Raw genomic sequence first — 226,687 nt, forward strand, 5'->3', positions numbered from 1 at the left:
GCGGGGGTTTGGGGGGGGGGGTGGCCGGTCCGCCCCGCTCCGGCGCGGGGGGGGTGGCCACGGTGCGCTTCCGCGGGCCCCGGGCGCGGGGCAGCGCCTGGGGGGGGGGGCGCTTGGGGGGCGCCGGGGCGAGCAGCGGGGGCCCGCCGCCTCCGGGGCCGTCGGGCAGCGGCGGTGCGGAGCGCGGGGCGGGCAGGGTCAGCGGGACGCGGCCGTGCGTCCGGGGTGCCGGATCCCGCCGCGGGGGCGGGGGCGCCTCGGGGGTCCTCCCGGACGCGGGCACGGCCGTATGCCCGCCTCCGGCCGTCCGGGCCGCCGGGGCGGGCGGGTCCCCGGGCTCCTGCGGGGGCGCCGCCTGGTGCGGGTCCGCGTCCGGGTCCAGCAGGGAGGCCATCCACAGCAGTTCGGCGAGCTCCCGCGGGGTCGGTGCCGCCCCCGCCGCCGACAGGGCGCCGGCCAGCCGGGCGACCGGGGACGGGGGCCCGGCCGCGGCGTCAGAAGCCATCGCCGTCGGCCGGCGCGCTGAGGTACGGCATCAGCTGCTCGGCGAGGTCGTCGCGGGAGTCGGCGTCCAGCCCCGCCACGCCGGTCAGGTACAGGGCGTTCAGCAGCTGGTCGGTGGCCAGTTCGCCGCCGGAGGCCCGCTCCAGGAAGCGGGTGATCAGCCGGTCCGCCTCCTGCGCGGGGGTGTCGAGGTGGGCGCGGACGATGCCGGTGAGCTGCTCCCGGTCGGGGCGGCGCAGCTTCAGCCGGACGCAGCGGCGCAGGAAGGCGGGCGGGAACTCCCGTTCGCCGTTGCTGGTCAGCACGACGAACGGGAAGGCACGGCAGCGCACCCGGCCCCGGCGCACCGGGACCGGGGCGTCCGTGCCGTCGGCGAGGACCTCGGCGGTGCCGTCGCCCGGGTGGCGGGCGGCGCGGACCAGTTCGGGGATCTCGTACTGGCCCTCCTCCAGGACGTTCAGCAGGTCGTTCGGCAGGTCCAGGTCGCTCTTGTCGATCTCGTCGACCAGCAGGGCCCGCGGCCGGTCGTAGGGGAGCAGCGCCGTGCCGAGGGGGCCCAGGCGCAGGTGGTCCTCGACCGCGCCGGGCCGGTCGCGCCCCTCCCGGGCCGCGTACAGCCGGGACAGCGGGTCGTACTGGTAGAGGCCGTCGGCCAGCGTGCTGCGGCTGGTGATGTTCCAGCGCAGGACCGGGCCGAGCCGCAGTTCCCGCGCCACCGCGTAGGCCAGCGAGGACTTGCCGGTGCCCGGCGGGCCGGTGACGAGCAGGGGGCGGCGCAGGCACAGCGCGGCGTTGACGAGCCGGACGCTCTCCGGGGTGGCGACGTACGACTTCGCCCGGTGCACGCGGTCGGGGGAGACGGCCGACAGGTCGTCGCCGTCGTGGGGCGTCGGCAGGGCGGGGCCGCCGTCGAAGGCGCGCCAGGGCGGTGGGCCGGGGAGGTGGTCGATGCCGTCGTGCGGCTCGTCGGTGCCGGTGTAGACGGACCAGTGCGGCATGGGGGGTGGTCTCCACTCTCCGTTTTCGTGCGGGTGTCTCTCGGTCACGCGCCGGACGGGGGTCCGGGGGCGGGCGGGTGGCGGGCGGGTCAGGCCACCGGCGACCCCGTGTGCGCGGCGGCCGCGGCGTGCGGGTCGGCGAAGACCCGCGGGTCGTCCCACAGCAGCTGGATGCCGCGGGCCCAGTGGTCCTCCTCCGCGTCGGCCTCCTCGCGGAGCGCCAGGATGTGGCGCGGCAGTTCCGCCGGTGGCACGGACGCCACGCACGCGTCGAGCGCGTCGAGGAAGGCCTTGCCGGTGCAGCCGTCCGTCCCCGCGCACTCCTGCTGCCCCGAGCCGCAGCCGTCGCGCGACCAGACGATCACCGGGGCCGGCGCGGTCAGGGAGGTGTGGAAGTGCGGCCGGAGGTGCGCGGCGGCCGGGGCGGTGCCGAACCCGGCGAGGCAGACGCCGGGCTGCCGCAGCCGCATCCGCAGCCGCCCGGGCTCCTCCGGGCCGCCGCACTCCACGCGGTGCACGCGCGCCCCCGGCAGGGTGTCGAGCCGCTTCCACGCCCGGGTCAGGACGTGCCGGGTGCTGGCCTTGCGGCGGGCGTGGTCGGTGACGACCAGCGGGTAGGCGCAGCCGAGCGGCGTGGCGTCGTCCGGGGCGCTCTCCCACCGGTCGACCGGCCAGTCCAGCCAGTCCCGGGGCAGCGCGAACGCCACCAGCTCGTCCGCGCCGGGCGTCAGGTACCGGAACGCCGCCTCGATGCGTTCGCCCACGTAGGCGTGCAGGCGGTGCCGCTCGACCGTGCCGGAGTCCACCGGGTGCCGGCGCCCCTCGCTGTACGCGGACACCTCGACGCGCACCAGGCCGTCCCCCGCGCCGCTGTGCGCGAGTTCGACGAGGATCGGCGACCACTCGGGTGCCGAGGGCTGCACGGCCGGGGTGTGCAGCAGGGCCTGGAGCCGGTCGGCGAACCGGGCCACGGTCCGCGCCGCCCCCGGGCCGTCGAGTTCGCACAGCACGAACAGGGCCGCCGACCACAGCGAGTCGAACCCCTCCTCGGGCGGCGGCGGGTCGAACGGGTCGGCCGCCGCGCTGTAGAGCCGTACCGGATCGCAGTCGACGCCCGCGCGGGCCGCCCGCTCCACCAGGGCGCGCAGCCGGGCCCGGTCGGCGCCGGTGTGGCCGGAGGTGGGGACGAGGCCCCGCAGGTCGGGCCAGTAGCGGGCCATGACCTGGGTGGGCATCATCCGGCCGGTGCGTACGCCGGTGCCGCCGGCCGCCGCCGTGACCATGCCGACGACCTCGCCGGTGTCGGCCAGGGCGACCGCCGCCCCGCTGAAGCCGGGGGCCAGGGGCTGGCCGCCAGGGTGCCAGGCCTCCAGCTGGAGCCACTCCCGCTTGATCAACTGGGCCGCCGTGACGCGCTGTTCGGTGAGGACGCCCTCGTCGTACCCGGCCGGGAAGCCGTAGACGACGAGCTTGCGGGGTGCCGTGCCGTGCGCGGCGTCGACCGGGGCCAGGGCGGCCGGGGCGATCGGCACGTCCTCGGCCAGTTCCAGTACGGCCAGGTCCCCGAGGTCGGTGGCGCCGCCGGTCCAGCCGCCGTGGGCGGCGATCCGGGCGGGCACCGGCGGGGTGCCGGGCCGCTCCGTGAAGGTGACCGTCAGGTCCTCGCCGTCCCCGGCGACGTGCGCGCACGTCACCACCGTGCGCGGGGTGACCAGGAAGCCCGCTCCGGCCACCCGGCCCCGTAACTCGACGCGGGCGTGCCACTCGGCGCCGCCGTCCCGGGCGGCGGCCGGTGCATTGTCGACGGGGCTGGTCATGACGCGCCGCCGGCCTCCGGGGCGGCCGGGCCCGCGGCCGGCGGGCTCTGCGGAACCGGCGGGGCCTGTGGTGGCGGCGGGGTCCGGGGTGCGGGCGGGGCCGCTCCGGAGGCCGGTGGGGTCCGCGGCGCGGACGGGGCCTCCGGCGTGGACCGGTTCTCCGGCGCGGACGGGGTCTCCGGCGAGGACGGCTCCTCCGGCGCGGACCGGACCTCCGGCGTGGACGGGGACCAGGTCAGCCGGACCACCAGATGGCCCTCGGCGCTGCCCTTGGCGATGATCGCGCCCGTCTCGGCGGACAGCTTCACCCCGAACTCGATCTCGACGCCGTCGGGCTTCAGCGTGCCGTCCCGGAACACGCGCAGTGCGGACTCCGCCGCCGCGCGCACCCCGTCCAGGGCGCCCTCGAAGGTCCGGGCCGCCCGCACCGTGCCGTCGCCGCGGGAGACCAGCCGGGAGCCGGTCCGCTCCTGCACCGCCTCCACCGCGACCACGGCACCGTCAACGGTCCTGAACTCGACCACCCCGTCCATGCCATCCCCGTCTCTCGTCGCGTTGTGCACCGCCATTGTGACGGAAGGTGCGGAACGGGGTGCGTGACATCCACCGAACTCTCACGGTCCGACCGTCCCGCGGATCACCCCCAGCTCCACCAAGTCCTGTGGACGGATGCGGAGTTGGTCGGCCGTGGCCTCCACCTCCCGGGGTGGTCGCTTGAGGATGGCCGCCGCGAGCTCCGGGGCGATCACCGAGAAGTAACTGTCCGGCGTGGCCCAGGTGTTGCCGGGCGCGGCCAGCGCCAGCGCGCCGCCGGAGCCGCCCTCGCCGATCACCAGGGTGGTCACCGGCGTCCGGGCGGACGCCACCGCGGCGAACACGTCGGCGATCGCCGCGCCCGCGCCCTGCCGCTCGGCCTCCGCGTCGTTGGCGGCGCCCGGGGTGTCGACCAGGGTCAGCACCGGGATGCCGAGCCGGTCCGCGAGCCGGATCAGCCGGGCGGCGGTGCGGTAGCCGGCGGGGCGGGTCGCGGTGCCGGTCTGGGCCGCGTAGGCGATCGTGCGGCCCTCGTGGCTGCCGAAGCCGCACAGCATGCCGTCCGGGTCGGTGCCGCCGCAGCGGTCGCCGCCGAGCGCGACCCGTTCGGTGAAGTAGGCGTCCAAGTAGGCTCCCGCACGAGGGCGTTGACGGGAGCGGGCGCGCCGGACGGCGTCCCAGCCGGTGGCGGGCAGGGTCGCGGTGTCGCCCAGCGGCCCGGGCGGCGGGGCGGGCGTGCGCGACGGGGACGTCAGCAGCCGCAGCCACCGCCCCAGCGTCCCGCGCAGGTCCTCCGGCCGTACGACCGCGTCCGCGGCGCCCGCCGCGACCTGCGCCTCGGCCGTGTACGCCGCCGGGTCCGCGTCCGCCGGGCGCACCCGGGAGCCGGCGAAGCCGACCTGGGCGCCGGGCAGCGCCAGGACCACGTCGGCGCCCGCGCCCAGGGTGGCCCAGCCGCCCCCGGTGGTCGGGTCGCGCAGGACGGCGACCTGGGCGAGCCCGGCCTCGCGGGTGAGCGCCGACTGGCGTGCCACGCGCTGCAGTTGGGTCAGCGCGAGCATGCCCTCCTGCATCCGGCTGCCACCGGTGGCGACCAGCGGCACGACCGGGAGGCGGCGTTCCCGGGCGTGCGCGTACGCCGCCTCGAGCAGGTCGCCGGTGCGCTCGCCGAGGGAGCCGCCGAGGAAGCCGAACTCGAACGCGACCAGCACGGCCCGGACGCCGCCGACGCGGGCGGTGCCGCACACCACCGACTCCTGCTCGCCGGTGCGTTCGGCGGCGCGGGCGCGGGAGGCGCCGTAGCCGGGCCAGCCGAGCGGGCCGTCGGGCCTGGCGTTCCTCGTGTTCCGCGCGGGTGCGGGGAGTTCGGCGAAGGTGGCCTCGTCGGCGAGGACGGCGAGCGTCTCGCGGGCGGTCGGGCGCTCAGCCATGGGCCAGCGCCCGCTTCATGATCTTCCCCATGTCGTTGCGGGGCAGCGCGTCGAGGTGGCGGACGACCCGCGGGCGCTTGTGCGGGGCGAGCCGCTGTGCCACGTGGTCCGCCAACTCGGCGAGTCCGGGCGGCGCCTGGGGATCCGCCGGGACGATCCACGCCACGATCCGCTCGCCCAGGTCGGCGTCCGGCTCCCCGGTCACCGCCGCCTCCCGCACGCCCGGGTGTTCCAGGAGCGCGTTCTCGATCTCACCGGCCCCGATCTTGTAACCGCCGCTCTTGATCAGGTCGGTGGCCTTGCGGCCGACGATCCGGACACAGCCGTCCGGGTCGCGCACCGCCATGTCGCCGGTGCGGAACCAGCCGTCGGCGGTGAAGGCGGCGGCGGTCGCGTCGGGGCGGTTGAGGTACTCGGTGAACAGGTTCGGACCGCGCACCTGGATCTCGCCCACCGTCTCCCCGTCGTACGCCGTGATCTGCGAGCCGTCCTCCTCCACCAGCCGCAGCCCCACCCCCGGCAGCGGCACGCCGACCGTGCCCGGGCGGGCCTCGCCGTCGGCCCGGACACTGGTGTTCATCAGCGTCTCCGTCATGCCGTACCGCTCGATCACCCGCCGCCCGGTGGCCGTCGCGATCCGCCCGTGGTCGTGCACCGGCAGCGCGGCGGACCCCGACACCAGCAGCCGCGCCCCCGTCAGCGCCTTCACCAGCTCCGGATCGCCCGTCACGGCCTCCGCGATCCGGTGGTACATCGTCGGCACCCCGAACAGCATGGTCGCGCCGCCGTTCAGCTCCCGGGCGACCCCCTGGGTGCTGAACCGGCCCAGGTGCCGCACGGATCCGCCGCGCCGCAGGGGGCCGAGGACGCCCAGGACCAGGCCGTGCACGTGGAACAGCGGCAGGGCGTGGACGAGGACGTCGTCACCGGTCCACTGCCAGGCGTCGGCCAGCGCGTCGAGGGTGGCGGCGATCGCCCGGCGCGGCACGACGGCGCCCTTGGGCGGGCCGGTGGTGCCGGAGGTGTAGACGATCAGGGCGGGCGCCTCGTCGCCGGCGTGGTCCCCGGGGACCGGGCCGGTCGCGTGCACGTCGACGTCCACGCGCGCGAGGCCGTCCAGGGCGGCCGGGAGCCGGTCGTCCGGGGCCGTGAGCACGAGCCCGGGCGCGCTGTCGGACAGGATGTGCCCGAGCTCCTTGTCGCCGGACTTCGGGTTGAGCGGCACGGCGGGCACACCGGCCAGCAGCGCGGCGACGACGGCGACGGCCGTCTCCATCGTGGGCGTCGCCCAGACGGCGACCCGCCCGGCCCCGCCGATACGGCCCGTCAGCGCCCCGGCCGCGGCGGCGAGCTGCGCGTAGGAAAGGGACCGCTCCCCGAACCGGAGGGCCGGCGTGTCGCCGGGGGCGTCGGTCAGGGCCGGGAAGAGAGGGTTCACGCGTGGGATCTCCTTGGCTGTCGCGGGCGGTTGCGCGGGACCGGGGCCCGTCCCCGGCCGGGGACGACCGCCACCAGCCGTGCCACCGCCGGTACGACCGCCACCACGCTTCCTCCGTACACCATCAGCTGCCGGAAGAAACGCTCGCGGTCCATGTCCGGGGTGGCCGGCATGCCGATCGCGCCGATCGTGGGCACGGCCGTACGCCTCCCCGGAAGGGGAAGGCCGACCAGGGTGCCGCTGGCGTAGACGGGATTGTTAGCCTGCGGCCCGAGCCGATCGATCGTCCGACCGAGGAGGAGCCGCCGTGGCCGGCACCCCGCGCATCGCCGTCGTCACCTACGACGCGCGCGGTGCGGAGCACAAGGACCGGGACCTGCCGGTGCTGGTCGGCGCGTTGCGGGAGGCGGGGGCCGATGCCGTCGCCGTCGCCTGGGACGACCCGGCCGTCGACTGGGCCCGGTTCGACCTGGCCCTCATCCGCTCCACCTGGGACTACAGCTGGCGCGCCGCGGAGTTCGCCGCGTGGGCCGAGCGGTGCGCGCGGGCGACCCGGCTCGTCAACCCGGTCGAGGTCGTGCGGTGGAACGCCGACAAGCGGTACCTCGGGCAGCTCGCCGCCGCCGGGGTGCCCGCCGTGCCCACCCGGTACTACGCGCCCGGCGAGACCGCCGAGCTGCCCACCGGCCACGAGTACGTCGTGAAGCCCGCCTCCGGTGCCGGCGCCCGGTACGCCGGCCGCTACCCGGCCGGGGAGCGCGAGGCCGCCGCACGGCAGGTCGAGCGGATGCACGCCGAGGGGTTCACGGTGATGGTGCAGCCCTATCTGAGCAGCATCGACACCGAGGGCGAGCGGGCCCTGCAGTTCTTCGGCGGGCGGCTGCTGCACGCCGGCGTCAAGGGCGCCGTCCTCGCGCCGGGCACACCGTACGACGCCGACAAGACCGCCCACCCCGACCTGCGGCCCTGGCAGCCCACGGCGGCCGAACTGGCCGTCGCGGAGCGGGCCCTGGCCGCCGTGCCCGGGAACCCGGAGCTGCTGTACGCGCGCGTGGACCTGGTCACCGGGCCGGACGGCGATCCGTGGCTGATGGAGCTGGAGCTGATCGAGCCGAACCTGTTCCTGTGGCTGCACCCGCACTCCGTGCCGCGGGTCGTCGAGGCGGTGCTGGCCGCCGCCGGATGACCTGGGCCACGACCTTCACGCGGGGCCGTCGCCCTGGTCCTGCCGGCCGGTGACGGCCACCCGCTGGAGCAGCCCCCAGGTGAACTCCGCGACGACCTCCCACCGCACGCCCCGCGCGTCGGGCGCGGTGAACGCCAGGCCCCACCGGGTGGGCGCCGTGCCCTCCAGGGGGCGGGCCGGGGCGAAGGCGCGGGCCGCCTCGTCGACCGTGCAGGACCAGGGGGTGAGGTCGTCGAGCGTGCGCAGCTCGGGGCCCTCGGTGCCCGGGGCGCGGACCAGCCACTCGTTCCACACCGCGCCGTTCGGGGCGGTGAGCACCTCGAAGCGCAGGCCGGGCCAGAGGGGCACCGGCCACAGCCACGCCTCGCAGTCGAGGTCGCCGATCCGGCGCGGCGTACGCGACTCCGGTTCGCCCAGTACCGCACGGATGGGGGTCCCCCCTGTTCGAGCGGAGTCGAGAACTTGGGGGAGGGACAGGGGCGTGCGGGAGCGCGGGGAGCGGACCATCGCCTGCCAGCGCCGGTTGGCCTCCCGCATGCCGGCGATCGACACCCCCAGCTCGCGGCGGGCGTCCTCCACCGGGCCGGGGTTGTGGTCGGCCATGCGGCGCAGCAGCACCAGCTGGAAGTCGAGCGGGGTGAAGGGGCTAGCGGGGCGTTTCGCGGAGGGCATGGGTCCCATCGTCGCCCACCGGGGCCCGGCCCGGGTGGTGGCCGTCGGGCAGGAACAGCACGGAGTTGACGTAGCGCGGGCCCCTGAGCAGGGACGAGGGCAGCACCCGGCGCAGCAGGCCGTGCGAGACGACGTGGGAGGTGTCCGCCTGGTGGGCCTCCAGGGGGAACCCGGCCAGCGGCACCCAGCTGTCGCCCGGCAGCACCCAGCCCTCGTAGCCCAGCAGGGACAGGTACGTCACCACCGGCCCGATCGGCTGGATGCGGGCCTCCAGCTCCACGAACAGGGCCGGCCGGTCACGGGCCAGCAGTCCCGTCGCGCCGCGCAGCACCGCCGCCTCGTTGCCGTCCACGTCGATCTTGATGAAGCCGACGTCGCGCAGTGCCAGGTCGTCCAGCGTGACGCACGGGACGTCCAGCGCCCGCCCGTGGATGTCGCGCCGCACCAGCGAGGACACGCCCCGGTCGCCCGAGTCGCCGGACGGCAGCCACAACCGGGCGATGCCCGGGCGGTCCGAGGCCGCCGCGCGCACCACCCGGACGTTCGGCGGGGCCCCCGCGGCCAGCAGCCGGGCAAGATGCGGCACCGGCTCGATCGCCACGACCCGCTCGGCGCGGCCCGACAGCCGGTGCGTCCACGGCCCGTACCAGCCGCCGACGTCCACCGCCGTGCCGCAGCCGGGCGGCATCAGCTCGCCGAGCCGGGACAGCTCCGGTTCGAACCGGGGATACAGCGCCCGGGCCGTCGCGGCCACCAGCCGGGCGGGCAGGAAGGGCGCGAGCCGGGCGGCCAGGCTGGTCACGGCGTCATCCTCTTGAGCAGTTCCTCGTGCACGTCGTCGGGGACCTGCTCACCGGAGGACGGCAGCAGCTGCGGAATGCCGTCGATCACCGGGTAGCGGCGGCGCAGCCGCGGGTTGTACAGCGCCTCCTCCCGCCCCGCCTCCTCGGCCAGCAGATGCAGCGGGCCCTTGTCGAGCGGGCAGGCCAGGATCTTCAGCAGCGGGTCGTCGGGCTTCATGGGGAGGCCAACTCCTCGGCAGTGTCGTTCGGTCGGTGAGCGGTGTCGTGCTTGGGCATGGTCAGCAGCACGGCCACCGCCAGGGCCGTGCCCGCCACCCGCAGGGCCAGGCGCAGCGGTTCGTCCGGCAGGGACTCGCCGAACGACAGCGTGCCCAGCACCGCCGTGAACAGGGAGGTCACGGTGGTGCACACCGGCACGATCAGCGAGGCCCGGCAGCGCTGCAGCGCCGCCTGCGACATCACCAGGCCGAACACGCCGGTGAACAGCAGCAGATACGGATACGGGGAGCTCAGCAGGTCCAGCAGCGCACCACCGATGCCGCTGGTCGTCAGATGGCTGGAGACGCCCTTGATGGCCAGTGAGCTGACGCCGTAGAGCAGGCCCACGGCCACGCCGTACTCGACACCGGTCGTCGGACGGCGGTGCCGGTTGCGGGTGCGCCGCTCGGCGGAGCCGTACAGCCACACCCCGGCCGCCAGCGACGGCACGCACACCAGCAGGATCAGCTGGTGGGGCGCGTCCTGGCCGGCGGTGTCGGAGCCCTCGCGCAGGGACAGCACCACCATCAGCAGCGCGAGCAGGATCGCGCCCAGCGCGTACCGTTCCCGGCCGCTGGTCTCCTCGCCGAGCAGCCGGGACGACAGCAGCACCAGCAGCACCAGGCCGGAGACGAAGATGCCCTGGGCGGCGGCGATCGGCAGGGTCCGGTAGACGACGAGCTGGGCGGCGAAACCGGCGGCGAGGGCGAGGGAGCCGCCGATCCACAGAGGGCTGCCGACGACCAGCCGCAGCAGCCGGGCGGGCTGCCGGATGCTCACCTCCGGCAGCGCGGTCAGGGCCCGCTTCTCCAGCACGAAACCCAGGCTGTACAGGGTGTTCGCCAGCAGCGCCGCGGCCACTCCCCACCACATGGGCTACGTCCTCCGCGCGTGCAGCAGCAGGATCGAGGCGAGCTGAGGCCGGACGCAGGCCAGCCGGTCCAGCGGCCGCAGCGGACGCGGCACGCCGTGGAAGGGGGCGCCTTCGAGCCGGACGACGGTGAACCCGGACGCGGCGACGAACTCCTTGAGGGCGCGCGGGGTGTACAGCCGCAGATGGCCCACGACCTCCGTGCCCGGGCGGCCGTGGATACCGCGCAGGCTCACCTCCGAGAACACCGGCTGCACCCCGGCCAGCAGCAGGGCCCGGTTGTACCAGGCGGCCAGGTTCGGGGTGGACAGCATCAGATGGCCGCCCGGCCGCAGGACCCGCCGGATCTCGTCGAGCGCGGCGTCCGGGTCGACGAGGTGCTCGATGACCTCGCTGAACAGCACGGCGTCGGCCGACCGGGACGCGAACGGCAGCCCGCCGCCGGTGAGTTCGCCCCTGACCGCGTACGGGATGCGGGTGCGGGCGCGCCTGAGGGCGTCCTGGGACCAGTCGACGCCGACGAGGCGGTGGCCGGGCAGCAGCGGGGCGGCGGTGGCGGCGGCGGTGCCGTCCCCGCAGCCGATGTCGAGGACGGTGCGCGGGCCCGTGGTCCGGGCGTGGCCCAGCGCCCGGGCGAGCATGTGGGCCTGGCGCAGGCTGCGCGGGGTGCCGGAGGCGACCGGCACGGCGGGGTTCTCGTAGAAGTCGCGGAGGTCCTTCGGGTGCCCGGCGGTGGTCCGTGCGGCGGTCATCGCGGGGCCTCCGTGGTGTGCAGGTGGTGCGCGAACAGGTCGCGCAGACGGGCGCCGTCGCCGTCGCCGAGCAGGGCGCGCGACCAGCGCAGGACGAGGTGGAGGCGGCCGGCGGTGGAGGCGGTGGTCACGGTCAGTCCGCGGGGCATCCGGGCGGGCGCCGAGAACCAGACCGCCCGGGCGCGGCCCGCCTCCTCGCCGAAGTCCAGCGGGTAGGGGATGCGGCCGATGTTGCTGAGCAGGGTCGTCGACGTCCAGGGTGCGGCCGCCCGGCGGAGCGTACGGGTGAGGGCGGCCCGGGCGGCGACCGGGGCCCAGGGGGCGGTGAGGAGGGCGGCGCCGTGGCCCAGCTGGGGGCGCGGCAGGGACTTCAGGGCACGGGTCCGCTCCGCGGTGCGGCGCAGCAGGACGGGCAGGTCCGGGCGGTCCAGCTCGCCCGGCGTGAACGGGACCTCGACCAGGCGGGTGCCGTTGCCGATGGGCATGCCGGCGTCGCGGGGCCGGTCGTCCACGGGCATGGTGATGCGCAGCGGGCGGGGCCGGGACCCGTGCTCCCTGTTCCAGTGCGCGATGGTCAGCGCGGTGCTGACCATGAGCTGGTCGTTGACGGTGTAGGGCGCGCCCTTGGGGCGGTGCGGCAGAGGCAGTTCGGTCACCAGCATGCCGTTGCCGGGGGACGGGTCCGGGGTGCCCGGCGCCACCCGGGCGGGTGGCGCCCAGCTCACCGGGATGTCCGGGGTCTCCCGCGGTGCCGCGCCGGCCCGGGTCGGGGGCGCCGCGGGGGAGTTGTCCCGGCCTCCGTACAGCTCGGCGGCCGTCGCCAGGACGCGCAGGCAGGCCGGGCCGTCCAGGGCGGTGTGGTTGATGGTGAGCACCAGGACCGAGCCCACCACCTCCAGCCGTACCGGCGGGGACACCGACAGCGGCGGTGCCTGGGCCAGGGCCCGGTTCCTGGCGTCGCGCAGCGCGTCCGGGCCGGCCGGGGCGAAGGTCACCACCTCCGCGTCCGGCCCGCCCGTCAGCTCCCACTCGTACCGCCGCCGCCACCACGGCCCCCGCGCCTCCCGCATCAGGATCCGCGGGTGCCGGTGCAGCGCCTTGACGAACGAGGTGCGCAGGCGCGCCGGGTCGAGCGGGCCGGGCAGGTGGACCTCGATGTGCACCGTCTCCGGTTCCTCCTCCCGCAGGCAGTGCCGCGAGACCTCGTCCACCACCGGGAACGGGACGCGTACCGGTGCCGTCATACGGCCTTGCCCTCTCCCTCGTCCGTCCGGGGCGACCGCGGGGCCGGAGCCTGTGCGGACGGCCCCTCGCGCAGGCTCACCAGCGCCGCGAACAGGCCGATGAGCGCCAGCAGTTGGGCCAGGTGCCCGAACGCCCCCTCGCCCGCCCCCACCGGTTCCCCGGCGCCGGACGCGGCCACGACACCCGCGCCCGCCAGGGCGGTGAACGCGATCGGCACCAGCAGCGCGTGCCGTCGCGCCGCCAGCAGGGCCAGCGCGGGGACCAGCAGCGCGAACCAGCCCGCGATCACCACGGCGACCAGCGTCAGCGCCACCGTGCCGAGCCACAGGCCGGGCAGCGGCGGGGCCGGCTGCGGGGCGTCGGGGTTGGGCGCGCGGCGGCGCCACAGGGCCAGGCCCAGCAGGACCGCGATGCCCGCGCCGCTGCCGATCAGCCCGGCGTCGTACGTCGTGGCGGGCTCGTAGGACAGCTCGACCGTGCCGCCCGCCCCGGCGGGGATCCGCCAGCCCTGCTGCCAGCCGTCCAGCCGTACCGGCGTCAGCTCCTCGCCGTCGAGCGTGGCCCGCCAGCCGTCGTTGACGTTCTCGTAGGTGGTGAGGTAGGAGGCGGCGCCCGAGCCGACGGTCACCGCGCGCCGGTCACCCAGCCAGTCCCTCACGCGCAGGTCACGCCCGGCCGTGGCGGCCTCCGGGACCGTGCCGCGGGTCAGTGTGACGTCCGTGAGCGCGAGCGGGCCGGCGTCGCCGCCCTCCAGCCGGTGCTCACCGGCGGACAACGGCACCGTACCGTCGGGCCGGCCCTCCTGGCAGAGCGTCACCTCCACGCCCCGCCGCTCCACCAGGTCCCGCACGGTGCCCTGCGCGCCGGTCTGGTACAGCTCGCCGTCCAGCGCCACGTCCGGCCCCTTGCCGCACGGCAGGGAGAACGTCCGGGTGCCGTCCGGCTGCGGGGTGCGGTAGGAGTCGAGGGCCGGCAGGTAGGCCTCGGTCAGGCCCACGGGCAGTTGCAGGTCCTCGTCGGCGACCGGGTTGTGCAGGGTCAGCGGGGCCGTCTCGGTGACCGTGACGTCGAGGCGGTCGGTGGTCAGGGGCGGGAAGCGCACCCAGCCGTTCTCGTCGACACCGGCGATCGCCGCGCCGTCCGGCGAGGAGATGTGCACCTTCGAGGCCCGCGCGGACAGGCCCCCCGCGGGGGCCAGGACCAGTTCGCCGACCGGCTGCTTGCCCTCCCAGCGCAGATGGATCGTGGGCCGGTCCCCGGCGATCCACGCCGTGGTCAGGTCGCCGTCGGTGAGGTTGCGCGCCCCGAGGCCCGCGCCCAGGCGTGCCGTGGAGTCGGCGGTGGCGACGATCCGGGCCCGCTGCTCGGGCGCGACCTCGTACAGCAGCTCGTCCAGTCCCGCGCCCGGCACCGGCACCGCGCGCGCCTTCACCTCGTACGTGCCGCCCGAAGGCGTGGTGAAGCGGCGGTGCAGACCGGCCTCGGTGCCGGTCGCGGACAGGCCGGTCGGGTCGGAGGCGCGGTGCAGGGAGACGACGGTGGCGTCGGCGGTGGCCCGGTCCGCGTCGGACGGCAGCCGCAGCAGCCGGGTCACCTGCACGTCGGGCAGGGCGATCTCGGAGAAGCCCGCGCCGGTCAGCCCGGCCCGGCGCTCCACCGAGCCGGCGATCGTCAGCTTCATCCAGCGGGTCGCGCCCTCGGGCGCCTTGATCCGCTGGGTCATGCCGTTCGGCCGCAGGAAGCTCGTCCGCGAGCCCTTCTCGGTCTCCACCCGCACCTTCGTCGGCGCCGCCCGCACGCTCGCCTGCGGCAGCGGCGTGACCTCGAACGAGGACGGCATGGTGTAGCGGCCGGTGAAGCCGATGCGCAGCCACTGCCCGTCCGGGGTGTCCGGCGAGCCCTCCGCCCAGGCGGTGCCGGGGTCGCCGTCGAAGGCGTTCACCGGGTCGTACTGCGGCAGGTGGAACAGCCAGTTGCCGTACGAGGACGCCGACACCGAGTCGGCGCCGCGCAGTTCGGCCACCGTCTGGTGCCGTGTGCCCTCGGCCGGGAGGATCTGGCGCGGCTGCTCGCCCGGGTCCTGCTGGGCGCCGGGCGCGTTGCGCTCGTCTCGCGTGTAGGTGTACGACGTACCGGCGTTGACCAGCCCGAACCGGGTGTCGGCGCGCCGCATCCCGTCGCCCACCACCTGCACGGCGGGTGTGCCGAGCCCGGGGTGGCGGTCGCCGGTCAGCACGGCCGGCCGGCCGCGCAGCCGCGACGCCAGCGGCAGCAGCGCCTCCGGTCCGCCGGACACCACGGCGGTGCCGGAGACCGGCAGCACCCCGGCCTGCCCGGGCCGGACGACGTCGGCACCGGCCGGCCGGTAGATCTCCACGGCCCGCTGCCGCGGGTACAGCCCCTCGACCTGCAGCGGCGCGTCCTGCGCGATCCGGCCGCCGGTCATCACCGGCCCGAGGCCCGTCACCCGCTCGTACCCGGACTGTTCGAGCGTGCGCTTGACGGTCGTGGTCGGCACGTAGCCGATCTGGTCGGGGTCGAGGTCGTTGCGCACGACGACGTAGTACAGCCCCGCCCGGCTCAGGTAGTCGGCGAGGCCCGGCACCTCGGCACCGGACATCAGCGCCTGCTCGACGGCGTCCATCGCGCGCCGGTTGCCTGGCGTGCCGAACGGCACGTAGTCCCGCTGCGCCCAGCGCGACCCGGCGAGCACGTCGAGCGGCTGGTCGATGGGGGAGCCCCAGGTGTAGACGCCGTGCGCGGTCGCCGGGACGACCAGGGCGCGGGAGTCGGGCGAGTACTTCTCCAGCCAGTCGGCGGTGGCCTGCCAGTAGGCGGGGAGTTCGCGGAACGAACCCGGGTTGAGGATCGAGCCGTTGAGGTACGGCCACAGCAGCCCCGGCAGGATCAGCACGGTCGCGACCAGCGGGGCGTACCGCCGCCCGCGCACCGGCCGGGCCCCGCGCGGCTCGGCCGCCACGCCCACCAGATGGGCCAGGCCCAGCACCAGGGCCAGGGCGAGCCCCGTCTGGAACTTGTAGATGTTCCGGAACGGCGACAGCCACCCGTCCAGCCAGCCCTGCACGAGCCCGTGGAACGGCGCCCCGAACGCCCCGCCGTACCCGGCGAGCAGCACCAGCGCCGTCACCAGCACCGTCAGCACCAGCCACCGCCGCTCGGGCATGTCGCGCCGGGCGAGCCCGGCCAGGCCCAGAGCGGCCGCCAGCGCCGAGCACACGACGACCAGGACGGAGGAGGCCACGGTCCAGCCGGCCGGCAGCCAGGCCTCACCGAAGTGCAGATAGGCCACCCAGTTCCCGGCGCCGCGCAGCGCCTCGGCCGCCGACATGGTGTCGGTGGTCGTCTCCGCGGTCTCTATATAGGGGAGGAAGTTCTCGCCGTACACGCCGAGCAGCAGCAGCGGCATCCACCACCAGGCCGTGACCACGAGCACGGCCGGCGCCCACCAGGCGATCAGCTTGCGCATCCGCGGCCCCGGCGGCCGGGACAGCAGGTACAGCCCGGCCGGCAGCAGGGACGCCAGCGTCGCCGAGGCGTTCACCCCGCCCATGAACGGCACGATCAGCGCCGAACGCAGCGCGGCGACCCGGGCCGCGTACCGCTCGTCCGTCAGCGGCAGCAGCACCCACGGCAGGAACGCCCCGGGCAGCGCCGCGGCCGACGTGGAGCCGATGACGGTCGTGAACAGCGGCCACAGCGCGTACGCCGCGGCCGCCGGCAGCCGGGACGCCGAGCTGCCCACCCGCAGCCGCTCGGCCAGCCGCAGCGCCCCCCAGAAGGCGACGGACACGATGACCGACAGCCACAGCCGCTCCGCCAGCCACACCGGCAACCGGACGAGGTCGCACAGCCAGTAGAACGGCAGCATCGGCCACAGATAGCCGACGTACTGGTCCTGGATGCCGCCGAACCCGGCCCGGTCGTGCCACAACTGCCCGAGGTCGGCGAGGAACTGCCCCGGGTCCACCGTGACACCGAGCTTGGTGTCGAAGGTCTGCCGCCCCGGCTGCACCGCGAGGAACAGCACGAACACCACGGCCCAGAAACCCAGCAGCCAGCGCCGCGACCGGGGCCCGTCGGGCGGGCCCGCCGCCGTCGCGGTGGTGGGGACGGCTGCCGGGGGAGGAGCCTGGACCGTGGTCGTCATGGGGGACACCGCCGCAGTAGGAGAAGGAGGTTCCAGGTGGCGAACTCGCGGATCCCGGGCGCCTTGACGACGGTCTCCGCGAGGAAGGGCCAGTAGCGGGAGCGCGCCGAGACGACCGTGACGTCGTCGCGGGCCCGCACCTGCCGCAGGGTGGAGCCGATGTGCACCGCGAACAGGTTCTCGCCGAGGGTGTGCTTGGCGGGCCTGCCGGTCCGCCGCGCGTAACGGGCCCGGGCCCGCTCGGCGCCGAGGTAGTGCCACGGGGCCCACTCGTGCCCGCCCCACGGCGACAGCCAGTTGGTGAACGACACGTAGATCAGCCCGCCCGGCCGCGTCACCCGGGCCAGCTCGCTGAGGAACGTCTCCGGGTCGGCGACGTGCTCCAGCACGTTGGAGGAGAAGGTGACGTCGGCGACGCCGTCCCGCAGCGGCAGCAGGTAGCCGTCGGCGACGACGGCCGACGCGGGCGGCTTCGCACCGAGTTCGGCCGGGTCCGGCTCGAAGAGGTAGGCCTGGGCGCCGCGCCGGCGGAACTCCTCGGTGAAGTACCCGCCGCCGCCCCCGACATCGAGCACGGTCCGGCCGGCGACCGGGCCGTCACAGGCCTCGACCTGGTCGACGGCGTCGCGGGCCAGCAGCGTGTAGCAGCCCTGGGGGTCCTCCTGCTCCCGGAGGAAGGCACGGAACAGGGCGATCGATCTTCGCAGGGAGGGGTCTTTCAGGGAGGGATCTTTCACGGAGCCCAGCCCCGCACCGCCTCCGCGGCGACGGCACCGAACTGCCGCACCGTGCGGTCCCAGCGGAACTGCGCCGCCCGCTCCCTGGCCGCCTTGCCCATCAGCTCCCGGCGCCGCCCGGACAGGGCGAGCGCGCACCAGGCCGCCGCGAACGAGGACTCGCCCCGGGCGAGGACGCCGGTCTCCCCGTCGACCACGGAGTCCTTCAGACCGGGCACGTCGAAGGCGACCGCCGGCGTCTCGCGGGCCGCCGCCTCCGTCACGACCAGCCCCCACCCCTCCACGGCGGAGGGGTGCAGCAGCAGCCAGGCCGCACACAGCAGCCGGTGCTTCTCGGCCTCCGTCACGTACCCGGTGAACTCGACACCGGGACCGGCCAGTCGCTCCAGGCGGGCCCGCTCGGGCCCGTCCCCGACGATCACCAGCCGCCCGCCGGTCACCGGCCGCACCCGCTCCCACAACCGCAGCAGCAGATCGATCCGTTTGTACTCGACGAGCCGCCCGACGGCGACGAACAACGGCTCCGGCGACCGGTCGGCGCGCGGCCCCGGCTCCTCGACCCCGTTGTGCACGACCCGGATGCGCTCCCGCTCGACCCCGATGGCCCGCAGGGCGTGCGCGGTCGAGGAGGACACGGCGACCAGCAGACCGCGCTGCCGCGCCCCGGTCAGCGCCCAGTGCTCGAGTCTCCGGCCGATCCGCGCCGCCGGGGCCAGCGGCCCGCCGAAGCGCATCGGCCACAGGTCCGTGTGGACGTGGTTGACCAGGCACAGCGTCGGTCCCCGGTGCCACAGCGGCGCCAGGTACGGCATGCCGTTGCAGACCTCGACCAGCAGGTCGCAGTCACCGACCTGCCGGGCGAAGGCCGACCGGGCGCGCAGGTAGTGCCCGTAGGGGCCGCCGGCCGACACGACCCGGTAGTCGCGGAAGGCTGCGGGCCCTCCGCACAGCAGGGTCACCTGGTGACCTTGCCGGGTCAGTCCGTCGGCGAGCCTGTCGACCAGCAGCTCGGAGCCGCCGGCGGAGGGATTGCCCAGATCACGATGGGCGAGGAAGACGATCCGGCGCGGATGTGGGGGAGGCGCCGGGGTGTGCTGCGGAGTGCTGGGGGACACCGCGCGCAGCCGGGACGGTACGTGCTGGGGCATGGGTGCTCCAACTCGCTTCGGGGTGTGGAACTCAGCGTGGGGAAAACGGTGGGGTGCGGCCGCCGCTGGCGGCGGCCTGTGGGGGGCCTGAGCTCTTCCTGGGAGGGGAGTGTGGACGGGATGTGCTCGGGTGGGGTTGGACAGTTTTCGCCCGGACGTTCCCCACGGCTACTCACCGACGTGACAAATTCGGGCTTTGTTAGAACTGACGTCACATCACATCGTGAGCGTGGGCTGGGGCGTACCGGCCGTATCGGACGGAACGGGCTGCTCCGGCTCCTTCCGCCCACGGGCCACCAGAACGCCGCCCGCCACCGCGAGCACCAGCCCCGCCACCCCGGCGCCGATCGGCAGCGTCGTCCCGACCATGCGCAGCATGCCGCTGTCCCGCTCGGCCTGCCGTACCGCCTCCCGCTGCGTCTCGGTGGTGAAGGCGACCTTCCGGCTGTCCAGGAGCACCGCCGCGTCCTTCGTCCCGCCCGGCGCCCGCAGGGTCCGCCTCGGCCCGGTCTGCGCGTACAGCACCCGGCCCGTGGCCTGGTCGACGACCAGCTCGAAGCCGTGGTTGGAGTACCACTCCTCGGCCAGCACCTGCGGCCGCTCCGGCCGGCCCACGAGGGTGCCGGGCACCATCCGGGTGCCGGTCCTGGTCGGCTCCACCGAGCCGGTGAACCGGTACCCGGTGTAGCCCTGCACCTTCTCGGTGCCGCGGTAGCGCAGCACGACCGTGTCGCCGAGGGTGTTGTCCCACCACTGGTAGGAGCGTTTCTGCACGTCGAAGGGGAACTTCAGGTACGCCTCGCCCTCGATGTGGGGCTTCTCGCCGCAGCAGTGCACGGGCCGGGTGGTCCTGCGGTCCATCACCCAGCGGTGCGGCGTGAAGTCCAGCGCGTCGTGCGGGTCGGCCGCCGGCAGCGACTTGTCCGTGTCGACCGTGGTCGTCACGTCCCAGACGGCGTTGCCGCTGCGTTCGCTTGCCTCGACGTTGCCCCGCACCCGCTGGGTCACGGTGATCTTCCGGCCGGGCACCGTCTCGATCCGGTCGGTGTCGAAGACGCTGCCCGTGCCGGTGTAGACGGCGGTCGTGTCGATGTCGATCGGGTTCACCGCGGCACGCGGCTGCACGTACCAGGCCAGCAGGGGCGCCAGCACCAGCAGGAACGTGCCGAGACCCAGCAGGACCAGGGAAAAGGGAGAGGTTGTACGGCGCATCCGGGCACTCCAGTGGCTTGGGACGGCTCGACGTACGGAAAGGCCGGCACGGCGGCGGAAACGGCGCGTGCGGCTGGGCCGGGAACCGTAGGCGGCTCTTGACGGGGTGTCAATGCTTGTCGAGACTGGGGCGGGACAGGCAGGGACGGGACGCCGGGTGGGGCGATCTCCGGACGACCTCCGGACGAATCCGGACAGAGAGGCTGACCCTGCGATGTCCAGACTGCTCGCCGCGGCACTCACCGTCGCGCTGGCCGCCGCCCTCGCGGTGGGCGCCGCGCTCGGCGTGGTCGCCCTGCTCGAAGCCACACCCGACCAGCCGAACACGCCCCTGATCACCTACGAGCAGGCCGGGCAGGGGAGCTGACGGATGACGGCCGCCCGCACCGGAACCGTCACCACCCGCTCGGCCTGGCACGACGTACCGCGCTTCCAGGTGCGCCGCTTCGCGGCGATCGCCATGGCCGAGGCGCCCGCGCTGGCCGAGGAGATCCTCGTCGAGATCCAGCGCGAGTACCCGCACCTGCCCGTCGTCCTCGACGACTCCGGCGAACCCATGGCCCTGGTCGGCATCCGCCGTGCCATCGAGGTCTTCGTGCAGCACCTGGAGCACTCGGAGGGACGCCCGACCGTCCCGCCCGGCGTCTTCCAGGACTTCGGCCGCGGCGAGGGCCTCAACGGCCGCTCCCTCGACTCCCTGCAGGCCATCTACCGCATGGGCGTACGCCTGGCCTGGCGCCGCTTCGCCGACATCGGCCAGCGCGTGGAGATCCCGCCCCCGGCGATGTACGAACTCGTCGACGCGGGCTACGAGTACCTGGACGGCCTGGTCGACCAGTCGGTGCGCGGCTACGCCGAGGCCGCGGCCCGCCAGGCCGGCGAACGCCTGCGCCTGCAACGCCGCCTGATGGAACTGCTGTTGGCCGAGCACCACCGCGGCGACCCCTCCGAGGCCTTCACCGAACGCGCCGCCCGCATCGGCTGGCCGCTGCCGGAGAAGGTCGCGGTCGGCGTCCTGTTGCGCCCGGCCCGCGAGGCGGTGGCCCCCGCCGTGGGCCAGGGCGTGCTGCTCGACATGGAGTACGAACAGCCCCGCATGGTCGTCCCCGAACCGGACGCGGCGGGCCGCCACGAACTGCTGCACCGCGCCCTGACCGGCTGGTCCGGCGCGATCGGCCCGCCCGTCCCCCTGGCCGACGCGGCGAAGTCGCTGCGCTGGGCGGAGGCGGCGGTGCGCCTGATGGAACGCAAGCTGCTCCCCTCGGGCGAGGTCCTGCACTGCACCGAGCACACCGAGGCGCTGGTCCTCCTCCAGCCCGAGGAACTGATCGACGACCTGGCCCTGCGCTGCCTGGCCCCCCTGACCCACTGCGGCCCGACCCACGGCCGCCGCCTCGCCGAGACCCTCCTGGCCTGGCTGGAGACCCGAGGCGGCGCCCCCGAGGTCGCCACCCGCCTCGGCGTCCACCCCCAGACGGTCCGCTACCGCCTGCGCCAGATCCGCGAACTCTGGGGCGACGAGATAGACGACCCGGACCGCCGCTTCGAACTGGAACTGGTCCTGCGGGCGCAGCGGTTGCGGGGGGAGCTGGGGGTGGTGCGGGGGCGGCGGTGAGCCGGGCCGGTGCGCCCGGCGAGGCTCACCGCCCCGCCGTCACACCGCGGCCCGCTCCCTGACCGCGGCCCGCCCGGACGCGGGAGCGTCCAGGTGGGCCACCACCGAGGTGTGGAAGCGGTGCACGGCGTCGTCGACACTGCGGATGAAGCCGGACTCCGCGTTGCCGCGACCGCTGCCCATGCCCTTGAAGAGAGACAGGCGGAACCCGGTGATGCGGGTGGCGCTGTCCTTCGGGAGCAGATCGGCCGGTTCGGGGCGCAGCCGCTCCAGCGTCCCCCGGGGACCGCCCGCCTCACCCTCCACCAGGGTCTCGACGTGCAGGTCCGCCGGGGCCTCGGCGAGACGGCGGATCAGGCGCTTGGCCCAGGTCAGGGGGTAGCCCTGCTCGGGAGCCGGGATCTCCACGGAGGTGCGCAGCTTGGCGGTGCGCAGATCCGCGGTGATGCCGAGCAGTCCGGGCGCGCCCTCGACCCGCAGCTCCGCCTGCAGCTTGCCGTCCACACACAGCTGGTCCGCCAGGCGGGCTCGCCGGGCCCCGGGATCGATGCCGCGCCTGGTGCGCTGAGCGGGCAGCACCTTCTGCCCGAGTTCGCCCCCGAGCCGCAGGCACACCTGGCGAACGAGCCGCTCCCAGCTCTCGACGACCTCCAGGGCGCGGGGGTCCCCCTGGCAGAGGGTCTCGTCATTGATGCCGTTGCGGACCGGCACCCACGCCGAGCCCATGTTCTGGAAGCCGTGGCAACCGGAGTTGTCGTGCTGGAGGTAGTGGAGCAGATCCTGCAGGAGCCAGGTGCGCGCCGCGTTGCCGACACCCTCGTGCCGGATCAGCATCTGTGCCTGATGGGCCACTTCGGCCCACGACAGGTGCCAGAGCGCCACCTGGTGCTTGCGCCGCCGGTCGATCTTCACGTCGACCAGCGGGCTGCCCTCCAGCGCCACGTCGTTCGACAGGGTGATCACGGCCTCGTAGCCCCGTCGGGCCGCGATGTCCATGTAGGCCTGCACCTGGTCCGACTTCAGCGCATTGCCGTTGGTCTTGGTCTCGACGAGTGCCGTCCACAGCTTCCCGGCGCGCTCGACGCGAATCACGCCGTCGGGGCGCCTGGGGGTGTCCCCGTGCGGCAGGGAGACCTCGGTGAAGGTCTCCATCCGGCCGGACGGCGCACCGAACGGGGCGGTGATGCGTCGGCCGAAACGGGGCACCTGGGTCATCACCGACAGGAGCACCGAGGTGGCACGGGTCTCCCGGTCCCGGTCGCTCTTGAGCGTCGAGACCGGAAAGAGCCGGGCCTGCCTCCAGGAGTCGTTCTCCGCGAGGCTCTTCACCGGTGCCCTCGGTGGCGTGACCTTCTTCTTCGCGGTCCGGGGACGGGCCGTCCGCTTCTTCGGAGCGGCTTCCTCGTCGGCCGGCGGACGCGGCGCCGGGACGGCGTCCAGCGGCGCCTGCGGCGGTGCCTGCGGCGGGTCGTCGGGCGTGAGGGAGCCGGCGGCTTCCTCCGCGACCGCCGCCGCGGGCTCCGCCTCGTCGTCCTCGATGTCGACGCCGAAATCCGTCGCCAGTCCCGCCAGCCCGCTCTCGTACCCCTGCCCGACGGCCCGGAACTTCCACTCCTCGCCCCGCCGGTACAACTCGCCGAAGATGATCGCGCTCACCTGGCCGGGGTCCGCGACGACGAAACGCAGGAGGCTCTCGCCCCCCGCGTCGGCCAGCGTCACGCGCACGTCGTCCAGCTCGCCGAAGCGGGCGCCCTCGTAGCGGCTCGCGGCCACGACGATCCGCTCCACCTCGGCCGGGACCGCCGTCAGGTCGAAGCTGATCCGGTCCTCGCTGCCGTCGCCGGTGGGCTCCTTGCCGAGCAGTTGCACGCTGCCGTCGGCGGCCACGGGGTTGTTGTAGAAGTAGAAGTCGGCGTCGCTGCGCACCTTGCCGTTCCCGTCCAGAAGCAGGACGGACACATCGGCGTCGCCCTCCCCGGTCGGGCTGGACCAGCCCAGGCTCACGATCGCGGAGCCGACGTTCTCGCTCAGGGCCGTCAGGGACACGTTCGAGCCCATGGTCATGTCACGCACAGGAAACCCCCCACCTCTGCGACACCTGTGACGTGTCGCACATCGGCACTTTAATGTGCACGCAGCGTGCTCGTGGGGTGCTCGTCGGTTTCCGTCCGCTCCAGGCCTGCCCATTGCCGGGGCATACCTCTATGGCTAGCCTGTGTTCGTCATGCCGATCGCCTGTTGAAATCTCGAACGCGGGCGCTGAGAACACATTAGGGAGGGGGCCGGTCGTGGGACGCCTCGTACCAGCCGTGACCCGGGCTCTCGACATTCTCGAGCTCTTCCTCGACGGGGACGGGACGCTCTCCGCCCCCGACATCGTGCGCAGGCTGCAGCTGCCGCGCACCACCGTGCACGAGCTGGTGACCACGCTCGCCGCCCGGAAGTACATCGTCCCCGTGCCCGGCCAGCCGGGACGCTACCGGCTCGGCGTGCGCCCGTACCAGCTCGGCGCCCGCTACGCCGAGCAGCTCGACCTCGCCGCCGAGGGGCAGCAGGTCGCCCGGTCCGTCGCCGAGACCTGCGACGAGACCGTGCACGTGGCGATCCTGGAGGACACGGACGTCATCTACATCGCCAAGGTCGACTCCACGCACGCCGTGCGGATGGTGTCGGCGGCCGGGCGCAGGCTGCCCGCCCACTGCACCTCCGTCGGCAAGATGCTGCTCGCCTCCCTTCCCGAGCACGAGCTCGCCGCGCGGATCCCCGACGGCGCCGAGCTGGTCGCGATGACCCCCAACAGCATCACCGACCCGGCCGCCCTGCGCGAGACCCTGGCCCGGATCCGCGAGCGGGGCATCGCGGTGGAGAGCCGCGAGTCCAACCCGGACGTCAGCTGCGTGGCCGCCCCGGTCCGCGACCGCACCGGGCAGGTCGTCGCCGCCCTGTCGATCTCCGTGCCCATGATCCGCTGGAGCGAGGAGCGCCGGGCCGAGCTGGAGCAGCTCGCCGTGAAGGGCGCCGCCGAGCTGTCCGAGCACCTCGGCCACCGGAGCGTGGCATGACGACCCGGCCGTACGAGATCGCCGTACGCGCCGAGGCGGAGCTCGGCGAGGGCCCGACCTGGGACGCGGCGTCGGGCCGGCTGCTGTGGATCGACATCCTCGGCTGCCGTGTGCACACCTACGACCCCGCCACCGGGCGGCGCACCACGCGCCGCACCGAACAGCACGTGGGCGCCGTCAAGCCGCGCGCCGGCGGCGGCCTGGTGCTGAACCTGCGCGACGGCATCGGGCTGCTCGACCCGGGCGACGGCTTCCGCTGGCTCCACCGCGAGCCGGTCCCGGGCCGCCGCGCCAACGACGCCGCCGTCGCACCCGACGGCTCGCTGTGGGCGGGCACCATGCGCTACGACGAGGCGCCGGGCGGCGGCACGCTGTCCCGGGTGACCGGCGACGGCACGGTCGAGGTCGTCCTGGACGACGTCGCCGTCAGCAACGGCACGGGCTGGAGCCCCGACGGGCGGCTGCTGTACTACATCGACTCCCCGACGCGCCGGATCGACGTCTTCGACCACGCGGACGGACGGCTCACCGGCCGCCGGACCCTCGCCGTGATCGAGGACGGCGCCGGTTTCCCCGACGGGCTGACGGTGGACGCCGACGGATGCGTGTGGGTCGCGCTGTGGCAGGGCGCGGCCGTACGCCGCTACACCCCCGACGGCGCCCTGGACCGCGTGATCGAACTGCCGGTGCCCCTGGTGACGGCCTGCGCGTTCGGCGGCCCCGGCCTGACCGACCTGTACGTCACCACGGCCCGGGTCGGCCTGGCGGAACCCCCCGCCCTGGCGGGCTCCCTGTTCGTGGTCCCGGCGGCGGGCAAGGGGCTGCCCCAGCCCGCGTTCGCGGGCTAGGGCGCCGAAGGACCGCCCTCCCGGTGTGTGCGGTCCTCCCGCGCGGAGGGCTTCCGGGATGCTGCTCCCACGCGCCGGCTCCCGCCGGCCGTCGAGGAGGAGAGGCCCATGGGCAGGGTGGTCTGTGACATCACGATGTCGGTCGACGGGTACACCGCCGGACCGCACCAGAGCGAGGAACGGCCCTTCGGGGACGACGGCGGTGACGGGACGGGCGACCGGCTGCACGCCTGGATGTTCCACACCCCCGAGGAGAACCGCGCCGAGATCGACCGGCTGAACACGGCCGGCGCGTTCGTCATGGGGCGCAACATGTTCGGCCCGGTGCGCGGCGCGTGGAACCGGCCGTGGAACGGCTGGTGGGGCGAGGACCCGCCGTTCCACGCCCCGGTGTTCGTGCTCACCCACCACGCGCGCGCCCCGCTGCCGATGGACGGCGGCACCACCTACCACTTCGTCACCGACGGCATCGAGGAGGCCCTGGCCCGCGCCCGGGAGGCGGCCGGTGACGGCGACGTCTCGGTCCTCGGCGGCGCGACCACCGTCAACCAGTACCTCGCCGCCGCACTGGTCGACGAACTGCGGCTGCACATCGTGCCGTTCACCCTCGGCGCCGGCACGCGGCTGTTCGAGGGCGTCCCGCCGCTGCGGCTGGAGCAGGTGGCGTCCCGCCCGGCGAGCCAGGTCACGCACGTGACCTACCGCGTGCTGCGCTGAGCCCGGCCCTCAGCCCAGCCCGGCCGCCTTGCGCTCCGCGGGCGTCAGCGGCGGCCCGCCCAGCGGCGGTCTGAGCGGGCCGACCAGCGCCGCCAGCAGCACCGACGGGGCCAGCAGCACCTCGGCCCTGCGCTCCAGCGACGTCACGTCCGTGACGCGGCGCGCGATCCGGCCGTTGCCCGTCGCCGTGTGCATCAGCCGGTCCACGTACGCGGTCACCAGCCGGTCCCGCAGGGTGGGGCCGTGCTCCGTCGCGCCGGGGTAGAACACGTCCTGCCCGATGGCCAGGTCCCAGGCGGCGCCGACCGGGCGGGCCACCGCCCGCTGGATCCGCCGGGACAGCCCGGGCGAGGCCCAGCCGTGCCGCCGTACCGTCTCGCGCAGCAGCAGGGCGCTCTGGGCGGCGACCGCGAGCCCGTGGCCGTAGACCGGGTTGAACGCGGCGAGGGCGTCGCCGAGGACGGCGAAGTTCGCAGGCCAGGACGTCATCTTCTCGTAGAAGTGCCGGCGGTTGACGGTGGTGCGGGTGAAGGACACGTCCGACAAGGGCTCGGCCTGGGCGAGGAGTTCGCCGATCAGCGGATGGCGCAGCTCCTCGCGGGCGAAGCGGACGAAGTCGTCGTTCTCGGAGGAGGGCCGGCCGCCCCGCGTGCCGCACAGGGTGACGATCCAGCGGCCGTCCTCGACGGGCAGCAGGAAACCGGCCCGTCCGGGCCCGCCTTCGCGCCGGTCCGGCTGGATGTTGACGACCGGGAAGTCGGCGCGGGCCGCGGCCGGGGCGCGGTAGAGGCGGCTGGCGTAGGCCAGGCCCGCGTCGACCTCGCGCTGCTCGGCGTGGGGCAGCCCGAGGTCCGACAGCCACTGCGCGGCCCGGGAGCCGCGGCCCGAGGCGTCGACGACCAGACCGGCGGCCAGCGTCCGCTCGGCACCGCCGTCCTGACGGATCCGCACCCCCGTCACCGCCCGGCCCGTGCCCGTGAGGCCCACCGCCTCCGCGCGCTCGACGACCTCGATCCGCTGGTCGGCCAGGACCCGCGCGCGGACCGTCGCGTCGAGCAGGTCCCGCCCGGCCAGGATCACGTGGTGGGACTCGGCCCAGCGCCGGAACCAGCCGTGCGTGCCCAGCGCGACGACGTCCGTGGTGACCGGGCGCCGGTTGGCCCCGGCCTCCCGGAGTTCCGCGGTGATCCCCGGCAGCAGCTCCTCCATGGCCCGTACCCCGCCGGACCAGAGCATGTGGGCGTGCCGGGCCTGCGGCAGTCCCCTGCGGGGGCCCGGAGCGGCGGGCAGGGTGTCGCGCTCCACGACGACGACGCGGCCGGCGACCCCGGCCAGGGCGCGGGCCGCGAGCATGCCGGAGTGGGATCCCCCCAGGACGACGGCGGTTCCGGCGGGGGTGGGTCTTTCAGTCATGCGGGCGCGTTCTCTCTCCCGGGGGCGGCCGCGCGCGAGCGTACCGCCTCGATGTGGTCGCGATGACGCAGGGCTCGGGACACGGCCTGGATCTCCTGCAGCAGATAGGTGGTGTCGGGGCCGGACGGGGAGGCGGCGGCGTCGGTGCGCGGGGCGCGCTCCCGGGCGGCGACGGCGTCCAGGATCGTCACGGCCGCCGCCAGGGCCTTGGCCCGGCCGGGCTCGAACCCGAGGTCCACGGCGGCGGCGTAGGAACGCTCCCGCAGCCCTTCGTCGAGGTGCCGGGAGAGCTGCAGCAGCACGTCCCGGATGTACGTCTCGCGGCGGATCAGGCGCAGTTCGCCGGTGGCGCGGGGGGCGAACGGGGCGCCGCCGCCGTGCACGGTGCGCAGCAGCAGGTAGAGGGGGCGCAGCCGCCGGTGGGCGAGGCGGGTGCGCCAGCGCTCGTGCAGGTACTGGCCGCCGTGCGGGATGATGAAGCCGATCGCGACCATGGTGGCCGACACGCAGGCCGCCGAGGGGGCGACGTAGGTGCTCAGCCAGTCCAGGTCGTGGCCGGTCAGCCGGGCGCCGACGGCGGTGAGTTTGGCGGCGTCGAAGAGCAGGTTCGTCGCATAGCCCACGCCGAGGAACCGCAGGCCCCAGCGCAGCCAGGCGTCGAGGCCGTCGGTGCGCACCCAGTTCCAGATCAGCCGGGCGGTGACCGAACAGGCCACGGTGTGCGCGAGCAGGTAGAGCAGGATCTCCTCGCGCATGAAGGGCGTGTTCGCGTAGTACGTGTCCAGGTCCTGGCGGCGCTCCACGGGCACGTCCGCGAGCCAGAACAGCACCCACAGGGCGACGACCACCCCGGCGTAGGCGAAGACGACCCAGCGGGCGGCCCGGCGCGTCGACGCCGAGCGGTCGGACAGGCCGTTGCGCCAGGCCACGATCAGCAGCAGCCAGGACGCGCACAGCGCCGTCAGCAGCGAGTACACCAGCGGTGCCGCGATGTTGGGCACACCGGTGACGCGGTTGGTCCAGCCGATGACCGACGGCGAGGCGAAGACGAACACCGCGCAGGCGAACAGCAGCAGCCCGCCGACGGCCCGCAGCATCGGGTCCCGCCACATCTTCACCAGGCTGGGGAGCTTGATGACCAGGGCGACGGTGAGCGCCCCGATCGGCAGCCAGAAGGAGACGGAGAACGCGTCCAGGACGTCCCGTGCGTGGCTCATCGCGCGCCTCCGTGCCGCCGGTAGCCCATCGCGCGCCGCACCGGGTCGAGGGCGGCGTCCGTCTCGCTCGGGCCGGAGCCGTCCGCGAAGGAGCGGAACACGGCCGCCAGCCGGTGCCCGAACGCGTCGGCCTCGGCCTCGTCCCGCTCGCGCGAGCCGTCGCGGGCCGCCACCGTCAGCGCCACCGACGTCCAGCCGGGCTCCCGGTCCAGGGCCCGGGCGGCCGCCGCACCCGCGACGTGGTGATGGCCGTGCCCCGCGTGCAGATGCCACAGCTCGTGGCCGAGGATGACCAACTGCTGCACCGCCTCCGCCCGTTCCTCCACGATGACCAGGTCGAAGTCCTGGAACTCCACCCACAGGCCGGTCACTTCGATCTCGTCGGGGAAGCGCTCGAACCGCAGCTCCACCGGCCGTCCGCCGCGCCGCGCGCTCATCTCCTCGCACAGCGCCCGGCACAACTCCCTTACCCCGGCGGGGGACTCGGGTCTGGACCGGACCGCCATGGCGAGTTCGGCGGCCAGTCCGCGCATGGCGGCGCCGCTGCGCGAGCGCCCGAGCGCGGCGGCGACTCGGGCGGCCAGCGTCCGCGCGCCCGCGATGTCCATCGCTCCCCCTTCTCACCACCGGCCGACGGCTTGGCAGCGCGTCCGAGACTACGCGCCCGAAAGTGCGCGCGTCATGCGATCGGACGTCCGGCGTTCAACGGTGAACGACCGCTGCCGCGTGCCCGGTCCGGCCCCGAAACCGGGCCGGGGCCATTGACGCGCGGGCGCTTCGAACCTACGGTCCCGTTCGAAGTCGCGAGCACCATTCGAAATAGCGAACGCATTCTCGTCATCGATCGAGCCAGTGGACCCAGCCGATGGCCGGGCGGCCTGATGCCGGGCGTGGCCCACACGGGCCCGGCAGGGCAGTGGTACCGCGCCCGAAGGGGCGCGGGGAACCGCACGACCGACCCCCACCGGCCCGCGGCCGCCACCGAAACAGAACCACCCACCCCGAAAGGCGACCATGCACACCGCCCGCTTCACCCTCGACCCCGCCTTCGTGGTCGGCGAGGTCAACCCCCGTCTCTTCGGCAGCTTCGTCGAACACCTCGGCCGCTGCGTCTACACCGGCGTCTTCGAACCGGGCCACCCCACCGCCGACGACAAGGGCCTGCGCGGGGACGTCCTCGCCCTCGTCCGCGAACTCGGCGTGACCGCCGTCCGCTACCCCGGCGGCAACTTCGTCTCCGGCTACAAGTGGGAGGACTCCGTCGGCCCCGCCGAGGACCGCCCCCGCCGCCTCGACCTGGCCTGGCACTCCACCGAGACCAACCGCTTCGGCCTGTCCGAGTACATCGACTTCCTGCGCAAGATCGGGCCCCAGGCCGAGCCGATGATGGCCGTCAACCTCGGCACCCGCGGCGTCGCCGAGGCCCTGGAACTCCAGGAGTACGCCAACCACGCCGGGGGCACCGCCCTGTCCGACCTGCGCGTCGCGCACGGCGACAAGGACCCGTTCGGCATCCGGCTGTGGTGCCTCGGCAACGAGATGGACGGCCCCTGGCAGACCGGCCACAAGACGGCCGAGGAGTACGGCCGCCTCGCCGCCGAGACGGCCCGGGCCATGCGCCAGCAGGACCCCGGCGTCGAACTCGTCGCCTGCGGCTCCTCCAGCCAGTCCATGCCGACCTTCGCCGCGTGGGAGGCGACGGTCCTGGAGGAGACCTACGACCTCGTCGACCACATCTCCCTGCACGCCTACTACTGGCCCGAGGACGGCGACCTCGACTCCTTCCTCGCCTCCGCCGTCGACATGGAGTCCTTCATCGACAACGTGGTCGCCACCGCCGACCACGTGGGCGCGAAACTCAAGTCGAAGAAGCGGATCAACCTCTCCTTCGACGAGTGGAACGTCTGGTACCTGCCCGAGTGGGAGGCCCGCGCCAGGACCTTCGAGCAGGACGACTGGCCCGAGGCCCCGCGCCTGCTGGAGGACAACTACAGCGTCACCGACGCCGTCGTCTTCGGCTCGCTCCTGATCGCGCTGCTCCGGCACGCCGACCGCGTCACCGTCGCCTGCCTCGCCCAGCTCGTCAACGTCATCGCCCCGATCATGACCGAGCCGGGCGGCCCGGCCTGGCGGCAGACCACGTTCTTCCCCTTCGCGCAGGCCTCCAGGTACGGCCGCGGGCAGGTCCTGGACGTGCGCGTGGACTCACCCACGTACGGGACGAGGAAGTACGGCGAGACCGACCTGCTGCACGCCACCGCCGTACGCGCCGAGGACGGCACCGTCACCGTGTTCGCCGTCAACCGCGGCCGCACCGGGGCGCTGCCGCTGGAGGTCACCCTCAACGGCCTCGGCCTGACCTCGGTCGTCGAGCACAGCGCCCTCGCCGACGCCGACCCCGGCGCCCGCAACACACTTCACGCGCCTGACCGGGTCACCCCGCACCCGGTCGAGGGCACGGCGCTCCGGGACGGCACGCTGCACGCGGTCCTGGAGCCGCTGTCCTGGAACGTGATCCGGCTGGCGTGACGGCACCGGGTCAACGGCGCCGGGTCAACGGCGCCGGGTCACACCGGTTTCACGGGCACCCCTCCGGCCGCGGCACCCAGCAGCGTCAGCCGCACGTCCCCCGGCCCGGAGGGTGTGGTCCCGTCGGACAGCACGGCGAGCGCCAGTGTGTTGGCACCACGTGTGCGCAGGATCCCGTTCGGCAGCACGAACGTGTGCTGCGGCCCTACGTCGTTGACGTACTGGCCGAGGTTCCAGCCGTTGAGGAAGATCTGCGCCCGGTAGGCCCGGCCGGGATCGTCGTCGAGGACGAGGCCGACCGAGGCGTCCACGCCCGGGTCGACGTCCAGCCGGAAGCCCGTGCGGTACCAGGTGACGCCCTGCCGCCGGTCGGACCGGGGCAGCTCTACGTCCTTCCAGTCCCGGTCGTCGTGCTCCGGCAGGTGCCAGCCCTCGCGCTCCCCGTACAGGCCGCCGTTGTTCATGGGTCCGCGCACCGGGTCGGGCGCGGTGGCGCCCTGGATCCGCCAGGTCACCTCCGGGCCGGCGCCCTCGAAGGTGACGGCGGTCAGGCCGCGCGCCGCCTTGTGGGTGTCGCGCGCCGCGCCGTCCAGGTCGTGCTGCGTCCGCCGCACGAGCACGGACAGCACATGCCGCCCCCGGCCCCGCTCGCGCAGCCTCTCGCGCAGCTCCTCCGGCAGGGTGAAGGCGGCCTTCGCCGTCCAGGTCCCCCGCCGCGCGCGGGCCTTGCCGGGCACCGGCATCCGGTGCGTGCCCAGCGGCTCGCCGTCCAGCCAGGCCATCAGCAGGCCCTGCGTGCCCGTGCTGTAGGCCAGGGACACGGACGTGACGTCACCGTCGCCGGTCCACGTGCCCCGGTACCAGACGTCGCCGTAGTGGAAGCCGTAGTCGTCGGCGAACAGCACGGGCTGCCCGCCGGGCACGGGCGTGGTGCTGAAGGTGGTCTTCCGGTCGGCGACCGTCCACGCCGAGTCGTCGAAGTCCGGCTCGGACTCCGGGTTCTCGGTGCGCCGCCGCCAGCCGTCGAGGGCGGGCAGGGCGGGCCGGGTCACGCCCGGCAGCGGCCGCAGCGCCAGCAGGCTGCCGGAGGCGCTGATCCGGGTGGGCACCGCGCGCCCGTTCCACGTCACGTGGGTGAGGCCGGGCGGGCCCCACACCTCCAGGCCGGTCTCGCCGATGGTGTCGCCGGTCAGGTGGACGGTGGAGCCGCGCAGTTCGGCCGACCGCAGCAGGGCCGGGCCGTAGACGAGGAGCCGGCCGGACGGCGTCTCGTAGGGCCACAGCCGCAGGGCCGTGGCGTCGTCGGCGAACAGCAGCAGCATCGGCGTGTCCACGCCGTCGCCCTCGACGCGCACCCGGCTCAGTCCGCCGGCGCCGAGCGGGGCGCTGACGTTCAGCTTGCCGAGGTTGTAGGCCCAGGCGGGCTCCGCGTCCAGCCGCATCGGCGTCGGCTCGTCCGCGCACTCCAGTACGACCTGCGCCAGATCGCCCCGGCGCCCCGCGAACACGGCGATGTCCTGCCGCCCCGCGGTCAGGCTCAGCATGGGCTGCACGGAGGAGTACACCAGGGTCCGCCGCCCGAGCCTCAGTCCGGTGGCGATCAGCTTGGCGTCCCGCGCCGGGACGGTCACCGGCACGTCGATCCCGGCCTGCGGCAGCGTCGAGGAGACCGCCTCGCCGGTGTCGTTGCGCAGGACGTAGACATGGGCGCCGGTGTCGGGGTTGACGAGGTGGTAGACCTTGATCCGCCCGTCGGTGGCGCGCACCTCCTTCGCCTGCTCCAGCCGGGCCAGGTCGGGCACGTGCCGCAGCAACTGCCCGATCTGGTGCATGGAGGCGAGCTTCGGTGTGGCGTTGCGGGCCTCGTCGAAGGCGGCCCCGTAGTCGTACGAGGTGTAGACGGCCGGGGCGGGCAGCCAGCCCCAGGAGGTGCCGCCGTACGTCATGTAGACGTTGTGCAGCGTGATGCTGTTGGCGAGGTGGGTGAGGTAGACGCGTCGTTCGTAGGCGGCGTCCCGGGTGCGGCGTGCCTCGGCGTACCCCTCGCCGCCCGGCTCGGCGCCGCCCCACGGGTCGGGCCGTCCCCCGCCCGACTCGGGCAGGAACCCGGGCGTGCGCGCACCGGCCGCGGCCCCGCCGGCTGCGACGTGCCGCCAGTCGGGCGGCACCCGGTCCGGCTCGGGGTCGCCGCCGAACCCGTACAGCCAGCGCCCCTTCTCGCCGCGGGTGTCGAACGAACCCGGGGCCCAATGCCCCGCGCGTGCCGTGTCGTTGTGGAACAGCGGCACGTCGACGCCGTCGGCGCGGACCTTCTCGTACAGGTACGCCATGTAGGCGCGCCCGGCGGACTCGCCCGCGTGCGCGTCGTAGCCGTTCTCGATCTGGTACAGCAGCACCGTGCCCGTGCCCCGGGTGAACAGGCGCCCCGCGACGATGGTGTTGACGGCGGTCAGCCACTCGTCGACGTAGCGCAGATACGTCGGGTCGGAGGTGCGGGCCGTGCCCTCGGTGGCGGTCAGCCAGCCGGGGAAGCCGCCGGCGTCGACGTCCGCGCCGATGTACGGGCCGGGCCGCACGATGACGTACATCCCCGTCTCCGCGGCCGTCCGCAGGAACAGGTCCAGGTCCCGCACACCGGTGAAGTCGTAGCGGCCCGGGGCGGGGGAGTGGTAATTCCATGCGACGCAGACGCTGACGGCGTTGTAGCCGTGGGCCCGCATCTTCTCCAGCACGTCCCGCCACAGCGACGGGCTGGGCAGCCGGAAGGGGTGCATCTCGCCCGACCAGAGGACCAGCCGGCGGCCGTCGACCACGAGGGAGTGCCGGTCGAAGGCGACCTCGTGCCGCATGCCGTCCGCGTGCGGCACCGGCGGGGGCGGGCCGGTGCGGACCGGGCGGGCCGGGTGGGCGGAGGTCGGCGACCCGCTGCCGGTCAGCGCGAGGCCGAGCGTCGCCGTACCGGCGAGAGCGTGGAAGGTACGCCTGCTGAGCTCCAAGGGAGCGCCTCCTGTGTACGCCGTGCTGTGATGCCGCGTGCGGCGTGGTGCCCCGCAGGGTGCCCGCGGGGGTCGCGTGGTGCCGCGTGGTGCCGCGAAGTGCCGCGTGGTGCACCTTATGCGCCTGGGGACACCGCTCGCCCGGAGGGCGGGTCCGGTGTGATTTCCGCCAGTGTGAATGGCCGGACACCGCACTGGCCGACCCCTGCCGCCCTGCGTACGATGCGACCGCTCCCGGCCTTCACAGCACCTTCATACAGGGTTCACGGACCGGGGGTGTGTGCGGCGTCGTTTTGACGTGCGCATGACCAGGTTGGATCCACCCCCCACGAACGGATGGGAGAACCATGGCCGGTGGCCTGCTCCTGAGCGGCGCGATCGCCGCGCTCCTCACCAGCGCACTTCCCGCGCAACCCCCGTCCTCCGGGTTCGTCGACCCGCCCCCGGACAAGATCGTCATCAAGGTCGCCACCGTGAACGGCTCCGGCTGCCCCCAGGGCACGACCGCGGTCGCCGTCTCCGAGGACAACACGGCCTTCACGGTGACCTACAGCGACTACCTCGCCCAGGCGGGCGGGAGCTCCGACCCCACCGCGTTCCGCAAGAACTGCCAGCTCAGCCTGATCGTCCACGTGCCCCAGGGCTTCACGTACGCCATCGCCAGCGCCGACTACCGCGGCTTCGCCGCGCTCCAGCCCGGCGCGAGCGCCACCCAGCGAGCCTCGTACTACTTCCAGGGCTCCTCCAGCACGGCCTACCGCAGCCACCCCTTCAGCGGCCCCTACAACGACAACTGGCAGGCCACCGACGAGACGGACTGGGCCCAGCTCGTGTACGCACCCTGCGGTGTGCAGCGCAACTTCAACATCAACACCGAGATCCGCGTCAACGCCGGTACGCAGTCGGCCGACAAGGTCAGCTTCATGACGATGGACTCCACGGACGGCGACATCAGCACCGTCTACCACATGGCGTGGAAGGAGTGCCCGGGCAGATCGTGACGGGTTGACCGGCCGCCCGCAGGGGTGGCCGGGCCGGCGAGAGGCCGAGGGCCGGTGCAGGAGCCGGCCCCCGGTGCCGTACGGGAGACCGCGTGGGTGCTCCACCCGCCGCCTAACGCGACACGCGGTGGCGCAGGAAGACGACACCGGCGCCGAAGGTGCGGGTCTCGACGAGTTCGAGATCCACCCGGCGCTCGTTGCGCGGGAAGAAGGGGATGCCGCCGCCGACCAGCACCGGGTACACCATGGCCCGGTACTCGTCGATCAGGCCCAGATCGGCCGCCTGGGCGGCGAGGGTGGCGCCGCCGATCGCGATCTCGCCCTCTCCCGGCTCGGCCCGCAGCCGCTCGATCTCCTCCGCCAGGCTGCCGGAGGCCAGGCGGGCGGCGCCCTGCACGGACGACAGCGTGGTGGAGAACACCACCTTGGGAAGGGGCTTCCAGAGCGCGGTCCACTCACGCTCCGCCTCGTCGAGCGAGGTCTCCTGCTCGGCGGTCTCCCAGTACAGCATCGTCTCGTACAGCCGCCGCCCCATCAGGTGGACGCCGACCTGCCGGATGTCCTCGATCCAGAAGCGGAAGACGTCCGGGCTGGGCACCGTCCAGTTGAAGTCGCCGTCGGGCCCGACGATGTACCCGTCGAGCGAGACGCCCATCGAATAGGTCACGCTGCGCATGAGAAGACCTCCTCGGTCGCGGATCCGACACTACGACCGGCGGAGGCCGCGGAACTCATCGCGACGCGCCACACTGCCGGGAAGCGGGCGGCCCCGGCGGTTACCTGCCGGCGTGCGCGAGGAAGGCGGACCAGGCGGTGGGGGAGAGGCGGAGTTCGGGACCCTGACGGTGCTTGGAGTCCCGGATGTGGATGGTGCCGGGGCGGGTGGCTATCTCGACGCAGTCGCCGCCGCCGCTGCTGCTGTAGCTGGACTTGAACCAGGTCAGTTCGACGGTGCTCATAGGGTTCCTCGCATCCGCTGCAACAGGCTCACGGAATCTTCGAGGGTGAGAGCCTGTGAACGCATCCTGGCATAACGCCTTTGAAGCACCCTGATCTCTTTCGGGTCAGAGACGAACTGCCCGCCACGCTGGCCTTCGTTGTAGGCGAACCATCGGTTCTCAGGTGTTTCCAGCAGTTGCATGGGGCCCGCCAAGCCCGCATGCGCCCCTTGCATCAGTGGCATGACCTGGATTTCGACGTTTCGTAACCCGGCGATCTCCAGTGCGTGGTCAATCAGCTGGCGCGTGACCTCCACCCCACCTGTTCGCCGTAGGAAGGCGTGCCATCGACCACTGCCGGTCACCTCCCGCAGCATGGTCACGGGCCGTCACCGGTACTGTCCAGTCCGTGACCGCGTAGCCGCCGCAGCGTACGCGGCTCCGGCCTGGTGAATCACCGCCCCAGCGCGTCACATTCGGCGCATGACAGCGCCGATCACCCGCAGCACCGCCCAACCTTCGGTCACCGTACGTGTGTTCCAGCAGCGCCTCAGCTCCACTCCGCGCGGCGCGGCTCGCCCGCCGGCTCACGCTGAACCAGCTGCACTCCTGGGGCATCCCCTACGGCATGGACGTCTCCGACGCCGTCGCCGCGATCGTGGCCGAGCTGGCGGCCAACGCCGTGACGCACGGGCGTGTGTCGGGGCAGGACTTCGCGCTGCGGCTGGAGCTCGTGCCGGGCTGTGCCCGGATCGAGGTGGCGGACACGCGCAGTGGGCCACCGTGTCCGCCCGCGCCCGGTGCCGTACGGCCGCCTCAGCCCCTCGACGAGCACGGCCGCGGGTTCGTCCTCGTCGAGGCGTTCGCCGACCGCTGGGAGGTGCTCGACCGCGAGCCGCCCGGCAAGACGGTGCGGGCGGAGGTCGACCTGGTGACCAGTTCCTGCGGTCGCGGGGACCATTGACGCGCAAGCGGTTCGATTCTACGGTCCGTTCGCACTTGCGAGCACTGTTCGAGATGTCGAGCAGCCGTCCACCCCCACCGCAAGGAGGCCCCCCGCATGAGCCGCATCCCCCTGCGCAGGCGCACCGCTCTGCTCGCCCTCCCCGCCGCCGCCCTCCTGGCCCTGGTCCCGGGCACCGCGTCCGCCTACCCCGACCCCGGCCGGGTCACCGGCGACGTCGTCACCCACGACCCGTCGATGATCCGCACCCCGTCCGGCCAGTACCTGCTCTACGCCACCGGCGGCGGCATCGCCCACAAGACCAGCGGTGACCGCACCGCCTTCCGCAACGGCGCCGACGCCTTCACCGCCCGGCCGAGCTGGTGGCGGGCCTACTCCTCCGTCCCGGAGGCCTGGGCGCCGGACATCTCGTACCAGGGTGGCAAGTACCTGATGTACTACTCCGTCTCCACGTTCGGCTCGAACACCTCCGCCATCGGCCTCGCGACCTCCGGCACCGGTCAGCCGGGCAGCTGGACCGACCAGGGCACCGTCCACACCTCGAACTCCGCCAGCGACTTCAACGCCATCGACCCGAACCTCTTCGTCGACGACGACGGCAGGTGGTGGCTGTCGTTCGGCAGTTGGTGGACCGGGATCAAGATGATCCAGATCAACCCGGCCACCGGGAAGCAGCTCGGCTCCCACACCACCCGGTACTCGCTCGCCTCCCGGCCCACCGGGACCAAGGCCGTCGAGGCGCCCTTCATCGTCAAGCGGGGCGGTTACTACTACCTGTTCGCCTCGTACGACACCTGCTGCAACGGGACCGGCTCCACGTACAAGGTCAAGGTCGGCCGCGCCGCCGGCGTCACCGGGCCCTACCGCGACAGGAACGGCGTCGACCTGATGAACAACGGCGGCACACCCGTCCTCGCATCGCACGGCAGCGTCATCGGCCCCGGCGGCCAGTCGATCCTGAAGGACATCGACGGCGACCTGATCGTCTACCACTACTACGACGGCAACGACAACGGCACGCCCAAGCTCGGCGTCAACCTCCTGAACTGGAGCAGTGGTTGGCCCGTCGCCTACTGATCCCCTCAGGGGCATGGGCGGGCAGGGGTGCGGACGGTCGCGGCCGTCCGCACCCGCCGCGCTACCCGGCCTGGCCCATCCCCGCCGCGCTGGGCCAGCTCTGCGCGGCGGGCCACCCGGTGGCGGGCGCGGGCGTGAGCCCGTTGGTCCCCCTGACCTGCGCGGCGGTGAGCCCGCCCCGGGCGGGGACCCCGGGCGGCGTCGGACCGGTGGCCGCGGGCATCGGGGCCGGCATCTGCGCCGCCGGGGCCAGCGGCTGCGCGGGGGCGAGCGGCTGGGCCGGCGCCTGCGCCGCGGGCGCCAACGGCTGAGCCGGCGCGGCCATGGGCTGCGGGACCGGCTGCGGGACCGGCTGCGGAACCGGCTGCGGAACCGGCTGCGGCGCCGCGGGCATCGGCTGGGGCGCCGCCGGCCCCGGCATCCCTCCACCGCCGCCCGCCGGCCCGGCGGACGCGGCGGCGGGGAGCGGCATACCCGTGCCGACGGCGGCCGGCGCGGCGGGAACGGGGGCCGGTCCCACCGCCTGCGCGGCGAGCCCCCGCATCCCCGACCCGTTCGTCTCGCTCACCAGACGGTCCACCGCCGCCGTACCCGAGCTGTAGCTGGTCCCGTTGCCCAGCTCGGGTACGGCGGCTCCCCTCCTGGACGTCCCGTAGAGCACCTGTTCCAGGCCGGACACCAGGCGACGCACGTCCACCTGGGGGCGCACGACGAGACGCAGGAAGCGGCTGGACGAACCGATCTTGTTGCCGCACTCGCGGACCAGGATCCGGTGCTCGGTGAGCATCCGGTCCCGGACCACGGTTCCCTCGGCGCCCACGGGGAGGCGCACGAAGAGGAAGTTGCCCTGCGAGGGGTAGACGGTCAGTCCGGGCAGCGCGGACAGCTGGGCGGCCATGTCGAGCCGGTCGCGGCGCACCTGCTGCAGGCTCTGCGCGTACTCGTCGCCGTGCTCCTTGAGCATGAAGACGACGTGCTCGGCGAAGGAGTTGAGGTTCCACTTCGGCAGCATCGAGCGGACCCGGCCCGCGAGCGCCGGGTTGGCGACGAGGTAGCCGAAGCGGATGCCGTGCAGGCCGAAGTTCTTGCCGAGGCTGCGCAGCACGACGACGTTCGGCCGCAGCATCGCCTCCTGCACGACGGAGGGCTCGGCCTCGGCGTCGGCGAACTCCAGGAAGGACTCGTCGATGACGACCAGGTCGAGGTCGGCCATGGCGTCCATGAACTGCACGACGGCGTGCTTGTGGAGGAAGCCGCCGTCGGGGTTGTTGGGGTTGCAGATCACCGCGACGCGCGTGCCCCGGGCGCGGATGAACTCGGCGTACTGGGCGAGGTCGAGGGCGAAGCCGCTGGACTCCTGCAGCGGGAACATGTCGACCCGCTTGCCGGTCTCCATGGGCTGGTCGGTCCAGCGGCCGAACGTGGGGACGGGGACGGCGAGGGACTCGCGGACCAGCAGGTGGTCGATCCACGTGATCAGCTCGGTGGAGCCGTTGCCCATCGCCACGCACTGCGGCGGAAGCTGGAGCAGGCTGCACAGCTCGGCCGTGATGGTGTCGGCGCTGCTCGGGTAGTACGTGATGATGTCGCGCAGCCTGCCGGCCATGTCCTCGAACATGGCCGGGGTGGGGAAATAGGGGTTGCAGGGAATGCAGAAGTCCACCGGCCCGGCTCCGTCGCCGCCCTCGCGTGTCAACGCCGCCATCGAAGGGCTGTGTGCCGCGGTGCTGCGGAACAGCGACGTGACGTTGTCGGCCATGGAACCTCCGTATGAGGCGGATCCGCTGGGGACGGACGGACCCGACGTTCAAGGGCGGCCCGCGCGGGGGAGCGCGGGCCGCCCATGGATACGGAGTCCACGCCGGCACTGTTCAACTGTCGGGAAACCGGTCGGAATTCGTGCCCGGAGTGTGAAGACCGTCCGGGTGCCTCAGCAGCCGAACGTGTGGACCGTCGTCGTCCGGTACGTCTGCCCGGGCCGCAGCACGGTCGACGGGAACGACGGCTTGTTCGGCGAGTCCGGGAAGTGCTGCGTCTCCAGGCACAGCGCGTCGCCCTGCCGGTAGGTGCGGCCGGACGGGCCGGTGAGCGTGCCGTCGAGGAAGTTGCCGGAGTAGAACTGCAGGCCCGGCTCGTTGGTGGCGATCTTCATCGTGCGGCCGGAGGCCGGGTCGCGCAGGGTGGCGATGTGCTCGGGGCGGGCGGTGACGCCCTTGTCGAGGACCCAGTTGTGGTCGAAGCCCTTGGCGGTCACCAGCTGCGGGTGGGAGACGCGGATGTCCCGGCCGATCGGCTTGGCCCGGCGGAAGTCGAAGGGCGTGCCCGCGACCTGGGCCAGCTCGCCCGTGGGGATCAGTCCCGCGTCGGTGGGCGTGTAGCGGGACGCGGCGATCTGCAGCTCGTGGTCCTCGATCGTGCCGCTGCCCTCGCCGGCCAGGTTGAAGTAGACGTGGCTGGTGAGGTTGACGACGGTGGCCTTGTCGGTGGTGGCCTCGTAGTCGATGCGCCACGCGCCGTTCCGGGTGAGGGTGTACGTCACCTTCGCCTTGAGCGTGCCCGGGTAGCCCATCTCGCCGTCGACGGACGTGTAGTACAGGTGCAGGCCGACGTCGGAGCCCTCGGCGAACGGCTCGACGTCCCACACGCGCTTGTCGAAGCCCTTGGCGCCGCCGTGCAGGCTCTGCTCGCCGTCGTTGACCGACAGCTGGTAGTCCTTGCCGTCGAGCGTGAACTTGCCCTGGCCGATGCGGTTGCCGTACCGGCCGATCAGGGCGCCGAAGTAGGGGCTCTGGGCGACGTAGTCGTCGAGGTTGTCGAACCCGGCGCTGACGTTGGCGTGGCGGCCGCGGCGGTCGGGGATCTCCAGGGACTGGACGATGCCGCCGTAGGAGAGGACCTTCAGGCGGGTGCCGCCGTTCTCCAGCGACCAGCTGTGGACCTTGGTGCCGTCGGCGAGCTTGCCGAAGAGCGTCTTCACCGGCTTCCTGCCTCCCGTGGCGTGTGCCGTGCCGCCGAGCGTGGTGGCGGCCATGCCCGCCGCCGCGGCTCCCGCGATGACCGTGCGTCTGTTCAGTTCCATGTGCGGCTCCCGTATAAGGAGAGGGCCCCGCCGTCCGGCGGGGCCCCGATCTGACTTACGAACCGACCTTGCGCTTGTTCCACACGTCGAAGCCGACCGCCGCCAGCAGCACCATGCCCTTGATGACCTGCTGCCAGTCGGTGCCGATGCCGACGAGGTTCATGCCGTTGTTCAGCACGCCCAGGACCAGGCCGCCGATGATCGCGCCGAGGACGGTGCCGACACCGCCGCTCATCGACGCCCCGCCGATGAACGAGGCCGCGATCGCCTCCAGCTCGAAGTTGAGGCCGGCCTTGGGAGAGGCCGCGTTGAAGCGGGCGGCGAAGACCAGACCCGCCAGGGCCGCGAGCATGCCCATGTTCAGGAAGACCAGGAAGGTGACCTTCTTGTCCTTCACGCCCGACAGCTTGGCCGCGGGCAGGTTGCCGCCGATGGCGTAGATGTGGCGGCCGATGATCGCGTTGCGCATGACGTAGCCGAAGCCGACGAGCAGCACGCCCAGGATGAGCAGCACGATCGGGGCGCCCTTGTAGCTGGCCAGCAGCATGGTCAGGGTGAGGATGGCGGCGCCGATCGCGACCAGCTTCAGCAGGAACAGCTTGGCGGGCGGGACGTCCAGCGCGAACTCCTGCTGCCGCTTGCGGTCCCGGACCTCCTGGAAGATCACGAAGGCGATCATCGCGAGGCCCAGCAGCAGCGTGAGGTTGTGGTAGTTCGTCTCCGGGCCGACCTCGGGCAGGAAGCCGTTGGCGACCTTCTGCAGGCCCTCCGGGAACGGGCCGAGGGTCTGGCCCTCCAGGAAGATCTCCGTCAGTCCGCGGAAGATCAGCATGCCCGCGAGGGTCACGATGAACGACGGTATGCCGCCGTAGGCGATGAAGAACCCCTGGATGGCACCCGCGATGGCGCCCACGGCCAGGCACAGCAGCACCGCGAGCACCCACGGTATGTCGTGTTTGACCATGAACACGGCGGCCATCGAGCCGACGAACGCCGTCAGCGAGCCGACCGACAGGTCGATGTGGCCCGCGATGATGACCAGCATCATGCCGATCGCGAGGATCAGGATGTAGCTGTTCTGCAGCACCAGGTTGGAGACGTTGCGCGGCAGCAGCAGGTCGCCGTCGGTCCACACGGCGAACAGGACCACGATCAGGCCGAGCGCGATCAGCATGCCGTACTGCCGCATGTTGCGGCGCATGCCCTCCAGCACCAGCGCCAGCAGTCCGTCGCCGGCGCCCGCCCCCGGCTTGCCGGCCGGCGCGGGGGCCGGCGTCTTGGCGGTCACGTCCGTGCTCATCGGGTTACCTCTTTGTCCTTCGTCATCTGACGCATCAGCGATTCCTGGGAGGCCTCGGCCCGCGAGAACTCACCCGTCAGCCGGCCTGCGGCCATCGTGTAGATGCGATCGCACATACCGAGCAGCTCGGGCAGCTCGGAGGAGATGAAGACGACCGCCTTGCCCTGGGCGGCCAGCTGGTCGATGACCGTGTAGATCTCGTACTTGGCGCCGACGTCGATCCCGCGCGTCGGCTCGTCCAGGATCAGCACGTCCGGACCCGAGAAGATCCACTTGCTGAGGACGACCTTCTGCTGGTTGCCGCCGGACAGCTTGCCCACCGGCTCGAAGACGGTCGGCGCCTTGATGTTCATGGACTTGCGGAAGCCCTCGGCGACCTGCCGCTCCTCGTGCTCGTCGACCACACCGCGCCGGGCGACCTTGCCCAGGGCGCTCAGCGAGATGTTCCGGTTGATGGTGTCGATGAGGTTCAGGCCGTAGTGCTTGCGGTCCTCGGTGACGTAGGCGATGCCGTGCCTGACCGCCTCGGGGACGGACTTGGTGCGGATCTCCTTGCCGTCCTTGAGGACCGTGCCGCCCGCGTACCGGCCGTACGTCCGCCCGAAGACGCTCATCGCGAGCTCGGTGCGGCCGGCGCCCATCAGGCCCGCGATACCGACAATCTCGCCGCGGCGCACGTGCAGCGACACGTCGTCGCACACCTTGCGCTGCTGGTCGATGGGGTGGTGCACGGTCCAGCCCCGGATCTCCAGGGCGGGGGCCGCGCCCTCCTCGGGCTCGTGCGGAGTCCGCTCCGGGAAGCGGTGCTCCAGGTCGCGGCCGACCATGCCGCTGATGATCCGGTCCTCGGTGGTCTCCGGCGCCTTCACGTCGAGGGTCTCGATGGTCTGGCCGTCGCGCAGGATCGTCACCGAGTCGGCGACCTTGCGGATCTCGTTGAGCTTGTGGGAGATGATGATCGAGGTGATGCCCTGCTTCTTCAACTCCAGGATGAGATCCAGGAGTTTGCCGCTGTCCTCGTCGTTCAGGGCGGCGGTCGGCTCGTCCAGGATGAGCAGCTTCACCTTCTTGGACAGCGCCTTGGCGATCTCCACGAGCTGCTGCTTGCCCACGCCGATGTCGGCGACGCGGGTGTCCGGGTGGTCGGACAGGCCGACCCGGCGCAGCAGTTCGGTGGCGTGCCGCAGGGTCTCGGTCCAGCTGATGATCCCCCGGGTGGCGTGCTCGTTGCCGAGGAAGATGTTCTCCGCGAGGGAGAGGTAGGGCACCAGGGCCAGCTCCTGGTGGATGATGACGATGCCGCGCTCTTCGCTGGCCCGGATGTCCTTGAACCGGCAGACCTCACCCTCGAAGAGGATGTCCCCCTCGTAGGTGCCGTGCGGGTGGACGCCGGAGAGGACCTTCATCAGGGTCGACTTGCCGGCGCCGTTCTCCCCGCAGATGGCGTGGACCTCGCCCTGCCGGACGGTCAGCGTGACGTCCGACAGCGCTTTGACGCCGGGAAAGGTCTTGACGATCGAGCGCATTTCCAGGACGGGTCCCGCCATGGTCGTGCCTTCCAATCAAGTGGTGAATCGTCGGTCGGGGCGGGGACTACTTGAGGTCGCTCTCCTTGATGTAGCCGGAGTCGACGACGACCTTCTGGTAGTTCTCCTTGTCCACCGCCACCGGGTCGAGCAGGTACGCCGGGACGACCTTGGCACCGTTGTCATAGGTCTTGGTGTCGTTGACCTCGGGCTTCTTGTCCTTCAGCAGCGCGTCGACCATGTTCGAGGAGACCTTCGCGAGCTCGCGGGTGTCCTTGTAGACGGTCATGGACTGCTGGTCGGCGATGATCGACTTCACCGAGGCGACCTCGGCGTCCTGGCCCGTGACGATCGGCAGCGGCTTGCTCTTGGAGCCGTAGTCGTCGGACTTCAGCGCCGACAGGATGCCGATGGAGATGCCGTCGTAGGGGGAGAGGACGGCGTCGACGCGCTCGCTCTTGTAGGCCGAGGTCAGGATGTCGTCCATGCGCTTCTGGGCGGTGCCGCCGTCCCAGCGCAGGGTGGTGACCTGGTTGAGCTTGGTCTGGCCGGAGCGGACGACGAGCTGCTTCTTGTCGATGTAGGGCTGCAGGACGTTCATCGCGCCCTGGAAGAAGTAGCGGGTGTTGTTGTCGTCGTTGGAGCCGGCGAACAGCTCGATGTTGAACGGGCCCTTCTTCGAGCCGTCCTTCAGGCCGAGCTTCTCGACGATGTAGGAGCCCTGGAGCTCGCCGACCTTCTCGTTGTCGAACGAGGCGTAGTAGTCGACGTTCTCCGTGCCGAGGATCAGACGGTCGTAGGAGATGACCGGGATGTCGGCGTCCTTGGCCTGCTGGAGCACGTTGTTCATCGACTTGTTGTCGATCGCGGCGACGATCAGCGCCTTGACGCCCTGCGTGATCAGGTTCTCGACCTGCGAGACCTGCTGGTCCGGGTCGTCCTCGCCGTAGACCAGCTTGGTCTTGTACCCCTTGGACTCCAGGTCCCTCTTGACGTTGTTGCCGTCGGCGATCCAGCGCTCGGAGGACTTGGTCGGCATCGCGATGCCGATGGTGGCTCCCTTGGCGTCCCCGCCTGACTCCTCGCTGCCGCCCTCGCTGTTCTGGCCGCAGGCGGACAGGGTGAGGGCGAGGGAGGCGGCCGTGGCTATGCCGGCGAGTGCGGCTCTGCGGTTGCGCATGATGATCATCCTTGATCTGAGGCCCAGAAGAGTTGTGTGGGATTGTGGTCGGCTGTGTCTTCTTTTGTAAGACGAGTAGCCGGAACGTTATGACGAAATGTCGAACCGGCGCAGATCGCCCGGCAGCCGGGACCCGAGCGGCGCCATGTCGCCGTCCGCGCCGTGGCGCGCCAGAAGGTCCAGGGCGAGCCGGCCGCGCCGCACGCGCTCCTTGGCGGTGGCCAGGGTCAGCTCGCGCATGTGGTGCCCGTAGGGGTAGATCCCGGGCGCCTTCGACAGGCCGAACTTCAGGTAGAGCGGTGCGCCGCGCCGGATCAGCTCGGCGACCTCGTACATCCGGACGTAGCCGCCGAGATCGTCGGGGGCCTCGATGTACATGTCCATGGGGGCGCCGGAGACCCGGCGGATCTCGGTGAGGTGATCGAGCGTCAGGTCGCTCGGCACGTTGACCGAGTCGGCGCCGAGACGCTCGTAGACCGCGTACGCCGCCGGGTTGACCGGGCCGATGAGCGCGCTCACCTTGAGCGTGGTGTCGGCCGGGATGACGCCGGCCACGCGCGCCCGGTGCAGTGTCCACAGCACGCCCTCGTCGGCGACGAGGAGGCACTTCACGCCCAGCTCCGTGGCCCGCACGGCGTCTTCGACGCAGCCGGCGACCGCGTCGTGGCCCCGGGCGCGCAGTCCGGCCCCCCGCGAGTCGGTGCGGGTGGACCCGCCGATGTCCCAGGTGCCGCGCGGCCCGGTGAACAGGCAGAGCTCGATGTCGCGTTCGGCCGTCGCCTCGACCATCTCGGTGATCTCGGCGTCGGTCAGCATCCACACGCCGCTGCCCTGGCTGATCCGGTGGATCGGCACGTCCAGCCGCGAGGCCTCCTTGAGCACCACGGCCAGCGCCTCGGGCCCCTCGCACGAGGGGATCTCGGTGCGCCAGCGGCCGCCGCCGGGGAAGGAGTGCGGCGAGGCGTCGGCGGGGTCGAGGGCGGGCGCGTTCAGGCCCAGCGCGGTGAGCGCCTGCTCACCGGGCCTGCGGGCGGCCGTGACGGAAGCGTCGGTCACAGGAATGTCCTTCTGGTTCGATATTTCGGACGAGGTTCGCGGCTCTGGGTACGGTGAGGCTGGGTGTACGCCGGTACGGGGGCCGTCAGGTCGCCCCCGTACCGGCGTACGGCTAGGGGCGGAGCAGCACCTTGCCCACCTTCGGATCACCGGCGCCCACCAGCTCTATGGCCTGCGGGAACCCGGTGAGCGGCAGCTCGTGCGTCACCAGCGGCAGCGGGTCGAGCAGCCCGGCGGCGAACACCCGCACCGTGTGCGCCCAGGCGTCCGGCGCGGCCCCGAAGACGGTGTGCACCTCCAGCTGCTTGACGACCAGGTCCGTCGGGTCGAGCCCGTCGGCACCCGGTGCCGGGATGCCGGTCAGGACCAGCCGGCCGCCCCGCCGCAGCAGGCCGGCGGAGATCCGCGCGGCGTCGGCGGACCCGGCCGTCTCGATCACCACGTCGACGTCGTCGGGGAGTTCCTGGTCCTTCGTCCGGAAGTCCGTCGCGCCGAACTGCCGCGACAGCGCCTCACGGTCCCGGCGGGTGCCGACCACCAGCAGCCCGGCCGGCGAGGTGGCCTTCAGGAACTGCACGGCGAACATGCCGAGCGTCCCGGTGCCGACCACGGCGACCTTCTCGCCCGGCCGCGCGTCCGCCTTCAGCGCGGCGGCCGCGATGCAGGCGGCGGGCTCCAGGAGCGCCGCGGCCGTGAGGTCGCAGCCGTCCGGCAGGACGTGCAGCAGGCGCGCCGGCAGCGTCAGCGTCGAGGCCATGGCGCCGGGCTGGGTGAACCCGGTCTCCTCGTAGCCCGCCGTGCACAGGGTCGTCTCGCCCGCGTGGCAGCGGTCGCAGACCTGGCAGTTGCGGAAGCCCTCACCGACGACCTTGCGGCCGACGAGGGACCCGGGGACACCGGCCCCCACGGCCTCGACCGTCCCGGACCACTCGTGGCCCGGGGTGAGCGGGTAACGCACGTACCCCTCGGGGCGGTTGCCCTGGTACACCTCGCGGTCGCTGCCGCAGATGCCGGAGGCGTGGACGCGCACCAGGGCCTCGCCGGCCCCCGGCTGCCGGGGCTCGTGCGGGACGAGCCGGTGCTCGCCCGGCGCGTCGATGACTACCGCGGTGCTCACGTGGCTCCTCCGGGTTTCGAAGGTTTCGGCGGCCGGTTCCGGGTTTCCGGGGACGGGAGGCTCACTGCGTGCCCTTGGGCTTGCGCTGCTCCCAGCCCTCCGCCCAGAGGTCGAAACGGGCCTGCTGCTGGGGGAACTCGGCGGCGGCGTCGACGTCCAGCTCCACGCCCAGACCGGGGGCGTCGGAGAGGTGGAAGCAGCCGTCCTCCGGGTTCACCTGCGGGGCGCCCTTGACGACCTTCTTGATCTCCGCGTCCGCGAAGTCGTTGAAGTGCTCAAGGATCTTGAAGTTCGGGGAGGTGAAGCCGACCTGGAGGGAGGCCGCGGTCAGCACCGAGCCGCCCACGTTGTGGGGAGCCACCAGCATGTAGTGGGTCTCCGCCGTCGCCGCCAGCTTCCTGGTCTCCCAGATTCCACCGATATGGCCGACGTCCGGCTGGATGATGTCGACGGCCTGGCTCTCGAACAGCTCCCGGAACTCGATCCGGTCGTGGATGCGCTCACCGGTGGCGACCGGCATGTCCACCTTGGCGGCGACCTTCTCCAGCGCCTTGAGGTTCTCCGGCGGGACCGGCTCCTCCAGCCACGCCGGGTGGAACGGCGCCAGCTCCTTGGCCAGGCGGACCGCCGTGGCCGGGGAGAAGCGGCCGTGCATCTCCAGCATCAGCTCGGCCTCGGGGCCGATGGCGTCCCGGACCGCCTCGATCAGGGAGACGGCGTACAGGGTCTGCTGGTGGTCCAGCTCGAAGTGGCCGGTGCCGAAGGGGTCGATCTTGAGCGCCCGGTAGCCGCGCTCCATCACGCCCTGGGCGGCCTTGTGGTACGCCTCCGGGGTGCGCTCGGTGGTGTACCAGCCGTTGGCGTACGCCTTGACCTTGTCGGTGACCTTGCCGCCCAGCAGCTGCCAGACGGGGACGCCCAGGGCCTTGCCCTTGATGTCCCAGCAGGCCATCTCCACCACGGCGATCCCGGACATCACGATCTCGCCCGCACGGCCGTAGTCGCCGTACTTCATCCGCTTGACCAGGTCCTCGACGGCGAACGGGTCCGAGCCGAGAATGTGGTTGGCCTCGGCCTCCCTGAGGTATCCGAGGAGAGCGTCGGTGTGTCCCAGCATCCGGGTCTCGCCGACTCCGGTGATCCCCTCGTCGGTGTGCACCTGGACGTATGTCAGGTTGCGCCACGGCGTCCCGACCACGTGTGTGCTGATTCCGGTGATGCGCACGGCGGTTGTCCCTCGCAGCTTCGTCGGCTCGGTTCTGTGTTGTTTGTTCGGTGCGACGTGTTCGATATTTCGTCACACGTTCGAAATGCTGGCGTGACAGTAAGGATCGGGCGGCGGGGGTGTCAATGGGTCGCGCACATAACGGTTTCGACAGTTTCGAAACCTCGGGTGAGGGGGGTCGTGGCGGGTCCCTACAGAACCTTCACAGCTGGATCTAGGAACGTGACCTGAGCGGAACTTAACCTTCCCGCGTCATGGACTACTGCGACCCGTGCCGACGGCACCTCAACGGCGCGCTGGCCTGCCCCGGGTGCGGCACCTCAGCGGAATCGCTGCGCTGGCGTGAGCCGGGCGGTGGCGCGGAGTACGGCGGGGCCGGTGAATCCGGTGTGTCCGGTGAATGCGGTGTGTCCGGTGACTCCCGCGAGTACGGCGCCTATGACGAGCGCGGCACGTACGGGGAGCAGGGCGCTCACGACGAGCGCGATGACTTCGACGAGCCTGATGACCACGACGACGCCGGTGAGGACGACGCGCCCTCGGGGCGGGCCGCGCGGCGTCGTGGGCGCCGCTCCGCGGGCGACGGTCCCGGCGGGGCGAGCCGGCGCGACCGGAAGGCCGCCGCGCACCGCCGGCGGCGGCGCCGGACCCTGTTCGTCGCGGCGGGGTTCGTCCTGGCGGCGGGCGGGTTGAGCCTCGCGGAACTCGGCATGGACGCACCGAGGTCGGCTCCGAAGCCGGCCACGGCCGGAGGCGAGTCGGTGGACGGCGACGCCTCGGCGGAGGCGGAGGGCGTCGCCGGAGGTTCGGCGGAGCAAGCCCGCGCCCGGCGTTCGTCCAAGTCCCCGTCGCCTTCCGTTTCTGAGTCTCCGTCCGCTTCCGGATCCCCCGAGGACGAGGCGTCGGAGTCCCCCGAGGGCGACGAGCCGGCGAAGGGCACCGAACCGGCCACCGGCGGGGGAGTCACGAGCCGTCCCCCCGCTGCGTCCACGACCGCCCCTCCGGCTCCGGATCCCGGTCCCACGGCGGGTCCGACCACCTCGGTCCCCACGCCGGAACCCGAGCCTTCGGAGACCTGCAATCGCTTCCTGTGGTGGTGCACCTAGCGTTCGCTCGGCCTGGTGAGTGGGGTGGGGCGTGCCTGTGGCGGCCTGCGGCGGCTTCGGCGGGGGCGCGCGTGGCACCTTCCGGCGGGGTGCGGGTCGGGGCCGTACTGGCGCGGGCTGCGCGAGCGCCAGTGCCGCGCCGGGGGCCGTCCCCGGAACGGCGCGATGGGGCCGCGCGCCGGCTGACTGTCCATCGACGCGCCGGCTGACTGTCCGTCGACGCGCCGGCCGCTGCGGGCGGACACCCCCGGCATGTCCCCTCCCGCGCGTGCGCGGCTGCCCGTCAGCGCTGCTCGGGGCCCAGCATCCCCCGGAGCGCGTCCCGCAGGGCCACCCGCTCGGCCTCCGACAGTCCCGCCAGCGGTTCGCGCGCGAAGCGCAGTGACTCGCGCAGGCTCCGGGCCACCCGGCGTCCCTCCGCCGTGGCCGCCGCCACCTTCACCCTGCGGTCCGAGGGGGAGGGCTGGCGCTCCACCAGTCCCCGGGCCTCCAGCCGGTCCACGATGCCCGTGACGTTGGACGGCTCGCACTTCAGCCGCTGGGCCAGCCTCCGCATGGGCAGCGGCTCCAGGCACAGCAGGCTCAGGAGGCGGGCCTGCGCTCCGGTCAGGGCGTGTTCCGCCGCCGCCTCCTCGTAGTCCTCGTGGAAACGCGCCACCACTTCGCCGATCAGTTCGACGACCTCGAGGGTCAGGGGATCGGGGCGGCGGGAGGTCGGTGTGGTGGAGGCCATGCCGTCGAGGGTACCCGGTTATTTGACAACCTGAAATTTCCAGGAGCATGGTGTTTCAGGTACTGAAATATTCGTTCCGACATCACGGAGGTCTGGCACACCATGACCGACACCCTTCCCGCCGTCAGCCGCGAGTGGCACCTCCTGAGCCGGCCGGTCGGCTGGCCGAAGCCCGAGGACTTCGCCCTGGTCGAGGCGGAGGTCCCGCAGCCGGGTGAGGGGCAGGTCCTCGTCCGGAACCTCTACCTGTCCGTGGACCCGTACATGCGCGGCCGCATGAGTGACGCCAAGTCCTACGTCGCCCCCTTCGAGCTGGGCAAGGTCATGCAGGGCGGGGCCGTCGGCGAGGTCGTCGCCTCCAACGTGGAGGGGCTGGCCGTCGGGGACCACGTGCTGCACTTCCTCGGCTGGCGCGAGTACGCCGTCGTCGCCGGGAAGAACGCCGTCAAGGTGGATGCCTCGGCCGCGCCGCTGTCGACGTACCTAGGTGTCCTGGGCATGACCGGCCTCACCGCCTACGCGGGTCTGCTGCGCACCGCCGCCTTCAAGGAGGGCGACTCCGTCTTCGTGTCCGGTGCCGCCGGTGCCGTGGGCGGTCAGGTCGGGCAGATCGCCAGGCTGAAGGGGGCCTCGCGGGTCATCGGGTCCGCCGGGTCGGACGAGAAGGTCAAGCTCCTGGTCGAGGAGTACGGCTTCGACGCCGCCTTCAACTACAAGGACGGGCCGGTCGGCCGGCAGCTGCGCGCCGCCGCTCCCGACGGGATCGACGTCTACTTCGACAACGTCGGCGGCGACCACCTGGAGGCCGCCATCGGCTCCCTGAACGAGGGCGGCCGGATCGCCGTCTGCGGCATGATCTCCGTCTACAACAACACCGAGCCCGCCCCCGGCCCGAAGAACCTCGCCCGTCTCATCCAGACCCGCGGCCGGATCGAGGGCTTCCTGGTCGGGGACCACTACGACCTGCAGCCGCAGTTCGTCCAGGAGGTCGCCCCCTGGGTCGCCTCCGGCGAGCTGAAGTACCGGGAGACCGTCGTCGAGGGCATCGAGAACAACCTCGAGGCGTTCCTGGGCGTGCTGCGCGGCGACAACACCGGGAAGATGATCGTCAAGCTCTGACTGTGCTGCCGTTCCGGCATGCGGTAGTTTCTTTCCGAATCCGTCCCGGCCCGGGCGCGAGCCGCGGCGGCGACCGAAGGAACACAACCGCATGCCGATCCAGCAGTCCGACGTCCTGTACACCGCCGTGGCCACCGCAGAGAACGGGCGCGACGGCCGGGTGGCCACCGACGACGGCAGGCTCGACGTCGTCGTCAGCCCGCCGAAGGAGATGGGCGGGAGCGGTGCCGGCACCAACCCCGAGCAGCTCTTCGCCGCCGGGTACAGCGCCTGCTTCCAGGGCGCGCTCGGTGTCGTGGCCCGTCAGGAGGGCGCCGACCTCACCGGCTCGACCGTGACCGCGCGGGTGGGTCTCGGCAAGAACGGGGACGGGTTCGGGATCATCGTCGAGATCTCGGCCGAGATCCCCGGGGCCGACCCGGCCACCGCCCGGTCGCTGATCGAGAGGGCCCACGAGGTGTGCCCGTACTCGAAGGCGACGCGCGGGAACATCACCGTGACGCTGGTCTGACGGCCGTCGTCGCGCACGCGGAGGCCGCAGCCCGGACGCGGGGTGCGGCCTCCGCCCGGTCAGAGCGCGAGTGCCGCCCGGTGCACCGCCCGCGCCAGGCGGTCGTTCTCCGGGGCCGCGCCGCCCGGGAAGGCGAAACGGCGGCGCGTGTAGCCGTAGGCGAGGCCGCTGCGCGGGTCGGCGAACGCCTGGGAGCCGCTCGCGCCGCTGTGCCCGATGGTCCCGGCGCCGAGGAACGGGTGCCACGTGTCAGCCGTCGTCTGGAAGCCCAGGCCGAACGACTTGTGGGCGCGGGCCACCAGGTCGTAGCCCACCGAGTGGAACTGCCCGAACTCCGCGACCGTGTCCGGCTTCAGCAGCGCCCCCCGGTCGCCGGTCCCGCTGATCGCCGCCGCGTACATCCCGGCCAGGCCCCGCGCGGACGCGACCCCGCCCACCGACGCCGGGCCCTTCGCCCGGACCAGCGGCATGTTGGGGAGCGCGGCCAGGTCCGTCGGTTCCGGGGCGTTGCGGTTGAAGGCGATCGAGGACAGCGTGTGCGGCCCCGTGGGCAGGGCGTCCAGCAGGGCCTGCTGCTTCGGGGTCGGGGCCATCGGCCGGGTCGTGCGGAAACGCGGCTCCTGCGGCGCGGGCAGGCCCAGGTGGAAGTCCAGGCCGTGGGGCGTCCTGATCCGCTCCTGGTAGACCTCCTGCAGCGTGCGGCCCGTGGCGCGGCGTACGACCTCGCCGACCAGGGCACCGCTGACCAGCGCGTGGTAGCCGAACGCCGTGCCCGGCCGCCAGAACGGCCGCTGGTCGGCGAGGCGTTCGGCGAGCAGCCGGTCGTCGGCCAGCTCCGCGAGGGTGAAGCCGGAGTCCGTGCCGACCACACCCGCCCGGTGCGCGAGCAGGTCGCGCAGGGTCAGGGTGCCCTTGCCCTCGGCCGCGAACTCCGGCCAGTAGTACGTCACCTTGCGGTCCAGTTCCAGCGTGCCGTCCTGCACCAGGAGGGCCACGACCAGGTACGCGGCGCCCTTGGTGGACGAGAACACGCCGTACAGGGCGTCCGCTTCGGTGCCCGCCCACAGGTCGACGACCCTGCGGCCGTGGACGTAGGCGCACAGCTGGCCCTCGTAGTCCGGGCGCTCCCCGGCGACGAACGCGGCGAACTCCTCACGCACCCCTTCGAAGCCGTCGGCCACCGTGCCGTGGATCTCCTGCGTCATCCGATCTCCTCTGCCGAACCGCTGCGTGCCACTGTGAACCATGCCCTCGCCACCTGCGCGGATTCCCCTTCGGGGTGGTCCCGGAAGAGTGGTTCGGTGCCGGGGGACGCGTGCGCCCGGAGCGGCCGCACGCGTCCCTCCTCCGCCGCTTCCTGAGATCGGTACGGCGAGCCGGGCCGGTTCGACTCAACGGCGGCAGCGGGCCGCGGGCCGCGCCTGACCTGGGCGGGCTGTGACAGCGGTGTGACCGGAGCGCGTCAAGAGCGCGACAGCGGCCCGGATAGGGTCGTCCCATGCGCGATCTACGGACGGGTTTCCGGTACCTCCTGAAGGGCCAGCGATGGGTGGCCCGGCACGGCAAGAGCTACGGCTTCGGGCTGCTCCCCGGTCTGATCACCCTCGTGCTGTACGGGGCGGCGCTGGTCGCGCTGGCGCTGTGGGGCGAGGACGCCGTGGCCTGGGCGACCCCGTTCGCCGACGACTGGTCAAGCCCCTGGAGCGGTCTGTTCCGCGGCTTCCTGACCGCCGTGCTGTTCGCCCTCTGCCTGCTCCTCGCGGTCGTGACGTTCACCGCGGTGACCCTGCTGATCGGGCAGCCCTTCTACGAGAACCTCTCCGAGAGGGTCGACCGGGACGTCTCCCCGGACGGGCACGCCCCCGAGTCGGGGCTGCCGCTGTGGCGGGACCTGTGGATCTCCGCCCGCGACAGCCTCCGGATCGTGGTGCGGGCCGCGCTGTGGGGTCTGCTGCTGTTCGCCTGCGGGTTCATCCCGGTGGTCGGCCAGACGGCCGTCCCGGTGCTCGGGTTCTTCGTCACCGGCTTCTTCCTCACCGAGGAACTGACCGCCGTGGCCCTGCAGCGCCGCAGCGTCGAACTGCGCGACCGGCTCACCCTGCTGCGCTCCCGCAGGATGCTGGTCTGGGGCTTCGGCACGCCCCTGGCCGTGGCGTTCCTGGTGCCGTTCGTCGCGGTGTTCCTGATGCCGGGCGCGGTCGCCGGCGCCACCCTCATGGCGCGCGAACTCCGCGGCGAGGAGATCGTCGAGGGCGGCGCCAAGCACGGCGACCAGGCCGCTACGACCCTTCCGCAGCCACCGTCAGGATCCTCTTCACCTGCGCGATGATGTCCAGCCGGTTGCGCGTGAACTCCGGGTCGGTCACCTCGGTGGTGTTCCCGGCGCCGAACTGCAGCACCGGCGTGTGCACATGCCCGCCCGGCAGCGTGCCGCCCAGCCCCAGCCGGTCGCGCAGCAGGGTCGCCCGGTAGGCGATCTCGTTGGAGAGGTAGTCCCCGCCGCCGCCCGCCCGGGCGGCCGATCCGGGAGTGGGCCCGTCGGGGCGTACGACGGGCTCGGTGCCGCCCGCCGGGATCTCGGTCACGGCGGTGTTGTCGTACACCGGGAAGCGCCCGGTCTGCGCGGCGGCGATCGCCCGGTGGGGCAGGGTGGTCGTCGTCCACTGCGGCTGCGAGGCGGGGTCCGTGACGGGGATCGTGCCCGTCCGGCCCGTGTTCTCGTTGTCCCCGAACCCGCCCCGCCAGGCCCCGTTGGTCCGCTCGACGTCGAACCTGCCGACCCGGCCCTGACTCACGGTCGTGAACAGGTCCACCCTCGTCAGGTACGGCCGCAGCGCCCGCTCCACCGTGCCGTCCGTGAAGTCCCGCCAGCGCACCGGGAACACGGCCGTCTCGATCCGGGCCGGTCCGTCCGCCGTCTCGACGACCGTGCCGTCGAGGGCGAGCGCGGTGGCACCGGACGGGTTGGAGATCCGGATGTCCCGGTCCAGCGTGAACGGGTCGAAGCCGGTCAGCAGGATCCGCTTCAGGCCCTTGCCCTCCGGGTCGGCGGTCCCCGCGCTCGGCTGGGGCCGGGCGGGGAAGCGGATCGAGGTCTGGCCGCGCGAGGTGCGCTCCAACTCGTCCAGCAGAGCGGCCCGCTGCCCGTCCGCGAGAGCGAACTCCGGCTCCCAGGTGCGCACGTCGCGCGTCATCGCCAGCCGCGCCCAGTACAGCGGCCGGTCGTCGTCCCGGCTGAGGTCGCCACCGGCCGGTCCGCGCCCCTGTGCCCGGTCCACGGCCCGCCGCCACAGCGCGCCGCCCTCCCGGGCGACGGCCCGGCGCGCCTCCCCGTAGGAGCGGGCCCCCTCCAGGGCCCGTGCCAACCGCGGGGCCAGGGTGTCGAATCCGGAGCGGCGCAGGATCTCCCGCGGCACGGCCCGGTCGAGCCGCTGTTCCTCGACGGTGGGCGAGGGGGCCGTCCCGGCGGCGCTCGCGGCCGGGGTGGGGGTGAGCCCGGTCAGCAGGGCGAGGCCGAGGACGCCGAGGCGAACGCGTATGAGGTTCACGGAGGTTCAGGCCTTCCGTCACGGTGGGGCGTGGTGCGGACGGCCGAAGTATCGCGTGACGGAAGGGGGCCACGCCATGGGGGGATCAGGCGGGGATCCTCGCCGTCGCCGCCCGCGTCGCGTCGAGGAAGGCCGCGGCCGGGGCGTCAGGGACCGCCCCGCACGGCCGCCGCGTACACCGCCCGGGCCGGGCCGCCCTCGTCGCGCACCCGCAGCAGCCGGAAACGCCGGGGCGTACGGCCCCGGCGGCCCGGCGCCGGCACCGGCGTCACGCCGAGCCCGGCGGCGCCGTAGCCCTGCTCGGCGACCCGCCGGCTCAGTCGCCCCGCTCCCCGAGCAGGGTCAGGAAGTCCCGGAACGCCGCCACCATGTCCACCGACTCCGGGTCCAGCAGCCACTGGTACTGCAGACCGTCCAGGATCGCCACCAGCAGGGGGGCCGCCCGCTCGGGGGTGAGGCCGCTCGGCAGGCGGTCGCCGTACTCGGCGCGCAGCACCCCGGCCATCCCGGCGCGGACCCCGGTGTAGCGCTCGGTGAAGTAGGCACGGGCCGGATGCCCCTCCGTGACGCTCTCGCCGAGCAGGGCCGAGAAGGTCTGGATGATGGCGGGGCGCATCGCGTTGTACTCGACCAGCGCGGCCAGCAGGTCCAGGCGCAGCCGGCCCGCCGGCATCGCGTCCCAGCGGTCCCGCTCCTGGAGCACGGCCACCAGCAGCGCCTCCTTCGACGGGAAGTGGTGCAGCAGCCCCTGCTGGGTGAGTCCCACCCGCTCGGCGACGGCCGCGAGGCTCGCTCCCCGGTAGCCGCGCTCGGCGATCACCTCCAGGGCGGCCCGCACGATCTCCGCGCGCCGCTCCTCGCTCCTGGTCCTGGCCGTCATGGCGTCACCGTACGACATGCCGAACACCGCATCATCACGAGCGGGTAACGAAACCTACCGTGTCACAGGCGATCAGGGCACGATGGTGACATCCAGCGGCTTTCGACGTGGAGGTGCCGACGTGGCGGAGACAGCGGAGGAACGGCGCGAGGCGGTGGTCGAGGCGGCCCTCGGCGCCCTCGACCTGGACGCCAAGACGCGGCTGCTGGCCGGCCAGGACATGTGGAGCCTGCCCGCCCTGCCGGAGGCGGGACTGGCCTCGCTCGTCATGTCCGACGGCCCGATCGGCGTCCGCGGGGTGCACTGGAGCGCCGACGACCCGTCCGTCGCCCTGCCCTCCCCGACCGCCCTCGCCGCCACCTGGGACCCCGCCCTGGCCCACCGGGCCGGCGTGCTCCTCGCCCAGGAGGCCCGCCGCAAGGGCGTCCACCTCCTGCTCGCCCCCACCGTCAACCTGCACCGCTCGCCGCTGGGCGGCCGTCACTTCGAGGCCTACAGCGAGGACCCGTACCTCACCGGCCGCATCGGCACCGAGTACGTCCGCGGCGTGCAGTCCGGCGGCGTCGGCACCACCGTCAAGCACTTCGTCGCCAACGACGCCGAGACCGACCGCCTCACGGTGAACAACGTCGTCGGCGAACGCGCCCTGCGCGAGCTCTACCTGGCCCCCTTCGAGGCGATCGTCGAGAACGCCCACCCCTGGGGCATCATGACCGCCTACAACTCGGTCAACGGCCCCACCATGACCGAGCACCATCACCTGGTCGACGAAGTCCTGCGCGGCACATGGGGCTTCGACGGCGTCAACGTCTCCGACTGGACCGCCGCCCGCTCCACCCTCGGCGCCCTCACCGGCGGCCTCGACATCGCCATGCCCGGCCCGCGGACCGTCTACGACGAGGCCCTCGCCCGGGCCGTACGCGACGGCGAGGCCGACGAGGCGCTGGTCGACGAGGCCGCCCGCCGGGTGCTGCGCCTCGCCGCCCGGGTCGGCATCCTCCAGGGCGCCGAACCCGTCGTCACCGACCCGCCCCCGACCGTCGACGGCGCGGCGCTCGCCCGGGAGATCGCCCGCCGCTCCTTCGTCCTGGTCCGCAACGAGAACGGCGCGCTGCCGCTGAAGCCGGGCCGCGTCGCCCTGATCGGCGCCGCCGCCCGCGACGCCCGCGTGCTCGGCGGCGGCTCCGCCACGGTCTTCCCGGCCCGGACCGTCTCCCCGCTCGACGGCCTCACCGCCGCCCTGCCCGACGGCAGCCTCACCTTCGCGCTCGGCGCCGACCCGAACACCGAACTCCCGGTCGCCGAGCAGGGCTTCGAGCTGCGCGTCGTCTGCCGCGCCGCCGACGGCACCGTCCTCGGCACCCGCTCCGCCCCCGGCGGCCACATCCAGTGGACGGGCGCCGACCTCCCCGACGGCGTCACCCGCGGCGCCCTGCACAGCGTCGAACTGACCGGCACCTTCACCCCCCACGAGACCGGCACGCACACCTTCGGCTTCAAGGGCCTCGGCCCCTTCAGGCTGACCGTCGCGGGCACCACCCACTTCGACGGCGTCCAGCTCCCCGCGGAGGACGACGACCCCTTCGCGGCCTTCTCCGGCTCCCCGGTCCCGCACGCCCGGGTCGAACTCGCCGCGGGCGAACCGGTCGACGTCTCGCTCACGTACACCGTCCCGCCGCCCGACGACCACCCCATGAGCGGCGTCTTCTTCACCCTCGCCCACCAGGACCCGCAGCGCGACCCCGACGAGCTGATCGCCGAGGCCGCCGAGGCCGCCCGCGAAGCCGCGACGGCCGTGGTCGTGGTCGCCACCACCGAACGCGTCGAGTCCGAGGGCTTCGACCGCCGCGACCTGCGCCTGCCCGGCCGCCAGGACGACCTGGTCCGGGCCGTCGCCGCCGCCAACCCGAACACCGTGGTGGTCGTCAACGCCGGCTCCCCGGTGGAGCTGCCCTGGCGCGACGACGTGGCCGCCGTGCTGCTGTCCTGGTTCCCCGGCCAGGAGGGTGGCGCGGCCCTCGCGGACGTCCTCACCGGCGCCGAGGAGCCCGGCGGCCGCCTGCCCACCACCTGGGGCTCCCTGGCCGACGCCCCGGTCACCCGGGTCGTCCCGGAGAACGGCGAACTCGTCTACGAGGAAGGCGTGTTCATCGGCTACCGCGCCTGGGAGAAGCACGGCCGCACGCCCGCCTACCCCTTCGGGCACGGCCTCGGCTACACCGACTGGACCTACGAGTCGGTCGAGGTGGACGGGACGCCGGCCGGCACCACCGTGACGGTCCGCCTGCGCAACAGCGGCGACCGCCCCGGCCGCGAGGTCGTCCAGCTCTACCTGGCCCCCCGGGAGGCGGACCCCACCCGCCCGGCCCGCTGGCTGGCCGGCTTCGCGAGCGTCGGCGCCGCGCCCGGCGAGACGGCCGAGGCGGTCGTCGCACTGCCGCGCCGGGCCTTCGAGATCTGGGACGAGGAGACCGGCTCGTGGTCGTATGTGAAGGGTTCGTACGAGATCCAGGCCGGACGCTCGATCGCGGACCGCAGGATCACCGCGACGATTACCGTCTGATCCGGGACGCGTTCCCCACCGAGCAGCCCCGGCCCGGGACCTGACCCCGGGCCGGGGCTCGGCGGGGGGTCCTCACGGGCCTGCCAAGGGCTGTTCAACGGCCTTGCACGGGCCTTCAGCGGGCGGCGAACCCGTACACCGTCTCCGAGCGGAACACCTCACCCGGCCGCAGCACCGTCGTCGGGAACTCCGGCCGGTTCGGCGAGTCCGGGAAGTGCTGGGTCTCCAGCGCGACGCCCGCTCCCGGCGCGAACGGCTCGCCCAGGTGGTCGGCGGTGTACAGCTGCAGGCCCGGCTCGGTCGTCGCCACCGTCAGCACCCGCCCCGACGCCGGCTCGTGCAGCTCGGCGACCTCCACCGGCGCGTGCGTCACGCCCTTGTCGAGCGCGAAGTTGTGGTCGTAACCGGCACCGACCTTGCGCGCCCGCCGGAAGTCGAAGCGGGTTCCGCTGACATCGTCGAGGCGGCCGGACGGGATCAGGTCCGCGTCGGCCGGCGTGTACCGGGAGGCCGCCAGCCGCAGCTCATGGCCGCCCGCGTCACCGGAACCGGCCAGGTTGAAGTAGCTGTGGTTGGTCAGGTTCACCACGGTCGGCGCGCCCGTCACCGCCTCGTACGCGATCCGCAGCGCCCCGCACTCCAGCAGCGTGTACGTCGCCGAGACCGCCAGCCGCCCGGGGAAGCCCTCCTCCCCGTCCGGGCTGACCCGTGACAGCCGCACCCCGTGCTCCACCGGCTCCGCGTCCCACACCCGGCGGTCGAAGCCGCACGCCCCGCCGTGCAGCGAGTTCGGCCCGTTGTTCGGCTCCAGCGCGTACGTCCGCCCGTCCAGCGGGAAGCGGCCCTGGGAGATCCGGTTGGCGTAGCGCCCGATGAGGGCACCGAGATACGGCCCGGGGTGGGTGACGTACCCGTCCAGATCCGGGAAGCCCAGCACCACGTCCGCCGTCCGCCCCCACCGGTCCGGCACCTCCACGGACTGCACGATGCCGCCGTACGTCAGGACCCGCACCCGGACGCCCGCGCGCTCCAGGGTCCAGCGGTGCACCGGCGTGCCGTCGGAAAGTGTGCCGAAGAGTTCGTTCATGTGCGGAACTCTAGGTCAGGGGCTTCTCCGCGGTGACGGCGCGGTACGCGATCTCCGCCAGCCGGGCCTGCCCGTCCACGCTCGGGTGGAAGTAGTCCCAGCGGCTCAACTGGGCGACGCCGAAGCGGTAGTCGTACACCGCGCCTCCGTCGTGACGGCACCGCTCGTCCGCGGAGCAGACCTCCCGCAGGACCTTGTTGTAGTCCTCCACCCGCTGCCGCACGGTGTCCCGCCGCAGGGTGGCCTTGGAGTCCAGGGCGTCCGCGTCGCCCAGCATCGACGGGCAGATGCCCAGCTGCCAGACCTGCTTGCTGAGGGAGTTGTTCCGGCCCTGCGACCACAGCCGCTTCAGGTCCGGCACGCTCGCCACGAACACCTGGGTCTCGGGCAGCGCCTTGCGCAGGGAACGCAGGGCGTCCTGGAAGTCCGCGCGGAACTCCGAGACCGGCGTCATCGCCGACGGTGTCGCACGGCAGGCGTCGTTCGCCCCGATCATCACCGTCACCAACTGCGGCTTGCGCCGTACGGCCTGGGCGATCTGGCCGGGCAGGTCGGCCATCCGGGCCCCGGTCACGGCGTGGTTCCAGCTCCGCTCGGCCGCCTTCGCCCGGCCCAGCAGCCGCACCGCGAGCGAGTCGACCTCCGGGCTGGAGCCGGTCGCCCAGGACGCCTGCGGGCAGTCCGACAGCACGTCACAGGCGTCGAAGCCGCGTGTGATGGAATCGCCGACGGCCGCGACCGAATGCGGGCTGCGGTCCCACAGCGGCGTGGGCTTCGGGGACGGCTTGGCCGACTCCGGCGGGGCGGCGGCATCGCCCCCGACGGCATCGCACCCGGCCACACCCAGCACGGCCGCCGCGGCCACGGCGAGTACGCCCCGTGAGCGATGGCCCCGCTTCCGCATCCCTGCTCCGTCCCCTCGCCGCGTGCCGTGCCTGTATTGCCCAACCCATGACACCGCATGAGGGTTCCCGGCCGATCAGGTGCAACGGCTCACACCCGCACAAGCGTCCCCCTGGGTGAATGGCGGACCTTTCCCGACACCGGGACCGACCGTACGTCACACTCCTTGCGCCACCGCACGGTAGCCTCGCCATCAGCGTGACCCGCCCGGTCACCGCCGTTCCGCCCGTTCCAAGATGGTCCGCTCTGCCCGGAGGTTCCGGTGACGACTCGTGGAGTTCTGTACGTGCACTCCGCGCCGCGCGCGCTGTGCCCGCACGTCGAGTGGGCCGTCGCCGGGGTGCTCGGCACGCGCGTCAGCCTGGACTGGATCCGCCAGCCCGCCGCCCCGGGCACCTGGCGCTCGGAGTTCTCCTGGCAGGGCAAGCCCGGCGCGGCCTCCCAGCTCGCCTCCGCGCTGCGCGGCTGGCACCTGCTGCGCTTCGAGGTCACCGCGGAACCCTGCCCCACCGCCGAGGGCGAGCGCTACAGCTGCACCCCGGACCTGGGCATCTTCCACGCCGTCACCGGCATCCACGGCGACATCCTCATCCCCGAGGACCGGCTGCGCGCGGCGCTGCAGCGCAGCCAGCGCGGCGAGACCGACCTGGAGGCCGAACTCAACAAGCTCCTGGGCAAGCCCTGGGACGACGAGCTGGAGCCCTTCCGCCACGCGGGCGAGGGCGCCCCGGTGCGCTGGCTGCACCAGGTGGTCTAGGGGAACCGAAACCAGAACGGCGACGCCGAAACGGCGAGTGGCCCGGACTCACGAAAAGTCCGGGCCACTCGCCGTAAGGCAGGGTCACACCGTCCGGAACGCCAGCACCACGTTGTGCCCGCCGAAGCCGAACGAGTCGTTCAGCGCGGCGATACGGCCGTCGACGGGCAGCTTGCGCGCCTCGCCCCGGACCACGTCGGCGTTCGCCTCGGCCTCCGGGTCCAGGTTCTCCACGTTGATCGTCGGCGGCGCCAGGCGGTGGTACAGCGCGAGCACCGTCGCGACGGTCTCCACACCACCGGCACCACCGAGCAGGTGCCCGGTCATCGACTTCGTCGCGGACACCGCGAAGTGGTCGGTGTCGTCGCCGAACACCTTCCGCAGCGCCTTCAGTTCGGCGATGTCACCGGCCGGCGTCGACGTGGCGTGCGCGTTGACGTGCACGATCTCCGCCGGGTCCAGGTCGGTGCGCTCCAGCAGGTTCTGCAGGGCGTGCGAGATGCCGCGCCCCTCCGGCTCCGGCTGCACGATGTCGTGGCTGTCGGCGGAGATGCCCTGTCCGACCGCCTCGGCGTACACCCGGGCCCCGCGCTTGGCGGCGTGCTCGGCGGACTCCAGGACGACGACACCGGCGCCCTCACCGAGGACGAAGCCGTCGCGGGCGACGTCGTAGGGACGCGACGCGCCCTGCGGGTCGTCGTTGTTCTTGGACATCGCCATCATGTTGCCGAACGCGGCGATGGGCAGCGGGTGGATCGCCGCCTCGGTGCCGCCGGCGACGACGACGTCGGCGCGGCCGGTGCGGATCATCTCGATGGCGTAGCCGATGGCCTCGGCGCCCGAGGCGCAGGCGGAGACCGGCGTGTGGACGCCCGCGCGGGCCCCGACGGCCAGACCGACGTTGGCCGACGGGCTGTTCGGCATGAGCATGGGCACGGTGTGCGGGGAGACGCGGCGGACGCCCTTCTCCTTCAGCACGTCGTACTGGTCGAGGAGCGTCGTGACACCGCCGATACCGGAGGCGATGACCGCGCCCAGCCGGTCCGGGTCGACGTTCGGGTCCTCGCCGGCCTTCGCTTCGAAGCCGGCGTCCTTCCAGGCCTCCTGGGCCGCCACCAGCGCGAACTGCGCCGAACGGTCCAGTCGGCGGGCCTGCGGCCGCGGGATGACCTCGGTCGGCTCCACGGCGACCGGGGCCGCGATGCGGACCGCCTGTTCGGCGGCCCACTCCTGCTCCAGGGGCTTGACGCCGGACTTGCCGGCGATCAGGCCCTCCCAGGTAGAGGCTGCGTCGCCACCCAGCGGTGTGGTTGCGCCGATACCGGTGACGACCACGGTGCGATTGGTCGAGCTCACGGGAATTCTTTCTCCAACGGATACGAGGATTAAGCGGCGCCACCGCCGGGTGGCGGGGCAGTCAGCCCAAGGACGTGATCGGTCGATCAGCCCTGGTGCTTGAGGATGTAGTCGGTCGCGTCGCCGACGGTCTTGAGGTTCTTGACGTCCTCGTCGGGGATCTTGACGTCGAAGCGCTCCTCGGCGGCGACGACGACCTCGACCATGGACAGCGAGTCGACGTCCAGGTCGTCGGTGAAGGACTTGTCCAGCTGGACGTCCTCAACCGGGATGCCGGCGATCTCGTTCACGATCTCGGCGAGACCGGCGACGATCTCTTCCTGAGTGGCGGCCATGTTGGCGCTCCTTCGTAGATATCCAGAGGGTGTGGCAGGTGTTGCTCCCGTCCCGGACCGCATGATCCGGCACGGAGTGCCTAGGGGAGGGTAACGACAGTCGCGGCGTACACGAGACCCGCCCCGAAGCCGATGACGAGCGCGGTGTCGCCGCTCTTCGCCTCGCCGGTCGCCAGGAGCCGCTCCATCGCGAGCGGGATCGAGGCGGCCGAGGTGTTGCCGGTGGTGCGGATGTCACGGGCGACCGTGACGTGCTCCGGCAGTTTCAGCGTCTTCACCATCGAGTCGATGATCCGCACGTTGGCCTGGTGCGGGATGAAGACGTCCAGGTCGTCCACGCTGATCCCGGCCGCGTCCAGCGCCTGCTGGGCGACCTTCGCCATCTCGAACACGGCCCAGCGGAACACCGCCTGGCCTTCCTGGGTGATCGCGGGGAACTTCTCGACCGTCCCGTCGCGGTAGTCCGTCCACGCCACGGTCTGCTTGATGGTGTCGGACTTGTCGCCCTCGGAGCCCCACACGGTCGGGCCGATCGCGGGCTCCTGGGACGGGCCGACCACGACCGCGCCGGCGCCGTCGCCGAACAGGAAGGCCGTCGCGCGGTCCTCCAGGTCGGTCAGGTCGCTCAGCCGCTCGACGCCGATCACCAGGACGTACTCCGCCGAACCCTCGACGATCATGCCCTTGGCGAGGGTCAGGCCGTAGCCGAAGCCCGCGCAGCCCGCCGAGATGTCGAAGGCGGCGGCCTTGGCGGTGCCCAGCTTGTCGGCGATCTCGGTGGCCACGGCCGGCGTCTGCTTGAAGTGCGAGACCGTCGAGACGATCACGCCGCCGATCTGCTCGGCGGAGATGCCCGCGTCCGCGATGGCCTTGCCGGACGCCTCGATCGACATCGCGGCGACCGTCTCCTCGTCGGAGGCCCAGTGCCGCGTCTCGATGCCGGAGCGCGAGCGGATCCACTCGTCGGACGAGTCGATCGTCTCCAGGATCACCTCGTTGGGCACGACCCGGGTCGGGCGGTAGCCGCCCACGCCGAGGATCCGTGCGTACGGGGCGCCCTTGCTGGGCTTGATCTTCGCCATGCTCTCGGGCTCCTTCTCAGACACCGTGCTCGGCGATGAGCTCGCGCGCCGCGTCGAGGTCGGCGGGGGACTTCAGGGCCAGCGTCTTCACACCGGGCAGGGCCCGCTTGGCGAGGCCGGTGAGGGTGCCGCCGGGGCACACCTCGATCAGGGCCGTGACACCCAGTTGCTTGAAGGTCTCCATGCACAGCTCCCAGCGGACCGGGTTGGCGACCTGGCCGACCAGGCGGTCGAGCACCTCGGCGCCGGTGGCGACGACCTGCCCGTCCGCGTTGGAGACGTAGGGCAGGGCCGGGTCGCCGGGCGTCAGGGCCTCGGCGGCCTTGGCCAGCGTGTCGACCGCCGGGGCCATGTGGTGGGTGTGGAAGGCGCCGGCGACCTTCAGCGCGACGACCTTGCGCACGCCCTCGGGCTTGTCGGCCTCCAGCGCGGCGAGCTGCTCCTTGGTGCCGGCCGCGACGATCTGGCCCGCGCCGTTGATGTTCGCCGGGGTCAGGCCCAGCTTCGTCAGGTGCGGAATGGTCACTTCCGGGTCGCCGCCCAGCAGCGCGGCCATACCCGTCTCGGTGACGGCCGCGGCCTCGGCCATGGCACGCCCGCGGGTGCGGACCAGACGGAGGGCCTCCTCGTGCGGGAGCACCCCGGCCAGCGACGCGGCGGTGAACTCGCCGACGCTGTGACCGGCGATCGCGCCGACCTTGCGCGGAAGGTCCGCCGGGTCGGCGAACAGCAGGGACGCGGACGCCATGCCGGCCGCGACCAGCAGCGGCTGCGCCACCGCGGTGTCGCGGATCTCCTCCGCGTCTGCCTCGGTGCCGTAACGGATCAGGTCGAGCTCCACGGCGTCGGACCAGGCCTCGAGGGCACCGCGAACACCGGGGAAGTCGAGCCATTCAGTCAGGAAGCCGGGCGTCTGGGCGCCCTGGCCGGGAGCGACGAGTACGAGCACTCTCACACTCTCTCTTGGGGACGGGCACGGCCGCCCGTGGGGACAGGGACGAAGAACACGAGGGGGTTTTGTCGAGCTTCGACAAAACCTTAGGGCTGCAGATCTCCATCGACCAGACGCCCCAGGATCAGCGCGATCCGCAGCGTGAAGGCAGAGCGTACATCGGAGGGTGACCAACCGGTGACGTCAGTCACACGTCGAAGCCGGTAGCGGACGGTGTTGGGGTGGACGAACAGCATCCGGGCGGCGCCCTCCAGACTGCTCGCCTGTTCGAGGTAGACGCTGAGGGTCTCCAGGAGCGCGGCCCCGGCCTCTTCCAGCGGTCTGTAGATCTCCTCCACCAGTTGCTCACGGGCCGAGGGGTCACCGGCGATCGCGCGTTCCGGGAGCAGGTCGTCGGCCAGGACCGGGCGCGGGGCGTCCTGCCAGGCCGTGCACGCCTTCAGGCCCGCCGCGGCGGCCTGCGCGGACCGGGTCGCGGCCAGCAGGTCGGGCACGACCGGGCCCGCCACGACCGGCCCGGCCGCGTACGGGCCGATCAGCGACTTCGCGACGGCCAGCGGGTTGTCGCTGCCGCCCGCGATCACGACCAGCCGGTCGCCGAGCACCCCGGTGAGCACCTGGAGCTTGGCGTGCCGTGCCGCCCGCCGGATCGCCTCCACGGTCAGCTCGCTGTCCCCGTCGGGCGCCGTGCCGAGCACCACGCACACGTGCTCGGGGGAGTTCCACCCGAGGGCGGCGGCCCGCGACACGGCTCCCTCGTCGGCCTCGCCGCTCAGCACGGCGTTCACGACCAGCGACTCCAGACGGGCGTCCCAGGCACCGCGGGCCTCGGCGGCCTGCGCGTACACCTGGGCGGTGGCGAAGGCGATCTCGCGGGCGTAGACGAGCAGCGCCTCGCGCAGCAGTCCCTCGTCGCCCGGGGCCGCGACCTCGTCGATCGCGCTCTCCATGACCTCGATGGTGGTGCGCACCATCTCCACGGTCTGGCGCAGCGTGATCGCCCGGGTCAGCTCGCGCGGCGCGGTCCCGAACACGTCCGTCGAGATGGCCTGCGGGGCGTCCGGGCGCCGGAACCACTCGGTGAACGCGGCGATGCCCGCCTGCGCGACCAGACCGATCCAGGAACGGTTCTCCGGTGGCATGGCCCGGTACCAGGGCAGCGTCTCGTCCATCCGCGCGATGGCCTGCGCGGCGAGGGAGCCGGACGACTTCTCCAGCCGCTTCAGCGTGGCGGCATGGGCGCGGACGTCGTGTGCGGTGGCTGCGTTCTTGCTGGTTTCGGGTTCGGGCACGGGGACAAGACTGCCTTATCCGGACGGGAGGGTGCGCCGCCGGGTCTACGGTGGACCCCGTGATGGACATTCGGCGCGCTGATCAGCGCTATCGGGGCGGCGACGAGGCGGCCGGAATCGAGACCCGGCACGCGTTCTCCTTCGGGTCCCACTACGACCCGGACAACCTCCGCTTCGGCGCGGTGCTCGCCTGCAACGAGGAGACCCTGGCCCCGGGCGCCGGATTCGAGGAGCATCCGCACAGCCACACCGAGATCGTGACCTGGGTGGTGGAGGGCGAGCTGACCCATCGGGACTCCGCCGGGCACGAGTCGGTGGTGCGCCACGGCGACGTGCAGCGGCTCAGCTCCGGGAGCGGGGTGCGCCACGTGGAGCGCAACGACGGCCCGGAGCCCTTGACGTTCCTGCAGATGTGGCTGGCCCCGCTGCGCCCCGGCGGCGAGCCGTTCCACGAGGTCGTGCGCGGCATCGCCGACTCCACGCCCTACGCCGTCCCGGAGGCCGGCGCGATGCTGCACGTACGGCGGCTGGGCGCGGGGGAGCGGACGGCGGTGCCGGACGCGGCGTACGCCTATGTGCACGTCGTACGCGGTGAGGTACTGCTCGACGGACAGCGGCTGGCCGCCGGTGACGCGGCCCGGATCACCGGCGCCAGGGGCCTGCGGGCGGAGGGCGTGACCGGGGCCGAGCTGCTCATCTGGGAGATGGGCTAGTCAGCGCAGCTCCGCCAGGACGGCGTCCGTGAACGCCGGCCACGCCTCGATCGCCCAGGGGCCGAACGCCCGGTCCGTCAGCGCCACGCAGGCCGCGCCCGCGTCCGGGTCGATCCACAGGAACGTACCGGACTGCCCGAAATGCCCGAAGGTGCGGGGTGAGGACGAAGCGCCCGTCCAGTGCGGGGACTTGCCGTCGCGGATCTCGAAGCCGAGCCCCCAGTCGTTGGGGTTCTGGTGCCCGTACCCCGGCAGCACGCCCTTGCTGCCCGGGTACTGCACGCTCATCGCCCCGGCGACCGTACGGGGGTCCAGCAGCCGCGGGGCCTGCACCTCGGCGGCGAACCGCAGCAGGTCCTCCACCGTCGACACCGCGTCCTTCGCCGGGGAGCCCTCCAGGGTCGTCGAGGTCATGCCCAGCGGCTCCAGCACGGCCTGCCGCAGGTACTCGGCGAACGGGATGTCGGTGGCCTTCGCGACGTGGTCGCCCAGTTGCTCGAAGCCGGCGTTGGAGTACAGGCGCCGCTCCCCGGGCGGGGCCGTGACCTTGTGCTCGTCGAAGGCGAGGCCGGAGGTGTGCGCGAGCAGGTGCCGGACCGTGGACCCGGCCGGACCGGCGGGCTCGTCGAGCTCGATCGCGCCCTCCTCGTACGCGACCAGTACCGCGTAGGCGGCCAGCGGCTTGGTCACCGACGCGAGCGGGAACCGCCGTCCGGCCGGGCCGTGGGTGCCGAGGACGGTGCCGTCCGCTCGTACGGCACCCGCCGCGGCGGTGGGAACCGGCCAGTTCTCGATCAGCGCGAGGCTCTTCAGCGACATGCGTTCGAGCCTATGCGCTCACAGCGCCAGCTCCAGCAAGGGGTTGGGCTTGGGACGGAAACCGAGGGAGGCGTACAGCGGCTCCGCCTCCGGTGAGGCGGTGAGCTGCACACGCCGGGCGCCCCGCTCGCGGAACCACTCCAGCAGCGTCGTCGTGCACGCGCGCGCGTGGCCGAGGCGCCGCGTCCCCGGGTCGGTGGCCACGCTGAAGACGAAGCCCACCAGGCCCCGCGGGTCACCCGCCCCGCCGATGCGGTAGTCGATCGTCCCGGCCGCCAGGGAGGCCAGCGCTCCCGGCCGCTCCGGATGGTCCACGACGAACGCCGCGAAGTCCCCGTCCCCCTCGCCCAGTCTGGCCCGCAGGGTGGGTAAGGACTCCCCGTGCCAGGCGGCGGAGCGATCGGTGGCGAACAGGGCGTCGATCATGACCTGCCGCAGGCGCAGGACTTCCTCGGCGTCCTCGGGCAGGGCACGGCGTACATGACTCATGGCCCCGTACGTTAACCAGCCGGATCGGCGCACGTCCTGCCGATTTCCCGCCGCCGGTGCTTGCTTGGAGCGCACTCCAAGGTTCTAGCGTGGGGGCCATGACGGTGATGGAGACCACGGGGACCCGGACCGGCACCTGCGCCGGACCGCCGCAGCAGAACCGGCGCCCGGACGGCGAGGACCGCTACACGATCAGCGAGGTCGTCGCCTTCACCGGCCTGACGGCGCACACCCTGCGCTGGTACGAGCGCATCGGCCTGATGCCGCACGTCGACCGGTCCCACACCGGCCAGCGCCGCTACACCAACCGCGACCTCGACTGGCTCGACCTGGTCGGCAAGCTCCGCCTGACGGGCATGCCGGTCGCCGACATGGTCCGGTACGCGGAACTGGTGCGCGAGGGCGACCACACCTACGGCGAGCGCTTCGAGCTGCTGAGGACGACCCGCGAGGACGTCCTGGCCCGGATCGACGAACTGCGCGGCACGCTCGCCGTGCTCGACCGGAAGATCAGTTTCTACGCGGACGCCGGGCGTGCCCCGGCGTCGGAGAGGTCCCGATGACGGACGGCAGGATCACACGGACGAAGCTCGGCGACCACGGCCCGGAGGTGGGCGTCCAGGGCCTCGGCTGCATGGGCATGAGCTTCGCCTACGGCCCCTCGGACGCGGACGCCTCCCGGGCCACCCTGGAGAAGGCCCTCGAACTGGGCGTCACCCTCTACGACACGGCCGACGCGTACGGCGCCGGCGAGAACGAGCGGTTCCTGGCGCCGTTCTTCAAGGCCCACCGCGACGAGGTCGTCATCGCGACCAAGTTCGCCCTGTCGATCCCCGCGGACGACCCGACCCGGCGCGTCATACGCAACGACCCGCCCTACATCCGCCGGGCCGTCGAGGAGAGCCTGCAGCGCCTCGGCGTCGACGTCATCGACCTCTACTACATGCACCGGCGCGACGTGGACGTGCCGATCGAGGAGAGCGTCGGCACCATGGCCGACCTGGTGCGCGAGGGCAAGGTCAAGCACCTCGGCCTGAGCGAGGTCACGGCGGACGAACTGCGCGCCGCGCACGCGGTGCACCCCATCGCCGCCGTGCAGTCCGAGTGGTCGCTGTTCAGCCGGGACATCGAGGCGCGCGTGGTCCCCGCGGCCCGCGAGCTGGGCGTGGCCCTCGTCCCGTACTCCCCGCTCGGCCGGGGCTTTCTGACCGGCTCCTTCACCGACGCCGAGCGGGACCTGACGGCCGGCGACTTCCGCCGCCAGCAGCCCCGGTTCACCGGTGACAACGCGACGGCCAACGCGACGCTGCTGGGACTGATCCGCGCGGTGGCCGACGCGCACGACGCCTCCCTGGGCCAGATCGCCCTGGCCTGGGTTCAGCAGCAGGCAGCCGTCCACCGTCTCCCGGTCGTCCCGATCCCGGGCACCCGCAAGCCCTCCCGGGTGGCGGAGAACGCGGCGGCGACCGGGATCGTGCTGGCGGCGGAGGAACTGGAGCTCCTGGACGGCATGGCGGCCCAGGTGGCGGGCGACCGCTACGCGGACATGGCGTTCACGTCGGCGGGCCGGGAGTAGCGGAACGGCCCACGGGGCGCGGGGCCGTGCGGCTCAGCCGCGTGAGCGCGGTCGACCACGCGCGAACCCGCGCCCTCCCACGGCGACTTCCGGGCGGACGCTAGAGCTCCGACAGCAACTCCGCCTTCTTGACCGAGAACTCCTCGTCCGTCACCAGCCCGGCCTGGTGCAGTTCCCCGAGGTGCCGGATCCGCTCGGCGATGTCGGCGGGGTCACGGTGCGCCCGGGCCGCGGGCACCGCCGCCACCGGTGCGGACGCCCGCACCGCCGCCAGCACCGCCGCGGCGAACGGCAACGACTCGTGCACCGGCCCGTACCCCAGCCCGAACACCACCGCGGCCGGATCCTGGTCGGCCTGCGCGGCGGGCTCCCCGGCATCCCGCCGCAGCAACCGCAGATGCCCCTCGAAGACCTCGGGCGACCGCCACTCCACGCCGTTGAGCTCCCCCACGGAGAAGCTCTGGTCGCCGGCCTTCCACTTCGCCGAGGACGCTCCCGTCCAGAACCACCGGAAGGTCACCGTCCGCCCGTCGAAGGACGCCTTGCCGTCGTACGCCTTGAACGACAGCGGCCCCTTCGGCGGCTCCACCAGGAACCGTTCCGCCGGCCCGGCCCCCGATCCGGGGAGCAGCGACCGCAGTTCGTCGGCGTAGTACTCCGCGAGCACCTCGCGGTCGGCGGGCAGGACCAGCCGGTAGGGGTCGCCGGTCTCCTTGAGCTGCCCGGCGGCGGCCTCCATCAAGGGGTCGGCGCCGGGGCGCGGTTCGACGCGCAGTACGACCGTGCCGCGCTTGCCGCGGGTCAGCGTCACGCCGGCGATCGCCTCCAGGGGCACGCGCCGCTCCCCGAGGGCCTGGAAGAGTCTGGGTGTTCGAATCCCCCGTTCGTAGCGGATGAGCACGGAGTCGGACTCGAACTCCCAGGCGGCATGAAATCCGGCCAGTACGTCACCCATGCGGCTCATCGTATGCGGCACGCGCTCCTCCGTCCCCCTGCCGAGCAGACCGCCGATCCTTCCGTCGCTACGCGCGTCAGGCCGCCGCCGTGCCGGACAGACCGGTCCGGCAGACGTCGTCCTCGTGCGCGCAGTGCACCGAGCGGTATGCGCCAACGCCGATCTCTGCGAAATTGAACAGACTTGCCGTTCCCGGCTCGAAGTAGCCGGCGTGACCCTTCGCACCCGCCGCCGACAGCACCCGGGCCCCGAACCCGGCGGACACCGGGTCCGCGCCGTGCCCCAGTCCGCCGACCTCCAGGTACGGCACGTCCTGGATCCAGTCGTCGGCGTCCCGCATCGCCCACACGCGGGCGGAGGTGCGCAGCTGCGCCGCCTTCTCGACCCGCATGCCGGGGCTGCCGGCCACCGCGATGTCGGACACCCGGCCCGGCAGCCGGTGTGCGGCGATCCCGCACACCACGGAGCCGTAGCTGTGGCAGAACAGCGACACCGGCGAGCCGCCCGGCAGCGCCCGCACGAGCGCGTTCAGCCGGACGGCACCGTCCCTGGCCCGCATGGCCGTGGCCGAGTCGATGCCGAGCCCGCTGGGCGCCGTGTAGTCGGCCCAGGCGATCACGGCCGTACGCGTCGAGGGGCTCGCCTCCCGCTCGGCCCGGTACAGCGACCGGGCCATGCCGACCGGCGCGGTGTACGCGCGCTCGGTGCGCTGGAAGGTCAGCAGGTTCGTGTCCGCGCCGGGCACCACGACCGAGATCCGCTCCGCCTCGCGCAGGTCGCCGAACACCTCCGCGACCCGCCCCGAGCCCTCGGGGTCGAAGGCCAGGATGCGGCGGCCCCGCTCCAGCAGGTCCTCGAAGCGGTGCATCCTGCGCCCGGCCTCGTGCTGCCCGGCCGGGGTGAGGCGCTCGTCGTGCATGCGCCGGCGCTCCAGGTCGCGTGCCTCGGCGAGCGCGACGCGGTTGGCGCGGTAGCGCAGCTCCACGGGGGCGCCGTTCATGTTGCCGACCGCGAGCGCGTACTTGCGCACCAGCACCGAGCGGTCCCGCTCGGTGAGGCCGGTGAAGAACCTGGTCAGCTTCGCCGGAGAGGACTGCGGGTCGGGCAGCCGGCGACCGGCGACGCTCCCCTGCTCCCACGCGGAGAGCGAGGCCTGCAGCGGCGTGGCGCCCCGCTGGTTGCGCATCGCCGTCCAGCCGGTGGTCGCCAGCATCACGAAGACGACGGCCAGAGCGAGCAGTGCGCGCCAGACGTTCAGTTGCGGGGAGGTGTCGAAGGAAGTCACTGAAAGGACACACTAGGAGAACGAGAGGGTCTCGCGTGAACCAAGTGACCGGGATCACGTTTTGGTGAGGGCATTAAGGGGACTGCCCCGCACGCCAGTTCCCCGCCAGTGCGGGGCCCACCTGGTCCAGGTAGGTCGCGGTGAGTTCGCGCAGTCCGTCCAGGGTGAGGTCGTCGCCCGTGGACCACAACCGCTCGGTGACACGAATCACCCCGCCGAAGAGGGCGACGACGATCCTCGGGCGCGGGTCGGCGTCCACATCCAGCCCTTCGCGCTCGGCGATGATCCCCGCGAGCTGCTCCTCCAGTTCCGCCGCCCGCCGCAGATGGGCGGCGAGCAGCGCGGGCGTCGACTCGATCACCCGGTAGACGCGCATGTGGAGGTCCATCGGCACCAGCTCCGCGACGGCCTCCTGGATCGCGTCCCAGCTCTCCAGCACGGCCCGGCGCAGCGCCTCCAGCGGCACCTCGTCCGCCGGCCGCGCCCGTACCGCGTCCACCACCAGCGCCTCCGCGAGCCGGGGCACGAAGAAGGCCGTCTCCTCCTTGCCCGCGAAGTAGCGGAAGAAGGTCCGCTGCGAGACGTCGGCGGCGGCGGCGATGTCGTCGACGGTGGTCTCCTCGTACCCGCGCGTGGCGAACAACTCCAGGGCGGCCCGCAGCAGGGCGTCCCGGGTGCGCAGTTTCTTGCGCTCGCGCAGGTTCAAAGCGTTCCTCTCGTCCGATGTGTTTGCCCAGCTCAGGCTATACGGAGATGTCGTGTCAGTGACCGACTAGTGAATCGGTTTGTCAACTGTCAGTGGCTGTCATTAGCCTCGAACGCATGACTAGTCAGACCACCATCGACACGACGGGTCCGGGCGGTGGAACCCCGGCGGCGCCGTCGGGCGCGACGCCGGGCAAGGGGCTGCGAGGGCACCCCTGGCTCACCCTCATAACCGTCGCAGTGGGGGTCATGATGGTGGCCCTCGACGGCACCATCGTGGCCATCGCCAACCCGGCCATCCAGAAGGACCTCGGCGCCACCTTCGCCGAGGTCCAGTGGATCACCAACGGGTACTTCCTCGCCCTCGCGGTCTCCCTGATCACCGCCGGCAAGCTCGGCGACCGCTTCGGCCACCGGCAGACCTTCCTCATCGGCGTCGTCGGCTTCGCCGCCGCCTCGGGCGCCATCGGCCTGTCCGACAGCATCGCCCTGGTCGTGGTCTTCCGCGTCCTGCAGGGCCTGTTCGGCGCACTGCTGATGCCCGCCGCGCTGGGCCTGCTGCGGGCCACCTTCCCGGCCGAGAAGCTCAACATGGCGATCGGCATCTGGGGCATGGTCATCGGCGCGTCCACCGCCGGCGGCCCGATCCTCGGCGGTGTCCTCGTCGAGCACGTCAACTGGCAGTCGGTGTTCTTCATCAACGTGCCGGTCGGTGTCCTCGCCGTGGTCCTCGGCGTGTGGATCCTGCTGGACCACCGCGCCGAGAACGCCCCGCGCTCCTTCGACCTGCTCGGCATCGCCCTGCTGTCGACCTCCGTGTTCTGCCTGGTCTGGGCGCTCATCAAGGCCCCGCCGTCCGAGTGGGGCTGGGGCGACGCCAAGACGATCGGCTTCCTCGGCGCCTCCGTGCTGGGCTTCGCGCTCTTCGCCTTCTGGGAGACGAAGGTCAAGGAGCCGCTGATCCCGCTCGCCCTGTTCCGCTCCGTGGCGCTGTCCGCGGGTGTCGTGCTGATGGTCCTGATGGCCATCGCGTTCATGGGCGGCCTGTTCTTCGTGACGTTCTACCTGCAGAACGTGCACGGCATGAGCCCGGTCGACGCGGGCCTGCACCTGCTGCCGCTCACCGGCATGATGATCGTCGGCTCGCCGCTGGCCGGTGCGATGATCACCAAGTTCGGCCCGCGCGTCCCGCTGGCCGGCGGCATGGCGCTCACCGCGATCGCCATGTACGGCATGTCGACCCTGGAGACGGACACCGGCAGCGGCGTCATGTCGCTCTGGTTCGCCCTGCTCGGCCTCGGCCTCGCGCCCGTCATGGTCGGCGCGACGGAGGTCATCGTCGGCAACGCCCCGATGGAGCTGTCGGGTGTCGCGGGCGGTCTCCAGCAGGCCGCCATGCAGATCGGCGGCAGCCTCGGCACGGCCGTGCTGGGCGCCGTGATGGCCTCCAAGGTCAACAGCGACCTCGCGGGCAACTGGACGAAGGCGGGGCTTCCGCCGCTGACGCCGGAGCAGGAGCACCAGGCGTCCGAGGCCGTCCAGGTCGGCGTCCCGCCGGTGGCGCCGGGCACGCCGGACGCGATCGCCGCCAAGATCACGGGCGTCGCGCACGACACCTTCATCTCCGGCATGAGCGCGGCGTCGCTCGTCGCCGCGGGGGTCGCCGCCGTGGCCGTGCTGGTGGCGTTCCTGACCAAGCGCGGGGAGAACGCGGGCGCGGGCGCCGGCGCCGCGCACATCTGACATCAACCGCTCCGACGCCCCCGGGAGTTGCCCCGGGGGCGTTCGCCTGTCGGGCGGAGGGGTCGCCTGTCGGGCGGAGGGGTCGCCTGTCGGGCGGAGGGCCGCCCTCCCGTCACGGCACCGAGGTGCCCTTCAGCGCCGCGACCTCGTCACGCAGCGCCCGGACCTGCTCGGTCAGCGCCTCGATCGCCTCCGTCTGGCGCCGCTCCTCCAGGTCGTCCTTGTCGAACCGCGCGATGAACCACGCCGCGATGTTCGCCGTGACGACACCCAGCAGGGCGATCCCGGACAGCATCAGCCCGACCGCGAGCATCCGGCCGAGACCCGTGGTCGGGGCCATGTCCCCGTACCCCACGGTGGTCATCGTGGTGAACGCCCACCAGATCGCGTCCCCGAGCGTGTGGATGGAGGCGCCGGGTTTGCCCCGCTCCACCTCCAGAACGGCCAGCGCGCCGAACACGAGCAGCCCCAGGCACGACCCCGCGACATACGTGGTGACCCGTACCTGTGACGCCATCCGCGCCCGCTGCCCGGCGAGGAACAGCATCGACACCAGCTTCAGCAGCCGCAGCGGCTGCACCAGCGGCAGCACCACGGCCAGCAGGGCCAGTGGATTGCCGCGCACGAAACGCATCCGGTCCTCGGACAGCCACAGGCGGACCAGATAGTCGACGGCGAAAGCGGCCCATACCGCCCAGTTGGCGACATGGCACGCGGTGAGCAGCTTCCGCGGGGCCTCCGGCGTCACGATCGGGAGGGCGTAGGCGACCGCGAAGAGCACGGCCAGCAGGAGCAGGGGGCCCTGGGTGTGCCGCTCCCAACGGGCCAGAGCGGTGTGTTCTGTCATCGGGAGCGTCATGGGCAGCAATGGTAGGAAACGCGGGGCGGCACCGGTCACGGTGCCGCCCCGTGCGGGAACGGAGTACGCGCCCGGCGTCCTACGCGTCGCCGCCCGCCACCCCCGGGTCGGCCGCCGACACGTCCAGCAGCTGGTACCGGTCGATGGCCTGCTTCAGCACCGACCGGTCGACCTTGCCCTCCCGGGCCAGCTCGGTCAGCACCGCCACCACGACCGACTGCGCGTCGATGTGGAAGAAGCGCCGCGCCGCGCCCCGGGTGTCCGCGAAGCCGAAGCCGTCCGCGCCCAGCGACTGGTACGTCTGCGGCACCCAGCGGGCGATCTGGTCCGGCACCGCGCGCATCCAGTCGGACACCGCCACGACCGGCCCCTGCGCGTCCGCCAGCTTCCGCGTCACGTACGGCACCCGCTGCTCCTCCTCCGGGCGCAGCAGGTTGTGCTCCTCGCAGGCCACGGCCTCGCGCCGCAGCTCGTTCCACGAGGTCGCCGACCAGACGTCCGCCCTGACGTTCCAGTCGTCGGCCAGGATCCGCTGGGCCTCGATCGCCCAGGGCAGCGCGACACCGGACGCCAGGATCTGCGCCGGGATCTGCCCGGCCGTGCCCTCGCTGAAGCGGTACAGGCCCTTGAGGATGCCCTCCACGTCCACGTTCTCGGGCTCGGCCGGGTGCTGGATGGGCTCGTTGTAGACGGTCAGGTAGTAGAAGACGTCCTCGCCGTGCGGGTGCTCGGGCGAGCTGCCGTACATCCTGCGGAGCCCGTCCTTCACGATGTGCGCGATCTCGAAGCCGAACGCCGGGTCGTACGCCACGCAGCCCGGGTTCGTCGAGGCCAGCAGCTGGGAGTGGCCGTCCGCGTGCTGCAGGCCCTCACCGGTCAGGGTCGTGCGCCCGGCGGTCGCGCCCAGGACGAAACCGCGCGCCAGCTGGTCGGCCATCTGCCAGAACTGGTCGCCGGTGCGCTGGAAGCCGAACATCGAGTAGAAGACGTAGACCGGGATCAGCGGCTCGCCGTGCGTGGCGTAGGCCGAGCCGGCGGCGATGAGCGAGGCCGTGCAGCCCGCCTCCGAGATGCCGTCGTGCAGCATCTGGCCGTTCGGCGACTCCTTGTAGGCGAGCAGCAGGTCGCGGTCGACGGACTCGTACTGCTGGCCGAGCGGGTTGTAGATCTTCGCACTCGGGAAGAACGAGTCCATGCCGAACGTGCGGTACTCGTCCGGCGCGATCAGCACGAACCGCTTGCCGATCTCCTTGTCCCGCATGAGGTCCTTCAGGAGCCGCACGAAGGCCATGGTCGTCGCGATGGACTGCTGGCCCGACCCCTTCTTCACCGTCGCGTACGTCTTGTCCTCGGGCAGCTGCAGCGGCTTGGAGCGGACGACGCGGGTGGGGACGTAACCGCCGAGGCCCTTGCGGCGGTCGTGCATGTACTGGATCTCCTCCGAGTCCCGGCCCGGGTGGTAGTACGGCGGCGCGCCGGACTCCAGCTCCTTGTCCGAGATCGGCAGGTGGAGGCGGTCGCGGAAGCGCTTGAGGTCGTCGACCGTCAGCTTCTTCATCTGGTGCGTGGCGTTGCGGCCCTCGAAGTTCGGCCCCAGCGTCCAGCCCTTGATCGTCTTGGCCAGGATGACCGTCGGCTGCCCCTTGTGCTCCACGGCCGCCTTGTACGCCGCGAAGATCTTGCGGTGGTCGTGGCCGCCGCGCCCCAGGTGCAGGATCTGGTCGTCGGTCATGCCCTCGACCATGGCGCGCAGCCGGTGGTCGTCGCCGAAGAAGTGCTCCCGGATGTACGCGCCCGTCTCCGTGGCGTACGTCTGGAACTGCCCGTCCGGCGTGGTGTTCATCTTGTTGACCAGCACGCCGTCGCGGTCCTGGGCGAGCAGCGGGTCCCAGGAGCGGTCCCAGACCAGCTTGATCACGTTCCAGCCGGCGCCGCGGAAGACCGACTCCAGCTCCTGGATGATCTTGCCGTTGCCGCGCACCGGGCCGTCGAGGCGCTGCAGGTTGCAGTTCACCACGAAGGTCAGGTTGTCCAGGCCCTCCCGGGCGGCGAGCGTGAGCTGGCCGAGCGACTCCGGCTCGTCCATCTCGCCGTCGCCGAGGAACGCCCAGACCTGCGACTTGGAGGTGTCGGCGATCCCGCGCGCGTGCATGTAGCGGTTCATCCGCGCCTGGTAGATCGCGCCGATCGGGCCGAGGCCCATCGACACCGTCGGGAACTCCCAGAAGTCCGGCATCAGCCGCGGGTGCGGGTACGACGACAGGCCGTGGGGCGCCTTCGACTTCTCCTGGCGGAAGCCGTCCAGGTTCTGCTCGCTGAGCCGGTCCAGCAGGAAGGCGCGGGCGTAGATGCCGGGGGAGGCGTGGCCCTGGAAGAAGACCTGGTCGCCGCCGTCGCCCTCGTCCTTGCCCCGGAAGAAGTGGTTGAAGCCGACGTCGTACAGGGAGGCCGAGGAGGCGAACGTGGCGATGTGGCCGCCGACGCCGATGCCGGGGCGCTGGGCGCGGGAGACCATCACGGCCGCGTTCCAGCGGGTGGCGTTGAGGATCCTGCGCTCGATCTCCTCGTTGCCCGGGAAGAACGGCTCGCTCTTGGTGGGGATGGTGTTGACGTAGTCCGTGCTGCGCATCTCCGGCACGGCCACGCGCTTCTCGCGGGCCCGTTCGATCAGCCGCAGCATCAGGTAGCGGGCGCGCTCGCGGCCGCGCTCGTCGACGGCGGCGTCGAGGGAGTCGAGCCACTCCTGGGTCTCTTCGGGATCGAAGTCAGGAACCTGACTCGGAAGGCCGCCAATGATGATCGGGTTGCGATCGGATGCGGAAGCCACGCTGTTCCTTACCTGTCAGAGGGCCTGCGAGGGCCGCTGTTTCGCTGTCGTCGCCGCGGCGTCGTCGCCGGGGGCCGCGCCGCTCCCCATGGTCCACCTCGGGGCCGCGAAACGTCATCTCTACCGCGCGGTAACCCGGACGTGGGATCGGCTCCGTGACGTATGGGGCGAATACCTTCGAGTCTCGTACCCACAGACGATTCCCAAACGCCCAAACAGGGCAGAAAGGTGTGGTGTACGTCACCTCGGACCATGATGGTGTGCCAGGAGTTGCGGTGACACGGCCAGGATCGTCACCGTTTCGGCGGTCTGAACGGCCGGGTACTTGCGCGATCGGTCCCGCCCGTGTGGACTACGGCCAATGCTTCGCGCACGCGCGTGGCTGAGTTATTCCCAAAACATGATCAGGAGGCAACCCGTGAGCGCGACCGCGGACCACGCGGAGGAGCGGACGAACCCTGCCGCCAGGCTGGGGTTCCAGCCCGGGCAGGTGGTCCAGGAGATCGGCTACGACGACGACGTGGATCAGGAGCTCCGCGAAGCCATCGAGGGCGTCATCGAGGGCGACCTGATGGACGAGGACTACGACGACGTGGCCGACGCCGTTGTGCTGTGGTTCCGTGACGACGACGGCGACCTGACGGATGCGCTGGTGGATGCCACCACGTACATCGAAGAGGGCGGCGCGATCCTGCTCCTGACGCCGAAGACCGGCCGTTCGGGGTATGTGGAGCCGAGCGACATCTCGGAAGCCGCCACCACGGCGGGCCTGACGGCGTCCAAGAGCGTCAGCGTCGGCAAGGACTGGAGCGGCAGCCGGCTGGCGACGCCGAAGGCGGCGAAGTCCAAGCGCTGAGCCGCAGACACGTCCACACGCCAGTCGTACGGGCGGGGCGGGCCGGCACGTGTCGGCCCGCCCACCGGTCTGCCCGCGTCCCTGCGTAGGGTGGTCCCATCCGACAAGCCCCAGGAAGGGACACCGCAGCGATGGCGATCCAGGCCGGCGAGAAGGCCCCCGACTTCGAACTCAAGGACAACCACGGCCGGGCCGTGCGGCTGTCCGACTTCCGCGGCAGCAAGAACGTCGTCCTGCTCTTCTACCCCTTCGCCTTCACCGGCGTGTGCACGGGCGAGCTGTGCGAGCTGCGCGACCACCTGCCGCAGTTCACCGACCGCGACACCCAGCTGCTCGCCGTCTCCAACGACTCCATCCACACCCTGCGCGTCTTCGCCGAGCAGGAGGGCCTGGAGTACCCGCTGCTGTCGGACTTCTGGCCGCACGGCAACGTCTCGCGGGCCTACGGCGTCTTCGACGAGGACAAGGGCTGCGCCGTGCGCGGCACCTTCGTCATCGACAAGGAGGGCGTCGTGCGCTGGACCGTGGTCAACGGCCTGCCGGACGCACGCGACCTGAACGACTACGTGAAGGCGCTCGACTCCCTGTGACGCCGGTCGGGCGGCCCGCGCTCGACACCCGCCGAATTGTCGGCTCCAGGGCCTGCGAGGGGCGGGAACCCGTCACTAGGATCGAGTCGTTGATCCGACATCCGAGCACAACGGGGCATCCCGCCCCCGGACACCAATGGAGGACTCGTGGGAGTCAGCCTCAGCAAGGGCGGCAACGTATCGCTGACCAAGGAGGCGCCGGGCCTGACCGCGGTCATCGTCGGTCTGGGGTGGGACGTCCGCACCACGACCGGCACCGACTTCGACCTGGACGCCAGCGCGCTGCTGCTGAACAACTCCGGCAAGGTCGCGAGCGACGCGCACTTCATCTTCTTCAACAACCTCAAGAGCCCGGACGGCTCGGTCGAGCACACCGGCGACAACCTCACCGGTGAGGGCGAGGGCGACGACGAGCAGATCAAGGTCGACCTCGCCGGGGTCCCCGCCGACGTCGAGAAGATCGTCTTCCCGGTCTCGATCTACGACGCCGAGACCCGCCAGCAGTCCTTCGGCCAGGTCCGCAACGCGTTCATCCGCGTGGTGAACCAGGCCGGCGGAGCCGAGATCGCCCGGTACGACCTCAGCGAGGACGCCTCCACCGAGACCGCCATGGTCTTCGGCGAGCTCTACCGGCACGGCGCGGAGTGGAAGTTCCGCGCCATCGGCCAGGGCTACGCCTCGGGCCTGCGCGGCATCGCGCAGGACTTCGGCGTCAACGTCTGAGCCGTCCGGCCCGCCCTGACGGCAGGGCCCCGGGTTCCTCCTGTCCGGCGCCGCACGGTTTACGTGCGGCGCCGGACGTGCAGGACCACCTCAGCAATGACCTACGGGGAGGGACAGCATCATGGGCGTCACGCTCGCCAAGGGGGGCAACGTCTCCCTGTCCAAGGCCGCACCGAACCTCACGCAGGTGATGATCGGACTCGGCTGGGACGCGCGCTCCACCACCGGAGCGCCCTTCGACCTCGACGCCAGCGCCCTGGTGTGCAGCGGCGGACGGGTGCTCGGGGACGAGTGGTTCGTCTTCTACAACCAGCTCACCAGCCCGGACGGCTCGGTCGAGCACACCGGTGACAACCTCACGGGCGAGGGTGACGGCGACGACGAGTCGCTGCTGGTCGACCTCTCCCGGGTGCCGCCCCAGTGCGACAAGATCGTCTTCCCCGTCTCCATCCACCTGGCCGACGAGCGCGGCCAGACCTTCGGCCAGGTCAGCAACGCGTTCATCCGCGTCGTGAACCAGGCCGACGGCCAGGAGCTCGCCCGCTACGACCTCAGCGAGGACGCCTCCACCGAGACCGCGATGATCTTCGGCGAGGTCTACCGCTACCAGGGCGAGTGGAAGTTCAGGGCCGTGGGGCAGGGGTACGCGTCGGGTCTGCGCGGCATCGCCATGGACTTCGGGGTCGACGTCTCCTAGCGCGATATGAGCAAAATCCGGGGCCGGGCGGGGTGCGAAGGGGCGCCGACTAGACTTCGGCTTCAAAAGTTCGTAAAGCCGGGTACGGCGCGGGGGAGCCCCGTACACACACGATTGGGTAGCCAGTGGTTCTGAAAACCTTCGGGTGGTCGTTCGCGGTCACCGCGCTCGGCCTGGTCGCAGCGATTCTCTACGGAGGGTGGACCGCGTTCGGTGTCGTAGCGATCCTGTCCATCCTCGAGATCTCGCTGTCGTTCGACAACGCGGTGGTCAACGCCGGGATCCTGAAGAAGATGAATGCCTTCTGGCAGAAGATCTTCCTCACCATCGGCATCCTGATCGCCGTCTTCGGCATGCGGCTGGTCTTCCCCGTCGTGATCGTCGCCGTCAGCGCGCAGCTCGGCCCGATCGAGGCCGTCGACCTCGCCCTGACCGACAAGGACCGCTACCAGGAGCTGGTGACCGACGCCCACCCGTCGATCGCCGCCTTCGGTGGCATGTTCCTGCTGATGATCTTCCTCGACTTCATCTTCGAGGACCGGGACATCAAGTGGCTCGGCTGGCTGGAGCGGCCCCTGGCCAAGCTCGGCAAGATCGACATGCTGTCGGTCTGCATCGCCCTGATCGTCCTGCTGATCTCCTCGATCACCTTCGGCGCCCACGCCCACCAGCACGGCGGCACCCACGCCGACAAGGCCGAGACGGTCCTGCTCTCCGGTATCGCCGGTCTGATCACGTACATGATCGTCGGTGGTCTCTCCGGCTTCTTCGAGGACAAGCTCGAAGAGGAGGAGGAACGCGAGCACGAGGCCGAGGAGAAGGCCGCCCGCGAGGGCAAGCCCAAGTCGGCGGTCAAGCTGGCCGGCAAGGCCGCGTTCTTCATGTTCCTCTACCTGGAGGTCCTGGACGCGTCCTTCTCCTTCGACGGCGTGATCGGCGCGTTCGCCATCACCAACGACATCGTGCTGATGGCACTCGGCCTGGGCATCGGCGCCATGTACGTCCGGTCGCTGACGGTCTACCTGGTCCGCCAGGGCACCCTCGACGACTACGTCTACCTGGAGCACGGCGCGCACTACGCCATCGGCGCGCTCGCCATGATCCTGCTCGTCACCATCCAGTACGAGATCAACGAGATCATCACCGGCCTCATCGGAGTCGTCCTGATCGCCGCCTCCTTCTGGTCCTCCGTGCGCCGCAACAAGGCCATCGCGGCGGCCGGGGGAGAGGCCGGTTCGGACGAGAAGACTGAGGTCTCGTCCGGGGTGTGACACCCCTCCGGGTGAGGAACGCTCTGTTCGGGGCGGCCACCGAGGCGACTCCTCGGCGGCCGCCCCGTCGGTCGTCAAGGGCCGCGGGCACGGCGGTGACCCGCGGTCTCCAAGTGAACGTGGGGGGCGGAATGGGCCTGTTCGACGGACTCCGGCGCGGCGAAGCGCAGTTCGACTCGGGCAACGCGGCAACGAACGCGATCGAACTGACCAAGCGGCGCTCGCAGATATCGCTCACCAAGCAGGACGCGGCCACCGGCCATCTGCGCGTCAACCTCAGCTGGCGGATGCGCACCTCCGACATCGGCGGCTCCCAGCGCGAGAGCCTGCTGCGGCACCCCTTCAAGGCCCTCAAGCCGCCCGAGGTCGTCGGCCACAGCCAGTCCATGGTCAACGTCGACCTCGACCTGGGCTGCCTCTACGAACTGCAGGACGGCACCAAGGGCGTCGTCCAGCCCCTGGGCGGCTACTTCGGCGACGTCAACGCCCCGCCCTACGTCAAGCTCAGCGGCGACGACCGCTTCGGCTCCGGGTCCGGCGAGACGATGTACATCAACCTCGACCACCGCGACAGCATCAAGCGGCTGCTGATCTTCGTCTACATCTACGACCAGACGCCCGCCTTCGACCGCACCCAGGCGATCGTCACGCTCTACCCGAGCAGCGGCCCGCGCATCGAGATCCACCTCGACGAACGCCAGCCGCAGGCCCGCTCCTGCGCCGTCGTCATGATCGAGAAGGTCAAGAACGAGATCGTCGTCCGCCGCGAGGCGAAGTTCGTCTACGGCTTCCAGGCGGAGCTGGACCGGCTGTACGGGTGGGGGCTGCAGTGGGGACGCGGCTACAAGACGAAGGTCGGCCGCTGAGGGACCCGACGCCCGGCCCCGGCGGCCCGGTGACGCCCGGCCCCGGGCCCTGGGCTCAGCGTCCGAGGAACTGCGGGCCCTGCGGAGGCAGGCGGAAGTCCGGGTCGGGGGCGGCGGCGACCGGCGGCGGATAGCCGTAGCCGGACTGCGCGCCCGCGGGCTGCGGGTAGCCGTACGCCGGCGGGGTCGCCGGGGGCTGCTGGGGCGGGTAGCCGTACCCGGTCTGCGCGGGCACCGCGGCCGGCTGCTCCGGGGGCAGCGGGCGGGACGGCTCGGGGGCCTGGCGCGCCGCGGCCGGGGGCTGCTGGGCGGGCCCGGCCGTCGTGGGCGCGGGACCGGCCGTGGTCGGGGGAGTGGGGACCGAGGTGGTCGCCTCCTCCGCCGCCGCCTCCGACTCGTCCACGGAGATGCCGAAGTCGGTCGCGAGGCCCTTCAGCCCGTTCGAGTAGCCCTCGCCCAGGGCCCGGAACTTCCAGCCCTCCCCGCGGCGGTACAGCTCGCCGCAGATCAGCGCGGTCTCCTGGCCCGTCTCGGGCTTGACGTCGAAGTACGCCAGCGGCTCCGCGCCGGGGTCCGCGGCGTCGTACAGCAGGATGCGCAGTTCCTGCACGCGGTCGAAGGTCACCCCGTCCGCCGACGCGACCAGGAGAATACGGCCGACTTCCGACTCGACACCGGAGAGGTCCGTCTGGATCGTGTCGGTCAGGCCGTCGGCGGCCCGCTTCTTGCCGAGCCGCCACACCTTCCCGGAGGGGTGCCGGGGCTGGTTGTAGAAGACGAAGTCCTCGTCGGAGCGCACACGGCCGTCGGGGCCGAGGAGCAGCGCGGAGGCGTCGACGTCCGGAATCCCCTGCCCGGGCGTCCAGCGCAGCACGGCGCGTACCGTGGTGGCTTCCAGCGGGACGTTCGACCCCTTCAGCATGGCGTGCGTCATGCGGTCATCCTGCCTTCTCGGTCCTGCTCACGACAACGCGGGGCCCGGCGCCGCGCATACACCGGCGTCCGCCGGGGACTAGGTGGATGTGGCCGGGTCCGGCTGTGCTTGCCCGCGTTACCTGAAATTCATGCCCGATGGGAACCTTTGGCATGGACTTCTTCGTACTATTACCGGCCAGGTTTCGACGATTCGCAGGCCGCACCACCATCCCGGGGGAGTTTCATGCGTCATTTCGGGCATATCGCCCCTGAGGTGCGGAAGCGTCTCTTCCACCGCGAGCCGTGCGTGTTCACGCCGGACTCCCCGGCCCGGCTGCTCTCCGCCGCCCTCGGCGCCACGCTCTACAGCCCCGCCACCCGGCCGCGCCTCGCCGACGACGTCCTCAAGCAAGGCGGACGCGGTGTGGTCTCGATGGTGCTCTGCCTGGAGGACTCCATCGACGACGCCGACGTCGGCCCCGGCGAGGAGAACCTCGTCCGCCAGCTCGCCGCGCTCGCCGACGATCCGGACGCCGATGTGCCGCTGCTGTTCGTCCGCGTCCGCGTCCCCGAGCAGATACCCGACCTCGTACGGCGCCTCGGGCCCGCCGCACGGCTGCTGTCCGGCTTCGTCCTGCCCAAGTTCACCGAGGAACGCGGCATTCCCTTCCTGGAGGCCCTGGCGACCGCCGAGGCCGAAAGCGGCCGTCGGCTTTTCGCCATGCCGGTCCTGGAGTCCCCCGAGCTCCTCTACCGCGAGTCGCGCGTGCCGACCCTGGAGGGCATCAGCCGCACGATCGACAAGTACCGCGACCGCGTCCTCGCCCTGCGCCTGGGCGTGACGGACTTCTGCTCCTCCTACGGGCTGCGCCGCGGCCCCGACATGACGGCCTACGACGTGCAGATCGTCGCCTCGGTGATCGCCGACGTGGTGAACATGCTGGGCCGTGCCGACGGGACCGGCTTCACCGTGACCGGGCCCGTCTGGGAATACTTCCGCGTCCAGGAGCGCATGTTCAAGCCGCTGCTGCGCCAGAGCCCCTTCCTGGAGGTGCAGGCCGCGGAACTGCGCGAGAAGCTGATTGAGCACGCCATGGACGGCCTGCTCAGGGAGATCTCCCTGGACCAGGCCAACGGTCTGCTCGGCAAGACCTGCATCCACCCCTCCCACGTCCTGCCGGTGCACGCCCTGTCGGTCGTCAGCCACGAGGAGTTCTCGGACGCCCAGGACATCCTGCGCCCCGAGCGCGGCGGCGGGGGAGTGCTGAGGTCGGCGTACACGAACAAGATGAACGAGGTGAAGCCGCACCGGGCCTGGGCCGAGCGGACCCTGCTGCGCGCGGAGGTCTTCGGCGTGGCGAACGAGGACATCGGCTTCGTGGAACTGCTCGCGGCGGGGCTGCCCGGCTGAGGACGTCGGCTGAGGGCGTCGGCTGAGGACGCCGGCTGAGGACGAGGGCGGTTCGCGCCCGGGAAACGCGGGCAGACCAGGCTCGGTTCCCACAGGTACATCGGTGACACGCGACGCAGGGATTTCATGGAGAAGGCAGTGAACGAGGGGGCGCGCCGCGAGGTGCGCGACGAGGCCGGCGCCGTCTGGACCGGCCGCTGGGTCGCCGAGCGGCTCGGTGTCGAGCTCGCCGGCGACGAGCGGCTGACCGAGCTGCTGGGGCTGGCCCTGCGCCGCAACCCCAAGCGGGCCCACCTGCTGGTGTCCAACGTGCTCGGCAAGCACGTGCCGCAGTCGCCGTCGGTCGTGTACGGGCACGGGGTCGCCCTCGGCCGCCGGGTCCGCGACCTGCTGGGCGCCGACGAGGCCCGCGAGGCGGTCGTCCTCGGCTACGCGGAGACCGCCACCGGCCTCGGCCACTCCGTCGCCGACGGACTCGGCCCGGCCCCCTACCTGCACTCCACCCGCCGCCCGGTCGCCGGCCTCACCCCGGCCGGCGGCTTCGAGGAGTCCCACTCCCACGCCACCTCGCACCTGCTGCTCCCCGAGGATCCCGCGCTGCTGCGCGGCGACGGCCCGCTGGTCCTGGTCGACGACGAGTTCTCCACGGGCAACACCGTGCTGAACACCGTCCGGGACCTCCACGAGCGGTATCCGCGGCGGCGGTACGTCGTGGTGGCGCTGGTGGACATGCGGTCGGCGGCGGACGCGGGCCGCCTGGAGGAGTTCGCCCGGGAGATCGGCGCGCGGGTCGACCTGGTCACGGCGGCCTCGGGGACCGTACGGCTGCCCGAGGGGGTGCTGGAGAAGGGGCAGGAGCTGGTGGCACGGTACGAGGCGGAGGGTGCGCCGCCGGCGCGGCCCGTCGCGCACACGCCCCCTTCAGGGGCGCGGGGAACTGCGCGACCAGCCCCCACCGGCCCGCCCGCGGACGACGACCGCACCCGCCCCCACGTCACCCGAGTCGACCTGCACTGGCCCCACGGCCTGCCGGACGGCGGGCGGCACGGCTTCACCCCCGCGCACCGCACCCGGCTGGAGGCCGCCCTGCCCGGCATGGCGGCCCGGATCGCCGGCGCGCTGCCCGAGGGCGCCCGGCGCGTGCACGTCCTCGGCTTCGAGGAGCTGATGTACGCCCCGCTGCGGCTCGCGGAGGCCCTGGAGCGGGCGACGGGCACCGAGGTCCGCTACTCCACCACCACCCGCTCTCCCGTCCTGGCCGTCGACGACCCCGGCTACGCGATACGCACCCGCCTCGCGTTCCCCGCCCACGACGACCCGGCCGACGGCCCCGGCGAGCGCTACGCCTACAACGTCGCGGGCGCCGGCTTCGACGCCGTCGTCGCCGTCGTCGACTCGGCCGCCGACACCCCCCGGCTGCACGCGCCCGACGGCCTGCTGGCCCAGCTCGCCGCCCACACCCCGCGGGTCCTCCTGGCCGTCGTACCGTCGTACGCCCCCCGGACCCCGCACGCCCCCGAAAGGCCCTCGATGCTGCCCGAGCCCCTCCGCGGCCCCGCCTTCTCCTCGTACGCGCCCGAGGAGGTCGGCTGGCTGCTGCAGGACCTCTCGGACGTGACCCTGGAGGCGCCGACCGAGGAGCGCGAGGAGGCGATCCAGAGCGGCGGCGCGCACTACGCGGAGTCGCTGCCGGTGGAGTACCAGCCGAGCGAGCAGTACCAGGAGCTGTTCCACGCAGCGCTGGAGACCTCGGCGGCCCGGATCGCGCAGGCCGTCGGCGTGGTCACCGAGACGGTCCTCGCCGAGCGGTCCCCGCGCCCGGTCCTGGTCTCCCTGGCCCGCGCCGGCACGCCCGTCGGCATCCTCATGCGCCGCTGGGCCCAGCACCGGCACGGCCTCGACCTGCCGCACTACGCCGTGTCGATCGTCCGCGGCCGCGGCATCGACGCCAACGCCCTGCGCTGGCTCGCCGCACACCACGACCCCCGGGACGTCGTCTTCGTCGACGGCTGGACCGGCAAGGGCGCCATCACCCGCGAACTCGCCCAGGCGCTCACCGAGTTCGAGAAGTCCGACGGCATCACCGGCTTCGACCCCGAGGTCGCCGTGCTGGCGGACCCGGGCTCCTGCGTGCGGACCTACGGCACCCGCGAGGACTTCCTCATCCCCTCCGCCTGCCTCAACTCCACAGTCTCCGGGCTGATCTCGCGGACCGTGCTGCGCGCCGACCTGGTCGGCCCGCACGACTTCCACGGCGCGAAGTTCTACCGCGAACTGGCCGGCACCGACGTCTCGGTGGCCTTCCTGGACGCCGTGACCGCCCGCTTCCCCGAGGTCGCGGACGCGGCCTGCGCCCTGGCCAAGGACCTGCTCGCCGCCGACCGCACGCCCACCTGGGAGGGCTGGGCCGCGGTCGAGCGCATCTGCGAGGAGTACGGCATCCACGACGTGAACCTCGTCAAGCCCGGCGTCGGCGAGACCACCCGCGTGATGCTGCGCCGGGTGCCCTGGAAGGTCCTGGCACGCGCCGGGGCGGGCAGCGACCTCGACCACGTGCGCCTGCTGGCAGAGCAGCGCGGCGTGCCCGTCGAGGAGGTGGCCGAGCTGCCGTACACCTGCGTCGGCCTGATCCACCCGAAGTACACCCGGGGCGCGACCGGCGCCGACGGCAAGGCGGTGACGGTCTGATGCCCGTCCTCGTCGCCAGCGACCTCGACCGCACCCTGATCTACTCCGCCGCTGCCCTGGCCCTGACCATGCCGGACACGCGGGCGCCCCGGCTGCTGTGCGTGGAGGTCCACGAGAGCAAGCCGCTGTCGTACATGACCGAGACGGCGGCGCGGCTCCTGACCGAGCTGGGCGACGCGGCCGTGTTCGTGCCGACGACGACCCGGACCCGCAAGCAGTACCAGCGCATCAACCTGCCGGGCCCCGCGCCCACCTACGCGATCTGCGCCAACGGCGGCCACCTCCTGGTGGACGGCGTCTCCGACCCCGACTGGCACGCGCAGGTGACCGCGCGGCTGGCCGACCAGTGCGCACCCCTGGCCGAGGTGCAGGAGCACCTGCTCAGGGCCGCCGACCCGGTCTGGGTGCGCAAGCACCGCGTCGCCGACGACCTGTTCGCCTACCTCGTCGTCGAGCGGGAACTGCTGCACGAGGACTGGGTGAAGGAACTCGCGGTGTGGGCGGAGAACCGCGGCTGGACCGTGTCGCTGCAGGGCCGCAAGATCTACGCGGTGCCGGGGCCGCTCACCAAGAGCGCGGCCATGCGCGAGGTCGCCCGGCGGACCGGGGCCGATCTCACGCTCGCCGCGGGGGACTCCCTGCTCGACACCGACCTGCTCCTCGCGGCGGACCAGGGCTGGCGGCCCGGCCACGGGGAGCTGGCCGACACGGGCTTCACGGCCCCCTCGATCAGGGTGCTTCCCGACCGGGGTGTGCTCGCCGGGGAGCGGATCCTGCGGGAGTTCCTGGGGGCGGTACGGGGCGCCTGAGAACCCGGGTGTCCTGGTCGTCGAGCGGGTGCGGCCGCGCGGTGGCGTGTCGCGCGGTTCCCCGCGTCCCTTCGGGAGGCGTCCCCTTGGGGCGCCGGCGCAGCCGCACCGCGACGAAGACCGCCACCGCCACGGCCGCCAGGGCCAGTACCACCTTGGAATAGGTGGAGACGATGTCGGACACCGTGTGCCAGTTCGCGCCGAGGAAGTAGCCCGCGAGCACGAACACGGTGTTCCAGATGGCGCTGCCCAGGGTGGTCAGCCCCAGGAACACCGGCAGGCGCATGCGCTCGACACCCGCAGGCACGGAGATCAGACTGCGGAAGATCGGGATCATCCGGCCGAAGAACACGGCCTTGGTGCCGTGCTTCAGGAACCAGGCCTCGGTCTTCTCGATGTCCGAGACCTTCACCAGCGGCAGCCGGGCCGCGATCGCGATCGTCCGCTTCCGGCCGAGCAGGGCACCGACCCCGTACAGCGCGAGCGCGCCGATCACCGAGCCGGCCGTCGTCCACAGCAGCACGGCGAGCAGGCTCATCCGCCCGCTGCTCGCGGCGAACCCGGCGAGCGGCAGGATCACCTCGCTGGGCAGCGGCGGGAACAGGTTCTCCAGGGCGATGGCGAGACCTGCGCCCGGCGCGCCCAGCGCGTCCATGAGGTCGTTGACCCACTGCGGCCCGGCGTCCGCGGCGATGGCTGTCATGCCGCCACGGTAGGGAACCGGACCTGAAGGGATCCTGAGGAAGGCGTCAGCCGCAGCAGCCGCCCCCGCAGCAGCCGCCCCCGCCGCCGCCCGCGCGGGGTGCCGGGGCCGGGGCGGACGCGGAGCCGCCGACCGCGACCGTGGAGAGGAGCTTCACCGTGTCCTCATGACCGGAGGGGCAGGCCGCGGGGGCGGCGGACTCGGACATGGGACGGCTCAGTTCGAAGGTGTCGCCGCAGGTACGGCAGCGGTACTCGTAGCGAGGCATGGAAGAAGGGTAGTCCCGGGTGGCGCAAATACCGCCCCCGCACATTCCCCGCGCTCATTCCCCTGGCAGCCGTGTGGAGGAGCCGTAAAGGCCGCTGGTAACTTTCGATGGTCGCGAGGAGCCGTGAGGCCGGGGGGACGCGAGGGCTCGCTGCCGTGGACGCGGCAGTCATGTCCTTCCGCGCGAGCACCACCTGAGCGGGGAGGGAGACACAGCCATGACCGAGGCTGGGCGGGAACCGGACGAGACCATGCAGTTGAAGGTCCCGGAGTCCCTGAACGCGGAGGAGACCGTGCAACTGCGCATGGTCGGGACGCCCGCGACCGACGAGGCGAGCCGTGCGTCCGGCGCGGCCACGGAGGGGAGCGGACCCGCGGGGTCCCGCCGGCGGCGCAAGGCGCCCCGGCCCTCCCCCCGCTCCCGCCTCCGTGCCGCCGCCGGCCCCCACCTGACCCGGGTCGCCGCCCTCGTCCTGCCCTACGCGCGCCGCCTGCGCCCCCGGTACCCGCACGCCGACCGCACCGGCTGGCGCCGCTGGGTGCCCTCCTGGCGGCAGGGGCTGGGTGCCGTGCTGACCTTCCTCGGCCTGACCGTCGGTTTCCTGGGCGCCGCCTACGCCGCCACCGACATCCCGCACGACCTCAACTCCTACGCCACCCAGCAGGACAACGTCTACTTCTGGTCCGACGGGACGCCCATGGCGCGCACCGGCTGGGTGCGGCGCCAGGAGATGTCGCTGACGGACATACCCGAGGACGTCCGCGACGCGGTGCTGGCGGCGGAGAACGCGAGCTTCTACAGCGACCCCGGCATATCCGTCAGCGGCATCGGCCGCGCCCTGTGGCGCACCGTCGGGCAGGGGAACACCCAGGGCGGCTCCACCATCACCCAGCAGTACGTGAAGAACGTCTACCTCAACCAGGACCGCTCGATCAGCCGCAAGTTCACCGAGGCCATGCTCGCCCTCAAGCTCGACAACGAGATGAGCAAGGACGACATCCTCGAGGGATACCTCAACACCAGCTGGTTCGGCCGCGGCACCTACGGCATGCAGCGCGCCTCCCAGGCCTACTACGGCAAGGACGTCAGCGAACTCGACGTCAGCGAGGCCGCCTTCCTCGCCTCCCTCCTCAAGGGCGCGGGCCTCTACGACCCGGCGCTGAGCGAGGCCAACCACGCCCGCGCGGTGGAGCGCTGGTCCTGGATACTCGACCGCATGGTCGAACTCGGCACCCTGTCGAAGGCCGAGCGGGCCGAGTACCGGAAGTTCCCCGAGCCGCTGAAGCGGGCGCCGGGCTTCGACACCGGCAAGCAGAGCGACTACCTCGTGGAACTGGCCGCCCAGTACGCCAAGAAGGCGGCGAACCTCTCGGACAAGGACTTCGACCTCGGCGGCTACCAGATCTACACGACCTTCGACCGCAAGCAGGAGGCCGCCCTCACCGACGCCGTGACCGCGGCGCGCAAGAAGGCGCGGAAGGACGACGCGGCCAAGGCGAAGGCCCTGCACTTCGGTGCCGCCTCGGTGGCCGCCGACGGGCGGATCCTCGCCGTCCACGGCGGCCCCGACCACCGCAAGCAGGGCTACAACGAGTCGAACGCGACCACCGTGCCGGCCGGCTCGGCCTTCCTGCCGTTCGTCTACGCCGCCGCCCTGGAGCACGGCGTGCAGAAGACCCGCGACGGAGCACGGACCGAGGTCACCCCGCAGACGCTGTACGACGGGGACGACGGCATCCCCGTGACCACTCCGGAGGGCCCCTACTGGGACCGCGGCGGCAAGAAGGTCACCTCCCACAACGACGGCGAGAAGTCCTACGGGCGGATCAGCCTGAGCCGGGCGCTCGCCCTGTCGGTCAACACGCCGTTCATGCAGCTCGGCATGGACACCGGTCTGGAGCAGGTGCGGGACACGGCCCAGAGGGCGGGCCTGCTCTCCTCCAGCTTCGGCCCGCAGGTGCCCGCGATGTCCCTGGGCAGCGCCACGCCCAGCGCGATCCGCATGGCGAGCGGCTACGTCACGTTCGCCGCCGCAGGCAAGCACGTCGAGCCGTACTCGGTGGCCCGGATCACCCGCAACGGGCACAAGGTCGCGCTGGCCAAGCCCGAGTCCCGCCGTGCGGTGCGGGCGGGCGTGGCCGAGGCGGTCCAGTCCGCCCTCACCGACGCCTTCCGCACCGCCCACCCCGAGGCGGCGGCCACCACCACGGCGGCCGGGAAGGTGGGCACCACGCAGAACGACACCGCGCTCTGGTACGTCGGCACGGCCGACTCCGTGTCGACGGCCGTCGTGGCCTACCGCATCGACCTCGCCAAGAGCCTCGAACCACTGCCGTTGAAAGGGATCGCGGGCACCTTCGGCGACAGCGTCCCGTACCGCATCTGGTCCGGTGCCCGTGGCATCGGCTGACCTCCGTGCCCGGCACCGCCCCGGTCTCCCACCCTCTCGCAGATTGAGCCGCGTATGAAGTCACCGTCCGGCCGCCGCCGTCGACCCCGCGCACCCCGCCGCACCGTGCCCCCGGGGATGCTGACCCTCGCGGCCCTGCTCGTCGTCGCGTCCCTGGTCGCGGGCTACCTGCTCCTGAACCACGCGGACCCCACCACCCCGACCGCCTCCTCCGGCGCCGGCAGGCACCCCTCCGCGAAGCCCAGCCAGGAACCGCGGTGGGACGGGAAGACGAAGGTCCTGGGGGACGGCTCCACCTCCTACAACGGCCCGCCGCGCGGGCAGCTGAAGCCGGTGCCGCTCAAGCCGGGCCAGAAGCCGCCCCAGTTCGTCGTCTTCTCCTGGGACGGAGCCCTGCAGGGCGACGACGGGCTCTTCGCGCACTACCGGGAGCTGGCCAAGGAGCACAACGCCCACATGACCTTCTTCCTCACGGGCATCTACCTGCTGCCCAAGAGCAAGAAGGACCTCTACTCCCCGCCCCGGCACGCCAAGGGCTCGGCGGCCATCAGCTTCCCCACCGACGAGCACATACGCACCACGCTGGAGCAGCTCGGCGGGGCGTGGCGGGACGGCAACGAGATCGGCACCCACTTCAACGGCCACTTCTGCGGCGAGAAGGGCGGCGGCGACTGGACCGTCGAGGAGTGGAAGAGCGAGATCGACCAGTTCTACGGCTTCGTCGAGAAGTGGAAGACCAACACCGGCTTCCAGGACGTCGATCCGCTGCCGTTCGACGTCAGGAAGGAGGTCACCGGCGGCCGTGCGCCCTGCCTGGAGGGCCAGGAGAACCTGCTGAAGGCCGCCGAGGACTACAAGTGGCGCTACGACGCCAGCTCCGCGGGCGACTTCCAGATATGGCCCCGCAAGAAGGGCGGCATATGGGACTTTCCGCTCCAGATGCTGCCGTACGAGGGCGGCAAGTACCAGGGCCTGTCGATGGACTTCAACTTCCTCTACAACCAGTCCGAGGGCGAGACCGAGGGCGACCCGGCGAAGTACCCCGAGTGGGAACGGCAGACCGTCGCCACCTACATGTCGGGCTTCAACCGCGTGTACTACGGCAGCCGCGCCCCCCTGTTCATCGGCAACCACTTCGAGAACTGGAACGGCGGCATCTACATGAGGGCCGTCGACCAGGTCGTCAGGACCGTGTGCACGAAGAAGGACGTCAAGTGCGTGTCCTTCCGCGAACTGGCCGACTGGCTCGACGTGCAGAAGCCCGAGACCCTGCAACGGCTGCGCGGCCTGGACCCGGCGCAGTCGCCGGACTGGTCGACGGTCGTCAAGTAACCGGGGCGCCACCCTTCACAACAGCCACACCCCTCGTGCGAAGATCTGCTACCCCGGCAACCTGAGGCCGGGGCCAGAGGGGAAAACACCAGTGAAATCAAGAAGATTCAAGCCGACCCGACGCCGCGTCACGATACTCGGGGCGGCAGCGACCTCGGTCGTCGCCGGCGTCGCCCTGCTGCCGAACTGGAGCGCCGGCGCGGCGGTCGTCGACGACCCGACGGTGGACGCGCGGACCAAGGCCACCTTCCAGCGGCTGGCGGACGCGGTCTTCACCGACCGCACCGACGCCCTGGTCGACGGCGGGCGGGACGCCCGCCAAAAGCCGCTGACCGACGGCTTCTCCGGTGACGTCGAGCTGTCCTCCGGCACGGCCGGCACCGAGCGCGCCACGCTGTCCGCGCTGGGCGAGCGCAAGGAGAGACTGGCGAAGGCCGGGGAGAGGTACGCCGACGCCAGCACCACCGTCACCCTGAACGCCACGCGCGTGACCGGCCGTACGGCCAAGGCGGCGGTCACCGAGACCACCACCCTGACCTACGCCGGGGCCCGCGGCGGCGCGCCGCGGACCACCGGCTTCCAGGCCCACCACGAGCTGACCTTCAAGGCGGACCGGCGGGGCGACTGGAAGCTGACCGGCATCCGCGACACCGACCAGGGCGGTCTCGCGGTGAACACGCTCTCCAAGCCGGCCTCGGTCAAGGCGGCCACCGCCGGCGACACCATGCCCAGCGCCCCGCGCGCGGCGACCACCCGCAACCCGGCCGCCGCCCCGAAGACCGGCACGACGTACGACTACAAGGCCATGGCGGCCTACGCCGAGAAGTACTGGAACGTCTACAACAAGGACTACCCGGACTTCAACGGCCAGGGCGCGGGCGGCGACTGCACCAACTTCGTCAGCCAGGCCCTGAAGGCGGGCGGCTGGAAGCACGTCCCCGGCTACGTGTACGACTACACCCGGTGGTTCGGCAACGCCGACATCCAGTCGCACTCGTTCATCGGCGTCAACGAGTGGTCCTGGTTCACGCAGAACGCCAAGCGGACCACCCCGCTGGCCAACGTCTACCAGCTCGAGGTCGGTGACGTGCTGCAGGTGGACTTCGACCGGGACGGGTCGAAGGACCACACGATGATCGTCACGTACAAGAGCCGTGGCGTGCCGTACCTGACCTACCACTCCAACAACACCCTGCGCAGGTCGGTGGCGAGCCTCGTCGCTTCGTACCCGAACGCGTACTACTACGCCTACCGCACCTGAGAACGGGCGGGGGCCGGGCTCAGTGTCCGGCCCCTCGCTCCTGGCGGATCCCGTCCACCACCCGGGCCACCGCCTGCCGGATCCCTTCCGTCTCCCTGAGGAAGTGCCAGTAGTCGGGGTGCCGGCCGTCGAGGACGGCGATCGCCCGGTCCAGGCGGGCCACCGCGTCGTCCAGGGGGCGGGCGTGGCGCGGGTCGGGGGTGTTGCGCCCGGCCATGGCCAGGCGCTGGGCGTCGCGGAGGGCGAACCGGGTGCGCTCGATCTCCTGCTGGGGGTCCTTCTGCACGGCGTTGAGGCGGTGCAGCCGGTCACCGGCGGCCGAGACGGCCTCGTCGGTGGCGTTGAGCAGGGCCCGCACGGTCGACAGCAGGGCCGTGGCGTCGGCCCAGCGCTGTTCGTCGCGTGCGGCGCGGGCCTCGGCCAGCTTGGCCTCGGCCCGGCGGACGTTCTCTGCGGCGGTGTCGGGGACGCGCTGCAGGTCCTGCCAGCAGGCGGCGGTGAAGCGGCGGCGCAGCTCGCTCAGGATGGGGTCGACCTGCTCGGAGCGGGTGGTGAGGGCCTGGGCGCGGGTGCGCAGGGAGACGAGCCGGTGGTCGATCTCGGCGGCGCGCTCCGGCAGCCGCTCGGCCTCGACGCGGACGGCCTCGGCCTCACGGATGATCCGCTCGGCCCGCTGGAGGGTCTGCGGCACGCCGTGCTGCCCGGCGCCCTGGTTCAGCTTGGTGAGCTCGGGGGAGAGGGCGGCGAGCCGGGCTGCCAGGTCGTCCGCCTTCAGGCCGGAGGCGCGTGCGGAGTCCAGGGCGCCCGACGCGGCGAGCAGGGCCTGGCGGGCGCGTTCGACGGCGGGGGCCAGGCGGGCCAGCTGGGTCTCCGCCTTGCCGAGCAGGGGGCCGAGGCCCTCGGCGAAGCGGTCCAGGTCCTGCTTGACGCGGTCGAGTTCCTCCTTGGCGGCGGTCAGCTCGCCGCGGGCACGGGAGGCGGCCGAGGCCTCCAGGTCGTCGCGGTCGAGGTCGTGGGCGTCGACGGCGTCGATGTAGCGGTGGCTGGCCTCGTCGATGCGCCGGCCCAGCGCGTCGAAGTCGCCGACGGCGCGCCGGGCGGCGGGGGAGTCGTCGACCGCGGTGATCGTCTCGATGGAGATGCGCAGGTCCCGCTGGGCGGTGTCCAGCTCGTAGAAGGCGGCCGCGGCGGCGTCCTTCGCGGCCTGGGCCTCGGCCCGCTGGTTCTCGGCGCGGCCGCCGAACCAGCGCCGGGTGCCGCCGCCGGCGAAGGCGGCGAGCAGGACCGGCGCGGCCAGCACCGGAAGGGCCGCCAGCGCGAGCGCGTCGCGCAGCGGTCCGGGGACGCGGGGGCGGCGGCGCGGGCGTGGTGCGCGCGGCTCCGACGGCGAGTACGGCTGCGCTGGTGTCGCCGTCACATCCCTCTCCCGTGCTGTGGTCCACCCTGCCCGGTGTCATTCTCCCACCGGTCGGGGACGAACACACGGGCCGGTCAGTTCGCCGTTCGGACCGTGATGGAGCCGTCACCGGTCCGGGCGGTCACCGCGTGGGAGCTGCTCCCGTCGCGCGGCACGGACACGTCGACGCCGCCGTCGCCCGTCTCGGTGGTCACCCGGTAGGTGGCGCGGGGCAGGGCGATGGTCACGGAGCCGTCGCCGCTGCGGGACTCCACGCGGTCGGGGACGGCGCCGAGTTCGAGGCGCACGGAGCCGTCGCCGGTGCGGGTGCGGATCTCGCGGGAGGAGACGTCCGCCCGGATGGAGCCGTCGCCGGAGCGCATCTCCAGGGGGCCGGTGCTGTCGCTGACGCGGATCGAGCCGTCACCGGTGCGCACGTCCACGGGACCGGTGGTGTCGCTGACCCGGACCGAGCCGTCGCCGGTGCGGATGTGCAGCGGGTCGCGCAGGCCCCGGGCGCGGACGGAGCCGTCGCCGTCCTGGACCTTCACGGTGACGCCGCGGGGCACCTCGATGCGGTGCTTGGCCGAGCAGTCGGCGACCACCCCGGAGCACTCCAGCCGCAGCACCAGCCGGTCGTCCCGGAAGGACCAGGTGACCTCCGGGTCCTTGCCGACGACGACGGAGCCCTGGAACCAGCGGGTGACCCGGACTTCGCCCCGCGGGGTGCGCTCGGCGGCGACGATCTCCAGGGCGGAGTCGTCGGAGTCGACGGTCAGGGTGCGGCCCTGGAGGGCGAAGGACCGGTGCTCGGGGTCCTCGTCGTCCCCCGCGGAGGCCCCGCAGGCGCTGAGCGCGGCGAGGAGGACCGCCAGGGCGCCGGTGAGGGCGGCGGCACGGGCGGCACGGGTGGTGCCGCCGCGGCGTGGGCGTGTGGTGCGGGCGGTGCGGGCCATGACGATTCTCCCCCTGGGCGGACGACGGGCGCTCTCGGGCGCTCTACGACCGTAGGGAACCGTCGCCCGCCGGGGGATCCGGGCCACCGGCGGATCAGGGGTGGGGTTAACCCCCGCGGCGGACCCGCGATACGCGTTTGCCGGACGGTGCCCCCGGCAATGTAGGCTGTCGACTCGTCCTGGGCGTACGACCCGGGAGCCGGGTGCGTAGCTCAGGGGTAGAGCGCCTGCCTTACAAGCAGGATGTCGGCGGTTCGAAACCGTCCGCGCCCACCGTACGGACAGCCGGTCAAGGGCCTCTCGGAGTCTTCCCGAGGGGCTCTTCTCATGATCGGGCTCCCACGGGGACGAGCCGCCCCCCGGTTTCCCCTGGGGGCGGCTCGTGCCGGACGTTCAGAGATCGAGGTCGGCGGCGGCGCACTGTAGGTGTCCTGGGCCGCTGGACGACACCGGCGCGACGCCGGCGGCGGAATTCGAACCCGCGTCACCCGCTGGAGAGGCGAAGTAGCCGCAGCCTGCGCACCTGAACGACGTTCACCGTAGCCCGGTGCACGCGGGCGGGCACGTGGTTTTCGGCCGCGGCGCCGGCGACGCGGTCGCGCCTACGAGGGTCCCCCGGCGTCCTCGGGCGGTACCTCGCGCGCGTGCTTGAGCTGTGAGCGGGCCGTCACCCGCTCGGCGCCGGTCAGTTCGGACCAGTAGCGGTGCGTGCTGACGAACACCGCCAGCTCGCGCTCCCGCTGCCGCAGCTTCTCCACCTCGGCCTGTTCGTCGGCGCTCCAGCCGGGAGACGCGGGGCGCTCCACCTTGCGCCAGCCGTTGTCGTCGCTGAAGCCGTCCAGTGGCTCCACCGACCAGGGGAGCCGTTTCAGCAGGGCCGACAGCTCGGCCCGGACCTGATGGAGTTCCTCCTGACCGGCGAGGAGGTCACTCGGAAAGTCATAGGTCGTAGCCACGGCCCAATAATACGCCTGTTCGATTTAGGGGGGCGAGTTCCCCCGTGGTCCCGCGCGGGCCGGACGGGGGAGACTGGGGGCATGTGCCGGAGTATCAAGACGCTGCGTCCGCCCGCCCTGCCCGAGGAGGCCACGGAGGAGGACATCCGCGCCGCCGCGCTGCAGTACGTGCGCAAGGTCTCGGGCTTCCGTGCCCCGGCCGCGCACAATCAGGAGGTGTTCGACCGCGCCGTCGAGGCCGTCGCGCGGGCCACGGCCGAGCTGCTCGACGGGCTGGAGGTGCGGGGGGCCGGGGCGGCGCGCCGGGCGGGCTAGCGGCCCGGGCCCGGCCCCCGTCCCGGGTGCCTCACGCCGGTTCGGGCTGCGGCTCCGGCCGCGCGGCGGGCGCCGTCGCCGGCTCCCACCGCCGGACGGTGCGCAGGTAGCCGTAGACCACCGAGCCCATCGCCAGCAGGAGCAGGGGGCCGTAGAGCCAGGGGTGGCGGGCCATCTCCATCGGAAGGTAGCGGTAGGACAGCAGGAGCGCGGTGAACACGGCCGTCCCGTAGGCGGCCAGCCGCATGCCCGACCGGTCCCAGCCGCGGTCGGCCGCGCGCAGCGCCCCCTCGATCGTGACGGTGAACACCACGCCGGCCACGAGGTCGACGCCGTAGTGGTAGCCGAATCCGAGGGTCGCGGTGAGTGTGGCGATCAGCCAGAACGTGCCGGCGTACCGCAGGGCGCGGGGGCCCTTGCGGGAGTGGATGAAGATCGCGGTGGCCCATGCCGTGTGCAGGCTCGGCATGCAGTTGCGCGGGGTGATCTCGTCGAACGGGATCATCTGCGGGGCGGTGATCTGCGGCAGCGTGTGCGGCCACAGGTCGGCCACCGCCCACGGCCCGCCGTCGGGGCCGTAGGCGAAGACCGGCCCGACCACCGGGAAGACCATGTAGACGCCGGGCCCGAGGAGCCCGATCACGAGGAACGTGCGCACCAGGTGGTGCCTCGGGAAGCGGCGTTCGGACGCCACGTGGCGCAGCTGGTGGAGGGCGACGACCACCGCGGCCACCGCGAGCTGGGCGTAGACCCAGTCCAGGGCGGTGGCGCCGACCGGGCCGGTGGCCTCGACGATCCGGCCCACCACCCAGGCCGGGTCGCCCAGCGCGCGGTCGGCGACCGCCAGGTAGGGGTCGAGCGTGAGCGGACGGGTCTCGGAGGTGAGGAGCAGCCAGGTGTCCCCGGTCTTGCGGCCGGTCACCAGCAGCAGGCCCAGCCCCACGCCCTTCAGCAGCAGGACGCGGTCGCGTCCCGTGCGGCGGGTGACCGCGACGACGGCACAGCCCAGGACGACCCACAGGGCGCCGTTGCCGAACGGGTGACCCTCGCTCAGGTCGGCGCCGGCCGCCCAGCGCACCAGCAGCAGGACGGCGTCGATGCCGAGCGCGGCACCGGCGGCCACGAACCGCTCCCGCCGGGTGAGCACCACCATCGTCAGCGCCATGCTGGCGTACAGCAGGAAACCGGACTTGGGCGGGAAGGCCACCTCGCGGACCTGGTCCGTGATCGGTCCCGTGAAGCCGTGGTGGCGGGCGGCCGCCTCCAGCGCGACGAGGAACCCCAGGGTCACCACGCCCGCCGCGGCCCACAGCACCGTGCGGGTCCGGCCGGGTGCCGCCGGGGCGGGGCCGGTCGCGGGCCGCCCGGACGTGTCCGCGTCGTTGGATATCACGTGTTCCGCCCCGATGTGTCAGTGTTCGGATCGATCATCGTGAGACATCCCCGGCCTCATGACGTCCGCGGCTCGCGCCGCACCAGGTATCCCGCCCCCGCCCCGGCCGCGAACAGCGCTCCCACCGACACGGCCGTCCCCAGCCAGCTCGCGCCCAGCCAGTGGGCGCCGAAGTAGCCGAGCGCGACGCTGTAGGCGGCCCAGGTCAGGCCGGCCAGCGCCGACCAGGGCAGGAAGTCGCGGGCGCGGCGGTGCGCGGCGCCCGCGCCGAAGGAGACCACCGAGCGGCCCGCCGGAGCGAACCGGGCCAGGACGACGAGCGCCCCGCCACCCCGGGCGAGCGTCGCGCCGAGACGTTCCTGCGCGCTGGTCAGGCGCCGGGAACGGGAGATCGCGCGGTCCAGCCGGGCACCGCCGCGCCAGGCGAGGCGGTAGGCGGCCAGATCGCCGAGGACGGAGGCGGTGGCCGCGCAGAGGGTCAGTACGAGGATGTCGGGCACGTCCTTCGCCGTGCCCGCGGCCGCCGCCGTGGCCGCCGTGATCACCAGGACGCCGCTCGGCAGCACCGGCAGGAACACGTCGAACAGCACGGACAGCGTCACCACCGCGTAGATCCACGGGCTGCCGACCAGCGACCCCACCTGCTCCAGCACCGCAACTCCCCACGCGCCCCCGTGGGCCAGACCGTGCCGCGTTGTCGCGCGGGGAGCGGCAGGAGTGGCCGATGACAGCCATACAGCGTACGCCCCGGAGTGTGACGGGTGGTTCACGGGGGGCTCGTACGTTCGGTGCCGACTGTTCACCTCGTGCCGTCTCGCCCGACTCGTCACCCGGCTGCCCCGTTCCGGGAAGCGGCGCGGGCGGGCGTCCCGTAGCAACGGAGGGGGGGTCGTCATCCCTGTCGGCCCCCGGTCGACCACACGTCGTCACCACGTACGAGCCGAGGAACGGGACACACATGCTGGCAGGAATATGCGCGAGCGCCGTCGCCACCGCACTGTTCGTGAGCGGGCCGGGCGGTGCCCACGGCTACGCGATGCGGACGGACGCACGGTTCACGCCGCCCGGCGCCGACGGCCGGTCACCGGCGCTGACCTACGACCGGAGCCTCGTCCCCGCGGGCTCCTGGATCGAGGTCCGCCAGCACACCGCGCGCGGCGGCGCGACCACCGTGCGGCTCCGGGTGAGCGGGATGCGGCCCGGGCACACCTACGGCGTCCATGTGCACCAGAAGCCCTGCGGTGCCGACCCCGCGGCCGCCGGCGGGCACTACCAGCACCGGCCGTCGAGCGATCCGCGCGCCGTGAACCCGGACAACGAGGTCTGGCTGGACTTCACGGCCGACCGGCGCGGCACGGGCGAGGCGAGCGCGCGCCACGACTGGGGCTTCCGGCGGGGCGAGGCGTCCTCGGTGGTCGTCCACGACGTGCCGGGCGGCGCGGGCGCGCGGGTCGCCTGCTTCACGGTGCCGTTCGGCTGACGGTCCCCGCGCGCCGAAGCGGCGCCCGTCCCCGGTGGGACGGGCGCCGCTCCTCGTGCCGCCGGGCGGGCCGCTCAGGCCGCGACCGGGGTCTGGCCGGCGGGCCGCTGCTCCTGGGCGGACGTGCGCCGCGACAGCAGCCGGTCCACGCCGAAGGCGCCCGAGCCGGTGAAGATCAGCAGGAACATGGCCCAGCAGTACAGGGCCGCGCCCTCGCCGCTGTTCTCGATCGGCCACAGGGCCTCGGGCTGGTGGACCTTGAAGTAGGCGTAGGCCATGGCGCCCGAGGAGATGAACGCCGCGATGCGGGTGCCCAGGCCGAGCAGGACCAGCGTGCCGCCGACGAGCTCGATGACGGCCGCGTACCAGTTCGGCCAGGCGCCGGTCGCCGCGGTGCCGCCCTTGCCGTCGGCGCCGCCGAGGACACCGAAGAGCGCGACGGCGCCGTGGCAGGCGAAGAGCAGGCCGACGACGATCCGGAAGAGCCCGAGGGCGTACGGCTGGGCGCCGTTGAGGCGAGCGGTCATGTGGGGGACTCCTTGGGTCGGCCGGTCGGGGGGACCGGTCGGGGGACAGAACCGGACACCCACGTTAGGTGTGCCTAACTGATGCTTGCAAGTTCAACATTTGGCCACTGCTTCACCTCTGGCCACAGGGCAGCCTCCGCCGCAGCCGCACGTGGAAGCGCTCCCACGGCGCCGCGCGGGGCCAGAAGAGTGTCCGAATTCACCCGGAGGCGGTCAGGGGGAGAGCTCGGAGTCCAGGAGCGTCGTCAGGCCCGGGCCGGTGCCCTCCCGGGGCTCGGCGTGCTCCAGCCGCAGCCGGGCCGAACGGCCGCGCAGGGTCAGGGTCATGAGCTGGTTGCCGAACCAGGGCCCGCCCGTCTTGCGCCAGCCGACCGGCGGGTGCGCGAGCCGGCCGTGCCGGGCCAGCAGGCGGCCGATGCCGCGCGACACCCCGCTCCAGCCGGCGCGGAAGGCCAGCCGCATCGACAGCGGGACGGAGTTGTGCACGGGGGAGCAGACGAGCTGGACGACCCGGGCGTCCGGCTGCGGCCGGGACGACCAGGACGGCTCGGCGATGTAGGCGTGGTGCACGTCCCCGGACAGCACGCACACCGTCGCCGGCGCGTCCGGCCCCGAACCCGCCTCGGCGACCAGCTCCGCCAGATCCGCGAAGGACTCGGGGAACGCCGACCAGTGCTCCAGATCGGCGGCCCGCCGCAGCTTCTCGCCCCAGCGCGCCCAGCGCTCGCCCCGTTCGCCCCCGCACAGCGCCGCGTTCCAGCCCTCGGCGTCGTGCACCAGATGCGGCAGCAGCCAGGGCAGCGAGGTGCCGACCAGCAGGTGGTCGTAGCCCCCGGCGCGGTCCATCACCTGCTCGCGCAGCCAGGCCTCCTCGCCCGGGTCGAGCATCGCCCGGTCCTGCTCGTCGAGGACGCGGGCGGCCCGGCTGTCCACCATCAGCAGCCGCACGCGCCCGAAGTCGCGCCGGTAGCTCCAGCGGACCGAGGCCGGGTCGGTGTCGGCCCGGGCGGCGAAGGCGCGCAGCACGTCGGTGCCGTCGGGGGCCTCGCGGACCTGTGCGTAGACCGGGTCGGCCGCGACCTCGGCCGGGGAGAGGTTGCCCAGGTGCTGGTGGACCCAGTACGACATCAGGCCGCTCAGCAGCCGCTCCTGCCACCAGTCGGTGGTGCGCATGTCGGCGAGCCAGGAGGCGGAGGTGTTCCAGTCGTCGATGACGTCGTGGTCGTCGAAGATCATGCAGCTGGGCACCGTGGACAGCAGCCAGCGGATGCGCGGGTCGAGCCAGGACTCGTAGTAGAGGTGCGTGTATTCCTCGTAGTCGGCGACGCCGCTGCCCGGCGGTTCCTTCAGGTCGCGGCGGGACGCCAGCCAGCGCTGGGTGCTGTCGGAGGTCTCGTCGGCGTACACCTGGTCGCCGAGCAGGAGCAGGACGTCGGGCCGCTCGCCCTCGGGGTCGGCCGCCATGCGGGTGGCGAGCGCGTCCAGGGCGTCGGGGCCGACGGGGTCGTGCCCGCCCGCGGGCGGCGAGGCCCAGCGGCAGGAGCCGAAGGCGACGTGCAGGCCGTCGTCCGGGCCCGGGGCGTGGATCACCGAGGGCGGGAAGGGCGAGCCGGGCATCGGCCACACCCGCGCGCCGTCGAGGAGCACCTCGTACGTCGTGGTGGTGCCGGCCGTGAGGCCGGTCACCGGGACGAGGGCGTAGTGGTGCCCCGCGATCTGGAACGTCCCGGCCGTGCCGCCCGAGCCGTCGGCGCAGCGCACCTCGGCGGTGCACGGCCGGCTCGTCTCGACCCAGACGGTCGCGGACGAGCCGTCGGTGTACCTCAGCAGCGGCCCGAGGCGCAGTTCGGCCATGGCGTTCCCCTCTCCGTCGCCCCGTACGGTACGGAACGACGGAGGCCGGCGGGGAGGTTCCGACACGAAAACCGCGCGTGTCAGCAGCTCGCGAGGTGGTTCGTCAGCGCCGACTTCTCGGCCGAGTCGACCGAGAGGCCGTAGTAGTACTTCACCTGGACCCAGGCGCGGACGTAGGTGCAGCGGTACGCCGTCCGGGAGGGCATCCAGGTGGCCGGGTCCTGGTCGCCCTTGGCCTGGTTGACGTTGTCGGTGACCGCGATGAGCTGCGGGCGGGTCAGGTCGTTGGCGAAGGACTGGCGGCGCGAGGTCGTCCAGGAGCCGGCCCCCGAGTCCCAGGCCTCGGCGAGCGGGACCAGGTGGTCGATGTCGACGTCGGAGGCGGCGGACCAGGTGGCGCCGTCGTAGGGGGAGTACCAGCTGCCGCTGGTGGCGGCGCAGGAGGAGTCCTGGACCACGTTGGTGCCGTCGCGCTTGAGGACGACCTCGCGGGTGTTGCAGGTGCCGGACTGGGTGATCCAGTGCGGGAAGAGGTCGCGGTTGTAGCCGGTGCGGTCCTCGGTGGCCACGGTGAGCGTGGCGAGGTAGGAGCGGGCCGTGCTCGCGCTCACCGGGGTGGGCAGCGCGGCGGAGGCGGTGGGGGCGTTGAAGAGCGCCACGGAGGATATGAGCGCCGTGGCGGCGGCGGCCACGCTCAGCCGTCGACGCGCGTAGAACCTGGGCATGCGAACTCCCTGGGGAGAGGGGGGGTGTTGGCGTACGAGCGAAGGGAATGCTCGCGGTGCCGTGTTGCGCACAGGTGTGCGCCCGGTGAGAAGTTAATGACGCGTGCATGACATGACAAGGTTCGGGAGCGAACTTTTCACTCCCGGCGTGTCGCGTACCATGGACGGCGCAGAAGGGGAGTAGCTCTTCGCCGGACCGTCGACATACTGCTCAGCCCGCCTGAGCCGGCGCCCGGAGGCCGGTCCTTCCCACGGACCAGCCAGCGAGACCTTCGGCAAGCAGTGCACGCCCGCGCCGTACGGCACGGGCGCCCGAGTGCGCTGCCGTGCCGAGGTGTCCTGTGCGAAGGTCCAGCGCTCTCGGCGGGGCAGCCCCGACCGATTGAGGAACCCTTGATCAGCCTGACCGTGACGGCCGTCGCCTTCGGCGTCGTCTTCCTCGCCGAGCTGCCGGACAAGACCGCCCTGGCCGGCCTCGTCCTCGGCACCCGCTACCGCGCCTCCTACGTCTTCGCCGGGGTCGCCGCCGCCTTCGCGCTGCACGTCGCGCTCGCCGTCGCGGCCGGCAGCGTGCTGACGCTGCTGCCGCCGCAGATCGTGAGCGCGCTGACCGGTGTGCTGTTCCTGGGCGGGGCCGCGATGCTGCTGCTGAAGAAGGGCGAGGACGAGGAGGAGGTCCGCAAGCCCGAGAACCAGTCCTTCTGGAAGGTCTCCGGTGCGGGCTTCATGCTCATCCTGGTCGCCGAGTTCGGCGACCTCACCCAGATCATGACCGCGAACCTGGCCGCCCGGTACGACGACCCGCTCTCCGTCGGCCTGGGCGCGGTGCTGGCGCTGTGGACGGTGGCCGGGCTCGGCATCGTCGGCGGCAAGGCGCTGATGAAGAAGGTGCCGCTGCGCCTGATCACGCAGATCGCGGCGCTGGTGATGCTGGGCCTCGGGGTGTGGAGCCTGTGGGAGGCCGTCACCGGCTGAGCTGAACAGTGGGTGAACGTGCGCGGGGGCCACTGGCGCGAACCCGGTCTTGTTTTGTACCGTGGATGAACAAAGTGGCCTCCGCCCGTTTTCCCTGACCGGCGGGCGGGGCCGCCTTGTCCCTTCCGGGGTGTGACGGACGCGATCCGTCCGCCGCCCCTCGCCCGCGCTGGAACGCGCCCCGAGCCTTGGAGCTGCCGATGACGGCCACCGCCGTGCTCACCGCCCGCGCCCTCCTGCTGGACATGGACGGCACCCTGGTCAACTCCGACGCCTCCGTCGAGCGCGTCTGGCGGCGCTGGGCCGAGCGGCACGGGCTGGACGGCGACGAGGTCATGAAGGTCGTCCACGGGCGGCAGGGCTACGCCTCGATGGCGCTGCTGCTGCCCGGCCGGCCCATGGAGCAGAACCACGCCGACAACGCCCGGATGCTCGAGGAGGAGACCGCCGACACCGACGGCGTCGTCGCGATCCCCGGCGCGCCGGAGTTCCTGGCCTCCCTGCGCGGGCTGCCGCACGCGCTCGTGACCTCCGCCGACGTGCCGCTGTCCACGGCGCGGATGGCGGCCGCCGGTCTGGAGATGCCCGAGGTGCGGGTGACCGCGGAGTCCGTCGGGGCGAGCAAGCCCGACCCCGAGGGCTTTTTGAAGGGCGCCGCCGAGCTGGGCGTCGCCCCCGCCGACTGCGTGGTGTTCGAGGACTCCGGCGCCGGGATCGCGGCGGGACGCGCCGCCGGGATGACGGTGGTCGGGATCGGGCCCCGGGCCGCGTTCCACGAGCCGGACGTGGTGGTGCCGGACCTCACGGCGGTGCGCGTGGAGGCCGTGGCGGACGGCACGATCCGCCTCCACGTCGGCTGACCCTCAGGGCTCGTCGGTCTCCGACTCCAGCTTCGCCCTGGTCTCCCGGTCGTAGACGCCGAGGTTGTCGCCCTGGATGCCCCGGCTCCACTGGTAGGTGCGCACGGCATCCTCCAGGCGGCCGTCGAAGGTGCCGTCGGCGTCCTCGTTGAAGAGGTACAACTGCCGCAGCCGCAACTGGAGTTCGGTGACCTCCGGGCCGCGGTCGCCCAGGCGCAGGACGACCGGCTGGTTCCGTGCGGAGTCGTCCGGGGGCCGCTGCCCGGGCGCGGTCGCCGTGGCGGACGCCGACGCCGACGGGGCGGTCGGCCGTGCCGTGCTCGGCGAGGCGCTCGGCGCGGACGGCGACGGCGAGGCCGACGGACTGCCGCTGCCGGAGGGCGACGGGGACGGTGAGGCGGAGGCCGACGGGGAGGCCGAGGGGCTCGCCTGCGGAGCCGTGGGCGCCGCGCTGCTCGACGGGGCGTCCGGCACGCTCGCGCGGATGTCGTCCGGCAGCGCGGTGTCCCGGGAGGGACTCTCGTAGGACAGCAGGCCGCTCGCGTACCCGGCGGCCGTGACCACGGCGACGCAGGCACCCGCGGCGGCGACGAGCAGGACACGGCGCCGCCGCCGTCCCGGCCGGGGCTCGCCGTCCTCGCCGGGTGCGGGTTCCCGCCCTCCCGGCTCCGCTCCCGACCCGTCGAAGAGACGCAGGTCGGTGACGCTGGGCTCGGAGGTGCCGGGGGTCATCGGCGCCGGAAGCGCGGTGGTGGGCGCGGGCGTTGGCGGGGGCGGTGACGCGGTGGTGTCCGGGGGGACGGCCGGCAGCGTGGCCGTGTCCCGGGTGGTGGACTGCCGCGGGGTGGTGTGGTCGGCGGCGGACTGCCGTGGGGGCGCTTCCGCAGGGGTGGCCGGCAGCACGGTGGTCGCGTCGGGGTCGACCGGGTGCGGGTGCGGGTGCGGGTGCGGGGTGGCGTCGGCGGGGGCGGGCCGGGGGGCGTCGCCCTCGCGGGGCCTGTCCGCTGCCCCGGCGCCGACCTCGGACGGCGCCGCAGCGGAAGCCGGTTCCTCCGCGCCCGCGTGCGTGTCCTGCCCGGAGGGTCCTCCGCCTTCGGTGATCTCCACGTACGGCCGGATCCGCAGCGGGTCGAAGTCCTCCGCCGCTGCCGCCTGGGCGGTGCGGTTGTCGAGGAGGGCCTTCGCCGCGCGGTCGGCGCAGGCGCAGGCGGGGGAGTTGTCGCGCAGTCTGGGCGTGCCGCACTCCGGGCACGGGTGACCGTTCAGCGGCTCCACGCGTTCCTCCCTCCCCTCGCGAACTCCAGAGATTATCCAGATGTTCTCCACAGTGCGGAGGACGAGCCCCCGGAATGTGCGCTTCCAAACGGGCCATGCGGGCCATACCACGCCACACCGGTCACGAGGGGAAAGGTCACAGGACCCAGGGGAGGCCGCACGGCCCGGTCCGCGGAACCGGTGCTCGCATTCAGGCCAGGCGCTTGCTGAACCAGTGGTCCGCGTACGGTTCGTCGTTGTGCGGCTCGGTCTCCTCGTAGCCGAGGCGGGCGTAGAGGGCGCGGGCCCGCACGAGGTCGCTGCGGGTGTCGAGGACGATCCGGCCGGCGCCGAGCGCGCGGGCGGCGTCCTCGGCGGCCCGGACGAGCAGCGCGGCACCGCCCCTGCCGCGCAGCGGCTCGTGCAGGAACACCCGCTTGAGCTCGGCGGTGGTGTCGTCCAGCAGCCGCACTCCCGCCGTGCCTGCGGGCTCGCCGTCGTACCGGGCGACGAGCAACCGCCCGCGTGGCGGGGCGAGTTCGGCGCCAGGCTGCGCGGCGATCTCCCGCTCCAGCTCCTCCGGGTCGGTCCGGCGCCCCTCGTGCAGCAGGTACCAGCGGTCGCTGACCTCGGTGTAGTACGCCCGCCAAAGCGCCGCGGCGACAGGGGAGTCGTACGGTTCCGGGGCCACGGTCCAGGTCATGCGCCGCATTCTGCTCGGCAGCCCCACCGGCCCCGCAACCGGGTTTCGCGGGGGCGGGTCCGCGCCCTCGGTCCGCCCTCCGGCCGCCCGCGCGCCGTTTGCCGACGGGCTTTGCGGCAACCCGACGGGAGAACCGGCTCGCCAGGAGCCGGGGGCCGAGAACCCGGAAGGCATTCATGTCCACTGGCCTGATCATTGCTCTGATCGTGATCGCGGCGGTCGTCGTCGTCATCGCCGCCGCCATGACCCTGCGCGCCCGCGGGCCTCGGCGCGGCCCGAGCCTGAAGCGGCGCTTCGGACCCGAGTACGACCGGGCCGTCGCCCGGCACGACGGTGACACCACGGCCGCCGAACGCGAACTCACCGAACGCGTCCAGCGCCACGGAGACCTGCGCGAGCGGCCTCTGGAGCCGGCGCAGCGCGAACAGTACGAGGCGCGCTGGACGGCGGCGCAGGAGCGGTTCGTCGACTCGCCGCGCGACGCCGTCGCCGAGGCGGACCGGCTGATCGCCGAGGTCGCCGGCGTCCGGGGCTTCCCGGACGGCGGGCAGTACGAGGAACAGCTCGCCGCCCTGTCCGTGCACCACGCCCACCACGTGGACGGCTACCGGCGCGTGCACCGTGCGGCGCACCTGCGCGCGGAGGACGCCCGGGACGGCGGCCACGGTACGGAGGACATGCGGGAGGCCATGGTGGCGGCCCGCGCCCTGTTCGAGGAACTGGTGCGGTCGGCCCGTCACGACGGAACGGGCCACACCGACGGCCGGCACCGTGCCGAGCCGAACGGCGGCCGCAAGCCCGCCGGCGCCCGCGGCGGACACCTGCCGTGGGCGATGAACCGACGCCAGGCGAAGGAGAGCTGAGTCAATGTCCGACATGAGCCGACAGCCAAGCGACCCGATGCCGGGCACCCCGGACGCCCGTGGCGAGCGCGCCCCGGGCACGGACCGCGGCACGACGGCACCGGGCACGCGCGGCACGGGCACCGGCTGCGGCGTCACCCACGGCACGGAGACGGGCCACGCCGTCCCGTACGGCACCGACGCCGACCGCGCGGCAACGCCGGGCACCGGCACGCACGCGACCGGCATGCACGCGACCGGCATGCACGCGACGGCGGGTGCGCCGGGTACCGACCCCCAGGGCACCGGCGCCGGCGCGCACGCGACCGGCATGCACGCGACGACCGGTACGCCGGGTACCGACCCGCAGGGCACCGGTGTCGCCACCCACGCGACCGGCACGCACGCGACGGCCGGTACGCCGGGTACCGACCCGCAAGGCATCGGCACCGGCACCCACCTGACCGGCACCCACGCGACGACCGGTACGCCGGGTACCGACCCGCAGGGCACCGGTGTCGCCACCGGCGGCGGCGCTCCCGGCGTGGAGACCCCCGCCGGCCCCGGCGGCAAGGGAGGCGACGGCAGGGACCGCGCCCACCTCTTCCCCCACGAGGAGACCGGCAAGCTCGGCGCGCAGCTCCAGCACGCCGTCGCCGGGTTCGTCGACGGGCCCCGGGCGGCCGTCGAGGAGGCCGACCACGTGCTCGAGGAGATCGCGGCCCGGTTCACCGAGGCCGTGGCGCAGCGCCGCCGCACCCTGCGGCACTCCTGGCAGTCGGTCGAGGGCGGCGGGGGCAAGCCCGTGTCGTCCGCCGACACCGAGCAGCTCCGGCTGGCCCTCAAGGACTACCGGGAGCTGGCGGAACGACTGATGCACGTGTGACCCGGGTGAGCCGGACACCGCGTCCGGCTCACCGGTCCGCCCGGCGCTCCCGCCACTGACGCACGACGTCCTCGACGTCGTAGGGCTTCCTGCCCAGCGGGGGGCCGGGCGGCGGCTTGAACATCATCTCGCGGATCCTGGCGTTGACCTCGTCGATGATCTTCCGCGCGATCCGCTCGGAGGGCGCCGCGAGCGCGGCCTCCAGCGCGTCCTCCGCCTCCTTGCGCAGCGCCAGCGCCGGCGGCAGCAGGGAGAAGCCCTCGCGGGCCAACTTCCGCTTCACCCACCACAGTTCGTCGTAGGTGCTCTCGACCTCGCGTGGCAGCGGACGGCCCGCCCCGGGCAGCCGTTCGAACTCGCCGCGCCGTTCCGCGTCGCGGATCTGCTTCTCGGCGAACGACTCGAAGTCGACGCCGGGTGGCTTTCGCTCGGTCATGAGGCCATTGTGCCGGACACGGCCCAAGTGGGCGTTCTATCATTCGGCGGGCTGCCGACCCATGGGGCAGGCCCACCGGGACGTCTCAGGAGGAGCGCACGTGCTCGAACTCACCATGGCCGCCGTGTCCGCGGCGGAGGAGGGTGCCACGGCCGGCATGCTCATGGCCGACGCGCCCAGCGAGCCGGGCGCCGTGCTGCGGGTGGGCCGCGACAAGTCCGTGTGCCGGCTCACCACGCCGGACGACTGGCTGTTCGTCTCCCGCGTCCACCTGGAGTTCCTGTGCGGGCCGGACGGCACCTGGCAGGTCACCTGGCTGCGCGGCTCCCAGCCGGACCCCTCCTCGGAGGTCCGCCTGACGATGGGCGACTACCACCAGCCCCTGGTCTACGGCGGTACGGTCCCGCTGCCCCGGGGCGGCAGCGGCGAACTCGTCATCCAGGACCGCACCGCCCCGCGCAGCGTCAACGTGGGCTTCTTCCACGAGGTGTGACGGCCGGGCTCACAGCACCCGTGCCAGCGCGAACCCGTCGTAGCCCTTCATCCCGACCGTCTGGATCGCCGTCCCGCTCAGCCTCGGATGCGCGGCGATCAGTTCGATCGCGGCGCGGGTGCCCGTGACGTCCGGGGCGCTGCTGTCCTCGTCCACGACCCTGCCCCCGCGGACGACGTTGTCGACGATGATCAGACTGCCGGTGCTGGTGAGCCTGAGGGCCCACTCGACGTAGTGCGGGTTGTTGGCCTTGTCGGCGTCGATGAAGACCACGTCGAAGGGGGGCGGGTTCTCGTCGGCCAGCTGGGGCAGCGACTCCAGGGCCGGGCCCACCCGGACCTCGACGAGCCCTTCGAGCCCGGCGCGGGCGATGTTGCGGACGGCGACCTCGGCGTGCAGCGGGTCGTACTCCAGGGAGACGAGCCGTCCGTCGGCGGGCAGCGCGCGGGCCAGCCAGATGGTGCTGTAGCCGCCCAGGGTGCCGATCTCCAGGATGTGGCGGGCGCCCTGGATCTGGGCGAGGAGCTGCAGGAGCTTGCCCTGGTTGCCCGCGACGTTGATGTGCGGGAGCCCGGCGGCGTCGCTGTCGCGCAGCGCGGCCGCCAGGGCCTCGTCGTCCGGGGCGAGGTGGGCGGTGAAGTAGGCGTCGACCTCGTCCCAGACGTGCGACTCGCTCATGCGCCTCTCCCTTTCGTCGGCATAGTTAGCATTCCTAACTAGTGGCGCCGACGACGATAGTTGGTGCACGGGCGCGCTGTCAGGGCGTCTTCACCCGGCGTGTCGGCCGGCCACCGAGGGGGCCGAGCCGGGCAGCGGGCGGCCCGCCGACTCCGCCATGCGCCACACCGCGAAACCGCCGATCACGGCCGCGGCCATCATGTAGTACGCGGGCATCATCGTGTTCCCGGTCGCGCCGATCAGGGCCGTGACCACCAGCGGGGTCGTGCCGCCGAACAGGGACACCGAGACGTTGAAGCCGATGGACAGCGAGCCGTAGCGGACCTTCGTCGGGAACAGCGCCGGCAGCGCCGAGGGCATCGACGCAGTGAAGCAGACCAGCAGCAGGCCGAGGGCGCCCATGCCGAGCGCGACCGCGAGCAGGCTGCCCTCGCGGAGCAGCAGCAGCGCCGGGACGGACAGCAGCAGGAAGCCCGCGCAGCCGGCGGCGATCACCGGGCGGCGGCCGATCCGGTCGGTCAGCGCGCCCGCGAACGGCTGGACGATCATCATCAGAGCCATCACGCCGAGGACGACGAGCAGGCCGTGCGTCTCGTCGTAGTGCAGCTCGCCGGTCAGGTAGCTCGGCATGTACGACAGCAGCATGTAGTCGGTGACGTTGAAGACCAGCACCAGGCCGACGCAGAGCAGCAGCGCGCGCCACTGGCCGGTGACCATCTCGCGCAGCGGCACCCTGGGCCGGTCCTGCTCGGCCTTCTCGACCTCGGCGGCGAACGCCGGGGTCTCCTCCAGGCGCATCCGCAGGTAGAGGCCGATGAGCCCCATCGGGCCCGCGATCAGGAACGGGACGCGCCAGCCCCAGGAGGTCAGGTCGTCGGCGGAGAGCAGGGCGGTCATCAGGGTGACCAGGCCCGCGCCGCCGATGTACCCGGCGAGCGTGCCGAACTCCAGCCAGCTGCCGAGGAAGCCGCGCCGCCTGTCGGGGGCGTACTCGGCGATGAAGGTCGAGGCACCGGCGTACTCGCCGCCCGTGGAGAAGCCCTGCACGAGGCGGGCCACGAGGAGCAGGACCGGCGCGCCGACGCCGATCGCCGCGTACGACGGGATCAGGCCGATCGCGAAGGTGCCCACGGCCATCATGATCATGGTGAGGGCGAGGACCTTCCGGCGGCCGACGCGGTCGCCGAGCGGGCCGAAGACCAGGCCGCCCAGAGGGCGGACCAGGAAGGCCGCGGCGAAGGCGCCGAACGTGGAGAGCAGCTGGGCGGTGGGGTTGCCCGAGGGGAAGAAGACCTTGCCCAGCGTGACCGCGAGGTAGCTGTAGACGCCGAAGTCGAACCACTCCATCGCGTTGCCGAGCGCGGCCGCCTTCACGGCGCGCCGTACGAGCGCGGGGTCGGTGACGGTGGCGTCCGGGGCCTTCGCGGTGCGGCTCTCCGGGGCGGACGGGGAGGCGACGACTGAGGCGGTCGACAAGACTCGCTCGCCTACCTTTCGACGGGGACAGGGACGCGGTCCCGCGCGGCGGCGCTGTCGTACGGGCCGAAAAGGCGACGATAGGCGGATTTCGCATGCTCACGGGCGGTATGCCGTTCGTTGCATAGGGCATGTGAATTGCCGCTGCGCTGGGATGTCCGCCTGGCCGGGAGCGGTCGCGGCGGGTGCGCGGTGTGATCCTTCTCGCGCCCGCCCGCCCTCTTCCGGAGGCGTGGAAGAAAGGTAGGTACTACCGTCAACCGGACAAAAGGGGGACGGGTGCCGGATGAATCGCTGGTTGCCCGCGTCTTCCCCGGCAGGGCGGTGTGAGCCCCCTTAGGGTTCGCGAGGGAATTCCCGCATTCAGGACATGCGGGATGAACTGGTGCGGAGGCCGACGAGGGCATGTCTCATGCGAAGCACGGCGGACGGCCGGCACAGGCCCGCGGAGCGACAGCCGTCGGCGGGACCCACCCGCGCCTGAGGGCCGTCCGTCTCGGACTGTGGCTGGTCGCCGCCCTCCTCGCCGCCCGGCAGGTGGCCGTCGCCCTCGCCTCGCCGCGCGGCGAACGGCTCACCGACCTGGAGACCTGGGTCGGGCCCCACGGCGTCCTGCACGTCAACGGCTCGCTCTACACCTCCACCCGCTTCAGCGGCACCCCCTTCAACGGCCTCGTCCTCAAGCCCCTCACCAGGGCGGCCGAACAGGCCCTCGGCTGGGGCTGGACCTTCGGCACCCTGATGCTGGTCGTGGCCCTCGGGCTGATCGCCGCCCGCGCCCTGCCCCCGCCGGTCAGCCGCCGCACGGCGGCGCTCGCCGCGCCCGTCGCCATCAGCCTGCTCATGCTGTCCCTGCCGGTCCGCAACGCCCTGTGGCTCGGCCAGACCGGCATCCTGCCCGTCCTGCTGGTCCTGCTGGGCTGCTTCGCCGCGCGCGGCCCGCGCACCAGCGGTCTGCTCATCGGCGTCGCCGCCGCGCTCCAGCCGACCCTGCTGCTCTTCACGCCGCTGCTGTGGTGCACCGGCCGCCGGACCGCCGCCGTCTGCGCCACCGGCACCTTCGCCGCCTGCACCGCGCTCGCCTGGGCGGTGATGCCCGCCGACTCCCACCGCTACTGGGTCCACCACCTGGCGGGCGCCGGCCTCGGCGGACGGGCCGACGACCTGGGCAACCAGTCCCTGCACGGCGCCCTGCTCCGGCTCGGCCTGACCGGCCCCCCGGAGATCGTGCTCTTCCTGACGCTCGGCACGGCCGTCGCCGTCCTGGCCCTGCGCCGCGCCGTGCGCTACGTACGCGACGGCCAGCTGCTGCTCGCCGTCGCCGTCACCGGCTGCGCCGCGATCGCCGTCGCGCCGACGGCCTGGCAGCACCAGCAGCTGTGGGTGCTCCTCACGGTCGTCGGCCGGGCCGGCACCCGCACCTCCGACCGGTACGTGTGGCCGGTCAGCGTGGTCCTCGTCATGACCCTGCCGACGCGGATGCTGCTGCCGGACATGGCGTCGCTGGACCCGCTGCGCACCAACCTGGTGGTGCTGGCCGCCCTCGCCGCCGCCACCGCCGTGCCGTTCCTGCCGCGGACCTCGCCTTACCACCGTTCACCGCGGCCGACCCCGTACGCGCCCGCCGCCCCGGCCCGCTTCCGGCACGTCCCGCTGGTGCCGGGGCTGCGCCGGGCCCTGACCCGGCCGAACATCCTGCTCGAGATGCTCCTGCTGCGGGTGACCTACGCGGCCTACTCCCAGGTCCGGCTCGCGGCCACCGGCGGCAGCAACTCGGCCGGCCGCGCGCGGGCCGAGGAGCACGGCAAGGAGGTGTACGACCTGGAGCGGGCCCTGCGCATCGACGTCGAGCACTGGGCCAACCACGCCGTCGTCGGCATCGGCTGGCTCAGGAGCTTCTTCGACTTCTACTACACGTCGCTGCACTTCGCCGTCCCGCTGACGGTCCTCGCCCTCCTCTACTGGCGCCGGCCCGGCGACTACCGCTGGGCCCGCGCCGCCCTGGGCTTCACCACCCTGCTCGCCCTGATCGGCTTCTGGCTCTACCCGCTGGCCCCGCCGCGCCTGATGCCGACGCTCGGCTTCATCGACACCGTCCACGGCGTCCAGGACTTCTCCCAGCCGGACTACGGCACGCTCACCGCCCTCACCAACCAGTACGCGGCGATGCCGTCCCTGCACTTCGGGTGGTCGCTGTGGTGCGGGGTCGTGATCGCCGTACTGGTGCGGCAGTGGTGGGTGAAGGCCCTGGGCCTGCTGCACCCGCTGTTCACCGCGGTCTCGATCGTCGTGACGGCGAACCACTGGGTGCTGGACGCGGCCGGGGGAGCGCTGGCGGTCGCGGCGGGATTCGGGGTGACGTATCTGCTGTCCGGACCCAGAGCGCCGGACGGCGCGGTGGCCCGGCCCGACCGGACTCCGGCCGTGAAACCCCTGCACCGCTGACGGGGGAACCCACCCCGGCATCCCGGCGGGGACGCGGCGCGAACCCCGGACCGCATCACCCGCTCCCCGCTGCTGTGGAGGAAGCCATCACCCAGCATCTGGACGCCACGGGCACGATCCCCGGCCCGCGCCGCACCCCCGCCCCCGCGCCCCGCCCCGGCGACCCGGCCGCCCGCCGGGCACGAGCGGTCCCGGTCGCCGTCCCGGCCCTGACCGCCCTGGCCCTCGGCCTGTGGGGGATCGAACGGCAGGGCAGCATGTGGCGCGACGAGTCGGTCACGTACCAGGTCGCCCATCGCTCACCGGGCGAACTGTGGGGCCTGCTGGGCGGGATCGACGCGGTGCACGGCCTGTACTACCTCCTCATGCACGCCGTGTTCGCGGTGTGGGACGGCGGACTGGTCGCGCTGCGGCTGCCGTCGGTGCTCGGCACGGCCCTGGCCGCGGCCGGGGTCGGGGCGATCGGCGCCCGCCTGTCGGGCCGCGCGGCGGGCACCCTCGCGGGCCTGGTCTTCGTCCTGCTGCCGCTCACGCAGCACCACGCCCAGGAGGGCCGTTCGTACGCCCTGGTCACCGCCGGGGTCACCGGGGCGACGTACTTCTTCCTCCGTGCCAGCTCCGATCCCCGCGCCCGCTGGTGGACGGCGTACGCGCTCACCCTCGCAGTCGCCTCCTGGCTGCACGCGTTCGCCGCGCTGGTGCTCGTGGCGCACGGGCTGACGCTGTGGTGGTCGGGTGCGCGACGGCGGGAGGCGCGCCGGTGGGCGGGCGCGGCGGCCGGTGTGGGGCTTGGCCTGCTGCCGCTGGCGGTGATCAGCGCGGGCCAGGCGGAGGCCCAGCTGGGCTGGCTCGGCCGCCCGGGCGCGGGCGCGTGGCTGCTGTACGCGGGGCTCTCGGCGACGGCGGTGCTGCTGTGCCGCCTCCTCCTGCGGGCCGGTCACCCCGGTGCGCCCGCCCTGACCTGCCTCGCCCTGCCGCTGCTGATCGCCCCGGCCGGGCTGCTCATGACGGTCTCGCTGGTCAAGCCGTGGTACGTCGACCGGTACGTCCTGTACGGCATGACGGGTCTGGCGCTGCCGGCCGGATCCGCCCTGGCGTGGACGGTCGGGCGACGCCACCGGCTCGCCCCGGCGCCCCGCCTGCTGACTGCCTGTGTGTCGGTGGCTCTGGCGGTCGCGGTGCTGCTGCCGTGGTCGCTGCTGGTGCGTTCGCCCGAGAGCCGCAAGGACGACGTGGCCGCGGTCGCCCGTGCCGTGGAGCGGCAGGCCCGGCCGGGCGACGGGGTGCTGTTCATGCCCGCCAGGCGCCGCGCATGGCTCCTGCCGTACCCGGAGATCCACGAACGCCTGGACGACCTCGCCCTCGCGCGGCCCCCGCGCCGCTCGCACACACTCCACGGCACGGAGCTGTCCCCCGCCGCGATCCACCGCGCGATCGCGGCGTCCGGCCGCGTCATCGCCCTGCAGGACGAGGCGGGGCAGCCGCTCGACCCGTTCCCCGGGGAGGAGGTCAAACGGCGTGCGCTGCGGGGCCACTTCGAGGAGTGCGAGCGGGTGCGGGTGCGGGGCGGGCAGGTCGTGCTGTACGTGCGGCGGGGCCGCGAAGGGGAGTGCGGACCGTGACGGCCCCGGCCCCGCACCACACCGGTGAGGTACGCGCTTAAGCCCGCCCTCCCCGCCGGGCAGGGCGAAGGCGACGGCCCCGGGGATCAGGGGGCCGCCGCCTTCGGTTCTGGGGGTGGGACCGGCTCAGTACCAGTGGTTGGCCTGCCAGAAGTCCCAGGCGCCGCAGGCGCTGCCGTAGCGGTCCTTCATGTAGTCCAGGCCCCACTCGATCTGGGTGGCCGCGTTGGTCTGCCAGTCGGAACCGGCCGAGGCCATCTTGGAGCCCGGCAGGGCCTGGACGAGGCCGTAGGCGCCGCTGGAGGAGTTCTGCGCCCGCACGTCCCAGCCGCTCTCCTGCTCGACGATCTCGGAGAAGCACCGGTACTGGGCGTCGTCGCCGATCATCTTCTTCGCGACGGCCTGCGCCGAGGCGCCATCCGGCTGCGCGGCCTGAGCGGGTCCGGCGGCGATCAGGGAGCCGCAGACGGCGGCGGCCAGGGCGGCACCGGCGAGCGCCTTCCTCGGGGCGGCGGCACGGCGGAGCAGGGTGACGGCGGGCACGGGCGACCTTTCGTGGGGGGCGAGCGGTCGTCCAGAGAAACAGCCCCACCGAAGGCGCCGCAAAGACGCCCTGTACTACGCCCGGCCGCACCCGCCGGGGTGGCCGCGCCCGTGACCGGGGCTTGTCCCTACGGCCCCGCTTCGTACGTGGCGCCGGTCACGTGGGCAGCCTCACCCCGGGGCGCCTCGAACGTGACCGGCGTCTCGAAGGCCGCCCGGCGCGTGGCCCGGCGCAGCGCCCTGAGGACGGCGGGCCCCAGGAGCGCGGTGAGGACGACCGTGACCGCGGCCCGGCCCAGGTCCCAGCCGAGCGAGGTGGCCAGGCAGTAAGCGAGGAAACGGGCCAGGTTCGTGGCCAGGGGCGCGTGCGGGTCGAAGGCGACGCTGGAGGCGAGGGCGCTCATGAAGGGCCAGCCGGCCATGTTCATGATCGTGCCGTAGGCGAAGGCGGCGACGAAGCCGTAACCGGCGAGCAGCGCCACTTCCGCCCGCCCGCGCAGCCGGTCCTGCCCGGGCAGCAGGCCCGCGCCCATCGCGAACCAGCCCATCGCCAGCATCTGGAACGGCAGCCAGGGACCCACCCCGCCCGTGAGCAGCGCCGAGGCGAACATCGTCACCGAGCCCAGCACGAACCCGAAGCCCGGGCCGAGGACCCGGCCGCTCAGCACCATCAGGAAGAACATCGGCTCGATACCGGCCGTACCGGCGCCGATCGGCCGCAGCGCCGCACCCGTGGCGGCCAGCACGCCGAGCATCGCGACCGCCTTAGGGCCCAGTCCCGACTCCGAGATCGCCGCCCCCACGACCGCCACCAGCAGCACCAGCAGCCCCGCGAAGAGCCAGGGCGCGTCCTGCGCGTGCGCGCTCAGCCCGGAGGCGGGCGGCGCGAGGAAGGGCCAGCCGAAACCGGCGATCCCGACGGCACTGACCAGGACCAGGGCGGCCACGGACCGCGGACCGAGACGCACGGCACGGGCCTGCTTCTGGACGCTCATGCGCCGTCCCCGGTGCCGAGGGCCGCGCGGACCTGCGGGACCGTGAGCCACCGCTGCGGCGCGAGGATCTTGGTGACCTGCGGCGCGAACGACGGCGAGGACACCACGACCTCCGCCGTCGGGCCGTCCGCGATCACCTCGCCCTCCGCGAGCAGCACCACCCGGTGGGCGAGCTCGGCGGCCAGCTCCACGTCGTGCGTGGCCAGCACGATCGCGTGCCCCTCGGCGGCCAGCGCGCGCAGCACTCCGACCAGCCGTGCCTTGGCCGCGTAGTCCAGGCCCCGGGTCGGCTCGTCCAGCAGGAGCAGCGGGGGCCGTGCGGTCAGGACCACGGCCAGGGCGAGCGCGAGCCGCTGCCCCTCGGACAGGTCCCGGGGATGGGCGCCGTCGGTGACACCGGGGAGCAGCTCCGAGACCAGGGCCCGGCAGGTGCCGGGGTCCGCGCCCGCGTCCCGGTCGGCCGCCGCGCACTCGGCGGCGACGGTGTCGGCGTAGAGCAGGTCGCGCGGCTCCTGGGGGACCAGACCGACCTTGCGGACGAGGTCCTTCGGGGCCGTGCGGTGGGGGACGGCCTCGCCGAGCCGGACGGTCCCCGAGCCGGGGGTGACCAGACCGACCAGGGAGCCCAGCAGGGTGGACTTGCCCGCGCCGTTGCGGCCCATGAGGGCGACGGTCTCGCCGGGGGCGATGGTCAGGTCGACGTCGCGGAGGGCCTGGATGCGGGCGCGGGTGACCGAGAGGGCTCGCACTTCGGCCGTGAACCGGGTTTCGGCGGCGGCGGGAGTGGTGCGGGTGCGGCGGCGGGCAAGTGCGCCCATCGGGGTGGGACGCGCGGATCGTCGGCGGGTGCCCGTGGCCGGTGGCTGGTCGCGCAGTTCCCCGCGCCCCTGCGGGGCGCCCTCCAACCGGCGGCGAAGGTCCGCCGCCCTGCGCCGCGCGTCGCGGACCGTCATCGGCAGCGGGGTCCAGCCCGCCAGGCGGCCCAGGTCCACCACCGGCGGGTACACCGGGGACACGGCCATCACCTCGGCCGGGGGCCCCAGCACCGGGGGCGCGCCCCGGCCCGGCAGCAGGACGACCTGGTCGGCGTACTGGATGACGCGTTCCAGGCGGTGCTCGGCCAGGAAGACCGTCGTGCCGAGGTCGTGCACGAGCCGCTGCAGGACCGCCAGCACCTCCTCGGCGGCGGCCGGGTCGAGCGCCGAGGTCGGCTCGTCCAGCACGAGGACGCTCGGGTGCGGGGTGAGGACCGAGCCGATCGCGACGCGCTGCCGCTGCCCGCCGGAGAGCGTGGCGATGGACCGCCGCCGCAGGTCCGCCAGGCCCAGCAGGTCGAGCGTCTCCTCCACCCGGCGGCGCATCACGTCCGGGGCGAGCCCCAGCGACTCCATGCCGTAGGCGAGTTCGTCCTCCACCGTGTCCGTGACGAAGTGCGCCAGCGGGTCCTGGCCGACCGTGCCCACGACGTCGGCGAGTTCGCGCGGCTTGTGGGTCCGGGTGCCGCGCCCGGCCACCGTGACCCGGCCGCGCAGGGTGCCGCCGGTGAAGTGCGGCACGAGCCCGCTGACCGCGCCCAGGACGGTCGACTTGCCGACCCCGGACGGGCCGGCGAGCAGGACGAGTTCACCTTCGGGGACCTCGAAGTCGACGCCCCGCACGGTGGGTTCGGCGGCCCCGTCGTACGTCACGGAGACGTTCTCGAAGCGGATCACGACGGCTCCTCGGAGTCGGGGGCGGCGAACGCGGGCAGCAGGCCGAGGAGTACGGCCGCCGCGGGCCAGAGGGGGAGGGCGGGGGCGACCAGCGGGACCACGCCCGGGTGCAGGGCCGCGGGGTCACGGGCCGCGGCCAGGGCGAGCAGTGCCGCGACCGCCACCCCGGAGCCCACGATCAGCCAGGCGCGCGCGTCCCAGCGGTCGGGGCGGTAGCGGGTGCGCAGGGAGCGGCGCCCGCCGAGCCGGAGACCCGCCAGGGCGGCCGCCACGCCGAGCAGCAGGACCGGCATGCCGTACGCGGCGCCCTCGGCGGTGAGCAGTCCGTACGTCCCCGCGCAGACGCCGAGCAGGCCGCCGAGGGTGAGGGCGGCGGTGGTGCGGCGGACGGCGGCGGGCACCCGCGCGGTCCGGCCGTAGCCCCGGGCGTCCATCGCGGCGGCGAGGGAGACGGACCGTTCCAGGGCGCCCTCCAGGACCGGCAGGCCCACGTGCAGCAGACCGCGGACGCCCTTGTCCGGACGGCCGCGCAGCCGCCGGGCGGCGCGCAGGCGCTGGACGTCGGCGATCAGGTTCGGGGCGAAGGTGAGCGCGACGACCACCGCCACCCCCATCTCGTACAGCGCCCCCGGCAGGGACTTGAGGAGACGGGAGGGGTTGGCGAGGGCGTTCGCGGCGCCGACGCAGATGAGGAGCGTGGCCAGTTTCAGGCCGTCGTACAGGGCGAAGGTGAGCGCCTCCGCGGTGACCTCGCCGCCGAGACGGATGCCCTGGGCCCAGGCGGGCAGACCGATCTCCGGCAGGGTGATCAGGACGTGCGTGCCGGGGATGGGCGAGCCGAGCACCGTCGCGAACACCAGGCGGACGAGCAGCACGGCCAGCGCGAGCTTGACGAAGGCGCCGTACGAGCGGGACCAGGGCGCCGAGGGGCGGCAGGTGGCCACGACGTAGGCGGAGACCGCGATCAGCAGTGCGAGCAGGAGGGGATTGGTGGTGCGGGTGGCCGCGGTGCCCAGGGCGAGGGACCACAGCCACCAGGCACCGGGGTGCACGGGCGCCCGGTGCGGGCGCCGGGGCCGGGCGGCGTCCGCCACCCGGCGCTGCGGGGCGCGGCTAGGACTGTCCACGGGCACGCCGTCGCACCTGCCATATCGCGGCGCCGCCCAGCAGCACCACCACGGCGACGCCCGCCACCAGTCCCACGGACGGGCCGTCGTCCCCGGAAGACTCCTCGTGCGCCGTGTCCGCCTTCGGGGTCTCCTCGCCGGAGAGCTGTTCGCCGCAGCCCTGCTCCGGGTAGCCCGCGATCGCGCACAGCAGGGCGTTGGTGTCGTAGCGCAGCGGCTTCGCCACCGCGGCCAGCGCGTCCGCCGTCGTCGCGTCCGGGGCGACGCGGGCGCAGGCCGTCCGGGCGGGCGGCGGGGTCTCGCCCCGGGCCGCGTCCCGCCGCGTGCCGAAGTCGATGACCAGCGCCACGCGCTTGGCACCGTCCCGCGACGGCGTCCTCGCGCAGATCGCGTCGAAGTCCGCGGCGGGGCGCGGCCGGGCCGCGTCCGCCGTGTCCTCGCTGACCGCGAAGCGGAAGCCCTGCACGTCGCCGTCGGAAGGGCGGGTCGTGCCGGGGCCCTGGGTGGCGTAGACCCAGCGGTCGCCGTCGCGCTCCCAGAACGACCAGTAGCGGTAACCGGCGGCCTGGGCCTGGCCCGCCCCCGCGAGGAGCAGGAGCGAGGCCAGGAGCAGGAGAACGGCCCGGCGGATCACAGTTGCTGCTGCTTCCTGCGGCCGCTGAACAGGAACCCGATGCCGACGCCCGCGACGAGGCAGACGCCGACGTACCACCACACGCCGAACGGGGAGCCCGAGTCCTTCTCGTCGTCCTTCTTCGCCTCCGCCGTGTCCGCTGCGGCGGCCTGCGGGGCCGGGCCCGTCCCGTTCAGCCGCTTCACGAGGTCCGCGCCGCCGAAGTCGCGGGGGTCCGTGCCGGTCGCGTGGGCGGCGAAGATCAGCTGGGCGTAGGCGGCGGGACCGCTGCGGGCGGCCCAGTCCGCGGCGTTCTTCTCCAGCCACCGCACGGACTTCTCCGCCTGCGCGGTGGCGCCGTGCGCCGCGAGCGCGACGACCGCGTCGGCGGTGTTGCCGAAGTCCGGCTGGGGCTCGGCCCCGGCCAGGGCGGACATCAGGTGGTCGTCCTCCTCGGCGAGCGCGGCGCTGAGGTACGCCGCCCCGTTGCCCGCCGCCTGCTCCGGCGTGCCCGGCTTCGCGCAGGTGGCGCCGGACTTCCCGCCCGGCTCGACCACCATGCCCCGGCCCAGCGCGCCCAGCACACCGGCGGCCGTGGCGTCCGCGTTGGCCGTGAGCTCGCCCTTCTTGTCCGGCTGGAACGCGAACGCGCCGCCGCCGTCCCCGTCGCAGGGCAGCGCGAGCTTCAGCAGGGCGTCGAAGGGCGACCTGCCGTCCTTCTCGACCCGGTCCGGCTTCTCGCCCGCGGCGGCGAGGGCGCCGACGACGATCGACGTGGAGTTCGTGTCGCTGGCGCCGCCGGGCGCGTAGCCCCAGCCGCCGTCGTCGTTCTGGACGGACTTCAGCCAGCCGACGGCCTTGGCGGTGACGTCGTCGTGGCCGCCGAGCGCGGCGAGGGCCTGCACCGCGGCGGAGGTGGCGTTGGTGTCGGGCATCGTCTTCGCGTCGCACGCGGCGGCCGGGTCGGCGCGGTAGGCGGCGAACCCGCCGTCCGCGCACTGCTGGCGCACCAGCCACCGCACGGACTTCTCCGCCGGCCTCACCCCCACCGTGTCCTGCGCCAGCAGCGCGAGCGACTGCCGCCACACGCCGTCGTACTGCGGGTCGGTCGAGCCGTAGAGGGCCGAGGGCAGGGCCCGGGACGGCGACGGGGACGGATCGGCGGCGGCCGGTGCGGCGGCGCCGATCACGGCGACGGCGGCCAGGGCCGCGGCGCTGCTGCGGACGTTCATGATCGGCGGGTGCCTCTCCCTGTGGGGGAGCCGGGCAGCACGGGGCACCCCCGGGCGGCTCGGCTCCGTATACCTCGACGGTGCCGTGCACCGGCGGACCTGCCGGGCACGTGAGCCGGTCACGAACCGTGCGGGGCGATCCGGCTCACCGCCCCTCGGCGGGTGCGGTTCACGGTTGCGGGTCAGCGCCGGAATTGCACCGGCTTTCCCCCGTACGGGTGTGATGACGACGCGCCTACTGTACCCGCACGTCAAAATCCGGCCGAGGGGCGTGGGGGGAGCGGGGGGGGGCGGCGCCTGGGGCGGGCCCCGCTCCGGGGTGGGGGCCCGCACCGCCCGCACCGTGCCCGGCCGTGCCCGCACCGTGCCCGGCCCAGCCCTCGCCGGGACCGCGCCCTTCGTCGGGCCCGCCCTGGACGAGCCCTTCCCGCGGCAGGCCCGCAACCCGGCGGTGAGCCGGCAGGAAGTCGAACTCCTGCGCACCACACAGGAGTTGATCGTCGTATCCGGGCGGACCGGCTAACGTGGGCCGTCCCGACCGCCGTCTCCAGGAGCGTCCATGACCGATCAGGTGCACCACCCCGAGCGCGAGCCGTTCCCCAAGATCGACACCTCGGTGCCGCACTCGGCCCGGATCTGGAACTACTGGCTCGGCGGCAAGGACAACTACGAGGTCGACCGGGTGGCCGGTGACGCGTTCCGCTCGGTCTTCCCCGGGATCGAGACCGGAGCCCGCGCCGCCCGCTACTTCCTCGCCCGGGCGGTGCGCCACCTGGCCGAGGAGGAGGGCATCCGCCAGTTCCTGGACATCGGCACCGGCCTGCCCAACGTGGACAACACCCACCAGATCGCCCAGAGGGTGGCCCCCGAGAGCCGGATCGTCTACGTCGACAACGACCCGCTCGTGCTGGCCCACGCCCGCGCCCTGCTCACCAGCACCCCGGAGGGCGTCACCAACTACGTCGACGCCGACCTGCGCGAACCGGCCACCATCGTCCGCGAGGCCGGCAGGACCCTGGACTTCGGCAAGCCCGTCGCCCTCATGCTCATGGGCATCCTCGGCCACATCGAGGACCATGACGAGGCGCGCTCGATCGTCCGCGCGCTGGTGGACGCCCTGCCCCCCGGCAGCTTCCTCGTGCAGTACGACTCCACCGACACCAGCGAGGACTACGTCCGGGCCATCGCCCAGTACAACGACGGCGGTTCGATCCCGTACATCCTGCGCAGCCCGGAGCAGATCGCCCGCTACTTCGACGGCCTGGAGCTGCTCGAGCCCGGGGTGACGTCCTGCTCGCGCTGGCGCCCGGACGCGGAGGCGCTGGGGCTGCCGGCCGAGGTGCACCAGTACGGCGGGGTCGCCCGCAAGGGCTGAGCCGTCAGGTCTCCTGCAGGACGCGGTGCAGGATGGTCGGAGTCTCGTCGGGCGACTCGGCTTCGACCACCAGCCGGTTCATCGCGTCCCAGTAGCGCTCGATCTCGGCGGGCTTGTCGGGGTAGAGGGCGCAGGTCAGCTTCTCCAGGTAGACCATGTCGGGCAGGTGCCCGCCCGGCAGGCGCAGGATGGTGACCGGACCGCCCTCGGCCGCGTGCCCGCCGCTGCGGAACGGCAGGATCTGCACCGTGACCTGCGGCAGCCGGCACAGCTCGATGAGATGCCGCAACTGGGCGCGCATCACACGGATCCCGCCCACCGGGCGGCGCAGCGCCGTCTCGTCGAGCACCGCCCACACCCGGGTCGCCGGCTGCCGGTGCAGGATGCGCTGGCGGGTCATCCGCAGCGCGACCCGCCGCTCGATCTCCGCCGGGCTCGCGTCGGGGTGGCTCACCCGCAGGGAGGCGCGGGCGTAGTCGGGCGTCTGGAGCAGTCCGGGCACGCGCTGGACCTGGTAGCAGCGGACGACGCTGGCCGCCTGCTCCGCCGCGAGGAAGGTCTGCATCCAGGCGGGCACCACGTCGCTGTAGTACCGCCACCAGGCGGGGGCGTTGGCCTGCTCGGCCAGCGCCAGCAGGGTGGCCCGTTCGGCCTGGTCCGTGACGCCGTAGAGGGTGAGCAGGTCGGCGACGTCCCGGAGTTTGAACCCGTGGCGCCCGGCCTCCATGCGGCTGATCTTGGACGAGGAGGAGCGGATGACGTGTCCCGCGTCCACGCGGTCGATGCCCCGCTCCTCACGCAGCCGCCGCAGCCGCGCGCCCAGTACCAGTCGCGGCACCAGGGGCCCGGCGGACCGGCCGTCCAGGACACCGCTGCCCGTCGCGAGGAATGCGGTCTCTTCGGTGCCCATGGGCGTCTCTCCCGGTGCGAGCGTTGCGTCCGACCATCCTAGGGGGCGCTTGTCGGCGTCAAGTGCCTTGTGCAGCAAGCGCGTTCGTCTGCGGGTGTGGGTCCGCCGGAGGCACGGTGAGGGATGCGTGAGGACGCGGGACGGTGCCTGTCGGCGGACCGCCGCCGCGCACGTGCCCGGCAGGGCGCCGATCACGTGCCCGGCAGGGCGCCGATAGGGTCGCCGCCGTGGATTCCGAGGGGGCCGGAGGGCCGGCGGGGGTGGTGTGCCCGGGCTGCGGCGGGGTGGAGACCCGGCCCGTCGAGCTCGCGCGGACCGGCAAGGGCGCGATGCGGGACGACCTGTACGGACGGCTGGCGCCGGGACCGGACAAGGCCGGCGACGGCTGCCTGCACTTCGCGGAGGGCGTGGTGCTGACCGGCCTGGGCATCGCCCTCGGCTACGCGGGCCTGCGGCAGGGCGACCCGCTGTACCTGGCCGGCGGCGCGGCGCTGGCTCTGCTGTGCCTCGTCGGCACCTTCGTGGTCGTGCGCGGCGACGGGCGGGAGAAGGCCGCGGCCGAGGCGGGCGCCCCGCGCGCGGAGAGCCTGTGGCGGCCGGCGCACTACTGCTCCGGCTGCGTCTCGGTGTTCTGCCCGGACGGCGTCCCGTGGCGGGGAGCGCTCACGCCGGAGCAGTTCAAGAAGTTCGTGTGGACCGAGGCCGGTTACGCCGGTCAGCTCCCCGCGGGGGACAAGGCCAGGGACGCGACGGTCCCGTCGGGCCTCCTGTCGCGCCAGTGAGCGGTCCCCCCCCGGCCCCGGACGGCCACGTATGTGACGTGGCCGGGAGTGTGGCCGGCCGGGAGTGCGGCCGGCCGGGGAATGTGGCCCGGGTCGGGCGTCCCGGCAACCGAAAAATCATGGTTTCGGGGGTTCCGTTCCCGGCCGAGGGTTCTACCCTGGAAGTAGGCCTACGGGACGAGTGAGGGAGTCCGACCGGAGTGGCCGACTCCGGCAGGAGGCTTCGGCTTCCGCTGGTGCCGACTGCGACGGTAGGGCTGAGAGGCCGGAAGGACGGCGGACCGAGAGGTCCGGCGGCTGGAAGGCGACCCCCATAACCTGATCCGGACCATGCCGGCGAAGGGAACCCGTCTCGTAGGTCGTCTCTGTGCGGTCGCCTTCGTGCCGTCGCCTTTTGCGCGCCGTCGCCGTCGCCTTCGCGAGGTCGTCTCTCTGATTCGCGTCAGGTCACCCGGGTTCGTTCACCCGGATCCGGTCACCCGCGTCCGTCCGGCGCCGTCAGATCGATCAGACGGCAGACCGTCTCCACGTCGATCTTGACCTGGGCGATGGAGGCGCGTCCCGACAGCCAGGTGATCAGGGCCGAGTGCCAGGTGTGCTCGATGACCCGGACCGCCGAGAGCTGCTCCGGGGTCGGGTCCTGCCGGCCCATCGCGTCCAGGATGATCGCCGTCGTCTGCCGCGACACCTGGTCCACCTCCGGGCTCACGCTGCGGTCCGCGAACGTGAGGGCCCGGACCATCGCGTCGGCCAGGTGCGGCTCGCGCTGCAGGGCGCGGAAGGCCCGCATCAGCGTCTCGGCGACCCGCTCGGCCGCCGTGTCGCCCTGCGGCGGCTTCTTCCGCAGCGTGGCGTGCATGTGCTCCAGCTGGTCCTGCATCGTGGCGACCAGCAGGTGGATCTTGGAGGGGAAGTAGCGGTACAGGGTGCCGAGCGCGACCTGGGAGGACTCCGCGACCTCGCGCATCTGGACGGCGTCGAAGCCGCCCCGGCCGGCCAGTTGGGCGCTCGCGTGCAGGATGCGGCGCCGACGGGCCTCCTGCCGCTCCGTCAGGGGAGGGGAGGCGGGGGCTGCGACGGCTCTGGCCTCCGCCTTGGCCGGCTTGTTCACCTGGCGCACCTCGGCTTCCGCGGACATGGTCCGGTCCCGTTCCGTGACCGTCCGTGAGGACGGGTGATCAGACAGCATGGCACGGCGTCCGCCGTGGCGTGAATCACCTGATCCACTGGTCACAGCGCCCTTACCTGCCGGTAGATTCGGAGCCTCCGGACGATCAAGTCTGAAACTTGTTCTAGATTAGCGTCCCGGCGTAATCTCGCGGGACAGTGCAGGGAGAAGGGGGCCCAGGGTGACCGCTGAGGCCAGTCAGGCCGGGGCTCCGGAGGACCCCGCATCCGACGGCTTGCGACCGCTCCACATCGCGCTCCTCACCTATAAAGGGAACCCGTTCTGCGGTGGCCAGGGCGTCTACGTCCGGCACCTCTCCCGTGAACTGGCCCGCCTCGGCCACCGGGTCGAGGTCATCGGCGCCCAGCCCTATCCCGTCCTCGACGAGGGCCACGACGCACTGAGCCTCACCCGGCTGCCCAGCCTCGACCTGTACCGCCAGCCCGACCCCTTCCGCACGCCCGGGCGTGACGAGTACCGCGACTGGATCGACGCGCTGGAAGTCGCGACGATGTGGACGGGCGGCTTCCCCGAACCCCTGACGTTCTCGCTGCGCGCCCGCCGCCATCTGCGCGCCCGCCGCGGCGAGTTCGACGTCGTGCACGACAACCAGACCCTGGGCTACGGCCTGCTGGGCGACGTCGGCGCGCCCCTGGTGACCACCATCCACCACCCCATCACCGTCGACCGGCAGTTGGAGCTGGACGCGGCGGAGGGGTGGCAGCGGCGGTACTCGGTCCGGCGGTGGTACGCCTTCACCCGCATGCAGAAGCGCGTCGCGCGGCGACTGCCGTCCGTGCTCACCGTCTCCGGCACCTCCCGCCAGGAGATCGTCGACCACCTCGGTGTCCGGCAGGACCGGATCCACGTGGTCCACATCGGCGCCGACACCGACCTGTTCTCGCCGGACCCCTCGGTGCCGGTGGTGCCGGGCCGGATCGTGACGACGTCCAGCGCGGACGTGCCGCTCAAGGGCCTGGTCCATCTGGTCGAGGCGCTGGCGAAGGTGCGCACCGAGCATCCCGGGGCCCATCTGGTCGTCGTCGGCAAGCGCCCCGCCGAGGGCCCGGTCGCCAAGGCGATGGAGCGCTACGGTCTCGAAGGCGCCGTCGAGTTCGTCAAGGGCATCTCCGACGCCGAGCTCGTCGACCTGGTCCGCTCGGCGCAGGTCGCCTGCGTGCCGTCCCTCTACGAGGGCTTCTCGCTGCCGGCCGCCGAGGCCATGGCGACGGGGACGCCCCTGCTCGCCACGACCGGCGGCGCCATTCCCGAGGTCGCCGGACGCGACGGCGAGACGTGCCTGGCCGTACCGCCCGGCGACGCGGGGGCGCTGGCCGCCGGGCTGGGCCGGCTGCTCGGCGACGCGGACCTGCGCACCCGCCTCGGCGCGGCCGGCCGCGAGCGGGTGCTGCGGCACTTCACGTGGGCCAGGGCCGCGCAGGGCACGGTCGCCCGCTACCGCGAGGCCATCGCCCGGACCGGGGGCGACACGCCCCGCGTGACGCCGGCCGGCCACCGCCCCACCACCACGAACGGACTGTCCGGCCGCACCTCGGCGGCCACGGCGACCGCGGCCGCCACGACCGCCACGGCGACCGCGAACGCCACGGCGACCGCGGCCGCCACGACCGTCACGGGCAGTGCGGGCCCCGCGGCCCCCGCCGATGCCGTCCCGGCGGCCGCCGCAGCCCCCGCAGATGCAGAAAGCGTCAACTCCGAAAGCAGGGCCACGTGCTGACCGTCGACTTCTCCCGGTTCCCGCTCGCCCCGGGCGACCGTGTCCTGGACCTCGGCTGCGGTGCCGGACGGCACGCCTTCGAGTGCTACCGGCGCGGCGCGCAGGTCGTGGCGCTGGACCGGAACGCCGAGGAGATCCGCGAGGTCGCCCAGTGGTTCGCGGCGATGAAGGAGGCCGGCGAGGCGCCGCAGGGCGCCACCGCCACCGCCATGGAGGGCGACGCCCTCGCCCTGCCCTTCCCCGACGAGTCCTTCGACGTCGTCATCATCTCCGAGGTGATGGAGCACATCCCGGACGACAAGGGCGTCCTCGCGGAGATGGTGCGGGTGCTGAAGCCGGGCGGCCGGATCGCCGTCACCGTCCCGCGCTACGGCCCCGAGAAGGTCTGCTGGGCCCTGTCCGACGCCTACCACGAGGTCGAGGGCGGCCACATCCGCATCTACAAGGCGGACGAACTGCTGCGCAGGATGCGCGAGGCCGGCCTGAAACCGTACGGCACGCACCACGCGCACGCGCTGCACTCCCCGTACTGGTGGCTGAAGTGCGCGTTCGGCGTCGACAACGACAAGGCCCTGCCGGTGCGCGCGTACCACAAGCTGCTCGTCTGGGACATCATGAAGAAGCCCCTGGCCACCCGGGTCGCCGAGCAGGCGCTGAACCCGCTCATCGGGAAGAGCTTCGTGGCCTACGCGACCAAGCCGCACCTGCCGCGTCCGGCCGGCACCGGGGCGGACGCCCGGTGACGACTCCCCGGACGGAACACCTGGTCCTGCCCGGGGTCCTCACCGCCGCGCAGGCCGCCGCGACCGTCGCCGGCATCCTCGGCGTCCAGCGCGAGGACGGCGCGATCCCCTGGTTCCGGGGACACCACCTGGACCCGTGGGACCACGTCGAGGCGGCCATGGCCCTGGACGCGGCCGGTGAACACGAGGCCGCCGAGCGGGCCTACCTGTGGCTGGCCCGCCACCAGAACGAGGACGGCTCCTGGTACGCCGCCTACGCCGACGGCAACGCCACCGACGTCACCGACCGCGGCCGGGAGACCAACTTCGTCGCCTACATAGCCGTCGGCGTCTGGCACCACTACCTCTCCACCGGTGACGACACGTTCCTGGAGCGGATGTGGCCGGCGGTGTACGCGGCGGTGGAGTTCGTGCTCCGCCTGCAGCAGCCGGGCGGCGAGATCGGCTGGCGCCGCGACGACGACGGCACCGGGACGGCCGACGCCCTGCTGACGGGCTCCTCCTCCATCCACCACGCCCTGCGGTGCGCCCTGGCCATCGCCGAGCAGCGCGAAGAGGCCCAGCCGGACTGGGAGTTGGCGGCGGGCGCGCTGCGGCACGCGATACGGCACCACCCGGAGCGGTTCCTGGACAAGAACCGGTACTCGATGGACTGGTACTACCCCGTGCTGGGCGGGGCGCTGACCGGTGCGCAGGCCAAGGCCCGCATCGAGGAGCACTGGGACCGGTTCGTCGTCCCCGGACTCGGCGTGCGCTGCGTGGTCCCCAACCCGTGGGTGACCGGCGGGGAGTCCGCCGAACTGGCCCTCGCGCTGTGGGCGGTGGGGGAGTCGGACCGCGCGCTGGAGATCCTGCAGTCCATCCAGCACCTGCGCGACCCGGAGAGCGGGCTGTACTGGACGGGCTACGTCTTCGACGACGACGCCGTCTGGCCGCGCGAGCTGACCACCTGGACGGCCGGGTCGCTGCTGCTGGCCGTGGCCGCGCTGGGCGGACACGAGGCGACCTGCGCGGTGTTCGGCGGGGAGCGGCTGCCCAGCGGGCTGGAGACCGACTGCTGCGCATGAGCGACGAGGTTCCCGCCGTACGGCTCGGCGCGCTCGCCCCGCTGACCCGGCCCGGCTGGGCCGAGGCGGGCAGGCACCTGCTCGCCGGACTCGAACTGGCCGCCGCCGACGTCAACGACAGCGGCGGGATCGGCGGCCGGCCGCTCGACCTGGTGGTCAGGGACACGGCCGCCGACCCGCAGCGGGCGGTGGCGGCCGTGGACGAACTGGCGGACCTCGGTGTGGCCGCCCTGGCCGGGGAGTACCACAGCGTCGTCGCCCGCGCCGCGGCCGCCAGGGCCGACGCGCGCGGTGTGCCGTTCCTGTGTTCCTCGGCGGTGCTCGACGCGCTCACCGAGGAGCCGACCGACTGGGTCGCGCGCCTGAGCCCGCCGCAGTCCCGGGGCTGGCGCGCCTACGCCGACTTCCTCCTCGACGCGGGCCACCGCCGGATCGCCGTGGCCGCCGAGCCGAGCGTGTACTGGGCCTCGGGCACCCGCATCCTGCGGGACCGTCTCGCGTCCCGCGGCGGCGGCGTGACCGAGCTCGACGCGCGCGCCCTCGCCCCGGAGGCGGTGTGCGACGCACTCGCCGGCCACCGTGCCACGGCCCTCCTGCTGCTGACCGGCTTCCCGGAGCCGGCCGTGCCGATCGTCGCGTCGGTCCGCCGGGACGCGCGCCTCACGGACGTCCTGATCGGAGCACCCGCCGGACAGCCGGAGTTCGCCGCCTGGGCGGAGCCGCTGGGCGAGGCGGGGGCGGCGGTGCCGTTCCTGCGCTATCTGCCCGGACGCCTCGGCCCGCTCGGCGAGCGTGTGGGAACGGCCCTGCGCACGCGACTTGGGGCCGCGCCCTCCTTCGTCGCGTACGAGGGCTACGACGCCGTCACGGTCCTCGCCGGCATGCTGCGCGCGCACGGCACGGACCGGGCCCGCCTCGCCGCGGCCTGGGCGGGCGTCGCCGTCGAGGGCACCCGCGGCGAGATCCGGTTCTCCCGCCCGCCCGGCGGCCGTGTGTGGCAGTGGGCCGGAGCGCCGGTCCAGGTCGTGGACCGGGACCCGGCGGCACCCGGCCGCTTCCGCGTCCGGCACACCGCCTGAGCCCTTGCGCGGACCGCGGGCGGACGGCCGTCAGTGACGCTGGACGCGGTTCGCGATCGCGTGGCCGATGAACAGATAGACCACCGCCGCGAGTCCGTAGCCGCAGACCACGCGGGCCCACGCCTCGTCGAACGTGAACAGGTCGTGGGACCAGCCCGCGAGCCAGCGCGCCGCGTCATGGATGAACTGCACGAACGAGTTGCCGCGGTTGGCGTCCAGCAGGTACATCAGGATCCACAGACCCAGGATGAATGCCATGATGTCGGCTACGACCGCCACGACCCTGCCGGCGCCCGCACCACTGCGATATCTAGGGGACATACTCAGCGGATTGCCGCCGAACCCCGGATGAAACCCGGCCCGGTGCACCCCGTCCGCCGCCCCGTGCCGTGCGCTTCCCCCTCCGTTCAACCGACGTTCCCCTGAAGGGCGTTCGGGGTACATCGGCATCATCGACGATCCTGGCCCGGCCACACGGGGGGAACGCAGGTGTCACGGGGGGAGCAGACAGGTGCCCGCGAACAGACCCGCTGCCGAAGAACCACGCTCGGCCGAAGAACCACGGTTACACGTCGCCAGACCCCCGCGCCGGCGTCTGCGCAGAGCGCTGGCGTCGGCGCTGCCCGTCCCGCTGATCGGGCTGGCCCTGCTCGTGGCCTCCGGGAACCTGCTGCTGCCGCTGCGGCAGGTCGTCACCATCGAGGCCAAGATGGCCTCCAAGAGGGACTTCTTCCAGGACCCGGTGGTCGAGCGGCTGCTGATGAAGCACGGCTTCCGCGTGCACATCACCAACATGGGCTCACGTGAGATCGCCCAACAGGACTACGAGGGGTACGACGTCGTCTTCCCCTCCGGCCAGCCCGCCGCCGACCTGATCAGCCGCGAGCGCGCCCGGGCGAACCGCCCGGTGCTGCTGTACCGCCCCTTCGTCAGCCCCATCGTGCTGGCCACCTACCGGGACTACGCCGAGGTGCTCACCGCGGAAGGCGCCGCCGAACGCCTCCCCGGCCCCGGCGGACGGCCGATGTACTACACCCTGGACATGCGGAAGTTCCTCGATCTGGCCCGCGGCAGGCGCAACGGCGTCCAGCGCGACCCCGGCGACGGCTACCGCTGGGACGAGATCGACCGCCACGACCGCGTCCGCAACGGCAACAAGATCCTCGCCCAGACCTCGGACATCTGCGAGGCCAACTCGGCCGGCACCTACCTCGGACTGGTGGCCTTCGTGGAGCACGGGAACGACGCGCCCGACAGCGCGGCCGAGGCCGAGCGGCTCGCCCTGAGGATCAAGCCGCTTCTCGTCGAACAGGGCCTGCCGTCCTCGGAACGGGCGGAGACCTACCTGTCGCCCGACGGGCAGAGCATCGCCCCCGTCTCGGTGATCTACGAGCACCAGTTCCTCGCCCACCAGATCGGCCACGAGGCCGCCAAGGGCGTGACCGACGACGAGCGCGTCCTGCTCTACCCGTCCACCCGCTTCGTCACCGAACCCCAGCTCGTCGCGCTCACCGGCGACGGCGCCCGGCTCGGCGAACTGGTCAGCGAGGACCCCGAACTCCAGCGCCGCGCCATGGAGCTGGGCTTCCGGGTCCGCAACGCCGGCAGCGGCGCGAACGGCGACGAGTTCAGCCGCTTCCTCACCGAGCGGCGGATCCCGGTGCCCACCACCTCCTCCGACCACACCCGGGCCGTCCTGCCCAGCCTGCCCCTGCTGGAGAGGATGATCGAGATCGTCGGCGACTGTCCCGACCGGACGGGCGGCCCGTGAGGCGCGGCCCGGGCCTGCTGGCGCTCTGCCTGGCGCTCGTCGCCGCCCTCCTCACCGCCTGCTCGGGCGACGGCGGTGACGACACGGTCCGGCTGCGCGTGCTCGCCGCCCCCGACCTCGCCGAACTGGGCCCGCTGCTGGACGAGTTGAAGCAAGAGACCGGCGTCGAGCTGCGCCTGGAGGACCGCGCGGACGCCGAGACGAGGCCACCGGACCGCGACACCTACGACCTCGCGTGGCTGTCCTCCGACCGCTATCTGCGGCTCACCGACAAGAACGCCACCCGGGGTCTGCAGCGCACCTCCACCATGACGTCCCCCGTCGTCATCGGCCTGCGGCCCGACGTGGCGCGACGGCTGCGCGCCCAGGTGCCCGGCTCCCGGCTCACCTGGGCCGACATCGCGGACGCCGCCGCCACCGGCACCGTCCGCTTCGGCATGGCCGACCCCCGCAACGCCGGCAGCGGGCTCGCCGCCCTCGTCGGCGTCGCCACCGCCGCGGCCGGCACCGGGGCCGCGCTGCGCCCCGGGGACGTCTCCTGCGACCGGCTGCGCGGCTTCCGCTCCGGCCAGACCCTCACCGCCGCCACCGGACCCGCCCTGGTCGACGCCTACGCCGACCACCAGGACGAGGCCAACGCCCTCATCACCTACGAGTCCGACCTGCTCGCCCTCAACGCCACCGGCCGCCTGGACGAGCCCCTGGAGGTCGTCCGCCCCCAGGACGGCACGGTCCTGGCGGACTTCCCGCTGCTCCTGCTCAACCCGGCCCGCCGCGCCGCGTACGACAAGGTCACGCAGTGGCTGCGGCGCGACGCGGTGCAGCGGCAGATCATGCGGCACACGCTGCGCCGCCCCGTGAACACGACGGTCACCCGGGAGCCGCGGCTGCGCGAACCGGTCGGCAACGCCCTCTTCCACCCCGACCGGCGGGCCGTCGTCGACACCCTGCTGGCGGACTACGGCGACCCCGGCCGCCGCACCACGAGCGAGGTGGTCTTCCTGCTCGACTTCTCCGGCTCGATGCGCGGCGCCCGGATGGCCGCCCTGCGCGAGGCGTTCGCCGGACTCAGCGGCGCGGACGCCTCCGCCTCGGGCAAGTTCACCCGCTTCCACCGGGGCGAGCGGCTGACCGTCGTCCGGTTCGGCGGCCGGGTGCTGGGGGAGAGGACCGTCACCGTCACCGGGCCGAAGGACCTGACGGCCCTCACCGCCACCGTCGCCCGGGGCGGCTACGGCGACGCCACCGCCGTGTGGTCCGCCCTCGACCACGGCTACCGCGCCGCCGCCCGCGCACTGGCCGCCGACCCCCACCGCTCGGTCTCCCTCGTCCTGATGACGGACGGCGAGAACAACGCGGGCCTGTCCTACGAGGAGTTCGTACGCCGCCACCGGGCGCTGCCCGCCGCCGTCCGGGCCGTCCCGACCTACCCCGTCCACTTCGGCGAGGCCGACGCCGGCGAGCTGCGCCGCGCGGCGGCCCACACGGGCGGACGGATGGTGCGTGCCGCCGGCTCCTCCCTTTCCGAGGCTTTCAAGGAGATCCGTGGCTGTCACTGACGCACTGTGGTGGAGCCTTTGGTGGCCGTGGATGACGGTCTGGCTGGTGACCGCCGCCGGCCTGGTGGTGCTCGCCGTGGTCCTGGTACGCCATGCCCGCGAGCGCCGACGGCACCTGCGGCGCTGGCAGTCGGCGTACAGCATCTGCCTGTATCTGGACGAGCAGGCGGTGATGGACCTGTACGAGCTCGGCAACTACCGGTCCGCGCTGGAGGAGGCCGTCGAGCTGCGGACGAAGGTCGACACGAGCGTCGGCTTCTGGAGCCGGGTGCTGACGTGGCTGTTCCGGTTCCGGCTGAAGCGGGACGTCAGCCAGGAGACGTTCCGCAAGTTCGTGCGCAAGGACAAGCCGATCAATGTGATCGGCGTGGTCATGGAGGCCTTCGACCGGGCCGACGCCATCGTCCACGCCGACCTGACCACACTGACGGTCGTCCCCAACCGGCACCTGGCCGGCAACCTCGCGGACGCCCGCGCGGTGACCCTGAGCCGCATCGGCGAATTCGTGTCGGTCAAGGGGGTGTTCACCCGCGTGCCCGACGTGACGGAGGGCTTCGTGCTGCGGGCCGAGTACGGCTCCGGACAGCCCCCCGTGTCCATGCGCGTCGTGGCCGCCGGGGACGCGCGCCGCTCGATCCCGGCCGGCACCTTCACGGCCCGCTGCCTGGGCAAGATGACCGGCTGGCGCGAGGACACCCGCGAGGTGACGCTGGAGGCCATCGCGATCTTCTGGTGACCGCCGCCACCGAACACGGGACCTGACGGTGCGTCAGGTCATGGAGGTGGCGACTGCACGGCGACGGCCCCCCGCCCGGAAGGGCGAGGGGCCGTGCGAGACGGGGGCGGGCTCAGCCGCGCTGGATGCCCGAGGTGTCCTGCAGGACGCCGCGACGACCGTCCTGGGTCTGGGCGACCAGGGCCGCGCCGCGCTGCTCCACGGCCAGGTACCAGGTGCCCGGCGCGAGTTCGGCGATCGGCGTCGGCGAACCGTCCTCGGGGAACAGCGGCCGCGGCACCGGCACCGCGAACCAGAACGGGGAGAAGTCCCCGGCCGGCGGCTGCGGAGCCTGGGCCTGCTGGGGCTGCGCCTGGGGCTGGCCGCCGTAGGGCTGCCCCGGCTGCGGCTGGCCGTAGCCGCCCGGCTGCTGCGCGCCCGGGTAGCCGTAACCGCCCTGCGGCTGGGCCCCGTAGGGCTGGGGAGCGGCGGGGCGGGGGGCCGGGACGAGGGCGCCCTTGAGGGCGGGGACCAGGGGGGTGGCGATGGCGGCGGCGGCCATCAGCAGCGTGGCGACGAGGGCGAGGATCATGCCGATACCCGGGCTCGGGGCGCCGTCGCTCGCGTTGTCGCCGATGTTGTCGAAGCCCCCGGGCACGTCGAAGATGTTGCCGAGCGCGCTCCACGCGGCGAACACCGTGAACGCGGCGCCGAACTGGGCGAGTTCGATCCCCGCGATCTTCGGTGCCTGCGCCAGCCCGCGGCCGACGACGACGAGCGCGGCACCGATGATCCCGGCCAGCACGACGCTGAACACGACCGGGCCGCTGCCCCACAGCATGGGGAGGTCGACGCTGTCGGGGACATTGTCGAACGAGTAGAGGTCGAGGAACGACGCGATGAACAGCAACACCGCTGCTCCGATCACCACGCCGTCGCCTCGAGTGAGGGAGCGGATATTCACTTCAGGTCCTTCGTAGGTCGTCTCGTCGTCGGTAGAGGCGTCGCTGTCACCATGCCGCCGTCCGGCCCCTGTGAAGCGCGGGGGTGACCCCTCATCGTAGGAGGACCCTATCGTCCGCCCGGTCGGGGCGTCCCTCGGGACCGGTCCTGCGGGAGCTACCCGCGCAGGAAACTCACGATTCCCTCAGAGATCCCTTGCGCCGCCTTCTGCCGCCAGCCGCCGCTGGTCAGCAGCGCCGCGTCCTTGCTATCGCGCATGTTGCCGCACTCGATGAACACCTTGGGAACCGTTGACAGATTGAGACCGCCCAGGTCCTTCCGCGTGACGAGACCGCCGCCGTCGCCCACGTAGTTCGAGGGCGCGCTGCCGGTGACCGCCACGAAGCGGCCCGCGACGCGCTCGCCGAGGTCGCGGGAGGGGGCGACGATCTCCCGGGTGTCCGCGGCGCCCGCCCGGACCGCGCCGGGCAGGATGACGTGGAAGCCGCGGTTGCCGGCCCCCGAGCCGTCCGCGTGGATCGAGACCACCGCGTCGGCCTTCGCCTCGTTGCCGATCCGGGCCCGCTCGTCCACGCACGGCCCGTACGGCCGGTCGTCGTCCTGCGTCAGCTTCACCGTGGCGCCCTGCTCCTCGAGGAGTGTGCGCATCCGGCGCGCCACGTCCAGGGTGAACTTCGCCTCGGTGTAACCGTCGTTGGTGGTCGTGCCCGTGGTGTCGCACTCCTTGCGGTTCGTCCCGATGTCCACCGTGCGGTTGATCTCGGACGTGTGCCGGAAGTTGCCCGGGTTGTGGCCCGGGTCGATCACGACGACCTTGCCCTTGAGCGGACCGGAGGCGGCGGGCGCGGAGGACGCGGGGGTTTCCGTGGGCCCTTCGGGGGCGCTCGGCTCCTTGGCGTCGTCGGAGGGCGCGCTCGACGCGGCGGGCGGCGACGACCCCGCACCCGCCCGCCCCGAGTCCCCGCCACCCCCGGAACCCCCGACCGTCTCGTACACCAGCCAGCCGAGCAGCGCTCCCGGCACGAGCGCGGCGAGCGCCACGGTCAGGGGGCCGCGACGGGAGCGGCGGGGCTGTGAGGGCTCGAATTCGGGGCCTGCGTACGACACGTCTGCCACCCTAGCGGCCGCGCGCCGGGCGCAGCGGGCCGAGGACGGTCCGACGGGTGACGCTCATCCGGCGTCGCCGCCGTCCTCGCCGTCCTCCCCGTGCCGCACCGCCTCCTTCACCCGTGCCTCGATCTCCTGGCGCGGGGTGTCCTCCTGCCTCGCGTACGCCGTCACCGCCGCCTGGACGTCGCGGGCCAGGTCGCGCCAGGCGCGCCAGGCCGTTTCCCAGGTGGCGGTCTGCTGGTCGCTCCACTTGGTCTGGGTCGGCGGACCGTACGCGTCCTGCAGGTGCCGCACGCGGGCGTACGCCTCGTCCGCGGCGCGCTGCTTCTCCACGAGCTCTGCGAAGGTGTGTGCCACGCGCCCGGATCCTTGGGCAGCGGCGCTCCCGCACCGACTCGCCACGCCGCCCGTGGGCCGACCGGGCGCGGGTGCGGGGGCCGCAGTTCACCCGCCCAGCCGTTCCCTCAGACGCCCGGGCCGGTGCGGCGCAGCACCCGCAGCGAGTCCGTCGCCGAGACCTCGGTGAAGGCGCCGGAGGCCAGGGCCCGGAGGTAGACGCGGTAGGGGGCCTGCCCGGTGAACTCGTCCTGCGGGTCGGGGAAGACGTCGTGGATGAGGAGCAGCCCGCCCTCGGCGACGTGCGGGGCCCAGCCCTCGTAGTCGGCGGTGGCGTGCTCGTCGGTGTGGCCGCCGTCGATGAAGACGAGGCCGAGCGGGGTGCGCCAGAACGCGGCGATCTGCGGGGACCGGCCGACCAGGGCCACGACGTGGTCCTCCAGGCCCGCCCGGTGCAGGGTGCGGCGGAAGGCGGGCAGCGTGTCCATCAGGCCGATCTCGGGGTCGACCGTCTCCGGGTCGTGGTACTCCCAGCCCGGCTGCTGCTCCTCGCTGCCGCGGTGGTGGTCGACGGTGAGCGCGCTGACCCCGGCCCCGCGGGCCGCGTCGGCGAGCAGGATCGTGGACCGGCCGCAGTAGGTGCCGACCTCCAGCAGCGGCAGCCCCAGCCGCCCGGCCTCGACGGCCGCCGCGTACAGCGCCAGCCCCTCGCCGGCCGGCATGAACCCCTTGGCCGCCTCGAACGCGGCCAGGATCTCGGGCTTCGGGGCCGCGGGCATGGGGTTCCTCTCGGTCGTACGACGGGCAGGGCGCGCCGGGGTGGCCGGGGGCTCGCCCGCGGAGTCGTCGACCCATCGTGCCGCACCCCCCGCCGCCGTGCGACAGGGGGTACCGGTGCGCGGGGAGTCAGGCCGGGACGGTCTCGCCCGGCAGGGACAGGTCCAGGCCGACCGGCCGGTCGTCGCCCGCGTGGGTCGCGGCCGAGGCGAGCGGGCCGTGACCGCGGGCCCGGGCGGCGACGACGTAGGCGCCGGGGGCGGGGACGGCGAGCGCGTAGCCGCCGTCCTCGGCGGAGAGGGTCGCGCCGGCCTGCCGTCCCCGGTGGTCGATCAGGGTGACCTGGGCGCGGGCGACCGGGGCGCCGTCCGCGTCCAGCACCCGGCCGCTGAAGCCGCGCAGCACCGCCTCGGCGTGCTCCAGGTTGGCGTCCTCCTCGCTGCCGGCCCGCAGCTGCGGCTTGCCCGAGGGGCGGCCGCCCGGCAGGAACAGGGCCAGCACGAGGCCCACGGCCACCGCGGCCGTCGCGATCAGGAAGGAGACGCGGAAGCCGTGCATGGTCGGCACGGCGACGCCTCCGACGTGGTCGGCGGTGTCGGCCAGCACCATGCCGATCACCGCGCTGGAGACCGACGTGCCGATGGAGCGCATCAGGGTGTTGAGACCGTTCGCCGCGCCGGTCTCGGAGGCCGGGACCGCGCCGACGATCAGCGCGGGCAGCGAGGAGTAGGCCAGGCCGATGCCCGCGCCGAGCAGCACGGAGATGACCAGGCTCTGCCAGGCCGCGCTCATCAGGCCGAGGCCGGCGCCGTAGCCGATCGCGATGATCAGCAGGCCGAGGATCAGGGTGACCTTGGGGCCGTACCGCGCGGACAGCCGGGCGTAGACGGGCGCCGTGACCATCATCGTCAGGCCGAGCGGCGCGACCAGCAGGCCCGCGACGACCATCGACTGGCCGAGGCCGTAGCCGGTCGACTCCGGCAGCTGGAGCAGTTGCGGCAGGACCAGGGAGACGACGTAGAAGGAGACGCCGACCATGATCGAGGCGAGGTTGGTGAAGAGGACGGCGGGGCGGGCCGTGGTGCGCAGGTCGACCAGCGGCGCCTTCACCCGCAGTTCCATCACGCCCCACAGCGCGAGCACCACCGCCGACGCCCCGAACAGGCCGAGCGTGGTGCCCGAGGCCCAGCCCCAGTCGCTGCCCTTGGTGATGGGCAGCAGGAACAGCACGAGACCGGCGGACAGGCCAAGGGCGCCCGGCAGGTCGAAGGAGCCCTCGGCGCGCACCGAAGACTCCGGCACGGCCAGGAGGGTCAGGACGATGGCGAGCACGCCGAGGCCGGCGGCGCCGTAGTACAGGCTGTGCCAGTCGCTGTGCTGGGCGACCAGGGCGGCGGCGGGCAGGGCGAGGCCGCCGCCGACGCCTATGGAGGAACTCATCAGGGCCATCGCCGAGCCGAGCCTCTCCCGGGGCAGCATGTCGCGCATCAGGCCGATGCCGAGCGGGATGGCGCCCATCGCGAAGCCCTGGAGCGTCCGGCCGGCGATCATCAGGAGCAGGTCGCTGGTGAGCGCGCTGACCAGTGCGCCGGCCACCATCACCGCCAGGCTCACGATCAGCATGCGGCGCTTGCCGTGGAGGTCGCCGAGGCGGCCCATGATCGGGGTGGCCACCGCACCCGAGAGCAGGGTCGAGGTCAGCACCCAGGTGGCGTTGCCGGGGGTGGTGTCCAGCAGTTGCGGCAGATCCTTGATCACCGGGACCAGCAGGGTCTGCATCACCGCGACAACGATGCCCGCGAAGGCCAGCACCGGGACCACCGTCCCGCTCGCTCGGCCGGCGGGACGTTCTGTCGTCGTCTGCGTCATAGAGAGGGGCCTCCAGGCCGGGGGGCTTCAGACTTACGTGACCTGTGAACCTTGTTCGTCCAGGCAACTATTCCGTTGCTTCGGCACGCTAACGAAAATGTGACCTTTCCCTGGGGAGACCGAGGGCGGGAGACGGGGGGGAGTCCTAGGACTCGGGGCCGAGGACCTGCCCGGCGAAATCCCGATGCAAGGGGCGTGAGCGGGTTGAGAGCATGACGCCCATGCTCGAATCCGCCGGCACCGCAGCCCCCCGCAGGTCCCGCACCCGCCCTCGCGGGGCGCCGCCGCTGTGGCTCGTGGTGGCGCTGACCTGCGCCGGGCAGTTCCTCGTCGTGCTGGACGTGTCCGTCGTCAACGTCGCGCTGCCGTCGATGCGCACCGGGCTCGGACTCGGCGAGCAGGGCCTGCAGTGGGTGGTGAACGCCTACGCCATCGCCTTCGCCGGGTTCATGCTCCTCGGCGGGCGGGCCGGGGACCTCTACGGCCGCAAGCGGATGTTCCTGCTCGGGCTCGGCCTGTTCACCCTCGCCTCCCTGGCCGGCGGACTGGCGCAGACGGAGTGGCAGCTGCTCCTCGCGCGGGCCGTGCAGGGACTGGGCGCGGCGGTGCTGGCGCCCTCGACGCTGACCATCCTCATGGCGTCGGTGCCGGAGGGAGCCGCCCGGGCCCGGGCGATAGGGACCTGGACGGCGGTCGGCGCCGGGGGCGGCGCCGCCGGAGGGCTGGTCGGCGGCCTGCTGATCGAGGCGCTGTCCTGGCGGTGGGTGCTGCTCATCAACGTGCCCGTGGGCGCGGTGGCGCTGGTCGCGGCCGCCTGGTTCCTCACCGAGAGCCGGGCCGGGGACGGGCGGCGCCTCGACCTGCCCGGCGCGCTCCTGGTGACGGCCGGGCTGGCCACCCTCGCCTACGGCATCTCCCGGACGGAGGCCGAGGGCTGGACCGCGCCGGCCACCCTGCTGCCGCTGCTGGCCGGGCTGGTCCTGCTCGGGGCGTTCCTGGCGGTCGAGGCCCGCACCCCGAGCCCGCTGATGCCGCTCGGGCTGCTGCGGCTGCGCGCGGTCTCCTCCGCGAACGTCTCCATGTTCCTGTGCGGCTCGGCCATGTTCTGCATGTGGTTCTTCATGACCCTCTACGCGCAGAACGTCCTCGGCTACACCCCGCTGGAGGCCGGGCTCGCGCTGGTCCCCAGCTCCCTGGCCGTCATCCTCGGCTCCAAGCTCGCGCCCCGGCTGATGCGGACCGCCGAGCCGCGCACGGTGGCGGTGCTCGGGACCCTCGTCGCGGTGGCCGGTTTCGCCTGGCAGTCGGAGATGACCCCCGACGGCTCCTACGCCACGGCGATCCTCCTGCCCGGCGTGCTGATGATGCTCGGCGCGGGCCTGGCCGCGACCCCGCTCGCGTCACTGGCCACGTCCGGCGCCGCGCCGGGGGAGGCGGGGCTGGTGTCGGGGCTCGTCAACACCTCCCGCACGATGGGCGGTTCGCTGGGCCTGGCCGTCATGTCGACCCTGGCGGCGGCCCGGTCGGCCGGCGCCGCGACGCCGCAGGCGCTGACGGAGGGATACGCGCTGGCGTTCCGCGTCGGGGCCGGGGTGCTGGCGGCCGGTGTGGTGCTGATGTGGGTGTGGCTGCCCCGAGTGGGCGGGGAGCGGGGGGAGGGCTGAACGGGGGCCGGGCGCGCTGTCCCGGGGCAGGTGGCGACGGCGTGGAAAAAGCAGGGGCGGCGTCGCGCGGGACGGGGCTCTGAGTGGCCCTGGCGGGGGTGCCGCCGCTGTTGCCGGCCGGGGACGGAGTGGTCCGCCGACGGGGTGCCCCCGGGGCGCGCGACGGGCCGTCAGCCGCCGTCCGCCCCCACCGCTGAAACTGCCCTGACCTGGCCTTTCACCGCTTCCCCGCCTACCGTTGGCGGCTGCGGAAGGGGGACCCGGATGGACCGGACCATACGTACCGTCGACGACGTGCTCGCCCTGCTCGACGGGCTGTTCGCGCCCGAGGCCGACCGGTGGACGGGACGGGGTGCCGACTGGTGGGACGGCTTCTACGCCGACCGTTCCCGGCCGGTGCCGTTCTTCGTGGCGAAGCCGGACGAGAGCCTGGCGGCCGCCGTGGAACGGCTGCTGCCCGGCGGGGGCAGGGCGCTCGACCTCGGGTGCGGCCCCGGGCGCAACGCGCTGTACCTGGCCGCGCGGGGCTTCGAGGTCGACGCGGTCGACCTGTCCGCAGCAGCCGTGGACTGGGCCGGGGAGCGCGCCCGGGAGGCGGGCGCGCAGGGCGTACGGTTCCACTGCGGGGACGCGTTCGCGCTCGCCGGCACCGAACTCCCCGGCCCCTACGACCTCGTGTACGACTCCGGCTGCTTCCACCACCTGCCCCCGCACCGCCGGATCAGCTATCTGGCCCTGCTGGACACCGTCCTGGCCCCCGGGGGCCTGTTCGGCCTCACCTGTTTCGCCGCCGGGCCCGGAGGCATGGGGTCGGAGCTGTCCGACACGGACTTCTACCGCGAGGGGGCGGGGCTGCGCGGCGGACTGGCGTACACGCCCGGGGCGTTGCGGGGGATCTTCGCCGGTCTGACCGAGGTCGAACTGCGGCGGATGCGGGACGAGCCGGAGGAGTCCGGGTACTTCGGGGAGCCGTTCCTGTGGACGGCGTGGTTCCGGCGGGAGGCCCCGGACGCGGACCCCGCCCCGGCGGCGGGGCGCGCGTAGCGCCTCTCCGGCGCTCGGCGCGGCGGGGCGAGTCCCGGCACGGGGCCGTACCGGCACGGGGCCGTACCGGCACGGGGCCGTACCGGCACGGGAAGCCGGGGCGACGGGGCGAGGGGAAGCTGGGGGCGACGGGGCGCCGGGGCGAGGGGAAAGCCGGGGCGCCGGGGCGACGGGGGACGGGGGACGGGGCGACGGTCCCGGCGCCTGCGGGCGGGGGCGTGCCCGGCCTTGGCGGGGGGCGTGCGCTCACAGGGTGGGCGAGCCCGCTCACGACGGAGGCGAGCCTGCGCATGGTGCGGGGCGAGCCTCGCCTACGGCGTGGGCCCGCTCACGGCGGGGGCGAGCCTGCGCATGGTGCGGGGCGAGCCCCCCCCGTACGACGCTGGGCCCGCTCGCGACACCGGCGAACCCCGCCCCCGTCTCGCGTCAGCGGCTTCCGTCCCGTCCGGGCGACGACCTCGATGGCTCCTGCGGTCACCCGCCCGGCGCGGGGCGGGGATCGTCCAGCAGCGAGGTCAGGGTCCGCAGGAACGACGCCGCCGAGTGGTCGGCGTGGTCGCGGATGCGGCGCGCGACCGCGTCGGCGCCGCCGCCCTCCAGCAGCCGCACCAGCCGGTCGAGGTCGCTCGCGGAGCCCTGCCGGGTGGACAGGTAGAAGTCGGTCGCGTCGTACGCCATGTGGAAGACGTGCTTCTTCACATCGCTCAGCGTCAGGTAGTCGTCGTGCGTCTTGGGCGTCGGCTCGGGCGCCCCGACACACACCGCCGGGGTGCCAGCGCCCCACGCGTTGACGGCCAGGTGGTAGGTGTCCGTGATGACCAGCCGGTAGCGCGGGAGCACCCCGATCAGGTCGCCGAGGGTGTGGTCGCCCGGGCGGGCCGCGATGTGGCTCACCGGCCCGGGCACCTCCCGGTCGAACCAGGGCAGCCACTCCAGCGGGGCGCCCAGACGGTCGGACAGCTCCTGGCAGGTGCCGGGCAGCCACGCGGGGACCGGCGTGCGGGCCCCGAGGAACACCCCGATCGCACCGCCCTGCGGCACCGACCGGGACCACGGGGTGGTCGGCAGGTGCTGTCCGAGTTCGCCGGGGCGGGACAGCAGCGCCGCGTCCGAGCCGAAGTGGTCGGTCGTGCGGTCCCCGCGCAGGTGCGCGAGCTTCGCCGCCGACAGCGGGTCGCGCACCCACATCCGGTGGCTGCGGCGCACCAGGCGGGTGAAGAGGGGACCGTACTCCTTGTCCTCGTAGTCGGACTGCGTGTTGTGCAGGATGGTCCCGCCGTAGCTGAGGGTCCGCGCGAGGAGTTCGTCCGGCTGGTCCGCGAAGAGCAGGGTCCGGTTCAGCAGTGCCCGGGCGGCGTCGCGGTCCGCGGCGATGCCGAAGTCCGTCAGGCGGTTCGTCGCGTCCTGCGCCAGATAGTGCCGGGTGTGCAGGAAGTCGCCCCAGAACACGACCGCGTCGTGGTCGCGCAGCGAGTCGAGGTGCTCGGCCAGGGGGAGGAAGGAGAACGGCAGTTCCGTACCGCGCGCGCAGTCCCGCAGGGGCACGGTGTCCGGCGTGTGCAGCGTGTACCAGGTGGCGTCGAACGCGCCGCCCGCCCGCCGCCGCAGGGACTCGAACGCCAAGTCGACGGTCAGCATGCCGGTGTTGCGGTACCCGATGTTCGGCGCGGTGATGACGGCGACGCGTGCCATGTGCTCCAGTTCCCCTAGTTCCCCTAGGCGTTACCGACGCCGCCGGCGTGTGCCGCGGCCCCTCGCTCAACGTACACGCCGGAGGGGACCGGACGGCCTCCCGCCCCCGGCGGCGCGGCTCCTGCCCGGAAGCGAACCGGCTTACGACGGCCCCGAGTTCGGTCCCCTCGGCTGCTCAGCTGCTCACGGCGTCTCCGCCTCCGCCGCCCGCCCGGTGGGCACGGACGCGACCTCGGCGGGCGCCGGAGGAGGGAAAGGTTCCCAAGGTGCCGGGGCCTCGGCTATACAGAGGCCGCGGGACTGGAACGCGTTCCAGTTCGGTGCCAGGCGGCCTCGGTGCCTCGGTGTGGCCTACGGTGCGGACGGCCGTGCCGAGGTCCTCCACGGCGATGCCGAGCCCTTCCTCCGGTGATCAGGAGCCCCATGCCCATCGACGCAGCCAAGGCGCTCGCCGCCCCGCCCCGGACCGGCGAGATCACCTGGGGCCACAAGGACGTGCAGCTCTACCACCTCGGCATCGGCGCCGGCGTCCCCGCCACCGACCCCGGGGAACTGCGCTACACCCTGGAGTCCCGGCTGAAGGTCCTGCCCAGCTTCGCCACCGTCGCGGGCGGCGGCAAGCCCGGCGTGACCGGCGGGCTGTCCATGCCCGGCGTCGAGGTCGACCTCGCCCGCGTCCTGCACGGCGGCCAGAGCCTCGTCCTGCACCGGCACCTCCCGGTGGCCGGCACCGCCACCGCCACCCGCCGCGTCGCCGCCGTGTACGACAAGGGCACGGCGGCCGTCCTCGTGCTGCGCACCGAAGTCGCCGACGCGGACGGCCCGTTGTGGACGGACGACGCCCGGATCTTCGTCCGCGGCGAGGGCGGCTGGGGCGGCGACAGAGGCCCTTCGGTCCGGCCGGCGCCCCCGGTCGGTGCACCCGCCCGGACCGTCGAACGGACGACCCGCGAGGACCAGGCCCTCCTCTACCGCCTCTCCGGCGACGGGAACCCGCTGCACGCCGACCCCGAGTTCGCCAGGGCCGCCGGGTTCGAACGGCCCATCCTGCACGGACTGTGCACCTACGGCGTCACCCTCAAGGCGGTCGTCGACACCCTGCTCGACGGGGACGTGACGCGGGTGCGCTCGTACACCACCCGGTTCGCCGGGGTCGTGTACCCGGGGGAGACGCTGCGGATCCGCATGTGGCCGGGCCGCGACTCCGTGCGGGTCGCCGTGAGCGCCGTGGAGCGGGGCGACGCACCCGTGCTCGCCGACACCGTCGTCCGGCACGCGTGAGCCGCCGGGCATGCGAACGGCCCTCCCCGCCGGGCGGGAAGGGCCGTGCGGTGTCTGGTGACTGACGTGCCCTCAGGCCGCAGTCACGGCCTGCTCGGTCTCCGCCGCCGGCTTGCGGTGGCGTCCGCGCGGAGCCGTCCCGCTGTCCTGCGTGGAGACCTCGCCACGGTGCCGGCCGTGGCCGGCGGAGGCCTCCTGGATGCCGGCGGTACGCGGCTGGTTCGTACTGGCGTCGCTCATCGGAAGGAATTCACCCCGTCAACATGATCTTTTTTACAGCCGGGTGAGTTTAACCGGCCTCCCGGACCCCTGATCCAGGCGGCCACGCCAACCGGCACGGGTTCGTTACAAGGCGTCCCAACGGCGCCTGCTGAAGAGGCACCGGGCGTGCCGCGGCGGGTGCCGCGGGCTCGCCGGGAGGAGCCGGCGGGGCCGGCTGTCCCGGCTCGGTGTGGCCCCCGGACCGCTGCGGATCCGGGGGCGCCGGTTCCGGTGGATGCCCCGCGGGCGCCGGTTGCGGAGGGTGTCCCGGTTGCGGCGGGTGTCCCGGGGGCGCGGCCCGCGTGGGGCCCTCGCCCGGCTCCGCGTGCGGCGGCATCTCGCCGGGCTGCGGCACTCCGCCGGGGTGCGGCATCCCTCCGGGCTGCGGCATCCCGCCGGGCTGCGGCATCCCGCCGGACTCCGGCACCGCCGCCCCGGGCGGGGTCACCCGCGCCACCCCGCACGGCACGGCCTCCGTCACGTACGGCAGCCGCAGCACCCCCTCCGCCGTCCACAGTCCCGTACCGGCCAGCCACCCCTGCGGCGCCGGAAGGTGGTGCACCCGCCGCTCCGCGGGACGCCACACCGCGACCCAGCTGCCCGCCGGGCCGTCCACCCGCAGCGCCACCGCGCAGGTCTCCGGTGTCAGCATCTGGCCCGGCTGGATCGCGAACGGCGTGACGGAGCAGTCCGGCAGCCGCAGGCACTCCGGGAAGCGCACCGGCAGCGTGCTGCCCAGCACGCCCCAGCCGAGGCGCTCCTGCCCGGGCGAGGGCGCGTCCGAGCGGACGATCAGCAGCCCGCTGTCATGGTCGGCGAGCAGCAGCCGGTCGTCGCTGTCGGCGGCGATCTGCAGCAGCGGCGACACCTCACCGCCGCGCTCCAGGTCCACCACGACGGCCTTGGTGCGCCCGCCGGTCTCCCGGTCCAGCGCCAGCAGTCGCTCCGTACGGTCCAGCCACACCCCGCCCGAGCAGCGGCCGGGCAGCTCCGCCAGCCGCTCGGGCCCGAAGGCGCCGCCCGCCACCATCCACACCGACGTCGACCGCGGGCCGACGGCGAGGGCGTACGCCCTCTCGCCCCCGGGCGCAGGCGGCAGCATCCGCAGCCGCGCCGTGGCGTCCGCGCACTCGACCGCGCCCAGCGGCAGCTCACCGGTCCCCGGCCCGGCCGGGTACAGCAGCGAGAAGGCGTGCCGCCCGGCCACCCGCCGGTGGATCAGGACCCGCCCGTCCCCCATGGGCTGCACCTCGGTGCCGGGCTCCTCCGGCTGGTTGCGGGGCAGGGGTACCGCGTAGGGCTCGGGTCCGTCGAGGGTCCAGCGCTCCGGGAACCAGGAGTCGCCGGCCGAGGCGAGGCGTGCGGCGTAGGAACCGTCCGCGGTGAGGGCGCAGCCCGCGGGCGCGGTCCCGTCACCCTCCTCGTGTCCGTCCTCATGTCCGTCCTCATGTCCGTCCTCGTGTCCCGCCGAAGGCTCGATCACACAGGCAGTCATCGTTCGGTCACCTCCGGTGACGAACGTAGTTTTCGTACGCGCGGGCGGGGAATTCCTCGGACCCAGGCTTCACACATAAGGGTGTTCCAGGAACGATTCGCCTGAGGGGAAGGGGGCGATTGTGCTGAGCGGGGCGATGCCGGGCGGCCGGGGGCGGTGACGGTTCAACGCCACAGATCAGACGGGTAGCCTTGCACCCGTGCCCCGTCTGTCTGAAGTCATCGCCGCGCTGGAGAACCTGTGGCCCGCCGAGCGGGCCGAGTCCTGGGACGCGGTCGGCACCGTCACGGGCGACCCGGACCAGCAGGTCACACGGGTGCTGTTCGCCGTCGACCCGGTCCAGGAGATCGTCGACGAGGCGGTGAAGCTGGGCGCCGACCTGCTGGTCACCCACCACCCGCTCTACCTGCGCGGCACCACGACCGTCGCGGCGACGCACTTCAAGGGCCGTGTCGTCCACACCCTGATCAAGAACGACATCGCGCTGCACGTCGCCCACACCAACGCCGACACCGCCGACCCCGGCGTCTCCGACGCCCTCGCCGGCGCCCTGGACCTGCGGGTCACCGGGCCGCTCGTCCCGGACCCCACCGACCCCGGGGGCCGCCGGGGACTGGGCCGGGTCTGCGCCCTGGACGCCCCGCTGACCGTCCGCGAGCTCGCCGCCCGCGCCGCCGAGCGGCTGCCCGCCACCGCGCAGGGCATCCGCGTCGCCGGCGACCCCGAGGCGGTCGTCCGCACGGTCGCCGTCAGCGGCGGCTCCGGCGACAGCCTCTTCGACCACGTACGCGCGGCCGGTGTGGACGCCTTCCTCACCGCGGACCTGCGCCACCACCCGGCCTCAGAAGCCGTGGCCCAAAGCCCCCTCGCGCTGCTCGACGCGGCGCACTGGGCCACCGAGTGGCCCTGGTGCGAGCTGGCCGCGAGCCAGCTCGACGAGATCTCCGACCGGCACGGATGGGACCTGCGCGTCCACATCTCGAAGACGGTCACCGACCCCTGGACCGCGCACGCGGCCTCATCCCCCTCCGAATCCCTGGGAGCCCCGAACTGAACGCCGCGCCCGCCGACCAGATCCGCCTCCTCGACCTCCAGGACCTCGACGTCCGCCTCCAGCAGCTCGCGCACAAGCGCAAGTCGCTCCCCGAGCACGCCGAGATCGAGGCGCTGACCAAGGACCACTCCCAGCTGCGCGACCTGCTCGTGGCCGCGCAGACCGAGGAGAGCGACTGCGCCCGCGAGCAGACCAAGGCCGAGCAGGACGTGGACCAGGTGCGCCAGCGCGCCGCCCGCGACCAGAAGCGCCTCGACTCCGGAGCCGTCTCCTCGCCGAAGGACCTGGAGAACCTCCAGCGCGAGATCGCCTCCCTCGCCCGGCGGCAGGGCGACCTGGAGGACGTGGTGCTCGAGGTCATGGAGCGCCGGGAGTCCGCGCAGGAGCGGGTCGCCGAGCTGTCCGAGCGGACCGGCTCCGTCCAGTCCCGCATCGACGACGCGACCGCGCGCCGGGACGCCGCCTTCGAGCAGATCGACGGCGAGATCGCCACGGTCTCCAAGGAGCGCGAGGTCGTCGCCGGGTCGATCCCCGCGGACCTGCTGAAGCTCTACGACCGGCTGCGCGAGCAGCAGGGCGGCATCGGCGCGGCGAAGCTGTACGCGCGCAGCTGCCAGGGCTGCCGGCAGGAGCTGGCGATCACCGAGCTGAGCGAGATCCGCAAGGCCGCGCCCGACACGGTGATCCGCTGCGAGAACTGCGGCCGCATCCTGGTGCGCACGTCCGAGTCCGGCCTCTAGGACCGCGGGGAGCCCTTCCGGTGCGGGAGTTCATCGTCGAGGCCGACGGCGGGTCGCGGGGCAACCCGGGCCCCGCCGGCTACGGGGCCGTGGTCAGCGACGCGACGACGGGTCAGACCCTGCGGGAGACCGCCGAGTACATCGGCGTCGCCACGAACAACGTCGCCGAGTACCGCGGCCTCGTCGCGGGCCTGCGCGCGGCCCGGGAACTGGACCCGGCCGCGACGGTCCGCGTCCGGATGGACTCCAAGCTCGTCGTCGAGCAGATGTCGGGCCGCTGGAAGATCAAGCACCCCGACTTGAAGCCCCTGGCCGCGGAGGCCGCCCGGATCTTCCCGCCCGGGCAGGTCGCCTACGAGTGGATCCCCCGCGAGCGCAACAAGCACGCGGACCGGCTCGCCAACGAGGCGATGGACGCGGGCGCCAGGGGAGAGCAGTGGTCGGAGGCCGAGTCGACGGCGGAGCTGGAGGCAGCGGCCGGCCCGCGAACGGCGGCTGCCGAGGTTCCCGGACCCGGCGCGACGGACGAGAGGGACGAGACGGCCGAGAGTGGCGAGACGGCCAAGACGGCCGAGAGGGGCGAGACCGCTGAGACTGCCGGGAGCGGCGAGAGGGACGAGGCGGAGGGGCAGGACGCCCCGGCTGACACCCCGACCGCCGGTACCCCGACCTCAGGCGCCCCTGCCCCGGCCCCTGCCCCTACCCCCGCCGCCGAGACCCGCGCCGAAGCCGACACCCGTGCCGCCAGGACCGTGGCCACCCCCGGCTGGGCCCCCGCCGACATGGGCGCTCCCGCCACCTTCGTGCTGCTGCGGCACGGCGAGACCCCGCTCACCCCGCAGAAGAGGTTCTCCGGGAGCGGCGGCACCGATCCCTCGCTCTCCGACGCCGGCCGGGAGCAGGCCGAACGGGCCGCCGCGCTGCTCGCCCGGCGGGGCACGATCCAGGCCGTCGTGTCGTCGCCGCTGGCCCGTACGCGGGAGACCGCCGGTATCGTCGCCGCCCGGCTCGGGCTCGACGTGAGCATCGAGGACGGGCTGCGCGAGACCGACTTCGGCGCCTGGGAGGGCCTCACCTTCGCCGAGGTCCGCGAACGCCACCCCGACGACCTCAGCGCCTGGCTCGCCTCCCCGGACGCCGAACCGACCGGCGGCGGCGAGAGCTTCGCCGCGACCGCCGCCCGGATCGCCGCCGCACGCGACAAGCTGCTCGCGGCGTACGCGGGCCGCACGATCCTGCTCGTCACGCACGTGACCCCGATCAAGACGCTCGTCCGGCTCGCCCTCGGCGCCCCGCCGGAGTCCCTGTTCCGCATGGAACTGTCGGCCGCGTCCCTGTCGGTGGTCGCCTACTACGCCGACGGCAACGCCAGCGTCCGCCTGCTCAACGACACGTCCCACCTGCGCTGAGCGAAGCCGCCTCCCGCGCCAGCGCCTCGACCCGCCCCCAGTCGCGCCCTGCCACGGCGTCCGGCGGCAGCATCCAACTGCCGCCCACGCACCCGACGTTGGGCAGCGCCAGATAGTCCGGAGCGGAGTCCGGGCCGATCCCGCCCGTGGGGCAGAACCGCGCCTGGGGGAGCGGCCCCGCCAGCGACCTCAGATACGCCGTACCGCCCGCGGCCTGCGCCGGGAAGAACTTCATCTCGCGCACCCCGCGCTCCAGCAGCGCCACCACCTCGGACGTGGTCGACACCCCCGGCAGGAACGGCACACCGGACGCCCGCATCGCCTCCAGCAGCCGGTCCGTCCAGCCGGGGCTGACCAGGAACCGGGCGCCCGCGTCCACCACCTCGGCCACCTGCCCGGGACGGATCACCGTCCCGGCCCCGACCACCGCGCCGGGCACCTCGCGGGCGATGACCCGGATCGCCTCCAGGGCCGCAGGCGTCCGCAGCGTCACCTCGATCGCGGGCAGCCCCCCGGCGACCAGCGCCCGCGCCAGCGGTACGGCGTCGCCCGCGTCCTCGATGACGACGACGGGGACGACGGGCGCGAGGTCCAGCACGGAGGCAGGCAGGGGCGAGGAGGAGGCCATGGCCTCATCCTGCCGTCGCCCACGCACCCTGCGCAAAGGTCGTTGCGCAGGGTGCAACGCGCCCCTAGTGAACCTCGTCCACCAGCACGTCCAGCGCCCACGCCCGCCCCGCCTTCGCCGGCGCCTCGGCCTCCACCACGTACCCGAGTTCCCGGAGCACCTCCACCAGCTCGGCGGGCGAACCCGGAGCCGCACCGGCGGTCAGCAGACTCCGCACCATCCGCCCCTTCGTCGCCTTGTTGAAGTGGCTGACCACCTTCCGCGTCGGCGCGTGCAGCACCCGCACGGTCGCCGTCCGCCCGGCCACCTCGCCCTTCGGCTTCCAGGCGGCGGCGTACGCGGCGGACCGCAGGTCCAGCACCAGCCCGTCCCCGGCCGCCTCCGGCAGCACCGACGCCATCGGCGTACGCCAGTGGGCCCCCAGCGCGCCGAGGCCGGGCAGCTTCACGCCCATCGAGCAGCGGTAGGACGGGATCCGGTCCGTCACCCGCACGGCACCCCACAACCCGGAGAACACCAGCAGCCACCGCGCGGCCCGCCTCCGGGCGGCCGCGTCCAGGGAGGCCAGACCGAGCGCGTCGTACAGCACGCCCGTGTAGATCTCCCCGGCCGGCCGGGCCCCGGCGGTCAGCAGCCCGGCGTTCTTCGCGACCTCGCCCCGCAGCCCCTCGCTCAGCCCGAGCACCTCGCGCGCCTTGTCCTCGTCGCCGGAGCACAGCTCGACCAGCTCGGCGAGCACGGCCTCCCGGGCCTCGCCCAGCCCCGGCAGCGACAGCGACTCCGGCTTCAGCGGGGCACCGCGGCCGGAAGGGGCCTTGCCTTCGGACGGCGGCAGCAGGACAAGCACGCGTACTCCTTCGATCGGACTCCGCCGCCAGGGTACGAGGGCCCGGACACCGACCCGGCACGCCCCCGGCGCACGACCGGCCGACGCGGCGCACCAGCCACCGCCGTCACCGCCGTCACCGCCGCTCCTCGCCCACGAGCGCCACCAGCGCCCGCACCTCGGGCCGGACCAGCAGCCACACGATCCTCATCGCCGCTCCTCGGTGAGCATCCGCAGGGTACGGCGGAGGGCCTCCGCCTGGGCGGGGGAAAGGTCGTCGTAGAACGCGCGCATGACGCTCTCCTCGTGGTCCGACTCCCCGATCCCCGGAAACAGCTCCGCGGGCACACAGGCGGCCAGGGCCCGGGCCGCCCCGTCGACGCGCGGATCGTCGACCTCGGCGTCGGCGAGCGCGTCGAGCAGCGCGTACGCCGCACCGGCACGCTCCACACCCCCCGGACTCGCCAGCATCTCCCCGAGGGCCGCCACCATCCGCTCCCGGTCCCCGGCCGGCATGGCGGTCTCCAGGAACGCGATGACCTCGCGGTCCTTGGCGGCCATCGGCGAGTCCGACAGATGGGCCGTCCCGGCGAACAGCGCGGCCAGCTCGGGCGACACGGGCCCTTCGGCGGGCAGCCCGCCCTCCGCCTGGAGCAGCGCCCGCAGCCGCGCACGCCGCTCCCGGAGCGCCTCCTCCTGCCGGGCCAGATCCGCGTCCAGCTCGGTCAGCACCTCGACGAGGTCCTTCCCGGCCTCCTGCGCGAGCACGTCCCGCACCTCGGCGAGCCCCAGCCCCAGCTCGGTCAGCCGCCGGATCCGCGCCAGCACGACGGCATGCCGCAACGTGTACCGGCGGTACCCGTTGGGGCGCCGCTCCGGCTCGGGCAGCAGCCCTTGGTGGTGGTAGTGCCGCACGGCCCGCGTGGTGACACCGACGACGTCGGCGAGTTCTCCGATCCGCATGGGACCAGTACAGACGTTGACGCCGCGGCAGGGTCAAGTCGCGGCCCGGTGCCTGACGACGGCGACCGGTTCGGTGCCTGACGGTGGCGTTGATCGTGTGCCACGATCGAGGGAACGGATCCCGATTCCACCGGCAGGTGATCAGCCGATGTCCCAGTCTGGCGAGCGACCGAAGGAGGGGCGTGACATGACCGCCATGGCCCACGAGCCGCTCTCGCAGGAAGACGTCCTGCTGGAGGGCTTTCTCGCCCTGGACACCCCGGAGGGATTCCGGGCCGAGCTGATCGAGGGGGAGATCGTAGTGACGCCGCCGCCGGACGGGGATCACGAGAAGTACATCAGCCGCATCGTGAGGCAGGTGATCAAGCACTCCCGGACCGACATGGACTTCTCCGGGAACAAGGGCCTCAAGATGAGGAGCGGCGGCGCGTGTCCGAAGAACCACTTGGTTCCGGACGTCACCTTCAGCCCTCTCGCCCGTGACCTGTTCGGCGGGGGTGGCTCATGGATGCCCTGCGACGGCGTCGCCATGGTGCTGGAGGTGACCTCCACGAAGCCGCAGGCCGACCGCGAGGCCAAGCGCCGCTGCTACGCCCGGGCAGACATCCCGCTCTACCTGCTCGTCGACCGTGAGACGGCCCAGGTCACGGTCTTCAGCGAGCCGAAGGACGACGACTACCGCGAACACTGCGCCCGCCCCTTCGGCAAGCCCGTCACCCTCCCGGAACCCTTCGCCTTCGACCTGGACACCGCGGACCTCCTCTGATCCCCTGGGGGCGGGGGGTGCGCCATGGGGACACGAGAACAGGCCCGCTGGACCAGAGCACGACTGGGCCGTGCCGGCCCGCCCCTGGACCTGCTCACGGCCCACTTCGACCAGCACACATACGCACCCCACGCCCACGACGAGTTCACGGTCGGCGTCACCGTCGGCGGCTCCGAGGTCATCGCCTACCGGGGCGGGCACATCCACTCCTACCCCGGCTCGATCGTCGTCCTGGAGCCGGGCGAGATGCACACCGGCGGCCCGGCCGCCACCGACGGCTACGCCTACCAGGCCCTCTACGCCGAACCGGCCCTGCTCGCCGACGGCACCCTCGGCGGCCTCCCGCACTTCCGCGACCCCGTCCTGCACGACCCGGAACTGGCCGCCGCCCTGCGCGCCGCCCACACCGACATCAGCGCCTGCCCCGACCCGCTGGAGGCGGAGTCCCGGCTGCCCTGGCTCCTCACGGCCCTGGCCCGCCGCCACTCGACGGCAAAGGCGGCGCAGGACGCGGTGCCCGGCGCCGGCCACATCGCCAGAACCGTGCGGGACCGCCTGGCGGACGAACTCCTGGACCCCCCGTCCCTGGCCGCCCTGGCCACCGACCTGGGCCTGTCCCGCTACCAGCTCCTGCGCGCCTTCCGCACCACGATGGGCGTACCGCCGTACGCCTGGCTCGCCCAGCACCGGGTCACCCGGGCCCGCGGCCTCCTGGAAGCGGGCCTGCGCCCCGCGGAGGTCGCGGGCCTCGTAGGGTTCGCCGACCAGGCGCACCTCACCCGCTGGTTCCGCCGGGTCCTGGGTGTGACCCCGGCGGCGTACCGCAACAGCGTTCAAGACACCGGACGCTGACCCGGCCGACACTCACCGCATGACTGCACGAGGCTGGTTCCTGTTCTCCCTGATGGGAGTGGTCTGGGGCGTCCCCTACCTGCTGATCAAGGTGGCGGTGGACGAACTGTCCCCCTCCATGGTCGTCTTCACGCGCTGCGCGCTCGGCGCCGCGCTCCTGCTGCCCTTCGCCCTGCGCCAGCCGGGCCTGGTACGCACCGTCCGCACCCACTGGAAGCCGATGCTGGCGTTCGCGGTCATCGAGATCGTCGGCCCCTGGTACACCCTGACCGACGCGGAACGCCACCTCTCCAGCTCCACCGCGGGCCTGCTGATCGCGGGCGTACCGATCGTCGCGGTCCTGCTCTCCCGCTTCTTCGGCGCGGCGGAGTCCCTCGGCACCCGCCGCGTCACGGGCCTCGCGCTGGGCCTGGCCGGAGTCGGCGTCCTCACCGTCCCGCACCTGACGGGCGGCGACGCCTTCTCCCTGGCGGAGGTCCTGGTGACGGTCGTCGGCTACGCCACCGCCCCCCTCATCGCCAGCCGCCACCTCAAGGACGTCCCGACGCTGCACCTGATCACGCCCTGCCTGGCCCTGGCGGCCCTGGTCTACGCCCCCGCGGCCGTCGCCTCGCGCCCCGCCGCCCTCCCCTCACCCGAGACCCTCACCGCCCTCGCGGCCCTCGGCGTCGTCTGCACGGCCGTCGCGTTCGTGGCCTTCCTGGAACTGATCAAGGAGGCGGGCCCGACCCGCGCGGCGGTCATCACGTACGTCAACCCGGCGGTCGCGGTGGCGGCCGGGGCCGCCTTCCTGGACGAGCACCTGACCCCGACGGTCCTGGCCGCCTTCGCCCTGATCCTGGCGGGCTCGGTCCTGGCCACGGCGGCGGCACCGAAGCCCGCGCCACGCCGGGTACCATGGTCGACACGGCAGACGAGCCGGGCGGACGGCCGCGTGGAGTCCCCCTGACGGGGAGCTCCCCGAGGAACGTCCGGGCTCCACAGGGCAGGGTGGTGGCTAACGGCCACCCGGGGTGACCCGCGGGACAGTGCCACAGAAAGCAAACCGCCCAGCACCTCGGTGCTGGGTAAGGGTGAAACGGTGGTGTAAGAGACCACCAGTGCCTGGGGTGACTCAGGCAGCTAGGTAAACCCCACCCGGAGCAAGGTCAAGAGGAAGCACCCCGGTGCTTCTGCGCGGACGACCGAGGGCTGCCCGCCCGAGTCCGCGGGTAGACCGCACGAGGCCGGCGGCAACGCCGGCCCTAGATGGATGGCCGTCACCCCGACGACCGCGAGGTCCCGGGGTACAGAACCCGGCGTACAGCCCGACTCGTCTGCCGCTACCTGCGGCTTTGCCTCGGAACATGACCCGTACCACCGCGCGGTGCCGACGCAGCCACAGGCTCACCACACTGTGTTTCCAGTCAGTCCAGAGGGCGGCGCCGGTCACGCCTGCTGTTTCACATGCTGCGTGAGCTGCTGGAACGTGGACCAGGTGTGTGGGTCGGTTCCATCCCCCAGTGGGTAATGGAGGGCCGGTCTGGTCGGGGGGCCGAGCCGGGTGGGGGCCGGGCCGCCGTGCGGTTGCGCTGCGCGGAGCGAAGGGACGCGCCTGGCCTCGTCGTGGCCGAGCGTGAAGGTGACGGGGATCGCAGGTGGTTCGAGCCGTGCGGGAACGGTGAGGTCGCGGCGGGCAGCACGGAGGGCGGTGAGAAGAGTGACGAGACCGTGCTCGGCGTCGAGTTCGGCCGCGAGGGCCTCGATGGCTTGCAGGGGCGGTGAGTCGTTCTTGCCGTAGCCGAGCGCGAGGGTGATGTCTTCTTCGACGCCCGCCGTCGTCCTGAATGCGCGCAGGGTGGCGAGAGCGTGCTGGTCGGGGTGTCCGACAGCGATCAGCCAGCTGGGGCGAGGCGCACGAGCACGGGCCAGATCGGTCAACTGGCGTGGCGACCAAGGGAGATTGACCGGTTCGGCTGTGCTCCAGCCCGCGGGCGCGGTGCCGGTCAGATGCCGGAATGCGGCCTCCAGGGCTCGGCCGAGGACGAGGTCTGCGTCTGCGGGGTGTCGGGTGCGCAGAGTGAGGAGAAGCTGGCGTTCACCGGTCTCGGCGGCCGTCGTGAACACCTCGGCCACGGAGGCGGTGCCGTCCTTGTCGCGTACGGGGGTGAAGGTGCCGTTCTTCCAGTGGAGTACAGCACCGGACAGGCCGTCGTAGTAGCCGTGCTCGGGGTCCTGGACGACCCAGCGGTTGGGCAGGCCGCGCAGGGCCGTGCGGGTGGGCAGGGTGAGGCGTGCCGTCGGTGGGGTGACGATCTGGAGGGCGCGGTCGGTGGCGGTCGTGGTGCGCAGGGCGTCGGAGAGCCAGCTGGTCATGGCGACGAGGGGGCGGTCCTGGATGACCACGGCCGTCGAGTCGGTGAGGACGTCCACGGCGGGGGTGGAGGTGGCGGGCACCGGGATCGCTGAGACGTCGGTCGTGAGGGGGACGACGTCCGTGGTGGCGGCTTCCGGGGGCCAGACCGTGCCGCCGAGGACGGTGGCCAGGCGCCCTGCGAAGGAGCCGGCGAGGCGTCCGGCCTCTGAGACGGCGGTGGAGGCGCGCGCCTCGGTCCACCACACCGGGCCTTCCTCGACGGGGTGCCCCAGCAGGCGGGTGGTCTCGCCGGGGACCTGGACGAGGATGGGGGCTTCCACGGAGACGAGTGGGCGGCCGTCGGGGGCGCAGAGCTGGACGACGGCACCGTCGGCCGTGGTGTTCACGCCGAGGTCGGGGCCGCCGGCGTACAGGCCCGCCAGAAGGGTGGGCAGGTCCGGCATGCTCGGGGTGAGAGCGATGACGTCCTTCGTCACTCTGCGTCGGCCTCTTCCACGGTCAGGGCGGTCTGGATCAGCTGGTGGGGGCGGCCCCGGCGCACGAGTGTGCCGCGGCCGGGCGGCTGCAGGGAGGCGTACAGGCCCGGAAAGAGCTGGCCCTCGGTGCGCTCGCCGGTCATGACGAGCGCGGCGGTGCCGGTTTCGCGCAGGGCGGTCAGCAGCGGCTCGTACAGCGCGCGGGAGGCGCCGGCGGTGCGGCGGGCGAGGACGAAGTGCAGGCCGATGTCCTGCGCCGAGGACAGGTACGGCAAGAAGGGGGCCAGGGGTTGCTGTCCTGCGGCGGTGAGGATGTCGTAGTCGTCGACGAGGATGACGATCCGCGGTCCGGAGAAGGCGGGCTCGGCGGTCAGCGGCGCATCCGGGTCGGCCGTCTCCGGCAGACGTTTTTCCAGTTCCGTGGCGATGCCGGTGGACAGGGCGGCGGCGAGTTTGGCGTTGTGCGCGTAGCCGCCGCGGTACGGCTCGGGGATCGTGCCGCGCAGGCCGCGGCGCGGGTCGAAGATTCCGAAGACGAGTTCCTCGTCCCCGTAGCGCTCGATGAGCTGGGCGGCGATCAGCTTCAGCAGGTTGGTCTTGCCGCACTCGTTGTCGCCGAGGATCAGCAGGTGCTGGTCGGTACCGAACAGGTCGAGCAGGACCGGGGCGAGGGCGTCCTGGTCGACGCCGAGCGGGATCTTCGTCGGTTCGGCCGCCGGTGAGGGCAGCTTGGTGCTCGGCAGGCGGGTGGGCAGGACCCGTACAGGTGGGGCGAGCTCGCCGTGCCAGGAGGCGCGGATGGTGCGGGTCGTGCGTTCCAGGGACGGGGCCAGGTCGCCGGTCATCGGGTGGTTGTCGATGCGGGGCAGGGCCACCTGGGCGAACAGCTCGCCGTCGGTCAGGGCTCGGCCGGGAGTGCCAGGGGAGAGGGTCTCGGAGAGCTTGCGGTCGATGGAGGAGTCGGCCGGGTCGTTCAGACGCAGCTCGATGCGGCTGCCGAACATGGACTGGGTGGCGATGCGGACGTCGTTCCAGCGCAGCATGCCCGCGACGACGTGGACGCCGTAGCCGCCGCCGCGTTTGAGGAGGTCGGCCACCGCGTCGTCGAGGTCGGCGAATTCCTCGCGCAGGGCGCCGAATCCGTCGATGAGCAGCACGATGTCGGTGGCGCCCAGCTCAGGGAGTCGGTTGTCGGCCCGTAGGTGGCGGAGGTGGCCGACGGAGTCGATGCCGTGCTCGCGGAACAGCTCCTCGCGCTGGGTGAGCATGGTGCGCACCTCGGCGACCGTGCGTGCGGCTCGCTCCCGGTCGGCGCGGCCGGCGATGCCGCCGACGTGGGGCAGGTCGGCCAGGGCGGACAGACCGCCGCCGGCCAGGTCGAGGCCGTAGACGGCGATGTCGTACGGGGTGTGGGTGAGGGCCAGGGAGAGGGCGAGGGTGCGCAGCAGGGTGGTCTTGCCGGACTGCGGGCCGCCGATGACGGCCACGTGACCGCCGGCGACGGTCAGGTCCAGCAACCATGGCCTCTGCCACTGACGGGCCGGGTCGTCGAGGACACCGAGCGGGATGCGCAGCGGGCCGTCACCGTGGGCGAGGCGCAGACCGTCCGGACCGGCCTGGAGGGGGCCCGCGGCAGCATCCAGGGTGATGGCGTCGGGCAGCGGGGGCAGCCAGATCCGGCGTACTGGCGGGGCGGCGGTGGCGAGTTGGCCGACCATGACGGACAGGACGGTCGGTCCGGTCTCCCGCTTGGTGGCGACGGGCTCCTCCGCGGCCACGGCCTGCTGCGGTGTGTTGTACGTCGGGTAGGGCCGGGCGAGCGGCGCGTCGTCGCGCTCCTTGCGCAGGGCCGGTCCGTTGTAGGCACCTGAGACGTACCCGGCCTTGAAGCGTTCGTAGGTGGAGGTGTCGACCTTGAGGTAGCCGAAGCCGGGCAGGGGCGGCAGGTGGAAGGCGTCGGTGGTGTCCAGGACGGTGCGGGACTCGTCGGCGGAGAAGGTGCGCAGGCCCAGACGGTACGACAGGTAGGTGTCCAGGCCCTTGAGCTTGCCGCCCTCGATGCGCTGGCTGGACAGCAGCAGATGGACGCCGATGGAGCGGCCGATGCGGCCGATGGACAGGAACAGGTCGATGAAGTCCGGCTTGGCGGTGATGAGTTCGCCGAACTCGTCGATGACGACGAACAGGTGGGGGAGGGGTTCGAGGTCGGGGCGGGTCGTGGCGCGCAGGGTGGCGTAGTGGCCGATGTCGGCGATGTTCCCGGCGTCCTTGAGGACCTGCTGGCGGCGTTTGACCTCGCCGGCCAGGCTGGAGTGGACGCGTTCGACGAGGCCGGCCTGGTTCTCCAGGTTGGTGATCACCCCGGCGACGTGGGGGAGTTCGGCGAACGGGGCGAAGGTGGCGCCGCCCTTGTAGTCGACCAGGACCAGGGCCAGGTCCTCCGGGGAGTGGGTGGCGGCCAGTGCCAGGACGAGGGTGCGCAGCAGTTCGCTCTTGCCGGAACCGGTGGCGCCCACGCACAGCCCGTGCGGACCCATGCCCAGCTGGGAGGATTCCTTCAGGTCCAGCAGTACCGGCTCGTGCCGGTCCGTGAGGCCGATGGGGACGCGCAGGAAGTCCCGCTCGCCGCGCGGCGCCCACAGCCTCTCGAGGTCGAGCGCGGCCGGGTCGTCGATGCCCAGCAATGCGGGGAGGTCCACCGGCCCGGACACAGGCGTGCCCTCCGCCACCGACTCGGCCGACAGCCGCAGCGGCGCCAGCAGGCGGGCGATGCCCTCGGCACCGGGACCGGTCACCGTGTCGGTCGTGCCGTGGGCGGCCGGGATCTCGGGCGTACGGAGGTCCTCCACGGCGATGCGGTCACCGTCGACGGTGATGCGCACACTGACCTGGTCGGGCTCGTGTACCTGCTGCTGAAGCAGGTGCAGCACGGTGAGGCCCATGTCGGGCAGGCCGATCGCCGAGTCCGGGCGGGGCAGTTCGGCCGCGGTGTCGCCGTAGGTGTCGCTGACCACGAACATGCGGGACGTCAGTCGCAGCGCGTCCCTGCCGGACAGGCCACGGCGCACCTCGGCCGCGTACGCGGCACGCCGCCGCAGGTCGGGCGCGCACAGGCGGGCCAGCTCGGCCAGGTCGGGTGCGATCCGGCGGGCGGCGACGGGACCGTCGTAGACCTGGGTGTCGAGGACGTGAGGCAGCCACTTGGCCCACGCCCAGTCGGACTCCTCGGCCGTGGCGAGGGCGAGCGCCACGTCGTCCGGGGCATGGGTGACCGCCGTCTGGAGCAGGAGCGCGCGGGCGACGCGGAGGACACCTTCCCTGTCGCCGACGACGCTGACGTTGCCGGCCCGGTCCAATGGCACGGTGAGCGGGAAGTCCGTGGTCGTGCCGAAGCGGTTCTGCAATGCGCGGGCCTCGTTCAGCATGAACGGGTCGGGAGGGGTGAGCACTCCGCCGGCGCTGTTCTGCGCGATCTCCGGTTCTTGGGCCGGTACGTCACCGGTGCCCACCCGCACCCGTAGGAAGTCGGCGTCCTGGCGGCGGCGCTCCCACAGCCGTGCCGGGTCGCGGACGAGGTCGTACAACGCCTCCGGCGGTGGATTGAGCAGCCGGGAACGCTGCCGTCGCTCCCGCTCGGCGGTGCCCAACTCCTCGCGGAGTCCCTCCAGATACTCCAGATACCGCTCACGCTGGATGCGCCGGGTGCGCTGCCCCTTGCCCCGCTGGGACAGGAACAGGGCCACCGCCCCTAGCAGGGCCACGACCAGCACGATTGCGCCGATCGCGGCGAACTGGCTGCTGCGGACGACGGTCATCAGCACGACGGAGCTGAGAACACCGGCCATGGGCAGCAGCGCCGTGGCCGCACTACCGATCTTGCCCTCGGGCAGATTCGGAGGCGCTTCGATCGTGCGCGGCTCGGCAGGGGCGAGTGGCCGGGTGGACCGCGCGGGCCGGTGGACGATCTGCTGGGTCACCGGACCCGCACCGCCCGCTGCATCACCGCGGCCGCCAGACGGACGGCCGCGTCGCGGGTTGCCTGGCTCAGCATGGCGGTGTGGATGGGGCCTCCTTGGGCGAGATGACGGTCGTAGGGCAGCGGGATCACCGGGACACCGGGCTCGCGCAGGTGCGCGGCGGCCGACTTCACATCGAGCGTGGTGTCGGGGGAGGCTGCGCTGAGGGCGACGACGGTGGCGTCCAGGGCGGAGTGCGGCAACTGGCCGAGCCAGTCGAGGACCTGTCGGGTGCCGTGCACGCCCTCGGCGGTCATCGGCGCGACCACCACCCGTGCGTGGGCGGTGTCCATCGCGGCGCGCGCCACCTCACCGGGCAGTGTCTCGCAGTCCACCACCGTCACCGCGAAATAGCGCCGCAGGGCCGTCGCCACCGTCATGTAGGTGCGCAGGTCCAGAGGGGCACCGACCCGGCCCTGGCCCGCCGGCAGCAGCCAGCCGCCGTCGGCAACCGGCACCAGGTAGCCGGTGACGTCGGTCAGGCGCATGGAGGGAGTGAGAATCCGGGCAAGGTCCGCACAGCACCAGCGCACCGTGTCCGCGCCCAGCCGCACCGGGAGCGTGCCGAGCGCCGCGTCGGCCTCCAGGGCGAGCACCGGGTCGTGCCGGTAGTGGTTGAAGGTACGAGCCAGCAGCGCGGACACCGTCGACTTGCCGACGCCACCACGGATCGAGGTCACCGCGATCACCCGGCCGGTCGTCACCGGCTGCTGCAACTCCTGGGCGAACCGTGTCTGTTCGGCGACCTCCTGCCCGGCGGAGGCGGTGAGTTTCCGGAGCGTGCGTCCGGTACGACGTGCGACCGAGTCGCCGTGCTGGGGGCGGCCGAGGGCAATGGCGAGACGGGGGTCGACGGTGGGGAGAGATTGCGGGGCCGGGGCAGGGGCCTGCGGGTCGTGGGCCTGGCGAGGCACGGGAGGAGCAGCGGGGGACGGCTCGGGATGCGCTGCGGGTCCTGTTTCCGGCTGCGCGGGGGAGCCCGGGACCGCGCGTGGCTCGGCGGGAGAGGACGGGACCGGTGCCTCCCCGGAGGAACCGCCGGCGAGCTCCCGCAACAGATCGTGCTGCCAGTCTCCTCCCCCGGTCATGCCCATCTCCGTGCCCTCACGCGAAGGTGCCGAGCAGCCGCCCGTACACCCCGAACACGCCGATGACCAGCGGAAGCATGGCGATCACGGCGGTTGACTCCAGAACGTCGCCGATGCGCCGCAGCCGAACCCGCACATGTTCGGCGGGCTCCACGCTCAGCACCACGAGGGGGACGACCGCGAGCAGGGCCAGTACGGCAATCGGGCCGGCCGCCGCGGTGTTCTCCAGCCACAGCACAACGAGCCGCACCGCGACAACGGTCGCGGCCACGAGCAGCACCACGACTTCGGCGGTCAGCGGAAACGCACGCGCCCGTAGCCCGAGCGCCACCATGACCATGACACCGAGCAGCACCGTCCACACCGACACCGAGCGCAGCACCATGACTCCGGCCACGGCCGCCGAGGCGGCCAGCACGACGGTCGCGATCGCCAGCCCGCGATGGGTGGCCGCCAGTGCCGTGGCCACCTGGTACCGGCTCACCGACGCCCCACCTGTACGCCGGTCGTCCAGCCCGGTCAGCCCCGACGCCATCAGCGCCAGCCGCGGCAGCACGCCCAGGGCGACGATGGAGAAAGCCGCCAGCAACGCGCCGGCCCGGGCCTGCCCGGCCGCGGACCCCCCACCGTCCTGAAGGGCGATGGCCACTTCCCACAGCACGAGACACCCGCCGACCGCCCCGGCCCCGACCAGCCCCCCGCGCCCCAACCGCGTGAACCATCCGGCGAGCAAGAGCGCAGTCGCCACGGAGACGGCGAGCCCCGCGAGTCGCTGCGGACCAGACCAGCCGTACGCGTCAGCACAGGTCCAGACTCCCAGGACGCCCAGGGCGCCGGCCGTGACGATCAAGGTGATGGCAAGACCCTGCCGCCGCACACGCCCGCACAGCACCCCGGCGAGCGCACCCGCACCCGCGGCGGCGAGCAACCCGGCGCCGACCGCCGCCAGATCGAACTCTCCGCGGGCGAGCACGCCCGCGGCCACCGCCCAGAGCACGGTCGCGGCGCCGGCGACCACCCTGCGCACCGCAGGGCGCCACCGCCACGCCCGAACGTCGAGATCGTCGGCGACCTCGTCGCTCACGTCGTGCACGACAGGAGCCGATGGCGCGTCCTGCACGCGAACCAGCCGCAACACGGCCCCGTCCGGCACACCGGCCGACGCCAAGGAAGAGTCGGGCTCCAGCGCGGAGCCGTCAGCAGTGACGAGATGCCGCGACTCGGGCCGAGCGCCCACGCGGTCGTCCAGCAACCGCATGATCTCGGGCAGGAGAACCCCGACCGGCTCCAGCGAGGGCAGTACGAGGTCGACCCGGCGCCGCTCGCCGACCAGGGTGACCCGGCTGAGCGCCGTACGCCGGCCGGCCGCTGAACGGCTCAAAGTCCCCGTGGGTATCACGCGTTCGAACCTATCACCGGGTAGAAGAGGCCCCGGAGGGCGAGGGCGACAACGATCCGGACGGCTGCGGCGAGGGCACCGAGGCCCCGTACGGGCTCTTCCCGATGACCCGATGCGACACGAACGACCACCCCACACACCCCGCGCACACCACGGCCGCGATCACCACCCCGGCGAACAGCTTCCCCAACCTCTCGTCGGCGGAACGCCGCTGGCGCTGGGTGCCGAAGAGCAGGGCGTCGCGGAGACGGCGACGGCGTACCGACACCGACTCCAGGAGCTGGCTGTCATAGTCCTGGGCCGTCACGTCGGGAACTCGCCCAGCCAGCTGTGCTCGACGAGGTGCTTGGGGAGGTAGTCCGACTCCACCCCGAGGGCGACCTGCCCGTCAAAAGCCCAGCAGGCCATCGCCAGCGGGCCCAGGGCGATGCTGCCGTCGATGTCCGCCGCCCGTTCCTCGGTCAGGGTCCAGTACGCCTTATGCAGCTTCAGCGCCTCGATCAGGCCCGAGGCGAAGCCGTCCCAGTCGTTCGCGATCAAGCGGGAGAAGAGGTGGATCGGCGGATAGAGCACGCCGTCGAGCAGATCGCGGGGGGCGATACGGGCCACGTCGGGGTGTGACATCTCCAGTGTGGCGGTGAGCTTCTCCACCAGCCCGGGCCGCCGCAGCCAGTACGTCTGCAGCGTGTCCACCCAGTGGTAGATGTACTCGTCGTACTGCCCCTCCGGCGATCGCAGCCGCTCCAGCGGGATCTCACAGAGCTGCGTCATGCGCTGGGGTTCGCGGCAGATGACGGCCAGCCAGAAGGCGGTGAGCCAGGTACCGGCGTCTGCGGTGGAGAGTGTGCCGACGGCCGGGAGGCTGCGTACCTTGTGGTCGATGCGGCACTCGATGGTCCCCTCACGCACACCCGTCGCGGCGAACAGAGCCGAGCCGAGCTGCATCGCATTGACGGCAGCCTCCCACGTCTCCACTGCCGCTGCTCGCGGGTCGATGACACAGCGGGCACGCAACATCATGACCGCGGTACCGAAGGTCGAGTCGATCACGGCCGTCGACGCCTCGAGACCACCGATTTCCCAGGCCAGGTGCTCGCCCAGCCGCTCGGCGAACTGCTTGGCCTCAGGTCCGGCCGACAGCCCATGCCGGGCAATTTGTACGGTCATGGCAGAGTTCCCTTGCTGATGTCGAACCGTCGGTACTGGTAGCCAGTGTACGAACCGGCGTTTTTCTCACCCTTGACGACGGCGTATTCTAGTTTCCCTTCTTTGAGCGCTGTTTGGAGATCCCGTACGAGGCCGAACTCGCCCCGCCTCTTCATGGCCTCCATGATATCGAAGAAGTACTCTCTGCTTCCCTGGGAGACTTGCCGACCATTCGGAAGTGTGCGTCTACCAAGGTCGGTACCGGGACTGCTCTTAGCCTCAATGACGACAATTCGACCATCCTCGTGCTTCCATACCTGGTCGAACTGGTCGTTGCCGTTCTTCGGCCCCAGCAGCGGCTGATTCTCGAAGTCCGGATAGTTCTCGGCCACGTAGTGATATTCGGCTGCTTTCTCGCCAAACGCCTCGGCGGCGTCCCCCATCGCGGTATGCGATTCCTTATACGCCCCCTTGGCCTCTCCCCACTGCGCGGTCGTATTGACAGTCCCGTGCAACTCGTGTGCGGCGCCCGTCTGTGCCTTCCAGTCCGCGACCAGGTTGTCGTATTGGACAGCGGCATGGCGCTCCCACGCGGCATCTTCCAGAACGCGGAGCCTGTCCGCACTTGTCACAGTGTCCGCGCCCACGCGGATGTAGTCGGCGTCGACGAAATGCGGCTTGGGAGGCTCGGGAACATCCTTGGCGCGAATCCACGGATCGTTGTCCGACAACCGCGTGAGCTGGGGCGGCGTGTACCCGCTCTCGTCGTGGACTTCCAGGAGCTTTCGAGTGCCGTCCTTGCGGTAGTAGTGCTCGCGATACCCGGGCTCGTGGTTGGCCCGGTAGACCTGGATCTCCTCGATCTGCTCCCGCGTGAGCGTTCCGCGAGGTCCGTAAGGGTTGAACCCGTCCTGCATGAAGCTGGGGCGCGGGGGCACCGAGTGCTGGCCAGGGAGCCCGCTGTCCGGGCCGGTCACTCTGTTTAGGCCGCTGCCGCTGCCGCCGGAGCCGGTACCGACATGGCCGTCGCCGACCGGCCCGGCACCGCCCGAACCGGTCGCCTCAGAACCGACGGCATGGGTGCTTCCAGCCCCTCCGGACGCTTCCCCCGAGCCCCGCGACATCGCGCCGGCCGCGGCGAGTTCCCGCTCCCGCGCCGATACGGTCCCCTCGGGAACGGAGCGCTCCTGCTTCGGTGCCTCGCCGACGAGGTCGCCGTGTTTGTCGTAGGCGATGAACTTGCCGTCCTCGATGACGAGCCTGGAACCATCGGAGAGTTCCAGGATGCTGTGCGGGGCGGACAGATCGGGGATGCCGTCCACGCCCCGCAGGCTCGCCGCGACCTCGGCGATTTTCGGCACGGCATGGCCCGTCACCTTCACCGCCGCGTTGATCGGGTCGATCGCGTCGCCGACCTTCGCGACCGTGGTGGCCACCTTGGCAGCGGTGCCCGCCTTGCCCGCGGAGGCGACCTTGAGCGGGCCGGCGCCCAGGGTGAGCCCGTTGAAGACGACAGTGGCCGCAGCTCGGGCCGGGTTCTCCTTCCACATGTCCCAGGCGACGAAGGACTTGCCGAACTCCTTGGCGTACTTCTTGCTGTCCTGGGCGAAGTCGGTCGCGAAGACGCCGGTGGGCTTCCGGCCGCCGGATTCCATGAGATAGGTCTCGGCCCCGACCACCGCCCGGACCAGGCCTTCCCAGGCCTGCCCCGCACTGTCGGAGCCATGGAATCCGGCGAGGGTCGCGATACCGTCGATGGTGCCCCAGACGTTGTCGACGATGATGCCGTCCCAGAAGAAGCTCTTGGCGTAGTAGCCGAGGTCGTCGGGGTCCCACCAGTCGTGGGACTGGGTGACCGGCGTGCCCCAGGGGAGTTCCTTCGCCTGGTCCAGTACCTCGGCGCTGTAGCCGTAGAGCTCGGCACCACGGGGTATGAGCTGCTTGGCCCCGGTGTTCATCACGTACTGGGTGCCGCCGACCAGTGCTGTGATCTTGTTGTTGCAGGCGATCTCGGCAGCGGCGAACTGCTCCTGTGCGACGTGCACGTCATGCATCAGAGCCTGGTGCTGTGAGACCTTGTCCGCGTCATCGGTCCAGTTCTCGTCGAACTCCCCGCTGTCGGTCCTCAGCCCGGCGACGAACGTTGTCGCCTGGCCCTGCAACCGTTCCAACCGCCGAGCGATCGGCGCGACTTCGGCCGCATACGTCCTCAGCGCGTCGGCCACCGTGGCGACCTTGTCCCCGAACCGGTCGGCGGCGTCGCGCACGGGCGTGGTGGAGGCGAAGAGGTCCTCCGCCTCCGGCGCCTGGTAGAAGGCCGACAGCCCCTGGAACTGCCGATGCGCCTCACCGCCGGCCTGACGGATGCCGTCCGCTTCCTTCCGCAGGGCGTCCGTGTGCTGTTCCAGCTGACCGAGATCACCGGTGAACAGCGGGATGGACTCCGGCTTGATCACTGGAGACCAGCCTTCCAGCCGTCCGGCATGTCGGGCCTGATCAGTCCGGCAGCCCGCTGCTGCGCTTCCGCGGCCATCTCCAGGTCACCGTCCCGGTACGCCACCGTGGCCTCCACCGCGCCGTTGACCGACTTGCCGACACGCTCGCCTATGAACTTCAGCTCGTCCGCGGTGCCTTCCATGAATTCCGCGAGAGCGGCGGCCACCAGCCCGGTCTGCCCCTTGTGCTCACCGCCCGCCCCACCCGGGGCGAGCGTCCCCGCCGAGGTGGCCGCGCCCTGCACGTCCCCCGAGTACGCCTGGACGATCTCGTCCAGGACTTTCATGACGTCGCCGACGTTCGAGACCACACTCTGAACCCCGGACGGCGAGATGTCCCATGCCGGCATGCGCCAGCCCCCGTTTCCCTCTCCCGGCCCTTGTCCCTGCCCCTGCTGCCGCTGAGCGTCCGGCGTCAGCCGATGTTGTCGACGGCCGCCCGCGCCTTGGCCAGGGTCGTCTGCGCGGTCCCGTCGTTCTGCTCCATGGTCGTGCGGACCAGCCGGATGATCTCGCGGACCTCACCGGCGGCGCGGTGCCAGCGGTTCTCCTTGCCGTGGTACTCGTCGGCGACTCCGTCCGCCGTGAAGTCGGCCATCGCGGCCTTCACGGCGCGGTCGCGGTCGGCCAGTACGCGCTCCAACTGCCCGATGACGGCGTGCAGGCTGATCTGCACCTCGCTGGAGGCGCCGGTGTCGTACGAACGGCGGTCCAGGTTCTGACCCATGGTCGGATTCCCCCTCGGAAACGGTGACAACGGTGACGGTGAAGGTGGCTACGGCCGACGGGCGCCTACGGCGCCTCCGTGGCTAGCGCGCGCCGAAGCGAGCCGCGTCGAAGTTGGCGGCACCCATGTTCTGGTGGGCGTTGTCCTCCAACTCCACGTCACCGGTCCCGAACGCGGTGTCCATGCCGGACTGGCCGCCCAGGATCGCACTCAGCGAACCGTTCAGCGCAGCGGTGATCTCGTCGGCGTTCAGCTTGAACCTGTCGAACGCGGCCTTGCCCGCCCCGTTGAACTTGCCCTCCAACGGCTCCGCCGCCTGGACCAGCCACGTGATCAGCGTGCCCAGGTCCTCACTCGACCCGACGGTGCTCTTCCCGAGCTCCGACAGGGTCGTCGACCCCATGTCGAACTTCATACCCCTACCCCCCGTAAGCGTGTTGCGCAGTGGCGCCGCGCGATCACTGCAGCGTACTCACACGGTACGTGTGACTCACAGTTCGTCGAACATCCTTCCGCACCTTGCGTTGCAGGCGCAACGCAGATGAGCCCGAACTGGCCTGATCTCGTACGTGGATGGCCGCCGCCCGGAGCGCTGCGAGGAACCCGTCTGCGAGCAGCGGCGTCCGGCGCGTCCGCCCTTCGGGCGGACGGCGGTTTGTTCGCGGGTTTGAGCTGAACCGCTGACGGGGTGGTTCCGGAATACGCCGGAGACCTGCCTTCTGCCAGCGGCAGAACACCGGCCCACCGGGCTCGACGATCACTACAGTCCAGGCTCATGACGACGGTTACGACGCGCACGATCGAATACGCGGCCGACGGTCTGACGATGATCGGGCACCTCGCGCTCCCGGCCGGTGTCGACCGCCGGCCGGCGGTCCTGGTGGGGCCCGAGGGGGTGGGGCTCAGCGACGTCGAGCGCCGCCGGGCCGATGCGCTCGCCGAGCGGGGATACGTGGCGCTGGCCTTCGACCTCCACGGCGGGCGCTATCTGGGCGACCCCGAGGAGATGCTGGCCCGTTGCATGCCGCTGCTCGCCGACCCCGACCGGATGCGAGGCATCGGCCACGCGGCGCTCGACGTGCTCCGCGCCGAGCCGCGGACCGACCCGGACCGGATCGCCGCCGTCGGCTACGGCACCGGGGGCGCGATCGCGCTGGAACTCGGGCGCAGCGGCGTCGACCTGCGCGCGATCGCGACAGTCAACGGACTGATCACGGGCCGGCCGGGCGAGACGGCGCGCATTCGCTGCCCGGTGTGGGCCGGGGTCGGGTCGGAGGACCCGATCATGCCGCCCGCGCAACGGGACGCATTCACCGCCGAGATGCAGGCCGCGGGCGTCGACTGGCGCCTCGTGGTCTACGGCGGTGCCTTGCACGCCTTCCACCACCCACCGGTCGGCCACGTCGTGCTTCCCGGGGTCGGATATCACCCTCAGCACGCGCAGCGAGCCTGGCGGGACGTCGTCGACCTGCTCGCCGAGTGCCTGGCCGTAACGGAGTGAGGTCGATGCCCTCGATCCCACCGGTCCAGCCTTCGGCCTCGGCCTGCATCCCGCGTCGCAGGAGGTCGGCTTCGAGCTCGGAGAGCCGGGCGAGCAGCTTGGGATCGACGTGGAGCATCGGGCAGCGGATGCGGCGTGTCCGTTCTGGAAAGGGGTGCCGTAGGGCATCGCCGGACCACGCCGGCCATGCTCGCGCACGCCTTCCTCGTGGTCGCGGCCGCGATCGAACGGATCGCCGCGACCGACCTACCCGGTCACGGCGCCGGCTTTCCCCATCGCCGATCTTGAGCGACGTGGATGTGAAGGAGCGCGGATGGGCGTGATGGGGGTCTGGGTGGTCGGCGTAGCGGCGGACCATCCCATTGAGAAAGCGCGTCGACTATTCCCCGACGCGGCAGGCGCCCACGGCACGTGGCCGGCGTCGTCCGCCGACATGATCCAGTGGTGCGAGCCTCTCGAGCCCGCGGAACTGCTCGACGGGACACCCGAGCGGCCGTCGCGCATCGACGAGATCGTGCGCTTCGCCGACGCGGTCCACAGAGTCCGGAACGACGAGACCGAGGTGGACGAGTTCCAGGACTACCTGCTCCAAGCGGTCCCGCAGCAGGAGGGCGAAGGCATGTTCTGTGCCGCCGTACCCAGGGGTGACGGCGCGGCGGCGCTCATGTGGGGGCTCGGCCGCGACACGACACTCCGATTCCCGGGCTGCTGCGGGCAGTTCCTGTTCGATGCCGCCCAGGTACGGGTCGCGCTCCCCGCGGCCGAGCAGGCACTCGCCCTTCACCCTCCGCGTCGGGCCGAGGCGGCCATTCGGATCCGGCAGTGGCTGGACGAGATGGCGGACGACCCGAACTGCGGCATCGACGAGCTGATCGACGGCCCGCTTCGGGTGCTGCGTTACGCGGCGCGCACAGGAGTGGGCGCAGTCGGGCTCACTCTTTGGTACTGACAGGAGCTCCTGGAGGCAGTTGGTACCAGCGAGCAAGATCACGTCGCCGTCGCCGTCGCCGTCGAGGTCGAGGTCGAGGTCGGTGAGGGCGGCGGGCGGGTTCGGACAGCCGGCCCGCGGGTTCCCCTGCCGGGGTAGTGAGGTGCAAGCTGGAAGGGAGACCGCCCGGCCGTCCTGGGAGCAGGCTCGGCACCGCGGCTCGCCACTCCGAGTGGGCTCTCTCAGGCCCGGCAGGAGGGAAGCGAGATGACAGCGCAAGTCAGCACCGGTACGCGTTGGCGCCTGGCCGGTGACTGGTTCGACGTGTGCAAGTGCGCCATACCGTGCCCCTGCACGTTTGCACAGCCCCCGACCTACGGTGACTGCGAAGGCGTGCTGGTCTGGCACATCCGGGAAGGCAGCTTCGGCGACGTGCGGCTCGACGATCTCAACGTCCTGATGCTCGGATCCTTCACCGGCAACCCGTGGGCCGGCACCCACACCGACCCGTACGCCGCGGTCTTCCTGGACGAACGGGCCGACGAGCGGCAGCGCGCGGCACTCGGGGCCATCTTCGGCGGTGAGGCGGGTGGATGGCCCGCGCAGTTCGGGGCGATGTTCCACCCCGAGATGCGCGGCATGGACTTCGCCCCCGTCCACGTCGAGATCGACGAGGATCTCGCCACCTGGCGGGCCGAGGTTCCCGGCAAGGTCACGGCCACCGCCGAGGCGCTCACCGGGCCGACGACGCCGGATGGCGCACGCGTCCAGGTCCACAACGCCCCGGGCGCCGAGGTCGGGCCCGGCCAGGTCGCCACCTGGGGACGGGCCACAACCGACCGCGCCGACGCATTCGGCTTCTCCTGGGAACGCACGGGGAAGTCGAGCAAGCACTTCCCGTTCGACTGGAGCGGTCCCGACTAGACACGTCACATGCCGCCCATTGTCGGCATCGACCCCTGAAGTCCGGGCAGCAGCCGGTCCTGGAACGGCGCGAGCGCGGCCAGCACGAGAAACGCCACACCCACCACCCGGGCGAGCAGCGGGCCACGGGACCACAGCTTCTCGACGAAGATCACCACGGCCAGTCCGGCCATGGCCGCCACGTTCATCACACCGAGCGGAACGAGGACCACCATCAGTCCCGCGCAGCAGCCGACACAGTAGGCGCCGTGGTGGACGCCCACGCGCAGGTCGCGGACCGGCTGCCGGAACCCGGTGTAGCGCACCAGGTGGCTCATGGGGTCGCGACAGTGCCGTAGGCAGACGTGCTTGAGAGGGCCGAGCTGATGGAGGCCGGCCAGCAGGAAGGCCGCAGCGCCGATCCAGCGTCCGGCGGTCGGATGGTCCTCGACCAGGTCGCCGGTGAGGGCCAGGGCCGCGTAGGCGAGCACCCCGAACGCGGTCCACACCAGCAGGTACCCGCCCACGAACTCGACCGTACGCACGGTCCGCGTCCAGCCGGAGGACTGCCGGCCGATCCCGCGCACCCAGGTGATGGCCACCGGCGCCATGGACGGCAGCATCATCGCCGCCATCATCGTCACCCACAGCAGCAGGAACAGCGGCAACGCCATCCCCATCGTGCCGGGCTCGATCCCCATCTCCCGGGCCTGCCCGACGGTGAGCACCCAGGCGGGCGCCGCGATCAGGACGACCAGGAACCAGGCGGCCGCGAGGTCCCGCTTCGGCAGCAGGCCGCCGCCCGCTCCGGTCGGCGCGGGGGACCGGGCGGATACGAACGCGGAAGTCCGGCTGTGGCGCATCGGCATGTACTCCTGCGGCTGGTTCCAGGACAGCACCATTCCCGGGGTAGTGCGACCTCACATGTCCCTGACCGAGCACACCGGCCGAGCGAGCACGGTCCGACCACCGCTGTGCCCTGTGGATGACCGGGTCAGAGGTCATCTGCCGAGCCGTTGCCGGACCGAGCGAACCGCGCGCCAGACGTACGGTCCTGCTCCGTCACCACCGAAAGCCGGACAGAGCCGCGACGGACCCACCCCCCTCCCCCGTAGAGCAGACGACAGGAAGCTCACAGGGAGGGGAGCAGGACGTGGCAGGGGTCAGGGGCAGGCGGGTCAGAGGGGCGGCGGCCGCCGTCGTGGCGATGGCGGCGCTCACCGCGTCGCAGGCGCCGGGGGCCGTCCCGGCGCGGGCGGCCGCGCCGGCGCGCGGTCAGGTGCCCGTCGCGGACGGACCGAGCGTGTCCGGTGACGCGCCGTACCGGACCGAGCTCCCGCCGCTGCGGGCCGGGAAGCGCGCGGGCGGCCGGGCGGCGGCGGAGGAGGAGGTGGGCGGCGCGCTGCCCGCGAGCGTGTTCGCCGCCTACCGGCGGGCCGAGGAGCGGCTCGCGCGCGAGGCGCCCGGCTGCCGGCTGCGCTGGCAGCTGCTGGCGGCGATCGGGCAGGTGGAGTCCGGGCAGGCACGCGGTGGCAGGGTGACGCCGGACGGTACGACGGTGGCGCCGATCGTCGGGCCGCGGCTGGACGGCGTGGCCTTCGCCCTGATCCGGGACAGCGACGGCGGCGCCCACGACGGGGACACCGCCTACGACCGCGCGGTCGGGCCGATGCAGTTCATCCCGTCGACCTGGGCACGCTGGGGCGCGGACGGCAACGGCGACGGGCGTACGGATCCGCACAACGTCTTCGACGCGGCCCTCGCCGCCGGACGGTACCTGTGTGCCGGTGGCCGGGACCTGTCCGTTCCCGACCAGCTCGACCGCGCGATCCTCGGCTACAACCACTCGGCGGCCTATCTGCGCACCGTCAGGGCCTGGTACGCGTATTACCTGGAAGGGCACCGGGTGGTGCCGGACGGCTCCGCCGGGTCCTCCGCCGGGTCCGCCTCCGCGCGCCCCGAGCCGTCGCCGTCCGCCGCGCGGCGGAAGGCGGCCTCGCCGGCGCCGTCCGCCCGGCCGAGTGCCCCGCCGTCCCGCGGTCCGGCGCCCTCCGCCTCCCCGGCCCCGAGCAGGACCCGCCCGGCCGCCGGCCCCGGGAAGCCGGACGAGCCACGACTGCCCGCCCCCGAACCGGACTTGGAGCTTCCCGGCGACGACCTGCTGCCCGGCGGCACCACACTCACCAGTAACAGCGCGGACTCGATGCCCGCCGCCCCCTCCACAACCGCCGATACTGGGCGGTAATGTCGCCCCCCGCCGGACAGCACGAGGCCGGTGGGCGAGCGCGAAGGGGCTCTCATGGCGACGGACATGCCTGCGGACATGCCCGCAGAGACACCTGCGGGGGTGACCGCGGCCGACGAGCGGTGGCGGCGCATGTGGAGCCACCGCGAGCACCTGCTCAAGGTGGCCCGACGCAGGTCGATGAGCGCGGAGGACGCCGAGGACGCGGTGCACGAGGCGATGCTGCGCGCCGCCGAACGCCCCGACCTGGACGAGGAGCGGCTCGCGGCCTGGCTGACGACGGTGACGATGCGCCTGTGCGTCGACCGCTACCGCCAGGTGAACCGCGAGGCCGAGGTGCGTGTCAGCCCGACGCTCATCGCCCCCGGCCCGGTGCCCGTCGAGGAGGCCGTGTGCGACCGGGCCGAGGCCAGGTGGCTCGCGGTGCGCAGTGGTGAGCTGCCCGCGCGGCAGGCCGAGGCGCTGCGGCTGAAGTCGCAGGACCTGGACGTCGGCCAGGTCGCCGTCCGGATGGGGCTGAGCTACCGGACCGTCGAGTCCCTGCTGGCCCGCGCCCGGCGCACGCTGCGGCAGTCGCTGGCCGCCACCCTCGGGTTCGCGCTGTTCCTGATCGGGTGGGGACGGCCGCGCGGAGTCGGCAGGGCCCAGGGCGTGGCGGTCGCCTCGACGGCGGCGTCCCTGGCGGTGGCCGGGTTCGTGCTGCCGTACGCCCTGGACGGCGGCGGGGACGGTGGCGGTGCGGTGCCCAGGCCGGTGGTCGCCTCGCCGGACGCGGAGTCGATGCGGCCGGACGGCGGTGGCGGGCGTCGTACACCCGCGGAGCACGAGCCGACGGCGGGGGCGGCGGCTGAGCGCGGAGGGGCCGGGGCCTCCGCCGGCGAATCGTTCCTCCCGCTGTCCGTGCCGTCGCTGCCGGAGATCCCGGAGGTATCCGAGATATCGGTGGTACCGGTGGTACCAGTGGTCCCGGACGTTCCGGTGTCGCCGCTGCCCTCGTTGCCCTCGGTGTCCGTGCCGGACGCCCCGCGGGTGCCCGGCGTTCCGGAGCCCGGCGTCCCCGGCCTGCCGGGGGAACCCTCCGCCGTGCCGACCGGCACAGCGGTCCCCGCGGTCTCCGCGGTCCCGGAAGCCCCGGAGGCTCCCGCCGCACCGTCCACCCCGCTCCCCACGGCCACGCCGAGCCCACCCGCGTAGCGCCCGGCCACCCTCCCGGCCCCCTCCGGGAGGCACTCGGCCACCCGCCGGGGACGCGCCCGGCCACCCGCCGGGGATGGGACCGGCCTTCTCCGGGAGCGCGGCCACCCGCCGGGGAAGCGACCGGCCACCCGCCCGGCCCTCTCCCGGCCCCCTCCGGCCCTCTCCCGGCCCCCTCCGGAACGCCCCCGGCCACCCGCCCGGCCCTCTCCCGGCCCCCTTCGGGACGCGCCCGGCCACCCTCCCGGCCCCCTCCGGGACGCGCCCGCCCCCTCCGGGACCCTCCCGGCCCCCTCCGGAACGCCCCCGGCCACCCGCCGGGAACCCTCCCGGCCCCCGCCGGAAACCCTCCTGCCCACCGCCCCGGAAACCCGCCCGAAAAAAATCCGCCCCCGAGCGACGGACCCCCCGCCCCTCCCCGTAGAGCAGATGTCAGAGCTGCTGGAGCTGCTCCGCGGGCCGGGCTGAAGGGTGGAACCGGATGGGTGTCGAGATCTGCGTGGAAGGGCTGACCAAGTCCTTCGGCCACCAGGTCATCTGGCAGGACGTGTCGCTGACGCTGCCCGCCGGGGAGGTCTCGGTCATGCTCGGCCCCTCCGGCACGGGCAAATCGGTGTTCCTCAAGACGCTCGTCGGCCTGCTCAAGCCGGAGCGCGGCTCCATCACGATCCAGGGCCGGGACATCACCAGGCTCCGCGAGCGCGACCTGTACGAGGTGCGCAAGCTGTTCGGTGTGCTGTTCCAGGACGGCGCGCTGTTCGGCTCGATGAACCTGTACGACAACATCGCCTTCCCGCTGCGCGAGCACACCCGCAAGTCCGAGAGCGACATCCGGCGCATCGTGCTGGAGAAGATGGACATGGTCGGGCTGATCGGCGCGGAGGGGAAGCTGCCCGGCGAGATATCCGGCGGGATGCGCAAGCGCGCCGGGCTGGCCCGGGCCCTCGTCCTGGACCCGGAGATCATCCTCTTCGACGAACCCGACTCGGGCCTCGACCCGGTCCGCGTGGCCTACCTCAACCAGCTCATCGTCGACCTCAACGCCCAGATCGACGCGACCTTCCTGATCGTCACGCACGACATCGCCTCGGCCCGCCAGGTGCCCGACAACATCGGGCTGCTGTTCCGCCGCGAGCTGGTGATGTTCGGGCCGCGCGAGGAGCTGCTGGCCAGCGACGAGCCCGTCGTACGGCAGTTCCTGAACGGCCGGATGCAGGGCCCGATCGGCATGGCGGAGGAGAAGGACGCGGCGCAGGTCGAGCAGGAGCTCGCGCAGATCGACGACAGCGCGGGCGGTCACGAGCCGCCGGCTCCACGGCTGCTGCCGGGGCCGGGCATCACCCGGCCGCCCCGCTGGCAGGAGATCGCACGGCGCGAGGCCCGGCTCCACCACAAGGAGGTGGCCGGCGCATGAGCCTGTCACCGGTGGGAGCGCTGCGGCACTCGGGCAGCCTCTTCGCGATGGCGCTGGACGTCGTCCGGACGATTCCCCGACGGCCCTTCCAGGCAAGGGAGTTCATCCAGCAGACGTGGTTCGTCGCGAGCGTCACCATCCTGCCGACGGCCCTGGTCTCCATCCCGTTCGGGGCGGTCATCGCGCTCCAGATCGGCAGCCTCACCCGGCAGTTGGGCGCACAGTCCTTCGCCGGGGCCGCCTCCGTGCTCGCCGTGCTGCGCGAGGCCTCACCGATCGTCACCGCGCTGCTGATCGCGGGCGCCGGCGGCACGGCGATCTGCGCCGACCTCGGGGCGCGGAAGATCCGCGACGAGATCGACGCGATGCAGGTGCTGGGCATCGACCCCATCCACCGGCTGGTCGTGCCCCGCGTCCTGGCGTCGATGCTGGTGGCGGTGCTGCTCAACGGCCTGGTGTCGGTGGTCGGCGTGGCGGGCGGCTACTTCTTCAACGTCGTCCTGCAGAACGGCACCCCGGGTGCCTACCTGGCCTCCTTCACCACCCTCGCCCAGCTCTCCGACCTGTGGGCGGCCGAGGTGAAGGCCCTGGTGTTCGGCGCGATCGCCGGGATCGTCGCCTCCTACAAGGGGCTGACCGCGAAGGGCGGACCCAAGGGGGTGGGCGACGCGGTGAACCAGTCGGTGGTGATCACCTTCATGTTGCTGTTCGTGACCAACTTCGTGATGACCGCGGTGTACTTCCAGGTCGTCCCCCAGAGGGGTTAGCCGATGAGACTCGTCGACCGCCCGTTGCGGTCCCTGGAGGCGCTGGGCACCCAACTCTCCTTCTACGGCCGCTCGCTGGCGTGGACGGGGCGTACCCTGCGCCGCTACAAGAAGGAGATCCTGCGGCTGCTGGCCGAGGTGAGCTTCGGCCGGGGCGCGCTCGCCGTCGTGGGCGGCACGGTCGGCGTGATCGCCTTCCTGTCGTTCTTCACCGGCACCGAAGTGGGCCTGCAGGGCTACGCCGCGCTCAACCAGCTCGGCACCTCCAACTTCGTGGCGTTCCTCTCGGCGTACTTCAACACCCGCGAGATCGCCCCGCTGGTGGCCGGGCTCGCGCTGTCGGCGACCGTCGGCGCCGGGTTCACCGCCCAGCTCGGCGCGATGCGGATCAGCGAGGAGACCGACGCGCTGGAGGTCATGGGCGTGCCCTCGCTGCCGTTCCTCGTGACGACCCGGATGATCGCCGGGTTCGTGGCCGTCGTCCCGCTGTACGTGATCGGCCTGCTCTCCTCGTACCTGGCCGCCCGCACCATCACCACCGGCTACTACGGGCAGTCCACCGGCACCTACGACCACTACTTCCAGCAGTACCTGCCACCCGTGGACGTGCTGTGGTCCTTCGGGAAGGTGCTCGTCTTCGCCGTCCTGATCATCCTGGTGCACTGCTTCTACGGCTACTACGCGAGCGGCGGCCCGGCGGGCGTCGGCGTCGCCGTGGGCCGGGCGGTGCGGACCTCGATCGTGGCGATCAACGTCCTGGACTTCTTCCTGTCGCTGGCGATCTGGGGCGCCAGCACGACCGTACGGATAGCGGGGTGAGCCGTCGTATGAGGGTACTGAGACTGCGGTTGTACGGCGTCGTGTTCCTCGCCGTGCTCGCGTTGCTGCTGTCGCTGTCCGTCGCCGTCTACCGGCAGGTGTTCACGCCGGTCGTGCGGATCACGCTGGAGGCCGACAGCCTCGGCAACCAGCTCGATCCGCGCGCCGACGTCAAGCTGCGCGGGCTGCTCGTCGGCGAGGTGCGCGAGGTGCGGGCCGACGGGACGAAGGCGACGCTCGGCATCGCGCTGAAGCCCGAGCACGTCGCCCACATCCCGTCCGACGTGCACGCGCGCCTGCTGCCCAAGACGCTGTTCGGCGAGAAGTACGTCGACCTGGTCCCGCCCGCCGGCTCGTCCGGCCGACCCATCCGCGCCGGTGACGTCATCACCCAGGACCGCACCCGCGTCGGCATCGAGATCCAGCAGCTGATGAACGACCTGCTGCCCCTGCTGCGGGCCGTGCAGCCCGGCAAGCTCAACGCCACGCTCTCCGCGTTCGCCACCGCCCTGGAGGGACGCGGCGACCGGATCGGCGACAACCTCACGCGAGCGGAGGCCTACCTGCGCCGCCTCAATCCGCACCTGCCGTCCCTGCAGGAGGACATCGCCCGCTTCGCCGACGTCGCCGAGGTCTACGGCGACGCGGCGCCCGACCTGATGGAGATCCTGCGCAACACCGTCACCACCAGCCGCACGCTCGTCGAGGAGAAGGACCGGCTGGCTGCGGCGCTCGCGACCACGGCGACCGTCGCGGGCACCGCCGACGACTTCCTCGACGCCAACGGCGACCGGCTGATCACCCTCGGCCGGGTCTCCCGCCCCACGCTCGAGCTGTTCGCCCGCTACTCGCCTCAATACCCCTGTCTGCTGGCCGGCCTGGTCCGGCAGGAGAAGGCGTCCGAGGAGGCGTTCCGGGGCGGGAAGATGCACATCACGCTGGAGGTCGTACGGCCCCAGGGAGCGTACGAACCGGGTGAGGAACCGCGCTACGGCGAGCGGTCCGGCCCCAACTGCCGCGGCCTGCCGCATCCTCCGGTGCCGGCGCCCGGCGCCCACCTCGACGACGGCTCCAGGAAGGTGGGTCCGTCCCCGGGCGGTCCGCCCGGGGCCTCCGCCACCCGGGCCGAGCAGCGGGCCGTCGGCTCGCTCGTGGCGCCGGTGCTGGGGGTGCCCGCGGACGAGGTGCCGCCGGTCGCGACGCTGCTGTTCGGGCCGATGGCGCGCGGGACGGCGGTGAGCGTCGCATGAGCACCGCAGGAGCCCGGCAGACCGCCGCCCCCCTGATCAAGTTCGGTCTCTTCGCGCTGGTGACGGTGGTGGCGACGGCCCTGCTCGCCGCCACCATCGTGAACATCTCCTTCACCCCCGAGCACGAGTACCGCGCGGTCTTCAGCGACGTCACCGGCCTGGAGGAGGGCGACGACATCCGGGTCGCCGGTGTGCGGGTCGGCGAGGTCGCGGACATCCGCATCAAGGACCGGACGCTCGCCGAGGTCACCTTCACGGTCAGCCGCGACCGGCCGCTGCTCACCAGCACGGGCGCCGTCATCCGCTACCGCAACCTGGTCGGGCAGCGCTACGTCGCGCTCACCGAGGGCGCCGGCGACGGCACCCGGCTGCGCCCCGGCGGCACGATCCCGCTCGCCCGCACCCAGCCAGCCCTCGACCTGAACGCGCTGCTCAACGGCTTCAAGCCGCTGTTCGCCGCGCTCAGCCCGAAGGACGTCAACCAGCTCGCCACCGAGATCATCAAGACCCTCCAGGGCGAGGGCGGCACCGTCAACAGCCTGCTGACGCACACGGCGTCGCTCACCACGACGCTGGCCGGCCGCGACAAGCTGATCGGCTCGGTGATCGACAACCTCAACACCGTGCTGAAGACCCTCGACAAGCGCGGCGCCCGCTTCTCCGGACTGCTCAAGCAGCTGCGCCGGGTCATCTCGGGCCTGTCCGCCGACCGCAAGCCGATCGGGGAGTCACTGGTGAACATCGGCGATCTGACGGAGGCCACCTCCGGCCTGCTGAAGGACGCGCGCCCGCCGCTGAAGGACGACATCGCGGAGCTGACCGACCTCACCGGGACGCTGAACGACAACGAGAAGACCGTGGAGGGCGTGCTGAAGAGGCTGCCGAACAAGCTCAACGAGCTGACGGGCACGGCGTCCTACGGCTCGTGGTTCAACTTCTACCTGTGCGACTTCGACGGCCGGATCGTGCTGCCGAAGACCAAGCAGGTGCTCACGCCCGAGATGCACGTGGCGAGGGCGAGGTGTGGGGCATGAGCCGCAAGCGCCGCCCGGAGCCGCTGGTCAGGGTGCGGGTGGAACCGCCGAAGCTGCCTCGCGTGCGACTGCCGAAGGTACGGCTGCTGCCGCGCCGCACGCCGCGTCCGCAGCCGCTGGTCAAGGTCCGTGTCGACCCGCCGAAGCTGCCGAGGATACGGCTGCGCCGCCCGCGTCTGGGGCCCTTCCGCGAGCGGAACCCCATCGTCATCGGTGCTGCCGGACTCACCGTCCTCGCGCTGCTGACCGCGGCCGCGTTCAACGCCGACAGCCTGCCCGTGATCGGCGACGGCGAGACGTACAGCGCCGCCTTCGCGGAGGCGGGCGGTCTCAAGCCGGGGGACGAGGTGCGGATCGCCGGGGTCAAGGTCGGCAAGGTGGAGGAGGTCGGCCTGGACGGCGACCACGTCAAGGTCACCTTCAAGATCAAGGGCGAGCCGGAACTCGGCACCTCGACCGGCGCGTCGATCCGGGTCAAGACGATCCTCGGCGCGAAGTACCTCGCCCTGCACCCCGAGGGACGCGGCCGGCTCCGGCCCGGCAGCGAGATCCCGCTCAAGCGCACCGTCCCCGCCTACGACGTCGTGCAGGCGTTCAGCGATCTCACCACCACGACGGAGCAGGTCGACACCGACCGCGTGGCGAAGGCCCTGGACACCATCTCCACGACCTTCGAGGACTCGCCCCCCGAAGTACGGCAGTCCATCAAGGGCCTGTCGAAGATCTCCCGGACGGTGGCCTCGCGCGACAAGGCCCTCAAGGAGCTCCTCGACCACGCGAACGGCGTCACGGGCGTACTCGCCGACCGGTCGGACGACTTCACCGCCCTGGCCGAGGACGGCGACAAGCTGTTCAAGGAGATCAGCAAGCGGCGGGCGGCGATCCACAAGCTGCTGAAGACCTCCGCCGCGCTCGGCATCCAGCTCTCCGGCCTGGTCCAGGACAACGAGAAGGAGATCGGGCCCGCGCTCAAGGGCCTCAACACCGTGGTCAAGATGCTCGAACGCAACCAAGCCGGCCTGGAGCGGAGCATCAAGCTCCTGGCCCCCTACGTACGGGTCTTCACCAACACCCTCGGCAACGGCCGCTGGTTCGACTCCTACGTCCAGAACCTGGTCGCCGCCCCGGTCGTGCCGCGGACGCGGAAGGGAGGCGCGCGGTGAGCAGTCGCTGGAGGAAGCGCGCGGCCCTGCTGACCGCCTTGGCCCTGGTCGCCGCGCTCACCTACGTCCTGTGGCCGCGGACCGAGCCCGCCCGCGTCACGGCGTACTTCCCCCGCACCGTCGGCATCTACCCCGGCTCGGACGTGCGCGTGCTGGGCGTGCGGATCGGCGAGGTCAAGAAGATCACGCCGGAGGGCGGCCGGGTGCGGGTGGAAATGGAGTACGACGGGAACCGCAAGATCCCGGCGGACGCCCAGGCCGCCATCATCAACTCCTCGGTGGTCAGCGACCGTTACGTGCAGCTGCTGCCGGTGTACCGGAGCGGTCCCGTGCTGCGGGACGGGGACGAGATCCCCGAGTCGCGCACGGCCGTACCGGTCGAACTGGACCGCGTGTTCGACAGCCTGCACACCACGGCCGAGGCCCTCGGCCCCGACGGCGCCGGCAAGGACGGCTCCCTGGCACGGCTGCTCGGCGTCAGCGCCGACAACCTCGACGGCCAGGGCGAGAACATCCACCGGATGGTCGGGGACCTCTCGGAGGCGGTCACGACCCTCTCCGACGGCCGCACGGACCTGTTCGGCACGGTCCGCAACCTCCAGGTGTTCACGGCGGCGCTGGCGGCCGACGACAAGAGCGTGCGGTCGTTCAACACCAGCCTCGCCAAGGTCGCCGAGCAACTCGCGGGCGAGCGCAAGGACCTGGCGGCCGCGCTGAAACACCTCGGCACGGCCCTCGGCGACGTGTCCGCCTTCGTGAAGAAGAACAAGAAGTCCCTGACGTCGAACGTGGAGGGCCTGAGCAAGGTGACCAAGGTGCTTGTCACCCAACGGGCGGCGCTGGAGGAGCTGCTGGAGGTCGCGCCGACGGGCATGTCGAACCTGAACAACGCCTACAACCCCTCCGCCGGCACCCTCGACACCCGCAACAACCCCGACCACCCGCAGGATCCCGCCTCCCTGCTGTGCTCGATCCTGAAGACGACCGGGGAGAAGGCCGACTGCAAGGACCTGAGGGACCTCTTCGACTCCCTGCCCGAAGTGCCCGAAGTGCCCGAGGGCGCCGCGGCCACCGGCACGGTCGACCGCACCCTCGGCGGAATCCTGGGGGCACGCGCATGAGACCACGGCGCAAGGGCGGTGCCGTCGCGTGGGCGGCCGTCGGGACACTGCTGCTGTCCGGCTGCGAGTTCAACGGCTGGTACGACGTCCCGCTCCCCGGCGGAGCCGCGGACGACGGCCGCGCCTACCACGTCACCGTCGAGTTCCGCGACGTCCTCGACCTGGTCCCGCAGTCGGCGGTCAAGGTCGGCAACGTCACCGTGGGCGCGGTGGAGAAGGTGGAGCTGGACGGCTGGCACGCGAGGGTCCGCCTGCGGGTCGCCGACTCGGTGAAGCTGCCCGCCAACGCCGTCGCCGGGCTGCGGCAGACCAGCATGCTCGGCGAGAAGTACGTGGCGCTGTCCGGGCCGCCGGAAGGCACGCCCGTCGGCCGGCTCCGCGACGGGGACGTGATCCCTCTGTCCCGCAGCGGCCGCAACCCGGAGGTCGAGGAGGTGCTGTCCGCGCTGTCCGCCCTGCTCAACGGCGGCGGCGTGGCCCAGCTCAAGACGATCACCACGGAACTGAACAAGGCCCTGGAAGGCCGGGAGAACCGGGTCAAGTCCCTCCTCAAGGAGCTCGACACCTTCATCGGCGGCCTCGACGACCAGCGCCGCGACATCGTCCGCGCGCTGAAGGCCGTGGACCGGCTGGCCAAGCGGCTGGGCAAGGAGAAGACGACGATCGCCGAGGCCGTCGACACCATGCCGCCCGCACTGAAGGTCCTGGCCGACCAGCGCCGCGACCTGACGAAGATGCTCACCGCCCTGTCCGAGCTGGGCAGGACCGGCACCAAGGTGGTCAACGCCTCGCACGACGACACGGTCGCCAACCTCAAGAGGCTGCGGCCGATCCTGCGACAGCTCGACAAGGCGGGCAGCGACCTGCCCAACTCCCTGGAACTGCTGACGACGTACCCGTTCCCGCGCAACGTGGTGGACGCCATCAAGGGCGACTACGTCAACCTGCACATCACGGCGGACCTCGACCTGCCCGGGATCTACGGCAACCTGACGGACGAACCGGACGGCGGGAAGGGCGGGGACACCCAGGTACCGGAGCTTCCCGAGGCCCCGGACCTGCCGGACGTACCGGATCTCCCGGACGCACCGGATCTCCCGGACGTGCCGACGCCCACCGCGCTGCCGAGCGGCCCGGGCCTGCCGTCGCGCCCGTCGCCCCCCTCGGGCGGCGACGACCCGCTGTGCCCGCCGGTCTGCACCGCGCGCCACGGCTCCGGCCACCACCGCACCGCGGGCGGATGGCCCCGGGGAATCAACCTCGCACTCGCGGAGCTGCTGCTGAAGGGGGTCCAGCCGTGATCACCCGTACGGTCAAGGCGCAACTGGCCGCCTTCGCCGCCCTCACCGCCGTGGGCGTGTCGTACGTCGGCGCCGAGTACACGGGCCTGGTGGACGAGGTCCTGGACCGCGGCTACACCGTGCGGGCCGACTTCGCGGACTCCGGGGGCGTCTTCCCCGGCGCCGAGGTCACCTATCGCGGGGTGCCGGTGGGCAAGGTCGGCGCACTGCGCCTGACCGGCCCGGACGGCGTCTCGGTCACGCTCGACATCGACGACGGGGCACCGCGCATCCCGGCGGACACGCTGGCGGTGGTGGCGAACCGTTCGGCGGTGGGCGAGCAGTACGTCGACCTCCAGCCCCGCACCTCCCGCGGCCCGTACCTGCTCGACGGCAGCACGATCCCGCGCGCGAGCACACGGGTGCCCCTGCCGACCACGGACATGGTCCTCAGCCTCGACCGCCTGGTGAACTCCGTCGGCAAGGACGACCTGCGGGTCACGGTCGACGAGCTGGGCAAGGCCTTCGCCGGCACCGGCCCGCACCTGAGCCGCCTGGTGGACTCGGGCAACACCCTGACCGAGTCGGCGTCCGAGGCGCTGCCGGAGACGATCGCCCTCATCGAGGACTCACGCACGGTCCTGAAGACGCAGGCCGACCAGGGCTCGTCGATCAAGTCGTTCGCGCGTGATCTGGCGGCGCTCTCGGCGCAGTTGAAGGCCAGCGACGGGGACCTGCGCAAGCTGATCGGCAACGCCAGGCCGGCGGCGCAGGAGCTGAACTCGCTGCTGAAGTCGGCCGGGCCGCAGCTGTCGGTCCTGCTGGCCAACCTGATCAGCGGCGGCCAGGTCACGCTGGCCCGTCTGCCCGGCGTCGAGCAGGCCCTGGTCACCTTCCCGCTGATGGTCGCGGGCAGCTACACGGTCGTCCCGGGCGACGGCACCACCCACTTCGGCCTGGTCCTGAACGCCGACGACCCGCCGGCCTGCACCCAGGGGTACGGCACGGCACGCCGCGACCCCGCGGACACCCGCACACGCGAGGCCAACACCGGCGCCCGCTGCACGCTCCCGCGCGGCAGCCAGTCGTCGGTACGGGGCGCGCAGAACGCCCCGGGCGCCTCGACCACCGACGGCGGCGCGAACCAGGCGACGCACGTCACCCCGTACGACCCGGAGACCGGCACCACCACCGGCCCGGACGGAAAGACCGTCGAGATCGGCTCGACGGGCGGCCAGCAGGCCGTGTTCGGAAAGGAGTCGTGGCAATGGCTGCTCGTTGGCCCCGTGGCATGAGGCCGGTGCGCCCCTCGGTGATGACGGCGGGACTCGTCGCGGCGACCGTCGTCACCACGGCGCTGGCCCTGTGGATGGCCCTCGCCCTGTACGAACAGCGCGAGACCGACCAGCGACGCCAGGGCATCCTGGCCGCCGCCCGCCAGTCGGCACTGAACTTCACCTCCCTCGACTACCGGCACTACGACCGCGACAGCGCGAACGTACTGGCGGGCGCGACCGGCGAGTTCAAGAAGCAGTTCAGCGCGCAGACGGACCAGCTGACGAAGCTGGTGGCCCAGAACAAGTCCGTGTCGCAGGGCCAGGTCCTGGAGGCGGGCATCGTCCGCTCCGACGAGGACTCGGCCCGCGTGCTGGTGGTCGCCGACAGCAAGGTGACCAACACCGCCGCGCCCGAGGGCGAGCCACGCACGTACCGGCTCCAGCTCGACCTCGTGCACCGGGACGGCCGCTGGCTCACGTCCGACGTCGAGTTCGTCGGCTGACCCAGGCTGATCCGCCGACCGGCAAGCACCGACGAGGAGTACGAGGAGTACCACCATGCCGAAGACGACCACCGGCCGCGCCCCCGCTCCCGGCACCCGCCGCACCATGACGGCCGCCGCCCGTGCCGCGGCGAAGCGCGCGGAGCGCGGCCACCGTGCGGCGGGCGCGGCACCGGCCGGCGACGAGGAGCGCCCGCGCCGGGCCGAGCCGCCGCGCGCCGGGCGCACCGTCCTCGTCGAGGCCCCGAAGGACGGCTGGGACGACCCGCCGGAGCCGTCACCGGAGTCGTTCGGGGAGGACGGGCCCGAGGAGCGGAGCGAGCCCGCCCCCGGCGGCCGTCGGAGGCGGCTCACCGCGCTCCTGGCCGTCCTGCTCGTCGCCGCCGTGGTCGCGCTCGCCGCCCTGGGATGGCAGTACCGCGACGGCCGCCTGACGGAGACCGCCCGGACCGAGGCGCTCGCGGCCGCGCGCAAGGCGGCCCCGATCGTCCTGTCGTACGACTACCGCCACCTGGACAAGGACTTCTCCAGGGCCCGCGCCCACCTGACCGGCGACTTCCGCGACGAGTACGGCAAGACCACGAAGGCCGTGGTCGCCCCCACGGCCGAGAAGTACCGCGGCGTGGTGAGGGCCACGGTCGCCGCCCCCGGCTCCGGCGGCACCTCGGCCGCCTCGGTCGTCTCGGCCTCCCCCGACAAGGTCGTGGTCCTGCTCTTCGTCAACCAGGTCACCGAGAGCACCCAGGTCACGGGGGCTCGCGTGGACCAGAACCGGGTGCGGATGACGATGGACCGCACGGGGGGCGGGTGGAAGGTGAGCGCGGTGGACGCGCTGTGAAACGCGGTCTCCATCAGACCCCGGCGTCCACCGCGGACCGCAGTGCCTCGGTGAACGACCCGGCCCACCCCTCGACCGTCTCCCGGGTGAACAGGTCCGTGGAGTACTCGAAGGTGACCGTGATCGCGTCGGCCTCCGGTGCGATCACGACGTAGAGCTCGTTGCGGGCCACGCCCTGGGCGGGGAGGGCGCGGATGGTGGTGGTGACCTCCTGGAGGTTCAGGGCCGGGGGCTCTGTGGTGATCACGGTGAACAGGACCGTGGGGAACAGGGTGTTCCGCAGCTCGGGCGAGACGAGGGACACCACGTCCGTCAGGGGGAGTTCCTGGTGGTCGAGGGCCGTGAACAGGGTGGTGCTCAGCTGGGCGACCAGGTCGGGGAACGTGTCCGCCTCGGACAGCCGGCCCCGTAGGAGTACGGCGTCGCCCAGGATGCCGACGATCCCGGCGCGGTCGCGGGGGACGCGGTTCGCGCTGGACGCCGCCAGGACGATGTCGTCCTGTCCGCCGCAGAGGTCGCCCAGCCACGTGGCGAACGCGGCCGCCAGGACCGTGTAGGCCGTGGTGCCCAGGCGGGTCGCCGTGCCGGCGAGGCGGGCGGGGGTGTCGTCGGTGATGGTCCACGTGTGCAGGGCGCCCCGGCCGGAGAGCCTGCCCGGATGCGGGTGGTCGCAGGGCAGGGGCGGGCGGAGCGGGACGCCGTCGAGTTCCGTGCGCCAGAAGTGTTCCAGGGCCGCCCTGCGCTGGTCCGGCAGGGCGTGTTCCGATCGGGCGAAGTCCGTGAACTGAGCCGACACAGTGGGCAGTTCGGGCGTTGTGCCCGCGCGGTGCGCGTTGTACAGCTCCTGGAGGTCGCGCCTGATGATGCCCAGGGACCAGCCGTCGCACACCGCGTGGTGGAAGACCGTCACCAGGACCCAGTGGTCCTCGGCGAGACGGGCCAGGCGGAAGCGGAAGAGAGGGGCCCGGTCCAGTGCGAACGGGGTGGAGACCTGCTCGCGGCACCAGCGGTCCGCGGCCTCCTCCGTGTCCCCGGCACGCAGGTCGCTGACCGGCAGGTCCACCGGGACGTCGGCCAGGATCTCCACCGCGTACTCCCCGTCCTGCCGGCTCACGGGGCGGCTGCGGAGCGCGTGGTGGCGTGCCACCACGTCCCGGAGGGACCGGTGCAGCGCCTCGGGGTCCAGGGCGCCGCGCAGGTCCATGCGGTGGGCGACGTTGTAGACGCTCGGGTCGGGGAGCGCGTGGTGGCGCCGCCACAGGCGGCGGAGCGTGGCGGGCATCGGCGCGGTGTCCACGACCCGGGGGCGTGCCGCGATGCCCCGGATCGTCGGGTCCAGGAAGAAGTCCGCCATCGGGAGGTCGACGCCCGCCACCTCCCGTATCCGGTTCAGCAGGCGGATCGCGCTCAGCGAGTGGCCGCCGAGTGCGAAGAACGGGGTCGTGACCGGGACCCGCCGGGTGCCCAGCTCCTCGCACCACAGGTCGTGCAGCACCCTCTCCAGGTCCGTCGCCGGCTCCGAGCGCGCGGGCTCCGCCGGCTCCTCCCCGGGATCCGGCAGGGCCGCGCGGTCCAGCTTCCCGGACGCGTTCACCGGGAGACGGTCCAGGACCACCCAGCGGCGCGGCACCAGGTGGTCGGGGAGCCGGGCCGCCAGTTCGGCGCGCGCCGCCTGCCGGGACGTCCCCTCGGCCAGGACCACGTACGCCGTCAGCTCGCTGTCGCCGTGGCGGTCGCGGCGTGCGAGTACCGCCGCGTCGCGGACGGCGGGCAGGGCGGTCAACGCCGCCCGGACCTCGCCCGGTTCCACGCGGTGGCCGCGGATCTTGACCTGGTCGTCCGCGCGGCCCCGGTACTCCAGGGTGCCGTCCGAGCGCCAGCGGCCCAGGTCGCCCGTGCGGTACCGCCGCACCCCGTCCTCGCCGCCCTCGACGAACGCGGCTGCGGTCTCGGCGGGGCGGTCGTGGTAGCCGAGTGCCACCGGCACCCCGCTCACCTGGATCTCGCCGACCGCGCCGACCGGGACCCGCCGGCCCGTGCCGTCCAGCAGCAGGAGGCGTGCCCCCGGGACCGGCGTGCCGATCGGGGGCCACTCCTCGCCCGCCGGGTCGACGCGGTGCGACGCGACGATGACCGAGGTCTCCGTCGGGCCGTACTGGTTGTGGAGCGTGCACTGCGGGTGCGTGGCGAGGAAGCGGCGGGACGCCGCAGTGAGGTGCAGGGCCTCGCCCGCCGAGAACAGCTCGCGCAGGGAGGGGAGTTCGGGGGCCGTCTCCATCAGGTACTTCAGCGGGGTGCAGGGCATGAAGAGGCGTTGCACCCCGTGCCGGCGTACCGCCCGGGCCACCGCCGCCGGGTCGTGCCGTACGGCGTCGTCGACCAGGACGAGCGCCGCCCCCGAGGCAAGCGTCGTGAAGATCTCCTGGACGCTCACGTCGAACGCCGGTGACGTCCACTGGAGGGTGCGCAGGGCCGGGTGCCGAGTCAGGTGCTGCCGGACCAGGTTCGCCGGGCCCCGGTGGGGTACGACGACGCCCTTCGGGCGGCCGGTCGAGCCCGAGGTGTGGATGCAGTACGCCGGGTCCTCCAGGGCGGCGCCGTCCGTGAGCGGCGTCGACGGGAGGGCGTCGTCCACCGACTCCACCAGCAGGAGCGGCAGTTCGAGGTCCCGGGGGGCGGCGGCCTCGGAGGTGAGCAGGAGGACCGGCGCGGTGTCGGCGAGGAGCAGCGCCAGGCGCGGGGCGGGCAGGGACGGGTCCAGCGGGACGTAGGCCGCGCCCGTCTTGAGGACCGCCAGCAGGGCCGTGATCAGCCGCGGGCCGCGGGGGAGCAGGACCGCGACGCGCTGCCCTCGTGCCGCCCCGCGGTCGCGCAGCAGGTGGGCCAGGCGGTTGGCCGCCGTGTCCAACTCCGCGTACGAGACGCGGACTTCGTCGCCGAGGAGGGCCACCGCTTCCGGGGTGCGGCGGGCCTGCTGTTCGACGAGGCCGTGCAGGGTGGTGTCCGGGGGCGTCCCGTCTGCCGTCTGCTCCAGACCCGCCAGTGCGGTGCGGTCCGCCGCCGTGACGGCGGTCAGCTCCGCCAGTGGCGCGTCCGGTGTGGCCAGGGCGCGGCGCAGCACCGTCTCGACGTAGTCCACGAAGCGGCGCACCGTGGCCTCGTCGAAGAGGGCCGTGTCGTACTCGACCATGAGGCGGACGCCGCCCGGGTGGCGGGTGAGGTAGACGCTGAGGTCGAACGGGGCGCGGTCGCTCGGCACGTCGAGCAGCTTGGCGGTCAGCAGGGGCGGGTCGAACTCCGCCCCGCCCTCGTTCTCGTACTCCACCATCACCTGGAACAGCGGGTTGCGGCCCGGGTCGCGGCGCGGGTTGAGCGCGCCGACCAGCTCGTCGAAGGGAACGCCGCTGTGCTCGTACGCCGCCGTGCTGCTCCGCCGTACGCGGCGCAGCAGGGACGGGAAGTCCGGGTCGCCGGTGAGGTCCAGGCGCAGCGGGACCGTGTCGAGGAAGAGACCGACGTGGTCCTCGGCACCCGCGGGGCGGGACGCCAGCGCCGTGCCGATCACCACGTCCTGCTGTCCGGCGAACCGGCCGAGGACCGCGCCGATCGCGCCGGTCAGCGCCATGAAGAGGGTGGCGCGGTGACCGGCGGCGAGCTTCTGCAGGCCGTCGGTCAGTTCGGCGTCCAGGGCGTGGGTGAGGCTCGCGCCCGCTCCCGACCTGACCGGAGGGCGGGGACGGTCGGTGGGCAGGGTCAGTTCGGGTGCCCCGGCCAGGTGGTGCCGCCAGAAGTCCAGGGAGGCGGGGTCCGGGCGGTGTGCCGCCGGCAGGTCGGGCAGCGGCCGCGGTACGGGACCTCCGCCCCGCCGGGCGCGGTAGTACGCGGCGAGGTCGCGGGCCAGCACGGCCGTGGAGGAGGAGTCGAAGACGATGTGGTGCGCCATGAGGAAGAGCAGGTGCCGCTCCGGCGCCAGGCGCAGCAGCCGGGCCGCGACCAGCGGGCCCCCGGACAGGTCCAGGCCGTGGTCCGCCGCGAGCGCCGACCGCAGGGCCTCCCGCTCCGTCCTGCCCGTGTGGTCCTCGACGGGGCAGTCGAGCGGCAGACGGTCGCGGGTCTCCCGGTAGGGAACACCGTCCGTGTCGCCGAACACCGTGCGGAGGGAGGGATGCCGGTCCGCGACCCGGTCCAGGGCCCAGCGCAGGGCCGGGACGTCCAGGGGGCCGTCCAGCAGGATCGCCTTGGGCTCGTGGTACATGGCGGTGCCCGGGTGCAGTCGCTCCAGGAACCAGATGCGGCGCTGGGCGGGGGTGAGCGGTGTGCGGCGGGGCCCGGGCAGCGACCGGGGCGCGGGACCGGAGGGCGCGGGGGCGGCGGGGGTCGTCGTCCGGACCCGGTCCAGGACCGGCAGCGCCGCCAGCACCTTCTCCTTCGGTACGCCGAAGTCCACGAAGCAGGCGATCTCGTCCGCCCCGGCCTCCCGCAGACGCCGTACGGTCTCCGCCGCCGTGTGCGCGTCGCCGATCAGCGCCCGGGAGTCGCAGTAGCGCTCGTAGGCGCGCCCGAGGAGGAACTCCACGTCCTCCTCGGCCGTGTTCTCCAGGTCCACCTGGAACCCGAGGCTGTTGGTGACCTGGTCGAAGAGGGAGAGCGAGGACCGCAGATAGGACAGGAACGGCCGGTACGCCTCGGCCCGCGCCCGCTCCGCGTCCTCCTCCAGGTACGTGTGCACGAGCACCACCACCCGCCCGGCCGCCGGGTCGAGACCGTGCTCGGCGCGGGAGCGCCGGTACAGCGCGATGTTCTCGGCCAGTTGCTCCACGGTCTGCGTCATCAGGTTGGTGACCACGCCGAGGTCCTCGGCGGCCGCCCGGCGGTAGCTGTCCGGGTTCCCGACGACGGCCACGTACATCGGCGGCCGCTCCTGGACGGGGCGCGGGTGCAGGGTGACCTCGACGGTCGTGCCGTCACCCGCCGTCGTCTTCACCGGCTCCCCGGACCAGAGGTCCCGCACGGTCGCCAGGTGCTCGTACATCACCTCGCGGTGCCGGCCGAAGTGCTGCGGGGCGAGCGCGAAGTCCGTGGCGTGCCAGCCGCTCGCGAAGCACAGGCCCGTCCGGCCGCCGGAGATGTTGTCGACCACCGACCACTCCTCGGCGACCCGGGCCGGATGGTGCAGCGGCAGCACCACGGAACCGGCGTGCAGCCGGATCCGGCTGGTGCGGGCGGCGAGGGCCGCGGCCAGGACGGAGGGGTTGGGGAACAGCGCGCCGAAGGAGTTGAAGTGCCGCTCGGGGAACCACAGGGCGTGGAAGCCGTGCCGGTCGGCGAAGTCCGCGGCGGCCATGATCAGGCCGTACTTGTCGTGGCCGGTGTCCTGGGGGTAGTCGCCGAAGAAGTAGAGGCTGAAGTCGGTGGTTCCGGCGGCGTCCGACGCAAGAGGGCCGGGGGCGGGAGTGGGAGCGGGGCCGGCAGAAGGGGAGGCGAGGGTGACGGGGGCGGGGGCGGGGTCGACAAGGGCCGGGGCGGGGGTGGGCCGGGGGAGTGGCGTCGCGGTGGCGGTCCTCGCCAGGACGTCGAGCTGGCGGGTGATCATGTCGCCGACCTGGCCCACCAGGTGCTCGGCCAGCCGCAGCTGCTGGCCGAAGAGGGCGGTCAGGTCCTCCGGCGCCCCCTGCGGAGCAGCGGGAGCGGCTGCTTCCCGGACCTCCGGCTTCGCAACCTCCGGCTTCGCGATCTCCGGCTCCTCGGCCACCGCTTCCGCCGCGCGGACCGTCGGGCGCCCGGTTCCGCGCAGCTCCCCGACCCGCTCCGCCAGTCTCCCCGGCGTGTCCGCCGTGTCGAACACCTCGCGGACCGGGACCCGGACGCCGTACCGCTGCTCCAGATCCGTCGTCAGGCTCATCAGCGACAGCGAGTCGGCGCCCAGTTCGAAGAACGAGCTGTCCGGTGTCACGTCGGCGACCGGACGGCCCAGCTTGTCCGCCGCCAAGTGCCGTACGAAGTCCAGGACGTCGTCCTCCGGCTCGGTCCGCGCGGCGTGCTCGGCAGCCGCCGCCGGCGCGACGCCCGCGTACGGCACCGTACGGCGCCGCAGCGGATGCCCGGGCAGCGGCACCCGGCCGCCGTCGCCCGTGAGCGCCCGCCAGTCGAGGTCGGCGCCCCTGGCGTACAGCGAGCCGAGCGCCGCCAGGAAGCCGTGCGCCTGCTCGGCTGCCGTGTCCCCCGCGCCCTGCCCGCTCAGCCACCGGCTGCCGGGTACGCAGTGCCGCCCGAGGCCCGTGAGCGTGCGCCCGGCGCCGAGCTCCACGAAGTCCCGGCAGCCCTGCGCGACCGCCGTGGCCATGGCGAGGTCGAAGCGGACCGGCTGCCGGGCCTGACGGCACAGGTACTCCCCGTCGGCCGTCCAGCCCGCCCCGCGCAGCTCCCCGTCGGCCGTGGTCACCAGCGGGGTGTGCAGCGCCCGGTACGTCACCCGGTCCGCGAGGCCGCGGAACGCCTCCAGCGCGCTGTCGACCGCCGCGGAGTGGAACGCCCGGTCGACCGGCAGCACACGCCAGCGCAGGCCCTCCTGGTCGAGCAGCCGTGCCGCCTCCTTCACGGCCTGCGGCGGGCCCGAGAGCACATGGGCGCGCGGGCCGTTGACCGCGGCCAGCTCCGCCCCGGCGGCAGCGGCGACGCGGCGCGCGGTGGCACCGTCGGAGCGGACCGCGAGCATGGCCCCGGCCGGACACCGCTCCCGCATCAGGCGTCCGCGCCAGGCGGTGAGCCGCAGCCCGTCCTCCAGGGACAGGGCGCCGGCCGCGTACAGCGCGGCGTACTCGCCGACGCTGTGGCCGAGCAGCAGGACGGGCCGGATCCCGGCCGCCCGCCACGCGTCCGCCAGCGCCGCGTGATGGGCGAAGAGGGCGGCCTGGGCCGTCTCGGTGGGCCAGCTCTCGTCCTCGGGGCCGGGACCGTCCGGGCCGCTCGCGGTCAGCAGCGGGGTGAGCAGGCTGCCGCCGAACTCCCGGGTGTGCAGCTCCTCGCAGCGGTCGAGCGTGGCCCGTGCCGCCGGGTGCGCGGCGTACAGGCCCCGGGCCATGCCGCGGCGGGCACTGCCCTGGCCGGTGAAGGCGAAGGCGACCGGGCCCAGCGGGGCCGGTTCGGTGCGCCGGTGGTCCGCCAGCGCGCGGGCGAGGTCGCCTGCCGTACGGCCGGCCACCGCGGTGCGGACCGCGCGGTGCGGCCGGCCGAGGGCCAGCGTGGCGGCCACGTCGGCGGCCGGCAGGCCGGGGCGGGCCAGGAGCCGGTCGCGGAGCGCGGCCGTCAGCCCGTCGAGGGACTCGGGGTCGCGGGCCGACACGGGGACCAGGACGGGCAGCTCGGGGACCGGGCGGGTGCGGGCGGGCGGGGCCTCCTCCAGGACGACGTGGGCGTTGGTGCCGCCGACGCCCAGCGCGCTGACCCCGGCCCGGCGGGGGACGCCGTCCGGCACCGTCCACGCCTCCCGCTCGGTGGCGAGCCGCAACGGACCCGCCTGCAAGGGCAGTTCGGGGTTGGGGCGGGTCAGGTGCGGTGTCGGCACGAGCGTGCGGTGGCGCAGCATCAGGACCGTCTTGATGAGCCCGGCCATGCCCGCGCAGCTGTCGAGGTGCCCGATGTTCGGCTTCACGGACCCGACGGCGCAGAAGCCCGGCGGGCTGCCGCCGTCCGGGTCGAGCGCCCGCGCCAGCGCCGTGAGCTCCACCGGGTCGCCGAGCCGGGTCCCGGTGCCGTGCGCCTCCACGTAGGAGACCGTTCCCGGCGGTACGTCCGCCCTGCGCAGCGCCTGGCGCACCACCTCGGCCTGCCCCTCCACGCCGGGGGCGCTGAAGCCGACCTTGGCGGCGCCGTCGTTGTTGACCGCGGAGCCCAGGATCACCGCGTGCACGGTGTCGCCGTCGGCCAGCGCCCGGTCCAGGCGCTTGAGCAGCACGGCGGCCACACCGTTGCCGCCGACGGTGCCGTCGGCCTCCGCGTCGAAGGCTCGGCAGCGTCCGGTGGGGGACAGGATCGACCCGGGGTGGCTGTGGTAGCCGGTCTCCTGCGGCAGATGGACGGCCGCGGCGCCCGCCAGCGCCAGGTCGGTGTCCCCGGCCAGCAGCGCCTGGACCGCCAGGTGCACGGCGACCAGGGAGGTGGAACAGGCCGTCTGCACCCCGATCGCGGGGCCGGTGAGGCCGAGCCGGTAGGCGACGCGCGTGGCGAGGAAGTCCGGCTCCTGCCCGATGGCCGCCTGCAGACCGGCCGCGGGGTCCGCCGGGTCGTACGGCGAGCCGGCCGCGGGCGGCTGCTGGTGGTCGTAGAGGTTCATGCCGGACCCGGCGAAGACGCCCACCCGCACGCCCGGCGCGGTCGCCGCGTGCCCGCCCTCCTCAAGGGCCTGGTGGCAGCACTCCAGGAACAGCCGGTGCGCGGGGTGCGTGAGCCCGGTCTCCCGCGGGCTCAGCCCGAAGAAGTCCGCGTCGAACTCCTCGACGCCGTCGAGCACTCCGCAGACGGGCACCCGGCCGGGGGCGCGGCGCTGCTCCGGGGTGAGACCGGCCGCCGCGAGCTCCCGCTCGCCGAACACCCGCACGCTGTCCACGCCGTCGCGCAGGTTCGCCCAGAACGCGTCGGCCGTACGCGCGCCGGGGAAGCACAGCGCCAGCCCGATGACGGCGACGCGCAGCTCGGGACGGCCGTCGCCGGGTGCCGTGCCGGGTGCGGCCGGAACGGGAGTGGTCCCGCGCGTGGGGGGTGCGGCGGGCGCGGGAGCCGGTTCGCCCGCGACCTCCGTCGCGGCGGCGGGCGTGACCGGGACAGGGACCGGGGCCGCGACCGGGACCGGGGCCGCGACCGGGGCCGGTCCGTTCGCGAGGTGGGCCGCGAGGGCCGTGACCGTCGGGTGCTCGAAGAACGCGGTCTGCGGGACGGGCGTGCCGAGGCGTTCCGCCAGCCGGTTCCGCAGCCGCACCAACAGCACCGACGTCAGGCCGAGTTCGTAGAACGGCACGTCCGCCGCGGCCGGGCGGCCCAGCACGGCGGCCAGTTCCTGGCGGACGGCCCGGGCCACCGCCGCGGGGTCCGGGCCCGGCACGGCGTCCGGGCCCGGCACGGCGTCCGGGGCCGGCACGGAGACCGGGGCCGGTACCGGGGCCGGGCCCGGCGCGGGGGACGGTTCCCGGGTCACCGGGCCGGTGCTCCGGCCCGGGTTCAGCCGGTTCCGCAGCTCCGCGCGGCGCACCTTGCCCGCCGGCGTACGCGGGAAGTCGACCTCCGGGACGGGCACGACGCGGGCGGCGGTGAGTCTGAGCCGGGTGAACAGGGCCGCCCGCACCTCCGTGGCGATCCGGGCGTCCTCGGCGGGGCCGCGGCTGACGAAGAACACCGCCAGCTCCTCCGTGCCCCGCTCCGCGGACGGGACCCCGCACGCGGCGACCTCGCCCTGCCGCACCCCGTCGACGGCGGTCGCGGCCTCCTCCACCTCATGGCAGTAGACGTTGAGGCCGTTGAGGACGATGACGTCCTTGCGCCGGCCGGTGATGACGACCTGGCCGCCGTCGAGGAAGGCCAGGTCGCCGGTGTCCAGCCAGTCGGGTCCGGCCGGGTAGGCCTCGGCGTCCGCCTCGGGGTTGCGTACGTAGCCGGGGGTGAGCCGGGCGGGCGAGTGGACCTGGAGCCGGCCGACGCGGCCCGCCGGGGCGAGGTCGCCGCGGTCGTCGACGACGCGCAGCGAGACGCCGTGCGCGGGCGGGCCGCAGGCGACGAAGGTGACGCAGTCCGCCTCGGGCACGTCCTCACCGGCCCGCACCGGGGCGCCGCCCAGGCTGCTCTTGAGCAGGCGGTGCACGGTGCCCGGCCGGTCCAGCCGGCCGTAGGTGACGGCCGTGACCGTCTCGGCCATGCCCCACGCCGGGGTGATGTGCCCCTCGCGCACGCCGTACGGGGCCGTCGCGTCCAGGAAGCGGCGCAGCACCGGCAGCACGACCCGCTCACCCCCGCACAGCAGGGACTTCAGGCCGCTCAGGTCCCAGTGGCGGCCGGGCCGCTCGGCCAGCGCGTCGGCGACCAGGCGGTAGGCGAAGGTCGGCGCCCAGCTGTGCCGCGCCCGGTGCTCGTGCAGCAGGCCGAGCCAGCGCAGCGGGTCGTCGAGCACGTACTCGGTGGGGGCGTGGACGTTGGTGCAGCCGGTGAAGACGGCGAGCAGGTGGTAGAGGAGGAAGGCGCCGCTGTGGTCGACGGGCAGCCAGTTCACCATCGTGTCGTCCGGGCGGACGTCGAGGATCCGCCGGCTGCTCGCCGCGAAGTCCGCGAGCCCGGCGTGTGTCAGCCGCGCCGCCTTCGGGATCCCGGTGCTGCCGGAGGACAGCATCAGCAGGGCCGTGTCGGACGGGTCGGGCTCGATGTGGTCCTGTGCGGGCCGCGCGGCGAGGCAGTCCCGGGCGAGGACGGCCCGGAGGACGGGCGCGGCGTGGGCGAGCGCCGCGGCGCCGGGCGCGTCGGTCAGGACCAGCGGTCCGCCGAGTAACGCGCTCGTCTGGCCCAGGCGTTCGAAGGCCGGTGAGCCCGGCGCGGGATGCTCGGCGACGGCCACCGGGAGGGCTCCGCCCAGCACACAGGCCCAGAAGGCGGGGAAGAACTCGTCCAGGGGGAGCCCGCACAGCACCACCGGATCACCGCGCCGCACCCCGTGCGCGCGCAGCCCGGTGAGCATCCGGCGGGCCGTGTCCAGCAGTTCGGGATACGACCGGGAGCCGGTCGTGCCGTCGGCCGCGACCGTGACGACGGCACCGCCGGACGCCGACCGGGCGGCGCCCAGCAGCGCCCGCACCGCGTCGACCGGATCGTCCGCCGTCCGCTCGGGCTCAGGACCCCGGCAGACGGACTGCCCCCGTAGACGTTCCATGCGTGTCCTCTCCCTTGTCCGCCCCGGTGGGCGAGCGTTCCGTGCTCGTGCGTGCGTGGTGCGTCCGTACGGTGAGCAGCAGGGCGATCGCCCCGCACACCGCCGCCCCGTGGAAGGCGCCCACGACGGCCAGGGCGGGCAGTGTCTCCAGCGCGGACGCGGCGGCGATCGTGCCCAGCGCGAACCCGGACTGCTCGGCGGTGGCGGACAGGCCGAACAGCCGGTCGCGTTGCCGGTCGGGGGCCGCCTGCAGTCGCGAGGTGTAGACGATCTCGGTCCAGCCGTCCGCGAACCCCGCCGCCAGGGCCGCCGCCATCAGGGCCGGGACGGGCGGCCCGGTGAACGCGGCGACGAAGCACAGCGACATCGCGCAGGTGCCCGCGGCGAAGGCGCGCTCGCCCCACGTCGTCCCGTGCGAGCGGCGTTTGAGGACCTGGTGGGCCAGGATCGAGCCCACCGCCCACGCCGACCAGAACCAGGTCATGAACAACGCCGGTTCGGACGGCCGGGCCGCGGTCGCCGCCAGCGGCAGCGCGACGTTGTGCGAGGCGGACGCCAGCGCGTCCAGACCCCGCAACGCGATCAGCCCGAGCAACGGCCCGGCGAGCCCGGCGACACGGCCGGACAGCCACCCGCCCGGGCGCCGTGGCCGCCCGTCCCCGGCCGGCAGCCATCTGCCCGGGCGTCGTAGCCGTCCGCCCGGGCGCCGTAACCGCCCGCCCAGGCGCGGCAGCCCCCCACCCCCGCCCCGCAACCACCCCCCACGCACCGCCTCGACGTCACCCCGGTCACAGCCGGCCTCGACGTCGCCCCGCTCGCAGTCGGCCGCGTCGCGCGCGGCGGTCGGCGCCGGCGGTCGGCTCGTCGCACCCGGCGCTTCATCCGTCGCCCCCGGCGCTTCCTCCGCCGTGCCCGAGTCCGTGCGCGGCCTCAGCACCAGCACGGCCGCGGCCGACACCGCGAAGCTCGCGCCGTTGACCGCGAACGCCACGCCGAAGCCGCCCAGGGCGATCACCGGCGCGGCCGAGGCGAAACCCAGCACCGTGGCGACGGAACGGGCCGTCACCAGCACACCGTTGGCCCGGGCGCGGCCCTCCTGCCCGACCATCACGGGAACCGCGCTGCGCAGGGCGACGTTGAAGAGCGTGTTGCCCGCCCCCAGCACGAGCACCGCGCCGCACAGCACCCCGAGTGAGATGTCCCGCGCCCCCAGCGCGAGCACCACCATGGCGAGCGTCTGGGCGAGGTCGGTGGCCACCATGACCGTGCGGCGCGCCACCCTGGCGGTCACCGCCCCCGCGGCGAGCCCGGCCGCCACCCCGGACAGCAGCCGTACGGCCATCACCGCGCCCACCCCGAGGGCGGTGCCCGTGACCTCGTACGAGAACAGGCTGAGCGCGATCAGGTTGAGGTACGTCCCGTAGGCCGACACGGCGTGCGCGACCACCAGGGACCGGAACCTCCGGTCCACCCCCGTCACCGGACTCCTCAGCCTTTCTCGGGTCAGAGTCAGCCGCCCGGCCATCCGAGCGTTCGGCCGATCATTGCAGAAGTGTTCGGACCGACGGGCGGAACGCCTTATTCCGGAAGTGGGGGTGGCAGTCGCCTGCCCGGTGGGGCGGTCAAGGGCGCACGGAGGCCAGTGACCGCTCCCTCACCCGTTCCAGATGGCGGGTGAACACCTCGCGCGCCTCGGGCGTCAGCGTCCGCAGTGCCACCAGCGCCGTGACGACGACGTCGCACAGCTCCGCCCGCACGTCGTCCCAGGTGTGCGTCACGCCCTTGCGCGGGTTGGTGCCGGTCGCGCCGATCACCGCCTCCGCGACCTCTCCCACCTCCTCGGAGAGTTTCAGGACGCGCAGCAGGACGCCCTCGGAGCTCTCGTCAGGGCGGTCGGCCGGGCGGTGGGCCTCCAGCCACTCCCACAGCGTGTCGACGGTGTCCCACAGGTCCGGCCCGTGCGGTGTCTGGTCGGTGGTCATGGGCGCAGCCTGCCACGAGGGTCTGACAACGCCCGGGCCCCCGGGGGCTTACTCCAGGTACTCCTCGTCGAACAGGGGTTCCTGCTCCCCCTCCTTCGCCTTCCGCAACCGCCTCGCCCGTGCTCCCACCACCACCGCCGTCCCCGCCGCGGTGGCCGCGAACGCCGCCGGGAGCATCCAGCCCCGGTTCGCCGCGTGCCCGAGCGCGTGGTCAAGGGAGAACCGGCCCGGGCCGGTGACGGCCAGGCCCAGCGCCGTCAGGCCCAGCGTGGCCGCGTACTCGTAGCCGCCCGCCTGGTTGAAGAAGCCGTTGGGGGTGTGCACCGCCGCCGCGCCCGCCATGGCGCCGGCCGCCGCCGCTCCCGCGGCCGGGGTCGCCAGGCCCAGGGCCAGCAGCGCGCCGCCGCCGGTCTCCGCGAGTCCCGCCGCCGTCGCGCTCGCCTTGCCCGGGGCGTAGCCCACGGACTCCATGAACTGGCCGGTGCCCTCGATGCCGTGGCCGCCGAACCAGCCGAACAGCTTCTGCGTGCCGTGGGCGGCCAGCACACCTCCCGTCCCCAGCCGGAGCAGCAGCAGGCCAAGATCACGTCGGTGGTCGTGCCTCACGCGTCGGTGGTACAGCCTCACGTCGACTCCCGGAGCAGACAGCAGGAACGGGGAACACCCTTGTCGCGTCTCCACCGTCGCACCTCCGGCACCTCGCGACACCCCACGGGTGCGCCCGGGGCGCCGTTCGGGTGGCCCGGGTGGCGTGGGCCGGTGGCCGGGACGAGGCTGACGCGTATGACGATCCAGACCACGCGCCTCAGCGACCCGGCCGTCCGGGCCTTCGTGGCCGCCGTGAACAACCACGACCGCGAGCGCTTCATGGAGCTTCTCGCGCCGGGCGCGACCATGGCGGACGACGGGTCCGACCGCGACCTCGCCGACTGGGTGGACCGGGAGATCTTCTCCTCCCACGGCCACATGGAGGTCGACAACGAGTCCAACGGCGGCCGTTCCCTCATCGCCCGCTACAGCAACGACACCTGGGGCGAGATGCGCACCCGGTGGAGCTTCACCGTGGACGACGACGGCCGGATCTCCCGTTTCGAGACCGGCCAGGCCTGACCCCACAGGTCCGCGCGTCGTCGCGGCAGTCGTTCCACGCGCACCGGTGCGCATCCCGCGGTCCCGCGGGGTCCACCCCCACCCGGTGCCGTGGAACGACTGCCGCCTCCCCCCTGGATGTGGCCGACGGAAGCTCGCCGCTCCAACTGTGAAGCTTTCGTGTAGGAGAGTTGAGCATAAGCGCCCGACCGGCCGCAATAGGGCGGATGTTCATATTCCAGTTGTAGAGGTTGAGCCGTTGACGACCGAAGGTCCCGTCCGGTCGCCGCTCAGCCGCGTCCCACGTACGGCATCGCCGTGGCCAGGACCGTCGCGAACTGCACATTCGCCTCCAGCGGCAGCTCCGCCATGTGCCGCACCGTGCGGGCCACGTCCGCCACGTCCATCACCGGTTCCGGGGTCACCTCCCCGTTCGCCTGCAGCGCCCCGGTCCGCATCCGGGACGTCATGTCGGTCGCCGCGTTGCCGATGTCGATCTGGCCGACGGCGATGCCGTACGGCCGCCCGTCCAGGGAGAGCGACTTCGTCAGGCCCGTCAGCGCGTGCTTGGTCGCCGTGTAGGCCACCGAGTGCGGACGGGGCGTGTGCGCCGAGATCGAGCCGTTGTTGATGATCCGGCCGCCCTGCGGGCTCTGCTCCTTCATCTGCCGGTACGCCGCCTGCGCGCACAGGAACGCCCCGTTGAGGTTGGTGTCCACCACGTGCCGCCACGCCTCGTAGGGCAGTTCCTCCACCGGGACGCCGCCGGGCCCGAACGTGCCCGCGTTGTTGAACAGCAGGTCCACCCGCCCGAAGCGTTCCACGGTGGCGGCGAAGAGGGCGTCGACGTCCTCCGGGCGTGAGACGTCCGTCCGTACGGTGAGAGCCGCCGCGCCTTCCGGCGCCAGGGCCGCCGTCTCCTCCAGCGCCTCGGCGCGCCGGCCCGTCAGTGCCACCGACCAGCCCGCGCGCAGCAGTTCACCCGCGACCGCCCGGCCGATGCCGGAGCCCGCACCCGTCACCACCGCGATCCCCGGCCGCGCGGCCTTCCGTGTGTCCGTTTCCTTGGCCTTCATGGGCCCGCAGGGTACGGGACGGTCCGCCATCCGGAACTCATCCGACCGTCATGCGAGTGCCGTGTACGTGTCAACCGTGGGTCGTCCCCGGCCACTCCAATGCCCCCTGCAGCCATTCGCCAGGGGAGGACCGGATGACACCCGCAGCACACCCGTCCCAGCACGCCCCCGAACTCCGCGCCGCCGCCCGCCACATCGGCCGCCGCCGCTTCCTCACCACCACCGGCGCCGCCGCGGCGCTCGCCTTCGCGACCAACCTGCCCGCCGAGGGCGTCGCGGCCGCCGCCGAGCTCGACGCCGCCCGGATCACCGGCAACCCGTTCACGCTCGGCGTCGCCTCCGGTGACCCCCGGCCCGGCTCCGTGATCCTGTGGACCCGTCTCGCGCCCGTCCCCTTCCAGGCCGACAGCGGACTGCCCGCCGAACGCGTCACCGTGCACTGGGAGCTGGCCCACGACGAGCGGTTCCGCCGTATCGCCCGGCGCGGCACCGCCACCGCGCACCCCGAGTTCCACCACGCCGTGCACGTCGAGGTGGACCACCTGGACGCCGGCCGCGTCTACCACTACCGCTTCCGCGCGGGCCGCTGGGTCAGCCCGGCCGGCCGCACCCGCACCGCCCCCGACCCCGGCAGCCAGGTCGCGCGGCTCACCCTCGCGGCCGTCTCCTGCCAGGCGTACCACGACGGCTACTACACGCCCTACGTCCATCTCGCCGCCGACGACGTCGACCTTGTCTTCCACCTCGGCGACTACCTCTACGAGTACGCCGTCGACGCGGTGGGCGGGCAGCGGAAGTACACCGACCGCACCCTGCCCGGCCTGTTCGCCAGGGAGACGCTGACCCTGGAGGACTACCGGCTGCGGTACGCCCTCTACAAGTCCGACCCGGACCTGAGCGCCGCGCACGCCGCGCACCCCTTCGTCGTCACCTGGGACGACCACGAGACCGAGAACAACTACGCCGGGGACATCCCTGAGAACAGCGTGCCGCCGGAGGAGTTCCTGCTGCGCCGCGCCGCCGCCTACCGCGCCTACTGGGAGAACCAGCCGCTGCGCCGCCCGCAGCGCCCGGCCGGCCCCGACATGCGGCTTTACCGCCGCCTGACCTGGGGCCGGCTCGCCCAGTTCGACGTCCTGGACACCCGCCAGTACCGCTCCGACCAGGCCTACGGCGACAAGGCGCACGTCCCCGGACCCGAGTCCGACGACCCGGCGCGCACCATGACCGGCGCCACGCAGGAGCGGTGGCTGCTGGACGGCTGGCGCTCCTCGCGGGCGCTGTGGAACGTCGTACCGCAGCAAGTCCTGTTCGCCCGGCGGCACATGGACGCCACCACGCCCTCGCGGGTGTCGATGGACGCCTGGGACGGCTACAGCGCCTCACGCCGCCGCGTCCTCGACGGGGCGAAGGCCGCCGGCGTCGAGAACCTGATGGTGCTCAGCGGCGACGTGCACTCCGCCTACGCCTTCGACATCAAGGACGACTTCGACGACCCGTCCTCCGCCACGCTCGGCACGGAGATCGTGGCCACCTCCGTCTCCAGCGGCCGCGACGGCGCCGACAAGCCCGCCACCTGGGACACCTACATGTCCGCCAACCCGCACCTGAAGTTCTTCAACGGGCGGCGCGGCTACGCCACCGTCACCCTCGGGCAGGAGGCGGCGCGGGCCGACTTCAGGACCGTGCCGTACGTGACCCGGCCGGGGGCGCCGGTCACGACGGCCGCGTCCTTCGTGACGGAGGTGGGTGCGCAGGGGCTCAAGCCGGCGTGAGCGCGGACGCGCGGTCCTCGTCCGGGGTCTCGCCCGGGTAGCGGACGCCGACGCGGTCCCGGATCGCGTCGAGCGTCCGCATCACCGCGAGCGTGCCGTCCAGCGGGACCAGCGGGGACTCGGTCTCCCCGGCGCGCACGGCCCGCATGACCTCGAGCGCCTCGTGGCGCATGCTGTTGCGCGGCCCGTCCGCCGGGTCGGCCGTGAACTCCTCGGCGTCGCGGCCGTCCCGGTGCAGGACGAAACCCTCCGGGAAGAAGAAGCCGTGCGGGATGTCGATACGGCCCCGGGAGCCGGTGATCGAGGCCGCGGTCGCCGTACCGCCCACGATGGAGCAGTGCACCGAAGCGAGAGCGCCGCTCTCCCAGGAGAGCACCGCCGACGTCTGGAGGTCGACGCCCTCGTCCGAGAGCGTCGCCCGCGCCACGACGTCCGACGGCTCCCCGAGCAGCAGCTGCGCGAACGACACCGGATACACGCCCAGATCGAGCAGCGAGCCCCCGCCGAGCTTCGGGTCGCGCAGCCGGTGCGAGGGCGGGAACGGCCCGGCCAGCCCGAAGTCGGCCTGCACATGGCGCACTTCGCCGATCGCCCCGTCGTCCACCAGCGCCTTCAGCCGCCGCACCAGCGGATTGCAGTACGTCCACATCGCCTCCATCAGGAAGCGCCCGTGCTCCCGCGCCAGCGCGACGAGTTCCTCCGCCTCGCGCACGTTCAGCGTGAACGGCTTCTCGCACAGCACGTTCCGCCCGGCCGCCAGGCACAGACCGGCGGCGGCCCGGTGCGCGGTGTGCGGGGTGGCGACGTAGACGACATCGATGTCCTCGTCCTGTGCGAGCCCGTTCCAGTCGCCGTACGCCCGCGGTATCCCGAACCGCTCCGCGAACGCCTTCGCCGAGTCCTGCGACCGCGACGCCACCGCCACGACCTCCGCGTCCGGCAGGTCGATCAGATCCGCGGTGAACGCGGCCGCGATCCCCCCGGTCGCCAGGATCCCCCACCGCACCGTCCGTGCCGTCATACCCGCCCCGCCTTCGCCTCGTATCCCGAGCAGTCCGTACGAGCTGAGAGCATAGGTGGCGATCGACTCGAAAAGGGAGGGACTCATGCCCGAGGGTGGGGCGTCCATATCGAACACCGCGCGGGGGGCCGCGACCGGGACGGCGGTCCCCGGCCTCGCACCGCACCGCCGCACCGGGCTCCTGGTCACCTTCCTCCTCGGGAGCCTGACCGCCGTACCGCCGCTGGCGATGGACATGTACCTCCCGTCCCTGCCGGAGGTCACCCGCTCCCTGCACGCCCCCGCAGCGACCGTCCAGCTCACCCTCACCGCCTGCCTGGCGGGCATGGCCCTCGGACAGCTCGTGGTCGGGCCCATGAGCGACCGGTGGGGACGCCGCCGCCCGCTGCTCGCCGGACTCGCCGTCTTCGTCGTCGCCACCGTCCTGTGCGCGCTCGCCCCCACCGTCGAACTCCTCGTCGCCCTCCGGCTGGCGCAGGGCCTCGCGGGCGCCGCGGCCATCGTCATCGCCCGGGCCGTCGTCCGCGACCTCTACGACGGCATGGCCATGGCCCGCTTCTTCTCCACCCTCATGCTCATCTCCGGCGTCGCCCCGATCGTGGCGCCGCTCATCGGCGGCCAGGTCCTGCGCGTCACCGACTGGCGGGGCGTGTTCGCCGTCCTCACCGTCATCGGCGTACTGATCGGCGTCCTGGTCTGGGCGCGGCTGCCCGAGACCCTGCCGCCCGCCGAACGGCACAGCGGCGGCGTCGGCGAGGCCCTGCGCGCCATGCGCACCCTCCTCGCCGACCGCTCCTTCACCGGCTACATGCTCACCGGCGGCTTCGCCTTCGCCGCCCTGTTCGCCTACATCGCCGCGTCCCCCTTCGTCGTCCAGGAGATCCACGGCGCCTCCCCGCAGACCTTCAGCCTGCTGTTCGGCCTCAACTCGGTCGGACTGGTCGCCGTCGGCCAGATCAACGGCAAGGTCCTGGTCGGCCGGGTCAGCCTGGACCGGGTGCTGGGCACCGGCCTGGCCGTCGTCATCGCCGCCGCGACCGCGCTGCTGCTGATGTCCCTCGGCGTCTTCGGCGAGGTCGGCCTGGTGCCCGTCGCCGCCGCGCTGTTCGTGCTGATGTCCGCGATGGGCATCACCCTGCCCAACACCCAGGCCCTCGCCCTGATGCGGACCCGGCACGCCGCCGGCTCCGCGTCCGCCCTGCTCGGCACCTCGTCGTTCCTCATCGGCGCGATCGCCTCCCCGCTCGTCGGCGTCGCCGGCGAGGACACCGCCGTCCCGATGGCCGTCGTCCAACTGGCCGCCGCACTGGTGGCGCTGGGCTGCTTCATGGGAATGTGCCGTCCCTGGAAGACCGACAGCAGACGCGTGAGCGCGGAGGGAGCGGACCGCTGAGCGCCCCGAGACTGCGCGACGGCACACCGGAACGGGCCGGACTCGACCCCGAGGAGCTGCGTCACCTCGTGCGCGAGGTCCACGTCCTCACCACCGGGCAGCGCCCCTGGGCCCCGGGCGCCGTCCTGGTCGTCGGACGCGGGCCCGTGATCGCCGTCGAGGAGGCGGCGGGCTGGGCCGTCCGCTACGCCGCCTACGACGAGGACGCCGACGCCGGTGTGGAACTGCCGCCCGGGGACCGCGTCCCGATGACGGCCGACACGCCCTTCGACCTCGCGTCCCTCACCAAGCTGTTCACGTCCGTGGCCGCCGTGCAGCAGATCGAGCGCGGCACGCTGGGCATCGACGCCCGGGTCGGGGCGTACCTGCCCGACTTCACCGCCGCCGCCCGGCACGGCATCACCGTCCGGCAGCTGCTCACCCACACCTCCGGGCTGCGGCCCGAACTCCCGCTGTACGACTGCCCGGACGACGCGGCGCGGCTCGCCGCGCTCCAGGCGGAGGCGCCGGTGCGCGCGCCCGGCACGTACGGCTACTCCGACCTGAACATGCTCCTCCTGCAGCACGTCCTGGAACGGGTCTCGGGGCGGACGCTCGACGTCCTCTTCCGCGACGGCATCACCCGGCCGCTGGGCATGACGGCCACGGACTTCGGGCCGTGCCCGGGCGCGGCGGCCACGGAGGACCAGCGCCGGCCGTGGGCCAAGGCGGACCGGGGGATGCTGCGGGGCGAGGTCCACGACGAGAACGCCTGGGCGCTGGGCGGGGTCGCGGGCCACGCGGGCCTGTTCTCCACGGGCCGTGACCTCGCGGTGTTCTGCCGCGCCCTGCTCGCCGGCGGCTCCTACGGCCCCGCCCGCATCCTCGGCCCCGACTTCGTCGAGCTGCTGTTCACCCCGCCCGGTCTCGGCTTCCTGCTCGACCAGCCCTGGTTCATGGGCGACCTCGCGGGCCGGGGAGCGGCGGGCCACACCGGCTTCACCGGCACGTCCCTCGTCCTGGACCGGGCCACGGACACGTTCCTGATCCTGCTCACCAACGCGGTCCATCCCCGCCGCCGGCGCCCGGACAGCGCGCCGAGGGCGGTGGCGGGGTCGCGGGTGGCCCGGGCGGTGCGGGGGATCGGGGGGCCCGCCCGCCGGACCTGAGAGAATCGCCGGGTGAACGCCCCCGTACGTCCCGACGAGACCCTCCGCGCCGCCCTCGCCGGTCTGCTCGACGGTCTTCCGCCCCGGCAGGCCGCTCAGGCCGTCGAGCGGCTCATCGCCAGCTACCGCGGGGCCACCCCGACCGACGTGCCGATCCTGCGCGACCGGGCCGACGTCGCCGCCTACGCCGCCTACCGGATGCCCGCGACCTTCGCAGCCGTGCGGTCCGCGCTGGCGGCGTTCGCCGCGGCCGCTCCCGGCTGGGTGCCCGGATCGCACACCGACGTCGGCGGCGGCACGGGCGCGGCGGCCTGGGCCGTGAGCGCGACCTGGGGCGGGGACCGGCCCGTCACCGTCCTCGACTGGGCCGAGCCCGCCCTCGCCCTCGGCCGGGAGATCGCCGCGGCCGAGCCGGCGCTGCGGGACGTCCGGTGGCAGCGCTCCCGTATCGGAGCGGCGCTCTGTCTGGAGAGCACCGATCTCGTCACGGTCTCCTACGTCCTCAACGAGCTGACCGCCCCCGACCGCACCGCCCTCGTCGACGCCGCCGCGGCCGCCGCCCGGGCCGTCGTGATCGTCGAGCCGGGCACCCCCGACGGCTACACCCGCCTCATCGAGGCCCGCGACCGGCTGATCGGCGCCGGGTTCCGCATCGCGGCGCCCTGCCCGCACAGCGCCGCCTGCCCCATCGCCCCGGGCGCGGACTGGTGCCACTTCTCCGCCCGGGTCAGCCGCTCCTCCCTGCACCGCCAGGTCAAGGGCGGCTCCCTGGCGTACGAGGACGAGAAGTTCAGCTACGTCGCCGCCGCCCGCTTCCCCGTCGAACCGGCCGCCTCCCGGATCGTCCGGCGCCCCCAGATCCGCAAGGGCCAGGTCCTCCTCGACCTGTGCGAGACCGAGCCGTCCCTGCGCCGCACCACGGTCACCAAGCGCCACGGCGACCTGTACAAGGAGGCCCGGGACGCCGACTGGGGGGACGCCTGGCCGTCCGTCTGAGCTCCTGACCGTCCCGGCGGTGGCGGAGTGAGACGTGCCTGGCCGACGGAAAGGCAGCTGCCCGCCTCGGCGAGAGCAGCGACGATGCCGTGCCCGTGTGCCGCCCCCTGGTCGGCTACCTGTCCACGGCGTTGCTGCTCTCCCAGCGCTACCTGGCGCCGCTGCTGCTCTTCCTGGGCCTGGTCGCCGTGCTGACGGGGCAAGCGTGGCCGCCCCCGGCAACGCCCGGACGTGGTGCCGGCTGACCGCGGCTACGACTACGACAAATACAGCGCGCGTTCGCCCACTTGCACTGGTTCCGCCGCCTGCGCATCCGCTGGGAGATCCGCGACGACATCCGCGAACCCTTTCTCACCCGCGGGGCGTGGGTGAGAACCTCCTGGGCCGACATGCGGTCCTACGCCGCACGCCGTCGCTTCATCGGGAGGTCGTCCGTTCACCGCGGCCGGCAAAAGCCAAAGGCAAGGAGATGTGCACTCCTTGCCGTGCTCAACGTACAGCGCACCGGGGGGCTTGCGGCAAGGCCCCCGTCAGGCCGCAGAATCGCCGACCGAGACCAGTACCTGCAGAAACGGGAGTCGCGTAGTGCGTGTGTTGTTGTCGACGTATGGGTCGCGCGGGGATGTCGAACCGCTGGTGGCGCTGGCGGTGCGGTTACGGGAACTCGGCGCGCAGGTGAGGGTCTGCGCGCCGCCGGACGAGGTCTTCGCCGGGCTGCTGGCCAGGGCAGGCGTGGAACTGGTGGCGGTCGGCAGGCCGATGGGCACGATGACGGCGCCGTCGACAGAATCGGCGGCCTCTCGGCGTGTGACCGAGCTGGCCGCGCAGTTCGACACGGTCGCCGCAGCCGCCGAGGGATGCGACGTCCTGCTGGCGACCGGTCTCGCGCACTTCTCCTCGCGGTCGGCGGCCGAGAAACTCGGTATCCCCTACGTGTACGCGACCTTTTGCCCGTTCCTGCTGCGGTCGCCGCACCAAGCGCCCCCCGTGCTGCTGCCGGGCCAGTCGTTCCCGCCGGAGGTGACCGACAACCGGGCGCTGTGGGACCTGAACGCCCGGACCTTCAACGCGCTGCACGGCGGGGCGCTCAACGCCCACCGGGCCTCGGTCGGTCTGCCGCCGGTGGACGACGTCCACGGTTTCATCTTCACCGACCGGCCGTGGCTGGCCTCGGACCCGGTCCTGGGTCCGTGGCGGGAGACCCCGGAGCTCGACGTCGTGCACACCGGGGCGTGGATCCTGCCGGACGAACGCCCGTTGGCGGACGACCTGCTGGCGTTCCTGGACACGGGCACACCTCCGGTGTTCGTCGGCTACGGCAGCATGCGCGGCGTCTCCGCGGACATCGCCCGGGTGTCCATCGAGGCGATCCGCGCGCACGGCCGCCGCGCACTCGTCGGCCGCGGCTGGGCCGAACTGGCTCCGATCGACGACCGGGACGACTGTTTCGTCGTCGGCGAGGTCAATCAGCAGGCACTGTTCGGCAGGGTGGCCGCCGTCGTGCACCACGGCGGCGCGGGCACGACGACGACGGCCGCCCAGGCCGGAGCGCCGCAGGTGGTGGTGCCCCAGGCGGCGGACCAGCCCTACTGGGCCGGCCGGGTGGCCGCCCTGGGCATCGGTGCGGCACACGACGGCTCGGCTCCGACCACCCAGTCCCTGTCAGCCGCACTCGGGACGGCCCTCGCCCCCGAGACCCTCGCACGGGCACGGGCCGTGGCCGACGGCATCCGCACCGACGGAGCAGCAGTGGCCGCGAAACTACTGCTCGACACCGTCACGCGAGAAAGGCCGTCGGTGCCCGCGTGAACCCCCACACACGGGATCACCGAGCCGGGAAAGTGCCCAGCGCCGGGCCACACCATCTCCGAGGACGCTGCGCGCTACGGCAGTAGCGGTAGCTCTCGACCCCGCGGCGCTGGCGAACGAGCCGCCGTCGACGCCTTGGACGTCGGCCGTGGGCACCGTCCCCCACGTCTGCGTGACGTCACACCTGCCCCGCCCAGCGGTACAGCGCCTCCTCCGCCGACGCCCGGTCGGCGGGGGACAGGTGCGCGAGGGCGACGCTGTGGTTGCCGTCCGGCACCCACAGCACCTGTGCATCGGCGCCCCCGGGGCGGAAGTGCTCGGCGACCGACGGGTCCCGGGCGCCGTTGACGATCAGCAGCCGGTCCCCGCGGCGGCGGACCCAGCGGTCGACGTCCGCCATGGCGGCGGGGTCGAAGACCATGGGGACGTCCCGGGGGACGAAGGAGCGCGCGGCGATGCCGTCGGGGTGCCGCAGCAGGTCCGCCACATGGGCGGTGGGGACATCGGCGTACCCCAGCTGGGTGCCGATCTGGTACCAGTAGGGCACGTACCGCCGCGCCGTCGTGTCGGCGTACAGGGGCAGCCCCGCCCAGTCGTCGAGCCAGGCGTACAGCTCGTCGGCCGTCGCCTCCGGGCCGGGGACCGCTGCGGCGTCGGCCGGTGTGGCGCGCTGCCAGAACATGAACAGCACGCGCAGGACGGCGATTTCGAACGCCTTGTCGGCGCTGCCGACGATCCGGAAGGTGTCGCCGTTCGCGGCCGCCCAGGCCTCGTAGCGGGCGACCATCCCGGCGCGGCGCAGCAGGAGCTGCCGCTGGGCCGCCTTGACGGCCGCACGGGCGGGGGCGGTGCCGACCGTCTCCAGGAAGCGCAGGTAGGCGGAGTCCTCGCGGTCGTCGACGTTGTTCGGGGCCGAGTAGGCCACCGTGCCGTTCACGTCGTGGGGGTGGAAGCGGCGGTGGTAGACGCTCGCCATGCCGCCCTTGCTGCTGCCGGTGGAGATCCAGGCGCCCTGGTAGAGCCGGCGGAACAGGCGGACCACGCGGTGGTGGTCGTCGGCGGCCTGGCGGACGGTGAGGTGGGCGTAGCCGGGCTCCGCGGGGCGTGAGGTGCCGAAGTAGCGGTGCTCCACCTGGAGTTGGTTGGCGCCGAGCAGGATCGCCGGTTCGCTGCGGCGCGGGGTGGGGACCGCGTGGTAGCCGGTGCTGAGCAGCACCGTGGGGCGGTCGTCGGACGTGTGGAGCAGGGTGAGGCGCTGCTCGAAGGTGCCGGCGGCGGGGTTCGTGTGGTCGACGGGCTGGCGCAGCCCCAGGACGAAGTGCCGGTAGCCCGCCTCGGCGTCGTGGCGCTCCTCGACGAGCCGCAGCCCGGGCAGGGCGCGCAGGGCGTCCGCCACGTCGTGCCCGCCTGATCCGCGCCGGGGCGCGCCCGCCGCCCGCGCCGGTGCGGCGCCCGTCGCGGCGAGGCCCCCCGCGGAGGCGGCGGACACCGCCGTGGTGAGCAGCCGTCGTCTCGTCCATACGCGCATGAGCCGGGTCCTCCCGGGAGTCCGTGCGGCGGTGCCCGCCGGTCGCTGGGCCGCGACCGCCTCAGTACATCCGCCGCACGCCCCGGGAGGATCCCGCGTGCGGGGGGACCGTCTCCCCCGGGCGGGGGAGGCTCACTGCGACGGCCGGGTCGTACCACCGCCCTCCTGCCGTCGCTTCTCCTGCAGCCTGCGCAGCAGCTCGCGCTTCTGGGCCTGCGGATCGAGTCCGCCGCCGACCCGGTCGCCCCGGCCGCCGCCGCGCAGCGCCTCGCGGCCGAGGTTCTTGCGCGCACCGCCGACTCCCAGCATGTTTCCGGCTCCGCCTCGGGCCATGTCGGGCTCCTTCCCCGGTCCCGTGACGAGACGGTTCGTCTCGCCATCTCGGTACACTCTCTGCGAGACGCACCGTCTTGTCAACCTGATAAATTCGCACCATGCCCGACCGGAAGTCCCCCAGGACCACCCCCGCCAAGACCGCCCCCGACGCCACCCGGCGCAGCGAGAAGTCCCGCCGCGCCATCTACGACGCCGCCCTCGCGCTCGTCGTGGAGGCCGGCTACCCGAGGACCACCATCGAGGGCATCGCCGCCCGCGCCGGCGTCGGGAAGCAGACGATCTACCGCTGGTGGTCCTCGAAGGCGGACGTCCTGATGGAGGCCTTCCTCGATCTGGGCGAACAGGCCGCGCGGGAGGCCGGGTCCGCGCCGTACGCCTTCCCGGACACCGGGGACGTCGCCGCCGACCTCAAGACCGTGCTGCGCGCCACCGTCGACGAACTCCAAGACCCCCGCTTCGAGGCGCCCTCCCGTGCGCTCGCCGCCGAGGGCGTCGTCGACGAGCAGCTCGGGCGCGCGTTCGTGGTCAAGCTGCTGCAGCCCTCACTCGACCTGTACATGGACCGGCTGCGCGCCGCGCAGGACGCCGGGCAGATCCGCGCCGGCCTCGACCTGCGCATCGCCCTGGAACTCTTCGTCTCCCCGCTCGCCCAGCGCTGGCTGCAGCACACCGGCCCGATCTCCCACGAGTACACCGACACCCTCGTCGACTACGCCCTTCACGGCCTCGCCCCGCGCTGAGCGGCCCGGGCGAGGCGGCCCGGCGCGTCCGTGATGACCCCGTCGCAGCCCAGCGCGAGCACCCGGTCCCGCTGCGCGTCCGTCACCACCGTGTGCGCCCACACCCGCGGGATCCCCGACCGCACCGCCCGCACCAGGTCGGCGTCCCGCGCCCGGTGGTCCACGTCCAGCAGATCGACGTACGCCCGCCAGCGCTCCGGCCGGTCCGTGCGCAGCTGCTTTGCCGAGCGCCACAACTGGCTGAGCAGGCCGAGGCGGTGCGCGCGCCGGGCCACCTCCGGGTCGTTGGAGTTCACGAAGACCGAGCGGGTCAGGCCCCGGGCCCGGATCAGTGCGGCCAGCCGGTCCAGGCCGCGCGGGTCCTTCGCCTCCAGCATCAGCACGATCCGCCCGCCGAAACGATCCAGCACCTCGGCGACCGTCGGCGGCCGCTCCGAGCGCCAGCTGCCGGGCAGCGCGTCCTTCGGGCGCAGCCGCACCCCCTGCCACTCCCGGGCGCCCAGACCGCGCACCGCGCCGCCCAGGTAGGTCGTGCGGTTCAGGGTCTCGTCGTGGAACACCACCGGCGTGCCGTCGCGCAGCAGCCGGGTGTCGAAGTCCAGCACCTGCGCCGTACCGCGCCGGTAGGCCGCCATCAGCCCCGCCATGCTGTTCTCCGGCACCTCGCGGGCGCCGCCGCGATGGGCGACGTAGGTGATCCGGGGGAGCGCCGCCACGGTCAGGGGGCCCGTACCCCACTCCAGCGGAGCCGGGGCGCGGCCGGCGGCGCCCGCGAGGGCCAGGGAAGCCACGGAAGCCGCGGTGGCCAGGCCCGTCAGCGCGATCCTTGTGACCATGGCGAACACGGTAGGGCGCCATGTCCCGCCAAAGCGGTCAATGACACCGGATCACGGGATCGAGTACACCCCGTCCCGCTGGCATATGCCTCGCCCCACCGGTACGTGTCTCGGCCGTCCTGCCCCGGATGTGGGCTCTGGCCCCCCGGTGCGCGGGAAGATGCGACCATAGGGCATGCTGTTCCGCACGACGGCGAGGCGAGGGGATAGATGAGCGCGGAGTTCGGCGGCCGGAGCGGTCTGCGGGGCAAACTCACCCAGTGGCTGCGCGCCGGGCGCCGGCCGGAGGAGGCCGCCGGTGACGGCGGCCGTGAGGCCCTGCTGCTCGCCGCCGCCGACGCGGGACTGCCGCTCGCGCCCGCCGCGCATCCCTCCGGCTACCGCTGCTCCTGCGACCGCGTCGGCTGTCCCACCCCGGCCCGGCACCCGGTGTCCTTCGCCTGGCAGACGCAGTCCACGACCGACCGCGGCCAGATCGAGCGCTGGGCCCGCCACCAGCCGCAGGCCAACTTCATCACCGCGACCGGCATGGTGCACGACGTCCTCGACGTGCCCCTCGACGCCGGTCGCGTCGCGTTGGAGCGGCTGCTCGCCGAGGGTGTCGAGGTCGGGCCCGTCGCCGAGAGCGACGACGGCCGCATGCTGTTCTTCACCCTCACCCGCGGCACGCCCGAGGACGAGGACGAGTGGTGGCCCTGCGAGCTGGACTGCCACCCCGAGACCATGGACGAGCACCCCGGGCTGCGCTGGCACTGCCGTGGCTCCTACGTCCTCGTACCGCCGGCCCGGCTGCCCGGCGACGGCCAGGCGGTGCGGTGGGTGCGCGGGCCCGAGCACGCCTTGCCGGACCCGCTGAGCCTGCTGGAGGTGCTCACCGAGGTCTGCACCCGGTACGCCGGGGAGGACGCCGGCCACGCGGGTGCGGGCTGGCCCCTGCGGCACTGAGCCCCGTCCCCGCGGACACCCCGTCCCGCCGGCTCCCCGCGGTCACGACCCCTTGGCGGACGTCAGGCCCTGGATCCTGCCCAGGACCTCGACCTTGCCCGGCCCCTTCGGGTTGAGCGCCACCTCGTTGGAGACGAACTCCATCGTCAGGGACTGCTTGATCTCGCCCTTCGTCAGGGCCCGCACGTCCTTGTTGGGGGCGGGGACCGACGTGCCCGTGTGGGCCGTCTGCTTCTCGTAGTGCCGCGTGGTGAAGAACACCAGCGCCCCGCCGTCCGCCGTGCGCAGCGCCAGCGGCGCGTAGTCGCCGTTCGTCAGCGGCTCGTCGATGTACTGGGTGACCAGACCCGGCCTCTTGGCGTTCTTCTGGCGCAGGGCGCGCCACTGCGTGGTGTGGGGACCCGCGGTGAAGGTCTCGCCGCCGTCCTTGAGGTACGTGGCGTAGTCACGGCTCAGCGTGCCGGGGTCGGCGGCGAGGCCGGCCGCGCCCACGGGGACGGATTCGGCCCAGCCGTCCGCGTCCTTCTTGAACTCGGGCACCTTGCCCGGGGCGACGAGCGTCAGGTAGGCGACCTGGAAGGGGTCGTCGAGGCTGCTGCGGGTGAAGACCAGGAGCCAGCGTGCGGTACCGCCCTTGTTGCCGGCCGCGTCGACGAGGAACCAGCGGGGCCAGCCGGCCTTCTTCGGGATCGTGAACTTCGCGTCCGTCAGTTCCAGGGGGGTGTGGTTCGGGTTGCCGTCCGGGTTGTTGGCCTTGCCGGCCTTGAGCCGGGCGGCGTCGATGTCGGCGAGGGCGCCGGTGGTGTGCTCGGCGTCCAGAGCGCTGTCGTAGGCCGCGTCGGCCTCGTTGTACGCGGTCGTGAACTGCTGGAGGGCCTTGGCGGCTTCGGCGCGGGTGGTGGACGGGAGGACCTCCCGTTCGCCGTGCACGACGACGCATCCGCCGGCGGTCAGTGACATCGCGGTCACCGAGGCCGATATGAGGGCGCTCCGGGCGGACCGGCGGAGCGTTCGAGGGTCGCGATCCCTGCTCATCGGGTTCCTTCACCTTCCCCTTTCCGGAGGCGAACCCTACCGGGTGCGCACGGTGGTTGAGCCGGGGTGGGTGGGGGTGCGGATGCTAGTGGGGGGCCCGCGGCGGCCCGTGCGGCGTGTGCGGGGTGCGCGTCGCGCCTTGTGGTGCTGGGGCGGGACCGCGCGCGTACCGCCGGGCCGGGTGTCACACCTTCTCGCGTAGGGGCGTGGGCGCGGGCGCCGTCCTGCCCGGCCGGAAGAACAGGGCCAGGGTCGGGACCAAGTACAGCGCCCATACGGCGACCTGGAGGACCGTCGGGTCGGGCTGGAAGTCGAAGACGCCCTTGAGGAGCGTGCCGTACCAGCTGGCCAGCGGGATCGTCTCGGAGATGTCGAAGGCCTTCTCGCCCAGGCCGGGCAGGAAGCCGGCCTCCTGCAGGTCGTGGAAGCCGTACGCCAGGACACCGGCCGCGACCACGACCAGCATGGCGCCGGTCCAGGTGAAGAAGCGCGCCAGGTCGATGCGCAGGGCACCCCGGTAGAACAGCCAGCCCAGCAGGACCGCCGTCAGCAGGCGTCCTCCGGACCGTCCTCCGGACCGGGACCACGGCACCCCCGCGCACGGTGTTTGAATGCCCCCGTGACTGACTACGACGTGCTCCGCGTCTTCTGCGGGCCGAACGGCGGCTACGGCAACGAACTCGGCGTCGTGCGCGAGGGGTCCGTGATGCCCGGGCAGGAGGAGCGGCAGGCGTTCGCCGCGAAGCTCGGCTTCAGCGAGACCGTGTTCGTCGACGACCCCGAGCGGGGCGTGATCGACATCTACACGCCGACCCTGCGGCTGCCCTTCGCCGGGCACCCCTGCGTCGGCACCGCCTGGCTGCTCGACGTGCCCGAGCTGGTCACCCCCGCCGGGGTGGCCGGGGCCCGGCAGGACGGGGAGTTCTGCTGGATCGAGGCGCGGGCGGACTGGGTGCCGCCGCGCACGCTGCGGCAGTACGGCAGCGCCGCCGAGGTCGACGACCTGGCCGTGCCGCCGCCGGGGGAGTGGGTGTACGCCTGGGCGTGGGAGGACGAGCCCGCCGGGCGGGTCCGGGCCCGGGCCTTCCCCGGCCGGGACGACGGCTTCGACGAGGACGAGGCCACCGGCGCCGCGGCCCTGCTGCTCACCGACCGCCTGGGCCGGGCCCTGAACATCACCCAGGGCGCGGGCTCCCAGATCCTCACCGCGCCCCAGCCGGGCGGCTGGACCGAGGTCGGCGGCCGGGTCCACCTGGAACGCTGACCCGGGCGGCGCGCGCCCGTACGGGTGGAACAGCGTGTGCGCGCGGTACCGAACGGGGACCTCTGGCCCTGACCGAGCACCATCGCGAGAGGAACCCCATGCGCATTCGATCCGCTCTGGCCGTTGCCGCCCTGACCGTCGCCGTGTCCGCTGCCGGTGCGGCGACGGCCGCCGCCGGAGAAGACGACGACCGGGACCACCGCCACGGCCACCACGTGGCGTGCAGCCCGTACTTCGGTGAGCTCGAGGCCGAGACCGCCGAGATCGAGTGGGGCGGCGCGGTCTGCCACAACGGCCCGTTCGACATCTGAGCGGCACGGGGCCGACGCCCCGCCGAGCCGGACCGGGGCCCCCTCGCCGTGTGCGAGGGGGCCCCGGTCCGTGTCGGCAGGAAGGCCCCCCACCGTCACGGCCATTCGCTCGGCCGCGGGTTCGTGGATAGCATCACGAACTGCCGAAGGACCTCGTCGCCCATGACACAGCGGCCTTTCCGGGCTCCTGGGAGGCCGAGGCGGCGGCATCATCGGCACCGTCATCAGCGTCGCGCTCGGCCTGCTGCTGGTACTCGGCCTCATCTTCCAGGGAACGGAGCGGCCCCGTGTTCGACGGCGGACCAGCGGTGCGCGGTGGCAGGCTCGTGCGCCTCGCCGCCGCCGTGGCCTGTCTCGCCCTGGCGAGTGCGTGCGCGCAGAGTGCGCCGCCGCGTGTGACCGAACGGCAGGTGATCGGCGGCTGGCGCGCCTCCTGCGGCGCGACGATCGAGATCGCCGCCGACCGCACGTTCCGTTTCACCGGCTTCCCGATCCGCCTCGCGAGCCGTGAGGCCGAACCGGAACGCACCTCCGGTCGCGGCACCTGGTCGCTGTACCCCGGCAGGAAGGGCGTCGCACCGCCGACCCTCGACCTCGACGGGGAGCGGAGCCTGTACTCGCTCGACTACGTGCACGACGGCGGGAAACTCAAGCTGCACTGGTCGGTCGGGGATCCGGACGAGGGCTTTCACTGCACGTTCGCGCGCTGAGGCCGACGTTGCGCGGCAGGGGCCGGTACGGGAGGAATCCCGCACCGGCCCCCGACCTTTCCGACCGCATGGCCTGAGCCGGCCCCCTGCCGCTACGGCTGCCCTGCGCGAGGTCGGCAAGACCCGGACTCCGTCTCCCCGTTCGGTTTCGCCGCAGAGCAACGGCCCGCCCCCCGAGGGGAGCGGGCCGGTCGATGCCACGCGTCAGCGAGGGCGTCAGGGCAGTGTGAGGATCTCCGCGCCGGAGTCCGTCACCACCAGCGTGTGCTCGAACTGGGCCGTCCGCTTGCGGTCCTTCGTCACGACCGTCCAGCCGTCGTCCCACATGTCGTACTCGTGCGTCCCGAGCGTCAGCATCGGCTCGATCGTGAACGTCATCCCCGGCTGGATGACCGTCGTCGCGTGCGGGCTGTCGTAGTGCGGGATGATCAGGCCCGAGTGGAACGACGAGTTGATGCCGTGACCCGTGAAGTCCCGGACGACGCCGTAGCCGAAGCGCTTGGCGTACGACTCGATGACGCGGCCGATGACGTTGATCTGCCGGCCCGGCTTGACCGCCTTGATCGCCCGGTTCAGGGCCTCCCGGGTGCGCTCCACCAGCAGCCGCGACTCCTCGTCGACCTCGCCCACGAGGTACGTGGCGTTGTTGTCGCCGTGGACGCCGCCGATGTACGCCGTGACGTCGAGGTTGACGATGTCGCCGTCGCGCAGGACCGTGGAGTCCGGGATGCCGTGGCAGATCACCTCGTTGACGCTGGTGCACAGGGACTTGGGGAAGCCGCGGTAGCCGAGCGTCGAGGGGTAGGCGCCGTGGTCGCACATGTACTCGTGCGCGACCTTGTCGAGCTCGTCCGTGGTGACGCCGGGGGCGATCAGCTTCGCCGCCTCCGCCATCGCCCGCGCGGCGATCCGGCCGGCGCGCCGCATCGCCTCGATCGTCTCGGGCGTCTGCACCTCCGGTCCGGTGTACGGCGTCGGCGCGGGCTTGCCGACGTACTCGGGGCGACGGATGTTTCCGGGCACGGGACGGGTGGGGGACAGCTCCCCCGGGACGAGCAGCGACTGGCCAGACATGCCAGCGAGTCTAACCAGCGGCCACGGGGGAACATGTCGATGGCGAGAGGAGCTGGTCATGGCCCTGTTCAAGAAGCGGACGGTCGGCAAGCCGGGCGAGTGGTACTACTGCCTGGAGCACAAGAAGGTCGAGGAGGGCCCGGACTGCCCGGGCAAGGACCGCTTCGGCCCGTACGCGAGCCGCACCGAGGCCGAGCACGCGATGGAGACCGCCCGCGAACGCAACCTCCAGTGGGAGAACGACCCCAAGTGGCACGACGCCCCGGCGGGCGGCCGCGAGGAGAAGTGACCCGAGCGGACGCCCGGGGCCGGCGGCGACGCCGTCCCGGGCGTCCCTCATGACGGTCGCGCGGTCGCGCAGTGGCGCACCGACGTGAGTGCGCGGTCATGAGGGTTCGCCTCCCGCCGTCACCAGCGGGCCGGCGGCGGGGCCGTCAGGTGCTCGGCGAGCCGTGCCACCCGGTCCCGGAGCCGGCGCCGCCCGCGCGGGGTCGGGAGCGCGTTCTCGCCGGCCGCCGCGCTGACCAGGTGCTGCACCGTGTCCAGGTCCAGTTCCGAACCGTCGGGGACCGCCAGGCACTCGTGGGACATGGCCGGCAGTTCCCCCCGGTCCGGGCCGAGCGCCAGGACCGTCGCCCCGGACCGCCGGGCGTCGGACACTCGTTCGAGGAGGGGGGCGGCAGGCCTCTCGGGCGACACCACCAGCAGTGTCTCGCCCCGCCGGGCCGCCTCCAGCCGCCCCAGCCCGACCGCCAGGTGCGCCGGGTCCGAGGGGCGCGCGTCATGCCGGACCAGGGTCGGGGCCAGCTCCGGCGTCCCGGACCACGCGGCCTCGTCCACCAGGTGCGCGGCGAGGTGCCACGGCTCGTACTCCGGTGTGCCGACGAGCAGCAGCCCGCCCCCGTGCGAGACCACCGAGCCCCGCAGCGCCCCGGCGAACCGCCGCGTCGCCCCCAGCCACTCCGTCCCGGCGAGCACTTCCCGCAGCAGCGCCACCCGTACCGCATCCATGGGGCCGCATCCTGCCCCGACGGGCCGCCCGTCACGCGCGGTCCGGCCCGCATTCGCCCGGCCCGGGGAGAGCGGCCGGTCACCCGTTCCGGCCTCGAACGAGCGGGGGAGCGCCGTCGGCGCACAGGGAGGCGACCTGAGCCGGGAGGGCAGGTGGCACGGCCGTAGAGTCGGGGCCATGACCTCTACCGACAGTGCTGCCACCGACAACGCCCAGAAGGCCCCCGCCAAGGACCCCTGGGACCTGCCCGACGTCTCCGGACTGGTCGTCGGGGTGCTCGGCGGGACCGGGCCGCAGGGCAAGGGCCTCGCCTACCGGCTCGCCAAGGCCGGCCAGAAGGTGATCATCGGCTCGCGGGCGGCCGACCGCGCCCGGGCCGCCGCCGAGGAGATCGGGCACGGTGTCGAGGGCGCCGACAACGCCGAGACCGCGCGCCGCAGCGACATCGTGATCGTCGCCGTGCCCTGGGACGGCCACGGCAAGACCCTGGAGTCGCTGCGCGAGGAACTGGCGGGCAAGCTCGTCGTCGACTGCGTCAACCCGCTCGGCTTCGACAAGAAGGGCGCCTACGCGCTCAAGCCGGAGGAGGGCAGCGCCGCCGAGCAGGCCGCCGCCCTGCTGCCCGGCTCCCGGGTCACGGCCGCCTTCCACCACCTGTCGGCGGTGCTGCTCCAGGACCCGGAGATCGACGAGATCGACACCGACGTGATGGTGCTCGGCGAGGCCCGCGCCGACGTCGAGATCGTGCAGGCCCTCGCCGGGCGCATCCCCGGCATGCGCGGCATCTTCGCCGGGCGGCTGCGCAACGCCCACCAGGTGGAGTCGCTGGTGGCGAACCTGATCTCCGTGAACCGGCGCTACAAGGCGCACGCGGGGCTCCGCGTCACGGACGTATGACCGCATGGGGGACACTGGAGGCATCAGCAGTGCCCCGCAGTGTCCCCCGACAGGAGCCGACCGACATGCCCCGCCTCGCCCTCTACGCCCTGATCGTCTGCGTCCTGTCCGTGGCCGCGGCCGTGGTCTCCTTCGTGGAGGGCAGCTGGCTGGGGATCGTCTGGGTGCTGCTCGCCGGACTGTCGTCGAACATGACCTGGTACTACGTGAAGCGCGCCAGGGCCCGGAAGTCGGTCACGGGCTGACCGAGCACAGCTCGTTCGAGCCCTGCCAGAAGCGGAACAGCTCCTGACCGCAGTAGGTCTCGAAGTCACTGATGCCGAGCGACTTCAGCAGCGAGTCGACCACGTCGAAGAACACGCCGTTCACCGTCGGCAGCCACAGCAGCGCGAACACGAACAGCAGGCCGAACGGCGCGAACGGCTCCACCTGCCGCCGGACGCCGTACGACAGCCACGGCTCGATCACCCCGTAGCCGTCCAGGCCCGGGATCGGCAGGGAGTTCAGCAGGGCGGCCGTCACCTGCAGCAGCGCCAGGAACGCCAGCGCGAAACGGAAGTCGCTCGGCACGCCCTCCAGCGCGTCCAGCCAGAACGGGGCCGTGCAGACGACGGCGAACAGCACGTTCGTCAGCGGGCCGGCCGCCGAGATCAGGCTGTGCTTCCAGCGCCCGCGGATCCGCCCGTGCTCGATGAACACCGCGCCGCCGGGCAGACCGATGCCGCCCATGATCACGAAGAGCACCGGCAGCACGATGCTGAGCAGCGCGTGCGTGTACTTCAGCGGGTTCAGCGTCAGATAGCCCTTGGCGCCGACCGAGATGTCCCCGCTGTGCAGGGCGGTGCGCGCGTGCGCGTACTCGTGCAGGCACAGCGAGACGATCCAGGCCGCCGTCACGAACAGGAACACGGCGACGCCGGGCTGCTCGGCGAACCCGGTCCAGGTCGCCCACCCCGTGACCGCCGTCACGGCCAGGATCCCGATGAACACGGGACTGATCCGCCGCTCGCTGTGGCGGCTGGTGACGGTGGTCATGGAACTCCCCGGACTCTCGAACACGCGATGGGACGGCCCGACGGTACCGGGCGCGGAGGGAAAACGTCTCGCGCGGGCGGCCGGTTCCGTGAAGGGTGGGCGCATGGGGCTCTGGCACGTGTTCTACGAGGACTGGCAGATGGAGTGCTGCGGCACGCCGTTCGGGGTGGGGGACGAGGTCGGCTGGCCCCTGCTGCTCCAGGCACCCGACCCGCTGCTCGGCGGCGGCCCGCACGACCTGCTCACCGAGCTGGCCGGACCGGTGGAGGAGGTGGGCGGCGTCCGCCTGCTGCGCGGGGGGACGGGGCTGGTGGTGGCCCTGGGCGGTGCCCCCGATGCCGACGACCCGGATGCCGACGACTCCGATGTCGACGCCCTCGATACCGACGCCCTCGCTGTCGACCACGGGGACCGCGGCCGGGAGCCGGGCGGCCGGATCCGCTCCGCCGGCCTGCTGCGCGTCGAGCGGCACGGCGCGGCCTGGCCCGAGACCGCCGGCCGGGTGCGGACCGTACAGGTGCTGACCCAGGCCTACGCCGAGACCGCGCCGGGCTCCCGGGTGTGGGAGCCGGTGCAGGGGCAGCACCGGCTGCGACCGGTGGACCGGTGCCCGAAGTGGTTCGCCGACGCCGGCGAGACGCACCGGGGACGGCGCTGGAGGGAGGCGGGGGTCCTGGTGACCCTGGAGGTGCCGGGCACGGACTCCGGCCCGTCGCCCGCTGCTCACGAGGCCCGGGGCACTTCCCGCCGGGGGGCCGCGCCGGGCGCGGAGCGGGGACGCTCGGGGGGCCCGCGGGGGCCGGGTGAGGCGCCCCGGCCGGTGAACGCGGGCCGGTCGTCGCGCCGGCGGGGACCATGAGCCGGCCGTCGCCCGGTGGAGTGCCTGGACCATGAGCCGGTCGTCGCCCGGTGGGTGGAGTGCCTGGACCATGAGCCGGTCGTCGCCCGGTGGGTGGAATGCCTGGACCATGAGCCGGTCGTCGCCCGGTGGGTGGAGTGCCTGGACCATGAGCCGGGTCGTCGCCCGGTGGAGTGCCCGGGACCCGTCCGTCACGCCGCCAGGGGACGTGAGCCGAGCCCCGCCCCGGCGGGGCACCCGAGCCGGGCGTGATCCTGCCGGGCGGCCCGAGTGGGACGTGATCCCTCCGGGTTGCCCGAGTCGGGCATCAGCCCGTCCGGCAGCGCGAGCCGGGCATCGCCCCGCCAGGGAACCGGAACCGGTCGGCGGCCCGCCGCCCCGGCGGGGCACCCGAGTGGGACGTGACTCTGCCGGACGACCGGAGCCGGACGTGCCCCCGACCGGCGGCCCGAGCCGGGCGTGCCCCGCTCGGCAGCCCCAGCCGGACATGACCTCACCCGAGAACCAAAACCGATCGGCGCCTCGCCCGGAGGCCCTTCGGGCCCCGGCGGCGCAGCCGCGGACGGGCCCCGGACGCCCGCCCCGTGCCCGCCGCGCCGTCAACCGCCGTGACCCGCCCTCGTATCACCGGAGACAATGGACCCCGTGCGCTATCGCATCCTCGGTACCACCCAGGCGCTCCGCCCCGACGGCACGGTCGTCACCGTCGGCGGGGCGCGGCTTCGTGCGCTGCTGACCGTGCTGGCCCTGCGCGTGGGGCGGACCGTGCCCGTCGGGCTGCTCGTCGAGGAGGTGTGGGGCGGGGAGCCGCCCGCCGACGCCACCGGCGCGCTGCAGGCTCTGGTCGGGCGGCTGCGCCGCGCCCTGGGGGCGGACGCCGTGGCCTCCGCCGAGGGCGGTTACCGCCTCGCCGCCGCGCCCGACGACGTCGACCTGCACCGCTTCGAGCGGCTGGCCGGCGAGGGGCTGCGGGCCCTGGCCGACGGCGACCCCGCCAAGGCCGCCGTGGTGCTCGACGACGCCCTCGCCCTGTGGCGCGGCCCGGCCCTGGCCGACCTGCCCGACCGCACCGCGGAGGCGGCCCGCTGCGACACCCGGCGCCTGGACGTGCTGCGCGCCCGCCACACCGCCGCCCTCGACCTCGGCCAGGCCGAGCAGTCCCTGCCGGAACTGACCGCGCTGTGCGACAGCCGCCCGCTGGACGAACCCCTGCAGGCGCTGCGCCTGCGCGCCCTGCACGACGCGGGCCGCACTGCCGAGGCGCTCGCCGCCTACGACGACGTCCGCCGGCTCCTCGCGGACCGCCTGGGCACCGACCCGGGTGCCGAACTGCGCGCCCTGCACGCTCGGTTGCTGAAGGCGCCGGAGACGGACGGCGCCCGCCCTCCCCGCCTCCGCCCCGCCCCCGCCCCGGGCAACCTCCGCGCCCGCCTCACCTCCTTCATCGGCCGCGAGCGCGACATCGAGACCCTCCGCCGCGACCTCGCGGCGGCCCGCCTGGTCACCCTGCTCGGGCCCGGCGGCGCCGGCAAGACCCGGCTGTCACAGGAAGCCGCCGAGACCGTCCGGTCCACCCTGCCCGGGGGCGTCTGGCTGGCCGAACTCGCCCCGGTCGACGACCCCGACGCCGTGCCGGAGGCCGTCCTCACCGCCGTCGGCGCCCGTGAGACCGTGCTGTACGGCGCCGGTGCCGAGGGCATCCGGGCCGCCGTCGGGGACCGGCTCGACGACCCCGTCGAACGCCTCGCCGAGCACTGCTCCCGCCCCGGCATGCTGCTCATCCTCGACAACTGCGAGCACGTCGCCGAGGCCGCCGCCCGGCTCGCCGAGGAACTGCTGGCGCGCTGCCCGGGCCTGACCGTCCTCGCCACCAGCCGCGAACCCCTCGGTGTACCGGGGGAGTTGCTGCGCCCGGTGGAGCCGCTGCCCGAGCCGGTCGCGCTGCGGCTGCTCGCCGACCGGGGCGCGGTGGCCCGGCCCGGCTTCCGGATCGAGGACGACCCGGAGGCGTGCGCCGAGATCTGCCGCCGCCTGGACGGCCTGCCCCTGGCCATCGAACTGGCCGCCGCCCGGCTGCGGATGCTCACGCCCCGCCAGATCGCCGACCGGCTCGACGACCGCTTCCGCCTCCTCACCTCCGGCAGCCGCACCGTCCTGCCCCGCCAGCAGACCCTCAGAGCCGTCGTCGACTGGTCCTGGGACCTGCTCGAC

The 226,687-nt window shown here is 73.2% G+C and carries 198 protein-coding genes, 1 tRNA gene, 1 other RNA gene, 9 pseudogenes and 1 riboswitch (1 of these 210 cut by a window edge); of the genes and pseudogenes, 96 read left to right on the plus strand and 113 right to left on the minus strand.

The window, feature by feature from the left end; translation table 11 throughout:
• The 7 genes and pseudogenes from ABZY20_RS00005 to ABZY20_RS00035 all read right to left on the minus strand — a co-directional run.
• Positions 1-505 (minus strand): annotated as a pseudogene (locus tag ABZY20_RS00005) (hypothetical protein); the annotation flags it as partial.
• On the minus strand, positions 495-1,502 hold the full coding sequence (locus ABZY20_RS00010) for a MoxR family ATPase (protein WP_356434239.1): 1,008 nt from the start codon (positions 1,500-1,502) through the stop codon (positions 495-497). The pseudogene ABZY20_RS00005 and the gene ABZY20_RS00010, both read right to left, overlap by 11 nt.
• 89 nt (positions 1,503-1,591) lie before the next feature.
• Positions 1,592-3,319, minus strand: a complete 1,728-nt coding sequence (locus ABZY20_RS00015) for a trypsin-like peptidase domain-containing protein (protein WP_356434242.1) — start codon at positions 3,317-3,319, stop codon at positions 1,592-1,594.
• 224 nt (positions 3,320-3,543) lie between these two features.
• A pseudogene (locus ABZY20_RS00020) lies at positions 3,544-3,852 on the minus strand (CU044_2847 family protein); the annotation flags it as partial.
• 81 nt (positions 3,853-3,933) lie between these two features.
• On the minus strand, positions 3,934-5,283 hold the full coding sequence (locus tag ABZY20_RS00025) for a carboxyl transferase domain-containing protein (RefSeq protein ID WP_356434244.1): 1,350 nt from the start codon (positions 5,281-5,283) through the stop codon (positions 3,934-3,936).
• Positions 5,276-6,721, minus strand: a complete 1,446-nt coding sequence (locus ABZY20_RS00030; protein ID WP_356434246.1) for an acyl-CoA synthetase — start codon at positions 6,719-6,721, stop codon at positions 5,276-5,278. The genes ABZY20_RS00025 and ABZY20_RS00030 overlap by 8 nt, the downstream gene beginning before the upstream one ends.
• Positions 6,718-6,912 (minus strand): annotated as a pseudogene (locus tag ABZY20_RS00035) (hypothetical protein); the annotation flags it as partial. The pseudogene ABZY20_RS00035 and the gene ABZY20_RS00030, both read right to left, overlap by 4 nt.
• Before the next feature lie 116 nt (positions 6,913-7,028).
• On the opposite strand from ABZY20_RS00035, the gene ABZY20_RS00040 reads away from it, so the two are divergent.
• A complete protein-coding gene (locus ABZY20_RS00040) occupies positions 7,029-7,907 on the plus strand; it encodes a hypothetical protein (protein WP_356434249.1) in 879 nt (292 codons plus the stop codon).
• Between the two features lie 15 nt (positions 7,908-7,922).
• Here ABZY20_RS00040 and ABZY20_RS00045 read toward each other — a convergent pair whose 3' ends face one another.
• The 10 genes from ABZY20_RS00045 to ABZY20_RS00090 all read right to left on the minus strand — a co-directional run bounded on the left by ABZY20_RS00045 (position 7,923) and on the right by ABZY20_RS00090 (position 19,773).
• The gene (locus tag ABZY20_RS00045) at positions 7,923-8,588 is read right to left on the minus strand and encodes a hypothetical protein (protein ID WP_356434252.1); all 666 of its coding nucleotides are present in this window, start codon (positions 8,586-8,588) and stop codon (positions 7,923-7,925) included.
• A complete protein-coding gene (locus ABZY20_RS00050) occupies positions 8,554-9,381 on the minus strand; it encodes an FkbM family methyltransferase (RefSeq protein WP_356434255.1) in 828 nt (275 codons plus the stop codon). The genes ABZY20_RS00045 and ABZY20_RS00050 overlap by 35 nt, the downstream gene beginning before the upstream one ends.
• Complete coding sequence (locus tag ABZY20_RS00055; RefSeq protein WP_356434258.1) at positions 9,378-9,599, minus strand: Trm112 family protein; 222 nt, start codon at positions 9,597-9,599, stop codon at positions 9,378-9,380. Before ABZY20_RS00055 ends, ABZY20_RS00050 begins: the two co-directional genes overlap by 4 nt.
• Positions 9,596-10,501: a hypothetical protein gene (locus tag ABZY20_RS00060; RefSeq protein WP_356435960.1), complete on the minus strand. Its 906-nt coding sequence runs from the start codon at positions 10,499-10,501 to the stop codon at positions 9,596-9,598. Before ABZY20_RS00060 ends, ABZY20_RS00055 begins: the two co-directional genes overlap by 4 nt.
• Positions 10,502-10,516: 15 nt before the next feature.
• Positions 10,517-11,263, minus strand: coding sequence for a class I SAM-dependent methyltransferase (locus ABZY20_RS00065; protein WP_356434261.1), 747 nt, complete (start codon positions 11,261-11,263; stop codon positions 10,517-10,519).
• On the minus strand, positions 11,260-12,507 hold the full coding sequence (locus ABZY20_RS00070; protein ID WP_356434264.1) for a condensation protein: 1,248 nt from the start codon (positions 12,505-12,507) through the stop codon (positions 11,260-11,262). Before ABZY20_RS00070 ends, ABZY20_RS00065 begins: the two co-directional genes overlap by 4 nt.
• Positions 12,504-16,676 (minus strand): alpha-(1->3)-arabinofuranosyltransferase, encoded by a 4,173-nt coding sequence (locus tag ABZY20_RS00075; RefSeq protein ID WP_356434266.1) that lies wholly within the window; start codon positions 16,674-16,676, stop codon positions 12,504-12,506. Before ABZY20_RS00075 ends, ABZY20_RS00070 begins: the two co-directional genes overlap by 4 nt.
• Positions 16,673-17,413, minus strand: coding sequence for a class I SAM-dependent methyltransferase (locus ABZY20_RS00080; RefSeq protein ID WP_356434269.1), 741 nt, complete (start codon positions 17,411-17,413; stop codon positions 16,673-16,675). The genes ABZY20_RS00075 and ABZY20_RS00080 overlap by 4 nt, the downstream gene beginning before the upstream one ends.
• Entirely contained in the window at positions 17,410-18,561 is a 1,152-nt protein-coding gene (locus tag ABZY20_RS00085) for a glycosyltransferase family 4 protein (RefSeq protein WP_356434272.1), read from the minus strand. The genes ABZY20_RS00080 and ABZY20_RS00085 overlap by 4 nt, the downstream gene beginning before the upstream one ends.
• A gap of 216 nt (positions 18,562-18,777) precedes the next feature.
• Positions 18,778-19,773 (minus strand): DUF3068 domain-containing protein, encoded by a 996-nt coding sequence (locus ABZY20_RS00090; protein ID WP_356434274.1) that lies wholly within the window; start codon positions 19,771-19,773, stop codon positions 18,778-18,780.
• A 214-nt stretch (positions 19,774-19,987) separates the two neighbouring features.
• On the opposite strand from ABZY20_RS00090, the gene ABZY20_RS00095 reads away from it, so the two are divergent.
• Together ABZY20_RS00095 and ABZY20_RS00100 are read left to right on the plus strand one after the other, a co-directional pair.
• Positions 19,988-20,140: a hypothetical protein gene (locus ABZY20_RS00095; protein ID WP_010042314.1), complete on the plus strand. Its 153-nt coding sequence runs from the start codon at positions 19,988-19,990 to the stop codon at positions 20,138-20,140.
• A gap of 3 nt (positions 20,141-20,143) precedes the next feature.
• On the plus strand, positions 20,144-21,388 hold the full coding sequence (locus ABZY20_RS00100; protein WP_356434277.1) for a helix-turn-helix domain-containing protein: 1,245 nt from the start codon (positions 20,144-20,146) through the stop codon (positions 21,386-21,388).
• Between the two features lie 39 nt (positions 21,389-21,427).
• On the opposite strand, the gene ABZY20_RS00105 is transcribed toward ABZY20_RS00100, so the two are convergent.
• Positions 21,428-23,452, minus strand: a complete 2,025-nt coding sequence (locus ABZY20_RS00105) for a TerD family protein (protein WP_356435963.1) — start codon at positions 23,450-23,452, stop codon at positions 21,428-21,430.
• Between the two features lie 224 nt (positions 23,453-23,676).
• Here ABZY20_RS00105 and ABZY20_RS00110 point away from each other — a divergent pair, with 224 nt between their 5' ends.
• The 3 genes from ABZY20_RS00110 (at position 23,677) to ABZY20_RS00120 (ending at position 26,015) form a co-directional block, all read left to right on the plus strand.
• Complete coding sequence (locus ABZY20_RS00110) at positions 23,677-24,450, plus strand: IclR family transcriptional regulator (protein ID WP_356434280.1); 774 nt, start codon at positions 23,677-23,679, stop codon at positions 24,448-24,450.
• Entirely contained in the window at positions 24,447-25,298 is an 852-nt protein-coding gene (locus ABZY20_RS00115; RefSeq protein WP_356434283.1) for an SMP-30/gluconolactonase/LRE family protein, read from the plus strand. The genes ABZY20_RS00110 and ABZY20_RS00115 overlap by 4 nt, the downstream gene beginning before the upstream one ends.
• A gap of 108 nt (positions 25,299-25,406) precedes the next feature.
• On the plus strand, positions 25,407-26,015 hold the full coding sequence (locus ABZY20_RS00120; RefSeq protein WP_356434285.1) for a dihydrofolate reductase family protein: 609 nt from the start codon (positions 25,407-25,409) through the stop codon (positions 26,013-26,015).
• Positions 26,016-26,024: 9 nt separating this feature from the next.
• Here the strand turns inward: ABZY20_RS00120 and ABZY20_RS00125 are convergent, their stop codons facing one another.
• The 3 genes from ABZY20_RS00125 to ABZY20_RS00135 are packed head-to-tail and all read right to left on the minus strand — an operon-like array spanning position 26,025 to position 29,253.
• Complete coding sequence (locus ABZY20_RS00125; RefSeq protein WP_356434288.1) at positions 26,025-27,428, minus strand: FAD-dependent monooxygenase; 1,404 nt, start codon at positions 27,426-27,428, stop codon at positions 26,025-26,027.
• A complete protein-coding gene (locus ABZY20_RS00130; protein WP_356434290.1) occupies positions 27,425-28,645 on the minus strand; it encodes an MAB_1171c family putative transporter in 1,221 nt (406 codons plus the stop codon). Before ABZY20_RS00130 ends, ABZY20_RS00125 begins: the two co-directional genes overlap by 4 nt.
• Positions 28,642-29,253, minus strand: a complete 612-nt coding sequence (locus ABZY20_RS00135) for a toxin-antitoxin system, toxin component family protein (protein WP_356434293.1) — start codon at positions 29,251-29,253, stop codon at positions 28,642-28,644. The genes ABZY20_RS00130 and ABZY20_RS00135 overlap by 4 nt, the downstream gene beginning before the upstream one ends.
• Positions 29,254-29,659: 406 nt before the next feature.
• On the opposite strand from ABZY20_RS00135, the gene ABZY20_RS00140 reads away from it, so the two are divergent.
• Positions 29,660-31,174, plus strand: coding sequence for an alpha-N-arabinofuranosidase (locus tag ABZY20_RS00140; RefSeq protein WP_356434296.1), 1,515 nt, complete (start codon positions 29,660-29,662; stop codon positions 31,172-31,174).
• A 38-nt stretch (positions 31,175-31,212) separates the two neighbouring features.
• Here the strand turns inward: ABZY20_RS00140 and ABZY20_RS00145 are convergent, their stop codons facing one another.
• Positions 31,213-34,170 (minus strand): beta-galactosidase, encoded by a 2,958-nt coding sequence (locus ABZY20_RS00145; protein ID WP_356434299.1) that lies wholly within the window; start codon positions 34,168-34,170, stop codon positions 31,213-31,215.
• 347 nt (positions 34,171-34,517) lie between these two features.
• Here ABZY20_RS00145 and ABZY20_RS00150 point away from each other — a divergent pair, with 347 nt between their 5' ends.
• Entirely contained in the window at positions 34,518-35,171 is a 654-nt protein-coding gene (locus ABZY20_RS00150) for a DUF4360 domain-containing protein (protein WP_356434302.1), read from the plus strand.
• A 112-nt stretch (positions 35,172-35,283) separates the two neighbouring features.
• Here ABZY20_RS00150 and ABZY20_RS00155 read toward each other — a convergent pair whose 3' ends face one another.
• From ABZY20_RS00155 to ABZY20_RS00165, 3 genes and pseudogenes are all read right to left on the minus strand, one after another.
• Positions 35,284-35,847: a dihydrofolate reductase family protein gene (locus ABZY20_RS00155; protein WP_356434304.1), complete on the minus strand. Its 564-nt coding sequence runs from the start codon at positions 35,845-35,847 to the stop codon at positions 35,284-35,286.
• Positions 35,848-35,947: 100 nt separating this feature from the next.
• On the minus strand, positions 35,948-36,130 hold the full coding sequence (locus ABZY20_RS00160; protein ID WP_356434307.1) for a DUF397 domain-containing protein: 183 nt from the start codon (positions 36,128-36,130) through the stop codon (positions 35,948-35,950).
• Positions 36,127-36,453 (minus strand): annotated as a pseudogene (locus ABZY20_RS00165) (Scr1 family TA system antitoxin-like transcriptional regulator); the annotation flags it as partial. The gene ABZY20_RS00160 and the pseudogene ABZY20_RS00165, both read right to left, overlap by 4 nt.
• Positions 36,454-36,592: 139 nt before the next feature.
• Between ABZY20_RS00165 and ABZY20_RS00170 the strand changes: the two are divergent.
• Positions 36,593-37,073 (plus strand): annotated as a pseudogene (locus ABZY20_RS00170) (ATP-binding protein).
• A 96-nt stretch (positions 37,074-37,169) separates the two neighbouring features.
• The gene (locus tag ABZY20_RS00175; RefSeq protein WP_356434309.1) at positions 37,170-38,150 is read left to right on the plus strand and encodes an arabinan endo-1,5-alpha-L-arabinosidase; all 981 of its coding nucleotides are present in this window, start codon (positions 37,170-37,172) and stop codon (positions 38,148-38,150) included.
• Positions 38,151-38,211: 61 nt separating this feature from the next.
• Here the strand turns inward: ABZY20_RS00175 and ABZY20_RS00180 are convergent, their stop codons facing one another.
• From ABZY20_RS00180 to ABZY20_RS00215, 8 genes are all read right to left on the minus strand, one after another.
• The gene (locus tag ABZY20_RS00180) at positions 38,212-39,909 is read right to left on the minus strand and encodes a histidinol-phosphate transaminase (protein WP_356434312.1); all 1,698 of its coding nucleotides are present in this window, start codon (positions 39,907-39,909) and stop codon (positions 38,212-38,214) included.
• Positions 39,910-40,080: 171 nt separating this feature from the next.
• Positions 40,081-41,229 carry an aldose epimerase family protein gene (locus ABZY20_RS00185; protein WP_356434315.1) on the minus strand — a complete coding sequence of 383 codons (1,149 nt, stop codon included), beginning with the start codon at positions 41,227-41,229 and terminating at the stop codon, positions 40,081-40,083.
• 55 nt (positions 41,230-41,284) lie between these two features.
• Positions 41,285-42,529, minus strand: coding sequence for a multiple monosaccharide ABC transporter permease (mmsB, locus tag ABZY20_RS00190; protein WP_356434317.1), 1,245 nt, complete (start codon positions 42,527-42,529; stop codon positions 41,285-41,287).
• Positions 42,526-44,076: a multiple monosaccharide ABC transporter ATP-binding protein gene (mmsA, locus tag ABZY20_RS00195; RefSeq protein WP_356434320.1), complete on the minus strand. Its 1,551-nt coding sequence runs from the start codon at positions 44,074-44,076 to the stop codon at positions 42,526-42,528. The genes mmsB and mmsA overlap by 4 nt, the downstream gene beginning before the upstream one ends.
• 46 nt (positions 44,077-44,122) lie before the next feature.
• Positions 44,123-45,235 carry a multiple monosaccharide ABC transporter substrate-binding protein gene (chvE, locus tag ABZY20_RS00200; protein ID WP_356434323.1) on the minus strand — a complete coding sequence of 371 codons (1,113 nt, stop codon included), beginning with the start codon at positions 45,233-45,235 and terminating at the stop codon, positions 44,123-44,125.
• 87 nt (positions 45,236-45,322) lie between these two features.
• Positions 45,323-46,291: a hypothetical protein gene (locus ABZY20_RS00205; RefSeq protein ID WP_356434326.1), complete on the minus strand. Its 969-nt coding sequence runs from the start codon at positions 46,289-46,291 to the stop codon at positions 45,323-45,325.
• 112 nt (positions 46,292-46,403) lie between these two features.
• A complete protein-coding gene (locus tag ABZY20_RS00210) occupies positions 46,404-47,408 on the minus strand; it encodes an alcohol dehydrogenase catalytic domain-containing protein (RefSeq protein ID WP_356434328.1) in 1,005 nt (334 codons plus the stop codon).
• Between the two features lie 61 nt (positions 47,409-47,469).
• Positions 47,470-48,633, minus strand: a complete 1,164-nt coding sequence (locus ABZY20_RS00215; RefSeq protein ID WP_356434331.1) for a mandelate racemase/muconate lactonizing enzyme family protein — start codon at positions 48,631-48,633, stop codon at positions 47,470-47,472.
• A 254-nt stretch (positions 48,634-48,887) separates the two neighbouring features.
• On the opposite strand from ABZY20_RS00215, the gene ABZY20_RS00220 reads away from it, so the two are divergent.
• Positions 48,888-49,739 (plus strand): hypothetical protein, encoded by an 852-nt coding sequence (locus ABZY20_RS00220; RefSeq protein ID WP_356434334.1) that lies wholly within the window; start codon positions 48,888-48,890, stop codon positions 49,737-49,739.
• Between the two features lie 283 nt (positions 49,740-50,022).
• Here the strand turns inward: ABZY20_RS00220 and ABZY20_RS00225 are convergent, their stop codons facing one another.
• A complete protein-coding gene (locus ABZY20_RS00225) occupies positions 50,023-50,472 on the minus strand; it encodes a MarR family transcriptional regulator (protein WP_356434337.1) in 450 nt (149 codons plus the stop codon).
• Positions 50,473-50,574: 102 nt separating this feature from the next.
• On the opposite strand from ABZY20_RS00225, the gene ABZY20_RS00230 reads away from it, so the two are divergent.
• Together ABZY20_RS00230 and ABZY20_RS00235 are read left to right on the plus strand one after the other, a co-directional pair.
• Positions 50,575-51,591: an NADP-dependent oxidoreductase gene (locus ABZY20_RS00230; RefSeq protein WP_356434339.1), complete on the plus strand. Its 1,017-nt coding sequence runs from the start codon at positions 50,575-50,577 to the stop codon at positions 51,589-51,591.
• A gap of 91 nt (positions 51,592-51,682) precedes the next feature.
• Entirely contained in the window at positions 51,683-52,102 is a 420-nt protein-coding gene (locus ABZY20_RS00235; RefSeq protein WP_356434341.1) for an organic hydroperoxide resistance protein, read from the plus strand.
• Positions 52,103-52,161: 59 nt separating this feature from the next.
• Here the strand turns inward: ABZY20_RS00235 and ABZY20_RS00240 are convergent, their stop codons facing one another.
• Positions 52,162-53,307, minus strand: a complete 1,146-nt coding sequence (locus ABZY20_RS00240; RefSeq protein ID WP_356434343.1) for a serine hydrolase domain-containing protein — start codon at positions 53,305-53,307, stop codon at positions 52,162-52,164.
• A 293-nt stretch (positions 53,308-53,600) separates the two neighbouring features.
• Between ABZY20_RS00240 and ABZY20_RS00245 the strand changes: the two genes are divergently transcribed.
• Positions 53,601-54,431: an EI24 domain-containing protein gene (locus ABZY20_RS00245; RefSeq protein ID WP_356434345.1), complete on the plus strand. Its 831-nt coding sequence runs from the start codon at positions 53,601-53,603 to the stop codon at positions 54,429-54,431.
• On the opposite strand, the gene ABZY20_RS00250 is transcribed toward ABZY20_RS00245, so the two are convergent.
• The 3 genes from ABZY20_RS00250 to ABZY20_RS00260 all read right to left on the minus strand — a co-directional run bounded on the left by ABZY20_RS00250 (position 54,382) and on the right by ABZY20_RS00260 (position 56,548).
• Positions 54,382-55,650 (minus strand): pyroglutamyl peptidase, encoded by a 1,269-nt coding sequence (locus ABZY20_RS00250; RefSeq protein WP_356434348.1) that lies wholly within the window; start codon positions 55,648-55,650, stop codon positions 54,382-54,384. The two genes, ABZY20_RS00245 and ABZY20_RS00250, sit on opposite strands and share 50 nt — an antisense overlap.
• Before the next feature lie 146 nt (positions 55,651-55,796).
• On the minus strand, positions 55,797-55,922 hold the full coding sequence (locus tag ABZY20_RS00255) for a hypothetical protein (protein WP_356434350.1): 126 nt from the start codon (positions 55,920-55,922) through the stop codon (positions 55,797-55,799).
• A gap of 44 nt (positions 55,923-55,966) precedes the next feature.
• Positions 55,967-56,548: a TetR/AcrR family transcriptional regulator gene (locus ABZY20_RS00260; RefSeq protein ID WP_356434353.1), complete on the minus strand. Its 582-nt coding sequence runs from the start codon at positions 56,546-56,548 to the stop codon at positions 55,967-55,969.
• Between the two features lie 64 nt (positions 56,549-56,612).
• On the opposite strand from ABZY20_RS00260, the gene ABZY20_RS00265 reads away from it, so the two are divergent.
• Complete coding sequence (locus ABZY20_RS00265) at positions 56,613-59,093, plus strand: glycoside hydrolase family 3 C-terminal domain-containing protein (RefSeq protein ID WP_356434356.1); 2,481 nt, start codon at positions 56,613-56,615, stop codon at positions 59,091-59,093.
• Positions 59,094-59,208: 115 nt separating this feature from the next.
• On the opposite strand, the gene ABZY20_RS00270 is transcribed toward ABZY20_RS00265, so the two are convergent.
• A complete protein-coding gene (locus ABZY20_RS00270; RefSeq protein ID WP_356434359.1) occupies positions 59,209-60,180 on the minus strand; it encodes an aldose epimerase family protein in 972 nt (323 codons plus the stop codon).
• A gap of 10 nt (positions 60,181-60,190) precedes the next feature.
• On the minus strand, positions 60,191-61,084 hold the full coding sequence (locus ABZY20_RS00275) for an SGNH/GDSL hydrolase family protein (RefSeq protein ID WP_356434361.1): 894 nt from the start codon (positions 61,082-61,084) through the stop codon (positions 60,191-60,193).
• Positions 61,085-61,345: 261 nt separating this feature from the next.
• On the opposite strand from ABZY20_RS00275, the gene ABZY20_RS00280 reads away from it, so the two are divergent.
• Entirely contained in the window at positions 61,346-61,840 is a 495-nt protein-coding gene (locus tag ABZY20_RS00280) for a DUF3145 domain-containing protein (protein ID WP_356434364.1), read from the plus strand.
• Positions 61,841-61,924: 84 nt separating this feature from the next.
• Here the strand turns inward: ABZY20_RS00280 and fabF are convergent, their stop codons facing one another.
• The 5 genes from fabF to fasR form a co-directional block, all read right to left on the minus strand.
• A complete protein-coding gene (gene fabF / locus ABZY20_RS00285; protein WP_356434367.1) occupies positions 61,925-63,196 on the minus strand; it encodes a beta-ketoacyl-ACP synthase II in 1,272 nt (423 codons plus the stop codon).
• An 86-nt stretch (positions 63,197-63,282) separates the two neighbouring features.
• Positions 63,283-63,531, minus strand: coding sequence for an acyl carrier protein (locus tag ABZY20_RS00290; protein ID WP_003989952.1), 249 nt, complete (start codon positions 63,529-63,531; stop codon positions 63,283-63,285).
• Positions 63,532-63,611: 80 nt separating this feature from the next.
• On the minus strand, positions 63,612-64,613 hold the full coding sequence (locus ABZY20_RS00295) for a ketoacyl-ACP synthase III (protein WP_356434371.1): 1,002 nt from the start codon (positions 64,611-64,613) through the stop codon (positions 63,612-63,614).
• Positions 64,614-64,629: 16 nt separating this feature from the next.
• Entirely contained in the window at positions 64,630-65,562 is a 933-nt protein-coding gene (locus ABZY20_RS00300; RefSeq protein WP_356434373.1) for an ACP S-malonyltransferase, read from the minus strand.
• Positions 65,563-65,651: 89 nt separating this feature from the next.
• Positions 65,652-66,857 carry a fatty acid biosynthesis transcriptional regulator FasR gene (gene fasR, locus ABZY20_RS00305; protein WP_356434376.1) on the minus strand — a complete coding sequence of 402 codons (1,206 nt, stop codon included), beginning with the start codon at positions 66,855-66,857 and terminating at the stop codon, positions 65,652-65,654.
• A 62-nt stretch (positions 66,858-66,919) separates the two neighbouring features.
• Here fasR and ABZY20_RS00310 point away from each other — a divergent pair, with 62 nt between their 5' ends.
• On the plus strand, positions 66,920-67,570 hold the full coding sequence (locus ABZY20_RS00310) for a pirin family protein (protein WP_356435965.1): 651 nt from the start codon (positions 66,920-66,922) through the stop codon (positions 67,568-67,570).
• On the opposite strand, the gene ABZY20_RS00315 is transcribed toward ABZY20_RS00310, so the two are convergent.
• Entirely contained in the window at positions 67,571-68,389 is an 819-nt protein-coding gene (locus ABZY20_RS00315) for a serine hydrolase domain-containing protein (RefSeq protein ID WP_356434379.1), read from the minus strand.
• A gap of 18 nt (positions 68,390-68,407) precedes the next feature.
• Positions 68,408-68,878, minus strand: a complete 471-nt coding sequence (locus tag ABZY20_RS00320; RefSeq protein WP_356434381.1) for a GNAT family N-acetyltransferase — start codon at positions 68,876-68,878, stop codon at positions 68,408-68,410.
• A gap of 98 nt (positions 68,879-68,976) precedes the next feature.
• Between ABZY20_RS00320 and ABZY20_RS00325 the strand changes: the two genes are divergently transcribed.
• Positions 68,977-69,441, plus strand: a complete 465-nt coding sequence (locus tag ABZY20_RS00325) for a MerR family transcriptional regulator (RefSeq protein WP_356434384.1) — start codon at positions 68,977-68,979, stop codon at positions 69,439-69,441.
• Positions 69,438-70,454 carry an aldo/keto reductase gene (locus ABZY20_RS00330; RefSeq protein ID WP_356434387.1) on the plus strand — a complete coding sequence of 339 codons (1,017 nt, stop codon included), beginning with the start codon at positions 69,438-69,440 and terminating at the stop codon, positions 70,452-70,454. Before ABZY20_RS00325 ends, ABZY20_RS00330 begins: the two co-directional genes overlap by 4 nt.
• Before the next feature lie 100 nt (positions 70,455-70,554).
• On the opposite strand, the gene ABZY20_RS00335 is transcribed toward ABZY20_RS00330, so the two are convergent.
• From ABZY20_RS00335 to ABZY20_RS00345, 3 genes are all read right to left on the minus strand, one after another.
• Complete coding sequence (locus ABZY20_RS00335) at positions 70,555-71,418, minus strand: DUF4429 domain-containing protein (protein ID WP_356435966.1); 864 nt, start codon at positions 71,416-71,418, stop codon at positions 70,555-70,557.
• Positions 71,419-71,485: 67 nt separating this feature from the next.
• Entirely contained in the window at positions 71,486-72,694 is a 1,209-nt protein-coding gene (locus tag ABZY20_RS00340) for an alpha/beta hydrolase (protein ID WP_356434389.1), read from the minus strand.
• A gap of 73 nt (positions 72,695-72,767) precedes the next feature.
• Positions 72,768-73,400 carry a TetR family transcriptional regulator gene (locus ABZY20_RS00345; protein WP_356434392.1) on the minus strand — a complete coding sequence of 211 codons (633 nt, stop codon included), beginning with the start codon at positions 73,398-73,400 and terminating at the stop codon, positions 72,768-72,770.
• A 116-nt stretch (positions 73,401-73,516) separates the two neighbouring features.
• Here ABZY20_RS00345 and ABZY20_RS00350 point away from each other — a divergent pair, with 116 nt between their 5' ends.
• Positions 73,517-75,142, plus strand: a complete 1,626-nt coding sequence (locus ABZY20_RS00350; RefSeq protein WP_356434394.1) for an MFS transporter — start codon at positions 73,517-73,519, stop codon at positions 75,140-75,142.
• 112 nt (positions 75,143-75,254) lie between these two features.
• Here the strand turns inward: ABZY20_RS00350 and ABZY20_RS00355 are convergent, their stop codons facing one another.
• Both ABZY20_RS00355 and aceE read right to left on the minus strand, forming a co-directional pair.
• Positions 75,255-75,989 carry a potassium channel family protein gene (locus ABZY20_RS00355; RefSeq protein WP_356435968.1) on the minus strand — a complete coding sequence of 245 codons (735 nt, stop codon included), beginning with the start codon at positions 75,987-75,989 and terminating at the stop codon, positions 75,255-75,257.
• A gap of 91 nt (positions 75,990-76,080) precedes the next feature.
• On the minus strand, positions 76,081-78,828 hold the full coding sequence (gene aceE, locus ABZY20_RS00360) for a pyruvate dehydrogenase (acetyl-transferring), homodimeric type (RefSeq protein ID WP_356434397.1): 2,748 nt from the start codon (positions 78,826-78,828) through the stop codon (positions 76,081-76,083).
• A gap of 418 nt (positions 78,829-79,246) precedes the next feature.
• On the opposite strand from aceE, the gene ABZY20_RS00365 reads away from it, so the two are divergent.
• The 6 genes from ABZY20_RS00365 (at position 79,247) to ABZY20_RS00390 (ending at position 83,831) form a co-directional block, all read left to right on the plus strand.
• Positions 79,247-79,684 (plus strand): DUF3052 domain-containing protein, encoded by a 438-nt coding sequence (locus ABZY20_RS00365; RefSeq protein ID WP_356434398.1) that lies wholly within the window; start codon positions 79,247-79,249, stop codon positions 79,682-79,684.
• A gap of 131 nt (positions 79,685-79,815) precedes the next feature.
• A complete protein-coding gene (locus ABZY20_RS00370) occupies positions 79,816-80,274 on the plus strand; it encodes a peroxiredoxin (RefSeq protein WP_356434400.1) in 459 nt (152 codons plus the stop codon).
• Between the two features lie 147 nt (positions 80,275-80,421).
• Complete coding sequence (locus ABZY20_RS00375; RefSeq protein ID WP_356434402.1) at positions 80,422-80,997, plus strand: calcium homeostasis/redox stress adaptation protein; 576 nt, start codon at positions 80,422-80,424, stop codon at positions 80,995-80,997.
• A gap of 121 nt (positions 80,998-81,118) precedes the next feature.
• Positions 81,119-81,694: a TerD family protein gene (locus ABZY20_RS00380; protein WP_356434404.1), complete on the plus strand. Its 576-nt coding sequence runs from the start codon at positions 81,119-81,121 to the stop codon at positions 81,692-81,694.
• 125 nt (positions 81,695-81,819) lie between these two features.
• The gene (locus ABZY20_RS00385) at positions 81,820-82,965 is read left to right on the plus strand and encodes a DUF475 domain-containing protein (RefSeq protein ID WP_356434406.1); all 1,146 of its coding nucleotides are present in this window, start codon (positions 81,820-81,822) and stop codon (positions 82,963-82,965) included.
• A gap of 131 nt (positions 82,966-83,096) precedes the next feature.
• Complete coding sequence (locus ABZY20_RS00390) at positions 83,097-83,831, plus strand: Tellurium resistance (RefSeq protein ID WP_356434409.1); 735 nt, start codon at positions 83,097-83,099, stop codon at positions 83,829-83,831.
• A gap of 55 nt (positions 83,832-83,886) precedes the next feature.
• Here the strand turns inward: ABZY20_RS00390 and ABZY20_RS00395 are convergent, their stop codons facing one another.
• Positions 83,887-84,765, minus strand: a complete 879-nt coding sequence (locus ABZY20_RS00395) for a TerD family protein (protein WP_356434411.1) — start codon at positions 84,763-84,765, stop codon at positions 83,887-83,889.
• Between the two features lie 225 nt (positions 84,766-84,990).
• On the opposite strand from ABZY20_RS00395, the gene ABZY20_RS00400 reads away from it, so the two are divergent.
• From ABZY20_RS00400 to ABZY20_RS00410, 3 genes are all read left to right on the plus strand, one after another.
• A complete protein-coding gene (locus tag ABZY20_RS00400) occupies positions 84,991-86,157 on the plus strand; it encodes an HpcH/HpaI aldolase/citrate lyase family protein (protein WP_356434412.1) in 1,167 nt (388 codons plus the stop codon).
• Positions 86,158-86,283: 126 nt separating this feature from the next.
• Complete coding sequence (locus ABZY20_RS00405) at positions 86,284-88,845, plus strand: phosphoribosyltransferase (RefSeq protein WP_356434415.1); 2,562 nt, start codon at positions 86,284-86,286, stop codon at positions 88,843-88,845.
• Positions 88,845-89,654 (plus strand): HAD family hydrolase, encoded by an 810-nt coding sequence (locus ABZY20_RS00410; protein ID WP_356434418.1) that lies wholly within the window; start codon positions 88,845-88,847, stop codon positions 89,652-89,654. Before ABZY20_RS00405 ends, ABZY20_RS00410 begins: the two co-directional genes overlap by 1 nt.
• On the opposite strand, the gene ABZY20_RS00415 is transcribed toward ABZY20_RS00410, so the two are convergent.
• Together ABZY20_RS00415 and ABZY20_RS00420 are read right to left on the minus strand one after the other, a co-directional pair.
• A complete protein-coding gene (locus ABZY20_RS00415) occupies positions 89,575-90,357 on the minus strand; it encodes a DedA family protein (protein ID WP_356434421.1) in 783 nt (260 codons plus the stop codon). The genes ABZY20_RS00410 and ABZY20_RS00415 overlap by 80 nt on opposite strands.
• Before the next feature lie 46 nt (positions 90,358-90,403).
• Positions 90,404-90,625, minus strand: coding sequence for a zinc ribbon domain-containing protein (locus ABZY20_RS00420; RefSeq protein WP_356434424.1), 222 nt, complete (start codon positions 90,623-90,625; stop codon positions 90,404-90,406).
• Between the two features lie 217 nt (positions 90,626-90,842).
• Here ABZY20_RS00420 and ABZY20_RS00425 point away from each other — a divergent pair, with 217 nt between their 5' ends.
• The 3 genes from ABZY20_RS00425 (at position 90,843) to ABZY20_RS00435 (ending at position 95,628) form a co-directional block, all read left to right on the plus strand.
• Complete coding sequence (locus ABZY20_RS00425) at positions 90,843-93,035, plus strand: transglycosylase domain-containing protein (RefSeq protein WP_356434426.1); 2,193 nt, start codon at positions 90,843-90,845, stop codon at positions 93,033-93,035.
• A gap of 54 nt (positions 93,036-93,089) precedes the next feature.
• Positions 93,090-94,367 (plus strand): hypothetical protein, encoded by a 1,278-nt coding sequence (locus ABZY20_RS00430; RefSeq protein ID WP_356434429.1) that lies wholly within the window; start codon positions 93,090-93,092, stop codon positions 94,365-94,367.
• Between the two features lie 91 nt (positions 94,368-94,458).
• Positions 94,459-95,628: an amidase domain-containing protein gene (locus tag ABZY20_RS00435; RefSeq protein ID WP_356434432.1), complete on the plus strand. Its 1,170-nt coding sequence runs from the start codon at positions 94,459-94,461 to the stop codon at positions 95,626-95,628.
• A 19-nt stretch (positions 95,629-95,647) separates the two neighbouring features.
• Here ABZY20_RS00435 and ABZY20_RS00440 read toward each other — a convergent pair whose 3' ends face one another.
• Both ABZY20_RS00440 and ABZY20_RS00445 read right to left on the minus strand, forming a co-directional pair.
• Positions 95,648-97,045, minus strand: coding sequence for a hypothetical protein (locus tag ABZY20_RS00440; protein ID WP_356434435.1), 1,398 nt, complete (start codon positions 97,043-97,045; stop codon positions 95,648-95,650).
• A 74-nt stretch (positions 97,046-97,119) separates the two neighbouring features.
• Entirely contained in the window at positions 97,120-97,980 is an 861-nt protein-coding gene (locus ABZY20_RS00445; RefSeq protein ID WP_356434438.1) for a DUF4097 family beta strand repeat-containing protein, read from the minus strand.
• Positions 97,981-98,181: 201 nt separating this feature from the next.
• On the opposite strand from ABZY20_RS00445, the gene ABZY20_RS00450 reads away from it, so the two are divergent.
• Positions 98,182-98,253 (plus strand) — tRNA-Val (locus tag ABZY20_RS00450).
• Between the two features lie 329 nt (positions 98,254-98,582).
• Here the strand turns inward: ABZY20_RS00450 and ABZY20_RS00455 are convergent.
• Complete coding sequence (locus ABZY20_RS00455; protein WP_356434441.1) at positions 98,583-98,936, minus strand: hypothetical protein; 354 nt, start codon at positions 98,934-98,936, stop codon at positions 98,583-98,585.
• Between the two features lie 81 nt (positions 98,937-99,017).
• Here ABZY20_RS00455 and ABZY20_RS00460 point away from each other — a divergent pair, with 81 nt between their 5' ends.
• Positions 99,018-99,251, plus strand: a complete 234-nt coding sequence (locus ABZY20_RS00460; RefSeq protein ID WP_356434444.1) for a DUF2277 domain-containing protein — start codon at positions 99,018-99,020, stop codon at positions 99,249-99,251.
• 31 nt (positions 99,252-99,282) lie between these two features.
• Here ABZY20_RS00460 and ABZY20_RS00465 read toward each other — a convergent pair whose 3' ends face one another.
• The gene (locus ABZY20_RS00465; RefSeq protein WP_356435970.1) at positions 99,283-100,566 is read right to left on the minus strand and encodes a phosphatase PAP2 family protein; all 1,284 of its coding nucleotides are present in this window, start codon (positions 100,564-100,566) and stop codon (positions 99,283-99,285) included.
• Between the two features lie 134 nt (positions 100,567-100,700).
• A complete protein-coding gene (locus ABZY20_RS00470) occupies positions 100,701-101,297 on the minus strand; it encodes a VTT domain-containing protein (protein ID WP_356434446.1) in 597 nt (198 codons plus the stop codon).
• 305 nt (positions 101,298-101,602) lie between these two features.
• Here ABZY20_RS00470 and ABZY20_RS00475 point away from each other — a divergent pair, with 305 nt between their 5' ends.
• Entirely contained in the window at positions 101,603-102,124 is a 522-nt protein-coding gene (locus tag ABZY20_RS00475; RefSeq protein WP_356434449.1) for a superoxide dismutase family protein, read from the plus strand.
• 74 nt (positions 102,125-102,198) lie between these two features.
• Here ABZY20_RS00475 and ABZY20_RS00480 read toward each other — a convergent pair whose 3' ends face one another.
• The 3 genes from ABZY20_RS00480 to ABZY20_RS00490 all read right to left on the minus strand — a co-directional run bounded on the left by ABZY20_RS00480 (position 102,199) and on the right by ABZY20_RS00490 (position 105,230).
• Positions 102,199-102,651, minus strand: a complete 453-nt coding sequence (locus tag ABZY20_RS00480; protein ID WP_356434452.1) for a DoxX family protein — start codon at positions 102,649-102,651, stop codon at positions 102,199-102,201.
• Positions 102,652-102,864: 213 nt separating this feature from the next.
• Positions 102,865-104,505, minus strand: a complete 1,641-nt coding sequence (locus tag ABZY20_RS00485) for an alkaline phosphatase D family protein (RefSeq protein WP_356434455.1) — start codon at positions 104,503-104,505, stop codon at positions 102,865-102,867.
• 80 nt (positions 104,506-104,585) lie between these two features.
• A complete protein-coding gene (locus ABZY20_RS00490; RefSeq protein ID WP_356434458.1) occupies positions 104,586-105,230 on the minus strand; it encodes an HNH endonuclease family protein in 645 nt (214 codons plus the stop codon).
• A gap of 393 nt (positions 105,231-105,623) precedes the next feature.
• On the opposite strand from ABZY20_RS00490, the gene ABZY20_RS00495 reads away from it, so the two are divergent.
• Both ABZY20_RS00495 and ABZY20_RS00500 read left to right on the plus strand, forming a co-directional pair.
• Complete coding sequence (locus ABZY20_RS00495; protein WP_356434461.1) at positions 105,624-106,205, plus strand: TMEM165/GDT1 family protein; 582 nt, start codon at positions 105,624-105,626, stop codon at positions 106,203-106,205.
• Positions 106,206-106,405: 200 nt separating this feature from the next.
• Entirely contained in the window at positions 106,406-107,065 is a 660-nt protein-coding gene (locus ABZY20_RS00500) for an HAD-IA family hydrolase (RefSeq protein WP_356434463.1), read from the plus strand.
• Positions 107,066-107,068: 3 nt separating this feature from the next.
• Here the strand turns inward: ABZY20_RS00500 and ABZY20_RS00505 are convergent, their stop codons facing one another.
• Together ABZY20_RS00505 and ABZY20_RS00510 are read right to left on the minus strand one after the other, a co-directional pair.
• Positions 107,069-108,340: a peptidoglycan-binding domain-containing protein gene (locus ABZY20_RS00505; RefSeq protein ID WP_356434466.1), complete on the minus strand. Its 1,272-nt coding sequence runs from the start codon at positions 108,338-108,340 to the stop codon at positions 107,069-107,071.
• Between the two features lie 190 nt (positions 108,341-108,530).
• Positions 108,531-109,022 (minus strand): GNAT family N-acetyltransferase, encoded by a 492-nt coding sequence (locus tag ABZY20_RS00510; RefSeq protein WP_356434469.1) that lies wholly within the window; start codon positions 109,020-109,022, stop codon positions 108,531-108,533.
• Positions 109,023-109,198: 176 nt separating this feature from the next.
• Between ABZY20_RS00510 and ABZY20_RS00515 the strand changes: the two genes are divergently transcribed.
• Both ABZY20_RS00515 and ABZY20_RS00520 read left to right on the plus strand, forming a co-directional pair.
• Positions 109,199-109,885, plus strand: a complete 687-nt coding sequence (locus ABZY20_RS00515; protein WP_356434472.1) for a hypothetical protein — start codon at positions 109,199-109,201, stop codon at positions 109,883-109,885.
• Positions 109,886-110,111: 226 nt separating this feature from the next.
• Positions 110,112-110,750, plus strand: a complete 639-nt coding sequence (locus tag ABZY20_RS00520) for a hypothetical protein (protein ID WP_356435973.1) — start codon at positions 110,112-110,114, stop codon at positions 110,748-110,750.
• A 28-nt stretch (positions 110,751-110,778) separates the two neighbouring features.
• On the opposite strand, the gene ABZY20_RS00525 is transcribed toward ABZY20_RS00520, so the two are convergent.
• Entirely contained in the window at positions 110,779-111,186 is a 408-nt protein-coding gene (locus ABZY20_RS00525) for a DUF1992 domain-containing protein (protein WP_356434473.1), read from the minus strand.
• A 100-nt stretch (positions 111,187-111,286) separates the two neighbouring features.
• On the opposite strand from ABZY20_RS00525, the gene ABZY20_RS00530 reads away from it, so the two are divergent.
• Positions 111,287-111,679 (plus strand): hypothetical protein, encoded by a 393-nt coding sequence (locus ABZY20_RS00530; RefSeq protein WP_356434475.1) that lies wholly within the window; start codon positions 111,287-111,289, stop codon positions 111,677-111,679.
• A gap of 9 nt (positions 111,680-111,688) precedes the next feature.
• Here the strand turns inward: ABZY20_RS00530 and ABZY20_RS00535 are convergent, their stop codons facing one another.
• Both ABZY20_RS00535 and proP read right to left on the minus strand, forming a co-directional pair.
• The gene (locus tag ABZY20_RS00535) at positions 111,689-112,357 is read right to left on the minus strand and encodes an O-methyltransferase (RefSeq protein ID WP_356434477.1); all 669 of its coding nucleotides are present in this window, start codon (positions 112,355-112,357) and stop codon (positions 111,689-111,691) included.
• Between the two features lie 90 nt (positions 112,358-112,447).
• Positions 112,448-113,833, minus strand: coding sequence for a glycine betaine/L-proline transporter ProP (gene proP / locus ABZY20_RS00540; RefSeq protein ID WP_356434480.1), 1,386 nt, complete (start codon positions 113,831-113,833; stop codon positions 112,448-112,450).
• Between the two features lie 405 nt (positions 113,834-114,238).
• Between proP and ABZY20_RS00545 the strand changes: the two genes are divergently transcribed.
• Positions 114,239-116,278, plus strand: coding sequence for a bifunctional glycosyltransferase 87/phosphatase PAP2 family protein (locus tag ABZY20_RS00545; RefSeq protein WP_356434483.1), 2,040 nt, complete (start codon positions 114,239-114,241; stop codon positions 116,276-116,278).
• A 74-nt stretch (positions 116,279-116,352) separates the two neighbouring features.
• On the plus strand, positions 116,353-117,900 hold the full coding sequence (locus ABZY20_RS00550; RefSeq protein ID WP_356434486.1) for a glycosyltransferase family 39 protein: 1,548 nt from the start codon (positions 116,353-116,355) through the stop codon (positions 117,898-117,900).
• Between the two features lie 126 nt (positions 117,901-118,026).
• Here ABZY20_RS00550 and ABZY20_RS00555 read toward each other — a convergent pair whose 3' ends face one another.
• The 6 genes from ABZY20_RS00555 to ABZY20_RS00580 form a co-directional block, all read right to left on the minus strand.
• Positions 118,027-118,443 carry a transglycosylase SLT domain-containing protein gene (locus ABZY20_RS00555; protein ID WP_356434489.1) on the minus strand — a complete coding sequence of 139 codons (417 nt, stop codon included), beginning with the start codon at positions 118,441-118,443 and terminating at the stop codon, positions 118,027-118,029.
• A gap of 128 nt (positions 118,444-118,571) precedes the next feature.
• Positions 118,572-119,438, minus strand: a complete 867-nt coding sequence (locus ABZY20_RS00560; protein WP_356434491.1) for an ECF transporter S component — start codon at positions 119,436-119,438, stop codon at positions 118,572-118,574.
• Entirely contained in the window at positions 119,435-121,150 is a 1,716-nt protein-coding gene (locus tag ABZY20_RS00565) for an ATP-binding cassette domain-containing protein (protein WP_356434495.1), read from the minus strand. The genes ABZY20_RS00560 and ABZY20_RS00565 overlap by 4 nt, the downstream gene beginning before the upstream one ends.
• Positions 121,147-122,244: an energy-coupling factor transporter transmembrane component T gene (locus ABZY20_RS00570; RefSeq protein WP_356435976.1), complete on the minus strand. Its 1,098-nt coding sequence runs from the start codon at positions 122,242-122,244 to the stop codon at positions 121,147-121,149. The genes ABZY20_RS00565 and ABZY20_RS00570 overlap by 4 nt, the downstream gene beginning before the upstream one ends.
• Before the next feature lie 19 nt (positions 122,245-122,263).
• A complete protein-coding gene (locus ABZY20_RS00575) occupies positions 122,264-122,911 on the minus strand; it encodes an SCO2322 family protein (protein ID WP_356434498.1) in 648 nt (215 codons plus the stop codon).
• Positions 122,908-124,122, minus strand: a complete 1,215-nt coding sequence (locus tag ABZY20_RS00580; RefSeq protein ID WP_356434500.1) for a prenyltransferase/squalene oxidase repeat-containing protein — start codon at positions 124,120-124,122, stop codon at positions 122,908-122,910. Before ABZY20_RS00580 ends, ABZY20_RS00575 begins: the two co-directional genes overlap by 4 nt.
• A 112-nt stretch (positions 124,123-124,234) precedes the next feature.
• A riboswitch (cobalamin riboswitch) is annotated at positions 124,235-124,373 on the minus strand.
• 92 nt (positions 124,374-124,465) lie between these two features.
• Between ABZY20_RS00580 and ABZY20_RS00585 the strand changes: the two genes are divergently transcribed.
• Both ABZY20_RS00585 and ABZY20_RS00590 read left to right on the plus strand, forming a co-directional pair.
• Positions 124,466-124,645, plus strand: a complete 180-nt coding sequence (locus ABZY20_RS00585) for a hypothetical protein (RefSeq protein ID WP_356434503.1) — start codon at positions 124,466-124,468, stop codon at positions 124,643-124,645.
• Between the two features lie 36 nt (positions 124,646-124,681).
• On the plus strand, positions 124,682-125,497 hold the full coding sequence (locus ABZY20_RS00590) for an SAM-dependent methyltransferase (RefSeq protein WP_356434506.1): 816 nt from the start codon (positions 124,682-124,684) through the stop codon (positions 125,495-125,497).
• Between the two features lie 4 nt (positions 125,498-125,501).
• Here the strand turns inward: ABZY20_RS00590 and ABZY20_RS00595 are convergent, their stop codons facing one another.
• Positions 125,502-126,407, minus strand: a complete 906-nt coding sequence (locus ABZY20_RS00595) for a DUF5753 domain-containing protein (RefSeq protein WP_356434509.1) — start codon at positions 126,405-126,407, stop codon at positions 125,502-125,504.
• A gap of 227 nt (positions 126,408-126,634) precedes the next feature.
• On the opposite strand from ABZY20_RS00595, the gene ABZY20_RS00600 reads away from it, so the two are divergent.
• Positions 126,635-127,189: a hypothetical protein gene (locus tag ABZY20_RS00600; RefSeq protein WP_356434511.1), complete on the plus strand. Its 555-nt coding sequence runs from the start codon at positions 126,635-126,637 to the stop codon at positions 127,187-127,189.
• 475 nt (positions 127,190-127,664) lie between these two features.
• On the opposite strand, the gene ABZY20_RS00605 is transcribed toward ABZY20_RS00600, so the two are convergent.
• Complete coding sequence (locus ABZY20_RS00605) at positions 127,665-128,327, minus strand: TetR family transcriptional regulator (RefSeq protein WP_356434514.1); 663 nt, start codon at positions 128,325-128,327, stop codon at positions 127,665-127,667.
• Positions 128,328-128,538: 211 nt separating this feature from the next.
• Here ABZY20_RS00605 and ABZY20_RS00610 point away from each other — a divergent pair, with 211 nt between their 5' ends.
• Genes ABZY20_RS00610 through ABZY20_RS00625 form a run of 4 tightly spaced genes read left to right on the plus strand, consistent with a single transcriptional unit; the run spans position 128,539 to position 132,984 of the window.
• Entirely contained in the window at positions 128,539-130,095 is a 1,557-nt protein-coding gene (locus ABZY20_RS00610; RefSeq protein ID WP_356434517.1) for a glycosyltransferase family 4 protein, read from the plus strand.
• Positions 130,089-130,838: a class I SAM-dependent methyltransferase gene (locus ABZY20_RS00615; RefSeq protein WP_356434520.1), complete on the plus strand. Its 750-nt coding sequence runs from the start codon at positions 130,089-130,091 to the stop codon at positions 130,836-130,838. Before ABZY20_RS00610 ends, ABZY20_RS00615 begins: the two co-directional genes overlap by 7 nt.
• A complete protein-coding gene (locus ABZY20_RS00620) occupies positions 130,835-131,905 on the plus strand; it encodes a prenyltransferase/squalene oxidase repeat-containing protein (RefSeq protein ID WP_356434523.1) in 1,071 nt (356 codons plus the stop codon). The genes ABZY20_RS00615 and ABZY20_RS00620 overlap by 4 nt, the downstream gene beginning before the upstream one ends.
• A complete protein-coding gene (locus tag ABZY20_RS00625; RefSeq protein ID WP_356434526.1) occupies positions 131,902-132,984 on the plus strand; it encodes an ABC transporter substrate-binding protein in 1,083 nt (360 codons plus the stop codon). The genes ABZY20_RS00620 and ABZY20_RS00625 overlap by 4 nt, the downstream gene beginning before the upstream one ends.
• 30 nt (positions 132,985-133,014) lie before the next feature.
• On the opposite strand, the gene ABZY20_RS00630 is transcribed toward ABZY20_RS00625, so the two are convergent.
• The gene (locus tag ABZY20_RS00630; protein WP_356434529.1) at positions 133,015-133,305 is read right to left on the minus strand and encodes a hypothetical protein; all 291 of its coding nucleotides are present in this window, start codon (positions 133,303-133,305) and stop codon (positions 133,015-133,017) included.
• Between the two features lie 331 nt (positions 133,306-133,636).
• Here ABZY20_RS00630 and ABZY20_RS00635 point away from each other — a divergent pair, with 331 nt between their 5' ends.
• From ABZY20_RS00635 to ABZY20_RS00645, 3 genes are read left to right on the plus strand one after another with little or no spacing between them, the layout of a single operon-like run.
• A complete protein-coding gene (locus ABZY20_RS00635) occupies positions 133,637-134,755 on the plus strand; it encodes a hypothetical protein (RefSeq protein ID WP_356434532.1) in 1,119 nt (372 codons plus the stop codon).
• Positions 134,752-136,314 carry a VWA domain-containing protein gene (locus ABZY20_RS00640; protein WP_356434535.1) on the plus strand — a complete coding sequence of 521 codons (1,563 nt, stop codon included), beginning with the start codon at positions 134,752-134,754 and terminating at the stop codon, positions 136,312-136,314. The genes ABZY20_RS00635 and ABZY20_RS00640 overlap by 4 nt, the downstream gene beginning before the upstream one ends.
• Positions 136,301-137,050: a hypothetical protein gene (locus ABZY20_RS00645; protein ID WP_356434537.1), complete on the plus strand. Its 750-nt coding sequence runs from the start codon at positions 136,301-136,303 to the stop codon at positions 137,048-137,050. Before ABZY20_RS00640 ends, ABZY20_RS00645 begins: the two co-directional genes overlap by 14 nt.
• Before the next feature lie 112 nt (positions 137,051-137,162).
• Here the strand turns inward: ABZY20_RS00645 and ABZY20_RS00650 are convergent, their stop codons facing one another.
• The 5 genes from ABZY20_RS00650 to ABZY20_RS00670 form a co-directional block, all read right to left on the minus strand.
• On the minus strand, positions 137,163-137,993 hold the full coding sequence (locus ABZY20_RS00650) for a hypothetical protein (RefSeq protein WP_356434540.1): 831 nt from the start codon (positions 137,991-137,993) through the stop codon (positions 137,163-137,165).
• 155 nt (positions 137,994-138,148) lie between these two features.
• The gene (locus ABZY20_RS00655) at positions 138,149-139,099 is read right to left on the minus strand and encodes an N-acetylmuramoyl-L-alanine amidase (protein WP_356434543.1); all 951 of its coding nucleotides are present in this window, start codon (positions 139,097-139,099) and stop codon (positions 138,149-138,151) included.
• Between the two features lie 63 nt (positions 139,100-139,162).
• Positions 139,163-139,459 carry a hypothetical protein gene (locus tag ABZY20_RS00660; protein WP_356434546.1) on the minus strand — a complete coding sequence of 99 codons (297 nt, stop codon included), beginning with the start codon at positions 139,457-139,459 and terminating at the stop codon, positions 139,163-139,165.
• Positions 139,460-139,566: 107 nt separating this feature from the next.
• Positions 139,567-140,217 (minus strand): class I SAM-dependent methyltransferase, encoded by a 651-nt coding sequence (locus ABZY20_RS00665; protein ID WP_356434549.1) that lies wholly within the window; start codon positions 140,215-140,217, stop codon positions 139,567-139,569.
• A 127-nt stretch (positions 140,218-140,344) separates the two neighbouring features.
• Positions 140,345-142,084: an MFS transporter gene (locus tag ABZY20_RS00670; RefSeq protein WP_356434552.1), complete on the minus strand. Its 1,740-nt coding sequence runs from the start codon at positions 142,082-142,084 to the stop codon at positions 140,345-140,347.
• Between the two features lie 212 nt (positions 142,085-142,296).
• Here ABZY20_RS00670 and ABZY20_RS00675 point away from each other — a divergent pair, with 212 nt between their 5' ends.
• Positions 142,297-143,748, plus strand: a complete 1,452-nt coding sequence (locus ABZY20_RS00675) for an MFS transporter (RefSeq protein WP_356434554.1) — start codon at positions 142,297-142,299, stop codon at positions 143,746-143,748.
• 264 nt (positions 143,749-144,012) lie between these two features.
• Entirely contained in the window at positions 144,013-144,792 is a 780-nt protein-coding gene (locus tag ABZY20_RS00680) for a class I SAM-dependent methyltransferase (RefSeq protein ID WP_356434557.1), read from the plus strand.
• A gap of 474 nt (positions 144,793-145,266) precedes the next feature.
• On the opposite strand, the gene ABZY20_RS00685 is transcribed toward ABZY20_RS00680, so the two are convergent.
• On the minus strand, positions 145,267-146,484 hold the full coding sequence (locus ABZY20_RS00685; RefSeq protein WP_356434560.1) for a hypothetical protein: 1,218 nt from the start codon (positions 146,482-146,484) through the stop codon (positions 145,267-145,269).
• 423 nt (positions 146,485-146,907) lie between these two features.
• On the opposite strand from ABZY20_RS00685, the gene ABZY20_RS00690 reads away from it, so the two are divergent.
• Complete coding sequence (locus tag ABZY20_RS00690) at positions 146,908-147,765, plus strand: MaoC/PaaZ C-terminal domain-containing protein (RefSeq protein ID WP_356434563.1); 858 nt, start codon at positions 146,908-146,910, stop codon at positions 147,763-147,765.
• Positions 147,766-147,837: 72 nt separating this feature from the next.
• Here ABZY20_RS00690 and ABZY20_RS00695 read toward each other — a convergent pair whose 3' ends face one another.
• Entirely contained in the window at positions 147,838-148,005 is a 168-nt protein-coding gene (locus ABZY20_RS00695) for a hypothetical protein (protein ID WP_356434566.1), read from the minus strand.
• 49 nt (positions 148,006-148,054) lie between these two features.
• Entirely contained in the window at positions 148,055-149,521 is a 1,467-nt protein-coding gene (locus ABZY20_RS00700) for a hypothetical protein (protein WP_356434568.1), read from the minus strand.
• 199 nt (positions 149,522-149,720) lie between these two features.
• On the opposite strand from ABZY20_RS00700, the gene ABZY20_RS00705 reads away from it, so the two are divergent.
• Genes ABZY20_RS00705 through ABZY20_RS00715 form a run of 3 tightly spaced genes read left to right on the plus strand, consistent with a single transcriptional unit; the run spans position 149,721 to position 152,724 of the window.
• The gene (locus ABZY20_RS00705) at positions 149,721-150,575 is read left to right on the plus strand and encodes a Nif3-like dinuclear metal center hexameric protein (protein ID WP_356434571.1); all 855 of its coding nucleotides are present in this window, start codon (positions 149,721-149,723) and stop codon (positions 150,573-150,575) included.
• Positions 150,572-151,315 carry a C4-type zinc ribbon domain-containing protein gene (locus ABZY20_RS00710; RefSeq protein WP_356435979.1) on the plus strand — a complete coding sequence of 248 codons (744 nt, stop codon included), beginning with the start codon at positions 150,572-150,574 and terminating at the stop codon, positions 151,313-151,315. Before ABZY20_RS00705 ends, ABZY20_RS00710 begins: the two co-directional genes overlap by 4 nt.
• A gap of 20 nt (positions 151,316-151,335) precedes the next feature.
• Complete coding sequence (locus ABZY20_RS00715; RefSeq protein WP_356434574.1) at positions 151,336-152,724, plus strand: bifunctional RNase H/acid phosphatase; 1,389 nt, start codon at positions 151,336-151,338, stop codon at positions 152,722-152,724.
• On the opposite strand, the gene ABZY20_RS00720 is transcribed toward ABZY20_RS00715, so the two are convergent.
• The 3 genes from ABZY20_RS00720 to ABZY20_RS00730 form a co-directional block, all read right to left on the minus strand.
• Positions 152,699-153,352, minus strand: a complete 654-nt coding sequence (locus ABZY20_RS00720) for a bifunctional 4-hydroxy-2-oxoglutarate aldolase/2-dehydro-3-deoxy-phosphogluconate aldolase (protein WP_356434577.1) — start codon at positions 153,350-153,352, stop codon at positions 152,699-152,701. The two genes, ABZY20_RS00715 and ABZY20_RS00720, sit on opposite strands and share 26 nt — an antisense overlap.
• Positions 153,353-153,416: 64 nt before the next feature.
• A complete protein-coding gene (yaaA, locus tag ABZY20_RS00725) occupies positions 153,417-154,199 on the minus strand; it encodes a peroxide stress protein YaaA (RefSeq protein ID WP_356434579.1) in 783 nt (260 codons plus the stop codon).
• Positions 154,200-154,385: 186 nt separating this feature from the next.
• Positions 154,386-155,141 (minus strand): MerR family transcriptional regulator, encoded by a 756-nt coding sequence (locus ABZY20_RS00730; protein WP_356434581.1) that lies wholly within the window; start codon positions 155,139-155,141, stop codon positions 154,386-154,388.
• A 187-nt stretch (positions 155,142-155,328) separates the two neighbouring features.
• On the opposite strand from ABZY20_RS00730, the gene ABZY20_RS00735 reads away from it, so the two are divergent.
• From ABZY20_RS00735 to rnpB, 4 genes and pseudogenes are all read left to right on the plus strand, one after another.
• Positions 155,329-155,907, plus strand: a complete 579-nt coding sequence (locus tag ABZY20_RS00735) for a Uma2 family endonuclease (RefSeq protein WP_356434583.1) — start codon at positions 155,329-155,331, stop codon at positions 155,905-155,907.
• Positions 155,908-155,931: 24 nt separating this feature from the next.
• Complete coding sequence (locus ABZY20_RS00740) at positions 155,932-156,759, plus strand: AraC family transcriptional regulator (RefSeq protein ID WP_356434586.1); 828 nt, start codon at positions 155,932-155,934, stop codon at positions 156,757-156,759.
• A 52-nt stretch (positions 156,760-156,811) separates the two neighbouring features.
• Positions 156,812-157,558: pseudogene (locus ABZY20_RS00745) on the plus strand (EamA family transporter); the annotation flags it as partial.
• Between the two features lie 115 nt (positions 157,559-157,673).
• Positions 157,674-158,078: RNase P RNA component class A (gene rnpB / locus ABZY20_RS00750), an RNA gene on the plus strand.
• Positions 158,079-158,187: 109 nt separating this feature from the next.
• Here rnpB and ABZY20_RS00755 read toward each other — a convergent pair.
• From ABZY20_RS00755 to ABZY20_RS00800, 10 genes are all read right to left on the minus strand, one after another.
• The gene (locus ABZY20_RS00755) at positions 158,188-159,591 is read right to left on the minus strand and encodes a DUF6177 family protein (RefSeq protein WP_356434589.1); all 1,404 of its coding nucleotides are present in this window, start codon (positions 159,589-159,591) and stop codon (positions 158,188-158,190) included.
• Complete coding sequence (gene eccCb / locus ABZY20_RS00760; RefSeq protein WP_356434591.1) at positions 159,588-163,568, minus strand: type VII secretion protein EccCb; 3,981 nt, start codon at positions 163,566-163,568, stop codon at positions 159,588-159,590. Before eccCb ends, ABZY20_RS00755 begins: the two co-directional genes overlap by 4 nt.
• Positions 163,565-164,701: a hypothetical protein gene (locus ABZY20_RS00765; RefSeq protein WP_356434592.1), complete on the minus strand. Its 1,137-nt coding sequence runs from the start codon at positions 164,699-164,701 to the stop codon at positions 163,565-163,567. The genes eccCb and ABZY20_RS00765 overlap by 4 nt, the downstream gene beginning before the upstream one ends.
• 10 nt (positions 164,702-164,711) lie before the next feature.
• On the minus strand, positions 164,712-166,076 hold the full coding sequence (gene eccD / locus ABZY20_RS00770; protein ID WP_356434594.1) for a type VII secretion integral membrane protein EccD: 1,365 nt from the start codon (positions 166,074-166,076) through the stop codon (positions 164,712-164,714).
• Positions 166,077-166,107: 31 nt separating this feature from the next.
• The gene (locus ABZY20_RS00775) at positions 166,108-166,401 is read right to left on the minus strand and encodes a hypothetical protein (RefSeq protein WP_356434596.1); all 294 of its coding nucleotides are present in this window, start codon (positions 166,399-166,401) and stop codon (positions 166,108-166,110) included.
• The gene (locus ABZY20_RS00780) at positions 166,398-167,261 is read right to left on the minus strand and encodes an immunity 49 family protein (RefSeq protein ID WP_356434598.1); all 864 of its coding nucleotides are present in this window, start codon (positions 167,259-167,261) and stop codon (positions 166,398-166,400) included. Before ABZY20_RS00780 ends, ABZY20_RS00775 begins: the two co-directional genes overlap by 4 nt.
• Positions 167,258-169,696: a hypothetical protein gene (locus tag ABZY20_RS00785; RefSeq protein WP_356434600.1), complete on the minus strand. Its 2,439-nt coding sequence runs from the start codon at positions 169,694-169,696 to the stop codon at positions 167,258-167,260. The genes ABZY20_RS00780 and ABZY20_RS00785 overlap by 4 nt, the downstream gene beginning before the upstream one ends.
• Positions 169,693-170,085: a DUF6507 family protein gene (locus ABZY20_RS00790; RefSeq protein ID WP_356434603.1), complete on the minus strand. Its 393-nt coding sequence runs from the start codon at positions 170,083-170,085 to the stop codon at positions 169,693-169,695. The genes ABZY20_RS00785 and ABZY20_RS00790 overlap by 4 nt, the downstream gene beginning before the upstream one ends.
• A gap of 65 nt (positions 170,086-170,150) precedes the next feature.
• Positions 170,151-170,462 carry a pore-forming ESAT-6 family protein gene (locus ABZY20_RS00795; protein WP_356434606.1) on the minus strand — a complete coding sequence of 104 codons (312 nt, stop codon included), beginning with the start codon at positions 170,460-170,462 and terminating at the stop codon, positions 170,151-170,153.
• Between the two features lie 82 nt (positions 170,463-170,544).
• Positions 170,545-170,877 carry a hypothetical protein gene (locus tag ABZY20_RS00800; protein WP_356434609.1) on the minus strand — a complete coding sequence of 111 codons (333 nt, stop codon included), beginning with the start codon at positions 170,875-170,877 and terminating at the stop codon, positions 170,545-170,547.
• Between the two features lie 360 nt (positions 170,878-171,237).
• Here ABZY20_RS00800 and ABZY20_RS00805 point away from each other — a divergent pair, with 360 nt between their 5' ends.
• The 3 genes from ABZY20_RS00805 (at position 171,238) to ABZY20_RS00815 (ending at position 173,815) form a co-directional block, all read left to right on the plus strand.
• A complete protein-coding gene (locus tag ABZY20_RS00805; RefSeq protein WP_356434612.1) occupies positions 171,238-171,963 on the plus strand; it encodes a dienelactone hydrolase family protein in 726 nt (241 codons plus the stop codon).
• A 313-nt stretch (positions 171,964-172,276) separates the two neighbouring features.
• On the plus strand, positions 172,277-172,912 hold the full coding sequence (locus ABZY20_RS00810) for a hypothetical protein (RefSeq protein WP_356434615.1): 636 nt from the start codon (positions 172,277-172,279) through the stop codon (positions 172,910-172,912).
• Positions 172,913-173,158: 246 nt separating this feature from the next.
• A complete protein-coding gene (locus ABZY20_RS00815) occupies positions 173,159-173,815 on the plus strand; it encodes a DUF1326 domain-containing protein (protein WP_356434618.1) in 657 nt (218 codons plus the stop codon).
• A 5-nt stretch (positions 173,816-173,820) separates the two neighbouring features.
• Here ABZY20_RS00815 and ABZY20_RS00820 read toward each other — a convergent pair whose 3' ends face one another.
• The gene (locus ABZY20_RS00820; RefSeq protein ID WP_356435982.1) at positions 173,821-174,693 is read right to left on the minus strand and encodes a DUF2182 domain-containing protein; all 873 of its coding nucleotides are present in this window, start codon (positions 174,691-174,693) and stop codon (positions 173,821-173,823) included.
• Between the two features lie 254 nt (positions 174,694-174,947).
• Here ABZY20_RS00820 and ABZY20_RS00825 point away from each other — a divergent pair, with 254 nt between their 5' ends.
• The 13 genes from ABZY20_RS00825 to ABZY20_RS00885 all read left to right on the plus strand — a co-directional run bounded on the left by ABZY20_RS00825 (position 174,948) and on the right by ABZY20_RS00885 (position 188,699).
• Positions 174,948-176,039, plus strand: coding sequence for a lytic murein transglycosylase (locus tag ABZY20_RS00825; protein WP_356434621.1), 1,092 nt, complete (start codon positions 174,948-174,950; stop codon positions 176,037-176,039).
• Positions 176,040-176,093: 54 nt separating this feature from the next.
• The gene (locus ABZY20_RS00830; RefSeq protein WP_356434624.1) at positions 176,094-177,233 is read left to right on the plus strand and encodes a sigma-70 family RNA polymerase sigma factor; all 1,140 of its coding nucleotides are present in this window, start codon (positions 176,094-176,096) and stop codon (positions 177,231-177,233) included.
• Between the two features lie 481 nt (positions 177,234-177,714).
• Positions 177,715-178,647: an ABC transporter ATP-binding protein gene (locus ABZY20_RS00835; protein WP_356434627.1), complete on the plus strand. Its 933-nt coding sequence runs from the start codon at positions 177,715-177,717 to the stop codon at positions 178,645-178,647.
• Positions 178,644-179,414, plus strand: coding sequence for an ABC transporter permease (locus ABZY20_RS00840; protein WP_193506237.1), 771 nt, complete (start codon positions 178,644-178,646; stop codon positions 179,412-179,414). Before ABZY20_RS00835 ends, ABZY20_RS00840 begins: the two co-directional genes overlap by 4 nt.
• 3 nt (positions 179,415-179,417) lie before the next feature.
• Positions 179,418-180,233: an ABC transporter permease gene (locus tag ABZY20_RS00845; protein WP_356434631.1), complete on the plus strand. Its 816-nt coding sequence runs from the start codon at positions 179,418-179,420 to the stop codon at positions 180,231-180,233.
• 8 nt (positions 180,234-180,241) lie between these two features.
• Positions 180,242-181,483, plus strand: a complete 1,242-nt coding sequence (locus ABZY20_RS00850; protein WP_356434632.1) for an MCE family protein — start codon at positions 180,242-180,244, stop codon at positions 181,481-181,483.
• Positions 181,480-182,517, plus strand: a complete 1,038-nt coding sequence (locus ABZY20_RS00855) for an MlaD family protein (protein WP_356434635.1) — start codon at positions 181,480-181,482, stop codon at positions 182,515-182,517. The genes ABZY20_RS00850 and ABZY20_RS00855 overlap by 4 nt, the downstream gene beginning before the upstream one ends.
• A 176-nt stretch (positions 182,518-182,693) precedes the next feature.
• Positions 182,694-183,680, plus strand: coding sequence for an MCE family protein (locus ABZY20_RS00860; RefSeq protein ID WP_356435985.1), 987 nt, complete (start codon positions 182,694-182,696; stop codon positions 183,678-183,680).
• Positions 183,677-184,801 carry an MCE family protein gene (locus ABZY20_RS00865; protein ID WP_356434637.1) on the plus strand — a complete coding sequence of 375 codons (1,125 nt, stop codon included), beginning with the start codon at positions 183,677-183,679 and terminating at the stop codon, positions 184,799-184,801. Before ABZY20_RS00860 ends, ABZY20_RS00865 begins: the two co-directional genes overlap by 4 nt.
• Complete coding sequence (locus ABZY20_RS00870) at positions 184,798-186,102, plus strand: MCE family protein (protein WP_356434640.1); 1,305 nt, start codon at positions 184,798-184,800, stop codon at positions 186,100-186,102. The genes ABZY20_RS00865 and ABZY20_RS00870 overlap by 4 nt, the downstream gene beginning before the upstream one ends.
• A complete protein-coding gene (locus ABZY20_RS00875) occupies positions 186,099-187,376 on the plus strand; it encodes an MlaD family protein (RefSeq protein ID WP_356434643.1) in 1,278 nt (425 codons plus the stop codon). The genes ABZY20_RS00870 and ABZY20_RS00875 overlap by 4 nt, the downstream gene beginning before the upstream one ends.
• Complete coding sequence (locus tag ABZY20_RS00880) at positions 187,349-187,861, plus strand: hypothetical protein (RefSeq protein ID WP_356434646.1); 513 nt, start codon at positions 187,349-187,351, stop codon at positions 187,859-187,861. The genes ABZY20_RS00875 and ABZY20_RS00880 overlap by 28 nt, the downstream gene beginning before the upstream one ends.
• Before the next feature lie 55 nt (positions 187,862-187,916).
• Positions 187,917-188,699 (plus strand): hypothetical protein, encoded by a 783-nt coding sequence (locus ABZY20_RS00885; RefSeq protein WP_356434648.1) that lies wholly within the window; start codon positions 187,917-187,919, stop codon positions 188,697-188,699.
• A gap of 13 nt (positions 188,700-188,712) precedes the next feature.
• Here ABZY20_RS00885 and ABZY20_RS00890 read toward each other — a convergent pair whose 3' ends face one another.
• The 4 genes from ABZY20_RS00890 to ABZY20_RS00905 form a co-directional block, all read right to left on the minus strand.
• Positions 188,713-199,605 carry an amino acid adenylation domain-containing protein gene (locus ABZY20_RS00890; protein WP_356434651.1) on the minus strand — a complete coding sequence of 3,631 codons (10,893 nt, stop codon included), beginning with the start codon at positions 199,603-199,605 and terminating at the stop codon, positions 188,713-188,715.
• Positions 199,565-201,085: an MFS transporter gene (locus tag ABZY20_RS00895; protein WP_356434654.1), complete on the minus strand. Its 1,521-nt coding sequence runs from the start codon at positions 201,083-201,085 to the stop codon at positions 199,565-199,567. The genes ABZY20_RS00890 and ABZY20_RS00895 overlap by 41 nt, the downstream gene beginning before the upstream one ends.
• Before the next feature lie 142 nt (positions 201,086-201,227).
• Positions 201,228-201,587 carry a MazG-like family protein gene (locus ABZY20_RS00900; protein ID WP_356434655.1) on the minus strand — a complete coding sequence of 120 codons (360 nt, stop codon included), beginning with the start codon at positions 201,585-201,587 and terminating at the stop codon, positions 201,228-201,230.
• A gap of 48 nt (positions 201,588-201,635) precedes the next feature.
• Positions 201,636-202,193, minus strand: coding sequence for a DoxX family protein (locus ABZY20_RS00905; RefSeq protein WP_356434657.1), 558 nt, complete (start codon positions 202,191-202,193; stop codon positions 201,636-201,638).
• Positions 202,194-202,370: 177 nt separating this feature from the next.
• Here ABZY20_RS00905 and ABZY20_RS00910 point away from each other — a divergent pair, with 177 nt between their 5' ends.
• Positions 202,371-202,697 (plus strand): nuclear transport factor 2 family protein, encoded by a 327-nt coding sequence (locus ABZY20_RS00910; RefSeq protein ID WP_356434658.1) that lies wholly within the window; start codon positions 202,371-202,373, stop codon positions 202,695-202,697.
• 269 nt (positions 202,698-202,966) lie between these two features.
• Here ABZY20_RS00910 and ABZY20_RS00915 read toward each other — a convergent pair whose 3' ends face one another.
• Entirely contained in the window at positions 202,967-203,752 is a 786-nt protein-coding gene (locus tag ABZY20_RS00915) for an SDR family oxidoreductase (protein WP_356434661.1), read from the minus strand.
• A gap of 134 nt (positions 203,753-203,886) precedes the next feature.
• Here ABZY20_RS00915 and ABZY20_RS00920 point away from each other — a divergent pair, with 134 nt between their 5' ends.
• Entirely contained in the window at positions 203,887-205,527 is a 1,641-nt protein-coding gene (locus ABZY20_RS00920) for an alkaline phosphatase D family protein (RefSeq protein ID WP_356434663.1), read from the plus strand.
• Here the strand turns inward: ABZY20_RS00920 and ABZY20_RS00925 are convergent.
• Positions 205,514-206,548, minus strand: a complete 1,035-nt coding sequence (locus ABZY20_RS00925; RefSeq protein WP_356434666.1) for a Gfo/Idh/MocA family oxidoreductase — start codon at positions 206,546-206,548, stop codon at positions 205,514-205,516. The genes ABZY20_RS00920 and ABZY20_RS00925 overlap by 14 nt on opposite strands.
• 85 nt (positions 206,549-206,633) lie before the next feature.
• On the opposite strand from ABZY20_RS00925, the gene ABZY20_RS00930 reads away from it, so the two are divergent.
• The 6 genes and pseudogenes from ABZY20_RS00930 (at position 206,634) to ABZY20_RS00955 (ending at position 211,894) form a co-directional block, all read left to right on the plus strand.
• On the plus strand, positions 206,634-207,941 hold the full coding sequence (locus ABZY20_RS00930) for a multidrug effflux MFS transporter (RefSeq protein WP_356434669.1): 1,308 nt from the start codon (positions 206,634-206,636) through the stop codon (positions 207,939-207,941).
• Positions 207,884-209,089, plus strand: coding sequence for a serine hydrolase domain-containing protein (locus ABZY20_RS00935; RefSeq protein ID WP_356434672.1), 1,206 nt, complete (start codon positions 207,884-207,886; stop codon positions 209,087-209,089). The genes ABZY20_RS00930 and ABZY20_RS00935 overlap by 58 nt, the downstream gene beginning before the upstream one ends.
• Positions 209,090-209,101: 12 nt before the next feature.
• The gene (locus ABZY20_RS00940; protein WP_356434675.1) at positions 209,102-210,085 is read left to right on the plus strand and encodes a small ribosomal subunit Rsm22 family protein; all 984 of its coding nucleotides are present in this window, start codon (positions 209,102-209,104) and stop codon (positions 210,083-210,085) included.
• Between the two features lie 95 nt (positions 210,086-210,180).
• Positions 210,181-210,330: a hypothetical protein gene (locus tag ABZY20_RS00945; RefSeq protein ID WP_356434677.1), complete on the plus strand. Its 150-nt coding sequence runs from the start codon at positions 210,181-210,183 to the stop codon at positions 210,328-210,330.
• Positions 210,281-210,438 (plus strand): annotated as a pseudogene (locus ABZY20_RS00950) (IS5/IS1182 family transposase); the annotation flags it as partial. The gene ABZY20_RS00945 and the pseudogene ABZY20_RS00950, both read left to right, overlap by 50 nt.
• Positions 210,439-210,670: 232 nt before the next feature.
• The gene (locus ABZY20_RS00955; protein ID WP_356434680.1) at positions 210,671-211,894 is read left to right on the plus strand and encodes a glycosyltransferase; all 1,224 of its coding nucleotides are present in this window, start codon (positions 210,671-210,673) and stop codon (positions 211,892-211,894) included.
• A 178-nt stretch (positions 211,895-212,072) separates the two neighbouring features.
• On the opposite strand, the gene ABZY20_RS00960 is transcribed toward ABZY20_RS00955, so the two are convergent.
• On the minus strand, positions 212,073-213,422 hold the full coding sequence (locus ABZY20_RS00960; RefSeq protein ID WP_356434683.1) for a S28 family serine protease: 1,350 nt from the start codon (positions 213,420-213,422) through the stop codon (positions 212,073-212,075).
• Between the two features lie 132 nt (positions 213,423-213,554).
• Positions 213,555-213,755 carry a DUF6243 family protein gene (locus ABZY20_RS00965; protein WP_356434686.1) on the minus strand — a complete coding sequence of 67 codons (201 nt, stop codon included), beginning with the start codon at positions 213,753-213,755 and terminating at the stop codon, positions 213,555-213,557.
• A gap of 101 nt (positions 213,756-213,856) precedes the next feature.
• Between ABZY20_RS00965 and ABZY20_RS00970 the strand changes: the two genes are divergently transcribed.
• Positions 213,857-214,498 (plus strand): TetR/AcrR family transcriptional regulator, encoded by a 642-nt coding sequence (locus ABZY20_RS00970; protein WP_356434689.1) that lies wholly within the window; start codon positions 213,857-213,859, stop codon positions 214,496-214,498.
• On the opposite strand, the gene ABZY20_RS00975 is transcribed toward ABZY20_RS00970, so the two are convergent.
• A complete protein-coding gene (locus ABZY20_RS00975) occupies positions 214,477-215,334 on the minus strand; it encodes a glycerophosphodiester phosphodiesterase (protein WP_356434692.1) in 858 nt (285 codons plus the stop codon). The genes ABZY20_RS00970 and ABZY20_RS00975 overlap by 22 nt on opposite strands.
• A 210-nt stretch (positions 215,335-215,544) precedes the next feature.
• On the opposite strand from ABZY20_RS00975, the gene ABZY20_RS00980 reads away from it, so the two are divergent.
• Positions 215,545-216,279, plus strand: coding sequence for a bifunctional DNA primase/polymerase (locus ABZY20_RS00980; protein WP_356434694.1), 735 nt, complete (start codon positions 215,545-215,547; stop codon positions 216,277-216,279).
• A gap of 42 nt (positions 216,280-216,321) precedes the next feature.
• On the opposite strand, the gene ABZY20_RS00985 is transcribed toward ABZY20_RS00980, so the two are convergent.
• Together ABZY20_RS00985 and ABZY20_RS00990 are read right to left on the minus strand one after the other, a co-directional pair.
• A complete protein-coding gene (locus tag ABZY20_RS00985) occupies positions 216,322-217,314 on the minus strand; it encodes a hypothetical protein (RefSeq protein ID WP_356434697.1) in 993 nt (330 codons plus the stop codon).
• Between the two features lie 184 nt (positions 217,315-217,498).
• A pseudogene (locus ABZY20_RS00990) lies at positions 217,499-217,861 on the minus strand (FTR1 family protein); the annotation flags it as partial.
• A 72-nt stretch (positions 217,862-217,933) separates the two neighbouring features.
• Between ABZY20_RS00990 and ABZY20_RS00995 the strand changes: the two are divergent.
• From ABZY20_RS00995 to ABZY20_RS01005, 3 genes are all read left to right on the plus strand, one after another.
• Positions 217,934-218,578: a PhzF family phenazine biosynthesis protein gene (locus ABZY20_RS00995; protein WP_356434700.1), complete on the plus strand. Its 645-nt coding sequence runs from the start codon at positions 217,934-217,936 to the stop codon at positions 218,576-218,578.
• A 98-nt stretch (positions 218,579-218,676) separates the two neighbouring features.
• Entirely contained in the window at positions 218,677-218,889 is a 213-nt protein-coding gene (locus tag ABZY20_RS01000) for a hypothetical protein (RefSeq protein ID WP_356434703.1), read from the plus strand.
• Positions 218,890-219,176: 287 nt separating this feature from the next.
• Positions 219,177-219,599: a hypothetical protein gene (locus ABZY20_RS01005; protein ID WP_356434706.1), complete on the plus strand. Its 423-nt coding sequence runs from the start codon at positions 219,177-219,179 to the stop codon at positions 219,597-219,599.
• A gap of 216 nt (positions 219,600-219,815) precedes the next feature.
• On the opposite strand, the gene map is transcribed toward ABZY20_RS01005, so the two are convergent.
• Positions 219,816-220,673, minus strand: a complete 858-nt coding sequence (gene map / locus ABZY20_RS01010; RefSeq protein ID WP_356434709.1) for a type I methionyl aminopeptidase — start codon at positions 220,671-220,673, stop codon at positions 219,816-219,818.
• Positions 220,674-220,731: 58 nt separating this feature from the next.
• On the opposite strand from map, the gene ABZY20_RS01015 reads away from it, so the two are divergent.
• On the plus strand, positions 220,732-220,962 hold the full coding sequence (locus tag ABZY20_RS01015; RefSeq protein ID WP_356434712.1) for a hypothetical protein: 231 nt from the start codon (positions 220,732-220,734) through the stop codon (positions 220,960-220,962).
• A gap of 119 nt (positions 220,963-221,081) precedes the next feature.
• Here ABZY20_RS01015 and ABZY20_RS01020 read toward each other — a convergent pair whose 3' ends face one another.
• A complete protein-coding gene (locus tag ABZY20_RS01020; RefSeq protein ID WP_356434715.1) occupies positions 221,082-221,684 on the minus strand; it encodes a hypothetical protein in 603 nt (200 codons plus the stop codon).
• 178 nt (positions 221,685-221,862) lie between these two features.
• Between ABZY20_RS01020 and npdG the strand changes: the two genes are divergently transcribed.
• Together npdG and ABZY20_RS01030 are read left to right on the plus strand one after the other, a co-directional pair.
• On the plus strand, positions 221,863-222,582 hold the full coding sequence (npdG, locus tag ABZY20_RS01025; protein WP_356434718.1) for an NADPH-dependent F420 reductase: 720 nt from the start codon (positions 221,863-221,865) through the stop codon (positions 222,580-222,582).
• Between the two features lie 4 nt (positions 222,583-222,586).
• A pseudogene (locus ABZY20_RS01030) lies at positions 222,587-222,827 on the plus strand (hypothetical protein).
• Here the strand turns inward: ABZY20_RS01030 and ABZY20_RS01035 are convergent.
• Positions 222,817-223,617: a site-2 protease family protein gene (locus ABZY20_RS01035; protein ID WP_356434721.1), complete on the minus strand. Its 801-nt coding sequence runs from the start codon at positions 223,615-223,617 to the stop codon at positions 222,817-222,819. The pseudogene ABZY20_RS01030 and the gene ABZY20_RS01035 sit on opposite strands and share 11 nt — an antisense overlap.
• A 103-nt stretch (positions 223,618-223,720) precedes the next feature.
• Here ABZY20_RS01035 and ABZY20_RS01040 point away from each other — a divergent pair, with 103 nt between their 5' ends.
• Together ABZY20_RS01040 and ABZY20_RS01045 are read left to right on the plus strand one after the other, a co-directional pair.
• Complete coding sequence (locus ABZY20_RS01040; protein ID WP_356434723.1) at positions 223,721-224,476, plus strand: DUF6578 domain-containing protein; 756 nt, start codon at positions 223,721-223,723, stop codon at positions 224,474-224,476.
• 636 nt (positions 224,477-225,112) lie between these two features.
• Positions 225,113-226,687: the beginning of a BTAD domain-containing putative transcriptional regulator gene (locus ABZY20_RS01045; RefSeq protein ID WP_356434725.1), read on the plus strand. 1,713 nt of this gene lie beyond the right edge of the window; the window shows 1,575 of its 3,288 coding nt (coding positions 1-1,575); it begins with the start codon at positions 225,113-225,115; the stop codon falls past the right edge of the window.

Origin of the sequence: Streptomyces sp. NPDC006624, assembly GCF_040611555.1 — a bacterium.
GTDB lineage: Bacteria > Actinomycetota > Actinomycetes > Streptomycetales > Streptomycetaceae > Streptomyces.

Excerpts from the sequence above, each read along its gene's own strand:
- ABZY20_RS00010 (WP_356434239.1), bottom strand. The coding sequence starts at position 1,502 with ATGCCGCACTGGTCCGTCTACACCGGCACCGACGAGCCGCACGACGGC.
- ABZY20_RS00015 (WP_356434242.1), bottom strand. The coding sequence starts at position 3,319 with ATGACCAGCCCCGTCGACAATGCACCGGCCGCCGCCCGGGACGGCGGC.
- ABZY20_RS00025 (WP_356434244.1), bottom strand. The coding sequence starts at position 5,283 with ATGGCTGAGCGCCCGACCGCCCGCGAGACGCTCGCCGTCCTCGCCGAC.
- ABZY20_RS00045 (WP_356434252.1), bottom strand. The coding sequence starts at position 8,588 with ATGGGACCCATGCCCTCCGCGAAACGCCCCGCTAGCCCCTTCACCCCG.
- ABZY20_RS00055 (WP_356434258.1), bottom strand. The coding sequence starts at position 9,599 with ATGAAGCCCGACGACCCGCTGCTGAAGATCCTGGCCTGCCCGCTCGAC.
- ABZY20_RS00065 (WP_356434261.1), bottom strand. The coding sequence starts at position 11,263 with ATGACCGCCGCACGGACCACCGCCGGGCACCCGAAGGACCTCCGCGAC.
- ABZY20_RS00070 (WP_356434264.1), bottom strand. The coding sequence starts at position 12,507 with ATGACGGCACCGGTACGCGTCCCGTTCCCGGTGGTGGACGAGGTCTCG.
- ABZY20_RS00075 (WP_356434266.1), bottom strand. The coding sequence starts at position 16,676 with ATGACGACCACGGTCCAGGCTCCTCCCCCGGCAGCCGTCCCCACCACC.
- ABZY20_RS00085 (WP_356434272.1), bottom strand. The coding sequence starts at position 18,561 with ATGCCCCAGCACGTACCGTCCCGGCTGCGCGCGGTGTCCCCCAGCACT.
- ABZY20_RS00090 (WP_356434274.1), bottom strand. The coding sequence starts at position 19,773 with ATGCGCCGTACAACCTCTCCCTTTTCCCTGGTCCTGCTGGGTCTCGGC.
- ABZY20_RS00095 (WP_010042314.1), top strand. The coding sequence starts at position 19,988 with ATGTCCAGACTGCTCGCCGCGGCACTCACCGTCGCGCTGGCCGCCGCC.
- ABZY20_RS00100 (WP_356434277.1), top strand. The coding sequence starts at position 20,144 with ATGACGGCCGCCCGCACCGGAACCGTCACCACCCGCTCGGCCTGGCAC.
- ABZY20_RS00105 (WP_356435963.1), bottom strand. The coding sequence starts at position 23,452 with ATGACCATGGGCTCGAACGTGTCCCTGACGGCCCTGAGCGAGAACGTC.
- ABZY20_RS00115 (WP_356434283.1), top strand. The coding sequence starts at position 24,447 with ATGACGACCCGGCCGTACGAGATCGCCGTACGCGCCGAGGCGGAGCTC.
- ABZY20_RS00120 (WP_356434285.1), top strand. The coding sequence starts at position 25,407 with ATGGGCAGGGTGGTCTGTGACATCACGATGTCGGTCGACGGGTACACC.
- ABZY20_RS00125 (WP_356434288.1), bottom strand. The coding sequence starts at position 27,428 with ATGACTGAAAGACCCACCCCCGCCGGAACCGCCGTCGTCCTGGGGGGA.
- ABZY20_RS00130 (WP_356434290.1), bottom strand. The coding sequence starts at position 28,645 with ATGAGCCACGCACGGGACGTCCTGGACGCGTTCTCCGTCTCCTTCTGG.
- ABZY20_RS00135 (WP_356434293.1), bottom strand. The coding sequence starts at position 29,253 with ATGGACATCGCGGGCGCGCGGACGCTGGCCGCCCGAGTCGCCGCCGCG.
- ABZY20_RS00140 (WP_356434296.1), top strand. The coding sequence starts at position 29,660 with ATGCACACCGCCCGCTTCACCCTCGACCCCGCCTTCGTGGTCGGCGAG.
- ABZY20_RS00150 (WP_356434302.1), top strand. The coding sequence starts at position 34,518 with ATGGCCGGTGGCCTGCTCCTGAGCGGCGCGATCGCCGCGCTCCTCACC.
- ABZY20_RS00155 (WP_356434304.1), bottom strand. The coding sequence starts at position 35,847 with ATGCGCAGCGTGACCTATTCGATGGGCGTCTCGCTCGACGGGTACATC.
- ABZY20_RS00160 (WP_356434307.1), bottom strand. The coding sequence starts at position 36,130 with ATGAGCACCGTCGAACTGACCTGGTTCAAGTCCAGCTACAGCAGCAGC.
- ABZY20_RS00175 (WP_356434309.1), top strand. The coding sequence starts at position 37,170 with ATGAGCCGCATCCCCCTGCGCAGGCGCACCGCTCTGCTCGCCCTCCCC.
- ABZY20_RS00180 (WP_356434312.1), bottom strand. The coding sequence starts at position 39,909 with ATGGCCGACAACGTCACGTCGCTGTTCCGCAGCACCGCGGCACACAGC.
- ABZY20_RS00185 (WP_356434315.1), bottom strand. The coding sequence starts at position 41,229 with ATGGAACTGAACAGACGCACGGTCATCGCGGGAGCCGCGGCGGCGGGC.
- mmsB (WP_356434317.1), bottom strand. The coding sequence starts at position 42,529 with ATGAGCACGGACGTGACCGCCAAGACGCCGGCCCCCGCGCCGGCCGGC.
- mmsA (WP_356434320.1), bottom strand. The coding sequence starts at position 44,076 with ATGGCGGGACCCGTCCTGGAAATGCGCTCGATCGTCAAGACCTTTCCC.
- chvE (WP_356434323.1), bottom strand. The coding sequence starts at position 45,235 with ATGCGCAACCGCAGAGCCGCACTCGCCGGCATAGCCACGGCCGCCTCC.
- ABZY20_RS00220 (WP_356434334.1), top strand. The coding sequence starts at position 48,888 with ATGGACTACTGCGACCCGTGCCGACGGCACCTCAACGGCGCGCTGGCC.
- ABZY20_RS00225 (WP_356434337.1), bottom strand. The coding sequence starts at position 50,472 with ATGGCCTCCACCACACCGACCTCCCGCCGCCCCGATCCCCTGACCCTC.
- ABZY20_RS00230 (WP_356434339.1), top strand. The coding sequence starts at position 50,575 with ATGACCGACACCCTTCCCGCCGTCAGCCGCGAGTGGCACCTCCTGAGC.
- ABZY20_RS00235 (WP_356434341.1), top strand. The coding sequence starts at position 51,683 with ATGCCGATCCAGCAGTCCGACGTCCTGTACACCGCCGTGGCCACCGCA.
- ABZY20_RS00240 (WP_356434343.1), bottom strand. The coding sequence starts at position 53,307 with ATGACGCAGGAGATCCACGGCACGGTGGCCGACGGCTTCGAAGGGGTG.
- ABZY20_RS00245 (WP_356434345.1), top strand. The coding sequence starts at position 53,601 with ATGCGCGATCTACGGACGGGTTTCCGGTACCTCCTGAAGGGCCAGCGA.
- ABZY20_RS00260 (WP_356434353.1), bottom strand. The coding sequence starts at position 56,548 with ATGTCGTACGGTGACGCCATGACGGCCAGGACCAGGAGCGAGGAGCGG.
- ABZY20_RS00265 (WP_356434356.1), top strand. The coding sequence starts at position 56,613 with ATGGTGACATCCAGCGGCTTTCGACGTGGAGGTGCCGACGTGGCGGAG.
- ABZY20_RS00270 (WP_356434359.1), bottom strand. The coding sequence starts at position 60,180 with ATGAACGAACTCTTCGGCACACTTTCCGACGGCACGCCGGTGCACCGC.
- ABZY20_RS00275 (WP_356434361.1), bottom strand. The coding sequence starts at position 61,084 with ATGCGGAAGCGGGGCCATCGCTCACGGGGCGTACTCGCCGTGGCCGCG.
- ABZY20_RS00290 (WP_003989952.1), bottom strand. The coding sequence starts at position 63,531 with ATGGCCGCCACTCAGGAAGAGATCGTCGCCGGTCTCGCCGAGATCGTG.
- ABZY20_RS00295 (WP_356434371.1), bottom strand. The coding sequence starts at position 64,613 with ATGGCGAAGATCAAGCCCAGCAAGGGCGCCCCGTACGCACGGATCCTC.
- ABZY20_RS00310 (WP_356435965.1), top strand. The coding sequence starts at position 66,920 with ATGGACATTCGGCGCGCTGATCAGCGCTATCGGGGCGGCGACGAGGCG.
- ABZY20_RS00315 (WP_356434379.1), bottom strand. The coding sequence starts at position 68,389 with ATGTCGCTGAAGAGCCTCGCGCTGATCGAGAACTGGCCGGTTCCCACC.
- ABZY20_RS00320 (WP_356434381.1), bottom strand. The coding sequence starts at position 68,878 with ATGAGTCATGTACGCCGTGCCCTGCCCGAGGACGCCGAGGAAGTCCTG.
- ABZY20_RS00325 (WP_356434384.1), top strand. The coding sequence starts at position 68,977 with ATGACGGTGATGGAGACCACGGGGACCCGGACCGGCACCTGCGCCGGA.
- ABZY20_RS00330 (WP_356434387.1), top strand. The coding sequence starts at position 69,438 with ATGACGGACGGCAGGATCACACGGACGAAGCTCGGCGACCACGGCCCG.
- ABZY20_RS00335 (WP_356435966.1), bottom strand. The coding sequence starts at position 71,418 with ATGAGCCGCATGGGTGACGTACTGGCCGGATTTCATGCCGCCTGGGAG.
- ABZY20_RS00350 (WP_356434394.1), top strand. The coding sequence starts at position 73,517 with ATGACTAGTCAGACCACCATCGACACGACGGGTCCGGGCGGTGGAACC.
- ABZY20_RS00355 (WP_356435968.1), bottom strand. The coding sequence starts at position 75,989 with ATGACAGAACACACCGCTCTGGCCCGTTGGGAGCGGCACACCCAGGGC.
- ABZY20_RS00370 (WP_356434400.1), top strand. The coding sequence starts at position 79,816 with ATGGCGATCCAGGCCGGCGAGAAGGCCCCCGACTTCGAACTCAAGGAC.
- ABZY20_RS00380 (WP_356434404.1), top strand. The coding sequence starts at position 81,119 with ATGGGCGTCACGCTCGCCAAGGGGGGCAACGTCTCCCTGTCCAAGGCC.
- ABZY20_RS00390 (WP_356434409.1), top strand. The coding sequence starts at position 83,097 with ATGGGCCTGTTCGACGGACTCCGGCGCGGCGAAGCGCAGTTCGACTCG.
- ABZY20_RS00395 (WP_356434411.1), bottom strand. The coding sequence starts at position 84,765 with ATGACGCACGCCATGCTGAAGGGGTCGAACGTCCCGCTGGAAGCCACC.
- ABZY20_RS00400 (WP_356434412.1), top strand. The coding sequence starts at position 84,991 with ATGCGTCATTTCGGGCATATCGCCCCTGAGGTGCGGAAGCGTCTCTTC.
- ABZY20_RS00405 (WP_356434415.1), top strand. The coding sequence starts at position 86,284 with ATGGAGAAGGCAGTGAACGAGGGGGCGCGCCGCGAGGTGCGCGACGAG.
- ABZY20_RS00410 (WP_356434418.1), top strand. The coding sequence starts at position 88,845 with ATGCCCGTCCTCGTCGCCAGCGACCTCGACCGCACCCTGATCTACTCC.
- ABZY20_RS00415 (WP_356434421.1), bottom strand. The coding sequence starts at position 90,357 with ATGACAGCCATCGCCGCGGACGCCGGGCCGCAGTGGGTCAACGACCTC.
- ABZY20_RS00420 (WP_356434424.1), bottom strand. The coding sequence starts at position 90,625 with ATGCCTCGCTACGAGTACCGCTGCCGTACCTGCGGCGACACCTTCGAA.
- ABZY20_RS00425 (WP_356434426.1), top strand. The coding sequence starts at position 90,843 with ATGACCGAGGCTGGGCGGGAACCGGACGAGACCATGCAGTTGAAGGTC.
- ABZY20_RS00430 (WP_356434429.1), top strand. The coding sequence starts at position 93,090 with ATGAAGTCACCGTCCGGCCGCCGCCGTCGACCCCGCGCACCCCGCCGC.
- ABZY20_RS00445 (WP_356434438.1), bottom strand. The coding sequence starts at position 97,980 with ATGGCCCGCACCGCCCGCACCACACGCCCACGCCGCGGCGGCACCACC.
- ABZY20_RS00460 (WP_356434444.1), top strand. The coding sequence starts at position 99,018 with ATGTGCCGGAGTATCAAGACGCTGCGTCCGCCCGCCCTGCCCGAGGAG.
- ABZY20_RS00475 (WP_356434449.1), top strand. The coding sequence starts at position 101,603 with ATGCTGGCAGGAATATGCGCGAGCGCCGTCGCCACCGCACTGTTCGTG.
- ABZY20_RS00480 (WP_356434452.1), bottom strand. The coding sequence starts at position 102,651 with ATGACCGCTCGCCTCAACGGCGCCCAGCCGTACGCCCTCGGGCTCTTC.
- ABZY20_RS00485 (WP_356434455.1), bottom strand. The coding sequence starts at position 104,505 with ATGGCCGAACTGCGCCTCGGGCCGCTGCTGAGGTACACCGACGGCTCG.
- ABZY20_RS00490 (WP_356434458.1), bottom strand. The coding sequence starts at position 105,230 with ATGCCCAGGTTCTACGCGCGTCGACGGCTGAGCGTGGCCGCCGCCGCC.
- ABZY20_RS00500 (WP_356434463.1), top strand. The coding sequence starts at position 106,406 with ATGACGGCCACCGCCGTGCTCACCGCCCGCGCCCTCCTGCTGGACATG.
- ABZY20_RS00510 (WP_356434469.1), bottom strand. The coding sequence starts at position 109,022 with ATGACCTGGACCGTGGCCCCGGAACCGTACGACTCCCCTGTCGCCGCG.
- ABZY20_RS00515 (WP_356434472.1), top strand. The coding sequence starts at position 109,199 with ATGTCCACTGGCCTGATCATTGCTCTGATCGTGATCGCGGCGGTCGTC.
- ABZY20_RS00520 (WP_356435973.1), top strand. The coding sequence starts at position 110,112 with ATGCACGCGACCGGCATGCACGCGACGGCGGGTGCGCCGGGTACCGAC.
- ABZY20_RS00525 (WP_356434473.1), bottom strand. The coding sequence starts at position 111,186 with ATGACCGAGCGAAAGCCACCCGGCGTCGACTTCGAGTCGTTCGCCGAG.
- ABZY20_RS00535 (WP_356434477.1), bottom strand. The coding sequence starts at position 112,357 with ATGAGCGAGTCGCACGTCTGGGACGAGGTCGACGCCTACTTCACCGCC.
- ABZY20_RS00545 (WP_356434483.1), top strand. The coding sequence starts at position 114,239 with ATGTCTCATGCGAAGCACGGCGGACGGCCGGCACAGGCCCGCGGAGCG.
- ABZY20_RS00560 (WP_356434491.1), bottom strand. The coding sequence starts at position 119,438 with ATGAGCGTCCAGAAGCAGGCCCGTGCCGTGCGTCTCGGTCCGCGGTCC.
- ABZY20_RS00580 (WP_356434500.1), bottom strand. The coding sequence starts at position 124,122 with ATGAACGTCCGCAGCAGCGCCGCGGCCCTGGCCGCCGTCGCCGTGATC.
- ABZY20_RS00590 (WP_356434506.1), top strand. The coding sequence starts at position 124,682 with ATGACCGATCAGGTGCACCACCCCGAGCGCGAGCCGTTCCCCAAGATC.
- ABZY20_RS00595 (WP_356434509.1), bottom strand. The coding sequence starts at position 126,407 with ATGGGCACCGAAGAGACCGCATTCCTCGCGACGGGCAGCGGTGTCCTG.
- ABZY20_RS00605 (WP_356434514.1), bottom strand. The coding sequence starts at position 128,327 with ATGTCCGCGGAAGCCGAGGTGCGCCAGGTGAACAAGCCGGCCAAGGCG.
- ABZY20_RS00625 (WP_356434526.1), top strand. The coding sequence starts at position 131,902 with ATGAGCGACGAGGTTCCCGCCGTACGGCTCGGCGCGCTCGCCCCGCTG.
- ABZY20_RS00630 (WP_356434529.1), bottom strand. The coding sequence starts at position 133,305 with ATGTCCCCTAGATATCGCAGTGGTGCGGGCGCCGGCAGGGTCGTGGCG.
- ABZY20_RS00665 (WP_356434549.1), bottom strand. The coding sequence starts at position 140,217 with ATGCCCGCGGCCCCGAAGCCCGAGATCCTGGCCGCGTTCGAGGCGGCC.
- ABZY20_RS00670 (WP_356434552.1), bottom strand. The coding sequence starts at position 142,084 with ATGACGCAGACGACGACAGAACGTCCCGCCGGCCGAGCGAGCGGGACG.
- ABZY20_RS00675 (WP_356434554.1), top strand. The coding sequence starts at position 142,297 with ATGACGCCCATGCTCGAATCCGCCGGCACCGCAGCCCCCCGCAGGTCC.
- ABZY20_RS00680 (WP_356434557.1), top strand. The coding sequence starts at position 144,013 with ATGGACCGGACCATACGTACCGTCGACGACGTGCTCGCCCTGCTCGAC.
- ABZY20_RS00685 (WP_356434560.1), bottom strand. The coding sequence starts at position 146,484 with ATGGCACGCGTCGCCGTCATCACCGCGCCGAACATCGGGTACCGCAAC.
- ABZY20_RS00690 (WP_356434563.1), top strand. The coding sequence starts at position 146,908 with ATGCCCATCGACGCAGCCAAGGCGCTCGCCGCCCCGCCCCGGACCGGC.
- ABZY20_RS00695 (WP_356434566.1), bottom strand. The coding sequence starts at position 148,005 with ATGAGCGACGCCAGTACGAACCAGCCGCGTACCGCCGGCATCCAGGAG.
- ABZY20_RS00700 (WP_356434568.1), bottom strand. The coding sequence starts at position 149,521 with ATGACTGCCTGTGTGATCGAGCCTTCGGCGGGACACGAGGACGGACAT.
- ABZY20_RS00720 (WP_356434577.1), bottom strand. The coding sequence starts at position 153,352 with ATGGCCTCCTCCTCGCCCCTGCCTGCCTCCGTGCTGGACCTCGCGCCC.
- ABZY20_RS00730 (WP_356434581.1), bottom strand. The coding sequence starts at position 155,141 with ATGCGGATCGGAGAACTCGCCGACGTCGTCGGTGTCACCACGCGGGCC.
- ABZY20_RS00735 (WP_356434583.1), top strand. The coding sequence starts at position 155,329 with ATGACCGCCATGGCCCACGAGCCGCTCTCGCAGGAAGACGTCCTGCTG.
- ABZY20_RS00740 (WP_356434586.1), top strand. The coding sequence starts at position 155,932 with ATGGGGACACGAGAACAGGCCCGCTGGACCAGAGCACGACTGGGCCGT.
- ABZY20_RS00765 (WP_356434592.1), bottom strand. The coding sequence starts at position 164,701 with ATGGGCATGACCGGGGGAGGAGACTGGCAGCACGATCTGTTGCGGGAG.
- ABZY20_RS00780 (WP_356434598.1), bottom strand. The coding sequence starts at position 167,261 with ATGACCGTACAAATTGCCCGGCATGGGCTGTCGGCCGGACCTGAGGCC.
- ABZY20_RS00790 (WP_356434603.1), bottom strand. The coding sequence starts at position 170,085 with ATGCCGGCATGGGACATCTCGCCGTCCGGGGTTCAGAGTGTGGTCTCG.
- ABZY20_RS00795 (WP_356434606.1), bottom strand. The coding sequence starts at position 170,462 with ATGGGTCAGAACCTGGACCGCCGTTCGTACGACACCGGCGCCTCCAGC.
- ABZY20_RS00800 (WP_356434609.1), bottom strand. The coding sequence starts at position 170,877 with ATGAAGTTCGACATGGGGTCGACGACCCTGTCGGAGCTCGGGAAGAGC.
- ABZY20_RS00805 (WP_356434612.1), top strand. The coding sequence starts at position 171,238 with ATGACGACGGTTACGACGCGCACGATCGAATACGCGGCCGACGGTCTG.
- ABZY20_RS00810 (WP_356434615.1), top strand. The coding sequence starts at position 172,277 with ATGGGCGTGATGGGGGTCTGGGTGGTCGGCGTAGCGGCGGACCATCCC.
- ABZY20_RS00815 (WP_356434618.1), top strand. The coding sequence starts at position 173,159 with ATGACAGCGCAAGTCAGCACCGGTACGCGTTGGCGCCTGGCCGGTGAC.
- ABZY20_RS00830 (WP_356434624.1), top strand. The coding sequence starts at position 176,094 with ATGGCGACGGACATGCCTGCGGACATGCCCGCAGAGACACCTGCGGGG.
- ABZY20_RS00835 (WP_356434627.1), top strand. The coding sequence starts at position 177,715 with ATGGGTGTCGAGATCTGCGTGGAAGGGCTGACCAAGTCCTTCGGCCAC.
- ABZY20_RS00840 (WP_193506237.1), top strand. The coding sequence starts at position 178,644 with ATGAGCCTGTCACCGGTGGGAGCGCTGCGGCACTCGGGCAGCCTCTTC.
- ABZY20_RS00845 (WP_356434631.1), top strand. The coding sequence starts at position 179,418 with ATGAGACTCGTCGACCGCCCGTTGCGGTCCCTGGAGGCGCTGGGCACC.
- ABZY20_RS00850 (WP_356434632.1), top strand. The coding sequence starts at position 180,242 with ATGAGGGTACTGAGACTGCGGTTGTACGGCGTCGTGTTCCTCGCCGTG.
- ABZY20_RS00855 (WP_356434635.1), top strand. The coding sequence starts at position 181,480 with ATGAGCACCGCAGGAGCCCGGCAGACCGCCGCCCCCCTGATCAAGTTC.
- ABZY20_RS00870 (WP_356434640.1), top strand. The coding sequence starts at position 184,798 with ATGAGACCACGGCGCAAGGGCGGTGCCGTCGCGTGGGCGGCCGTCGGG.
- ABZY20_RS00880 (WP_356434646.1), top strand. The coding sequence starts at position 187,349 with ATGGCTGCTCGTTGGCCCCGTGGCATGAGGCCGGTGCGCCCCTCGGTG.
- ABZY20_RS00885 (WP_356434648.1), top strand. The coding sequence starts at position 187,917 with ATGCCGAAGACGACCACCGGCCGCGCCCCCGCTCCCGGCACCCGCCGC.
- ABZY20_RS00890 (WP_356434651.1), bottom strand. The coding sequence starts at position 199,605 with ATGGAACGTCTACGGGGGCAGTCCGTCTGCCGGGGTCCTGAGCCCGAG.
- ABZY20_RS00900 (WP_356434655.1), bottom strand. The coding sequence starts at position 201,587 with ATGACCACCGACCAGACACCGCACGGGCCGGACCTGTGGGACACCGTC.
- ABZY20_RS00910 (WP_356434658.1), top strand. The coding sequence starts at position 202,371 with ATGACGATCCAGACCACGCGCCTCAGCGACCCGGCCGTCCGGGCCTTC.
- ABZY20_RS00915 (WP_356434661.1), bottom strand. The coding sequence starts at position 203,752 with ATGAAGGCCAAGGAAACGGACACACGGAAGGCCGCGCGGCCGGGGATC.
- ABZY20_RS00920 (WP_356434663.1), top strand. The coding sequence starts at position 203,887 with ATGACACCCGCAGCACACCCGTCCCAGCACGCCCCCGAACTCCGCGCC.
- ABZY20_RS00925 (WP_356434666.1), bottom strand. The coding sequence starts at position 206,548 with ATGACGGCACGGACGGTGCGGTGGGGGATCCTGGCGACCGGGGGGATC.
- ABZY20_RS00930 (WP_356434669.1), top strand. The coding sequence starts at position 206,634 with ATGCCCGAGGGTGGGGCGTCCATATCGAACACCGCGCGGGGGGCCGCG.
- ABZY20_RS00960 (WP_356434683.1), bottom strand. The coding sequence starts at position 213,422 with ATGCGCGTATGGACGAGACGACGGCTGCTCACCACGGCGGTGTCCGCC.
- ABZY20_RS00965 (WP_356434686.1), bottom strand. The coding sequence starts at position 213,755 with ATGGCCCGAGGCGGAGCCGGAAACATGCTGGGAGTCGGCGGTGCGCGC.
- ABZY20_RS00970 (WP_356434689.1), top strand. The coding sequence starts at position 213,857 with ATGCCCGACCGGAAGTCCCCCAGGACCACCCCCGCCAAGACCGCCCCC.
- ABZY20_RS00975 (WP_356434692.1), bottom strand. The coding sequence starts at position 215,334 with ATGGTCACAAGGATCGCGCTGACGGGCCTGGCCACCGCGGCTTCCGTG.
- ABZY20_RS00980 (WP_356434694.1), top strand. The coding sequence starts at position 215,545 with ATGAGCGCGGAGTTCGGCGGCCGGAGCGGTCTGCGGGGCAAACTCACC.
- ABZY20_RS00985 (WP_356434697.1), bottom strand. The coding sequence starts at position 217,314 with ATGAGCAGGGATCGCGACCCTCGAACGCTCCGCCGGTCCGCCCGGAGC.
- ABZY20_RS01000 (WP_356434703.1), top strand. The coding sequence starts at position 218,677 with ATGCGCATTCGATCCGCTCTGGCCGTTGCCGCCCTGACCGTCGCCGTG.
- map (WP_356434709.1), bottom strand. The coding sequence starts at position 220,673 with ATGTCTGGCCAGTCGCTGCTCGTCCCGGGGGAGCTGTCCCCCACCCGT.
- ABZY20_RS01015 (WP_356434712.1), top strand. The coding sequence starts at position 220,732 with ATGGCCCTGTTCAAGAAGCGGACGGTCGGCAAGCCGGGCGAGTGGTAC.
- ABZY20_RS01020 (WP_356434715.1), bottom strand. The coding sequence starts at position 221,684 with ATGGATGCGGTACGGGTGGCGCTGCTGCGGGAAGTGCTCGCCGGGACG.
- npdG (WP_356434718.1), top strand. The coding sequence starts at position 221,863 with ATGACCTCTACCGACAGTGCTGCCACCGACAACGCCCAGAAGGCCCCC.
- ABZY20_RS01035 (WP_356434721.1), bottom strand. The coding sequence starts at position 223,617 with ATGACCACCGTCACCAGCCGCCACAGCGAGCGGCGGATCAGTCCCGTG.
- ABZY20_RS01040 (WP_356434723.1), top strand. The coding sequence starts at position 223,721 with ATGGGGCTCTGGCACGTGTTCTACGAGGACTGGCAGATGGAGTGCTGC.